Source organism: Nocardioides sp. SYSU D00065 (assembly GCF_017916425.1).
GTDB lineage: Bacteria > Actinomycetota > Actinomycetes > Propionibacteriales > Nocardioidaceae > Nocardioides.
The window spans coordinates 394,679-618,849 of sequence record NZ_JAFMSX010000001.1 but is presented as its reverse complement, the minus strand read 5'-3'; the positions used below and the strand labels follow the sequence as shown (position 1 = coordinate 618,849).

Annotated in this window: 223 protein-coding genes, 2 tRNA genes and 1 riboswitch (2 of these 226 running past the window's edge); of the genes, 152 read left to right on the top strand and 73 right to left on the bottom strand. The window is 73.0% G+C overall.

The annotated features are described in order from the left end of the window. The 3 genes in view from mnmA to J3P41_RS03055 are tightly spaced (each overlapping or abutting the next) and all read left to right on the top strand, a layout consistent with a single transcriptional unit that may run on beyond the window. A protein-coding gene (gene mnmA, locus J3P41_RS03065) for a tRNA 2-thiouridine(34) synthase MnmA (protein ID WP_210648764.1) crosses the window boundary here: on the top strand, window positions 1–1,102 show its 3' portion. Its footprint begins 2 nt before the window's first position; only the last 1,102 of its 1,104 coding nucleotides appear in the window; only part of the start codon is in view: it crosses the left edge, with 1 base visible at window position 1; it ends in the stop codon at window positions 1,100–1,102. After that, the gene (locus J3P41_RS03060; protein ID WP_210648763.1) at window positions 1,099–1,239 is read left to right on the top strand and encodes a hypothetical protein; all 141 of its coding nucleotides are present in this window, start codon (window positions 1,099–1,101) and stop codon (window positions 1,237–1,239) included. The genes mnmA and J3P41_RS03060 overlap by 4 nt, the downstream gene beginning before the upstream one ends. Then, the gene (locus tag J3P41_RS03055) at window positions 1,236–2,225 is read left to right on the top strand and encodes a methionine synthase (RefSeq protein ID WP_307861801.1); all 990 of its coding nucleotides are present in this window, start codon (window positions 1,236–1,238) and stop codon (window positions 2,223–2,225) included. The genes J3P41_RS03060 and J3P41_RS03055 overlap by 4 nt, the downstream gene beginning before the upstream one ends. Here J3P41_RS03055 and J3P41_RS03050 read toward each other — a convergent pair. Further along, window positions 2,137–3,549 (bottom strand): hypothetical protein, encoded by a 1,413-nt coding sequence (locus J3P41_RS03050; protein ID WP_210648762.1) that lies wholly within the window; start codon window positions 3,547–3,549, stop codon window positions 2,137–2,139. The genes J3P41_RS03055 and J3P41_RS03050 overlap by 89 nt on opposite strands. Before the next feature lie 124 nt (window positions 3,550–3,673). On the opposite strand from J3P41_RS03050, the gene J3P41_RS03045 reads away from it, so the two are divergent. Genes J3P41_RS03045 through J3P41_RS03025 form a run of 5 tightly spaced genes read left to right on the top strand, consistent with a single transcriptional unit; the run spans window position 3,674 to window position 9,531 of the window. After that, window positions 3,674–4,660, top strand: a complete 987-nt coding sequence (locus J3P41_RS03045; protein ID WP_210648761.1) for a glycosyltransferase family 2 protein — start codon at window positions 3,674–3,676, stop codon at window positions 4,658–4,660. Continuing rightward, window positions 4,657–5,397 (top strand): class I SAM-dependent methyltransferase, encoded by a 741-nt coding sequence (locus J3P41_RS03040; protein ID WP_210648760.1) that lies wholly within the window; start codon window positions 4,657–4,659, stop codon window positions 5,395–5,397. The genes J3P41_RS03045 and J3P41_RS03040 overlap by 4 nt, the downstream gene beginning before the upstream one ends. Further along, window positions 5,394–6,347 carry a lysylphosphatidylglycerol synthase domain-containing protein gene (locus J3P41_RS03035; RefSeq protein WP_210648759.1) on the top strand — a complete coding sequence of 318 codons (954 nt, stop codon included), beginning with the start codon at window positions 5,394–5,396 and terminating at the stop codon, window positions 6,345–6,347. Before J3P41_RS03040 ends, J3P41_RS03035 begins: the two co-directional genes overlap by 4 nt. Continuing rightward, window positions 6,331–8,016, top strand: coding sequence for a glycosyltransferase family 39 protein (locus tag J3P41_RS03030; RefSeq protein WP_210648758.1), 1,686 nt, complete (start codon window positions 6,331–6,333; stop codon window positions 8,014–8,016). The genes J3P41_RS03035 and J3P41_RS03030 overlap by 17 nt, the downstream gene beginning before the upstream one ends. Window positions 8,017–8,040: 24 nt before the next feature. Next, window positions 8,041–9,531 (top strand): DUF2142 domain-containing protein, encoded by a 1,491-nt coding sequence (locus tag J3P41_RS03025; protein ID WP_210648757.1) that lies wholly within the window; start codon window positions 8,041–8,043, stop codon window positions 9,529–9,531. A gap of 3 nt (window positions 9,532–9,534) precedes the next feature. Here J3P41_RS03025 and J3P41_RS03020 read toward each other — a convergent pair whose 3' ends face one another. The 3 genes from J3P41_RS03020 to J3P41_RS03010 form a co-directional block, all read right to left on the bottom strand. Further along, entirely contained in the window at window positions 9,535–10,113 is a 579-nt protein-coding gene (locus tag J3P41_RS03020) for an alpha/beta hydrolase (RefSeq protein ID WP_210648756.1), read from the bottom strand. Window positions 10,114–10,175: 62 nt separating this feature from the next. After that, the gene (locus J3P41_RS03015; protein ID WP_210648755.1) at window positions 10,176–11,795 is read right to left on the bottom strand and encodes an MFS transporter; all 1,620 of its coding nucleotides are present in this window, start codon (window positions 11,793–11,795) and stop codon (window positions 10,176–10,178) included. Window positions 11,796–11,862: 67 nt separating this feature from the next. Beyond that, window positions 11,863–12,465: a TetR/AcrR family transcriptional regulator gene (locus J3P41_RS03010; RefSeq protein ID WP_210648754.1), complete on the bottom strand. Its 603-nt coding sequence runs from the start codon at window positions 12,463–12,465 to the stop codon at window positions 11,863–11,865. 170 nt (window positions 12,466–12,635) lie between these two features. Here J3P41_RS03010 and ligA point away from each other — a divergent pair, with 170 nt between their 5' ends. The 12 genes from ligA to J3P41_RS02950 all read left to right on the top strand — a co-directional run bounded on the left by ligA (window position 12,636) and on the right by J3P41_RS02950 (window position 29,538). After that, window positions 12,636–14,780, top strand: coding sequence for an NAD-dependent DNA ligase LigA (gene ligA / locus J3P41_RS03005; RefSeq protein ID WP_210648753.1), 2,145 nt, complete (start codon window positions 12,636–12,638; stop codon window positions 14,778–14,780). Between the two features lie 67 nt (window positions 14,781–14,847). Next, window positions 14,848–16,095: a calcium-binding protein gene (locus J3P41_RS03000; RefSeq protein WP_210648752.1), complete on the top strand. Its 1,248-nt coding sequence runs from the start codon at window positions 14,848–14,850 to the stop codon at window positions 16,093–16,095. 62 nt (window positions 16,096–16,157) lie between these two features. Continuing rightward, entirely contained in the window at window positions 16,158–16,457 is a 300-nt protein-coding gene (gene gatC, locus J3P41_RS02995) for an Asp-tRNA(Asn)/Glu-tRNA(Gln) amidotransferase subunit GatC (protein WP_210648751.1), read from the top strand. After that, window positions 16,457–17,980, top strand: a complete 1,524-nt coding sequence (gene gatA, locus J3P41_RS02990) for an Asp-tRNA(Asn)/Glu-tRNA(Gln) amidotransferase subunit GatA (RefSeq protein WP_210648750.1) — start codon at window positions 16,457–16,459, stop codon at window positions 17,978–17,980. The genes gatC and gatA overlap by 1 nt, the downstream gene beginning before the upstream one ends. Next, window positions 17,977–19,473, top strand: coding sequence for an Asp-tRNA(Asn)/Glu-tRNA(Gln) amidotransferase subunit GatB (gatB, locus tag J3P41_RS02985; protein WP_210648749.1), 1,497 nt, complete (start codon window positions 17,977–17,979; stop codon window positions 19,471–19,473). The genes gatA and gatB overlap by 4 nt, the downstream gene beginning before the upstream one ends. A 125-nt stretch (window positions 19,474–19,598) precedes the next feature. Continuing rightward, window positions 19,599–21,008, top strand: a complete 1,410-nt coding sequence (locus tag J3P41_RS02980) for a prenyltransferase/squalene oxidase repeat-containing protein (protein ID WP_210648748.1) — start codon at window positions 19,599–19,601, stop codon at window positions 21,006–21,008. A gap of 109 nt (window positions 21,009–21,117) precedes the next feature. After that, a riboswitch (cobalamin riboswitch) is annotated at window positions 21,118–21,223 on the top strand. A 92-nt stretch (window positions 21,224–21,315) separates the two neighbouring features. Next, complete coding sequence (locus J3P41_RS02975; RefSeq protein ID WP_210648747.1) at window positions 21,316–23,193, top strand: prenyltransferase/squalene oxidase repeat-containing protein; 1,878 nt, start codon at window positions 21,316–21,318, stop codon at window positions 23,191–23,193. Continuing rightward, window positions 23,190–24,320 carry a hypothetical protein gene (locus tag J3P41_RS02970; RefSeq protein WP_210648746.1) on the top strand — a complete coding sequence of 377 codons (1,131 nt, stop codon included), beginning with the start codon at window positions 23,190–23,192 and terminating at the stop codon, window positions 24,318–24,320. The genes J3P41_RS02975 and J3P41_RS02970 overlap by 4 nt, the downstream gene beginning before the upstream one ends. Window positions 24,321–24,326: 6 nt before the next feature. Then, complete coding sequence (locus tag J3P41_RS02965) at window positions 24,327–25,439, top strand: energy-coupling factor transporter transmembrane component T (protein ID WP_210648745.1); 1,113 nt, start codon at window positions 24,327–24,329, stop codon at window positions 25,437–25,439. Further along, the gene (locus tag J3P41_RS02960; protein WP_210648744.1) at window positions 25,436–27,037 is read left to right on the top strand and encodes an ABC transporter ATP-binding protein; all 1,602 of its coding nucleotides are present in this window, start codon (window positions 25,436–25,438) and stop codon (window positions 27,035–27,037) included. The genes J3P41_RS02965 and J3P41_RS02960 overlap by 4 nt, the downstream gene beginning before the upstream one ends. Continuing rightward, complete coding sequence (locus J3P41_RS02955) at window positions 27,034–27,855, top strand: ECF transporter S component (protein ID WP_374192863.1); 822 nt, start codon at window positions 27,034–27,036, stop codon at window positions 27,853–27,855. Before J3P41_RS02960 ends, J3P41_RS02955 begins: the two co-directional genes overlap by 4 nt. 81 nt (window positions 27,856–27,936) lie before the next feature. Beyond that, window positions 27,937–29,538: an alkaline phosphatase D family protein gene (locus J3P41_RS02950; RefSeq protein ID WP_307861800.1), complete on the top strand. Its 1,602-nt coding sequence runs from the start codon at window positions 27,937–27,939 to the stop codon at window positions 29,536–29,538. 10 nt (window positions 29,539–29,548) lie between these two features. On the opposite strand, the gene J3P41_RS02945 is transcribed toward J3P41_RS02950, so the two are convergent. Genes J3P41_RS02945 through J3P41_RS02935 form a run of 3 tightly spaced genes read right to left on the bottom strand, consistent with a single transcriptional unit; the run spans window position 29,549 to window position 32,191 of the window. Next, a complete protein-coding gene (locus J3P41_RS02945; protein WP_210648743.1) occupies window positions 29,549–30,706 on the bottom strand; it encodes a sorbosone dehydrogenase family protein in 1,158 nt (385 codons plus the stop codon). Next, entirely contained in the window at window positions 30,703–31,614 is a 912-nt protein-coding gene (locus tag J3P41_RS02940) for a DMT family transporter (protein WP_210648742.1), read from the bottom strand. The genes J3P41_RS02945 and J3P41_RS02940 overlap by 4 nt, the downstream gene beginning before the upstream one ends. Before the next feature lie 13 nt (window positions 31,615–31,627). Continuing rightward, window positions 31,628–32,191 carry a PadR family transcriptional regulator gene (locus J3P41_RS02935; RefSeq protein WP_210648741.1) on the bottom strand — a complete coding sequence of 188 codons (564 nt, stop codon included), beginning with the start codon at window positions 32,189–32,191 and terminating at the stop codon, window positions 31,628–31,630. A 63-nt stretch (window positions 32,192–32,254) separates the two neighbouring features. Here J3P41_RS02935 and J3P41_RS02930 point away from each other — a divergent pair, with 63 nt between their 5' ends. The 6 genes from J3P41_RS02930 to J3P41_RS02905 all read left to right on the top strand — a co-directional run bounded on the left by J3P41_RS02930 (window position 32,255) and on the right by J3P41_RS02905 (window position 38,473). Then, complete coding sequence (locus J3P41_RS02930; RefSeq protein WP_210648740.1) at window positions 32,255–33,346, top strand: exo-alpha-sialidase; 1,092 nt, start codon at window positions 32,255–32,257, stop codon at window positions 33,344–33,346. 362 nt (window positions 33,347–33,708) lie between these two features. Continuing rightward, window positions 33,709–34,392, top strand: a complete 684-nt coding sequence (locus J3P41_RS02925) for a helix-turn-helix domain-containing protein (protein ID WP_210648739.1) — start codon at window positions 33,709–33,711, stop codon at window positions 34,390–34,392. Between the two features lie 9 nt (window positions 34,393–34,401). After that, complete coding sequence (gene ilvD / locus J3P41_RS02920; RefSeq protein ID WP_210648738.1) at window positions 34,402–36,093, top strand: dihydroxy-acid dehydratase; 1,692 nt, start codon at window positions 34,402–34,404, stop codon at window positions 36,091–36,093. Between the two features lie 37 nt (window positions 36,094–36,130). Then, a complete protein-coding gene (locus tag J3P41_RS02915) occupies window positions 36,131–37,336 on the top strand; it encodes an aminotransferase class V-fold PLP-dependent enzyme (protein WP_210648737.1) in 1,206 nt (401 codons plus the stop codon). Then, window positions 37,333–38,055, top strand: a complete 723-nt coding sequence (locus tag J3P41_RS02910; protein ID WP_210648736.1) for a GNAT family N-acetyltransferase — start codon at window positions 37,333–37,335, stop codon at window positions 38,053–38,055. The genes J3P41_RS02915 and J3P41_RS02910 overlap by 4 nt, the downstream gene beginning before the upstream one ends. 1 nt (window position 38,056) lies before the next feature. Further along, window positions 38,057–38,473: a VOC family protein gene (locus J3P41_RS02905; protein WP_210648735.1), complete on the top strand. Its 417-nt coding sequence runs from the start codon at window positions 38,057–38,059 to the stop codon at window positions 38,471–38,473. Here the strand turns inward: J3P41_RS02905 and J3P41_RS02900 are convergent. Next, complete coding sequence (locus J3P41_RS02900; protein WP_210648734.1) at window positions 38,434–39,144, bottom strand: hypothetical protein; 711 nt, start codon at window positions 39,142–39,144, stop codon at window positions 38,434–38,436. The two genes, J3P41_RS02905 and J3P41_RS02900, sit on opposite strands and share 40 nt — an antisense overlap. Window positions 39,145–39,187: 43 nt before the next feature. Here J3P41_RS02900 and J3P41_RS02895 point away from each other — a divergent pair, with 43 nt between their 5' ends. After that, the gene (locus J3P41_RS02895; RefSeq protein ID WP_307861799.1) at window positions 39,188–39,781 is read left to right on the top strand and encodes a TetR/AcrR family transcriptional regulator; all 594 of its coding nucleotides are present in this window, start codon (window positions 39,188–39,190) and stop codon (window positions 39,779–39,781) included. Between the two features lie 3 nt (window positions 39,782–39,784). Here J3P41_RS02895 and J3P41_RS02890 read toward each other — a convergent pair whose 3' ends face one another. Then, on the bottom strand, window positions 39,785–40,234 hold the full coding sequence (locus tag J3P41_RS02890) for a hypothetical protein (RefSeq protein ID WP_210648732.1): 450 nt from the start codon (window positions 40,232–40,234) through the stop codon (window positions 39,785–39,787). A gap of 25 nt (window positions 40,235–40,259) precedes the next feature. Between J3P41_RS02890 and J3P41_RS02885 the strand changes: the two genes are divergently transcribed. The 8 genes from J3P41_RS02885 to J3P41_RS18450 all read left to right on the top strand — a co-directional run bounded on the left by J3P41_RS02885 (window position 40,260) and on the right by J3P41_RS18450 (window position 49,417). Next, complete coding sequence (locus J3P41_RS02885) at window positions 40,260–41,276, top strand: S66 peptidase family protein (RefSeq protein ID WP_210648731.1); 1,017 nt, start codon at window positions 40,260–40,262, stop codon at window positions 41,274–41,276. 60 nt (window positions 41,277–41,336) lie between these two features. Next, window positions 41,337–42,026 carry a 4a-hydroxytetrahydrobiopterin dehydratase gene (locus J3P41_RS02880; protein WP_210648730.1) on the top strand — a complete coding sequence of 230 codons (690 nt, stop codon included), beginning with the start codon at window positions 41,337–41,339 and terminating at the stop codon, window positions 42,024–42,026. 236 nt (window positions 42,027–42,262) lie between these two features. Continuing rightward, window positions 42,263–44,038, top strand: coding sequence for an acetolactate synthase large subunit (locus J3P41_RS02875; protein ID WP_210648729.1), 1,776 nt, complete (start codon window positions 42,263–42,265; stop codon window positions 44,036–44,038). Then, entirely contained in the window at window positions 44,035–44,580 is a 546-nt protein-coding gene (ilvN, locus tag J3P41_RS02870) for an acetolactate synthase small subunit (RefSeq protein ID WP_210648728.1), read from the top strand. The genes J3P41_RS02875 and ilvN overlap by 4 nt, the downstream gene beginning before the upstream one ends. 45 nt (window positions 44,581–44,625) lie before the next feature. Further along, entirely contained in the window at window positions 44,626–45,654 is a 1,029-nt protein-coding gene (gene ilvC / locus J3P41_RS02865) for a ketol-acid reductoisomerase (RefSeq protein ID WP_307861798.1), read from the top strand. Window positions 45,655–45,668: 14 nt separating this feature from the next. Then, entirely contained in the window at window positions 45,669–46,469 is an 801-nt protein-coding gene (locus tag J3P41_RS02860; RefSeq protein ID WP_210648727.1) for a class I SAM-dependent methyltransferase, read from the top strand. A gap of 166 nt (window positions 46,470–46,635) precedes the next feature. Then, a complete protein-coding gene (locus J3P41_RS02855) occupies window positions 46,636–47,328 on the top strand; it encodes a hypothetical protein (RefSeq protein ID WP_210648726.1) in 693 nt (230 codons plus the stop codon). A 643-nt stretch (window positions 47,329–47,971) separates the two neighbouring features. Continuing rightward, a complete protein-coding gene (locus J3P41_RS18450; protein ID WP_246861433.1) occupies window positions 47,972–49,417 on the top strand; it encodes an HNH endonuclease signature motif containing protein in 1,446 nt (481 codons plus the stop codon). A gap of 67 nt (window positions 49,418–49,484) precedes the next feature. Here the strand turns inward: J3P41_RS18450 and J3P41_RS02845 are convergent, their stop codons facing one another. Further along, window positions 49,485–50,078: a hypothetical protein gene (locus J3P41_RS02845; protein ID WP_210648725.1), complete on the bottom strand. Its 594-nt coding sequence runs from the start codon at window positions 50,076–50,078 to the stop codon at window positions 49,485–49,487. Window positions 50,079–50,362: 284 nt separating this feature from the next. Here J3P41_RS02845 and J3P41_RS02840 point away from each other — a divergent pair, with 284 nt between their 5' ends. From J3P41_RS02840 to J3P41_RS02830, 3 genes are read left to right on the top strand one after another with little or no spacing between them, the layout of a single operon-like run. After that, window positions 50,363–50,932 carry an N-acetyltransferase gene (locus tag J3P41_RS02840; protein ID WP_210648724.1) on the top strand — a complete coding sequence of 190 codons (570 nt, stop codon included), beginning with the start codon at window positions 50,363–50,365 and terminating at the stop codon, window positions 50,930–50,932. Window positions 50,933–50,990: 58 nt separating this feature from the next. Continuing rightward, on the top strand, window positions 50,991–52,499 hold the full coding sequence (locus J3P41_RS02835; protein WP_210648723.1) for a cytosine permease: 1,509 nt from the start codon (window positions 50,991–50,993) through the stop codon (window positions 52,497–52,499). A gap of 23 nt (window positions 52,500–52,522) precedes the next feature. Beyond that, on the top strand, window positions 52,523–53,227 hold the full coding sequence (locus J3P41_RS02830) for a DsbA family oxidoreductase (RefSeq protein ID WP_210648722.1): 705 nt from the start codon (window positions 52,523–52,525) through the stop codon (window positions 53,225–53,227). A 4-nt stretch (window positions 53,228–53,231) separates the two neighbouring features. Here the strand turns inward: J3P41_RS02830 and J3P41_RS02825 are convergent, their stop codons facing one another. Next, window positions 53,232–53,804, bottom strand: coding sequence for a YdeI family protein (locus J3P41_RS02825; protein WP_210648721.1), 573 nt, complete (start codon window positions 53,802–53,804; stop codon window positions 53,232–53,234). A 139-nt stretch (window positions 53,805–53,943) separates the two neighbouring features. Here J3P41_RS02825 and serA point away from each other — a divergent pair, with 139 nt between their 5' ends. Then, window positions 53,944–55,548: a phosphoglycerate dehydrogenase gene (gene serA / locus J3P41_RS02820; protein WP_210648720.1), complete on the top strand. Its 1,605-nt coding sequence runs from the start codon at window positions 53,944–53,946 to the stop codon at window positions 55,546–55,548. A 21-nt stretch (window positions 55,549–55,569) separates the two neighbouring features. On the opposite strand, the gene J3P41_RS02815 is transcribed toward serA, so the two are convergent. After that, complete coding sequence (locus J3P41_RS02815) at window positions 55,570–57,018, bottom strand: PLP-dependent aminotransferase family protein (protein ID WP_210648719.1); 1,449 nt, start codon at window positions 57,016–57,018, stop codon at window positions 55,570–55,572. Window positions 57,019–57,080: 62 nt separating this feature from the next. On the opposite strand from J3P41_RS02815, the gene J3P41_RS02810 reads away from it, so the two are divergent. After that, window positions 57,081–57,764, top strand: a complete 684-nt coding sequence (locus J3P41_RS02810; protein WP_210648718.1) for a YitT family protein — start codon at window positions 57,081–57,083, stop codon at window positions 57,762–57,764. 34 nt (window positions 57,765–57,798) lie between these two features. On the opposite strand, the gene J3P41_RS02805 is transcribed toward J3P41_RS02810, so the two are convergent. The 3 genes from J3P41_RS02805 to J3P41_RS02795 are packed head-to-tail and all read right to left on the bottom strand — an operon-like array spanning window position 57,799 to window position 60,543. Then, window positions 57,799–59,292, bottom strand: coding sequence for a DUF6297 family protein (locus J3P41_RS02805; RefSeq protein WP_246861634.1), 1,494 nt, complete (start codon window positions 59,290–59,292; stop codon window positions 57,799–57,801). Next, complete coding sequence (locus J3P41_RS02800; RefSeq protein ID WP_210648716.1) at window positions 59,282–59,926, bottom strand: ABC transporter ATP-binding protein; 645 nt, start codon at window positions 59,924–59,926, stop codon at window positions 59,282–59,284. Before J3P41_RS02800 ends, J3P41_RS02805 begins: the two co-directional genes overlap by 11 nt. Window positions 59,927–59,976: 50 nt before the next feature. After that, a complete protein-coding gene (locus tag J3P41_RS02795) occupies window positions 59,977–60,543 on the bottom strand; it encodes an O-methyltransferase (RefSeq protein WP_210648715.1) in 567 nt (188 codons plus the stop codon). A 281-nt stretch (window positions 60,544–60,824) separates the two neighbouring features. Between J3P41_RS02795 and J3P41_RS02790 the strand changes: the two genes are divergently transcribed. The 6 genes from J3P41_RS02790 to J3P41_RS02765 all read left to right on the top strand — a co-directional run bounded on the left by J3P41_RS02790 (window position 60,825) and on the right by J3P41_RS02765 (window position 67,420). Further along, window positions 60,825–60,965 carry a hypothetical protein gene (locus J3P41_RS02790; RefSeq protein ID WP_210648714.1) on the top strand — a complete coding sequence of 47 codons (141 nt, stop codon included), beginning with the start codon at window positions 60,825–60,827 and terminating at the stop codon, window positions 60,963–60,965. 10 nt (window positions 60,966–60,975) lie between these two features. Beyond that, the gene (locus J3P41_RS02785; protein ID WP_210648713.1) at window positions 60,976–62,055 is read left to right on the top strand and encodes a 3-isopropylmalate dehydrogenase; all 1,080 of its coding nucleotides are present in this window, start codon (window positions 60,976–60,978) and stop codon (window positions 62,053–62,055) included. Between the two features lie 21 nt (window positions 62,056–62,076). Beyond that, window positions 62,077–63,165 carry a branched-chain amino acid aminotransferase gene (locus J3P41_RS02780; protein WP_210648712.1) on the top strand — a complete coding sequence of 363 codons (1,089 nt, stop codon included), beginning with the start codon at window positions 62,077–62,079 and terminating at the stop codon, window positions 63,163–63,165. A gap of 26 nt (window positions 63,166–63,191) precedes the next feature. After that, window positions 63,192–65,060, top strand: a complete 1,869-nt coding sequence (gene nhaA, locus J3P41_RS02775; protein ID WP_210648711.1) for a Na+/H+ antiporter NhaA — start codon at window positions 63,192–63,194, stop codon at window positions 65,058–65,060. A gap of 86 nt (window positions 65,061–65,146) precedes the next feature. Further along, complete coding sequence (locus tag J3P41_RS02770) at window positions 65,147–66,796, top strand: serine/threonine-protein kinase (RefSeq protein ID WP_210648710.1); 1,650 nt, start codon at window positions 65,147–65,149, stop codon at window positions 66,794–66,796. Window positions 66,797–66,865: 69 nt separating this feature from the next. After that, the gene (locus J3P41_RS02765) at window positions 66,866–67,420 is read left to right on the top strand and encodes a DUF5709 domain-containing protein (protein WP_246861432.1); all 555 of its coding nucleotides are present in this window, start codon (window positions 66,866–66,868) and stop codon (window positions 67,418–67,420) included. A gap of 66 nt (window positions 67,421–67,486) precedes the next feature. On the opposite strand, the gene J3P41_RS02760 is transcribed toward J3P41_RS02765, so the two are convergent. From J3P41_RS02760 to J3P41_RS02740, 5 genes are all read right to left on the bottom strand, one after another. Next, window positions 67,487–67,816: a hypothetical protein gene (locus J3P41_RS02760; RefSeq protein WP_210648709.1), complete on the bottom strand. Its 330-nt coding sequence runs from the start codon at window positions 67,814–67,816 to the stop codon at window positions 67,487–67,489. A 28-nt stretch (window positions 67,817–67,844) separates the two neighbouring features. After that, window positions 67,845–69,452, bottom strand: a complete 1,608-nt coding sequence (locus tag J3P41_RS02755) for an ATP-dependent DNA helicase RecQ (protein WP_210648708.1) — start codon at window positions 69,450–69,452, stop codon at window positions 67,845–67,847. A 94-nt stretch (window positions 69,453–69,546) separates the two neighbouring features. Next, window positions 69,547–70,113, bottom strand: coding sequence for an alpha-ketoglutarate-dependent dioxygenase AlkB (locus J3P41_RS02750; protein ID WP_210648707.1), 567 nt, complete (start codon window positions 70,111–70,113; stop codon window positions 69,547–69,549). Between the two features lie 37 nt (window positions 70,114–70,150). Further along, window positions 70,151–70,312, bottom strand: coding sequence for a hypothetical protein (locus J3P41_RS02745; RefSeq protein WP_210648706.1), 162 nt, complete (start codon window positions 70,310–70,312; stop codon window positions 70,151–70,153). Between the two features lie 59 nt (window positions 70,313–70,371). Beyond that, window positions 70,372–70,719 (bottom strand): TraR/DksA C4-type zinc finger protein, encoded by a 348-nt coding sequence (locus J3P41_RS02740; protein ID WP_210648705.1) that lies wholly within the window; start codon window positions 70,717–70,719, stop codon window positions 70,372–70,374. A gap of 58 nt (window positions 70,720–70,777) precedes the next feature. Between J3P41_RS02740 and J3P41_RS02735 the strand changes: the two genes are divergently transcribed. Continuing rightward, window positions 70,778–71,635: an ERCC4 domain-containing protein gene (locus J3P41_RS02735; protein WP_210648704.1), complete on the top strand. Its 858-nt coding sequence runs from the start codon at window positions 70,778–70,780 to the stop codon at window positions 71,633–71,635. Here the strand turns inward: J3P41_RS02735 and J3P41_RS02730 are convergent. Next, on the bottom strand, window positions 71,583–72,548 hold the full coding sequence (locus tag J3P41_RS02730; RefSeq protein ID WP_210648703.1) for a LysR family transcriptional regulator: 966 nt from the start codon (window positions 72,546–72,548) through the stop codon (window positions 71,583–71,585). The two genes, J3P41_RS02735 and J3P41_RS02730, sit on opposite strands and share 53 nt — an antisense overlap. A 73-nt stretch (window positions 72,549–72,621) precedes the next feature. Between J3P41_RS02730 and J3P41_RS19130 the strand changes: the two genes are divergently transcribed. From J3P41_RS19130 to J3P41_RS18840, 3 genes are all read left to right on the top strand, one after another. Further along, window positions 72,622–73,590: a DMT family transporter gene (locus J3P41_RS19130; protein WP_210648702.1), complete on the top strand. Its 969-nt coding sequence runs from the start codon at window positions 72,622–72,624 to the stop codon at window positions 73,588–73,590. 107 nt (window positions 73,591–73,697) lie between these two features. After that, entirely contained in the window at window positions 73,698–75,290 is a 1,593-nt protein-coding gene (gene cimA, locus J3P41_RS02720) for a citramalate synthase (RefSeq protein WP_210648701.1), read from the top strand. A 74-nt stretch (window positions 75,291–75,364) separates the two neighbouring features. Beyond that, window positions 75,365–75,496, top strand: a complete 132-nt coding sequence (locus J3P41_RS18840; RefSeq protein WP_282594792.1) for a hypothetical protein — start codon at window positions 75,365–75,367, stop codon at window positions 75,494–75,496. Window positions 75,497–75,505: 9 nt separating this feature from the next. Here J3P41_RS18840 and J3P41_RS02715 read toward each other — a convergent pair whose 3' ends face one another. Beyond that, window positions 75,506–76,096, bottom strand: a complete 591-nt coding sequence (locus tag J3P41_RS02715; protein WP_307861797.1) for a helix-turn-helix domain-containing protein — start codon at window positions 76,094–76,096, stop codon at window positions 75,506–75,508. A gap of 72 nt (window positions 76,097–76,168) precedes the next feature. On the opposite strand from J3P41_RS02715, the gene J3P41_RS02710 reads away from it, so the two are divergent. Beyond that, window positions 76,169–76,726 (top strand): NAD(P)H-dependent oxidoreductase, encoded by a 558-nt coding sequence (locus tag J3P41_RS02710; protein ID WP_210648700.1) that lies wholly within the window; start codon window positions 76,169–76,171, stop codon window positions 76,724–76,726. Between the two features lie 122 nt (window positions 76,727–76,848). Here the strand turns inward: J3P41_RS02710 and J3P41_RS02705 are convergent, their stop codons facing one another. The 3 genes from J3P41_RS02705 to J3P41_RS02695 are packed head-to-tail and all read right to left on the bottom strand — an operon-like array spanning window position 76,849 to window position 78,751. Beyond that, a complete protein-coding gene (locus J3P41_RS02705; RefSeq protein ID WP_210648699.1) occupies window positions 76,849–77,457 on the bottom strand; it encodes an energy-coupling factor transporter transmembrane component T in 609 nt (202 codons plus the stop codon). Next, a complete protein-coding gene (locus J3P41_RS02700) occupies window positions 77,454–78,143 on the bottom strand; it encodes an ABC transporter ATP-binding protein (RefSeq protein ID WP_307861796.1) in 690 nt (229 codons plus the stop codon). Before J3P41_RS02700 ends, J3P41_RS02705 begins: the two co-directional genes overlap by 4 nt. Beyond that, window positions 78,140–78,751, bottom strand: a complete 612-nt coding sequence (locus J3P41_RS02695) for a biotin transporter BioY (RefSeq protein WP_210648698.1) — start codon at window positions 78,749–78,751, stop codon at window positions 78,140–78,142. The genes J3P41_RS02700 and J3P41_RS02695 overlap by 4 nt, the downstream gene beginning before the upstream one ends. An 84-nt stretch (window positions 78,752–78,835) precedes the next feature. Between J3P41_RS02695 and J3P41_RS02690 the strand changes: the two genes are divergently transcribed. After that, entirely contained in the window at window positions 78,836–79,411 is a 576-nt protein-coding gene (locus J3P41_RS02690; RefSeq protein ID WP_246861431.1) for a TetR family transcriptional regulator, read from the top strand. 10 nt (window positions 79,412–79,421) lie between these two features. Here J3P41_RS02690 and J3P41_RS19125 read toward each other — a convergent pair whose 3' ends face one another. Then, a complete protein-coding gene (locus J3P41_RS19125) occupies window positions 79,422–80,030 on the bottom strand; it encodes a pentapeptide repeat-containing protein (protein ID WP_307861795.1) in 609 nt (202 codons plus the stop codon). Between the two features lie 44 nt (window positions 80,031–80,074). On the opposite strand from J3P41_RS19125, the gene J3P41_RS02680 reads away from it, so the two are divergent. Further along, window positions 80,075–80,716 (top strand): sulfotransferase family 2 domain-containing protein, encoded by a 642-nt coding sequence (locus J3P41_RS02680; protein ID WP_210648697.1) that lies wholly within the window; start codon window positions 80,075–80,077, stop codon window positions 80,714–80,716. An 11-nt stretch (window positions 80,717–80,727) separates the two neighbouring features. Here J3P41_RS02680 and J3P41_RS02675 read toward each other — a convergent pair whose 3' ends face one another. Together J3P41_RS02675 and J3P41_RS02670 are read right to left on the bottom strand one after the other, a co-directional pair. After that, entirely contained in the window at window positions 80,728–81,186 is a 459-nt protein-coding gene (locus J3P41_RS02675) for a barstar family protein (protein WP_210648696.1), read from the bottom strand. After that, window positions 81,183–82,067, bottom strand: a complete 885-nt coding sequence (locus J3P41_RS02670) for a 3-methyladenine DNA glycosylase (RefSeq protein ID WP_246861430.1) — start codon at window positions 82,065–82,067, stop codon at window positions 81,183–81,185. The genes J3P41_RS02675 and J3P41_RS02670 overlap by 4 nt, the downstream gene beginning before the upstream one ends. 32 nt (window positions 82,068–82,099) lie before the next feature. Between J3P41_RS02670 and J3P41_RS02665 the strand changes: the two genes are divergently transcribed. The 5 genes from J3P41_RS02665 to J3P41_RS02645 all read left to right on the top strand — a co-directional run bounded on the left by J3P41_RS02665 (window position 82,100) and on the right by J3P41_RS02645 (window position 85,714). Beyond that, entirely contained in the window at window positions 82,100–82,912 is an 813-nt protein-coding gene (locus J3P41_RS02665; protein WP_210648695.1) for a fumarylacetoacetate hydrolase family protein, read from the top strand. Window positions 82,913–82,920: 8 nt separating this feature from the next. Further along, window positions 82,921–84,396, top strand: a complete 1,476-nt coding sequence (gene gltX / locus J3P41_RS02660) for a glutamate--tRNA ligase (RefSeq protein WP_210648694.1) — start codon at window positions 82,921–82,923, stop codon at window positions 84,394–84,396. A gap of 8 nt (window positions 84,397–84,404) precedes the next feature. Continuing rightward, window positions 84,405–85,409, top strand: coding sequence for a CPBP family intramembrane glutamic endopeptidase (locus J3P41_RS02655; protein ID WP_210648693.1), 1,005 nt, complete (start codon window positions 84,405–84,407; stop codon window positions 85,407–85,409). Between the two features lie 70 nt (window positions 85,410–85,479). Further along, window positions 85,480–85,551 (top strand) — tRNA-Gln (locus tag J3P41_RS02650). A gap of 87 nt (window positions 85,552–85,638) precedes the next feature. After that, window positions 85,639–85,714: transfer RNA gene (locus tag J3P41_RS02645), tRNA-Glu, on the top strand. 81 nt (window positions 85,715–85,795) lie between these two features. Here the strand turns inward: J3P41_RS02645 and J3P41_RS02640 are convergent. The 7 genes from J3P41_RS02640 to J3P41_RS02610 form a co-directional block, all read right to left on the bottom strand. Then, window positions 85,796–86,980, bottom strand: a complete 1,185-nt coding sequence (locus J3P41_RS02640) for a PP2C family protein-serine/threonine phosphatase (RefSeq protein WP_210648692.1) — start codon at window positions 86,978–86,980, stop codon at window positions 85,796–85,798. After that, a complete protein-coding gene (locus J3P41_RS02635; protein ID WP_307861794.1) occupies window positions 86,981–87,781 on the bottom strand; it encodes an alpha/beta hydrolase in 801 nt (266 codons plus the stop codon). Window positions 87,782–87,821: 40 nt separating this feature from the next. Further along, window positions 87,822–88,229: an STAS domain-containing protein gene (locus J3P41_RS02630; protein ID WP_210648691.1), complete on the bottom strand. Its 408-nt coding sequence runs from the start codon at window positions 88,227–88,229 to the stop codon at window positions 87,822–87,824. A 138-nt stretch (window positions 88,230–88,367) separates the two neighbouring features. Then, window positions 88,368–88,763: a universal stress protein gene (locus J3P41_RS02625; RefSeq protein WP_210648690.1), complete on the bottom strand. Its 396-nt coding sequence runs from the start codon at window positions 88,761–88,763 to the stop codon at window positions 88,368–88,370. Continuing rightward, window positions 88,760–90,310, bottom strand: a complete 1,551-nt coding sequence (locus J3P41_RS02620; protein WP_210648689.1) for a tripartite tricarboxylate transporter permease — start codon at window positions 90,308–90,310, stop codon at window positions 88,760–88,762. Before J3P41_RS02620 ends, J3P41_RS02625 begins: the two co-directional genes overlap by 4 nt. After that, window positions 90,310–90,834, bottom strand: a complete 525-nt coding sequence (locus tag J3P41_RS02615; protein ID WP_210648688.1) for a tripartite tricarboxylate transporter TctB family protein — start codon at window positions 90,832–90,834, stop codon at window positions 90,310–90,312. Before J3P41_RS02615 ends, J3P41_RS02620 begins: the two co-directional genes overlap by 1 nt. Further along, the gene (locus J3P41_RS02610; protein WP_246861429.1) at window positions 90,831–91,718 is read right to left on the bottom strand and encodes a tripartite tricarboxylate transporter substrate binding protein; all 888 of its coding nucleotides are present in this window, start codon (window positions 91,716–91,718) and stop codon (window positions 90,831–90,833) included. Before J3P41_RS02610 ends, J3P41_RS02615 begins: the two co-directional genes overlap by 4 nt. 258 nt (window positions 91,719–91,976) lie before the next feature. Here J3P41_RS02610 and J3P41_RS02605 point away from each other — a divergent pair, with 258 nt between their 5' ends. The 4 genes from J3P41_RS02605 (at window position 91,977) to J3P41_RS02590 (ending at window position 96,303) form a co-directional block, all read left to right on the top strand. Further along, complete coding sequence (locus J3P41_RS02605) at window positions 91,977–93,596, top strand: ATP-binding protein (protein WP_210648687.1); 1,620 nt, start codon at window positions 91,977–91,979, stop codon at window positions 93,594–93,596. Beyond that, complete coding sequence (locus J3P41_RS02600) at window positions 93,593–94,267, top strand: response regulator (protein WP_307861793.1); 675 nt, start codon at window positions 93,593–93,595, stop codon at window positions 94,265–94,267. The genes J3P41_RS02605 and J3P41_RS02600 overlap by 4 nt, the downstream gene beginning before the upstream one ends. Window positions 94,268–94,343: 76 nt before the next feature. Beyond that, window positions 94,344–95,819: an AlkA N-terminal domain-containing protein gene (locus J3P41_RS02595; RefSeq protein WP_210648686.1), complete on the top strand. Its 1,476-nt coding sequence runs from the start codon at window positions 94,344–94,346 to the stop codon at window positions 95,817–95,819. A 1-nt stretch (window position 95,820) separates the two neighbouring features. Next, the gene (locus J3P41_RS02590) at window positions 95,821–96,303 is read left to right on the top strand and encodes a methylated-DNA--[protein]-cysteine S-methyltransferase (RefSeq protein ID WP_210648685.1); all 483 of its coding nucleotides are present in this window, start codon (window positions 95,821–95,823) and stop codon (window positions 96,301–96,303) included. A 28-nt stretch (window positions 96,304–96,331) separates the two neighbouring features. Here the strand turns inward: J3P41_RS02590 and J3P41_RS02585 are convergent, their stop codons facing one another. The 5 genes from J3P41_RS02585 to J3P41_RS02565 form a co-directional block, all read right to left on the bottom strand. Next, entirely contained in the window at window positions 96,332–96,826 is a 495-nt protein-coding gene (locus tag J3P41_RS02585; protein ID WP_210648684.1) for a hypothetical protein, read from the bottom strand. Window positions 96,827–96,907: 81 nt separating this feature from the next. After that, window positions 96,908–100,522 carry a class F sortase gene (locus J3P41_RS02580; RefSeq protein ID WP_210648683.1) on the bottom strand — a complete coding sequence of 1,205 codons (3,615 nt, stop codon included), beginning with the start codon at window positions 100,520–100,522 and terminating at the stop codon, window positions 96,908–96,910. 305 nt (window positions 100,523–100,827) lie between these two features. Further along, window positions 100,828–101,235, bottom strand: coding sequence for a hypothetical protein (locus J3P41_RS02575; protein ID WP_210648682.1), 408 nt, complete (start codon window positions 101,233–101,235; stop codon window positions 100,828–100,830). Continuing rightward, a complete protein-coding gene (locus J3P41_RS02570; protein WP_210648681.1) occupies window positions 101,232–101,816 on the bottom strand; it encodes a TIGR03086 family metal-binding protein in 585 nt (194 codons plus the stop codon). Before J3P41_RS02570 ends, J3P41_RS02575 begins: the two co-directional genes overlap by 4 nt. A 63-nt stretch (window positions 101,817–101,879) precedes the next feature. Beyond that, window positions 101,880–102,602 (bottom strand): IclR family transcriptional regulator, encoded by a 723-nt coding sequence (locus tag J3P41_RS02565; RefSeq protein WP_090972091.1) that lies wholly within the window; start codon window positions 102,600–102,602, stop codon window positions 101,880–101,882. A gap of 79 nt (window positions 102,603–102,681) precedes the next feature. Here J3P41_RS02565 and leuC point away from each other — a divergent pair, with 79 nt between their 5' ends. From leuC to J3P41_RS02550, 3 genes are all read left to right on the top strand, one after another. Beyond that, the gene (gene leuC, locus J3P41_RS02560; RefSeq protein WP_210648680.1) at window positions 102,682–104,106 is read left to right on the top strand and encodes a 3-isopropylmalate dehydratase large subunit; all 1,425 of its coding nucleotides are present in this window, start codon (window positions 102,682–102,684) and stop codon (window positions 104,104–104,106) included. Window positions 104,107–104,109: 3 nt separating this feature from the next. Next, window positions 104,110–104,709, top strand: a complete 600-nt coding sequence (gene leuD, locus J3P41_RS02555; protein ID WP_210648679.1) for a 3-isopropylmalate dehydratase small subunit — start codon at window positions 104,110–104,112, stop codon at window positions 104,707–104,709. A gap of 112 nt (window positions 104,710–104,821) precedes the next feature. Beyond that, window positions 104,822–105,502 carry an HU family DNA-binding protein gene (locus J3P41_RS02550; RefSeq protein ID WP_210648678.1) on the top strand — a complete coding sequence of 227 codons (681 nt, stop codon included), beginning with the start codon at window positions 104,822–104,824 and terminating at the stop codon, window positions 105,500–105,502. Window positions 105,503–105,533: 31 nt separating this feature from the next. Here J3P41_RS02550 and cofC read toward each other — a convergent pair whose 3' ends face one another. Then, window positions 105,534–106,223, bottom strand: coding sequence for a 2-phospho-L-lactate guanylyltransferase (gene cofC / locus J3P41_RS02545; protein WP_210648677.1), 690 nt, complete (start codon window positions 106,221–106,223; stop codon window positions 105,534–105,536). Between the two features lie 133 nt (window positions 106,224–106,356). Here cofC and J3P41_RS02540 point away from each other — a divergent pair, with 133 nt between their 5' ends. Both J3P41_RS02540 and J3P41_RS02535 read left to right on the top strand, forming a co-directional pair. Beyond that, window positions 106,357–107,139 carry a lysophospholipid acyltransferase family protein gene (locus J3P41_RS02540; RefSeq protein ID WP_307861792.1) on the top strand — a complete coding sequence of 261 codons (783 nt, stop codon included), beginning with the start codon at window positions 106,357–106,359 and terminating at the stop codon, window positions 107,137–107,139. After that, on the top strand, window positions 107,136–108,137 hold the full coding sequence (locus J3P41_RS02535; RefSeq protein ID WP_210648676.1) for an NAD(P)H-dependent glycerol-3-phosphate dehydrogenase: 1,002 nt from the start codon (window positions 107,136–107,138) through the stop codon (window positions 108,135–108,137). Before J3P41_RS02540 ends, J3P41_RS02535 begins: the two co-directional genes overlap by 4 nt. Before the next feature lie 223 nt (window positions 108,138–108,360). Here the strand turns inward: J3P41_RS02535 and J3P41_RS02530 are convergent, their stop codons facing one another. Both J3P41_RS02530 and J3P41_RS02525 read right to left on the bottom strand, forming a co-directional pair. Continuing rightward, the gene (locus tag J3P41_RS02530; protein ID WP_210648675.1) at window positions 108,361–109,779 is read right to left on the bottom strand and encodes an HNH endonuclease signature motif containing protein; all 1,419 of its coding nucleotides are present in this window, start codon (window positions 109,777–109,779) and stop codon (window positions 108,361–108,363) included. 315 nt (window positions 109,780–110,094) lie between these two features. After that, window positions 110,095–111,174 carry a PLP-dependent aspartate aminotransferase family protein gene (locus J3P41_RS02525; RefSeq protein WP_210648674.1) on the bottom strand — a complete coding sequence of 360 codons (1,080 nt, stop codon included), beginning with the start codon at window positions 111,172–111,174 and terminating at the stop codon, window positions 110,095–110,097. Between the two features lie 32 nt (window positions 111,175–111,206). On the opposite strand from J3P41_RS02525, the gene J3P41_RS02520 reads away from it, so the two are divergent. Then, window positions 111,207–112,340: a D-alanine--D-alanine ligase family protein gene (locus J3P41_RS02520; RefSeq protein WP_210648673.1), complete on the top strand. Its 1,134-nt coding sequence runs from the start codon at window positions 111,207–111,209 to the stop codon at window positions 112,338–112,340. A gap of 17 nt (window positions 112,341–112,357) precedes the next feature. Here the strand turns inward: J3P41_RS02520 and J3P41_RS02515 are convergent, their stop codons facing one another. After that, entirely contained in the window at window positions 112,358–112,813 is a 456-nt protein-coding gene (locus tag J3P41_RS02515; protein WP_210648672.1) for a DUF3515 domain-containing protein, read from the bottom strand. Between the two features lie 60 nt (window positions 112,814–112,873). Next, window positions 112,874–113,110 (bottom strand): Lrp/AsnC family transcriptional regulator, encoded by a 237-nt coding sequence (locus J3P41_RS02510; RefSeq protein ID WP_090972075.1) that lies wholly within the window; start codon window positions 113,108–113,110, stop codon window positions 112,874–112,876. A 118-nt stretch (window positions 113,111–113,228) separates the two neighbouring features. Between J3P41_RS02510 and J3P41_RS02505 the strand changes: the two genes are divergently transcribed. Next, window positions 113,229–114,179, top strand: a complete 951-nt coding sequence (locus J3P41_RS02505) for a thiamine-phosphate kinase (RefSeq protein WP_210648671.1) — start codon at window positions 113,229–113,231, stop codon at window positions 114,177–114,179. A gap of 89 nt (window positions 114,180–114,268) precedes the next feature. Here the strand turns inward: J3P41_RS02505 and rpmB are convergent, their stop codons facing one another. Further along, complete coding sequence (gene rpmB, locus J3P41_RS02500; protein ID WP_056602600.1) at window positions 114,269–114,454, bottom strand: 50S ribosomal protein L28; 186 nt, start codon at window positions 114,452–114,454, stop codon at window positions 114,269–114,271. Window positions 114,455–114,642: 188 nt separating this feature from the next. On the opposite strand from rpmB, the gene J3P41_RS02495 reads away from it, so the two are divergent. The 18 genes from J3P41_RS02495 (at window position 114,643) to ftsY (ending at window position 134,441) form a co-directional block, all read left to right on the top strand. Then, window positions 114,643–116,298 (top strand): DAK2 domain-containing protein, encoded by a 1,656-nt coding sequence (locus J3P41_RS02495; protein ID WP_210648670.1) that lies wholly within the window; start codon window positions 114,643–114,645, stop codon window positions 116,296–116,298. A gap of 13 nt (window positions 116,299–116,311) precedes the next feature. Then, window positions 116,312–118,519 carry an ATP-dependent DNA helicase RecG gene (locus tag J3P41_RS02490; protein WP_210648669.1) on the top strand — a complete coding sequence of 736 codons (2,208 nt, stop codon included), beginning with the start codon at window positions 116,312–116,314 and terminating at the stop codon, window positions 118,517–118,519. Window positions 118,520–118,543: 24 nt separating this feature from the next. After that, window positions 118,544–119,113 carry a 16S rRNA (guanine(966)-N(2))-methyltransferase RsmD gene (gene rsmD, locus J3P41_RS02485; RefSeq protein ID WP_210648668.1) on the top strand — a complete coding sequence of 190 codons (570 nt, stop codon included), beginning with the start codon at window positions 118,544–118,546 and terminating at the stop codon, window positions 119,111–119,113. A 40-nt stretch (window positions 119,114–119,153) separates the two neighbouring features. Further along, window positions 119,154–119,639 (top strand): pantetheine-phosphate adenylyltransferase, encoded by a 486-nt coding sequence (gene coaD / locus J3P41_RS02480; protein WP_210648667.1) that lies wholly within the window; start codon window positions 119,154–119,156, stop codon window positions 119,637–119,639. A 99-nt stretch (window positions 119,640–119,738) separates the two neighbouring features. After that, entirely contained in the window at window positions 119,739–120,314 is a 576-nt protein-coding gene (locus tag J3P41_RS02475) for a YceD family protein (protein WP_307861791.1), read from the top strand. 53 nt (window positions 120,315–120,367) lie between these two features. Next, complete coding sequence (gene rpmF / locus J3P41_RS02470; RefSeq protein WP_056906555.1) at window positions 120,368–120,553, top strand: 50S ribosomal protein L32; 186 nt, start codon at window positions 120,368–120,370, stop codon at window positions 120,551–120,553. Further along, window positions 120,508–121,281 (top strand): ribonuclease III, encoded by a 774-nt coding sequence (rnc, locus tag J3P41_RS02465; protein ID WP_210648665.1) that lies wholly within the window; start codon window positions 120,508–120,510, stop codon window positions 121,279–121,281. Before rpmF ends, rnc begins: the two co-directional genes overlap by 46 nt. Before the next feature lie 3 nt (window positions 121,282–121,284). Further along, the gene (mutM, locus tag J3P41_RS02460; RefSeq protein ID WP_210648664.1) at window positions 121,285–122,193 is read left to right on the top strand and encodes a bifunctional DNA-formamidopyrimidine glycosylase/DNA-(apurinic or apyrimidinic site) lyase; all 909 of its coding nucleotides are present in this window, start codon (window positions 121,285–121,287) and stop codon (window positions 122,191–122,193) included. A gap of 83 nt (window positions 122,194–122,276) precedes the next feature. Next, complete coding sequence (locus J3P41_RS02455) at window positions 122,277–122,468, top strand: hypothetical protein (RefSeq protein ID WP_210648663.1); 192 nt, start codon at window positions 122,277–122,279, stop codon at window positions 122,466–122,468. Between the two features lie 46 nt (window positions 122,469–122,514). Next, window positions 122,515–123,759 carry an MFS transporter gene (locus J3P41_RS02450; RefSeq protein ID WP_210648662.1) on the top strand — a complete coding sequence of 415 codons (1,245 nt, stop codon included), beginning with the start codon at window positions 122,515–122,517 and terminating at the stop codon, window positions 123,757–123,759. Between the two features lie 78 nt (window positions 123,760–123,837). Next, window positions 123,838–125,199 carry an FAD-binding oxidoreductase gene (locus tag J3P41_RS02445; RefSeq protein WP_210648661.1) on the top strand — a complete coding sequence of 454 codons (1,362 nt, stop codon included), beginning with the start codon at window positions 123,838–123,840 and terminating at the stop codon, window positions 125,197–125,199. 28 nt (window positions 125,200–125,227) lie between these two features. Continuing rightward, complete coding sequence (locus J3P41_RS02440) at window positions 125,228–126,328, top strand: alanine--glyoxylate aminotransferase family protein (RefSeq protein ID WP_210648660.1); 1,101 nt, start codon at window positions 125,228–125,230, stop codon at window positions 126,326–126,328. Between the two features lie 193 nt (window positions 126,329–126,521). Then, complete coding sequence (locus J3P41_RS02435) at window positions 126,522–128,096, top strand: hypothetical protein (protein WP_210648659.1); 1,575 nt, start codon at window positions 126,522–126,524, stop codon at window positions 128,094–128,096. A 164-nt stretch (window positions 128,097–128,260) separates the two neighbouring features. Continuing rightward, window positions 128,261–131,815 (top strand): chromosome segregation protein SMC, encoded by a 3,555-nt coding sequence (gene smc, locus J3P41_RS02430; protein ID WP_210648658.1) that lies wholly within the window; start codon window positions 128,261–128,263, stop codon window positions 131,813–131,815. A 19-nt stretch (window positions 131,816–131,834) separates the two neighbouring features. Next, complete coding sequence (locus J3P41_RS02425) at window positions 131,835–132,446, top strand: LysE family translocator (RefSeq protein ID WP_210648657.1); 612 nt, start codon at window positions 131,835–131,837, stop codon at window positions 132,444–132,446. Between the two features lie 45 nt (window positions 132,447–132,491). Continuing rightward, window positions 132,492–132,944, top strand: coding sequence for a thioesterase family protein (locus J3P41_RS02420; protein WP_210648656.1), 453 nt, complete (start codon window positions 132,492–132,494; stop codon window positions 132,942–132,944). A gap of 108 nt (window positions 132,945–133,052) precedes the next feature. After that, window positions 133,053–133,229 (top strand): hypothetical protein, encoded by a 177-nt coding sequence (locus J3P41_RS02415; protein WP_210648655.1) that lies wholly within the window; start codon window positions 133,053–133,055, stop codon window positions 133,227–133,229. Window positions 133,230–133,304: 75 nt separating this feature from the next. Continuing rightward, a complete protein-coding gene (ftsY, locus tag J3P41_RS02410) occupies window positions 133,305–134,441 on the top strand; it encodes a signal recognition particle-docking protein FtsY (protein WP_210648654.1) in 1,137 nt (378 codons plus the stop codon). Window positions 134,442–134,489: 48 nt separating this feature from the next. Here the strand turns inward: ftsY and J3P41_RS02405 are convergent, their stop codons facing one another. Together J3P41_RS02405 and J3P41_RS02400 are read right to left on the bottom strand one after the other, a co-directional pair. Continuing rightward, a complete protein-coding gene (locus tag J3P41_RS02405) occupies window positions 134,490–137,483 on the bottom strand; it encodes a glycosyltransferase (RefSeq protein ID WP_210648653.1) in 2,994 nt (997 codons plus the stop codon). Then, on the bottom strand, window positions 137,473–138,417 hold the full coding sequence (locus J3P41_RS02400) for a rhamnan synthesis F family protein (protein ID WP_210648652.1): 945 nt from the start codon (window positions 138,415–138,417) through the stop codon (window positions 137,473–137,475). The genes J3P41_RS02405 and J3P41_RS02400 overlap by 11 nt, the downstream gene beginning before the upstream one ends. 204 nt (window positions 138,418–138,621) lie before the next feature. Between J3P41_RS02400 and J3P41_RS02395 the strand changes: the two genes are divergently transcribed. The 5 genes from J3P41_RS02395 to J3P41_RS02375 all read left to right on the top strand — a co-directional run bounded on the left by J3P41_RS02395 (window position 138,622) and on the right by J3P41_RS02375 (window position 144,612). Beyond that, a complete protein-coding gene (locus J3P41_RS02395) occupies window positions 138,622–139,962 on the top strand; it encodes an ammonium transporter (RefSeq protein ID WP_307861790.1) in 1,341 nt (446 codons plus the stop codon). Continuing rightward, entirely contained in the window at window positions 139,959–140,297 is a 339-nt protein-coding gene (locus tag J3P41_RS02390; RefSeq protein ID WP_210648651.1) for a P-II family nitrogen regulator, read from the top strand. Before J3P41_RS02395 ends, J3P41_RS02390 begins: the two co-directional genes overlap by 4 nt. A 28-nt stretch (window positions 140,298–140,325) precedes the next feature. Continuing rightward, a complete protein-coding gene (locus J3P41_RS02385) occupies window positions 140,326–142,548 on the top strand; it encodes a [protein-PII] uridylyltransferase (RefSeq protein ID WP_210648650.1) in 2,223 nt (740 codons plus the stop codon). A 106-nt stretch (window positions 142,549–142,654) separates the two neighbouring features. Then, on the top strand, window positions 142,655–144,244 hold the full coding sequence (ffh, locus tag J3P41_RS02380) for a signal recognition particle protein (protein ID WP_210648649.1): 1,590 nt from the start codon (window positions 142,655–142,657) through the stop codon (window positions 144,242–144,244). Between the two features lie 5 nt (window positions 144,245–144,249). Further along, window positions 144,250–144,612 (top strand): hypothetical protein, encoded by a 363-nt coding sequence (locus tag J3P41_RS02375; RefSeq protein WP_210648648.1) that lies wholly within the window; start codon window positions 144,250–144,252, stop codon window positions 144,610–144,612. 7 nt (window positions 144,613–144,619) lie between these two features. Here the strand turns inward: J3P41_RS02375 and J3P41_RS02370 are convergent, their stop codons facing one another. After that, window positions 144,620–145,807 carry an ROK family transcriptional regulator gene (locus J3P41_RS02370; RefSeq protein ID WP_210648647.1) on the bottom strand — a complete coding sequence of 396 codons (1,188 nt, stop codon included), beginning with the start codon at window positions 145,805–145,807 and terminating at the stop codon, window positions 144,620–144,622. A gap of 160 nt (window positions 145,808–145,967) precedes the next feature. Here J3P41_RS02370 and J3P41_RS02365 point away from each other — a divergent pair, with 160 nt between their 5' ends. Then, a complete protein-coding gene (locus tag J3P41_RS02365) occupies window positions 145,968–147,041 on the top strand; it encodes an amidohydrolase family protein (RefSeq protein ID WP_210648646.1) in 1,074 nt (357 codons plus the stop codon). Here the strand turns inward: J3P41_RS02365 and J3P41_RS02360 are convergent. Next, complete coding sequence (locus tag J3P41_RS02360) at window positions 147,025–147,906, bottom strand: VanW family protein (RefSeq protein ID WP_307861789.1); 882 nt, start codon at window positions 147,904–147,906, stop codon at window positions 147,025–147,027. The genes J3P41_RS02365 and J3P41_RS02360 overlap by 17 nt on opposite strands. 84 nt (window positions 147,907–147,990) lie before the next feature. On the opposite strand from J3P41_RS02360, the gene J3P41_RS02355 reads away from it, so the two are divergent. The 13 genes from J3P41_RS02355 to J3P41_RS02295 all read left to right on the top strand — a co-directional run bounded on the left by J3P41_RS02355 (window position 147,991) and on the right by J3P41_RS02295 (window position 158,388). Beyond that, a complete protein-coding gene (locus J3P41_RS02355) occupies window positions 147,991–148,647 on the top strand; it encodes a GNAT family N-acetyltransferase (RefSeq protein ID WP_210648645.1) in 657 nt (218 codons plus the stop codon). Window positions 148,648–148,846: 199 nt separating this feature from the next. Continuing rightward, complete coding sequence (rpsP, locus tag J3P41_RS02350; RefSeq protein WP_210648644.1) at window positions 148,847–149,389, top strand: 30S ribosomal protein S16; 543 nt, start codon at window positions 148,847–148,849, stop codon at window positions 149,387–149,389. A 2-nt stretch (window positions 149,390–149,391) separates the two neighbouring features. After that, on the top strand, window positions 149,392–149,634 hold the full coding sequence (locus tag J3P41_RS02345) for an RNA-binding protein (protein ID WP_210648643.1): 243 nt from the start codon (window positions 149,392–149,394) through the stop codon (window positions 149,632–149,634). 235 nt (window positions 149,635–149,869) lie between these two features. Beyond that, on the top strand, window positions 149,870–150,475 hold the full coding sequence (gene rimM / locus J3P41_RS02340) for a ribosome maturation factor RimM (RefSeq protein ID WP_307861788.1): 606 nt from the start codon (window positions 149,870–149,872) through the stop codon (window positions 150,473–150,475). Then, on the top strand, window positions 150,472–151,638 hold the full coding sequence (gene trmD / locus J3P41_RS02335; protein ID WP_210648642.1) for a tRNA (guanosine(37)-N1)-methyltransferase TrmD: 1,167 nt from the start codon (window positions 150,472–150,474) through the stop codon (window positions 151,636–151,638). Before rimM ends, trmD begins: the two co-directional genes overlap by 4 nt. Window positions 151,639–151,839: 201 nt before the next feature. Next, window positions 151,840–152,190 carry a 50S ribosomal protein L19 gene (gene rplS, locus J3P41_RS02330; protein ID WP_210648641.1) on the top strand — a complete coding sequence of 117 codons (351 nt, stop codon included), beginning with the start codon at window positions 151,840–151,842 and terminating at the stop codon, window positions 152,188–152,190. 58 nt (window positions 152,191–152,248) lie between these two features. Beyond that, a complete protein-coding gene (gene lepB / locus J3P41_RS02325) occupies window positions 152,249–153,064 on the top strand; it encodes a signal peptidase I (RefSeq protein WP_210648640.1) in 816 nt (271 codons plus the stop codon). Further along, a complete protein-coding gene (locus J3P41_RS02320; protein WP_374192859.1) occupies window positions 153,061–153,831 on the top strand; it encodes a ribonuclease HII in 771 nt (256 codons plus the stop codon). Before lepB ends, J3P41_RS02320 begins: the two co-directional genes overlap by 4 nt. Further along, the gene (locus J3P41_RS02315; RefSeq protein ID WP_210648639.1) at window positions 153,828–154,136 is read left to right on the top strand and encodes a DUF2469 domain-containing protein; all 309 of its coding nucleotides are present in this window, start codon (window positions 153,828–153,830) and stop codon (window positions 154,134–154,136) included. The genes J3P41_RS02320 and J3P41_RS02315 overlap by 4 nt, the downstream gene beginning before the upstream one ends. Window positions 154,137–154,282: 146 nt before the next feature. Continuing rightward, a complete protein-coding gene (locus J3P41_RS02310; protein ID WP_210648638.1) occupies window positions 154,283–154,681 on the top strand; it encodes a YraN family protein in 399 nt (132 codons plus the stop codon). Next, entirely contained in the window at window positions 154,681–156,282 is a 1,602-nt protein-coding gene (locus J3P41_RS02305) for a YifB family Mg chelatase-like AAA ATPase (protein ID WP_210648637.1), read from the top strand. The genes J3P41_RS02310 and J3P41_RS02305 overlap by 1 nt, the downstream gene beginning before the upstream one ends. Beyond that, complete coding sequence (gene dprA, locus J3P41_RS02300) at window positions 156,279–157,400, top strand: DNA-processing protein DprA (protein ID WP_210648636.1); 1,122 nt, start codon at window positions 156,279–156,281, stop codon at window positions 157,398–157,400. The genes J3P41_RS02305 and dprA overlap by 4 nt, the downstream gene beginning before the upstream one ends. An 88-nt stretch (window positions 157,401–157,488) precedes the next feature. Then, window positions 157,489–158,388 carry a tyrosine recombinase XerC gene (locus J3P41_RS02295; protein WP_210649695.1) on the top strand — a complete coding sequence of 300 codons (900 nt, stop codon included), beginning with the start codon at window positions 157,489–157,491 and terminating at the stop codon, window positions 158,386–158,388. Window positions 158,389–158,458: 70 nt separating this feature from the next. Here J3P41_RS02295 and J3P41_RS02290 read toward each other — a convergent pair whose 3' ends face one another. Then, window positions 158,459–159,025 (bottom strand): M23 family metallopeptidase, encoded by a 567-nt coding sequence (locus J3P41_RS02290; RefSeq protein WP_210648635.1) that lies wholly within the window; start codon window positions 159,023–159,025, stop codon window positions 158,459–158,461. 431 nt (window positions 159,026–159,456) lie between these two features. Between J3P41_RS02290 and rpsB the strand changes: the two genes are divergently transcribed. From rpsB to J3P41_RS02240, 10 genes are all read left to right on the top strand, one after another. Next, a complete protein-coding gene (rpsB, locus tag J3P41_RS02285; protein ID WP_210648634.1) occupies window positions 159,457–160,425 on the top strand; it encodes a 30S ribosomal protein S2 in 969 nt (322 codons plus the stop codon). Between the two features lie 113 nt (window positions 160,426–160,538). Beyond that, window positions 160,539–161,351, top strand: a complete 813-nt coding sequence (gene tsf / locus J3P41_RS02280) for a translation elongation factor Ts (RefSeq protein WP_210648633.1) — start codon at window positions 160,539–160,541, stop codon at window positions 161,349–161,351. Between the two features lie 196 nt (window positions 161,352–161,547). Next, complete coding sequence (pyrH, locus tag J3P41_RS02275) at window positions 161,548–162,264, top strand: UMP kinase (protein WP_210648632.1); 717 nt, start codon at window positions 161,548–161,550, stop codon at window positions 162,262–162,264. Window positions 162,265–162,313: 49 nt separating this feature from the next. Further along, a complete protein-coding gene (frr, locus tag J3P41_RS02270) occupies window positions 162,314–162,868 on the top strand; it encodes a ribosome recycling factor (protein ID WP_210649694.1) in 555 nt (184 codons plus the stop codon). Between the two features lie 8 nt (window positions 162,869–162,876). Next, complete coding sequence (locus J3P41_RS02265; RefSeq protein ID WP_210648631.1) at window positions 162,877–163,764, top strand: phosphatidate cytidylyltransferase; 888 nt, start codon at window positions 162,877–162,879, stop codon at window positions 163,762–163,764. Next, complete coding sequence (locus J3P41_RS02260; protein ID WP_210648630.1) at window positions 163,764–164,549, top strand: sugar nucleotide-binding protein; 786 nt, start codon at window positions 163,764–163,766, stop codon at window positions 164,547–164,549. The genes J3P41_RS02265 and J3P41_RS02260 overlap by 1 nt, the downstream gene beginning before the upstream one ends. Beyond that, the gene (locus J3P41_RS02255; RefSeq protein ID WP_210648629.1) at window positions 164,546–165,052 is read left to right on the top strand and encodes a histidine phosphatase family protein; all 507 of its coding nucleotides are present in this window, start codon (window positions 164,546–164,548) and stop codon (window positions 165,050–165,052) included. The genes J3P41_RS02260 and J3P41_RS02255 overlap by 4 nt, the downstream gene beginning before the upstream one ends. A 77-nt stretch (window positions 165,053–165,129) precedes the next feature. Continuing rightward, window positions 165,130–165,477, top strand: coding sequence for a hypothetical protein (locus tag J3P41_RS02250; protein WP_210648628.1), 348 nt, complete (start codon window positions 165,130–165,132; stop codon window positions 165,475–165,477). A gap of 58 nt (window positions 165,478–165,535) precedes the next feature. Continuing rightward, window positions 165,536–166,672: a 23S rRNA (adenine(2503)-C(2))-methyltransferase RlmN gene (gene rlmN, locus J3P41_RS02245; RefSeq protein ID WP_210648627.1), complete on the top strand. Its 1,137-nt coding sequence runs from the start codon at window positions 165,536–165,538 to the stop codon at window positions 166,670–166,672. A 93-nt stretch (window positions 166,673–166,765) separates the two neighbouring features. Then, window positions 166,766–167,977, top strand: a complete 1,212-nt coding sequence (locus tag J3P41_RS02240; protein WP_210648626.1) for a glycosyltransferase family 1 protein — start codon at window positions 166,766–166,768, stop codon at window positions 167,975–167,977. Here the strand turns inward: J3P41_RS02240 and J3P41_RS02235 are convergent. Next, complete coding sequence (locus J3P41_RS02235; RefSeq protein ID WP_210648625.1) at window positions 167,955–169,055, bottom strand: LOG family protein; 1,101 nt, start codon at window positions 169,053–169,055, stop codon at window positions 167,955–167,957. The two genes, J3P41_RS02240 and J3P41_RS02235, sit on opposite strands and share 23 nt — an antisense overlap. Before the next feature lie 24 nt (window positions 169,056–169,079). After that, a complete protein-coding gene (locus J3P41_RS02230) occupies window positions 169,080–169,988 on the bottom strand; it encodes a serine protein kinase RIO (RefSeq protein WP_210648624.1) in 909 nt (302 codons plus the stop codon). Between the two features lie 177 nt (window positions 169,989–170,165). Between J3P41_RS02230 and J3P41_RS02225 the strand changes: the two genes are divergently transcribed. The 6 genes from J3P41_RS02225 (at window position 170,166) to J3P41_RS02200 (ending at window position 176,846) form a co-directional block, all read left to right on the top strand. Beyond that, complete coding sequence (locus J3P41_RS02225) at window positions 170,166–171,593, top strand: M1 family metallopeptidase (RefSeq protein WP_210648623.1); 1,428 nt, start codon at window positions 170,166–170,168, stop codon at window positions 171,591–171,593. A 7-nt stretch (window positions 171,594–171,600) separates the two neighbouring features. Then, window positions 171,601–172,230, top strand: coding sequence for an AMP-binding protein (locus J3P41_RS02220; protein WP_210648622.1), 630 nt, complete (start codon window positions 171,601–171,603; stop codon window positions 172,228–172,230). Further along, complete coding sequence (locus tag J3P41_RS02215; RefSeq protein WP_210648621.1) at window positions 172,227–173,321, top strand: 1-deoxy-D-xylulose-5-phosphate reductoisomerase; 1,095 nt, start codon at window positions 172,227–172,229, stop codon at window positions 173,319–173,321. The genes J3P41_RS02220 and J3P41_RS02215 overlap by 4 nt, the downstream gene beginning before the upstream one ends. Before the next feature lie 16 nt (window positions 173,322–173,337). Continuing rightward, on the top strand, window positions 173,338–174,684 hold the full coding sequence (locus J3P41_RS02210) for an RIP metalloprotease (RefSeq protein ID WP_210648620.1): 1,347 nt from the start codon (window positions 173,338–173,340) through the stop codon (window positions 174,682–174,684). Between the two features lie 94 nt (window positions 174,685–174,778). Beyond that, window positions 174,779–175,930: a flavodoxin-dependent (E)-4-hydroxy-3-methylbut-2-enyl-diphosphate synthase gene (gene ispG / locus J3P41_RS02205; RefSeq protein ID WP_210648619.1), complete on the top strand. Its 1,152-nt coding sequence runs from the start codon at window positions 174,779–174,781 to the stop codon at window positions 175,928–175,930. 64 nt (window positions 175,931–175,994) lie between these two features. Further along, entirely contained in the window at window positions 175,995–176,846 is an 852-nt protein-coding gene (locus J3P41_RS02200) for a GNAT family N-acetyltransferase (RefSeq protein WP_210648618.1), read from the top strand. Window positions 176,847–176,856: 10 nt separating this feature from the next. Here J3P41_RS02200 and J3P41_RS02195 read toward each other — a convergent pair whose 3' ends face one another. Further along, window positions 176,857–177,816: a hypothetical protein gene (locus J3P41_RS02195; RefSeq protein WP_210648617.1), complete on the bottom strand. Its 960-nt coding sequence runs from the start codon at window positions 177,814–177,816 to the stop codon at window positions 176,857–176,859. Between the two features lie 217 nt (window positions 177,817–178,033). Between J3P41_RS02195 and J3P41_RS02190 the strand changes: the two genes are divergently transcribed. Together J3P41_RS02190 and J3P41_RS02185 are read left to right on the top strand one after the other, a co-directional pair. Beyond that, a complete protein-coding gene (locus tag J3P41_RS02190; protein WP_307861787.1) occupies window positions 178,034–178,528 on the top strand; it encodes a sigma-70 family RNA polymerase sigma factor in 495 nt (164 codons plus the stop codon). Beyond that, the gene (locus J3P41_RS02185; protein WP_210648615.1) at window positions 178,525–178,983 is read left to right on the top strand and encodes a hypothetical protein; all 459 of its coding nucleotides are present in this window, start codon (window positions 178,525–178,527) and stop codon (window positions 178,981–178,983) included. The genes J3P41_RS02190 and J3P41_RS02185 overlap by 4 nt, the downstream gene beginning before the upstream one ends. A gap of 18 nt (window positions 178,984–179,001) precedes the next feature. On the opposite strand, the gene J3P41_RS02180 is transcribed toward J3P41_RS02185, so the two are convergent. Then, entirely contained in the window at window positions 179,002–180,282 is a 1,281-nt protein-coding gene (locus tag J3P41_RS02180; RefSeq protein WP_210648614.1) for a S8/S53 family peptidase, read from the bottom strand. A gap of 108 nt (window positions 180,283–180,390) precedes the next feature. On the opposite strand from J3P41_RS02180, the gene J3P41_RS02175 reads away from it, so the two are divergent. After that, the gene (locus tag J3P41_RS02175; RefSeq protein WP_210648613.1) at window positions 180,391–182,979 is read left to right on the top strand and encodes a CHAT domain-containing protein; all 2,589 of its coding nucleotides are present in this window, start codon (window positions 180,391–180,393) and stop codon (window positions 182,977–182,979) included. Window positions 182,980–183,080: 101 nt separating this feature from the next. Further along, window positions 183,081–184,856, top strand: coding sequence for a proline--tRNA ligase (locus J3P41_RS02170; RefSeq protein ID WP_246861427.1), 1,776 nt, complete (start codon window positions 183,081–183,083; stop codon window positions 184,854–184,856). 323 nt (window positions 184,857–185,179) lie between these two features. On the opposite strand, the gene J3P41_RS02165 is transcribed toward J3P41_RS02170, so the two are convergent. Continuing rightward, window positions 185,180–185,608 (bottom strand): DUF4439 domain-containing protein, encoded by a 429-nt coding sequence (locus J3P41_RS02165; RefSeq protein WP_210648612.1) that lies wholly within the window; start codon window positions 185,606–185,608, stop codon window positions 185,180–185,182. Beyond that, window positions 185,605–186,108, bottom strand: coding sequence for a hypothetical protein (locus tag J3P41_RS02160; RefSeq protein ID WP_210648611.1), 504 nt, complete (start codon window positions 186,106–186,108; stop codon window positions 185,605–185,607). The genes J3P41_RS02165 and J3P41_RS02160 overlap by 4 nt, the downstream gene beginning before the upstream one ends. 114 nt (window positions 186,109–186,222) lie before the next feature. Between J3P41_RS02160 and rimP the strand changes: the two genes are divergently transcribed. The 8 genes from rimP (at window position 186,223) to J3P41_RS02120 (ending at window position 194,365) form a co-directional block, all read left to right on the top strand. Beyond that, entirely contained in the window at window positions 186,223–186,702 is a 480-nt protein-coding gene (gene rimP, locus J3P41_RS02155; protein ID WP_210648610.1) for a ribosome maturation factor RimP, read from the top strand. Further along, window positions 186,702–187,679, top strand: a complete 978-nt coding sequence (nusA, locus tag J3P41_RS02150; protein WP_210648609.1) for a transcription termination factor NusA — start codon at window positions 186,702–186,704, stop codon at window positions 187,677–187,679. The genes rimP and nusA overlap by 1 nt, the downstream gene beginning before the upstream one ends. Before the next feature lie 102 nt (window positions 187,680–187,781). After that, window positions 187,782–188,081 (top strand): YlxR family protein, encoded by a 300-nt coding sequence (locus J3P41_RS02145; RefSeq protein WP_210649692.1) that lies wholly within the window; start codon window positions 187,782–187,784, stop codon window positions 188,079–188,081. A gap of 99 nt (window positions 188,082–188,180) precedes the next feature. Further along, window positions 188,181–191,015, top strand: coding sequence for a translation initiation factor IF-2 (gene infB, locus J3P41_RS02140; protein WP_210648608.1), 2,835 nt, complete (start codon window positions 188,181–188,183; stop codon window positions 191,013–191,015). 66 nt (window positions 191,016–191,081) lie between these two features. Then, complete coding sequence (gene rbfA, locus J3P41_RS02135) at window positions 191,082–191,543, top strand: 30S ribosome-binding factor RbfA (protein WP_210648607.1); 462 nt, start codon at window positions 191,082–191,084, stop codon at window positions 191,541–191,543. Then, the gene (gene truB, locus J3P41_RS02130) at window positions 191,543–192,400 is read left to right on the top strand and encodes a tRNA pseudouridine(55) synthase TruB (protein WP_210648606.1); all 858 of its coding nucleotides are present in this window, start codon (window positions 191,543–191,545) and stop codon (window positions 192,398–192,400) included. The genes rbfA and truB overlap by 1 nt, the downstream gene beginning before the upstream one ends. A 56-nt stretch (window positions 192,401–192,456) precedes the next feature. Further along, window positions 192,457–193,395, top strand: a complete 939-nt coding sequence (locus tag J3P41_RS02125) for a bifunctional riboflavin kinase/FAD synthetase (RefSeq protein WP_210648605.1) — start codon at window positions 192,457–192,459, stop codon at window positions 193,393–193,395. After that, window positions 193,388–194,365, top strand: coding sequence for a hypothetical protein (locus tag J3P41_RS02120; RefSeq protein ID WP_210648604.1), 978 nt, complete (start codon window positions 193,388–193,390; stop codon window positions 194,363–194,365). Before J3P41_RS02125 ends, J3P41_RS02120 begins: the two co-directional genes overlap by 8 nt. A 96-nt stretch (window positions 194,366–194,461) precedes the next feature. On the opposite strand, the gene J3P41_RS02115 is transcribed toward J3P41_RS02120, so the two are convergent. Genes J3P41_RS02115 through J3P41_RS02100 form a run of 4 tightly spaced genes read right to left on the bottom strand, consistent with a single transcriptional unit; the run spans window position 194,462 to window position 197,026 of the window. Next, window positions 194,462–194,704 (bottom strand): HPr family phosphocarrier protein, encoded by a 243-nt coding sequence (locus J3P41_RS02115; protein ID WP_210648603.1) that lies wholly within the window; start codon window positions 194,702–194,704, stop codon window positions 194,462–194,464. A gap of 56 nt (window positions 194,705–194,760) precedes the next feature. Next, window positions 194,761–195,312: a PTS sugar transporter subunit IIA gene (locus J3P41_RS02110; protein WP_210648602.1), complete on the bottom strand. Its 552-nt coding sequence runs from the start codon at window positions 195,310–195,312 to the stop codon at window positions 194,761–194,763. Continuing rightward, window positions 195,309–196,262: a 1-phosphofructokinase family hexose kinase gene (locus J3P41_RS02105; RefSeq protein WP_210648601.1), complete on the bottom strand. Its 954-nt coding sequence runs from the start codon at window positions 196,260–196,262 to the stop codon at window positions 195,309–195,311. The genes J3P41_RS02110 and J3P41_RS02105 overlap by 4 nt, the downstream gene beginning before the upstream one ends. After that, entirely contained in the window at window positions 196,259–197,026 is a 768-nt protein-coding gene (locus J3P41_RS02100; protein WP_210648600.1) for a DeoR/GlpR family DNA-binding transcription regulator, read from the bottom strand. Before J3P41_RS02100 ends, J3P41_RS02105 begins: the two co-directional genes overlap by 4 nt. Before the next feature lie 86 nt (window positions 197,027–197,112). Between J3P41_RS02100 and ptsP the strand changes: the two genes are divergently transcribed. Further along, a complete protein-coding gene (gene ptsP, locus J3P41_RS02095) occupies window positions 197,113–198,795 on the top strand; it encodes a phosphoenolpyruvate--protein phosphotransferase (protein ID WP_210648599.1) in 1,683 nt (560 codons plus the stop codon). Between the two features lie 33 nt (window positions 198,796–198,828). On the opposite strand, the gene J3P41_RS02090 is transcribed toward ptsP, so the two are convergent. After that, the gene (locus tag J3P41_RS02090; protein WP_210648598.1) at window positions 198,829–199,875 is read right to left on the bottom strand and encodes a zinc-dependent dehydrogenase; all 1,047 of its coding nucleotides are present in this window, start codon (window positions 199,873–199,875) and stop codon (window positions 198,829–198,831) included. Window positions 199,876–200,063: 188 nt separating this feature from the next. On the opposite strand from J3P41_RS02090, the gene J3P41_RS02085 reads away from it, so the two are divergent. Further along, on the top strand, window positions 200,064–201,614 hold the full coding sequence (locus tag J3P41_RS02085; RefSeq protein ID WP_210648597.1) for a PTS mannitol transporter subunit IICB: 1,551 nt from the start codon (window positions 200,064–200,066) through the stop codon (window positions 201,612–201,614). A 108-nt stretch (window positions 201,615–201,722) separates the two neighbouring features. Here J3P41_RS02085 and J3P41_RS02080 read toward each other — a convergent pair whose 3' ends face one another. Further along, complete coding sequence (locus tag J3P41_RS02080) at window positions 201,723–202,400, bottom strand: hypothetical protein (RefSeq protein WP_210648596.1); 678 nt, start codon at window positions 202,398–202,400, stop codon at window positions 201,723–201,725. Window positions 202,401–202,603: 203 nt separating this feature from the next. Here J3P41_RS02080 and J3P41_RS02075 point away from each other — a divergent pair, with 203 nt between their 5' ends. From J3P41_RS02075 to J3P41_RS02045, 7 genes are all read left to right on the top strand, one after another. Then, on the top strand, window positions 202,604–203,035 hold the full coding sequence (locus J3P41_RS02075) for a PTS sugar transporter subunit IIA (protein ID WP_210648595.1): 432 nt from the start codon (window positions 202,604–202,606) through the stop codon (window positions 203,033–203,035). A 127-nt stretch (window positions 203,036–203,162) separates the two neighbouring features. Beyond that, window positions 203,163–203,513, top strand: a complete 351-nt coding sequence (locus J3P41_RS02070; protein WP_210648594.1) for a PadR family transcriptional regulator — start codon at window positions 203,163–203,165, stop codon at window positions 203,511–203,513. Beyond that, window positions 203,510–204,610, top strand: a complete 1,101-nt coding sequence (locus J3P41_RS02065; RefSeq protein ID WP_210648593.1) for a hypothetical protein — start codon at window positions 203,510–203,512, stop codon at window positions 204,608–204,610. Before J3P41_RS02070 ends, J3P41_RS02065 begins: the two co-directional genes overlap by 4 nt. A gap of 202 nt (window positions 204,611–204,812) precedes the next feature. Continuing rightward, entirely contained in the window at window positions 204,813–205,079 is a 267-nt protein-coding gene (locus J3P41_RS02060; RefSeq protein WP_210648592.1) for a DUF6458 family protein, read from the top strand. Between the two features lie 171 nt (window positions 205,080–205,250). Continuing rightward, entirely contained in the window at window positions 205,251–205,526 is a 276-nt protein-coding gene (rpsO, locus tag J3P41_RS02055; RefSeq protein ID WP_056906479.1) for a 30S ribosomal protein S15, read from the top strand. Window positions 205,527–205,810: 284 nt separating this feature from the next. Further along, window positions 205,811–208,042, top strand: coding sequence for a polyribonucleotide nucleotidyltransferase (locus tag J3P41_RS02050; protein ID WP_210648591.1), 2,232 nt, complete (start codon window positions 205,811–205,813; stop codon window positions 208,040–208,042). A 108-nt stretch (window positions 208,043–208,150) separates the two neighbouring features. Beyond that, a complete protein-coding gene (locus J3P41_RS02045; protein ID WP_210648590.1) occupies window positions 208,151–209,458 on the top strand; it encodes a pitrilysin family protein in 1,308 nt (435 codons plus the stop codon). 430 nt (window positions 209,459–209,888) lie between these two features. Here J3P41_RS02045 and J3P41_RS02040 read toward each other — a convergent pair whose 3' ends face one another. Further along, window positions 209,889–210,404, bottom strand: a complete 516-nt coding sequence (locus J3P41_RS02040) for a trans-aconitate 2-methyltransferase (RefSeq protein ID WP_210648589.1) — start codon at window positions 210,402–210,404, stop codon at window positions 209,889–209,891. Between the two features lie 102 nt (window positions 210,405–210,506). Here J3P41_RS02040 and dapB point away from each other — a divergent pair, with 102 nt between their 5' ends. Beyond that, entirely contained in the window at window positions 210,507–211,250 is a 744-nt protein-coding gene (gene dapB, locus J3P41_RS02035; protein WP_210649691.1) for a 4-hydroxy-tetrahydrodipicolinate reductase, read from the top strand. A gap of 15 nt (window positions 211,251–211,265) precedes the next feature. Here dapB and J3P41_RS02030 read toward each other — a convergent pair whose 3' ends face one another. From J3P41_RS02030 to J3P41_RS02010, 5 genes are all read right to left on the bottom strand, one after another. After that, window positions 211,266–211,562 (bottom strand): AzlD domain-containing protein, encoded by a 297-nt coding sequence (locus tag J3P41_RS02030; RefSeq protein WP_246861426.1) that lies wholly within the window; start codon window positions 211,560–211,562, stop codon window positions 211,266–211,268. Then, entirely contained in the window at window positions 211,562–212,293 is a 732-nt protein-coding gene (locus J3P41_RS02025) for an AzlC family ABC transporter permease (RefSeq protein ID WP_210648588.1), read from the bottom strand. The genes J3P41_RS02030 and J3P41_RS02025 overlap by 1 nt, the downstream gene beginning before the upstream one ends. Before the next feature lie 38 nt (window positions 212,294–212,331). Further along, window positions 212,332–212,559, bottom strand: a complete 228-nt coding sequence (locus J3P41_RS02020; RefSeq protein ID WP_210648587.1) for a hypothetical protein — start codon at window positions 212,557–212,559, stop codon at window positions 212,332–212,334. Window positions 212,560–212,679: 120 nt separating this feature from the next. Beyond that, a complete protein-coding gene (locus J3P41_RS02015; protein WP_210648586.1) occupies window positions 212,680–213,270 on the bottom strand; it encodes a GNAT family N-acetyltransferase in 591 nt (196 codons plus the stop codon). Continuing rightward, window positions 213,267–213,848, bottom strand: a complete 582-nt coding sequence (locus J3P41_RS02010; RefSeq protein WP_210648585.1) for a DUF3043 domain-containing protein — start codon at window positions 213,846–213,848, stop codon at window positions 213,267–213,269. Before J3P41_RS02010 ends, J3P41_RS02015 begins: the two co-directional genes overlap by 4 nt. 161 nt (window positions 213,849–214,009) lie before the next feature. On the opposite strand from J3P41_RS02010, the gene J3P41_RS02005 reads away from it, so the two are divergent. Genes J3P41_RS02005 through J3P41_RS01985 form a run of 5 tightly spaced genes read left to right on the top strand, consistent with a single transcriptional unit; the run spans window position 214,010 to window position 217,765 of the window. After that, window positions 214,010–214,810 (top strand): PspA/IM30 family protein, encoded by an 801-nt coding sequence (locus J3P41_RS02005; protein WP_210648584.1) that lies wholly within the window; start codon window positions 214,010–214,012, stop codon window positions 214,808–214,810. After that, complete coding sequence (locus J3P41_RS02000) at window positions 214,807–215,085, top strand: hypothetical protein (protein WP_210648583.1); 279 nt, start codon at window positions 214,807–214,809, stop codon at window positions 215,083–215,085. Before J3P41_RS02005 ends, J3P41_RS02000 begins: the two co-directional genes overlap by 4 nt. Before the next feature lie 10 nt (window positions 215,086–215,095). Then, window positions 215,096–216,004: a zinc metalloprotease HtpX gene (gene htpX / locus J3P41_RS01995; RefSeq protein WP_210648582.1), complete on the top strand. Its 909-nt coding sequence runs from the start codon at window positions 215,096–215,098 to the stop codon at window positions 216,002–216,004. A gap of 10 nt (window positions 216,005–216,014) precedes the next feature. Further along, window positions 216,015–216,587 (top strand): hypothetical protein, encoded by a 573-nt coding sequence (locus J3P41_RS01990; RefSeq protein ID WP_210648581.1) that lies wholly within the window; start codon window positions 216,015–216,017, stop codon window positions 216,585–216,587. Continuing rightward, entirely contained in the window at window positions 216,584–217,765 is a 1,182-nt protein-coding gene (locus tag J3P41_RS01985) for an ATP-binding protein (protein WP_210648580.1), read from the top strand. Before J3P41_RS01990 ends, J3P41_RS01985 begins: the two co-directional genes overlap by 4 nt. Before the next feature lie 22 nt (window positions 217,766–217,787). Here J3P41_RS01985 and J3P41_RS01980 read toward each other — a convergent pair whose 3' ends face one another. Together J3P41_RS01980 and nadA are read right to left on the bottom strand one after the other, a co-directional pair. Beyond that, window positions 217,788–218,978, bottom strand: a complete 1,191-nt coding sequence (locus J3P41_RS01980; protein WP_210648579.1) for a winged helix DNA-binding domain-containing protein — start codon at window positions 218,976–218,978, stop codon at window positions 217,788–217,790. 12 nt (window positions 218,979–218,990) lie between these two features. Next, on the bottom strand, window positions 218,991–220,175 hold the full coding sequence (gene nadA, locus J3P41_RS01975) for a quinolinate synthase NadA (RefSeq protein WP_210648578.1): 1,185 nt from the start codon (window positions 220,173–220,175) through the stop codon (window positions 218,991–218,993). 56 nt (window positions 220,176–220,231) lie between these two features. Here nadA and J3P41_RS01970 point away from each other — a divergent pair, with 56 nt between their 5' ends. Continuing rightward, on the top strand, window positions 220,232–221,458 hold the full coding sequence (locus J3P41_RS01970; protein WP_210648577.1) for a glucose-1-phosphate adenylyltransferase family protein: 1,227 nt from the start codon (window positions 220,232–220,234) through the stop codon (window positions 221,456–221,458). Between the two features lie 7 nt (window positions 221,459–221,465). Here J3P41_RS01970 and J3P41_RS01965 read toward each other — a convergent pair whose 3' ends face one another. Then, window positions 221,466–222,353 (bottom strand): GNAT family N-acetyltransferase, encoded by an 888-nt coding sequence (locus tag J3P41_RS01965; protein ID WP_210648576.1) that lies wholly within the window; start codon window positions 222,351–222,353, stop codon window positions 221,466–221,468. Continuing rightward, a complete protein-coding gene (locus tag J3P41_RS01960) occupies window positions 222,350–222,766 on the bottom strand; it encodes an SRPBCC domain-containing protein (RefSeq protein ID WP_210648575.1) in 417 nt (138 codons plus the stop codon). Before J3P41_RS01960 ends, J3P41_RS01965 begins: the two co-directional genes overlap by 4 nt. A 42-nt stretch (window positions 222,767–222,808) precedes the next feature. Here J3P41_RS01960 and J3P41_RS01955 point away from each other — a divergent pair, with 42 nt between their 5' ends. Then, a complete protein-coding gene (locus J3P41_RS01955; RefSeq protein WP_210648574.1) occupies window positions 222,809–223,891 on the top strand; it encodes a glycerate kinase in 1,083 nt (360 codons plus the stop codon). An 82-nt stretch (window positions 223,892–223,973) separates the two neighbouring features. Then, window positions 223,974–224,171 carry the 5' portion of an iron-sulfur cluster insertion protein ErpA gene (erpA, locus tag J3P41_RS01950; RefSeq protein WP_210648573.1) on the top strand. The gene runs 162 nt beyond the window's last position, so 198 of the gene's 360 nt are visible here — the first part of the coding sequence; it begins with the start codon at window positions 223,974–223,976; the stop codon falls past the right edge of the window.

Genomic DNA, 224,171 nt, shown 5'->3' with positions numbered 1-224,171 from the left:
GCGGGTCGTCGCCGCGATGTCCGGCGGGGTGGACTCCGCCGTCGCCGCCGCCCGCGCCGTCGAGGCCGGCCACGAGGTCACCGGCGTGCACCTCGCGCTCAGCCGCAACCCGGCGTCGTACCGCTCCGGGGCCCGCGGCTGCTGCACCATCGAGGACAGCAACGACGCCCGCCGCGCCGCCGACGTGATCGGCATCCCGTTCTACGTCTGGGACCTGTCCGACCGCTTCCACGAGGACGTGGTCGAGGACTTCATGGACGAGTACGCCGCCGGCCGCACGCCGAACCCGTGCCTGCGGTGCAACGAGAAGATCAAGTTCGCCGCGGTGCTCGACCGGGCGCTGGCGCTCGGCTTCGACGCGGTGGCGACAGGCCACTACGCCCGGCTCCGCACCGGTGCCGACGGGCTGGTCGAGCTGCACCGCGCCACCGACCACGGCAAGGACCAGTCCTACGTCCTGGGCGTGCTGACCCAGGACCAGCTGCGGCACTCGCTGTTCCCGCTGGGCGACACCGACAAGCCCGCCGTGCGCCGCGAGGCGGAGGCGCGCGGACTGCTGGTGGCCGCCAAGCCCGACTCCCACGACATCTGCTTCGTGGCCGACGGCGACAACGCCGGCTGGCTGCGCGAGAAGCTCGGCCACCGCGCCCCCAACCACGGCGGCGACATCGTCGACGCCACGACCGGGGAGACCGTCGGCACCCACACCGGCACTTACGGCTTCACCATCGGTCAGCGCCGCGGGCTGCGGCTGGGCACCCCGGCGGCCGACGGCAAGCCGCGCTTCGTGCTGGACATCGAGCCGGTGACCGGCACCGTGACGGTCGGCCCGCGCGAGCGGCTCGCGGTCGACCACCTCGACGGGATCCGTCCGCGCTGGTGCGGCACGGTGCCCGAGCGGCTCGAGGGCACCGTCCAGCTGCGTGCGCACGGCGCCGAGCACCGCGCCGTCGTCGAGGTCGACGGCGAGCGGGTCTCCGTCGACCTGCTCGACCCGGCGGAGGGCATCGCGCCCGGACAGGCCGCGGTGATCTACGACGGCACCCGCGTGGTCGGATCCGCGACCATCGCCGCCACCCGCCCCGTCGGGGTCCCCGCGTGAGCGGACTGGGGACCCGAGCCGGCGAGCTGCTGGGCCCGCGGCACACGGTGTACGTCGTCGCGCTCGTCTGCGCGAGCACCCGTTCGATCGACGGGGCCGCCGGCCGGCTCCTCGCCGAGGCGGGGGACGCCTCGTGACCGCCGCCACCGGCATCGGCTCGATGCCCGGCACCACGGACGCCGACCACCGCGAGGCGGTCCGGCTCGTCCTCGGCGAGCTGCCCGACCTGCCCTTCGTGCCCGAGCTGCCCGGCCGCGGGGTCACCGCCGCGATGACCGGACGCGCACTGGCCGTCGTGTCCGGGCTCGCCGTCGACCTCCAGCCCGCCGGCTGGCGGCTGACCGACGCGAGCGGCGTGGACCACCGCCGCGCGCAGTCGCTGCTCGCCCAGGACCTCGACACCGTCGAGGAGCTGGCGCAGGGCTACGAGGGGACGTTCAAGACACAGGTCGCGGGACCGTGGACGCTCGCTGCGACGGTCGAGAAGCCGCGTGGGGACAAGGTCCTGAGCGACCACGGCGCGCGGCGCGAGCTCGCCCAGGCCCTGGCCGAGGGCGTGCGCGTCCACGTAGCCGACCTGCGCCGCCGCGTGCGCGGCGTCGACCGCTGGGTCGTGCAGGTCGACGAGCCCGCGCTCGCCGCGGTCGTCGCCGGGCAGGTGCCCACCGCCAGCGGCTTCGGCCGGCACCGCAGCGTCGACCTCCCGGAGGTCTCCGCCCACCTCGAGTGGGTGATCGAGGCGATCACCGAGGCAGGCGCGGAGGCGTGGGTCCACTCCTGCGCACCCGGCACGCCCTGGTCGCTGATCGCCGGCACCGGCGTCGCCGGACTCGCCGCGGACCTCGACATGCTCGGGCCGGCGGACCTCGACACCTTCGCGGAGGCGCTGGAGGACGGTCGCACCGCCGTCCTCGGCGTGCTGCCGTCCACGGATCCGGCCACCGTGCCGTCGGACGCCCGCGTCACCGAGCGCGTGCAGCGCTGGCTCGACATGCTGGGGCTCGACCCGGAGGTCGTGGGGGAGCGCCTGATCGTCAGCGCGAGCTGCGGGCTGGCGGGCGCGACGCCGGCCTGGGCCGCACAGGCGCTGCGGCTGTCGGCGACGGTGGCGCGGAACCTCTGAGCCCCGGCCCTCCGGCGCCGTCCACGCGGGCGAGGAGGCGGACCACGGCGCCGGCGTGCAGCAGGCGCACGGCGACGAGCACGGCGACCATCACCGCCGCGACGAGGGGCAGCAGGTCCGCCGGGCGCAGGACCAGGGCGTCGAGGAAGGCGTTGCGCCACCACACGTCGCGCACCGGGACGTACATGTCGTCGGAGATCGCACCCGGCGCGATGAGCACGACCTGCAGCACGGCGGCGGGCACGAACCACCGCCGCGCCCGCTCCGAGAGGTGCGGCGAGGCGAGAGCGAGCGCGGGCGCTAGGGCGACGACCAGCTCCAGGCTGGTGCGATAGCCGTAGAAGTGGTCGCCGCCGCTGAACCGGTTCAGCACCGCCTGGCTCAGGACGTACGACGCGCCGCCGAGGGCCAGCCAGCGGCTCCAGTCCGGCAGCTCGCGCCGCCGCCGCCAGGCGGTGGGTCCGAGCACGAGGAGCAGGGGGCACCACCACAGCAGGCCACGGTCCGCCGACACGAGGAAGCCGAGGTAGTTGAGCGGGTCGAGCAGGTGCCCGGCCGCGCCGCTGGTGAAGTCGCCGACGCGGTAGCCCGACGTGGGGTCCCAGGAGCCGTACATCCAGCGGGTCCAGGCACTCGCGAGCACCAGCGCGAGCAGCGAGGCCGCGCCCACCCGTGCCGCGACCGCGGGGCGGCGCCGCGACCAGGCGACCCCGAGTCCCACCACGGCGCACACGAGTGCCGCGTGCAGCCGCCCCCACAGCATGACGCCGCCGAAGACCCCGACCAGCCACCACCGGCGGCGGTCGGCGGCCCAGGCGGTGCCGACGATGCCGAGGGTGGTGAGCGTGTGCGGCCAGATGGCGTCGGCCGAGACCGACCAGACCGGGGTGGCCACCCCGAGCAGCCCGGCCGCCACCAGCGCACGCCGGGTGCCGATGCGCCGGCGCAGCAACAGGAAGAACAGCAGCACCGCCGTCGCGCTGAGGAGCGCGGCGGTGACTGCGCCGGGGAGCGGGCTGACCGTGGTCGGCCGCGCGAGCGCGTACGCCGGGACGACCGCAGCGATCACGCCCGGGGACCGGCCGACCGCCTCGCGCCCGTCCGCCGTCTCCACGATCCACGTCTCCCGGATGATGTTGTCGTCGAGCAGGGGGAAGTCGGAGATGTCGGGCACCGGGTCGCCGGTCAGCGCGATGTGCCGGGCCGCGAAGTCGGCGCTCCAGGCGTCGGGACTCGGGGCCGGGTTGACGGTGAGGACGTAGAGGCCCGCGACGGCGACGAAGAGCAGGGCCGGAACCAGGTGGTGGGCGGGCCGGCGGGGCATGGACGCCATTGTCCGCCGGTACGCCGTCGCGGGCGAGGGGCGTGGTCGAGCGCTCGCCCACCGTTCGCCGGCCGGTCACCTCAGCGACCGTCCCGGGTCCCGGCACCGCCCTAGCGTCCGTGAAATGAAGCTCGTGGTGCAGGTGCCGTGCCTCAACGAGGAGGAGACCCTCCCGCTCGTGCTGTCGTCGATCCCGAGGACGATCCCGGGGATCGACGAGATCGTCGTGGTCATCATCGACGACGGGAGCACCGACCGCACCGTCGAGGTGGCGCGGTCCTTCGGGGTGACGGAGGTGGTGCGGCACCACCGCAACCAGGGCCTGGCCCGCTCGTTCACCGACGGCGTCAACCACGCCCTGGCCATCGGCGCGGACATCGTGGTCAATACCGACGGCGACAACCAGTACCCGCAGGAGCGGATCGCGGACCTGGTCCAGCCGATCCTGCGCGGCGAGGCTGACATCGTCATCGCCGACCGCCAGGTGGGTCTGATCTCGCACTTCTCGCCGGCCAAGAAGGCGCTGCAGCGCTTCGGGTCGCAGGTGGTCAACGTGGCCGCGCGCACCGAGCTGCCCGACGCGGCCAGCGGGTTCCGCGCCTACTCGCGCGAGTCGCTGATGCGCCTCAACACGGTGACCCGCTTCTCCTACTGCATGGAGACGATCATCCAGGCGGGCAACAAGAACCTCGCCATCACCAGCATCCCGGTGCTGACGAACCCCAAGACGCGCGAGTCGCGCCTGTTCTCCTCCACCCGCCAGCACGTCTTCCGCTCCGCCGCGGCGATCGTGCGCGCCTTCGTCATGTACCGGCCCTACGTGATCTTCGGGGTGATGGCCGCGCTGTTCGGCCTGCTCGGCCTGGTGCCGTTCGTGCGGTACGCCGTCCTCGCCGCGACCGGGAACGGCGGCGGCCACGTCCAGTCGCTGCTCGTCGGGGCGGCCCTGGTGGTGATGTCCTCGCTCTGCGTGCTGCTCGGCGTCGTCTCGGACCTCATCCGCACCAACCGGGCGCTCATCGAGGCCAACCTCGAGCACACCAAGCGGGCCCGGTTCGACATCCTGCGGGTCCCGGCGACCGCGTCGATCGAGGAGGTGGTCCTGCGGTGAAGCAGCTCTACATCAGCTGCGTCCGAGCCGTCGGCGCCGTGCTGCGGGCGACCGGCGTGATGGCGCTCCTGCACCGCCAGGCGCCCGGCTCGCGCGCGGCCACCTGGCTGGTCTCCCTGTTCGCCATCCACGACGTCGACGGACTGCGGCGCCTCGACGTGCCGTGGTGGACCTTCGACTCCGCGGACCTGGTGGCGTCCTGGTTGCGCGACCACCCCGGTGCCCGCGTCTTCGAGTGGGGCTCGGGCGCCTCGACCCTCTGGCTGGCCGCACGGGCCGGCTCCGTGCACTCCGTGGAGCACCACGCCGGCTGGGCCGATGTGCTGGCGCCGCGGCTGCCGGGCAACGTCGACCTGCGCGTCGTCGAGCCGACCACGTCCGGCCGGCCCGTCGTCGGCTCGGCGAAGCCGGGCCACGCGGGCCTCGACTTCGCCGACTACGTCGCCGCGATCGACGACGTGCCGGGAGAGTTCGACGTGATCGTCATCGACGGCCGGGCGCGCGAGGCGTGCCTGGCCCGAGCGCTCCAGCGGCTCGCACCCGACGGCGTGATCGTCTTCGACAACGTCGACCGGCGCCGCTACGTCGACGCCATCGACCAGGCCGTCGGCGCCGCGGGCGACCGGCTCGCGGTCACGATGACCCGCGGGCTCACGCCGGCTCTGCCGTACCCGACCCGCACCGCCCTCCTCCACGCCTCGCTGACCCCCTCGCGCCTGCAACCCGGCGTCCCGTGACCCGGCGACAGGCGCTCCGAGGTGCCCGCTGGGTCTTCGTCCTGCTGACCCTCGCCTGTGCGTGGTGGGGCTTCCGCGGTCGCTGGGCCGAGATCGGGGACGCGGTGGCTGCCACCGGACCCGCGCGATCGGCGGGTGCCGTCGTCTGCGCGGGCGCCGGGCTGGCGCTGACGGGAGTCCTCTGGCGCCGGCTGCTGCGGGGCGTCGGGTCCGAGGTCGCGGCACGGGACGCGGCCGCGGTGTTCTTCGTCGGCCAGCTGGGCAAGTACGTCCCGGGCTCGGTCTGGAGCCTCGCCGTGCAGGCTCAGCTCGGGCGGCGCCACGGCGTACCGGCCCGCTCCAGCGTCACCGCCTCCGCCGTGTTCCTCCTCGTGCACACCGCCACGGGGCTGCTGCTGGGGGGCCTGCTGGTCGGCGGGTCGCTGCTCCTCGACGGCCCGGCCGGCGACCGGGTGGGGGAGGACCTCGCCACCGCCTGGCCCGCCTGCGCGGTCGTCGTCGGCGCCGTGGCCCTCGCGCCGCCGCTGCTGCGCCGGCTCGCCGAGCGGCTCGCCGGGCACGCGGTCGTGCTCGGCGCACGCGAGCTGGTGCCGGCCGTGGCGCTGATGGTGGCGGTGTGGACCCTCTACGGCGCCTCGACCCTGCTGCTCGTGCCCGGAGCGTCGGCGGCGACGCCGAGCCTGGTCGGCGCGGTCGCCGCCTTCGCGCTCGCCCACGCCGTCGGCGTGCTCGTGGTGTTCGCCCCGGCCGGGGTCGGCGCCCGCGAGGGCGTCCTGGTGGCACTGCTGGCACCGGCCGTCGGAGTGCCGGCAGCGGCAGCCGTCGCCCTGCTGTCCCGGGTGGCGCACGCCGCCGCCGACTTCTCACTCGCCGGCGCCGCCGCACTGGTGGGACGTACGGACACCCGGTCGGCCGACCCCCGGGAGCCCGCTCGTGCCGGAGGCCGCTGAGGTGCGGGTCGTGGACGTCGCGGCGAGCGCCGAGTCGCCGAGCACGCCTCCGGCCGAGGCGCGTGAGCGACGCCGGCTGCGCGGTGGGCCCGGAGCCTGGCTCGCCGTGGTCGTCGTCGTGTCGCTCGCGGTCCGGGTGGTCGCGCTCCGGCACGGCCTGCCGCACGCGTACAACGCCGACGAGGACCTGCACTTCGTCCCGCACGCCGCCCGCGCTGCGGACGGCGACTGGTACACCGGCTACTTCGAGAACCCCAGCGGCCTCACGTACCTGCTCGCGCTGGTGTTCCGCGCCGTGCTGCCGGGCGGTGATGCGACCCGGCTGCTCGTGGAGGACCCCACCCTGGTCTTCACCGTGGCCCGGGCGACGGTCGTGCTGCTCGGCACCGCCACGGTCGTCGTGGTGGCCCTGGCCGGGCGGCAGGCGTTCGACCGCGCCGCCGGGGTGTGGGCGGCCGCGTTCCTCGGGCTGGCGTTCCTCCCGGTCTTCTACTCCCACCACGCCCTCAACGACGTGCCGACGCTGTTGCCGCTCGCCGCGGGCCTGCTGGCCTGCCTGCGGCTGCACGAGCGCGGCGGCACCGGCACCGCCGCGCTGGCGGGAGCCGCCGTCGGCTTGGCTGCCGGCGTCAAGTACCACGCCGCGCCGATGACCGTCGTGATCGCCCTGGCGCTCGGGCTCCGGGTCCTCGAGCGGCGGCAGCGTCCGGCGACCGCGCTGCGCGACCTGGCCGTCGCCGCCGGGGCCTCCGTGGCCGGGCTCGTGGTGCTCAACCCGTTCATGCTGCTCGAGCCGGGCACGTTCTGGAGCCAGTTCTCGGGTCAGTCGGCCCAGGCGGCGACGGCGAAGCTGGGGCAGACGGGCTCCGGCTGGGTGGGCTACCCGGGGACGTTGCTGTGGGGCTTCGGGGTCGTGCCGCTCCTGCTCGCGGTCGCCGGACTCGTGCTGGTCTGGCGGCGCGACCGCGGCCGGGCGCTGCTCCTCGTCGCCTTTCCCGTGCTGCTCTACCTCGCGATGGCCTCCCACGAGCGGTGGTTCGCGCGATGGCTGCTGCCGGCCTACCCGGCCCTGGCGGTGCTCGCCGGCCAGGGCGCGGCCCGTGCGGCCCAGGCGCTGCGCGAGCGCCTGCCCGGTGCCGGACCCTTCGCGGCCGCGGCGCTGGTCGCCGTGGTGGCGCTGGCCCAGCCCGTCGCCGACGTGGTCCGCAGCGACCTGCTGCTGCTGCGCACCGACACCCGGGCCGAGGCGCTGTCGTGGCTGGTCGCCCCCGGCCAGGGCGGGCGCATCGTGGTCGAGCCGGCCGTGCCCGACTCGTACCGGCGCGAGCTGCAGCAGGCCGGCTGGGAGCTCTACCCGGTGCACCGGCCCTTCCAGCGCTACGAGGTCGACCTGCACCCCGAGCTCATCGACGGCTACCGGTCGCAGGGGTGGTGCTGGGTGATGGTCAACGGCCACCAGCGCGACCGCGGCCTCGCCGCCGGGCTGCCCGGAGCGGCCGCCTACTACGAGCGGCTGGCCGAGGAGAGCGAGCTCGTCCTGGCCGCCTCGCCGTACGCCCCGGACGCGGCGCCTCCGGGGTTCTCCTACGACTTCAGCTTCAACTACTACCCGCCCGCGCACCACCGCCCCGGACCGGTCGTCGAGATCCACCGTCTCGACGGTTGCTGACCCGGTCGTCCACGAGAGGATCCCGTGCCCACCACACTCCGCCGCACCGCCCAGAGGATCGCAGCCCGCCCGGACGCCGTGCCGCTGCTGGCAGCGGTCCTCCTCGCGCTGCTCGGCACCCAGGTCGCGCTCGTGTTCACGGTGCCGAGCTGGGGCAACGACGAGCCCGCCCACACCGGGTACGTCGCCTCCCTCGCCAAGGGTCAGCTGCCCACGATCGAGACCGACATCGTCGACGACCCGGCCCGCTTCCCCCGCACCGCCGAGGAGTTCAGCGGCCGCGACGAGGAGCACGGCGACATCTGGACCGCGAACCACCCGCCGCTGTTCCACCTCGCGATGGTCCCGGTCTGGTGGGCGCTGTCCGACCACCAGAGCGGGATGATCATCACGATGCGGCTGGCCAACACGCTCGGGTTCGCGGTGTGGCTGTTCCTGGTCGGCGCGCTCGCGCGGCAGCTCGTGCCGCGACGGCCGGCGGTGGCCGCCGTGGCGGTCCTCGTGGCCGCCGCCCCCACGTTGGTGCTCCGCTCCGCGTTCCTCCAGAACGACGGCTGGGCCGCGGCCTCGGCCGTCCTGCTGCTCCTGATGACCGTCCGGATGCTCCGCGAGCAGGTGACGCCCCAGCGCGTCGCCGTCGCGGTCGCGGCCGGCACGGTCGCGGCGGGCACCCGCGCACAGGGCCTGCTGGTCGTGGGCCTGTGCGCCCTCACCCTGCTGCTCGTGCTGGGTCGTCGGGCCGGGTCGCACCCGCTCGCACGCCGTCGGGCGGTCGCGGTCGCCGCCCTGGTGGGCGGCGTGCCGGCTCTCGCGTTCGGCTGGTTCTTCGTGCGCAACCTCCGGCTCTACGGCGACCTCACGGGCCAGGACGCCCTGCTCGAGAAGTTCCGCCGCTCGCCGGTCACCAGCCTCGGCCGCATCGGCGACATCCCGGGACTGCTCGAGCCCGCGTTGGCGGCGTCGGTCGCCGTGGTCGCGGCGTTGGTGCTGGTGCCGATCGCGATCGTGCGCTCCGTCCGCCGCCACGGCGTCCGGTTCGACCCCGCGTGGACGCTGCTGTCGGTGCACGCACTGCTGACGCTGCACAGCCTCACGGGCTTCCTCGCCGCAGGAGGCGGGTTCCACGACCGGTACCTGATGCAGATCATGCCGCTGCTCGCCACGGCCGTAGCGGTGGGGATGCTCGAGGTAGGTCGTTGGGTGCGCGCCCCACGGCCCGGCACCGCGGACGCCCTGCGTCGCGACTGGTGGGTGGCGAGCGCGTGGTCGGCCGTGCTGCTGCTGTGGCTCGCCGGTGCGGTCGCCTGGTGGCAGGACCACCACGTCTACAGCCGGCAGGAGAGCTCGCCGGTCGACGGGCCGGTGCCCGACGCCTTCGCGGTGGTCGCCGTCTGCGTCGGCGTGGCCATCGTGGCGGTCCTGGTCTCCCGGGCGCGAGCGACCGTGCCCGTCGTGCGGCGCACGGGCGTGGTGCACCGACCGGCCGACGGCGTCGCGGCGAGGTACGCCGGCTGACCCTCAGCCGGCCCGGCCGGCGCCGTCCGCGCCGAGGACCTCGAAGGCCGAGGCGACGGCCACGTCGTGCCAGCGGGCGGAGCCGGTCAGCAGGTAGTGGCCGAGCGGTCCCATGTCGCGCAGGTGGGCACTGTGCGCGACGGCGGTGGCCCGCTCGACGTAGCGCGCGGTCTCGGCGTACGAGGTGATGCGGTCAGCGCGTCCGTGGGCGGCACGCAGGACCTTGCCGTTCAGGGTGTCGACCGGATCGTCGGCCGACCACCACGGCGCCAGCCCGACGACGCCGCGGACCGACCGGTCGTCGGCCGTGTGCACCGCGACGCGGGCGCCCATCGAGTGGCCGAGCAGCACGACGGGGACGTCCCCATGGGTGAGGCGGACCCGGTCGAGCGCCCATCGGGCGTCGGCCGTCGCGCCGGCACCGCCGTTCCACCCGCGCTGGCGGTAGCGCACGAGCCAGACGCCGACGCCCGCTGCCCGCATCCGCCCGGCGACGGCCCGCGCCAGCCACCGACCGCGCTGCCAGGGGGCGCTGGTCCCGCCGACGGCCTGGCTGGAGCTGGGGGTGCCGCCGTGGAGCACGACGACGAGCGCGCCCGGTCGAGGGGGCGTGCTCGTCGTCGTGAGGAGCGGGTGGTGGGCGCTCAGTGGACGCCCACGCCCTCGGGAGCGGACTCGGTGGCCAGCTCCTCGTGCTTGACGTCGAGGAAGAGCCACACGATGGCGGAGGCCGCGATCATCATCAGCGAGCCCACGAAGAACGCCATCGTGGCGCCCTCGGTGAAGGCTCCGAGCCCGGCGAGCTCGGCCAGGCCGGCGGCGTCGAGGTCGGGTGCGGCGGCCGCGATCGACGGGGCGATCTCGTCGGCGCGGGTCTGGGCGAAGTGCAGCGACACGGTGGAGAGCGTCGCCAGCCCGAGCGCGCCGCCGACCTGCTGCATGGTGTTGAGCACGCCGGATCCGATCCCGGTGTCCTGGATGCGGAGGTGGTGGACCGCCACCAGGGTCAGCGGCACGAAGTTGAGCCCCATGCCGAAGGCCATCAGCACGATGAACGGCAGGACGTCGGTCCAGTAGTTGATCCCCTCGCCGAGCGGCACGCCCTGGCCGCCCACGGCGGTCGGCAGCGACGCGAGGATCGAGGCGGGGTCCTCGGGCACGGAGAGCCGGCTGAAGCCGTAGAGCGCCACGGCCGAGAGCAGCGTGCCGACGCCCGACAGGTAGCGCGGGTCGACCACGGCGATGAGCCTGGAGGCGGCCGTCGCCGAGACGATCATGGCGATCGAGAAGGGCAGGAAGGCCACGCCGGTGTGCAGCGGGGAGTAGCCCACCACGAGCTGGATGAGGAGCGAGAGGAAGAAGAACATCGCGAACATGGCGGCCGGCACGATCATCATCACGGCGAAGGCGGCGGCACGGTTCTTGCTCTTGAAGATGCGGAACGGCATGAGCGGGTGCTCCACGCGCGACTCGACCAGCAGGAAGAGCCCGAGCAGCGCCACCCCCACGACCAGGCTGGCCAGGGTGACGGTGTCGTCCCAGCCGTAGCGCTCGTCGCCGGCACGGGACAGGCCGTAGACGATGGCGAGGAGGGCACCGGTGCCGGTGATCGCACCGGGGACGTCGAGCCACCCGGAGTGCCGCTCGGACTCGTCGAAGAAGCGCGGCGCGAAGAAGGCCGCGCCCAGGCCGATCGGGACGACGATCAAGAAGGTGTAGCGCCAGCCCTCGAGCCCGAGGATGGGGTCGAGCCCGGTGAGCCACCCGCCGAGGATCAGGCCCACGGCCGCGCCGACTCCCGCCATGGCCGCGTAGATGGCGAACGCGCGGTTGCGCTCCTTGCCGGCCGGGAACGTCGTGGTGATCAGTGCCAGCGCGGCGGGGGAGGCCATCGCGGCCCCCAGTCCCTGGAGCCCGCGGGCGGACAGCAGCATGAGCTCGTTCTGCGCGAAGCCGCCGATCAGCGAGGCGACGGCGAAGACCAGCACGCCGAGGATGAAGACGAGGCGCCGGCCGTAGAGGTCGGCGAGCCGGCCGCCGAGCAGCAGGAAGCCGCCGAAGGTGAGGGCGTAGCCGGTCACGATCCACGACAGGTTGGCCTGATCGATGTCGAGGTCGGTGCCGATGTAGGGCAGGGCGATGTTGGCGATGGTGCTGTCGAGCACCACCATCAGCTGCGCGAGCGAGATCAGGACGAGCGCCCAGCGCAGCCGCTTGTGCTGCTCGGGCGTCACCTCGTCGGCGACGAGAACGTGGTCGGTCATGGGCTTCCTTCGGCAGGGTTCAGGGTCGAGTGGAGCAGAGGGGGCGGACAGGGGGACCGGACGGCGGTCAGGCAGGGGAGTGGGGGCCGTGCAGGGCCGCCGGGAGGACGACCTCGTCGAGCACCCGCCCGACCAGCTCGGGGGTGGCCGTGTCGCCCAGCAGAAAGACGCGGTGCAGGACGATGCCGGCGAGCGCCGGCGCCAGGACCGACAAGTCGACGTCGGGGTGCACCTCGCCACGCTCGCGGGCGCGCTCGTAGATGCCGCGGGAGGCCTCGATCTTGGGACCGATGAACTCGCGCCGGTACACCTCGGCGAACTCGGGGTCGCGGCCCATGGCGGTCACGACCGCGGCCAGGACGGACTGCGCCAGCGGGTCGTCGATGCCGCCGCTGCCGCAGTACGCCGCGAGCAGGTCGCCGCGGAGAGTGCCGGTGTCGGGCACGACGGGCTCGCCCTTCTGCGCCATGATCGCGGCGACCACGAGTTCCGGCTTGCCGCGCCACCGGCGGTACAGCGTGGCCTTCGAGGCCTTCGCACGGGCGGCGACGGCGTCCATGGTGAGCAGGTCGTAGCCGACGTCGGCCAGCACCTCGAGGGTCGCCTCGAGGATCTCCTGCTCGCGTTCGCCCGCCACGCGGGGGCGGGTGCCGGTCTCGGTCGGGGTCACGACGTCCTTCGGATAGATGGAACGGTACCGTTTCGTTTCGCTGCAACCCGACCGTAGCTCGGGATATTCCGATGGAACAAAGGAGTTTCATCCGGTCCAGACCAGTCGCAGCGGGGCCCGGCCGCCCACGGGGGCGCCGCCGTGTCGGTCGCGGACGGCAGACTGTGCCCATGAGCACCACCGACGAGCCCGTGGCCGCTGCCGCTCCGCCTGCCCCGCCCGAGGCCCGCGAGCGGCACCGTGCGCTCAGCGAGGAGATCGACGACGCCCGCTGGCGCTACTACGTCCTCGACGACCCGACCCTCGACGACGCCGACTTCGACCGTCGGTTGCGCGAGCTCGAGGCGCTCGAGGAGGACTATCCCGAGCTGCGCACGCCCGACTCGCCGACGCAGAAGGTCGGCGGCGCCGTGTCGACGGAGTTCACCGCGGTCGACCACCTCCAGCGGATGGAGAGCCTCGACAACGCGTTCTCCTACGAGGAGCTCCAGTCGTGGTACTCCCGCCTCGAGCGCGAGGGGCTGTCCTCGCCAGCGCTGCTGTGCGAGCTCAAGGTCGACGGCCTCGCCATCAACCTGCTCTACGAGGGCGGGCGCCTGGTCCGGGCGCTGACCCGGGGCGACGGGCGCACCGGGGAGGACGTGACTCCCAACGTCCGCACGATCGACTCCGTGCCGGACCGGCTCACCGGCACCGACGAGTTCCCGGTCCCCGACCTCCTCGAGGTGCGCGGAGAGGTGTTCCTCCCGGTCGAGGCCTTCGAGCGGCTCAACGTGTCGATGACCGAGGCGGGCCGCCCCGCGTTCGCCAACCCGCGCAACGCGGCGGCCGGCTCGCTGCGGCAGAAGGACCCCCGCGTCACCGCGACGCGTGCGCTGGGCATGGTCTGCCACGGGTTCGGCGAGCGCCGCGGGTTCGAGCCGCGTGCGCAGTCCGAGGCCTACGACGCGCTGGCCGCGTGGGGACTGCCGACCTCGGAGCAGGTCCAGGTCGTGTCGTCGCTCGCGGACGTGCAGGCCTACATCGAGCGGGCGGGCGAGCAGCGCCACACCCTGGTGCCCTACGAGATCGACGGCGTCGTGGTGAAGGTCGACGACGTGACGCTCCAGCGGCGCATGGGGTCGACCTCGCGCGCCCCGCGATGGGCGATCGCCTTCAAGTACCCGCCCGAGGAGGTCAACGCCAAGCTCCTCGCCATCGACGTGCAGGTCGGGCGCACCGGCCGGGTCTCGCCGTTCGGGGTGATGGAGCCGACCCGCGTCGCCGGGTCCACGGTCGAGAAGGCCACCTTGCACAACGCCCACGAGGTGCGCCGCAAGGACGTACGACCGGGCGACACCGTCGTCCTGCGCAAGGCCGGTGACGTCATCCCCGAGATCGTCGGGCCCGTGCTCGCCCTGCGACCCGACGACCTGCCCGAGTGGGTGATGCCCACCGAGTGCCCGGCCTGCGGCACCACCCTGGCGCAGCAGAAGGAGGGCGACCGCGACCTGCGCTGCCTCAACCACGAGGCGTGTCCGGCACAGGTGCGCGAGCGCGTCTTCCACGTGGCCGGCCGCGGTGCGTTCGACATCGAGGGCCTCGGCTACGAGGCGGCGTCGGCGCTGCTCGCGTCGGGCGCCATCACCAACGAGGGCGACGTCTTCGACCTCGACGCCGACAAGCTGCTGGCGACGCCGCTGTTCACCCGCGCCGCCAAGAAGGGCGAGGAGGGACCGCACGTGTCCGCCGACGGCTCACGGGCGCTCACGGCGAACGCCCAGAAGCTGCTCGGCAACCTCGACAAGGCCACGGGCGCGGCGCTGTGGCGGGTGCTGGTGGCCTTGTCGATCCGCCACGTCGGTCCCACCGCTGCTCGTGCCCTGGCGCAGGAGTTCGGCTCGTGGGAGGCGATCCAGGCGGCATCGGAGGCGGAGCTCGCCGCGACCGAGGGGGTGGGCCCGACCATCGCCGCCGCCGTCGTCGAGTGGCGCGAGGTCCCCTGGCACCAGGAGATCGTGGCGAAGTGGTCACGGCACCTCGCCATGGCGGACGAGCGCGACGAGACCGTCGCCCGCACCCTCGAGGGCCTGACGATCGTGGCCACCGGCTCCCTCGAGCACTACACGCGCGACTCGGTCAAGGAGGCGATCATCAGCCGCGGGGGCAAGGCGGCGAGCTCGGTGTCGAAGAAGACCGACTTCGTCGTCGTCGGCGACAACGCCGGGTCCAAGGCCGACAAGGCCGAGCAGCTCGGCGTACGCATCCTCGACGAGGAGCAGTTCACCGTGCTGCTCGAGCAGGGTCCCGAGGCGCTGGCGGTCGACGGCGGGTAGCGCCCGAGGTTTGGGAGGCGCAGGATGAGGCGAGAAGCACCTGCACGACCAACTTCTGGAGTCCACCATGCGTCTCGTCCCCTCGCTCGTGCCCGCTCTCGTCGCCGCCGTCGGCTTGGGGGCGCCCGCCCTGGTCCCGGCGGCCCAGGCCACCGCTCCCACCTGCGCCGGCCTGCGGGCGACCGTGGTCGGCAACGACCGGCCCAACACCCTGACCGGGACACCCCGGCGCGACGTGGTCGTGGCCCGCGGCGGCAACGACACCATCCGCGGCCTCGGCGGCAACGACGTGATCTGCGGCGGGGAGGGGGCCGACACCATCCTCGGCGGGGATGGCAACGACCGCCTGTGGGGGGAGGCGGACTCGCTGCGCGTCGACAGGTTCGGCCGCACGGTCAAGACCGGTGACACGATCTCGGGTGGCGCCGGCGACGACACCATCGACCTCGGCCACGACCCGCGCCCCGCGGGCGAGGGGACCCGGGTCCTCCTGGACGGCGTGACCTACGCCAACGCCCCGGCCGCGGTGGTCGTGGACTTCCGTGCCGCCGCCACGGTCCCGATCGCGGCGGAGGGCAACGACACGGTGACCGGCTACAACGGCGGCATCCGGCTCTTCGGCTCGCCGCTCGGCGACACCGTCAAGGGCACCAACGCCGACGACGCGATCTTCGGGCGCGGCGGCGACGACACGATCTTCGGGCGTGGCGGAGACGACCTGCTCGGCGCCGACTCCTCGGGCACGGTCGGCAACGACCGGCTCTACGGCGAGGCCGGTGACGACAGGCTGAGCGGGGTCGTCGGGATCGACTCCTTCGTCGGCGGCACCGGCGAGGACGTGCTGACCTCCACCTCCGAGTCCCACCAGTCCTTCCGCGGTGGCGGCGGCATCGACACCATCACGTTCCCGATCCCGGTCGAGTCCGGCTTCGTGGCCAAGGGTCACGGCGGCCAGGACAAGCTGCGCCTGCTGCCCAGCTCCAACCCGGCGCTGAAGCCGACCGTGCGCATCGACCAGCTGAGGAAGACGACGATCCGCGACCTCCAGCCCTACACGCTCGAGGGCAAGATCACCGGCTTCAGCGACGTCCTGCTGCCCGCGCGCACGCTGTCGATCTTCAAGGGGAGCAACGACTCCGAGGTGATCACCGCCAGCCCCGACCACCGCGCGATGATCTACGGCCGCGGCGGCGCGGACGTGATGACCGGGTCCAGCCAGCCCGACCGCCTCGACGGCGGGAAGGGCTTCGACATCGCCCGCGGCCGCGGCGGCAACGACACCTGCAAGGCGGCGGAGAAGCGCTCGAGCTGCTGAGCAGCGGGCTGCCGGACGGAGCCGTCGCCGGTCTCCGGCGACCGCTCTCCTAGGATTGCGCCATGCCCGAGATCACTCGCGAGGAGGTGGCCCACCTGGCCACGCTCGCCCGCATCGACCTCTCCGACGCCGAGCTCGACCACCTGGCACCCCAGCTGAGCGTGATCTTGGAGTCGGTGGCCTCGATCACCGGCGTCGCCGGGGACGACGTGCCGCCCACCTCGCACGCGATCCCGCTGACCAACGTGTTCCGCGAGGACGTCGTGGTCCCGGGCCTCACCGCCGAGGAGGCCCTGTCGGGTGCCCCGGCCGTCGAGGACCAGCGCTTCTCCGTCCCGCGGATCCTGGACGAGGAGGCCTGATGAGCGCCGCGTCCGACCTCGTGCGCAGCACCGCAGCCGCCATGGCCGCCGACCTCGCCTCCGGTGAGGTCACCTCGACCCAGCTGACCGAGGCCCACCTCGACCGCATCGACGAGGTCGACGGTCCGGTCCACGCCTTCCTCCACGTCGACCGGGAGGGCGCGCTCGCCCAGGCGGCGGAGTCCGACGCCCGCCGGAGCCGCGGCGAGGCACGCGGCCCGCTCGACGGCGTACCGATCGCGGTCAAGGACGTGCTGACCACGCGCGGCCTGCCGACCACGTGCGGGTCGAAGATCCTCGAGGGCTGGGTGCCGCCCTACGACGCGACAGTCGTGACGCGCCTGCGCGAGGCCGGCCTGCCGATCCTCGGCAAGACCAACATGGACGAGTTCGCCATGGGCTCCTCCACCGAGCACTCCGCCTACGGGCCGACCCGCAACCCCTGGGACCTCGACCGGATCCCCGGCGGCTCCGGCGGCGGCTCGGCCGCGGCCGTGGCGGCGTTCGAGGCGCCGCTCGCGCTCGGCACCGACACCGGCGGCTCGATCCGCCAGCCCGGCGCCGTGACCGGCACCGTCGGCGTCAAGCCGACCTACGGCGGCGTGTCCCGCTACGGGCTGGTGGCGCTGGCCAACAGCCTCGACCAGGCCGGTCCGGTCACCCGGACCGTGCGCGACGCCGCGATGCTGCACGACGTCATCGGCGGCCACGACCCGCGCGACTCGACGTCGATCCGGCAGGACTGGCCCTCGTTCACCGAGGCCGCCGCAGCCGGTGCTGCCGGCGACATGGCCGGTGTGCGGGTCGGCATCATCACCGAGCTGGCCGGCGAGGGCTGGCAGCCCGGCGTGATGCAGCGCTTCCAGGAGTCCGTCGAGCTGCTCGTGCAGGCGGGCGCGGAGGTCGTCGAGGTCTCCTGCCCGTCCTTCGTGCACGCGCTCGCGACCTACTACCTCATCCTGCCCGCCGAGGCCTCCAGCAATCTCGCGAAGTTCGACGCGATGCGCTACGGCCTGCGGGTGGTGCCCCGGCCCGACGCCAGCGCCGAGGAGGTCATGCGGGCCACGCGCGACGCGGGCTTCGGCGACGAGGTGAAGCGCCGCATCATCCTCGGCACCTACGCGCTGTCCAGCGGGTACTACGACGCCTACTACGGCCAGGCCCAGAAGATCCGCACGCTCATCAGCCGCGACTTCGACGCCGCCTTCGCCAGCGTCGACGTCCTCGTGTCGCCGACGGCGCCGACCACCGCCTTCCGGCTGGGGGAGAAGCTCGACGACCCGATGGCGATGTACCTCAACGACCTGGCCACCATCCCGGCGAACCTCGCGGGCGTCCCGGGCATCTCGGTGCCCAACGGGCTGGCCGAGGAGGACGGGCTGCCCAGCGGGTTCCAGGTCCTCGCGCCCGCCCTCGCCGACGACCGCGTCTACCGCGTCGGTGCCGCGCTGGAGGCCCTGCACGAGAAGCAGTGGGGCGGCCCGCTGCTCGACCGCGCGCCCGAACTGGAGCTGACCCGATGACCGAGACCCTGATGCCCTTCGACGACGTGCTGGCGGCGTACGACCCCGCCCTCGGCCTCGAGGTGCACGTCGAGCTCAACACCGCCTCGAAGATGTTCTGCGGCTGCCCCGCCGTGTTCGGCGGCGAGCCCAACGCCGGCGTCTGCCCGACATGCCTGGGCCTTCCCGGCGCGATGCCCGTGGTCAACGGCAAGGCGGTGGAGTCGGCGATCCGCATCGGGCTGGCGCTCAACTGCCAGATCGCCGAGTGGTGCCGGTTTGCGCGCAAGAACTACTTCTACCCGGACATGCCGAAGAACTTCCAGACCTCGCAGTACGACGAGCCGATCTGCTTCGACGGGTGGATGGACGTCGACGTGGACGGCGAGACGTTCCGCGTGGAGATCGAGCGCGCCCACATGGAGGAGGACACCGGCAAGTCGCTGCACGTGGGCGGCGCCACCGGGCGCATCCACGGCGCCGACCACTCGCTGGTCGACTACAACCGTGCCGGCATCCCGCTGATCGAGATCGTCACCCGTCCGATCCTGGGTGCGGGGGAGCGGGCGCCCGAGGTCGCCAGGGCGTACGTCGCCCAGCTGCGCGAGCTGATCGTGGCGCTCGGCGTCTCCGAGGCCCGGATGGACCAGGGCAACCTGCGCGCCGACGTGAACCTGTCGCTGGCGCCGAAGGGCAGCGGCGTCCTCGGCACGCGCACCGAGACCAAGAACGTCAACTCCTTCCGCTCGGTCGAGCGGGCGGTGCGCTTCGAGATGCAGCGCCACGCCGCGATCCTCAGCGGCGGCGGCTCGATCCTGCAGGAGACGCGGCACTGGCACGAGGACACCGGCATCACCACCAGCGGCCGGGAGAAGTCCGACGCCGAGGACTACCGCTACTTCCCCGAGCCCGACCTGGTGCCGGTCGCGCCGAGCCGCGAGTGGGTCGAGGAGCTGCGCGGGACGCTTCCGGAGAACCCGACCGTGCGCCGCGCGCGGCTGCAGGCCGAGTGGGGCTTCAGCGACCTCGAGATGCGCGACACCGTCGGCGCCGGGGCGCTCGGCCTGGTCGAGGAGACCATCGCCGAGGGCGCCGCGCCGCAGGCGGCCCGCAAGTGGTGGCTGGGCGAGCTGGCCCGGCGCAGCAACGAGGACGGCGTCGACCTCGTCGACCTGCCCATCACGCCCGCCGACGTGGCCCGGATCCAGGCGCTCGTCGAGGACAGGACGGTCAACGACAAGCTCGCCCGTCAGGTGTTCGAGGGCGTGCTCGCCGGTGAGGGAACGCCGGACGAGGTCGTGGAGAAGCGCGGACTCGCCGTCGTCTCCGACGACGGTGCCCTCGGCGCCGCCGTCGACAACGCCATCGCGGCCAACCCCGACGTCGCCGCCAAGATCCGCGACGGCAAGGTCGCCGCCGCCGGCGCGCTCATCGGCGCGGTGATGAAGGAGATGCGCGGCCAGGCCGACGCCGGGCGCGTGCGAGAGCTGATCTTGGAGAAGCTCGCGGTCTAGACAACTTGTTAGGCTGCGTGCGAGTCACATTGGTCACATCACCAACCAACGCTCGCACCTGACAGGGGACGGACGGCCCGGCCGCCGGTCGCCACGCCCGCCCCCTCGCGAGCGGGAAGGAAGTCATGCACCATCGCATTCGACCCATCCGAACGGCCGCGGTCGCCCTGTCGACCGTGGCGCTCGGCGCCGGCGTGCTCGCCGCACCGCCCGCGTCCGCCGAGCCGACGCCGGCACTGCGTGCCGCGAAGGCGGCGACGACCACTGACAGCACTCCCTCGACGATCGCCGCCGAGTGGATCGCCGGCGAGCTCAGCAACGGCTTGATGCTCGGGACGTCCGGTCCGGACTTCGGCCTGACCATCGACACCGGCCTGGCGCTCGCGACCGTCGCCGGGCAGGGCGGCACCGTCACGGCGATCAACAACTCCCTCGAGCCCCGTATCGCCGAGTACGTCGGTGACGGGACCAAGGAGTCCTACGCAGGTCCGCTGGCCAAGGCTGCGGCGTTCGCCCGCACCGCCAAGAAGAACCCCACCAGCTACGGCGGCATCAACCTGATCGCCCGGCTCGAGGAGCGCACCGCCAACGTCCCGGCCGACCCGGCCGCCGAGCCGCAGGCCGCGGCCTTCGCGGGCAGGATCTTCGACAAGTCGGAGTTCGGCAACTACGCCAACGTCGTCGGCCAGTCCTACGCCGTGCGCGCCCTGTCGCTGGCCAACTCCGCGGAGGCGGGCGCGGCCCGCGACTTCCTGCTCAAGCAGCAGTGCGCCTCGGGCTACTTCCGGCTCAACTTCGACAAGGCCGACGTGCCCAACCAGTCGTGCACCGAAGGCGTGGCGGGCAGCGAGGCCGACCCGGACGCCACCGCTCTCGCGGTGATCAACCTGGTCGAGTCCGGCGACAAGAGCGCCGCTGTCCAGGGCGCCCTGGCCAAGGCGGGCACGTGGCTGGCCGCGCGCCAGCGTGGCAGCGGCGCGATCCGCAGCGCGGGCGCCGGAGCCCAGATCAACACCAACTCCACGGCGCTGGGCGGTTACGCCCTGGGCCTGCTCAAGAACCGCGACGCAGCGCTCAAGGCAGCCCTGTGGGTGCGCAAGAACCAGCCGGTCGACAAGTACAAGTGCCGCACCGCGCTGACCAAGGACACCGGCGCCGTGGCCTACCGCAAGGACCGGGCCAAGGCAGCCATCACCACCGGCATCTCTGCCGGCGCCCGTGACGAGTGGCGCCGAGCCACCGCTCAGGCGATCCTCGGTCTCCAGTTCGCCCCGGCGAGCAAGGACGACCTGAAGATCGTGTCCGTCAAGCGCGAGGCGCGTGCCGGCGATCGGGTGCAGTTCCGAGTCTTCGGTCTGGCGGCCAGCGAGAGCGCCTGCATGCAGGTCAAGGGCGACTTCCTGCGCGTCAAGGGCAAGAAGTCGGGCGAGATGATCGTGCGCAAGCTCCAGCTCCCGGCGGGCAACCAGCGCCGGGTCGGGCTCGTCAAGACCTCGGACGACGAGGCGCGTACGTCGCTCCGGGTCCGCAACTGACCCACTCGCACCACCCGCAGCAAGCACCCTTCGGCCCGGCGTCCACGACGCCGGGCCGAAGTGCGTCCGGCGCCGGCCCGGGGTTACGCTTCGCACGCCGCGCCCGACCGGGTCGGCACCACACACGCCCGAGCTGGGGAAAGCCGGTCCGAATCCGGCGCTGACCCGCAACCGTGGGCACGGGAGGGATCCCGTGCGAGCCGGAACACCCGCCTCGACGCGTCTTGACCACCATCGCTGTCGAGGAATGCAGCGGGGCGAACTGGTGCACGCCGCTTCCCTCGCTGTCGCAGCGAGGGAAGGACCCATGAAGCTCTCCCTGCTCCGCGGACCCGCCTCCGGGCTCGCGCTGGCCGTCGCCACGACGGTCCTGGCCCAGCCGCTGCTGGCCGCGCCGGCGGGTGCCGCCACCGGCGACCCCGCTCCCGCCCCTGCCCGGACGGGCACCGGATGGCTCGCCACCCAGCTGACCGACGGCATCATCGTCAACAGCGGCTACGACGACGTCGGCATGACCATGGACATCGGACTGACCATGGACGAGGTCGGCGGCGACCAGGCGCTCGTCCGCCAGATCCGGTCCGCCGTCTCCTCGCGGGTCCAGTCGTACGCGGCGCCGTCGGCCACGGAGCGCTACGCCGGCTCCCTGGCGAAGTCGCTCGTCTTCGCCCAGGCGTCCGGCGCGAACCCCCGCGACTTCGGCGGGCTCGACCTGGTCGCGGAGACCGAGGCCCGCGTGCTCGCCTCCGGCCCCAGCGCCGGGCGTCTGCAGGACCTGTCCGAGTACGGCGACTACTCCAACACCTTCGGGCAGGCGCTCGCCGCCCGTGGTCTGTCCGCGGCCGGGTCCCCGCGGGCCCAGGCCGTCACCGACTTCCTGCTCGAGCAGCAGTGCTCCTCGGGCTACTTCCGGATCTTCTTCACCGGCAGTCCCGACGCCGAGGCGCAGTCCTGTGTGGAGGGCGCCGGCGACAGCGGCACCGACACCGACGCGACCGCGTTCGCGGTGAGTCAGCTCGCCGCCATCTCGCCGCGTCCGGCGAAGGTCGATGCGGCCATCGAGCGTGCCGCTGCCTGGCTCGTCGCCAACCAGCGCGCCGACGGCTCCTTCATCGGCAGCGCGTTCACCCCCGACCCGAACGCCAACAGCACCGGCCTCGCCGCCAGCGCGCTGGCCACCACCGGTCGCTGTACCCAGGCCGGCAAGGCCGCCGAGTGGGTCGCGGCGCGTCAGGTGGGTCCCCAGCCGAGCGGATCGGTCCTGGCGGGCGAGGAGGGCGCGATCGCCTACTCCGACGAGATGCTCGCCCGGGCGCAGGACGAGGGCATCACCGACGGCATCCGCCCGACCTGGTGGCGTACGTCCGTCCAGGCGGTCGCGGGCCTGTCCCACCTGCTCGGTTCCGTCGCCGCGCTGAAGGTCACCTCCACCGGCACGGAGCCGGGACAGGCCGTGACACTCACCGCCACGGGAGCGCAGACCGGCGAGCGCTTCTGCCTCACCGGTCCCGGCATCGCCGGCACCCGCTCCGTGGCCGTGGCCAGCGACGGCACGCTCCGCGCGAACGTCACGCTGCCCGCGGCGGCCGGCCCGGCGACGTACACGCTGACCGGTCGTGACGGCGCGGTGACCCACACGGTCGCCGTCCGGTCGGCCTCCGCCCCCACCTCCGGTGCCGCCTCCGTCGCCGGCGTCCGACTCGTCGGCCCGTCCGGGTTCCGCGAGGCCGGCAGCAAGGCGACCCTCGACGTCCTGGGCGCGGCCGCAGGGGCGCGCTTCGTGCTGCGGGGTCCCGGCGTCGCCGACGTCACCGTGGTCGCCGGCTCCGACGGCGCCCTGACCCGCTCCGTCGCCCTCCCGCAGGCCACCACGACCGCGACGTACGTCCTGGTCGGCTCCGACGGCCAGGTCGGCGACCAGGTGCGAGTGCTGGGCCGGAAGAAGCTGAAGGTGTCCGCGCTGGCGGCGAAGGGCCCGCGCGAGCGCATCCTGGTGCGTGGCCTGGCGGCTCGCGAGCGGGTGCGCCTGCTCGTGCGTGGAACGGTGCTGGCCAACGGCCGCGCCGACCGCAAGGGCCGGTTCGTGACCCGCGTCGCGCTGCCCGCCGGCGCGCGCAAGGTCAGGCTCAAGGCGGTCGGTCAGTTCCCCGCCCTGCGCTCCGGCACGACGACCGTGACGCGATGACGACCGACGCCATGCGCCGGGTGCTCACCCTGCTCGTCCTGCTGGTGGCCGGCCAGGGGTTCGTCTTCGGGTCGTCCCCGGCGGCGGGCGCGGCCACCTGCGCGTCCTCGGGTGGCGTCAGCGTCGTCGTCGACTTCCGCGAGCTCGGTGGCAGCACCATCACCGCCTGCTCCGCCGACGGGGGCGGCCGGAGCGCTGCCGCGATCTTCGACTCCGTCGGCGTCGACCTGTCGTACGCGACCCGGCAGGCCGGGTTCGTGTGCCGCGTCGAGGGCGTCCCCCTGAGCGACCCGTGCGTCAACACCTCGCCGGCCAACGCCTACTGGGGTCTGTGGTGGGCCAACGGCTCCTCGGCGTCGTGGACCTACTCCTCCTACGGGGTGCAGTCGCTGACCGTCCCGGCCGGCGGATCCGTGGCGTTCTCGTGGCAGCAGGACCGCACGGCCGGCAGCAACGTGCCTCCCGGTGTCGCGCCGCCGGTGACCAAGACCTCGGCCCCGAGCCCCACCTCGACGCCGACCTCGTCCACGTCGCCGACGCCCTCACCCAGCGCGTCCCCGTCGACGCAGGGCAACGGCTCCACGGGCGGCAACGGCAACGGCAACGGCAACGGCGGCTCCGCCGGTGGCGACGGTGGGTCGGGTGACGGGCCCGGCGCGACCGACGGCTCCGGCAGCGGGACCGGCAACGGCGCCGGCGACTCGGGCGAATCGACGGGCGGCCGCGGTGCGGGCAGCACGGGAGACACCGACGCGCCCTCGTCCGGCGCCAGCCCGAGCGCGTCCGGCTCGCCGTCGGCGTCGGCGTCGGCGCCCGCCGCCCCGTCCGAGTCGCCTGTCGCGACTGAGTCGCCCAGCGACTCAAGGACGAAGAGCGGGAGGAAGCAGCGCTCCCGCGCGGTTGAGTCTCCTGGAGACTCAACCGCGAGCGACGGCGCGGCCGAGGCTGATTCCGGCTCTGAGTCGCCCAGCGACTCAAGCGCGAGCGCGCCCGCGGGCGCCGATGCGCCCACCCCCGCAGGCGAGCCCGCTCGGGTCCCCGCGGCCGTGACGTGGGGCGTCGTCGCGCTGCTCGGCGTCGCGATCGCGGTCGGCGGCGTCGTGGCGCGTCGCAGACGGGGGGTCTGACGCGCCGTGGCGGGACCGGTCGGGACCCTCACGGGACTGCCGCGTGACCTGCACCCGATCGCCTGGTGGTCCTGGGCGATCGGGCTGGCCACCGCGGCGTCCCTGACCACCAACCCGCTGCTGCTGCTCCTCATCATGGGGTCGGCAGCGGTGGTGGTCATGTCCCGGCGCTCGGGTCACCCGTTCGGTCGCTCGTTCCGCCTCTACGTCCTGCTCGCCGCGCTGACCGTCGTCCTCAGGGTGGTCTTCCGGATCGTCTTCGGGGGCCAGGAGGTCGGGCACGTGCTGCTCGACCTGCCGGAGGTGCCGCTGCCCGACGTCGCCGCCGGCATCCGGCTCCTGGGTCCGGTGACCAGCGAGGCGCTGCTGGCCGGGCTCTACGACGGCCTGCGGCTCGCCGCCATCATCCTCTGCGTCGGGGCGGCGAACTCACTGGCCAACCCCAAGCGCCTGCTCGCATCGGTGCCGCCGGCGCTGTACGAGATCGGGACCGCGCTCGTCGTGGCCGTGACCGTGTTCGCCCAGCTCGCCGACAGCGCCCGCCGGGTCCGTGCCGCGCAAGCCCTGCGGGGCGGGGCGACCACCGGTGTCGCGCGCCTGCGCCGATTCCTGGTCCCGGTCCTCGAGGACGCCCTGGAGCGCTCCCTGGCCCTGGCCGCGGGCATGGACACCCGCGGCTACGGCCGCTCCGGCGGTGCGACCAGGCGGGAGCGGTGGGTGACCGGCTCCCTGCTGCTGCTCGCCCTCACCGGCATCTGCGTGGGCACGTACGCCTGGCTGGACCCCACGGCACCGCGCGTGCTGGCCCTGCCGATGCTCGGGGCCGGCGTCGCGGTCGCCGTGCTCGGCCTCGTCAGCGCCGGCCGTCGGGTCCAACGCACCCGCTACCGCCCCGACCCGTGGCGGGCCCCGGAGCTGGCGACGGTCGGCGTCGGCCTCGCTGTGGCCGTGCTGGGCTGGTACGTCGCCCACACGCAGGGCGTCGTGGCGTACCCCGGCGTCGACACGGCTCCCTACCTCTCGCCGCTGGCCCTGGCCGTCGGCGTCCTCGGCACCGTGCCGGCCGTGGCCACCCCCGTCCCGGCCAGCGCCCTCGCGCAGCGGCAGGTGGCGACGTGATCGAGCTGCGCGACATCAGCCTGCGCTACGACCAGCACGAGGTGCTGAGCCACGTCGACTTGACCCTCGAGGAGGGCGAGCTCGTCCTCGTCTCCGGCCGCACCGGCGTCGGCAAGTCCACCCTGCTCGGCGTGGTGACCGGGCTGGTGCCCCGGTTCACCGGCGGTGTGCTCACCGGAGACGTCGTCCTCGACGGCGTGAGCATCGTCGAGCAGCCGCCCCGCGAGCGGGCGCACCTGGTCGGCTACGTCGGCCAGGACCCCCTCGCGGGCTTCGTGGCCGACACGGTGGAGGAGGAGCTCGCCTACGGGATGGAGCAGCACGGCACCGCCCCGGAGACCATGCGCCGGCGCGTCGAGGAGACTCTCGACCTGCTCGGCATCGCCGACCTGCGCGCCCGGGACCTGCGCACGCTCTCCGGGGGCCAGCAGCAGCGCGTCGCCATCGGCTCGGTGCTGACCACCCACCCGCGGCTGCTCGTGCTCGACGAGCCCACCTCCGCCCTCGACCCGACCGCCGCCGAGGACGTGCTGGCGACCATCACCAGGCTGGTACACGACCTGGGCCTGACCGTCCTCCTGGCCGAGCACCGCCTCGAGCGGGTCGTGCCGTTCGCGGACCGGATCTGCCTGGTCACCGGCGACGGTGGCATCCGGGTCGACACGCCCGCCCGGGTGCTCGCGCACTCACCGGTCGCCCCGCCGCTGGTCGAGCTCGGCCGGCTCGCCGGATGGGACCCGCTGCCGCTCACCGTCCGCGACGCCCGGCGCCACGCTCGCTCCCTGCCCGACCTCACCGCCCCCGCCGCCACGCCCCCGCCCGCCGCCGAGCCGCTGCTGGCTGCGCGCGCGGTCACGGTCGTCCACGGCACCCACCCGGCGGTCCGCGAGGTCGACCTGACGCTCTCCGCGGGGCGGGTCACCGTGCTCATGGGCCGCAACGGGTCCGGCAAGTCCAGCCTCATCTGGGCTCTCCAGGGCTCCGGGAAGCGACGCTCCGGCTCCGTCCACGTCGGGGGCGACGACCCGGCCGCGCTCGCGCCCGCCCGACGGCGTACGCGCGTCGGGCTGGTGCCGCAGACCGCCGCCGACCTGCTCTACCTCGAGACGGTCGCCGAGGAGTGCGCCGCGGCGGACGCAGGCGCCGAGGCGACACCAGGCACCTGTCGCGGGCTGCTCGACCGCCTGGCGCCCGGCATCGACGAGGCGATCCACCCGCGCGACCTGTCCGAGGGCCAACGGCTCGCGCTCGCCCTGTCGATCATCCTGACCGCCCGCCCGCCGGTCGTCCTGCTCGACGAGCCCACGCGCGGACTGGACTACGCCGGCAAGGCGGAGCTGGCGCGGATCGTGGCCGACCTCGCCGCTGAGGGCCGCGCCATCCTGCTCGCCACGCACGACGTGGAGTTCGCGGCGCACGTCGCCGACGAGGTCGTCGTGATGGCGGAGGGGGAGATCGTCTCCAGCGGGCCGCCGCGCCGCGTGCTGGCGGAGTCGCCGTCGTTCGCCCCGCAGGTGACCAAGGTGCTGGGCGCGCCCTGGCTGGTCGTCGAGGAAGTGTCCGCGGCCCTGTCCGAGGCGGAAGAGGTGCAGCAGTGAGCACCCTCGAGCGCCCCGGACGGCCCGCCCCGGACGTCGCCGTCCCGATCGGGCCCCGCACCGCGGCGGTCCTCGCCGTCGCCTCGCTCGCCGGCCTGATGATGCTGTGCTGGCCCCTGCTGCTCGACGCCCAGCCCGGCGCCCGGGTCGAGCCGCCGTTCCTGTTCCTGGCCCTCCTCCCGCTCGTGATCGTCGTCGTCCTGGCCGAGATGGGGGAGGGCGGGATGGACTCGCGCGTGCTGGCCGTCCTCGGGGTGCTGTCGGCCATCAACGCCGTGATGCGCGGGCTCGGCGCGGGCACGGCCGGCATCGAGATGGTGTTCTTCCTGCTCGTGCTGGGCGGGCGCGTGTTCGGCGCCGGCTTCGGCTTCGCGCTGGGGTGCACGTCCCTGTTCGCCTCCGCGCTGCTCACCGCGGGCGTGGGACCGTGGCTGCCGTTCCAGATGATCTGCGCCGCCTGGGTCGGGATGGGCGCGGGACTGCTGCCCCGCCGGGTCGGGGGTCGGGCCGAGATCGCGATGCTGGTCGTCTACGCGGTCGTCGCGTCCTACCTCTACGGGCTGCTGATGAACCTCAGCTTCTGGCCGTTCACGCTCGGCATCGTCGTGCCCGGTCACGAGGGCTCGCTGGCCTACGTCGCCGGCGCGCCGGTCCTGGAGAACGCACACCGATTCCTCGTCTACACGCTGCTCACCTCGACGGGCGGCTGGGACACCGGTCGGGCGATCACCACCGGCGTGGCGATCGTGGTCCTCGGCCCGGCGATCCTCACCACGCTGCGCCGCGCCGCCCGCCGCGCCGTCGTACGACCCGGCTGAGGCCACCCGCCACCTCGTCGCCCACGACTCGTCACCGAGACGTCGTCGTGCGGCCAGCGCGAGCCGACACCCTCTGGGGACGTGGAGACCTCTCGGCGGGTACTGCTCAAGGGCGGCCTCGTCGCCGCCGGCGCGACCTTCCTTCCCGGCATGACCGGTCCGCCGATCGACCTGCGGCCGAGCGCTGCGGCCCAGACCCCGCTGGAGAACCCGTTCAGCCTGGGTGTGGCGAGCGGCGACCCGTCCCCGGACGGGTTCGTGCTGTGGACCCGCCTCGCCCGGCTGCCGCTCGACGACGACGGGCTCGGCGGGATGGGGCAGTCCGTGCGCGAGGTCCGGTGGCAGGTCGCCACCGACCCGCGGTTCCGGCGGGTGGTGCGCCGCGGCGTCGTCGCGACCGGCCCCGACCAGGGGTACTCGGTGCACCTCGAGCCCAGCGGCCTGGAGCCGGACCGCGAGCACTGGTACCGATTCCGTCTCGGCCGGCACCTCTCACCCGTCGGCCGCACCCGTACGGCGCCCCGTGCCGCCTCGTCGCCCTCGGCGCTGTCCGTGGCGTTCGCGTCGTGCGCCCAGTGGGAGCACGGCTACTTCACCGCGTACCGGCGGATGGCCGAGGACGAGCCGGACCTCGTGCTGCACCTGGGTGACTACCTCTACGAGTACGACCCCGGCTTCGAGCCGGCGCGCAGCGGCAACGTGCGCCACCACGAGGGCCCGGAGACGGTGACGCTCGCGGACTACCGCCGGCGGCATGCGCAGTACAAGACCGACCCCGACCTGCAGCTGCTGCACGCCACGGCGCCGTGGGTCGCCGTCTTCGACGACCACGAGCTGACCGACAACTGGGCCGACGACAGCCCGGGGCCGTCCACCGTCTCCGGTGCGTTCGACCAGCGCCGGGCGGCCGCGCTGCGCGCCTACTGGGAGAACATGCCGCTGCGCCGCTCGGCGTACCCCCAGGGCCCGCGGATGACGGCGCACCGCCGCTTCGGGTGGGGTGGGCTGGCCACGTTCCACATGCTCGACACCCGCCAGTACCGCGACCCGCAGGCGTGCGGCGACGACGGCGGCGCGATGGGCACCTGCGAGGAGACGTGGGACCCGGCCCGGTCGATCCTCGGGGCGACGCAGGAGGCGTGGCTCGCCGAAGGCATGCGTACGTCGAGCGCGACGTGGGACCTGCTCGGCCAGCAGGTGCCGTTCGGGCGCCTCGAGTTGGGGCCCGTCGCGATCGGGCGGCTGTCGATGGACACCTGGGACGGCTACCCCAGCTGCCGCGACCGGGTCCTCGCGGCGATGCGCGATGCCGCCAACCCGGTCGTGCTCACCGGCGACGTGCACGACGCCTTCGCGACCGAGGTCTGGAGCGACCACGAGGACCCGGACTCCGTGGCGGTGCCCGAGCTGATCTGCACGTCGGTGACCTCCAACGGCGACGGTGAGGACTCGCCCGACGGCAGCTACAAGTGGGCCCGCACCAACCCGCAGGTGAAGTTCTGGAACGACCTTCGCGGCTACGTCAGCCTCCGCCTCACCGGCGAGGAGCTGACCGCGGACTTCCGCAGCCTGCCCTACGTGCGCGAGGGCGGAGCGCCGGCGTTCACGCGGGCCTCGTTCGCGGTCGAGGCGGGCTCGCCGCGGCTGCACCAGACAGCCGCCCTGCCACTTGCGGAGCTGTGAGGCACCGGACTCACGGCTGCACCAGGAGGATCCGGTCGTCGGCGGCGGTCGGGGTGCCGCGACCGTCCCGGTTGGACGTGGTCAGCCAGAGCCGGCCGTCGGGCGCGGTCACGACGGTGCGCAGGCGGCCGTAGTCCTCGGTGAGGAACGCCGTGGGTCGTGAGGCCCTGCCAGCGGCGGAGACCTCGACCCGCCACAGCCGCTGACCGCGCAGACCCGCCATGTAGAGGTGCCCGTCGGCGTACGCCAGTCCGCTCGGCGACGCCTGCTCGACCGGCCACACCAGCTGGGGGTCGACGAACTGCGGGCCGCCGCCGCTGCCCTCGACCTCGGGCCAACCGTAGTTGCCGCCCTTCTCGACGAGATTGAGCTCGTCCCAGTCGGAGTCGCCGAACTCCGAGGCCCAGAGCCGGCCCTCGTCGTCCCACGCCAGCCCCTGGACGTTGCGGTGGCCCAGCGACCAGACGGGGGAGTCGGCGTCGGGGTTGCCCGGCGCGGGGTCGCCGTCCGGGGTGATCCGCAGGATCTTCCCGGCGAGGCTGTCGGGGTCCTGGGCGAGCGCGGGGTCACCGGTCTCGCCCGTGGTGACGTAGAGGTGGCCGTCCGGCCCGAACGCGATGCGGCCGCCGTCGTGGATGAAGCCGGCCGGGATCCCGTCCAGGACGACCGTCGGCTCGCCGAGCTCGCTGCCGTCGAGCTCGGCGCGGATGACGCGGTTGTCCGAGCCGGTGGTGACGTAGAAGAACAACGTCCGGTCGGTGGCGAAGTCCGGGGAGACGGCAACGCCGAGGAGCCCGGCCTCGCCCTGCGGTGCCGTCGAGCTGATCGCACCGAGCTCGGCGAGAGCGCCGTCCTTGGTGACCTGCAGGACGCGTCCGGCCATCCGCTCGGTCACCACGGCGGCGCCGCCGGGCAGGAAGTCGACGCCCCACGGGACCTCGAGCTTGTCGACGAGGGTGCGCACCACCTTCGGGTCGCCGCTCGCGTCCCCGCGGGGTTCATCTGTCGGGCTCCCGGTCGGATCACCGGCGGAGGTGCTGGGGGTCGGCTGGCTGGGCTGGTCGGTCGGCTGGGTGGTGCGCGGGATCGGCGCCTCTGTCGTGCTCGAGCAGCCGGTGGCCGCGCCGAGGGCGAGCGCCAGCGAGGCGAGGACCCGTCGCGATGTCATGTCGCGATTGTGCCCGGTGCCGCCGAACGCGCGGAGGCCGTCCGGCCGGGCGGCTCGCCGGGCGCCGATCCGGAGCGGGTCGCCCCGATGGAGGCTGCCACCACGCAGCCGATGGCCAGCCACTGGACTGGGGACAGGTGCTCGTCGAGCAGCACGATCGCGGCCAGAGCGGCTGCGGCCGGCTCGAGGCTCATCAGGATCCCGAAGACCGCGGGCCGCAGGCTGCGCAGCGCCACGAGCTCGCAGCTGTAGGGGATGACCGAGCTCAGCAGGCCGACGAGCGCGCCGATAAGGAGGATGCGGCCGTCCCACAGGGACGTACCGGCCGTGACCAGAGCGGGGAGCGCCATCGCGGCGGCGGCGGCGACGCTCGCGACCGCGAGGCCGTCGAACCCGGCCCAGCGCCGTCCGGTGCTGGCGCTGAGCAGGATGTACGCCGCCCACGCGAGGCCGGCCAGCAGGGCGTACCCGACGCCGAGCAGGTCCAGCCCTGCCCGCTGGAAGCCGAGCAGCGCGACGCCGAGACCGGCGAGCAGCACCCACACCAGGTCGCGGGCGCGCCGCGAGCCGACGACGGCGAGGGTGAGCGGACCGATGAACTCGATCGTCACCGCGATCCCCAGCGGGATGCGGGAGAACGACTGGTAGATGGCCCAGTTCATCGTCGCGAGGCTTAGACCGAAGCCCAGCACGACCGCCCAGTCCTGGCGGCTGCGCCCCGCGAGCCGCGGACGGGCGAGCGCGGCCAGGACGAGGGCGCTGGTGACCAGCCGCAGCCACACCATGGCGGTGGGGGAGATCTCGCCGAAGAGGCCTTTCGCGATCGCGGCGCCGGCCTGCACCGACAGGATGCCGATCAGGACCAGACCTACGGGTCCGAGCACGGCACGGCTCGGGTGGTCGCTCACGCGGCCAGCCTATTCAGCCGGTGAGGTCGTCGCTGAGTCGGTCGAGTGCGCGCCGGGCGTGCCGGCTCTCCGCGGCGAAGTAGTCCAGGCCCCAGTCTGCGACGAGCGAGGGGAAGCGGAACGGCTCGCCCGGCCGGTCGGCGCCCCGCAGGGCCTCGCGGACCTCGGCGAGGTCGGTGGCGGCCCGGTCGAGCTCGTCGAGGTAGTCGTGCAGCATCTGCGTCGTCTGCTCGGGGTCGCTGACGTGTGCGATGAGGAGGCGGAGGAGGACCGTGTGCTTGAGCACCGGAAACCCCGCGGGGGTGCCGGCCATCCACTCGCGCAGCGCCTCCTGCCCGGCGTCGGTGATGGCGTACGTCGTCACCTCGCGCGCCCCGTCGGCAGTGGCCTTCGCCGCGACCAGGCCGCGGTCGGTGAGCCGGCGCAGCTCGGAGTAGATCTGGCTCATGGCAGGGGAGACCCAGTAGAAGCGCAGCGTGATGTCGGCGCGCTGCTTGATCTCGTACCCCGTCAGCTCGTCGCCGAAGGTGAGGAGCCCGAGGATCGCGTAGCCGGTCACCGGAAGGTCTTGACGCATGTCCCCTGCAGAGTAGTGTTCCTAATCGGAATAGTCACGCTGCCGCCGGTCCGGGAGGTCCCGATGTCGCGCACCCTGCTCATGGTCGGAACCCGCAAGGGGATGTGGCTCGGCACCTCCGACGAGTCCCGCACCACGTGGAAGTGGACCGGTCCGCACTTCCCGATGGAGGAGGTCTACTCCGTCATGGCCGACGTGCGCGGTGACAGGCCTCGCCTGCTGGCCGGCGCGTCGTCGAGCTGGCTCGGCCCGCAGGTCTGGCGCTCCGACGACCTGGGCGCGTCGTGGGACGAGACGCCGAACGGGGCTGTGCGCTTTCCCGAGGACACCGGCGCCACGGTGGCTCGCGTGTGGCAGCTGCAGCCGGGCTTCGAGGACGACGTGGTGTGGGCCGGGACCGAGCCCGGCGCCGTCTTCCGCTCCACCGATCGCGGCGAGACGTTCTCCCTCGTGCGTGGCCTGTGGGACCACCCCCACCGGCCCGAGTGGGACGCAGGCTTCGGCGGTCAGGCCTTCCACACGATCCTGCCCGATCCCCGCGACGGCCAGCACGTGCTGGCCGCCCTCTCGACCGGGGGCGTCTACGCGACCGCCGACGGCGGTGAGTCGTGGAAGCCGTCCAACTCCGGCATCAAGGCGGAGTTCTTCCCCGGGGAGCGCAACTACCCCGAGTTCGGCCAGTGCGTGCACAAGGTCGCGCGCGACGCCGCCGACCCCGACCGGCTCTACCTGCAGAACCACGGCGGGGTCTACCGCTCCGACGACGGGGGTGCCTCCTGGCAGGACATCGCGCCCGGTCTCCCCACCGAGTTCGGCTTCGCGATCGTGGCGCATCCCCACCGCGCCGACACGGCGTACAACTTCCCCATCACGGGCGCCGAGGCGCGCTGGCCCGTCGACGGCAGGGCCCGCGTCTACCGCACGACCGACGCCGGCTCCTCCTGGGAGCCGCTGGGGGACGGCGTCCTGCCGGACGGCTACTACACCGCCGTGATGCGCGACGCCATGTGCGTCGACGACCACGACCCGGCCGGGCTCTACTTCGGCGGCCGCAACGGTGGCGTCTGGGCCTCGCCCGACGAGGGCCAGACCTGGCGGGAGATCCACAAGGACCTCCCCGACGTCCTCGTCGTCCGGGCCGCCCGCATCGACTGATCCTCCCGCCGATCACATCCGGCTGGCTGTGGCCGGAGTGTCGCCAGAGCCCCCTGCGCCGGCCACCGGCGCATCCAGTTGCGCTTGAGTCTCTCAGCGACTCAGAGCCGAGTGTCGGCCGCTGGTCCGCCCGGTCCACCCATGCGCCGCCAACCGTTGCGCTTGAGTCGGTGAGCGACTCAAGCGCAACAGGCGGGGCCGGGGCGGGCGCGTGCGGCGGCGGGGCGGGCCACGAACCGTCCACATGTCCGCCGCCTGTGTGGGTGACGCCGGGCCTGTGGAGTGGCGCGTCCCCGTGTCGGCGCGCCTGTCTGAGATGGGTGGCAGGCGAGACGGCGACGAGCACGGGTGGGAGACGCGGGATGGCACGGACGACGACGTGGGACTTCGACGGGGAGTGGACCCCGGCGGAGCGGGAGTGGTACTTCATGGGCCCGTTCGACGGTGGGATACCCGGGCTGGTGCGGCGGATCCGGCGGATCCTCGACGTCTCGCAGCGCGGCTTGGCGGCGCTGCTCGAGGTGTCGCAGTCGGCGGTGGCCCGGTGGGAGACCGGTCGTACGAGTCCACGCGCGAGCGTCCTTCACGACCTGCTCCGGCGCGCCGGACTGCACGCCACCGTGCATGACGACGACACGGGGGAGGAGGTCGAGCCGATGCGTGGCGACGGTGCTCGTCAGCACGGAGGGAGGCGCTACCCCGCACACGTCGACCTGCGGGTCACCGGCTGGTGGGCACCGAGCCGAGCGCAGTCGACGACGATCGACTACCTCCAGGCGAAGGATCGCTCCCGATCGCGGCGCGACCCGATGGTCAGGTTCCGCACCGACCCGCACGATCGCCGGCTCGACCGGCTGCTGGAGGGGAAGCCGGACGACCACCCGGCGCTGGTCCAGCTCGCCGCGGAGGCGGAGCACCTGGACGAGCAGCGCGAGCAGCGGCGGGACGAGCAGCGGCAGGCTCGTCTCGCGCACTGGCGCCTCCGCGTCCCCCAGCCTCGGCGCACGGATGAGACACCGACACGGTGGCCTGACGGCGGCGACTAGCCTGAGGTCATGACGCACGCAGCCGACGGACCCGACATCAAGCCTCGCAGCCGCGACGTCACCGACGGTCTGGAGAAGGCCGCGGCACGGGGGATGCTCCGCGCGGTCGGGATGGGTGACGACGACTGGGAGAAGCCGCAGATCGGCGTCGCGTCCAGCTGGAACGAGATCACCCCCTGCAACCTCTCGCTCGACCGGCTGGCCAAGGCCGTGAAGAACGGCGTCCACGCCGCGGGCGGGTACCCGTTGGAGTTCGGGACGATCTCGGTCTCCGACGGCATCTCGATGGGTCACGAGGGCATGCACTTCTCGCTCGTGAGCCGCGAGGTCATCGCCGACTCGGTGGAGACCGTGATGATGGCCGAGCGCCTCGACGGCTCGGTGCTGCTCGCCGGGTGCGACAAGTCGCTGCCCGGCATGCTGATGGCCGCGGCCCGGCTGGACCTCGCGAGCGTCTTCCTCTACGCCGGGACGATCATGCCAGGGCAGGTCGACGGTCGCGACGTGACGATCATCGACGCCTTCGAGGCCGTGGGCGCGTGCCTGGCCGGCAAGATCTCCCGCGAGAAGGTCGACGAGATCGAGCGGGCGATCTGTCCGGGCGAGGGCGCCTGCGGCGGGGCGTACACCGCCAACACGATGGCCAGCGTCGCCGAGGCGCTCGGGATGTCGCTGCCCGGCAGCTCCTCGCCGCCGGCCGTCGACCGGCGCCGCGACGGGTTCGCGCACAAGTCCGGCGAGGCCGTCGTCGAGATGCTGCGCCGGGGCATCACCGCGCGCCAGATCATGACCCGCCCGGCGTTCGAGAACGCGATCGCGATGGCGATGGCTCTCGGCGGCTCCACCAACGCCGTGCTGCACCTGCTCGCCATCGCCCGCGAGGCCGAGGTGGACCTGACCCTCGACGACTTCACCCGCATCGGCAAGAAGGTCCCGCACCTGGCGGACATGAAGCCGTTCGGCCGCTTCGTGTGGACCGACTTCGACCGCGTCGGCGGCATCCCGGTGCTGCTCCGCGCGCTGCTCGACGCCGGCCACCTTCACGGCGACGTGCTCACCTGCACGGGCAAGACGATGGCCGAGAACCTCGCCGACCTCGACCCCAAGCCGCTCGACGGCGAGATCCTGCGCCAGCTCGACGCGCCGATCCACGCCACCGGGGGCCTGACCATCCTGAAGGGCACGCTCGCCCCGGACGGTGCCGTGGTCAAGAGCGCCGGCTTCGACGACTCGACCTTCACCGGCACCGCGCGCGTCTTCGACGGGGAGCGCAGCGCGCTCGACGCCCTGGGCGAAGGCTCGATCAAGCCGGGCGACGTGGTCGTGATCCGCTACGAGGGTCCCAAGGGCGGACCCGGGATGCGGGAGATGCTGGCGATCACCGGCGCGATCAAGGGAGCGGGTCTCGGCAAGGACGTCCTGCTGATCACCGACGGCCGCTTCTCCGGCGGCACGACCGGCCTCTGTGTCGGCCACATCGCGCCCGAGGCCAGCGACGGCGGCCCGATCGCCTTCCTCCAGGACGGCGACCGGATCACCCTCGACGTCGCCAACATGACCCTCGACGTCCACGTCGACGAGGCCGAGCTCGCCCGACGGGCCGAGGGCTGGGAGCCGTTGCCGCCCAAGTACACCCGCGGCGTGCTCGGCAAGTACCGCAAGGTCGTCCAGAGCGCCGCTCACGGAGCAGTCTGCTACTGACGACGTACGTCGCAGGGCGGCCGGATAGGTTGCGCGGGTGACCACTGCAGCTGAGCTCGACGCAGCCGACCCGCTCGCCCGGTTCCGGGACCGGTTCGTGGGCGCTGAGTCCGACCTCGTCTACTTCGACGGCAACTCCCTCGGCCGGCCCGTCGCCGCCACCGCGAACCGGCTGGACGTCTTCGTCCGCGAGGAGTGGGGCGGCCGGCTGATCCGCGGCTGGGACGAGCGGTGGATGGACCTGCCGACGACCCTCGGCGACGACCTGGGCCGGGTGTGCCTGGGCGCCGCGGCGGGCCAGACGGCGATCGGCGACTCGACGACCGTGTGGCTCTACAAGCTGATGCGCGCCGCGGTCGACCACGTCCTGCGCACCGACCCGGACCGCACCGAGATCGTCATCGACACCGACAACTTTCCGACGGACCGCTACGTCGCCGAGGGGATCGCCGCCGAGCGGGGGCTGTCCCTGCGCTGGATCGAGGTCGACACCGCCGCTGGCGTCACCGCCGACCAGCTGCGCGACGCCGTCGGCGAGCGCACGGCGCTGGTCGTGCTGTGCCACGTCGCCTACCGCTCGGCGTGGCTCGCCTCCGGTGCCGAGCTCACCCGCATCGCTCACGACGCCGGGGCGCTCGTGCTGTGGGACCTGTGCCACTCGGCGGGCTCGGTGCCCGTCGGCCTCGACGAGTGGGACGCCGACCTCGCGGTCGGCTGCACCTACAAGTACCTCAACGGCGGACCCGGCGCCCCCGCCTTCGGCTACGTCAACGGACGCCTGCACGGCGAGCTCACGCAGCCGATCCAGGGATGGATGGGGCATACGGACCCGTTCGCCATGGGCCCCGGCTACACCCCCGCGGTCGGCATCCGCCGGTTCATCTCCGGCACCCCGCCGATCCTCGGCATGGTCGCGATGCAGAGCATGCTCGAGCTCATCGAGGAGGCCGGCATCGACGCGATCCGGGACAAGTCCGTCGCGCTGACGTCGTACGCCGTCGAGCTCGCCGACGCGACCCTGCCCCAGGTCACCCTGGCCTCGCCGCGCGACCCGGCGCTGCGTGGCGGCCACGTCACGCTGCACCACGAACGGATGCGCGAGGTCACCGCCCGGCTGTGGCAGCGCGACGTGATCCCCGACTACCGCGACCCCGGTGGCCTGCGCATCGGGCTGTCGCCGCTGTCGACGTCGTTCGACGAGGTGGAGCGCGGCATGGTCGCGGTCGCGGAGGCGCTGCGATGAGCGAGCCCCGCACCAACGCCCACGGCCAGCGCATCGGCCGTCCCGTCGACTGGACGCCGGCGAAGCGGCCCGACGACACGACCGTCCTCGAGGGCCGGGGCGTCCGGCTCGAGCCCGTCGATGCCCACCACGTCGACGACCTCTTCGCGGCGCTGTGCGGCGAGGACGACGACCCGATCTGGACGTACCTGGCCTGGGAGCGCCCCCGAGACCGTGCCGAGCTGGCGACCATCGTCGAGCAGGCCCGAGCGGACGACACGCGGGTGATGTACGCCATCGTCGCGGCCGAGACCGGCCGCGCGGTCGGCGTCTGCTCCCTCATGCGCATCGACCCGGCGATGGGCTCGATCGAGGTCGGCCAGATCGCGTTCGGGCGCCAGCTCCAGCGCAGCCGTGCCGCCACCGAGGCCATGGCGCTGCTCATGCGGCACGCCTTCGACCACCTCGGCTACCGCCGCTACGAGTGGAAGTGCGACAGCCTCAACGCACCGTCGCGGCGCGCCGCCATCCGGCTCGGCTTCATCTGGGAGGGCCGGTTCCGCAACGCCGTCGTCTACAAGGGCCGCAACCGCGACACCGACTGGTTCTCCATCACCGACCTCGAGTGGCCGCGGGTGCGCCAGGCGCTCGACGACTGGCTCGACGACCGCAACTTCGATGCGCAGGGACGCCAGCGGGTCCGCCTCGCGGCGCGCCCTGCGGCCGACAGGGAGCAGTGAGATGGACCAGCGCGTCAGCTTCATCACCCTCGTCGTCACCGACCTCGACGCGACCCGCCGCTTCTACGTCGACGGCCTCGGGTGGGAGCCCGAGCTCGACGTCCCCGGCGAGGTGCTGATGTTCCGGGTCGCCGACAAGGTGGTGCTCAGCCTGTGGGTGGAGGAGGGCTTCGTCGCCGAGGTCGGGCACGCGCCGGCCCGCGGCGGCGTACCTCCGGTGACCCTCGCCCACAACGTCGCCACGCCGCGCGGCGTCGACACCGTCCTGGAGCACGCGCGAGCCGCCGGCGCCAGCGTGGTCGGCGAGGCCGTCGAGCGGGAGTGGGGCGGCTACACCGGCTACTTCGCCGACCCCGACGGCTTCCGCTGGGAGGTCGCCTACAACCCCGGGGACATCGGTCGTTCCGTGCTGCCCTGATCGTCCTCGTCAGCCGCCTCCTGAGCCGCTCGCTCCTCGGCCCTGCGCCGGCGCTTGACCTCGCCGCGCGCGATGAAGAAGGCGATCAGCACCGGCACGAGCAGCTTGCGCACCGGCTCGGTCCAGGCGGGCAGGGACGGCAGGTCCACGTCCGGCCACGGGATCGACGGCAGGTCGACGTCGGGCCAGGGGATCGCCGGCAGGTCCGGCCACGGGATCGACGGCAGGTCGACGTCCGGCCAGGGGACGTCCACGTCCGGCCACGGGACCAGCGACAGCAGCCAGACCAGCAGCACCGGCACGGCGACCCCGGCGGCGGCCAGCGCCGTCTGCCGCGCGGTGTGCAGGTGCGGGTGCCGGCCGATCCACTCGGCACGCTGCGCCGCCTTCGACCCCGGCTCCGGCTCGAGGTCGGCGCCCGCCAGCCCGGTGTGCGCCTCCGCCTCCGAGCGGTGCAGCGTGACGCGACGGGCAGGGCCGCGCAGGCCGAACTTGAGGCGTACGGCCTGGTCCTCCCCGCCGAGCACGATGGTGTCGTCGGTGGTCTTCTTGGTCGCGAGCCGCGTGCCGTCGCGGGTCCAGGTGACCTCGCGGACCATCATGCCCTGCGCGACCTCGACGACGTGCTCGTGGCCGTCCCGCAGCACGTGCCAGCGCTCCCTCGTCCCCATGGCTGCAATACTAGAGCACGCACTCCATGAAAGGGAGGTCCGAGTGGCTCGCACGGTCGACCCGCAGCGGCACGAGGCGCGCCGCCTCGCGATCATCGACGCGGCGCTCACGTGCTTCGCGGTCACCGGCTACGCCGGCACCTCCACCGCCGCGATCTGCCGGCAGGCGGGGATCGGGTCGGGCACGTTCTTCCACTACTTCCCGACCAAGCAGTCGCTGCTGCTGGCGATCCTCGCCTACGGCACCGACGAGACGCGCCGGTGGTTCGCCGCGCGCCCCGACGACGCCGACCCGTTGTCGATCGTCGAGGCGTACGTCGCCCACGCCGCCGAGGAGATGAGCGACCCCCGGATCGCGGGCTTCGTCCGGGCGGTCACCGCGGTCATGGGCGTGCCGGAGGTGGAGACCGCGCTCGCGCTCGACGCGCGGGTGCTGCAGGACGGCCTCGAGCCGTGGGTGGCCCGAGCGCAGGCGCGCGGTCAGGTCCGCGCCGACCTGCCGCCCCGCGACCTGACGGCGTGGGTGCTCGTCCTTCTCGACGGCTTCTTGGGCCGGCTCGCGGTCGACGAGGCCTTCACCGCCGAGGGGCAGCGCGCGACGCTGGTCGATGCCGTACGCCGGCTGCTCGCGCCCTGAGCCTCAACGCCGCCGGATCCAGACCAGGTCGTCGGACTCCCACTTGGCCAGCGCGACCGGCACGAGGGAGGCGACCGCCGCCGCGGGAGGACCGGCCCGGAGCTCCTCGGCGTGCGCCAGGCCGTACTGCTGCCCCTCCTCGTTGTTGTGCTCGTCCACGCGTGAGTCGCGGTGGTTCGGCGTGCCCTGCTCCTGCGCGGCGGCGATGGCGCGGGCCGCCTCGACGCCGAACCGCGCCGTGAGCACCGCCTGCCACAGGAAGTGGCGCACGGCGTTCGTGCGCCCAGGCTCGCCGCGGCCGTGCGTGGCGGCGGCCTGCAGGGACGCCTGCGAGATCCGCAGCACCTCGAGCGCGCCAGCGGGACCGAGTCCGGCGCGGAGGGCGGCCGCGGAGAGCCGCGGCACCCCGGTCGCCGCGTGGATGGCCTGCTGCGCCACGTCGCTGAGTCCCATGGACACACAGTGACAGACTCCCTGCATGGCTGCTCCACTGCGCTTCCCGCGCCCGCTGCGATCCGGCGACCGCATCGGCGTCACCTCCCCGTCGGCCGGCGTCGCGGGTGACGCGGTGGCGCGCGTCGAGTTCTGCGTCGACTGGCTGCGCGGACGTGGCTACGACGTCGTGGTGGGGGAGTGCATGGACGGCACCGGCCTCACCTCGGCCCCGGCCGGCCAGCGGGCCGCCGAGCTGACCCGGATGCTGGCCGACCCCGAGATCAGGTGCGTCGTCCCGCCGTGGGGCGGCGAGACGGCGATCGACCTCGTCGACCTGCTCGACTGGGACGCCCTGGCCGCGGCCGAGCCGACGTGGCTGGTCGGCTTCTCCGACATCTCCACCCTGCTGGTGCCGATCACGACCCGGCTGGGCTGGGCCACCCTCCACGGCGACAACCTGGCGGACACCCCGTACGCCGTCCCGGACGGCCTGCTCCACTGGCTCGACCTCGCCGGCGGCGAGGGCCCCTTCGTCCAGCGCGACTCCGGCCTGGTGGCGCGCTACGTGCGGTTCGAGGACGACCCGCGCGCGACGGAGTGGCCGCGCGTCGGCGACGGGCGCTGGCAGCTGCACGGCGCCCGCAGCCTGGACGTGACCGGACGCCTCATCGGGGGTTGCATCGAGACCGTGGGCCACCTCGCCGGCACGCCGTACGGCGACGTGCGGGCGTGGGCGGGGTCGCTGGACGAGCCGACCATCGTCTACGTCGAAGCATGCGAGGACCACGCGGTCGACGTCTGCCGCTTCCTGCACTCGCTCCGGCTCGCCGGGTGGTTCGACGACGCCGTGGCCGTGCTCGTGGGGCGCACCGCGGCGCCCGACCACCCGCAGCTGACCCAGCGCGCGGCCGTCCTCGACGCGCTCGGCCGCCTCGACCTGCCGATCGTGTGGGACCTCGAGATCGGGCACGTGCCTCCGCACCTGCCGCTGGTCAACGGCGCGCTGGCGCGCGTCGTGGTCGACGACGAGCGGCGCGAGATCACCCAGACGCTGCGCTGAGCAGGCCGGCCTCCCGCGCGGGGCTGGCCGGTGTCGGTCGCGCGTGGCATGGTCGGATCCATGAGCGACCCGCGCGACGACGACCCCCGACGCAGGCTGTCCGCCACCGAGGTGCGCGAGGCGCCCGGCCTCGACGACTGGCGCCACCTGCTCACCGGTCTCCGTGCCCGCTTCCGCACCGGCGACTTCGCCACCGGCCTGACGCTGGTGGACCGCATCGGCGCGGCGGCCGAGCAGGCCGACCACCATCCCGACATCTCTCTGACCTACCCGGCGGTCATCGTGACGCTGTCCAGCCATGACGTCCGGGGGATCACCAGCCGCGACCTCGATCTCGCGCGCACCATCAGCGCCCTGGCCGCCGAGCTGGGCGTCACGGCCGACGTGTCCGGGCTCACCGAGCTCGAGCCAGCGCTGGACACGTCGGCGCCCGAGCGGCTCGGCCCGTTCTACGCCGCCCTGCTCGGAGGTGAGGTCCGCGACGGCGAGCCGGTCGACCCCAGCGGTCAGGTGCCCGGGATGTGGTTCCAGGGACCGGGCGACCAGGACGGGACCCCGCTCCCGCCCCAGGACCACGAGCAGCGCTGGCACCTCGACGTCTGGGTGCCGCACGACGAGGCGGAGCGGCGCCTGCAGGCCGTCCTCGGGGCCGGCGGCCGGCTCGTCAGCGGCGCGGAGGCGCCGTCGTTCTGGGTCGTCGAGGACGCCGACGGCAACCGCTCATGCATCTGCACCAGGCTGGATCGCTGACGCTCGCGCGCCACATGCTGGGATTCGCATTCCACATGTTGGGACGGCTGGCAGACTCGCTTGACGCCGGGCCGCCCCGGCGACGACGGTTGTCGCATGCGCACCGAGATCCTCGTACGCACGCGACGCGTGAGCTGAGGTCACCCAGACCCCACCGCACACGCGTCACCCCTCGTCGCCCTCCGGGCCGAGGGGTTTTTTGTTGGGCACGCCACGATCACGACGGAAGAGAAACCATGACGGAGCAGGGCGGACGAGCCACCGCAGCGGTCACCGGCGCACAGAGCCTGGTGACCTCCCTCGAGGCGGCCGGCGTCACCGACATCTTCGGCATCCCGGGCGGCACGATCCTCCCGGCGTACGACCCCTTGATGGACTCGACGCGGATCCGGCACATCCTCGTGCGCCACGAGCAGGGTGCCGGCCACGCCGCCCAGGGGTACGCGGCCGCGACCGGCCGGGTCGGTGTCTGCATGGCCACCTCCGGCCCGGGTGCCACCAACCTGGTGACGCCGCTGGCCGACGCGCACATGGACTCGGTGCCGATCGTGGCGGTGACCGGACAGGTCGTCGCCTCGGCGATCGGCACGGACGCCTTCCAGGAGGCCGACATCCGCGGCATCACCATGCCGATCACCAAGCACAACTTCCTCGTCACCGACCCCGACGAGATCCCGCGCACGATCGCCGAGGCCTTCCACATCGCCTCCACCGGGCGCCCCGGCCCGGTGCTGGTGGACATCGCCAAGTCCGCGCAGCAGGAGATGACGACGTTCAGCTGGCCGACGGAGCTGCACCTGCCCGGCTACCGCCCGGTCACCACGCCCCACGCCAAGCAGATCAAGGAGGCGGTGCGCCTCATCCGCCAGGCGAAGCGTCCGGTGCTCTACGTCGGCGGCGGCGTCATCCGCGCCAACGCCTCCCGCGAGCTGGCCCAGCTCGCCGCGCTCACCGGCATCCCCGTCGTCACCACGCTGATGGCGCGCGGCGCGTTCCCCGACAGCCACCCGCAGCACCTGGGCATGCCGGGCATGCACGGCACCGTCGCCGCGGTCGCCGGGCTGCAGAAGAGCGACCTCATCATCAGTCTCGGCGCCCGCTTCGACGACCGCGTCACCGGCAACCTCGACTCCTTCGCTCCGGGCGCCCTGGTGATCCACGCCGACATCGACCCGGCCGAGATCGGCAAGAACCGCCACGCCGACGTGCCGATCGTGGGCGACTGCAAGGAGGTCCTGGTCCAGCTGGTGGCGCAGCTGCAGGCCGAGGGCGCCGACGGCGACTACGAGGCCTGGGTCGCCTTCCTCTCGGGCGTGAAGCAGAAGTACGCGCTCGGCTACGAGACGCCGAGCGACGGCGCCCTCGCCCCGCAGTACGTCCTCGAGCGGCTCAGCGACATCGCGGGCCCCGACTCGATCTACGCAGCCGGCGTCGGGCAGCACCAGATGTGGGCCGCGCAGTTCGTGGACTACGAGAAGCCCCGCACGTGGATCAACTCCGGCGGCCTCGGCACCATGGGCTACGCCGTGCCCGCCGCGATGGGCGCGAAGGTCGGCATGCCCGACACGACGGTCTGGGCCATCGACGGCGACGGCTGCTTCCAGATGACCAACCAGGAGCTCGCCACCTGCGCGATCAACGACATCCCGATCAAGGTCGCGATCATCAACAACGAGTCGCTCGGCATGGTGCGCCAGTGGCAAACGCTGTTCTACAACGAGCGCTACTCCAACACCGACCTGCACTCCAAGCGGATCCCCGACTTCGTCAAGCTCGCCGACGCCTACGGCTGCGTGGGCCTGTCGTGCGAGTCGCCCGACGAGGTCGATGCCACCATCGAGAAGGCGATGGCGATCGACGACCAGCCCGTCGTCGTCGACTTCCGGGTCCACCGGGACGCCATGGTGTGGCCGATGGTCGCCGCCGGCACCAGCAACGACGAGATCAAGTACGCGCGCGACCTGGCCCCCCAGTTCGACGACGTGCAGGACGACTGGGAGGTCCGGGCGTGAGCCACAACAAGCACACCCTGTCGGTGCTCGTGGAGAACAAGCCCGGCGTCCTGGCCCGCATCGCGGCGCTGTTCTCGCGACGCGGGTTCAACATCGACAGCCTCGCGGTGGGTCCGACCGAGCACCCCGAGGTCTCCCGGATGACCATCGTGGTCAACGTCGACGAGTCCCCGCTCGAGCAGGTCACCAAGCAGCTCAACAAGCTCGTCGAGGTGATCAAGATCGTCGAGCTCGAGGGACCCGGATCGGTCAACCGCGAGCTCCTGCTGGTCAAGGTCCGCGCCGACGCCACCACCCGCGGCGCGGTGCTCGACGCCGTCCAGCTCTTCCGTGCCAAGGTGGTCGACGTCGCCCCCGACGCCGTCACCGTCCAGGCGGTCGGCAACTCCGACAAGCTGGCCGACCTGTTGCGGGTGCTCGAGCCCTTCGGCATCCGCGAGCTCGTGCAGTCGGGCATGGTCGCCATCGGCCGCGGCTCGCGCTCGATCAGCGAGCGCGCGCAGCGCCCCGCCGCCGTACCCGCACCGCCCCGGGCCATCTGACCCGCCCCCAGACAGCAGCAACCCCCAACCGAAGGAGAGCCCCCAGTGGCTGAGATGTTCTACGACGACGACGCCGACCTGAGCCTGATCCAGGGCAAGAACGTCGCGGTGATCGGCTACGGCAGCCAGGGCCACGCCCACGCGCTGTCCCTGCGCGACTCCGGCGTCGACGTCCGCATCGGCCTGCAGCCCGGCTCGCGCAGCCGGGACAAGGCCGAGGCCGAGGGCCTGCGCGTCCTCACGCCCCGCGAGGCCGCCGAGGAGTCCGACCTGATCGTGATCCTCGCCCCGGACCAGCACCAGCGCACGCTGTACGCCGAGGAGATCGCGCCCGCGCTCACCCCGGGCGACACCTTGGTGTTCGGCCACGGCTTCAACATCCGCTTCGGCTACATCACCCCGCCCGAGGGCGTCGACGTGTTCATGGTCGCCCCCAAGGGCCCCGGGCACCTCGTGCGCCGCGAGTACGTCGACGGCCGGGGCGTGCCGGTGCTGGTCGCGGTCGAGAAGGACGAGTCCGGCAAGGCCTGGGACGTCGCGCTGTCCTACGCCAAGGCCATCGGCGGCCTGCGCGCCGGCGGGATCAAGACCACCTTCGCCGAGGAGACCGAGACCGACCTGTTCGGCGAGCAGGCCGTGCTGTGCGGCGGTGCCTCGCAGCTGGTGATGTACGGCTTCGAGACCCTCATCGAGGCCGGCTACCAGCCCGAGGTGGCCTACTTCGAGTGCCTGCACGAGCTCAAGCTGATCGTCGACCTGATGTACGAGGGCGGCATCGCCAAGCAGCGCTGGTCGGTCTCCGACACGGCCGAGTACGGCGACTACGTCTCCGGCCCGCGCGTCATCACGCCGCAGGTGAAGGAGAACATGCAGGCCGTGCTGGAGGACATCCGCAACGGCGCCTTCGCCAAGCGCTTCATCGACGACCAGGACGCCGGGGCGCCGGAGTTCGCCGAGCTGCGCAAGAAGGGTGAGACCCACCCCATCGAGCAGACCGGTCGCGAGCTGCGCAAGCTCATGGCGTGGGTGAAGTCGCACGACTCCGACTACGTCGAGGGCACCGCCGCCCGCTGAGGGCGCCCGCGCCTGTGAGCACCTACACCCACGGGCACGCCGAGGCCGTCCTGCGCTCCCACCGGTGGCGCACGGCGGCCAACTCGGCCGCCCACCTCCTGCCGCACCTGCACGGCGACCAGCGCCTGCTCGACGTCGGGTCGGGTCCCGGGACGATCACCGCGGACCTGGCCCGACTGGTGCGGGAGGTGGTGGCCCTGGAGGTCACCGAGGAGGCCGCCGGCCTCACCCGCGCCGAGCTCGAGCGGCAGCGGATCACGAACGCCACGGTCGTCGTGGGCGACGTCCACGCCCTCGACGTCGCGGGCGTGCTGGGCGGCGGCTTCGACGTGGTCCACGCCCACCAGGTGCTCCAGCACGTCGTCGACCCGGTCGGGGCGCTCCGCGAGATGATGCGGGCCGCCCGGCCGGGCGGACTGGTCGCCGTGCGCGACAGCGACTACGGCCACTTCTCCTGGTACCCCGCCTCGCCGGGCCTCGACCGGTGGCTGGAGCTCTACGACGCGGCGGCGCGGGCCAACGGCGGCGAGCCCGACGCCGGTCGCATGCTGCTCGCCTGGGCCCACGCCGCCGGGGCGGACGACGTGGTGGCCGGCTCCTCGACGTGGTGCTACGCCGACCGCGACGGCCGGGCCTGGTGGGGCGGGCTCTGGGCGGACCGGATCACCTCCACCGCGCTGGCGCGGCAGCTCGTGGATCAGGGCCTGGCCAGCGACCACGAGCTCGCCGAGCTCGCGCTCGCCTGGCGCGAGTGGGCGGCGCACCCGGACGGCTGGTTCTCGGTGTTGCACGGAGAGGTCCTGATCCGCGTCTGAGCGCAGCCCATCTCTGCTACCCCCGCGAGGCCTCCTCGGCTCTGAATGGGTGTGTCCCGATTCAGCGCGCGCGGTTTGCAGGAGTACCGACGTTGCGGCCCTTCCTGTGAAGGCGCTCTGGCCAAACTGCAGGCGGTGCGGACACTGCGTGGTCCATTCTTGGACGATGGACGACGTGGACTACGCCCGGAAGGTGTACGAGATCCTCACCGCGCCGCCCGATCCGGGGATCCCGCCGGGACACCTCGGAGACGACTGGATCGACCGAAGCGACGGATTTGGCACTGATGTGACGGTGACGTCGATTGCCGTGGTCCCTGGGGACTACGGCAATCAGCTCGACATCTTCTACGTGCTTGACCTTCCAGACGATGTGGCCGTTCCCCGGGAGGGTTCCCTGCTTCTTCCCCTCGACGCTGAGTGGCGCGAGGTCAGCGGCTACACCGAGCCCGAGGACTACGCGCCTCGGATCGCAATGCGGCTGGTGCGCCACATCCATGAGCACGTCAGAGCGTACGAGCAGTCCCGGGACGACGACCGTGACTTGCCCGCGCGTGCCGAACAGCACGCCATGTTGCTGGAGGTCCTCGGGTGCAAAGGTCAGGTCGAGCAGGAGGCTCCGAACCGCTACGTCGTACGGCGAGAGGGGCTGGATGTTCTCACTGTCCTCCTGACGCCCGACCAGTGGAAGCAGGTGATCCGGAGACACGGGCTGCGGCTGCGTGGCTGCTCGAGCACTTCGATGAGCTGTTCGCCTCGACCCCCCGGGAGGAGCGCTTCCTCGTCTTCTGGGACGGTGACGTCACGACCTCGACGCGGGAGAAGCTGCCTCCCGCCAAGAAGCCGTTCCCTCCGCTGAGCGAGACCCGGCGCCGGCTGGCCGAGGCGCGGGCGAGTGGTCGGGACTTCGGCTGGTTCGCCTACACGCCCGGGTCCCGCGACTGAGCACACGCGCTGGCTTCCCTCGTGTAGATGAAGTGAGGGAGGTGTCGACAACGTAGTGTTGGGTCCAGATCGAGAGCGTTGTTCCGTCGCCATCCTCACGCGCCGATGGTGCGGCCAGAAGTCGGTGTGGAGCACTACATCGGTCGCAACTCGCGCGGTCCGCGCCAGCAGCTGCTCAGGCTGCGACCGCGGTTGGACGCCGGCGCGTCGGTCCCCGGGAGAGATGCCGCAGCGTGGTGGCAATGCACGCCACTTGAAGCCAGCCGGTCGCGAGGTGGTCGTGTTCTCGAACGACTTCGCCAACCGGCGGGAGCGCCCCAGGCGGCCGTGGGGGACCTCGACGCGCCAGGCGTGCCGGATGGGGCGGAAGATCGGCTGCTTGTCGTCCCACCCGACCCGGCGGACCTCGACGTCGTGTTCTCGGCCGAGGTCCCTAGCAGCGGCTGCAGTGACCCCGCAATAGGGACACACCCAGTCAGTGACGGTGTCGGAGGCGTCGTCCACAGGCGGCTGGCTGGTGGGGGTCGGGTGTCGGTGGGCTCTGGTTGAGTAGATCCATGGAGCCCACTGCCGCCGTAGATCCGCAGGTCAGCGACCTGCCGGACCTCACCGTTCTGGCTGAGGGTGCGCTCCTGGCGGAGGCGGCTGAGGTGGAGTCGGTGCTGCGTGAGGCCGAGGTCCACAAGCTCCGCATCGCCTACCAGTGGGCGGTCGCGCATCCCGCCGTGGACGGCTGCGAGACCCCGACCGGTGCGGTGCTGCCGGCGGTGCTGGAGCAGCCGGAGACCCTGGGCGGTGCCGGTACGCCGGCGGTGACGGCGTTCACGCCTGAGCCGCTCGCGGTGGCGTTGGGCTGCTCGCCCGCGGCGGCGGCGGCGTTGCTGGCCGACACGCTCGACCTGCACCATCGGCTGCCGCTGCTGTGGGACCAGACCCGCGCGCAACTGGTGCCGGTGTGGAAGGCCCGCCGCGTCGCCGCGCGGACCCGGCACCTGACCCGCGCGGCTGCGGGGTGGGTGGACCGTCGGGTCGCCGGGCGGGTGTCGTCGCTGGGGGTGGCGGCGCTGGACCGGCTGGTCGCCGAGGCCGCGGCCCGCTGCGACGACGGCGGTGACCATCCCGACCATCCTGACCTCGCCGAGCGTGAGGACCGCGCCCGGGCGGGGTGGGACGTGGTGCTGGTCCACCCCGACCCGCACCGCTATGCCGGCACCTCCCAGCTCCACGCCGTGGGCGACACCCTCGACCTGACCCGGTTCCACGACGTCGTGTGCGCCGAAGCAGACGCTCTGGCCGCGCTCGGCGACACGGACGACCTCGGCGCCCGCAAGGCCAAGGCCCTCGGCGTGATCGCCGACGCCCAGGCGCGCCTCGACCTCACCAGCCTCCTGGACCACCGCCCGGTGACACGCCACGACCCGGTGACAGACCAGGAGGCGCGGCGCCAGGAGGCGCGGCGCCGGGCGATGGAGCGCCGCGACGCGAAGGTCCGGCTCTACCTCCACGCCTCTCTCGCCGACGTCCTCACCGACCAGACGGCGACCGGACCGGCGACCGGACCGGCGACCGGGACGGTTGAGTCGCTCGGTCCGGTGACCCTGGACCGGATCCGCGACTGGGCCGGCCGCTCGCGGGTGACGATCCAGCCGGTGCTCCACGTCGCCGCCGACGACCGCTGGTCGACCGACCGGCACGACCCGCCACCGCGGATGGCCGAGCAGGTCCGCCTGCGCGACGAGACCTGCGTGTTCCCCTGGTGCACCCGACCCTCACGCCAGTGCGACCTCGACCACCGCCACCCCTACCTCGACCCCGACGACGGCGGACCACCCGGCCAGACCGCACCCGAGACCCTGGCCCCGCTGTGCCGACGACACCACCGCGCCAAGACAGCCCGGCGGTGGACTTACGAACGCACCCACCCCGGCACCTACCTGTGGACCGGACCCGCCCACCTCACCGTCCTGGTCACCCCACACGGCACCGTCCGCGTGCCCGGCTGAACACACGCGCCATCCTGCTGGGTCGCGCTGGCTCGACCCGGGCCGGGCGCCTGCCCGGGCACGCCGGTCACCCAGTCGCAGCACGCCACTGCTCCTGGAACCGGGCGAGTGACGACGGACGATCATCCGGGTGGGACTGCGTCGCGTGTTCGGCCACAGCAGCGGCAGGGTGTCCGGGATGCGCTCGAACGAGGAAGGTCTGCAGCATGCGCCCCAGGGTGAACACCGTCGTCCGAGCGTCGATACGGTCACCTCTCACGAACTCTTCGGGCGCCATGAAGCGCGTCGATCCCGGCAGTCGCCCGATGGCGTTGACGTACGGGCCGCGGTGGTAGGACTCGACGTCGATCACCTTGATTGTCCGGTGCGCGAAGTCGTACATCAGCGACCCGTCGTACAGGTCGCCGGCAATCCAGCCGGCTGCTTCGAGCCGGACGTGGAGGTCGATGACCTGGTCCAGGGCGACCTCGACCTCCGCCACCGGTAGCCGCGCGAACCTGTTGCCGGGCTCGTCCGGCTGGTCGCGCCGGTCGGCGGGGCTGCGGAGCAGATCGCCGTCGAACCACGGGCTGACGATGACCAGTCCGTCCGAGGCCGCCAGCACGCGCTCGACCGGGACGAGCGCGGGATGCGTGACCGCGCGCGCCACCTGGACGGACACGCGCAGGGAGTCGACCCGGGACGCGCGACTCGCGCCGGCCGAGCTCGGAGCGTGGTCGCCGGACGTCTTGACGAACCACCGCCGACCCGAGGCGTCGCGCACGCCGTACGAGACGTGCCCGGAGTCCTGCGTTCGCGCGTCGAACCGGGCGAACTCCTCGCCGAGCCCGGCCACTACCTCCCGCACGGTGCCCGGCACCGTCCTGCTGCGTGGGTCCACGACGCACATCGTGCCGGACGTCACCGCTCGATAGCGTGGGCCCGAGCGACGAGCAAGGAGGCCCCATGATCCTGCGCCGCTGGCGAGGCGCCGTCCGGCCCGAGGCGGCCGAGACGCCGACGTACGACGTCCGCCTGGCCAGGCCGGGCGAGGAGGAGGCGATCTGTGCGGTCTGCCGGGCGGGGTTCGCCCTGTCCTCGCAGGGCCTGCTGAGCCCCGAGACGATCGAGCGGCAGTCGTGGCACTACTACGACCCGGCGCGCGTGGCCCGCGAGATCGCCACGGCCGGAACCGCTCCGGGCTGGCAGGGGTACGTCGTGGCGAGCGGTCCGGACGGGCTGCTCGGCGCCGCGGGCGGGGGAGTCGACGACCAGGGGCGGGGTCAGCTGTACGTGCTCTACCTCGACCCGCGCGTGCGCGGGCGGGGCATCGGCACCGCCCTCCTCGACGCGGTCACCGAGCAGCAGCGTGCGCTCGGTGCGACGGAGCAGTGGGTGTCGGTCACCGAGGGCAACGAGCTCGGCATACCCTTCTACCGCGCGCGTGGGTTCGGCGTCCGGGACCGGGCGCCCTACGCGGTGCACGACGACGGGACCGTCGAGGCGTACTCGCTGCGGATGAGCCGCAGCATCTGACCGGTGTCCGCAGCCCCCGGTGCTGGTCCATGAGACCCGCGTGCGCGACGATGCGGTCATGAGCCACGCAGCGACCACCGGCGACGGCCTCGAGCAGACCCGTCGGCTCGGCGTCGAGACCACGGGGATCGAGATCGTCGAGGAGTCCCAGCGCACCGCGAAGCCGTCCGACCTGTTCTGGCCGTGGTTCGCGGCCAACGTGTCGGTCTTCGGGATCAGCTACGGCTCGTTCGTGCTGGGCTTCGGGATCTCGTTCCGCCAGGCGCTCGTCGTCACGATCGTCGGCGTCGTCGTGTCCTTCGTCCTCTGCGGGATCATCGCCATCGCCGGCAAGCGCGGCTCGGCGCCCACGATGGTGCTGAGCCGGGCCGCCTTCGGGGTCGAGGGTCAGAAGGTCCCGGGCGTCATCTCCTGGCTGGTCTCCATCGGCTGGGAGACCTTCCTGGCGATCCTCGCGGTGCTGGCCACCGCGACGATCTTCGACCAGCTGGGCTGGGCCGCCGGCACCGCGACGAAGGTGGCCGCGACCGTCGTGGTCGCGGCGCTGATCGTGTCGGCCAGCGTGGCCGGCTACCACGTCATCATGCGCCTGCAGTCGGTGCTGACCTGGATCACCGGGATCGCGACGATCGTCTACGTCGTGCTCACCCTCGACGAGATCGACTGGGCGGCAGTGCAGGCGGTGCCCGACGGCAGCGCCCAGCAGATGATCGGCGCCCTGGTCATGGTGATGACCGGCTTCGGGCTGGGCTGGATCAACATCGCGGCCGACTGGTCGCGCTACCAGCGCCGCGACGCCAAGGGCTCGTCCATCGTCGCCTGGAACACCTTCGGCGGCGCCCTCGCCCCGACGCTGCTGGTGGTCTTCGGCCTCCTCCTCGCCGCCTCCTCAGGCGACCTCGCCCTCGCGGTGTCGGCCGACCCGATCGGCACGCTGGGCACGCTGCTGCCCACGTGGTTCCTGGTGCCGTTCCTCCTCGCCGCCATCCTGGCGCTGGTCAGCGGCGCGGTGCTCGGCATCTACTCCTCGGGCCTGACGCTGCTCTCGCTCGGCGTCCGCATCCCGCGCCCGGCGGCGGCCTTCGTCGACGGAGTCATCCTCACCCTCGGCACGGTCTGGGTGGTGTTCTTCGCCGAGGACTTCCTCGGCCCGTTCCAGAGCTTCCTGATCACCCTCGGCGTCCCGCTGGCCGCGTGGGCGGGGATCATGATCGCCGACATCGCGCTGCGCAGGGGTGACTACGACGAGGCGGCGCTGTTCGACGCCGGCGGCCGCTACGGCGCGGTCGACTGGACCTCCATCGGCACGCTGGTCGGCGCCTCGGTCCTGGGCTGGGGCCTGGTCGTCAACGGCTTCGCCACCGACGCGGCGTGGAACAACTGGCAGGGCTTCCTCATCGGTCCGCTCGGGCTCGGCACCTACGTCGACGACACGGCCGCCCCCTACTGGGAGGGCCCGTGGGCCTACGCCAACCTCGGCGTGCTGCTCGCGCTCGCGCTGGGCTTCGCGGTGACGTACGTCGCGCGCCGCGGGACGGTGCGCCGCCAGGAGCAGGGAACAGCCTGAGCCGCGGGGGCGTTGCGCCGGTCGTGAAGATCGAGATCTGGTCCGACGTCGTCTGCCCGTGGTGCTACATCGGCAAGCGCCGGCTCGAGAAGGCGCTGGCGGACTTCGCGCACGCCGACGAGGTGGACGTGCACTGGCGCTCCTACCAGCTGGACCCGGGCGCGCCGACCCGTCCGACGGAGAGCACGTCGGTGATGCTGGCCCGCAAGTACGGCCAGTCGCCCGAGGGTGCCCGGCAGATGCAGGACCGGGTCGAGGCCGTCGCCGCCGAGGAGGGGCTCGTCTACCGCCTCGCCGAGACGCTGCACCTCAACACCGTCGACGCGCACCGCCTCATCCATCTCGCCCACCAGCAGGGCGGCAACGAGCTGCAGGGTCGGGTCAAGGAGGCGTTGCTGCGGGCGTACTTCACCGAGGCGCGTGACGTCGCGGACCACGACGTGCTGAGGGAGGTCGTCACGACCGCCGGTCTCGACGCCGCGCGCGTCGACGAGGTGCTCGCCTCGCGCGAGTTCGAGCAGGACGTCCACGCCGACGTCGCGCAGGCGCAGACCTACGGCGCTACCGGGGTGCCGTTCTTCGTCGTCGACGGCAGGTACGGCGTCTCCGGCGCGCAGCCGACCGAGACCTTCGCCCAGGTGCTCGAGCGGGCCTGGTCCGAGTCGCATCCCCGCATCGAGGTGCTCGCCGGCGGCGAGGAGTGCGGCCCCGACGGCTGCGCCATCTGAGCGGCTAGCGCGCCTTCTCGCCCCGCGCCGCCTTGACGGCGGTGGTCCGGACCCGCTCCGCACGGGTCTCGGGCCTCTTCGCGAGCACGATCCAGGTGAGGATCAGCTTCTGCGTCGACGCGGACCACGACTCCCAGTGCTCCCGCGCGCCGGGGTGCTCGTCGAAGGCCTCGGCGAGGTCGAGGGGCACCACGAGGTCCTCGACCTCGTCCATCAGCGTCCAGGCGCCCGTCTCCTTGGCGATCGCGACCGCGGCCGCGCCGGCAGGTTCCATCAGGCCGTCGGCCTCGAGCCGGGCGATGCGTCCCTTGTTGATCCGCGTCCACACGCTGCCGCGGCGGCGCGGGGCGAACCACATCATCGTGCGCTCCTCGTCGAGCCCCCTGACGGTGGAGTCGACCCATCCCCAGCGCAGGGCCTGCAGCACCGACTCCTCGTAGGAGAACGCCTTCTCGGCCTGCCTGCGCCGCGAGACCAGCCACACGCCCTGCGGCTGCTCGTGGTGCTCGCGCAGCCAGGCCGCCCACTCCTCGACGGTGCTCGGCTCGAGCCGCTCCGCGTCGTCCATCGCGCCCATGTCGTCAGGGTAGGGCGGGCCCTCAGGGTAGGGCGGGACTCTGGGACGGGTTCGGCACGACGGGCAGCCGCGGGTAGGGTGGGGCGGGCACAGCGTCGTGCAGTCCCGGACCACCCTTGACCACCACGAGGACCCCGCTGTGAACGCACCCGCCGCGCACGCTCGCCCAGTCGTACTCATCGCCGAAGAGCTCAGCCCCGCCACGATCGAGGCGCTCGGGCCCGACTTCGAGGTCCGCAGCTGCAACGGCGCCGACCGCGCCGAGCTCCTGCCCGCGATCGCTGACGTCGACGCGATCCTGGTCCGCTCCGCGACCAAGGTCGACGCCGAGGCGCTCGCTGCGGCGAACCGCCTCAAGGTCGTCGCCCGCGCCGGCGTCGGCCTCGACAACGTCGACGTCAAGGCCGCCACCCAGGCCGGCGTGATGGTCGTCAACGCGCCGACCTCCAACATCGTCAGCGCCGCCGAGCTGGCCGTGGCCCTGATGCTGGCTGCCGCCCGGCACATCAGCCCCGCGCACGCCGCGCTGCGGGGTGGGGAGTGGAAGCGCTCGAAGTACACCGGCATCGAGCTCTACGAGAAGACCGTCGGGATCGTCGGCCTCGGCCGCATCGGCGTGCTCGTGGCCCAGCGCCTGAGCGCCTTCGGCATGAAGGTCATCGCCTACGACCCCTACGTGCAGGCCGGCCGCGCCGCGCAGATGGGCGTGCGCCTGGTCGACCTGGACACCCTGCTCGCCGAGTCCGACTTCATGAGCGTGCACCTGCCGAAGACCCCCGAGACGGTCGGGCTGATCGGTGCCGAGCAGCTCGCGAAGGCCAAGCGCAGCCTGGTCCTGGTCAACGCCGCGCGCGGCGGGATCGTGGACGAGGACGCGCTGTTCGACGCCCTCAAGACCGGGCAGATCGCGGCCGCCGGGCTCGACGTGTTCGCCACCGAGCCGTGCACCGACAGCCCGCTGTTCGAGCTCGACAACGTCGTCGCCACGCCCCACCTCGGCGCGTCGACCGACGAGGCCCAGGAGAAGGCCGGCATCGCGGTCGCCAAGTCGGTGCGCCTCGCCCTCAGCGGCGAGCTCGTGCCCGACGCGGTCAACGTGCAGGGCGGCGTCATCGCCGAGGACGTCCGTCCCGGCATCCCGCTCACCGAGAAGCTCGGGCGCGTCTTCACCGCGCTCGCCGGCGAGGTCGCCCAGCAGCTCGACGTCGAGGTCCGCGGCGAGATCACCGAGTACGACGTCAAGGTGCTCGAGCTGGCTGCGCTCAAGGGCGTGTTCGCCGACATCGTCGAGGAGCAGGTCTCCTACGTCAACGCGCCGCTCCTGGCGGCCGAGCGGGGCACCGAGGTGCGCCTGGTGACCGAGGGCGAGAGCCCCGACCACCGCAACCTCATCACCTTGCGCGGCACGCTCGCCGACGGCACCCAGGTCTCGGTCAGCGGCACGCTGGTCGGCATCGCCCAGAAGGAGCGGCTGGTCGAGGTCAACGGCTTCGACGTCGACATCGAGCCCACCACCCACCTGGCCTTCCTCACCTACGAGGACCGCCCGGGCATGGTGGGCACCGTCGGCGGCATCCTCGGCGACGCCGCGGTCAACATCGCCGGCATGCAGGTCTCGCGCCAGGACAAGGGCGGTGCCGCGCTGGTCGCGCTGAGCGTCGACTCCGCGATCCCGGCCGAGACGCTCGACGAGATCGAGGCCGCCATGCAGGCGGTGTCCGTGCGGGCCGTCGACCTCGCCTGACGGCGGTCGCCGCCTCGCAGCCTAGGCGACCATCACCCGGCCGGCGGCCCTGCGCGCCGGCCGGGCGGCGTCGCCCGACACGTGCTCCCACGCGGCGGCGAGGCGGCGCACGGCCTCGGTGAGGTCCTCCGGCGAGGCCGTCCAGGGGATCCGGACGTGCCGGTCCAGGCCGCCCTCGACCGCGAACACCGGGCCCGGCGCGACCACGACGCCGCGCCGCTCGGCCTCGGCGGTCGTCGCCGTGCCGAGCGGCTCGGGTAGCTCGCACCACAGCGCCAGCCCGCCGTCGGGCACCCGGAACCGCCACTCGGGCAGGTGCTCGCGCAGCGCCGCGACCAGGGCGTCGCGGCCCGCGACCAGGCGCTCGCGGTGGGCCGGGAGCACCTCGTCGGCGCGGTCCATCAGGTCGGCGAGCACGAGCTGCTCGAAGACCGGCGCGCCGAGGTCGAGACCGATCCGCGCCTCGAGCAGGCGAGGCATCGTGGTCAGGGGCGCGCGCACCCAGCCCAGCCGCAGGCCGCCCCAGTAGGACTTGCTGGCGCTGCCGATCGTGATCGCGTCGTCGGCGTACGCCGCCAGCGGGCGCGGCATCGTCTCGGCCAGGCCCGGTCGCAGCGCGAGCGCCTGGTGCGCCTCGTCGGCGACGACGACGGTCCGGGTGCGGGCGAGCGCGGAGGCCAGCTCCTCGCGCTGCGCGTCGGACATGAGGTGACCGGTCGGGTTCTGGAAGTCGGGGATCAGGTAGGCCAGCCGGGGGGAGGACTGGCGCAGCGTGGCAGCCAGCGCGTCGAGGTCCCAGCCGTCGGGGTCGACGGTCGCCGCGATCAGGCGGGCGCCGGCGTGGCGCACGGCCTGTGTCGCGTTGGGATAGGTCGGCGACTCCACCACGACCCGCTCGCCGGGCGCGGTGAACGCCTGGGCCACGACGGCCGCGGCGGCCAGCGCTCCGGCGGTCACCATCACCTGCTCCGGCGCGGTCGGCAGGCCGCGGGCGTCGTACGCCGCCGCGATCCGCGCCTGGAGCGCGGGCACCCCGAGCGGGAAGTAGCCCGGACCGCTCAGGTAGGCGGGCAGCTCCTCGGTCGCGCGCTGGTAGGCCTCGACCAGGCCGGGCGGAGCCGAGTGCGCCGCGCAGTTGAGGTCGATGACGTGCTGGCCGCCGGTGCTCGGCATGAGCGCGCGGTCGTGGGCGCGCCGCTGGCCGCCGGGGACTGTCGTGAAGGTGCCGGCACCGCGGCGGGCCTCGGCGTAGCCCGACTCGCGCAGCACCTCGTAGGCCCGGGTGACCGTGGTGCGCGAGAGGTCGAGGGCGCCGGTGAGGTCGCGCTCGCTCGGCAGGCGGACGTCGATGCCGACCCGACCGTCGCCGATCAGCACGCGCAGGCTCTCCGCCAGGCCGAGGTAGGCGGGGGAGCGGGGGAAGTCGCCGACCAGGGTGGCTATGCGTTGGGCACTGATCGCGCGGTTCATGCAGGCCACTGTTCCATGATTGGCTATGTGCAGCAAGGCCAATCGTCGCCAAACTGGGAGCCATGAGCAGCACTGTCCACGCACCCCGTCCCACTCTCGTCGACCTCGGCCCTCTCGCCCAGCTCCGCGCCGGTCGCCTCACCCGGCGCCTGCCGCAGCTCTTCGTCGGGCTGTTCCTCTACGGCGTCTCGCTCGCCCTCATGGTGCGCGGGGCGCTCGGTCTGGCGCCGTGGGACGTGCTGCACTCCGGCTTCATCCGCCACGTGCCGATGACCCTGGGCCAGGCGGTCGTGCTGTTCAGCTTCGTCGTGCTGGTGCTGTGGATCCCGCTGCGCGAGATGCCGGGTCTCGGCACGATCAGCAACGCCCTCGTCGTCGGCGTCTCCGCCGATGCGACGCTGGCCGCGCTCGAGCGGCCCGACGCGATCGCGGCGCGGGTCGCCCTCATGGTCGGCGGAGTCGCGCTCTGCGGCATGGCCAGCGCGCTCTACATCGGCGCCCAGCTCGGCCGCGGCCCCCGCGACGGCCTGATGACGGGCCTGGCCCGTCGCACCGGGCTCTCGCTGCGGCTGGTCCGTACCGCTCTGGAGGTCACCGTCGTCGTGATCGGGCTGCTGCTCGGCGGCAAGCTGGGCATCGGCACCGTCGCCTACGCATTGGCGATCGGCCCGCTCACCCAGCTGATGCTGCCGTGGTTCACCGTCCGGCTGGCGAGCCCGCCTGTGGCCGACGAGCCGCGCCCCTGACGGGAGGGCTGGGCGACGTCGTCAGCCAGCGTCGTCAGGTCGCGTCGTCGCGGACCAGGTAGGCGATGACGCCGACGCTGATGCCGACCGAGACCAGGACGCCGACCGGGCCGAACATGAGCGGCAGCGCCGTGAGCGCCCAGACGTCGAACCCGCGCGCCACGCTTCCCAGCACGCCGGTCGGCACTGCGCCGGCCGGCGTGCTGACCATCGGCGCGGCGTAGTCGGGCGGCTTGCCGGTCACCCACCGCACGGTCGCCGCGAGCGACGAGACGCCGCACGCCGCGGCCAGCGCCACCGCCTCGACCGGCGGGTGGGCCGGGCTCAGCGTCCACGTCGTCGCGAGCGCGAACAGCATCAGTGCCGTGCCGGGCACGACCAGGTGTGCCAGGAGCAGCCGCGACCGCCGCAGGGGCAGCATCCGAGCCAGGCTCTCGGTCCGTACGACGACCCGCAGGCCCGCGCAGAGGGCCGGCCCGCCGAGCAGCCCGACGAGCGTCGTGACGAGCACGACCGCGCGCCCCGCGTCGGCGCGTGCGGCGGCGTACGGCAGCAGGACGAGACCTGCCAGCAGCACGTACGGCTGGGGCGTGCGGCCCGCGCGCCGCAGCTCACGGTGCACCAGGGCCCGCCAGCCGAGCGGCCCGCCGGTGCGGGGCCGCACGTGGGCGCCGCGACCCCAGCGACGGGCCAGCAGCACGTCGTACATCAGGCCGAGGTCGAGCGAGGAGAGCGCACCCGACAGGCTGGGGGACAGGTGCTCGGTGTGGCCCAGCACCCGGCGGGTCACCCCGCCGACCGCCACCGCCGCGCGCCACGCCAGCGCGAGGGCCGCCAGTCCGACGAGCACCGCGAGCGCCGCACCGACCGCGGCCCCGACCGTCCCCGGCGCGACGACCGACCCCCACGGTCGAGGTCGGGTCGCGGCGAGAGCCAGGCCGCACCACAGCGTCGCCGCGAGGACCCACGTGAGCCAGCGCGCGGCGGGGCGCTCGTGGACCTGCGAGAGCGCGGCGACGCAGACGCAGGCGAGGGACGCACCGGCGCAGGCGAGCACGAAGAGGGCCCCATCGACGACGGAGAACCCGCCCAGCACCGCCGGGGCGAGCAGCAGCACCGCCGCCCCGGTCAGGCAGAGGGCCGCCGTGCGCCACCAGCCGGGGCGCAGCAGGGCGCCGCGGTCGACCGGGGTGCTCAGCAGCCACGCGTTGGCAGCGGGTGGGCTGAACACCGGACCCAGGAGCCGGGCCAGGCCGAGGGCGAGCAGCGCGACTGCCAGGGCCGCCAGCCACGGTGCCGCCGACCGGACGTCGCTGCACGCGCCGGCGCAGGTGCCGTCGGCCAGGCGCCGCAGCTCGAGCACCACGTTGCCGCCCATCGCGGCGACCATGACGACGCCGAAGAGGACGACGTACGCGTCGGACAGCGCCTCGCCCCACCGCAGGTCGGCACGGCCCCGGCGCCAGTCCCGGACCTCGCGCCGGATCTCGCGCGCGGTGGGAACGGCGACCGGCGGCTCAGGCGTCATCACGGTCGGCGCCGAGCCGTACGACGCGGTCGCACACGCGCGCCACCAGGGCGGGGTCGTGACTGACCAGGAGCACCGCGCGGCCCGCCCCCTTCTCCGCGACCAGCTTGTCCCCGAGCCACGCCACGCCGTCGACGTCGAGGCGGGCCTCCGGCTCGTCGAGGACGAGCAGCCGCCGCGGTCGCACGAACGCGCTCGCCAGCGCCAGCCGGCGCCGCTGGCCCGAGGAGAGCGTCGAGGGCAGCTGCCCGGACACCTCCATCAGGCCCACCTCGTCGAGCACGCCGTTGACGACCTCCTCGGCGTCCGGCTGCGCGTGCGCCCGAGCCACCAGGTCCAGGTGCTCGACGACCGAGAGGTCGGGGAAGAAGTCGATGTCGTCCAGAACGACGGCCAGGTCGCGGCGGATCCCGGGCACCCGCTCGTCGAGGGGCTCGCCCGCCAGCGTCGACGTGCCGGCGTCGGCCTCGTCGGCACCGACGATGCACCGCAGCAGCGTCGACTTGCCGCTGCCGTTGGGGCCGACGACGCCGACCGCCTCGCCGCACGCCACGTCCAGGTCGAGCCCGGACAGGATCGTGCGGTCGCCGAAGCGGCGCGTGATGCCGCGGACCGTGAGCAGTGCCTCCCCCATGCGCCACATCCAAGCAGGAAGCGCCGTCCGCGGCCGCGGACGGCGCTCCGTCAGCGACGCGTGGCGAGGATGGTCGAGGCGTCGGCGGCGACCATCACCTCGACCGCGGTGAACCGCTCGTCGGTGAGCCACTGCTCGCGCAGGGTGTCCACCCGGCCGTAGGCGATGGGCGGCCACGACTCGCAGGGCGCGAAGTCGTCGAGCACGACGATGCCGCCGGGCTCCACCAGGTCGATGATCGAGTCGACGCCGACCTCCGAGGGGCTGCCGGAGTCGAGGAACAGCAGGGAGAACGGGCCGCGGTCGCGCAGCACGTTCCAGTCGGCCGCGAGGACCTCGACGCAGGCGTCGTCGGTGAAGATCGTCGAGGCCGCGCCGGCCAGCGACTCGTCCAGCTCGGCGGTGAGGATCCGCGCCCCGTTGCGTACGCCGCTGCGCAGCCACGCCGTGCCCACGCCGCACCCGGTGCCGAACTCCGCCATCGTGCCGCCGCGGGTCGCGGCGAGCGTCGCGAGCAGCCGGCCGGTCTCGTTGCGGCAGAACGCGACGTAGCCCGCCTGTCGGCACACGTCGAAGGCGCGCTGCACGACGTCGGGGAGTTCCGGAGGAGCAGACATGAGGTCGAGAGTGTGTCATCCCCCGGACGCGATCCCAGTCCGCGGCCGGACATCTCACGATCTGACACGCACCACGAAATCCGGTGCGCGGCGCCGGCGCCCGGTCGTAGGGTCGGCGCACCATGCGGAGCGTCCTCGTACTCATCGACCGCCGCGGCGAGGCCTGACAGAGAGGCCACCTCGTCGCGGTGTTCGGCGTTGACGAGGTTCCGCCGCCCCCCGGCTTCTCGCATCAGAGTCAGCCCAGCTGACGCCCTTCGAAGCCGCAGAGGTGACGTTCGATGTACCAGATGTATCCCGACGCCTGGGGCCCCGCCGCCCACGACCCCGAGAACCCGCGCAGTGCGGAGAACACCGCCGCTGCGGTGCAGCGGGCGCTTGACCTGCGAGACAACGGCGGCCTGCGTCCCGACGACAACTAGCGTTCGCGCCATGTCCGACTCCCAGCAGCCGACGTCCACTCCGCCCGTCTCCGGCAACCCGACCCTCGCCGTCATCCCTGGCGACGGGATCGGCCCGGAGGTGACGGCCGAGGCCCTCAAGGTGCTCGAGGCCGCCTCCCCGGTGGCGTTCGAGCCGACGCGCTACGACCTCGGCGCCGAGCGCTACCTCGCCACCGGGGAGGTGCTGCCCGACTCGGTGCTCGCCGAGATCCGCGGGCACGACGCGATCCTGCTGGGAGCCGTGGGAGGCAAGCCCAACGACCCCAACCTGCCGCCCGGCATCCTCGAGCGCGGCCTGCTGCTGCGGCTGCGCTTCGAGCTCGACCACTACGTCAACCTGCGCCCGTCGCGGCTCTTCCCGGGCACGGCCTCACCCCTGGCCGAGCCCGGTGACATCGACTTCGTCGTGGTCCGCGAGGGCACCGAAGGCCCCTACACGGGCAACGGAGGTGCCCTCCGGGTCGGCACGCCGGCCGAGATCGCCACCGAGGTCTCGGTCAACACCGCCTACGGCGTCGAGCGGGTGGTGCGCGACGCCTTCGCCCGCGCGCAGAAGCGCCCCCGCAAGAAGCTGACCCTGGTCCACAAGACCAACGTGCTGGTCAACGCCGGCTCGCTGTGGTGGCGGCTGTTCGAGGCGGTGGGTCAGGAGTTCCCGGACGTCACCACCGACTACATGCACGTCGACGCGGCGATGATCTTCCTGGCCACCGACCCGGCACGCTTCGACGTGATCGTCACCGACAACCTGTTCGGCGACATCGTCACCGACCTCGCCGCCGCCATCACCGGCGGCATCGGCCTCGCAGCGTCCGGCAACGTCAACCCCGACCGGACGGCCCCCTCGATGTTCGAGCCCGTCCACGGATCGGCCCCCGACATCGCCGGCCAGCAGAAGGCCGACCCCACCGCCGCGATCCTGTCCGCCGCACTCCTGCTCGACCACCTCGGCCACGGCGAGGCCGCGGCGCGCATCGAGACGGCCGTCCTGGCCGACCTCTCCGAGCGCGCGCCAGGCACGAGTCGTCGTACGAGCGAGGTCGGGGACGCGATCGCCGCCCGCATCTGAGCCCTGGAATAGGTTGACCCCATGCAGATCAGCACCACCGCCAACCCCTCGCCCGTCGACGACGCCCGGCTCGCCGAGATCCTCGCGAACCCCGGGTTCGGCCAGCACTTCACCGACCACATGCTCACGGTGGAGTGGACGCCCGAGGAGGGGTGGCACGGCGCGCGCATCACGCCCTACGGGCCGCTGACGCTCGACCCGGCGACCGCCGTGCTGCACTACGCGCAGGAGACCTTCGAGGGCATGAAGGCCTACCGGCACGACGACGGCTCGATCTGGACCTTCCGCCCGGACCAGAACGCCGCGCGGATGGTGCGCTCGTCGGCGCGCCTGGCGTTCCCCGAGCTGCCGGTCGGGGACTTCGTCGACTTCGTCGACGCCCTCGTCGAGGTCGACCAGCGGTGGGTGCCCCAGAACTCGTCGGAGCCGGGCGAGGGCGAGAAGTCGCTCTACCTGCGCCCCTTCATGTTCGCCTCCGAGACCTTCCTCGGCGTGCGACCGGCCCAGCACGTGACGTTCATGGTCATCGCCTCCCCGGCCGGCGCCTACTTCAAGGGCGGCGTGAAGCCGGTCAACCTGTGGCTCTCGGAGACCTACACCCGCGCCGGGCGCGGGGGCATGGGCGCGGCGAAGACCGGCGGCAACTACGCAGCCTCCCTGGCCGCCCAGCGCGAGGCGATCGAGCAGGGCTGCGACCAGGTCGTGTTCCTCGACGACCAGGAGTTCCGCTACGTCGAGGAGCTCGGCGGGATGAACCTGTTCTTCGTGCACGCCGACGGCAGCATCGTCACCCCCGAGACCGGCACGATCCTCGAGGGCATCACCCGCGCCTCGATCATCGAGCTCGCGAGCAAGCTCGGTCATGCGGTGGAGGAGCGGAAGTTCTCCATCGACGAGTGGCGCGACGGCGTGGCCTCCGGCGACATCACCGAGATCTTCGCCTGCGGGACGGCCGCCGTCGTCACGCCGGTCGGCGAGCTGCGCTCGCCGCAGGGCACGACCCCTGCGCCGGCGAGCACCGAGCTGACGATGCAGATCCGTGAGGCGCTCGTCGGGATGCAGTTCGGTCGCGCCGAGGACACCTTCGGGTGGATGCACCGTGTCTGCTGAAGCACGCGCCACCGGCGCCTGAACCGATGTCCGCCGACACCCCGACCACCCAGCAGTCCTCCTGCCGGGGCGCTGACGCGTTCAGCGGTCAGTCCCCCCGCTCGCTGCGCCACTTCATGAGCACCGAGTCGGGGTCGGCCGGGATGCTGGTGGTCGCGGCCCTCGTCGCGCTCGTCTGGGCCAACTCGCCGTGGTCTGAGTCCTACGTCGACCTGTGGCACACCGAGGTGTCCGTCCGCTTCGGCAGCGACGGCATGACGATGGACCTGCACCACTGGATCAACGACGGCCTGATGGTCGTGTTCTTCTTCGTGATCGGCCTCGAGGTCCGCAAGGAGTTCGCCATCGGCGAGCTCACCGACCGGAGCCGTCTGGTGGTCCCCCTCGTGGCCGGCCTCGCCGGCATGCTGGTGCCGGCCGCGATCTTCCTCGCGCTCAACCCCTCAGGTGAGCAGGCGGCGGGCTGGGGTGCGGTCATCGGCACCGACACCGCGTTCCTGCTCGGCGTGATGGCGCTGGTCGGACCGACGGTCTCCACGCAGCTGCGGATCTTCCTGCTGACGCTGACCGTCATCGACGACATCATCGCCGTGAGCGTGATCGGGGTCGTCTACTCCGACGACCTCTCGCCGGGCGCGCTGCTGGTGGCAGCCGTCTGCCTGGTGGCGCTGGGAGTCCTCGACAGGTACGGCGTGTGGCAGGCGGCGCCCTACGTCATGATCGTGCTGGTCCTGTGGATCGCCACCGTGGAGTCGGGCGTGCACGCCTCGATCGCCGGCATGCTGAGCGGCCTCCTGGTCCCGGCGCTCGACCCCCGGCGCAGCGACGTCGAGGACGCCGCCCGCACGTTCCTGGCGTTCCGCCAGTCGCCGATGCCGGGAGTGCAGCGGACCGCACGGCGATCCCTCACGCGCGCGATCTCGGTCAACGAGCGCCTCCAGGAGGCGCTGCACACCCCGACCAGCCACGTCGTCGTACCCGTCTTCGCGCTGGCCAACGCCGGCGTCGACCTCCGCAACGGCGTGCTGGGCGACGCGTTCACCTCGGCCCTGATGTGGGGCATCGTGCTGGGACTGGTGGTCGGCAAGACGCTCGGCATCTTCGTGGGCGCCTTCGCGAGCGTCCGGCTCGGCTGGGGACGCCTGCCGCAGGGCGTCGGGCTCGGGCACACGCTCGCCGGCGGAGCCCTCTCCGGCATCGGGTTCACCGTTTCCCTGCTGATCATCAGCCTCGCCTTCGACTCCTCGCGGCTGCAGGACCAGGCCCGGGTCGGCGTGCTGTTCGCTGCCGTGCTCGCGAGCCTGGCCGGGTGGCTGGCGTTCCGCTTCGCGGCCCGGTTCCTGGGTCAGCGCGACGCTGCTCTGCCCACCGTCCTGAGCGATCCGGTGGATCCGGAGCGCGACCACGTCCTCGGACCGGCCGACGCCCCTCTGACCCTGGTGGAGTACCTCGACTACGAGTGCCCCTTCTGCGCCCGGGTGAGCGGTGTCGGCGCCGAGCTGCGCGCTCACTTCGGTGACCGGTTGCGCTACGTGACCCGCCACCTGCCGCTGCCCGTGCACCCGCACGCGGAGCTGGCCGCCATGGCCGCGGAGGCGGCGGCACGGCAGGGCAGGTACTGGGAGATGCACGCCGTCCTGTTCGCCCACCAGGACCAGCTCGAGCTGGAGGACCTGGCCGGCTACGCCGCCGAGCTCGGCCTCGACGTCGAGCAGTTCCTGCGCGACCTCGACGACGAGGACCTTGCCCGGCACGTCCAGCACGACGTCGCCTCGGCGGAGGCGAGCGGCGTGCGGGGGACGCCGACCTTCTTCATCGGCGAGACCCGCCACGTCGGCCCCTTCGACGGGCGCTCGCTCATCGCGGCGCTGGAGGCCGTCGAGCGCGTCCGCTGACCGCGCCGGGGTCGGCCGAAGGGCGGTGCCCGGCGCGCGCCCTCCGGATCAGCCGGATGGCCGACTGTCGCCGGTAGCCTCGTGCCGTGACGACGTCCCCGAAGGCGCCGCCGCCCGGACTGACCGTGGGCGGCTACGCGCTGCGCGCCCGCCTCGGCGAGGGCGGCATGGGCGTGGTGCACCTCGGCCAGAAGCCGGGGGAGCGGCCGGTCGCGATCAAGGTCCTGCGACCGCACGTCGTCGGCGACGACGAGGCCCGCCGCAGGCTGGCTCGCGAGGTCAGCTCGCTGAGCCGGATCCGCAGCCGCCGCGTCGCCGAGATCGTCGACGCGGATCCCTGGGGCGAGATCCCCTTCGTCGCGACGCGCTACGTGCCCGGCCTCTCGCTGCACGACCACGTGCAGGAGGAGGGACCGCTCGGGGGCCAGGACCTCCTGTGGTTCGCCGACTGCCTCGCCGAGGCGCTCGAGGCGGTCCATTCCGTCGGCGTGCTGCACCGCGACGTCAAGCCCTCCAACGTCGTCATGGAGGGCCGCACGCCCATCCTCATCGACTTCGGCCTGGCGCGGGTCGCGGAGGACTCCCGCATCACGATGAACGGCTGGCTGCTCGGCACGCCGGGCTACCTCGCGCCCGAGATCCTGCACGGCGACGACGCCACCGCCGCCTCCGACGTCCACGCCTGGGCGGCGACCGTCGCCTACGCGGGCACCGGCCGCGCTCCCTACGGGCGCGGCCCCTCCGTCGCGATCATGGACCGGGTGCGACGGGGTGAGCACGACCTCGCCGGCCTCGATCCGGCACTGGTGCCGCTGGTCGAGGAAGCACTCGCGCCTCGAGCCGCGGACCGGCCCTCGCTCGACGAGGTGCGCGACTGGCTGGAGGACCTCGCGCGCCCGACGGCCGCCGCCGAGCGGCCCGGGCCGGCCCTCGAGCGCCAGCCAGGTCCCGTCACGCTGCCCTACGTCGCCCTGGCCCACGACGAGGCCGCGGCACCGACGCGCGTCGGCACGGGGGTCGCGCCGGTCGAGGAGCCCGTGCACTGGTCGTCGGAGTGGGACGACGCCGGCACCCTTCCGCACCGCAGCACGCGCGTCCTGCCGGACGGCACGACCGAGTACGTCGCCGACTACGGGCCCGCGCCTCGCGAGCGGGCGCCGGCCGGTGAGCGCCTGCGACGCTCGCTCACCCTGCTGGCCGTCGGCGGGGGCGTCGCCGGCGGCATCGCCCTCGCCCCCTACGTCGCGCTCGCGGTCCTCTTCGTGGCCGTCTGGCTCCTGCGCAGCGGCTCCCTGGCGGCGGCGTCGGCCGGCAGCCGACGCGAGCGTCGGGGAGCGCGCTGGTACGACGGCATCCAGGTGTTGCTCGCAGCGCCGTGGCACGTGGTCGCCGGGCTCGGCGGGTCGGTGCTGCTGTGCCTGTGGAGCCTCGGCATCGCCGCCGCGGTCGCCCTGCTGTGCTTCGCCGTCTCGGCGCCGATGACGACCTCGCTCGGCGTCATCGGTGCCGCGTTCGCCCTCTCGACGTGGTGGGGGCCCGGCTCGGAGCGGGTCCGCTCCCCGGTCCACCGCGTCGTCGACCCGCTCGCGCGGCGCGGCGTCCCGTGGCTGCTCGTCACGCTGCTCGTGGCCGCGGTGGCGTCCGGGCTGGGAGCCGCGGCCTCGGCCCAGGGGACGGACTGGGCGCCGGACGACTCCGCGCCGCTCTCCGGCGTACGCCTGCCCGGCTGGCTCTGACCCCCGTCCGTTCGGTTGCGCCGAACGGGGTACCTTCGCTGCTCAAGCCACGATGAGCAGGAGGGCTCCATGACCGAGCAGCCGGACATCGCCGCCGAGATCGGCACCGACCCCGCGGTGGACGTCACCGGGGACACGACCGACAACGAGAGCTACCACGGCTACAGCGTCGACGACGAGACGCAGCCGCAGAGCACGGGCGACAGCCTCGTCGACGACCGTGGGCTCGCCGAGCCGCTGGACGAGGGCTACTCGCCGCCCGAGAAGTGGTCGGCGGGACAGGGCTTCGGCAACACGCCGCTCGAGGAGAGCCAGGGCGAGTCGCTGGAGCAGCGCGTGGGACAGGAGGTCCCCGAGCCGGACCCCTACGAGGTCGCCGAGGAGGAGGCCGAGCGCGGTGACCTCGCCGCGCTGGTGCCGCAGGAGGACGTCGCGGGCGGCGCCGAGACCGACGACGTCGACGGCATGCGCGCCGGCCGCCTGGTCGCGACCGACGAGGGCGTCCGCGAGGACACCGACAAGGACCTCGTCGCCACCGACGTGGGCATCGACGGCGCCGCGGCGGGTGCCGAGGAGGCCGCCGTGCACGTGGTCGAGGACCCCGACCTCAACCCGCCGGACTGATCACGTCCTGACGTGCCGAGGGGCCCCGACCAGGTCGGTCGGGGCCCCTCGACGCGTTCCGGGGAGTCAGCCGCGCGGCTGGGCCGGGTTCGTCGGGTCGCCCTGCGACGGCGGGTTGACCGGCGGACCCGGCGTGACCGCGGCGGCGGGCGCCTCGCCCGGCGCCGTCTCCGGCGCGGGCGCGCCGGGGTCGCCGGTCGACGGCGTGGCGTCACCGCTCTCGAGCGAGGTCAGCCGGTGCTCGAGCATCATCACGATCTGCGGGCGGTTGGCGTGCTGGCGCTCGTAGTCGAGCAGCTGACGCACCCCGTCCGGGTCGAGGGCGTGCGCCCGGGACTCGATGGAGCCGGTCGCGAGGTTGTCGTAGTCGGGGAGAGGGGCCTCGTGGTGGGTCATGGCGCCCGGTACCCAGCGGCGGCGGACCTCACGCCTCCTCGAGCAGGCCACGCTCCTCGACGAGCTCGGTGGCCAGCGTGCGGTAGCCCACGTCCTCGAACAGCACCGTCACCCGGTCCTCCTCGACGTCGGTGACCGTCCCGAGCCCGAACTCCGCGTGCCGCACGGTGGCCTGGACGGCGTACGGCACGTCGTCGTCCTGGCTCTCCTCGGGGGCGGTGCCCTCCACGCAGTTGTCGCAGATCCCGCACCGCTCACGCACCTCGGCACCGAAGTAGCCGAGCATGAAGGCGCTGCGGCACCGGTCCGTCTCTGCGTAGGCCCGCATCATCTCCACGCGCGAGCTCTCCAGCCTGCGCTGCGCCTCAGCCCGCTCGACGACGGCGTCGACCACCTTCTCGACGTCCGCGTCGTCGGGCAGATCGGCGGCCTGCCGGCCCAGACCGACGAGGTTGACGATGCGGCCGGCCTTGCGGAACCCGAAGTCGAGGTGCTCGGCCACCTCGCGCGGGTCGTCGCTGCCCGCTGCGTCCATGGCGGCGATCACGGCTCGTACGTCGGCCCGCTTGGGCACCGGAGTCGTGAAGAAGCGCCCGAGCGAGAGGTCCTCGGCCCGGTAGGCCAGCACCGCCGTCGCGGTCGCCCGGTCGCGCCCGGCGCGCCCGACCTCCTGGTAGTACGTGTCCGGCGACTCCGGCACGTCGGCGTGCACGACGAAGCGGATGTCGGGCTTGTCGATGCCCATGCCGAAGGCGGAGGTGGCCGCCACCAGCGGCACCTCGCCGGACATGAACGCCTCGTGCACCTCCGAGCGGCGCCGCTGGCCGAGGCCGGCGTGGTACGCCGCCGCCCGCAGGCCGCGCTCGACCAGCGCGTCGGCGTACTCCTCGGCGCCCGCGCGGGTGCGGCAGTAGACCACACCGCTGCCAGGGCCGCCGGAGAGCCCGTCGACGAGCTCCAGCACGCGGTCGCGCTGTTCGTCGGCGTCGGCGAAGCGCTCGACGCGCAGCGCGATGTTGTCGCGCTCGAAGCCGGTCAGCACGACGCGGTGCTCGCGCAGCGCCAGCCGCTCGGCGATGTCCTGCTGGGTGGGCAGCGCTGCCGTCGCGGTCATCGCGATCACCCGCGGTGAGCCGAGCCGGGCGATCAGGTCGCCGAGGCGCAGGTAGTCGGGGCGGAAGTCGTGGCCCCACGACGACACGCAGTGCGCCTCGTCGACCGCGACGAGCGTCGGCTCGAGCGCCGCCACCTCGGCGAGCACGTCGGGGTTGGCGAGCTGCTCGGGGGAGAGCAGCAGGAACCGTACGTCGCCCCCGCGCGCCGCCTCGAGCACCTCTGCGCGCCGTGCCTCGGACTCCGCCGAGCTGAGCCGGGCCGCCCCGAGGCCCACCTCCTCCAGGGCGGCGACCTGGTCCTGCTGCAGCGCGAGGAGGGGCGAGACCACGACCGTGCACCCGCCGAGCAGCAGCCCGGCCACCTGGTAGGTCAGGGACTTGCCCGACCCGGTCGGCGCGACGAGGAGCACGTCGCTGCCGGCGAGCAGCGTGCTGATCGCCTCCTCCTGCCCGGGCAGGAGCTCGCGGTGGCCGAAGTACTGCTCGGCCGTCTCGCGCACGCGCGCGGAATCGATGGCCAACCTGGGCTCCTCCCATGGGCCGTCGGCCCGCGATGACTGCAGCGGCTGGCGGTACCCGCCCCCGACACCGCCCATGCGAGCGACGTCGGTCACCTCACGCTCGCGGTCCGCGCCGGAGCTGTCGGAAGGTGACCGACCAGCGCTCCTGGCTGACGGGCGGGACGCTGTGCTGCCAGACGCTGCGGGCCTGACCCGCGAGGACGTACGCCGAGCGGCGGGGCAGCGGCTGCTCGAAGACATGTCTCACCCCGCCCGCGGCCCTGCGCTGGAACCGCATCACGGAGTCCGAGGCCAGCGACACGCCGACCACTGTCGGGCCGAACGCCGTGGCGTCGCGGTGCCAGCCGATGCCCGCGCCCGCCGGGTAGTGCGTCACGAGCGCCTCGACGAGGCTGTCGGCGTCGACCTCGGCGAGCGCCGCGGCCCGGTCCCGGAGCGGCAGCAGCCGATCGGGAACGGGCTCGATGTCGCTCGTGCCCCACGAGGCGTAGTCGTAGTCCACGCCGAAGTGCCGCACCAGCCGGCGCGAGGCGACACCGTGCATGACGACCGGCTCGGTCGCCAGTCCCCGGCACCAGCGCAGGAGGTCGGCCTCCTCGGCCTCGGCCAGGAGGTCGAGGTCCAGCACCAGTCCCGCCGGACGCTCCTCGACGCCGCGCATGGCCATCGTGGGCTACCTGCGTCGCGGCCTGGGTGCCTCAGTCGTCGACGCCGGCGCTCTCCTCGGCGGCGCCGTCGACGCGGGACGGCTCGCCGTCGCTGGGCGTCGAGGACGGGGACGCCGGGCCGGCGTGCTCCTCCCCGGTCTCGCTCACGCCTGCCTGCTCCTCGGCCGCGCCGCGGCCGTCCTGCTCGCTCATGAGTGCCTCGCTCGGATCCGGGGACGGGACGGTCCCGTACCCACCTGAGCGCCGGGCAGTCACCGGCGCTGCCCGCTCGCGCAGGCGATGCACGTGCGCGCCGCCGGCAGCGCCTCCAGGCGGGCCGCGCCGACCGGCCGGCCGCAGCGCTCGCAGGTGCCGTACGTCGCTGACTCCACCCGCGCCAGCGCCGCGTCGATCTCCGCCAGGTGGCGACGCACCTGCTGCACGAGCGCCCCGATCTGGGAGCGCTCGAAGGCGATCGTGTGGCCCTCGGGGTCGTGCTCGTCGTCGGCGTTGGTGTCGAGGGACGCCGCCACGACGGACTCGTAGTCACCGCTCAGGCTGGCCAGGCGGGCGAGGGCGAGCCGTCGTTCGTCCTCGAGGCGGCTGCGTGCGGGGTCCACGCCGCCATGATGGCGGCTGCCTCCGACAGCGCGACAGTCGTCCGGGTAGCGTCGGGGCGTGGTGGAGAACGGTCCGGTGCTGGTCGACCACCGGGAGCGGGGCAGCGGGATTCCCGAGGCACTGGCCGCGGCCGGGCTCGACGTGCGGCTCACCGACCTGCCGGTGGGCGACTACGTCCTCGGCGTCGGCCTGGCCGTCGAGCGCAAGGGCCCCCAGGACCTGGGCGCCTCGATCCGCGACGGGCGCATCTTCGACCAAGCGGTGCGGTTGCAGTCGACCTTCCCCCAGGCGGTGCTCCTCGTGGAGGGCGAGCCGCGGGGGATCGCCGAGGACGCGTGGCGCGGCGCGGTGTGCCGGCTGGTGGAGGACGGGTTCACCGTGCTGCACAGCCTCGACGCCGAGGACAGTGCGGCGTGGATCGTCCGCCTCGCCAAGCGTGCGCGGCGCGCCGCACCGACGACCCGCGCCGAGGGCCCGCGGCGGGCGCCGCGGCACCCGTCGGCGCAGGCGGAGGTGATGCTCTCGGTCGTGCCAGGCATCAGCGCGGCGATGGCGCGCAGCCTCCTCGCCGCCCACGGCAGCGTCGCGGCGATCGCCGCGGCCGCTCCGGAGGGCCTGCGTCGCCACCCCGGCATCGGCCGGGTGCGGGCCGGGCGGCTCGCCGAGGCGCTGCACGGTGGCTACGTCGCCCCCGCCGACCGCGAGCCCGAGCCGGAGCGGCCTGCACGCGGGACGCGACCGCCGCGGCGCTGGATCCTCACCGGCCCGGACCGCACGGCGGAGCCCGAGTCGTTCGACCGTCGCGCCATCGCCCTGCGTGCCCTGCGCTCGGCCGCGGCCGGCACCCAGCTGGTCGACGGCCTCACCGGGGAGGTCGTCGAGGCCGAGTCCGAGCCGGGCGCGGGAGCGGACTGACGAGCCGGTCGGTCTGCGCTCGCACCGCCGTGAGCACGGCGGCGAGGGCGGGACCGGGGGGCCTGTCCCGGGTGAGCAGGAGCAGCCGTCGCGTGACGGGTGTCGAGTCGACGACGTCGCGGACGGCGAGCGAGGGGTCGGCCGTCGGGAGGGACAGGACAGGCAGCAGTCCCACGGCGCCGGTCGACCTGATCAGCTCCAGCTGGACGTCGGCATCGTTGGACCGGTGTCGCACGTCGGGGTCGAAGCCGCCGTGCGAGCGGCAGGCCGCGACCACCAGCGCGTGGTGGCCGGTCCCGGCAGCGGACGCCACCCACACCTCCTCGCGCAGGTCCGCGATCGACACCGGCCCGTCGTCGGCAGCGCTGGGGTGCCCGGCGGGGAGGACGACCCGCAGCGGCTCGTCCACCAGGACCTCGTGCCGCAGCCCCGGTGGCCGAGGACGCGGGTGGCCGGTGTACTCGTCGCTGATCACGAGGTCGAGCGAGCCCAGCCGCAGCTCCGGCAGCGCCTGCTCGAGCTCGAGCTCGGTGAGCTCGAACCGCACGGCGGGGTGCGTGGCCTGGATGTCGGCCAGTGCCGGGATCAGCACCCGTCGTGTCGCCGACTGCAGTCCCGCGGCCCGCACGGTCCCGCGTACGTCGCCGCCCAGCGACCCGAGGTCGGCCTGGGCGGCCTCGGTCGCAGCGAGCAGGATCCCTGCGTGCTGCGCGAGGAGCCGGCCGGCGTCGGTGAGGCGCACCCCGCGGCCTGCTCGCTCCAGGAGCCGGACGCCGACCTCCCGCTCGAGCACCGCCAGCTGCTGGGAGATCGCCGAGGGGCTGTAGCCGAGGGCCGCCGCGACCGCTGCCAGCGTCGTGCGCTGCTCCAGCTCGCGCAGGATCCGCAGCCGGCGGAGGTCCCACGTGTCCATCCACAAACCCTAACGATTCGCATACGGAATCCGTCGTTGGACGTGACGAGTGTGGCATCGCGAGACTGGGGACGTGGGTCCTCTCCTCGTGCTCCTGTCCGCCGCGTGCTTCGGCGCGATGGCGGTGTTCGGCAAGCTCGCCTACGACGAAGGCGTCTCACCGCAGTCGCTCGTGCTGCTCCGGTTCGTCCTCGCTGCGGCACTGCTGGTCGCGATGACGGCGTTGCACGCGCTGCGCACCGGACGTGGCCCGGTGACCGCGCCGGGCTCCGGTCGGCCCCACCGGCTGCTGCTGACGGGGTTGGCGCTCGGGGGGATCGGCTACGCGTTGCAGGCGACGTTGTACTTCGCCGCCCTCGGGCGCATCGACGCCGCGCTGGTGGCCCTCGTGCTCTACACCTACCCCGTCCTGGTGACCCTCGCGGCCGTGCTGCTCGGCCGCGAGCGGCTGACTCCGGCGCGGCTGGCGGCGCTCGGGGTCTCGACGCTGGGGACGTTGCTGGTCCTCGTCGGAGCAGGTGCGGTCGGCTTCGACGCGACCGGCGTCGCCCTGGCCTTCGGGTCGGCGCTCACCTACACGGTCTACATCCTCGTCTCGGACGCCACCGTCCGGCAGGTGCCGCCCGTGGTGCTCACCACCTTGGTGATGACCGGCGCGGCCGTGGTGCTGTCGGCGCAGGCGGCGCTGACCGGCGGCATCGACCTCCCGGCCACCGCGCACGGCTGGCTGTGGATCGCCTGCATCGCGGTCGTGTCCACCGTGGTCGCCGCACTGGCCTTCTTCGCCGGCATGCGACGCACGGGGCCGTCGACCGCCTCGATCCTCTCCACGTTCGAGCCGGTCGCCACCGCGACGCTCGCGGCTCTCCTGCTGGATGAGTTCCTCACCCCGGTCCAGGTCATCGGCGGCGGACTCGTCCTGGCGTCCGTGGCGCTCGTCCAGCTGCGGGGACGCGGTCCGCGGGTCGAGGACGACGCCGGCGACCAGATCGTGGGACGCGCGTCTCGCGCGAGCCGCTGGGATGGCACCCTGAACCCGTGACCACCAGCACGATCATCATTGCCTAGCGCGACGGGACTCCCCGCCGCGCCGACCTCCTGGACCCCAGGAGGTTTTTTGTTGCTCCGACCCAGCCAGAGAGATGACCGATGGACCTGCACGGCGCGTTCCACGTCTATGACACCACCCTGCGCGACGGCGCCCAGCAGGAGGGGCTCAACCTCTCGGTCGCCGACAAGCTGAGCATCGCCAAGCAGCTCGACGGCCTCGGCGTGGGCTACATCGAGGGCGGCTGGCCCGGCTCGAACCCCAAGGACACCGAGTTCTTCCGCCGGGCGCGTGCGGAGCTGGACCTCGAGCACGCCCGGCTCGCGGCGTTCGGCGCCACCCGGCGCGCCGGCGTACGCGCGGCCGACGACCCGCTCGTCGCCGCGCTGCGGGACTCCGGTGCGGGCGTGGTCACGCTGGTCGCGAAGTCGCACGACCGCCACGTCGAGCTCGCGCTGCGCACCACGCTGGAGGAGAACCTCGCGATGGTGCGCGACACGGTCACGCACCTGCGCGAGGAGGGCCAGACCGTCTTCCTCGACGCCGAGCACTTCTTCGACGGCTACCGCGCCAACCGCGACTACGCGCTGGAGGTCCTGCGCACGGCCGCCGAGGCGGGCGCGGAGGTCGTCGCGCTGTGCGACACCAACGGCGGCATGCTCCCCGACTGGGTCTCCGACGTGGTCTCCGACGTCATCGAGACCACCGGCGCCCGCGTCGGCATCCACGCCCACAACGACAGCGGCTGCGCGGTCGCCAACTCGCTCGCCGCCGTCGCCGCCGGCGCCACGCACGTCCAGGGGTGCATCAACGGCTATGGCGAGCGCACCGGCAACGCCGACCTGGTGACCGTCGTCGCCAACCTCGAGCTCAAGCTCGGCCGACACGTCCTGCCGGCGGGCCTGCTCCGCGAGGCCACCCGCATCGCACATGCCGTCGCGGAGGTCACCAACGTGCCGCCGGCCTCGCGCCAGCCCTACGTCGGCACGTCGGCGTTCGCCCACAAGGCGGGACTGCACGCCAGCGCGATCAAGGTCGACCCGGACCTCTACCAGCACATGGACCCGACCGGCGTCGGCAACGACATGCGCCTGCTCGTCTCCGACATGGCCGGTCGCGCGTCGATCGAGCTCAAGGGCCGCGAGCTCGGCTACGACCTCTCCGACGGGTCGCCGGACATGCGAGAGCTGGTCACCCGCGTCACCGACCGGGTCAAGGCGATGGAGCAGCGTGGCTACACCTTCGAGGCCGCCGACGCCTCCTTCGAGCTGCTGCTCGCGGAGGAGGTCGAGGGCGCCCGGCCGTCGTACTTCGACGTCGAGTCCTGGCGCGTCATCACCGAGACCCGCACCGACGGGGAGGCGATCTCCGAGGCGACGGTCAAGCTGCGCTCCGAGCAGGTGCGCTACGTCGTCACGGGCGAGGGCAACGGCCCGGTCAACGCCCTCGACGCCGCCCTGCGCGAGGCGATCGGCCAGGCCTTCCCCGAGGTCGCGAAGTTCGAGCTCATCGACTACAAGGTCCGGATCCTCGACCAGGGCCACGGCACCGACGCGATCACGCGCGTGCTCATCGAGACCAGCGACGGGGAGTCGTCGTGGGTCACGGTCGGCGTCGGCGCCAACGTGATCGAGGCGTCGTGGGGTGCGCTGGTCGACGGGTTGACCTTCGGGCTGCGCCGGCACCACCGCTGAGCGGCAGACCGGTCCGGCGCCCGGCCGGCCCGGCGAGTGGACATGACGACGGGTCGCTCGGGTACCTGCCTGGCATGACGACTGCACCGTTCGAGCCCGGCACCGAGCCCATCCCCGGTGTGCCCGACACCGAGAAGCCCAACCCGCTCGCCCCCGGCGAGATGCCCGACCAGGGTCCGCCGGAGCCGCAGCCGACGGAGTCCTGAGCCGTACGCTCAGCCGCGCACGACGCGGCGTACGAGGTCGTCCCACCCGGCCTCGACGCGCTCGAGCGGCAGGCGCTCTCGGGTGACCTGCTGCTCGAGCACCACCATCTCCAGCGGCGCCAGGATCGCCGTCGCGAGCATGAGCAGGTCGCCGCTCACGCCGAGCTCGCCCAGCAGGTAGCGCACGTGCATGTTGGCGAACGACAGTGCGGCGGCCGACCGCGTCCCGGGCCGCCCGGCGGCCGCGATCAGGTCGGCGTGGGTGAGGTTGGTCCGCAGGCGCGAGTGGCCGAAGGCGAGCAGCCGCTCGAGCGGCGGAGCACCGGGACCGAGGGGCGGGGGACCGGAGATCACGCTCGCCTGCCAGGCCGTCTCCGACTCGTTGAGCACCGCCGCCATGAGCCCCTCCCGGCTCTCGAAGCGCCGGAACAGCGTTCCCTTCCCGACGCCCGCCTCGGACGCGACGGTGTCCATGGTCACCCCGTCGACCCCCCGCGTCTCCACCAGCCTCAGCGCCGCCGCGAGGATCGCCTGGTGGTTGCGCGCCGCGTCGGCCCGGCGTGGAGCCGGCTCGTCGGCGAGGGGGAGCAGGCGCGTCACGGTCCACAGACTAGGCGCGAAGAAATTCTGAAGCACGGGAATAGAACCGGACCACGGTCCGTTTAGGCGGACATGACCACTGACAAGCAGACCCGTGTCGCCGTCCTCCTCGGTTCCGTCCGCGCCGGCAGCCTCAACCGTCGCATCGCCGAGCACCTCCGCGACAACGCCCCCGCCGGCGTGACCGTCGACGTGCTCGAGGGCCTCGACGCCGTGCCGTTCTACAACGAGGAGATCGACGGGGACACCGTCCCGGCGAGCGCCTCAGCCCTGCGCCAGGCCGTCGCCTCCGCCGACCGCGTCCTCGCCGTGACGCCGGAGTACAACGGCACCATGCCGGCCGTGCTCAACAACGCCATCGACTGGCTCTCGCGCCCCTACGGACAGGGCGCCATCGTCGGCAAGCCGTTCGCCGCGATCGGTGCGACCCCGACTCCCTACGGCGGCAAGTGGTCGCACGAGCACGCCCGCCACTCAGCGCGGATCGCCGGTGCGGTCGTGGTCGACCACATCGTCGTCGACGAGCCCGCCGTCGCCGGTGACCCGCTCGCCGACGAGGCCGCGGTCCAGCGCTTCCTCGGCGCCCTCGACGACCTCGTCGCGCACGAGGTCGAGGTCGACGCGGCCTGACCGGCCCCACGCTCGCTCCACGCACGCTCGCTCCACGCTCGCTGTGCCCACGCTCGCTCCGCCCACGCACGCTCCGCCCGCGCCCGAGGCGCGGGCGGGGCGTGCGTTGCGGGATCGAGCGGTCAGTCCCCGATGCCGCGCGCGTGCAACGCGTCTCCGGTGTCCCGCGCCCGCGCTACCACGCGGATCACGAACGGGACCAGCAGCGCGCGAGGCGACCGCTCCAGGCCGCGCGCGAGCGCGGCGTGACGGGAGTCCTCGGCGAGGCTGAGCGTCGTCGGGATCGCCCGCAGCATCAGGGAGAACGCCAGCGCCACCTGCTCGGGATCCACCCCGACCCGGCGCAGCGGTCGCAGGCCGTGCGCGACTGCGTCCATCACCTCGTCCACCGGCGTCGTCACCGTCAGCGTCGTCGCCAGCGCGATGAGTGCGAGCAGGTCGGCGACGACCTCGACGGCTCGCGGCCAGTCGTGCTGCCAGACCGTCCAGGCGCCGAGGACGGCTGCGGTGAGCAGCAGCCACCGCATCGCCCGCACGGTCGCCACGATCCGGGCGCCGGACCACGCGAGCAGCGCGACCGCCACCGCCAGGAAGCCGAGCGCCGGGACCGGGCCGCGTACGACGACCACCACCACGCCCGCGACCATCAGGCCGAGCAGCTTGACCCCGGCGCCGAGCCGGTGCAGCCGGGTGTCCCCGGGCCGGTGCAGGCCGAGCAGCTGGGCGCTCATGCCGTGGCCCGGTAGTGGCCGACGACCTCGGCCGGGTCGCCGTCCCGCTCGATCCGGCCGCCGCGCACGAGCAGCACCCGGTCGCAGCGGGCGGCCAGCTCCAGGTCGTGGGTCACGAGCACGAGCTGCTGCGGCAGCCCGAGGAGCAGGTCGCCGATCCGGCGGCTGTTGCCGAGGTCGAGCAGGGTCGTCGGCTCGTCGGCCACCAGCACGGACGGCGCGGTGGCGAGCACCCCCGCCAGCGCCAGGAGCTGCCCCTCGCCTCCCGAGAGCCCGTGGACGCTGCGCTCGCCGAATCCGCCGAGGCCGAAGTCGGCGAGCACCCGCTCGGCGGCGGCCAGTCGCTCCGCCTTGGTCGGATGCGCGCGACGCAGCGACAGGGCCACGTCCTCGCGGGCGGTCGGCATCACCAGCTGCGCGGCGGGATCGGTGAACACGAATCCCACCCGGCGGCGCACCTCCCGGCCCGCCCGCGCGACGTCGAGGCCGTCCACGAGCACGCGTCCGGTCGTCGCCGGGACCAGGCCGTTGACGAGGCGGGCGAGCGTCGACTTGCCCGAGCCGTTGGGGCCGATCAGCGCGATGCGGTGCTCGGTGAGGTCGAGCGTCGTCTCGTCGAGGATCCGCCGGTGCCCCTCGCCGGTCGGCACGGAGACGGTCACCTGCGCCAGGCGGATCTCGCTCACGCGGCGGGCGAGCTCTCCGGCTGCTCGCTGCGGGTGAGGGCGGCCTTGCGACCGAGCATGTCGGGGAAGGCGCGGTGCACCGCGGTGGCGACGAAGGCCATGGCTGCGTTCTTGAGCACGTCGCCGATCCAGAAGACCTTGTCGACGTCGAACGCCTGCGCCCACGTGAGGTCGGCGCGCAGCACCAGCCCGGTCATGCCGCAGGTGTGGATGAGGGCCGCGGAGCTGAACAGTCCGGCTGCGAACACGACCGGCACGCTGGCCAGGGACCGGCGTGGCAGGCGCTCGACGAGGAGTCCGCACAGGGCAGCGGCCAGCGGGAAGCCCACGAGGTAGCCGGCCGTGGGACCGGCGAGCACCGCGAGGCCCGCTGCGCCGCCGGAGAACACCGGCAGCCCGGCCGCGCCGACGGCCAGGTAGAGCACGACGGCGAGGAAGCCGCGCCGCATGCCCAGCACCGCGCCCGAGAGTAGGACCGCGAAGGTCTGCAGCGTGATGGGCACCGGGCCGGCGAGCTTGATCGCCGGCAGCAGCGCACAGGCGGCGACGAGCGCCGCGAAGGCCGCCACGAGGGCGATGTCTGTTCCGGGGTTGCGGCGGGTGCGCATGCGGGAGAACCTCTAACCTGAACGGTGATCAGTCTGAACGCCGTTCAGGTTAGGGTGGCACGCGAAGCGCGTCAACGTGGAGCCATGGTTCGCGAGGGGAGGTACGCCGTGCCGCACCGCCGGTCCGACGTGCTCGCCCATGCGGTGGCTCTGCTGGACAGCCACGGCCTGGCGGCGCTGACGATGCGGCGCCTGGGCGCCGAGCTCGGCGTGCAGCCGAGCGCGATCTACCACCACTTCCCGAGCAAGCAGGCGTTGCTCGCCGCGGTCGCCGACGAGATCCTCGCCCGGGGCGCACGGCCGCGCACGGCCGTCGCGTGGCCCGACCGGCTGCGCGAGGTGTGCACCGAGCTGCGCCTGGCGATGCTGGCGTGCACCGACGGCGCCGACGTGGTCGCGACAGTGTGGGCCTTCGGCCTGGGCGCGGCCGCGCCGGTGGTGGAGCTGGAGAAGGTGCTCACCGACGCCGGCGCGCCGCCCGAGCTCGTAGCCGTCGCCTCGCGCACGCTGGTGCACTACGTCTTCGGGCACGCCTTCGAGGAGCAGACCGCGCGCCAGGCGGTCCGCCTCGGCGCGGTCGAGCGGTCGCTGGAGTCGCTGCCCGACTTCGACCTGGGGCTCGACCTGGTGGTCGACGGGCTGCGGGCGCGGCTGGCCTGAGGTCCGTCGGTCAGGCTGTGGTGTCGACGTCCGCGCCGTGCAGCTCGGCGAGCAGGACGGCTCCGGCGAGGTCGAGCCGGGTCCTGCGCAGCGTCGCTGCGGTGAGGTCGACGCCGTCGAGGCCGGCCGTGCGCAGGTCCGCGCGGTCGAGGTTGGTCTCGCGCAGGACGGCCCGGTCCAGCCGCGCTCGCGCGAGCACCGCCAGGGTGAGGTCGGACATCGAGAGGTCGGCCTCGCGCAGGTCCACGCCGGTGAGGTCGAGCCGCGAGAGGTTGGTGCCGCGGATGGTGACACCGAGCCACGACCCGCCCCTCACCGTGAGCGGTCGCAGCGTGCACTCGGCGAAGGTGGTGCCAACGAGCTTGCAGCCGTCGAGCGTCGCGTCGAAGAAGGACGTGCGCCGGAAGTCGCAGCCGACGAACGCGGTCGCGGTGTGCGTCGAGGCGTTGAAGCGCCCGCCGTGGAAGGTGCACCGCTCGAAGGTCGCCCCCGACGTGGTGGCCTCGGACAGGTCGAGGTCGGTGAAGGTGCACTCCACGAACCGCGCGGCGCCCAGGTCGTCGCCGTACCAGTCCTTGCTGCGGAAGTGCACGCCGTCGGCTGTCTGGGGCTCGGTCACGGCAGCCACCGTATGCGGCGGCGCCGACGGATAGGGTCGTGCCCGTGATCGCGTCCCACCAGCACCGCTTCATCTTCCTCAAGACCCGGAAGACCGCGGGCACGAGCGTGGAGATCGCGCTGTCGAAGGTCTGCGGTCCCGACGACATCATCACCGAGATCAGTCCCGAGGACGAGGCGCTGCGCACCGCCGCCGGCGGCCGTGCGCCGCAGAACTTCCAGTCCCCGCCGCTGCCGCGCAAGGCGTACAACCACATGGGCGCCAAGGCGGTGCGCGACCTGGTGGGCGAGCAGGTCTTCGCCGACTACTTCACCTTCGCGATCGAGCGGAACCCGTGGGACGCGGTGGTCTCGCTCTACTTCTGGAAGTACAAGGACCGCCCCGAGCTGCCGGACTTCGAGAGCTACGTCCAGGAGATCTGGATCGAGCAGCTCGCCAACAACCGCCGCCTCTACCGCATCCGCGGCGCGATGGTGCTCGACCGGGTGCTGCGCTACGAGAACCTCGACGCCGAGCTGCGCGAGGTCTGGGAGCACCTCGGCCTGCCCGGTACGCCGGACCTGCCGCGCGCCAAGGGCAACGCGCGCCCGGCCGGGCACTACCGCGAGCTCTACACGCCGGCGTCGAGGGAGCGGGTCGCAACCGTGTTCGCCGACACCATCGAGGCCTTCGGCTACGAGTTCTGAGCCCCCCTGGGCTACTGCGGCCGGTCGAAGTCCGGCCCGTCGCCCACCACGAACACGTCGAGCTGGATGCGCGCGCTGGTCGTGGGCGGGAGCGAGGGCATCACGCCGAGCTTGCACTCCAGCAGCGCCCAGCCGACCTCGACGGCCGTCGCCGGCGCCGCCGCGGCGAGCTCGTCGAAGTGGTGCAGGACGACCGCGACGAGCGTCCCGTCGTGCTCGAGGACGAAGTGCCCGAAGCCGTCGTTGAAGGCGTCCCAGTTCGCCCCGCACCACTCGGGCAGGCCGAACGCTCGCTTGAGCTCCGCGTGCGCGGCCCCGCGGGAGGCCATCTGCCGCCCGTCGAGGTCGACGCGCAGGTAGCCGCCGCGGTCGAGGAGGGCGTCGAGCTCGGCGACGACGCTGCTGTGCACGCGGAACAGGGGACCCGAGCGCAGCCATGGCAGCTCGCGGCGCACGTGCGGCCGGGTCACCGGGACTCCGGTGCGACCGCCAGCAGGCGCTCGCACTCCTCGACGAGGCGCGCCCGCAGCGGCGCGCCCCGCTCGGCGAAGCCGCGCTGCGCCTCGACGTACGCCGCCTTGCCGGCGGCCGTCTCGATCTTCACGGGCTCGAACCCGAGGTCGGTCAGGTCGTAGGGCGCGGCCCGCATGTCGAGCACCCGGATGTCACGGGCCAGCTCGAAGCAGTCGGCGACCAGGTCGCTGTCGATCATCGGCGTCAGCCGGAACGCGTGCTTGTAGAGGTCCATCCCCGCGTGCAGGCACCCCGGCTGCTCGAACGCGGCCCGGTCGTCACGCCCCGGCTGCAGCGTGTTGAGGGGGCGCGCGGCGGGGGTGAAGAAGCGGAACGCGTCGAAGTGCGAGCACCCGATCCGGTGGGACTCCACGACGGCGTCGGTCCCGGCCTGGCCCAGCCGCAGCGGCCAGTCGTGCCGCGTCCCGTCGCCCGCCCGGTAGACCATGGCCCACTCGTGGAGGCCGAAGCAGCCGAACTGCGGCGTGCGCGCCGCGGTGGCGGCGAGCAGCGTGTGCAGCTGGGTGAGCAGCGGGCGCTGGGTGGCGACGTAGGCCGGGGAGACCGCGGCCGGGTCGCCGTCGTAGCCCTTGAGGCCGGCGTGCTCCGCGGCGTCCTCGAGCGCGACGCCGAAGCCCGGGTGCCAGCGTCGCAGCTGGGCCGGGCGCTGGGAGTAGTAGGTGAACAGGAAGTCGTGCACCGGGTGCCTGACATGCTCGGCCCGCCGCGCCAGGTGCGGCTGCACGAAGGCGTCGACGCGGGCGGCGTGCGCCTCGGCGCGGGCCTGCCACTCCTCGCGCCGCAGCACCCGCACGCGTGCCATCGCCTCTGCCGTCATGGGACCCAAGGCTAGGTCGATAGGCTCCCCGCATGCGCATCTGCAGGTTCAGCACGGGCGAGGAGCCGCGGTTCGGGGTCGTGACGGGGGAGGTCGACGAGTACGGCCAGCCCGCCGACGACTCCGTCATCGTGCCCCTCGCCGGAGACCCCCTCTACGTCGGGATCAAGCTGGTCGAGGAGGAGCACCGGCTCGCCGACGTACGCCTGCTCGCCCCGATCATCCCGCGCAGCAAGGTCGTCGGGATCGGCAAGAACTACGCCGCCCACGCCGCCGAGATGGGAGGTGAGGTCCCGGCCGAGCCGCTGATGTTCCTCAAGCCCAACACCACGGTCGTGGGCCCTGGGGACCCGATCTACTACCCGCCGCAGACCAGCAACCTGCACTACGAGGGCGAGCTCGCCGTCGTCATCGGCCGCATCTGCCGCGACGTACCGCCCGAGCAGGCCACCGACGTGATCTTCGGCTACACGATCGCCAACGACGTCACCGCCCGCGACCTGCAGCGGTCCGACGTGCAGTTCACGCGCGCCAAGGGCTTCGACTCGTTCTGCCCCCTCGGTCCGTGGATCGAGACCGACCTCGACCCGCAGGACTTCGCCGACGGACGCGCGGTGCAGACCTACCTCAACGGCGACGTCGTCCAGGACGGCACGACCGCCGACATGATCTTCGACGTGCCGAGCCTCGTCGCCCACGTCTCCTCGGTGATGACGCTGCTCCCGGGCGACCTGATCCTCACCGGCACGCCCGAGGGCGTCGGACCGATGGAGGTCGGCGACGAGGTCGAGATCTCCGTCGCCGGCATCGGCTCCCTGACCAATCCCGTAGCGAAGAGGAGCTGAGCATCCCGATGACCGCCGTCCAGAGGCCCGTCCGCGTCCGCATGGCCCCGTCCCCGACCGGGTCGCCGCACGTCGGCCTCGCCCGCACCGCCCTCTACAACTGGGCGTTCGCCCGCCACCACGGCGGCACCTTCGTGTTCCGCATCGAGGACACCGACAAGGCGCGCAACACCGAGGAGTCCTACGACTCGCTGATCGACCTCATGCAGTGGCTGGGCCTGTCCTGGGACGAGGGCGTGGTGGTCGGCGGGGAGTTCGGGCCCTACCGCCAGTCCGAGCGCACCGAGATCTACACGGACGTGCTCACCCGGCTGCGCGAGTCGTCGTACACCTACGACTGCTTCTGCACCAGCGAGGAGGTGGAGGCGCGCCGCAAGGCGAGCGGCTCCAAGGTCATGGGCTACGACGGCTTCTGCCGCGAGCTCTCTGCCGAGCAGCGCGCCGCCTTCGAGGCCGAGGGCCGCACGTCCGTGGTGCGGTTCCGGATGCCCGACGGCTCGATCACCTGGCACGACCTGGTCCGCGGCGACATCACCTTCGAGACCGAGTTCGTGCCCGACTTCGCACTGTGCCGCGCCAACGGCGACCCGCTCTACACGCTGACCGCGCCCGTCGACGACGCGACGATGGAGATCACGCACGTGCTGCGTGGGGAGGACCTCCTCTCCAGCACGCCGCGCCAGCTCGCGCTGTTCGACGCGCTCAAGGAGCTCGGGGTCGCCAAGGCGACGCCCGAGTTCGGGCACCTGCCTTACGTCATGGGCGAGGGCAACAAGAAGCTCTCCAAGCGCGACCCGCAGGCCCACATGGCGCTGTACCGCGAGCAGGGGTTCCTCCCGGAGGGGCTGCTCAACTACCTCGCACTGCTCGGCTGGGCGATCGCTGCCGACCGCGACGTCTTCACGCTGGCGGAGATGGTCGAGAAGTTCGACATCTCCGACGTGAACCCCAATCCCGCGCGCTTCGACCTCAAGAAGGCCGAGGCCATCAACGCCGCGCAGATGCGGCTGCTGTCGGTCGAGGAGATCACCCACCGGGTGCTGCCCTTCCTCAAGGACGCCGGGGTCGTCGGCGACCCGGTCTCCGACGCCGACGCCCAGCTGCTCGAGCTGGCCATGCCGCTGGTCGCCGAGCGCATCAACAAGCTGACCGAGGCAGCTCCGATGCTGGGCTTCCTCTTCGTCGACGAGGCCGACTTCACGCGCGACGAGGCCGACGTGGCCAAGCTCCTCGACGAGACCGGTCGCGGCGTGGTGCAGGCGTCGTACGACGCCCTCGCCGGGCTGCGCGAGTGGTCGACCGCCGCGATCGAGGAGGCGCTGCGCGTGGCGCTGATCGAGGGCATGGAGCTCAAGCCGCGGGTGGCGTTCGGCCCGGTGCGGGTGGCGGTGACCGGTCGCCGGGTGAGCCCGCCACTGTTCGAGTCGATGGAGCTGCTGGGGCGCGATCGCAGTCTCGCGCGGCTCCAGTCGGCCCTGGCCTGACGTACGCCATGGCCACCCCCGTCGCACCCGGCTTCCGCCCGCACTACCACCAGCTGCACCGCGTCGGACGGCCCGGGATCTGGCGCTCGCTGCTCGGGTCCGTCCTGCTGCTGGTGCTCGTCTTCGCTCTGGTGCCGCTCGTCGCAGGGGCGCTGGCGCTGGTGCTGCTGCTCCTCACCGGCGACAGCATGGCGGAGGCCAGTGCCGTGCTCGACGTGACCGAGGAGGTGACGCCGGCCGGCCTGGCGCTGCTCAACCTCGTCATCGCCTCCGCGATCCCCGCGACCTTCCTGGTGACGTGGTGGCTGCACCGGCTCAAGCCCCGGTGGCTGTCGTCGGTGGCGCCCCGGCTGCGCTGGCGCTACCTCCTGGTGTGCGTCGGCCTGTCGGTCGTGGCGCTGCTCGCCACGGTCGGGGTCGGCCTGCTGCTGCCGGTCGCGCCGGGTGAGGCGCCGGTCGGCGGCCTCAACGACTTCACCGCCCGCACCCGTGACTTCCTCATCGTGATCCTGCTGCTGACCCCGCTGCAGGCGGCGGGGGAGGAGTACCTCTTCCGGGGCTACCTCACCCAGGCCTTCGGCTCGCTGGTGTGGGCCCGGCGCCTCTCCCAGGCGCTCGCGGTGCTCGGCCCGGCGCTGATCTTCGCGCTGTTCCACGGCCTCTCCCAGGACTGGCCGGTCTTCTTCGACCGGTTCGCCTTCGGCGTCGTCGCGGGCATCCTGGTGATTCGCACGGGCGGGCTCGAGGCGGCCATCGCGATGCACGTGCTCAACAACTTCCTGGCCTTCGGCCTCGCCCTGGCGTTCGGCGACCTCACCACGGCGCTCAACGCCAGCGGCCCGACCAGCTGGTGGATGATCGTGTCCACGCTCACCCAGTCGCTGGTCTACCTCGCCCTGGCCTCCTGGGTCGCCAAGGCGATGGGCCTCGTCGACGCGGGACCGCCGGTCGGCGGTGCGCTGCCGCCGCCGAGCACCGACCCCGTTTTGGAGGGCTCGCCCCCGCGCGTGTAACGTTCGGGGTCGGTTCTGCAGGGATCCTCTGCGGGACCGCGTGGGCGATCGGAGCGATCCGATACCCCCATGGGGTATGGTGTAATTGGCAACACGGCTGATTCTGGTTCAGTTGTTCTAGGTTCGAGTCCTAGTACCCCAGCGGATCCGGTGCACGAGAGCCGGATTTGGAGCGGCACTCGATCATTCGATAGAGTCTCGCTCGGTCGCTCGCAGAGCGGCAGTGCAAGCCCCCGTCGTCTAGCGGCCTAGGACGTCGCCCTCTCACGGCGGTAACGCCGGTTCAAATCCGGTCGGGGGTACCACGCACAACGAAGGGCCCGGTCACCAGACCGGGCCCTTCGTCGTCGGCGGGGATGGCGGGTCGACTGCGGTCGGGCCGGTCGTCACGGCGACGGGTTCGGCGGCACGCCCACGGCAAGGAGGGCGATGTCGTCGCGCGGCACCTGGTGCTGGAACCCGAGCACCTGGCCGAGGATGTCGCGGACGCGCTCGTGCACGCCGACCGGGCGGGACAGCGCCTCGACGAGCTGCTCCTCCCCGAAGAAGCCGGCGTCGCCGCGTGCCTCGGTGACGCCGTCGGTGTAGAGGAACAGGGACTCTCCCGGCCCCAGGACGACCTCGGTGTCGAAGAAGTACGCCGACTCCACCGCGCCCACGACCGTTCCGTGCTGGCCCAGTGGTTCGGGTCGCTGCCCCGGTCGGAGCAGGAAGGGGAGCGGGTGCCCGCCCGAGCTCGTGCTCGCCGTCCACCCCTGCCGGTCCTGGCGCAGGCGGATGACCAGCAGGGTGCAGAACCGGTCGTGGGCGCTCGACATCAAGATCGCGTTCAGCTGGTCGAGCAGCCTGCCCGGCGATCGCTCGGTGACGGCGAGCGCACGCACCGTGTGGCGCACGAGCGCCGTCACGACCGCGGCCTCGGCTCCCTTGCCCGAGGCGTCACCCAGCACCAGCACCCACTCGCCCCGGCCCAGCTCGAAGACGTCGTAGAAGTCGCCGCCGACCTCGTCGCCTGCTCCCGCGGGCCGGTACGCCGCGGCGAGGTCGAGGCCGGTGATCTGCGGCGACACCGGCGGGATCAAGGTCTGCTGCAGGGTCTGGGCGAGGCGGACCGCTCGCACCTCGGACTGCTCGGCCCGCCTCTTGGCCGCGAGCAGCTCCTCCTCGTAGCGGCGCCGGTCGCTGGCGTCGAACAGGGCGATCCGGACGACCTGCGGCTCACCGGCGGCATCGCGGTCGAGCACCGCGTTGACGAGCACCGGCATCCGCCGACCGTCCGCCCGCACCACGTCGAGGGCGATCTCCTTGGCCTCGCCAAGGGCGTGCAGCATCGGGCTGAGGTGCGTCTCGTGGTAGAGCCGCCCGCCCGCAGTGAGGAGGTCCACCAGGTGGCGTCGACCCACGAGGTCGTCCGCGGTGTAGCCGGTCCACGTCAGGAACGTCTGGTTGGTCTTCACGATGCGCCCGTCGGGGGCGGTCGAGAGGTAGCCGCAGGGCGCCCGCTCGTAGAGCGCGACGGGGTCGTCGTCCAGCAGTGCCCGCTGGAACGCCTCCGCCGCCGCCGTCCTCACTCAGGGCTCGCGCGTGAGGAACGTGTCGAGGGCCTTGATGACCTCGTTCGGAGCGCTGAGGTTGGGGCAGTGCCCGCTGGCCTCGAGGACGACCAGAGAGCTGTCCGGGATGGCGTCGGCGACGTACTGCCCCACCTGCATCGGCGCGATGAGGTCGTCTCGGCACTGCATCACCAACGTCGGCACCGTCACGAGCGGAAGGTCGGACCTGTTGTCGGACAGGAACGTGGCGCGGGCGAATCGCTCGGCGATGTCGGGATCGGTCCGGCAGAAGCTCTGGGTCAGCTCCGCACCGAGCTCGGGCCGCTCGGGGTTGCCCATGATCACCGGCGCCATCGCGCTCGACCACCCGAGATAGTTGCTGGACAGCGCGGACAGCAGGTCGTCGATGTCGGCCGGCTCGAAGCCGCCGGTGTAGGCGTCGTCGTTGATGTAGCGGGGTGACGGTCCGACCAGCGCCAGGGCCGAGAACCGCTCGGGCGCGCGGACCTGGGCGAGCACGCCGACCATCGCCGAGACCGAGTGGCCGACGAAGACCACGTCGTCGAGCTCGAGCTCGGCGCAGATCCGCACGACGTCCTCGGCGTAGCCGTCGAGGGAGGCGTGACGCTCGACGTCGTACGGCGCCGTGGCGCCGCCCGAGCCGACGTGGTCGAAGAGGATCACCCGGTGGCTCGCCTCGAAGTACGGCGCGACGTAGCGCCACATGTGCTGGTCGCAGCCGAAGCCGTGCGCGAACATCACGACCCGGCCACCGGGGACCCCGGTGTCGCGCACGTTGTGCGCACGAAGGACGTCCACCGTTTCACCATACGGCACGCTCGGACGCGCTGGGGGCGGTTCAGGACGTCGGCGGCGACCCTGCCGGTCCCGGTGCCGCCGGCGCGCTGGCGGCACCGTCGTCGTCGGACGGCGCGAGCGGCGGCTGCGCGGTGGCGCTCGCCGTGATGGTGAAGACCCGGTCCAGCCCGGTGACCTTGAACAGGTGCAGCAGCCGCGGGTTCGAGCAGACGATGCCCAGCGAGCCCTTGAGCGCGTGCACCTTGCGGCGGACCGCGACCAGGGCGCCGAAGCCCAGGGAGTCGATGAACGTGATCTCGTCGAGGTCGATCAGCAGGTGCACGTGTCCCTGGATGATCAGCTCGGTCAGCTCCTCGCGGAACTCCTTGACGTTGCCGAGATCGATCTCACCGTGCGGCGTCACGACCAGGTAGCCGTCCTCCAGCCGCGTCTGTAGCTCGAGGTCCATCATGGCCGCTCCGACGCGACCGCTCCGCGGTCGGCTGGGTCGCGGAAGGGGGAGACAGAGGTGACGGGCACCACCGGAGCGTAGTCCTGTCGTCCGGTACCGGCCTGCATCGACGCGAGCTGGGGGCGCGTGTGCAGGTCAGCGCACCGGCTTCACAGCCAGCACGGCGCAGTCCGCCCCGAGGAGGATCCGTTGCGCGACGCTGCCCATCAGCAGCTTGCCGACAGGGGAGCGGCGGCGCAGACCGATCACGACGAGGTCGGCCGAGACGTCGGCCGCCACGTCGAGGACCTGGTCGCCGACGTCGGCACCCATGGAGCGTCGCACCTCGACCTCGACGCCGCTGCCGCCGAGTTCGGCCGCGAGGCCAGCGAGCTGCTCCTCGTCGGCGTAGCGCTCGTCAACGAGCGCGTCGCCGCGGGTGGCGTTGACCACCACGACCCGTCCCCCGCGCAGTCGCGCCTCCTCGATGCCGCGCGTCAGCGCGGCCTCGCCGAACTCGTCGGGCGTCCAGCCCACCACGATCGTGGTCATCGCACCTTCTCCTCGTCGTCGGCTGTCAGGTCCAGGCCCTCGTCGTACGCCACGGCGGCGGGAGCGGGCCGTACCCGCCGCACCACCAGGGGTGTCACCACGGCGATCGCCACGATCACGTAGATCACCACGGCGAGCGGCTCGCTCCACAGCGCGGACACCTCACCGCCGGAGATCGCCATCGCCTCGCGCAGGCGGTACTCCATCAGCGGCCCGAGGATCACGCCCAGGATGAGCGGCAGCACGGGCAGGGCGAACCGGCGCATCATCAGGCCGAGCAGGCCCAGCAGGAGCAGCAGGAACAGGTCGAACGCCTGCAGGTTGGTGGCGAACGCCCCCAGGGTGGCGAAGAACAGGATCCCCGCGTAGAGCTGCGGACGCGGGAGCCGCAGCAGCTTCGCCCACAGCGGCGCGAGCGGCAGGTTGAGCACGAGCAGCAGCACGTTGCCGACCAGCAGGCTGGCGATCAGCGCCCACACCAGCTCGGGCTGGTCGGTCATCAGGCCGGGTCCGGGCTCCATGCCGTAGCCCTGGAGGGCCGCGAGCATCACGGCGGACGTCGCGGTCACCGGGAGCCCGAGGGCCAGCAGCGGCACGAAGGTCCCGGCCGCGGAGGCGTTGTTGGCTGCTTCCGGTCCCGCGACGCCCTCAATGGCGCCGCGGCCGAACTCGTCGTGGCCCTTGCGGGCAGCAAGCCTCTTCTCGGTGACGTACGACAGGAAGGTCGGGATCTCGGCACCACCGGCGGGAAGCGCGCCGAACGGGAAGCCGAAGGCCGTGCCCCGCAGCCACGGCCCCCACGACCGCTTCAGGTCGGCGCCGCTCATCCACGGGCGGCCGACCGGGATCACGTGGGCCGGACTGCGCCGCAGGTGCGCGGCGACCCAGAGGGCCTCGCCGAGGGCGAAGATGGCCACCGCGACGACCACCACGTCGATCCGGTCCGCGAGCAGCGGCTGGTCGAAGCTGAGGCGCGGCTGCCCGGTGTTGATGTCCAGCCCGACGAGGCCGATGGTGAGACCAAGGAAGAGGGCGATGAAGCCCCGCAGCCACGAACCGCCGAGCACGCTGGTGACCATCACCATGGCGAGAACCATCAGCGCGAAGTAGGACGGTGCACCGATCTCGACGGCGACCGACGCCAGGGCCGGGGCGAAGAAGACCACCAAGATGGTTCCGATCGTGCCGGCGATGAAGGAGCCGATCGCCGCGGTGGCCAACGCCTGGGCGGCTCGACCGGCGCGCGCCATCAGGTTGCCCTCGAGGGCCGTCATCACCGAGGCGGACTCACCGGGAGTGTTGAGCAGGATCGCGGTGGTCGAGCCGCCGTACATGCCCCCGTAGTAGATGCCGGCGAACATGATGAAGGCCGAGATCGGGTCGAGCCCGTAGGTGACGGGAAGCAGCAGCGCGACCGCCATGGCCGGGCCGATGCCGGGCAGGACCCCGACGAAGGTGCCCAGCAGCACGCCGATGGCGGCGTAGAGGAGGTTCTCCGGGGTCAGGACGGCGCCGAAGCCGTCCGCGAGCAGGCCGAGGTTGTCCATCACAGCACCCCGTCCAGGATCCCGGCCGGGAGGATGACGCCGAGGCCTTCGTGGAAGAAGTACCAGCTCGCGACCGACAGCACGAGGCCGACGATCACGTCGCGCAGCAGAGTGCGGCTGCCCAGCGACCACGCGGCGCCCACGAACAGCAGGGCGCCGTTCACCGCCCAGCCCAGGGTCGAGATCGTCAGCACGGTGAACAGCAGCACGCCGACCAGCTTGAGGACGGTCAGCCAGTCCGCAGGCTGGCGCAGGTCGACGTCCTCGCCGCCCTCGGCCTGCGGCACGTCGCCGCGCAGGGTGGCCAGCACGAGCAGCACGCCGAGGAGACCTGTCACCGTGCCGATGATGTAGGGGAAGACACGTGGCCCGACCGGATCGCCGAAGCCGACGCGTAGCGTGGAGGCGTCGTAGACGGTGTAGGCACCGACGACGACGAGCAGCGCGGCCAGGCCGAGCTGCGCCAAGTCGCGGTCGTGACCGGGGGCCTGGTCGGCCTCGCGGGTGTCGAGTGTCGTGCTCACAGCAGCTCCAGCTCCTCGAGGGTGGTGGCGACGCGCTCGTCCTGCTCCTGCAGGAAGGTGTCGAAGTCGTCGCCGGTCTTGAACTCGTCGATCCAGCCGTTGTCCTCGAGGGCCTGCTGCCACTCGGGGGTCGCGTGCATCTCCTCGAGCATCCCGATCAGCTCGTCGCGGCGCTCGTCGCTGATTCCGGGCGGCGCGAGGACGCCGCGCCAGTTGGTGAAGACCAGGTCGATGCCCGCCTCGGTGAGGGTCGGGGCGTCGCTGATCCCGTCGCCGTCGAGCCGCTCGTCACCGGACACCGCGAGCAGGCGGAGCTCGCCCGACGCAAGCTGGCCCTCGAACTCCCCGACGCCGGAGAAGCCGACGTCGATCTTGTTGCCGAGCAGTGCGCTGGTCAACGGGCCGCCGCCGTCGTAGACGACGTAGCGGTCGTTCACCTCGCGGGGGTCGACGCCGACGGCCCCCGCCAGCTGCATCGGGAAGAGATGGTCCGGGCCGCCAGGGGAGGAGCCGCCGCCCACCACGATGGCGGAGGGGTCGTCCCGCCAGGCCTGCACGAGGTCGTCGATGGTCTTCAACGGCGAGTCGGCCGGGACCAGCACGCCCTCCTGGTCCTCGATCAGCTGCGCGAGCGGGGTCGCGTCGTGCAGCTTGTAGGGGGCGGCGAAGGAGTACAGCGACCCGACCACGCCCAGCCCGGCGGTCATCATGGTCCGCTCGTCGCCCTCGGCGTTCATCAACCGCGACATGGCGACCGAGCCGCCGGCGCCGATGACGTTGGTCACCTCGAAGGAGCCGCCGGTGATGTCGCCGTTCTCCATCACGGCCACGGCGGCGCGCCCGGTCTGGTCGTAGCCGCCGCCGGGACTGTTGGGGATCAGCATCGTGAGGTTGCTGCTCTGTGGACCTCGCGTCACCCCGCACCCGCTGGCCAGCAGTACGGTGGCGGCCAGTGCGGTGACGGCGGCTGCAGCCCGTCTCGTCCGGTGGCGCAACATGGGTCTCCCTCTCTCGACAACGGCGCGTCTGCACGATCGTGGAGACTTCTGTGGCGGACGTCACGGTTGGGAAAGCAAAGGAGGTTGTGGAACTTGTGGTCACGCGTGCGCCTATGGCCGGTGTCGCTCGCCGGCCAATTCCTCGTGCTTCAGCTGACCATCCTCCTGGCCGTGGTCGCGGTGGCCAGCGTCGTCTCGGTGCAGCAGAGCGACGCGGACTTCCGTGAGACCCGGGGCGCCCGCCTGCGGGCAGCGGCGGAGGCGATGGCCAACACCGAGCCGGTCCGCGATCCGTTCCTGCAGGGCATGGTCGACCAGCGGCGCGCCTCGCTGACGTCGTACACCCAGCGGGTACGCACCAACGTCCAGGCCAGCGGCGTCTACCTGACCGATCCCACCGGACAGGTGCAGGTGAGCAGCGACTTCGTCGGTCGCGGAGAGCGGGTCGACCTCGGCTCGAGCCCCGTTCAGCAGGGGCGCCCGTGGACCGGTGACGTCGACGACTTCGGCGAGCGCGCGATCGCCGCGCACGTGCCGGTCCTCGACAACGACGGCGAGCTCGTCGGGATCTCGGTCGTCACCCAGTCCTACCCGTCGTGGGCCGAGCGGGCACGCGGCGTCCTGCCGGACCTGCTCACCTTCGCCGGCCTCGGGCTAGGCCTCGGCGTGGCCGGCTCGTTCCTGCTGTCCCGCCTGATCCGGCGGCGCACGCGCGGCCTGGAGCCGGCGGCCATCGCGGCGCTGGCCGACCAGCGCGAGGCGCTGCTCCACGCGATCCGCGAGGGGGTCGTGGCCGTCGCCGATGACGGGACGGTCACGGTGCTCAGCGACAGCGCGCGCGAGCTGATCGGTCTGAAGGGGGACGTCGAGGGTCGACGTGTCGCCGACCTCGACCTCGACCCGGCCGTGCGCGACCTGCTCGTCGACGACGCCGAGATCCGCGACCACGTCGTGGTGCTCGGCGAGCGCGTGCTCGTCGTGAACCGCAACCCGGTGGTCGAGCGGGGACGCCGCGTCGCGTCGGTGACCACGCTCCGCGATCGCACGGAGCTGCTGGCGCTGCAGAGCGAGCTGAGCGCGCGGGAGTCGATCACCAACACCCTGCGCGCCCAGACCCACGAGTTCCACAACCAGCTGCACACCATCTCCGGGCTCGTGCAGCTCGGGGAGTACGACGAGGTGTCCCGGCTGGTGGGGACGCTCAGCCGGCGGCGGGCGGAGATCTCCGATGCGGTGACCGCGCGCGTCGAGGACCCGGCGGTGGCGGCGCTCCTGATCGCGAAGACGAGCCTGGCGGCCGAGCGCGGGGTCGGCCTGTCGATCACCGGCGGCAGCGAGCTGCCACGGCTCGACCCGGAGTCGTCCACCGACGTCGGCACGGTCCTGGGCAATGTGGTCGACAACGCGGTGGACGCGTCGGTCTCCGTCGGCGGCACGTCGGTCGAGGTCGACGTCGGCCTCGACGGCGACACGGTGCATCTGGCGGTCACCGACACCGGACCCGGCGTTCCGGCCGAGCTCGTGGGCGAGATCTTCCGCCGCGGCTGGACCTCGAAGACCGCGTCCGCCGAGGGCCGGGGTGTGGGGCTGGCGCTGGTCCAGGTGGTCTGCGAGCGTCGGGGCGGCGCTGTCACCGTCCACCCCGGCGAGGGCGGCACCGGCGCGGTGTTCGAGGCGCGGCTGCCGGGGGTGCAGGCGGGCGTGCCGCCAGCTGCTCAGGCAGCCGTTCAAGCAGTCGTCCAGACGGGAGGTGAGGTCAGGTGAGCGACGTCGCGGTGCTCGTGGTCGACGACGACTTCATGGTCGCGCGCATCCACACCCAGTTCGTCGAGCGGACGCCCGGCTTCCGGGTGGCCGGCGTCGCGAGCACGGGCCAGGCGGCCATCGACGACGTCGCTCGGCTGCGCCCAGACCTCGTCCTGCTCGACGTCCACCTGCCCGACATGACGGGCATCGATGTCCTGAGGCGGCTGCGCGCCGCCGGCGACGACGTCGGGGTCCTCGTGGTCACCGCCGCACGCGAGGCCGACACGGTCCGCGCCGCGGCGTCCGGGGGAGCGGTGCACTACCTCGTCAAGCCCTTCGACTACGAGGACCTGCGCGTGCGGCTGGAGTCGTTCCGCGCGGCGCACCTGGCACTGTCCGGGTCGTCTGCGCCGGCGCAGCAGGACATCGACGCGGTGTTCGGCTCGACCGCGCCCGCCGCCTCGACCAGCCTCCCCAAGGGGCTGAGCCCGCAGACCGCCGACGCCGTTGCGGCCGCCCTGCGGGCCGCGGGAGAGCTGTCCGCGGCCGAGTGCGCCGACACCGTCGGCATCTCCCGGGTCTCGGCACGGCGCTACCTCGAGCACTTCGTCGCCCGTGGCTCCGCGGCGGTGCGGCTGCAGTACGGCGGCGCCGGCCGGCCCGAGCGGCGCTACCGCAGCGGCGGCTGATCCGGGCGTCGGCATCCGCCGCCGTCGTGTCCGTTTCCCGCTGGTCCGCGCTGCGGCCGACCGCCAGACTGGTGCCATGACGCCGACCGGACACCTCGACACCGAGGCCTGCTACCGAGCGGTGCAGAGCCGGGACCGCCGCTTCGACGGGGTCTTCTACACCGCCGTCCGCACGACCGGCATCTACTGCCGGCCGTCCTGCCCGGCTCGTACGCCGGCGGCGGGCAACGTCACCTTCCACCCGACCGCCGCCAGCGCCCATGCCGCGGGCTACCGGGCCTGCAAGCGCTGCCTGCCCGACGCCACGCCCGGCAGTCCGGAGTGGGACGTCGCCGCCGACGTGGCGGGGCGGGCGATGCGCCTGATCGCCGACGGTCTGGTGGATCGCGAGGGAGTGGAGGGACTGGCCCGTCGGGTCGGCTACACGCCGCGCCACCTCGGTCGCCTGCTCAGCCGGGAGCTGGGGGCCGCCCCTCTCGCCCTGGCGAGGGCGCGGCGCGCGCAGAGCGCCCGGGTGCTCATCGAGACGACCGACCTGTCGCTCACCGACGTCGCGTTCGCCGCGGGGTTCGCCAGCCTGCGGCAGTTCAACGACACGATCCGCGAGATCTACGCGGCCTCGCCCAGTGAGTTGCGGGGTCGGCGCGGCGGCACCCCCAGCCACGGCAGCGTCACCATGCGTCTGCCCGTCCGCACGCCCTTCGCCGGCCGACGCCTGCTCGACTTCCTCGCCTTCCACCTCGTCCCGGGTGTCGAGGTGGCCGGTCCCGGCTGGTACGCCCGCACCCTCGACCTGCCGCACGGTCCGGGCACGGTCCGCCTCCAGCTGGCCGACCTCCCTCCGTCCGAGGCCACCGGCCACGTCATCGCGGAGTTCCGGCTGCACGACCTGCGCGACACCGCCGCCGCCAGCGAGCGCGTACGCCGCCTCCTCGACGCCGACTGCGACCCGCGGGCCGTCGACGAGCACCTCGGCGCCGACGCCGTCCTCGGCGACCTCGTCCGCGCGACGCCGGGACTGCGGGTGCCAGGCCAGGTGGACGGCGACGAGACCGCGATCCGGACGGTCATCGGGCAGCAGGTGAGCGTGAGCGGCGCCCGCACAGTCGCCGGCCGGATCGTGGCCGAGCACGGCCGGACCCTGGACTCGCACGTCCCCGGGCTCACCCACCTCTTCCCCGACGCGGGCACCCTGGCTGCGCTCGACCCCGCCACCTTGCCCATGCCCCGCTCGCGCGGGCGTGCCCTGGTCGGTCTCGCCGCCGCGCTGGCGGCGGGCGACGTGGTGCTCGACCGCGGCCCGGACCGCGACGACGTACGCCACGCGCTGCTCGCCCTGCCCGGGATCGGTCCCTGGACCGCCGACTACGTCGCGATGCGAGCGCTCGGGCACCCCGACGTCTTCCTCCCCACCGACCTCGCCGTCCGGCGCGTGCTCACCGACCTGGGAGGCTCGCCCGACACCGAGCGGTGGCGGCCGTGGCGCTCCTACGCGCTGATGCACCTGTGGAACACCCTGATGCCCGACACACCCGCTCCCGAGGAGAACTGACATGTGGACCGTGATGCCCTCGCCCGTCGGCGACCTGCGCATCGTCGAACGCGACGGCGCGATCGTGGCCATCGAGTTCTCGCCCTTCCGGCAGCCGGCCGACGGCCGCCCCCTCGGCGCGCGCTCCGACGACCAGCCCGTGCTCGCCGAGGCCGTGCGCCAGCTGACGGCGTACTTCGACCGCGACCTCACCGACTTCGACCTGCCGCTGGCGCCGGTCGGGACCGAGTTCCAGCGTCGCGTGTGGGTGCAGCTCGAGCAGATCGCCTACGGCGACACCGCCTCCTACGGCGAGATCGCGGGGCGGCTCGGGATGACCAACGCCGCCTCCCGCGCAGTCGGGCTGGCCAACGGCCGCAACCCCATCCCGATCGTGGTGCCGTGCCACCGCGTCATCGGCGCCAAGGGCACGCTGACCGGGTACGCCGGGGGACTGGTGCGCAAGCAGCAGCTGCTCGAGCTGGAGCAGGACGCGCTGTTCTGACGGCCGCGGGCGACGTGGACGACGGCCGTCAGTGGCTGGTCACACCACGCCGCGACTCCAGCCGCGGCGCGACCCAGCGGTCGGCGACCAGTCCGGTGACGAACGAGTACACCGCCTTGTGCGCGAAGTCGACCCGACGCTCCCCGCTGGGCCACGTCGTCGGCGGCGCACCTACGCCCGTGGCGTTCTCCACGGTCTGGTCGAAGGCGAGCCTCACGACGGTGTGTGCGGCGTTGGCGCGGGGCCCGCGGATGCCGGTGACCGCCCACACTCCCCGCAGGGCACCCAGCACGGCTCCGGTGCCCCAGTGCATCGCGTGGTTCCACGTCGCCGGGGTGTCGCCCTCGGACGGGTTCCTGCCCACGAGGGTGAGCAGTGCCCGGGCCGGGACGTAGGAGTTCGGCCGATGGGTCGCGGCCTGCTCCACCTTCTCCGCGAGCGTCATGGCCGCCACGCCCACCAAGCCGGCGGCGGCTCCGGCTGTGGCGGCAGCCCGCAACGTCGCGATCCTGTCCGATGTCATCAGATGCTCCTTCCCGGCCCACCGTGCCCAGGAATGCGAGCCGTATGCCGCGCCCGCTCGACGTCGTTCGGGACGCCCTGCTCAGCGACGCGCGGTCTCCCGGGCGACCACGACGACGTACCGGGTGTAGTGGAAGCGTCCGTCGGGGTAGGCGACCCGGCCGGTGCAGCTGACCAGCACGAGGCGGTGTGGCCCCGTGGTGGCGAAGTAGCGCTGCGGCAGGGGGGACCGACGGTCGTAGGTCCGGGTGCCGACGACCTCGAACGTGCGCCGCACGCCCTGTCCCTTCACGGAGATCCGCTGTCCGGCGCGAGCACGGGCCAGGTGGACGAGGGCGCCGGGGCGGTCGTGCCGATCGGAGACGTGGCCCGCGACCACAGTGGTGCCGATCGCGTCGGCGAGGCCGGCGGAGCTCCGGAGCCACCCCACGTCGGACACCCTGCCCGGGAGGGTCATCCGACCGGCCACGACGGCTTCCGCGCGGATTGGGGCACGCAGCCCGATCGCGGGCATCCGGATGACGGCAGGAGCGCCGGCCCGCGGATGGCGACGTTGCACGGTCCCGGAGAAGCCGCCGTTGATGACCGGGGCGAGGTACGCCGGCTTCGCCACCGTCGTGGTCTCCGCGGCCTGCCCGCAGCGGTGGGTGGCCGAGTGGTTCCCCGCACTGGCGAGTAGGCGCACGTGCCAGGTGTAGACCCCAGGACGCGCGATGCGGACCGAGGGCCCGCGGTTCCAGCCGTTGCGGACCGTCAGCTCACTCGAGCGCACGCGCGTCGACGGCACGCACCGTGCGCTCGCCCGGGAGGTGAACGGTCCGTGGAGGTCGACGACGGCGGTGGCCCGTTGCCCGGAGTGCAGTCCGCGGACGCGGAGCCGGTCGTGGAAGGCGGTGCCGGGCGTCACCCGGCGCGCCGACGAGCGGGTGCGCAGATCGGGCGCGGACGCCGTCGCCGGCTCCGTCGTGGGTGGCGGCGGTGTCGGGGGCGTCGGAGGCGTGGGGGGCGTGGGAGGTGTCGGGGGCGTGGGGGGCGTCGGGGGCACGGGCGGCCGGGCGGTGTTGGTGATGGTGCACAGCACGTTGGCACCGTTCACCGGAGCGATCGCGACCGAGGGATCGGTGGTGCTCGTCGGCAGACCGGGCTGGAGGCCGGCGTTGTCGACGCAGTCGATGGTGGCGACGTAGTCGTCGAGGTCGGTCGTCCCGGCAGCGGCCTCGGTCAGCGTGTAGCTCGTCCCGGGTGCGGCCGGCGCGAGGACGGTGAAGCCGAAGCCCGGCTCGATGTCGTCGCCCGTGCCTTCGGTCGTCGCGATGGCCTCCTGGCCGACCACGGTGCCGTTCTGGAGGATCTGCACGGTGAACTGGTCGTCCGGCTCGACCCGGTCCGATCCGAGCTCCTTCTGCACCCGCAGCTGCGGCTGGGCCGGGCTGTTCGTGATGGTGCAGCTGATGGCGGCCCCCAGCTGCGGCCTGATCTCGAAGGCCGTCAGGACGGGGATGTCGTCGGGGAGGCCGCCCTGCACTCCGTTGGCGTCGGTGCAGGTGAGGAGCTGCGTGTACTGACCGAGGTTGGCGGACCCGGCTGCCGCCTCGTCGAGGAAGTACGTGCTGTCGGCGACGGCCTGCAGCACGGGCGTGCTGCCCGAGCCCGGGGTCACCACCTGTCCCGCGCCGGTCGTCGTGCCGGAGGCGAGGACGGCGGTCTGGTCGGCGTCGGAGATGCGCACCGTGAACTGGTCGTCGGCGTTGACGCGCGGGTCGCTCAACGCCTTCGACAGCCGGAGGGTCGGCTGGACGCCGGCGTTGTCGAGGGTGCAGGAGATGAACGACCCGGCGACGGGCGTGACGGACGGCCCGGCGTCCAGGGGGACGGCGTCGGGCAGGTCCGGCGTGAGCCCGTTGGCGTCCACGCAGGTGACGGTGCTGTCGTACAGCGACGCCTGCGTGTCGCCCGCCGCCGCCTCGGTCACGTAGTAGGTGGTCCCTGCGGTGACCTCCGTGAAGCCGGTGGTGCCGGTGCCGGCCAGGACGGTGGAGCCGGCGCCGGCGGTCGTCGGGTCGTTGCCCGGTGCGGGGGCGAGGACTGGTCCGGTCGTGCTGCCCTGGCGAAGGGCCACGGTGAACTGGTCGCCCTCGCGGACGCGGTTGGTCGAGAAGGTCTTGGACACGCCGAGGAGCGGGAGGTCGGGTGCGTTCGTGATGACGCAGTCGACGTCGGACCCGGGCGCCGGCCGGATCGTGGCGGTGGGTCCCGCGGGGCCGCGTGGGAAGCGCTGGACGCCGTTGAGGTCGGTGCACTGGACGAGCTGCTGGTAGCGGCCGAGTGGCGACGACGAGCCCGGCGCCATGGTCTCGGTCAGGGTGTAGGCCGCGCCCGGGGTGGCGGGAGAGACCGTGAGGCTGCCGGTGCCGGCGGTGACCGTCGGACCGGTCCCGCTCGTCGTCGGCACCCCCGTGCCGACCGGCGTACCTGCCTGCTCGAGGCGGACCGTGAACTGGTCGTCGTCGGAGATGCGGCCGGCGCCGCCGAGGGCCTTGCGGACGGTGAGCCGGGGCGGCGCGGGGGCGTTGGTGAACGTGCACACCACGTTCGCGCCTCGGGCCCCCTCGGGAGCGGGGAACGTGACCGTGGACGTCCGGGGGGCCGCGGTCGCAGCGGCCGGGACCGGCGTCGCAGGTTGGGTGTTCGTGTCCACGCAGGCGAGCGTCGGGTCGACGTACGCGCTGGGGCTGGTGGCAGTGGCGTCGGAGAGCCGCTCGCTGATCGTGTACACGGTGCCCGGCAGACCGGGGACGGGGCCGGCGACCTCGGCCTGGAGTCCGTCGGTCGTGCCCGTCGTCGTCTGGTTCGCCAGCTCCGTGCCGTCGGCGGCGATGCTGAGGATGAACTGATCGGCGGACCCGGCTCGCGTCAGGTCCTTGCGCACCGTGAGCGTCCCGGGAGTGCTGCACCCGGCGAGGTCGTTGGGTGTGCCGTCGGGATGGCCGTCGGTGAACTCCTGGTACTGGCCGTTGACGCCGCCGGGGTTGTTCGGGTTGATGACGGCGAGGCGTGCGGTGCTCCCGGAGCTGTACTGGGCGTAGAGGTTGCCGTCGGCGGCGAAGGCGATGCCGTTCCAGTTCCCGCCGGATGGGGTCCCGAACGTCGTCAGCGACGTCGACCGGAGGACCGGCGCGGTGACCTGCGCGCTCGTCGGCAGGTCGGCGGCGTCGACGCGGACGATCTCCGACGCCGAGGACCGCCCGATGAGGATGTAGAGGTTGCCGGACAGGTCGAAGGCGAAGTCGCCGGACCCGGTGTTGGCGTACGCCTCGCGCACGCGTGCGACCTCCCCGAGACCGGTCCCGGTGCGCGGGTCGAAGGCGAGGATGCGTAGGTAGCGCACGCCGTCGACGCTCTGGAAGCCGGCGTAGTAGTAGATCCCGCTGTCGGGGTCGACGGCACCCATGACGATGGGGACGTTGGAGCTCAGGCCGGGCAGTCCCCGGAAGATGCGGCCGTCGGAGCGGTACACCGTCGACCCACCGTTGTACGCAGCCGCGTAGGCCAGCACGGAGCCCGTTCCGGCCGCGCCGGGCGTGACTCCCAGCGCGTTGACGACCGTGCCCTCGTTGTCGAAGGCCCCGAGTGGTGTGTTCTGCAGGGTGGACGGGTTGAGGGCGTACACCGTCCCGCTGTTGTCCAGGTTGAACACGGTGGACGGATCGCACGTCAGCGCGAAGGCCGCCTGTGCAGGCGGCGCCGACGCCATGGGGAGCACAAGGGAAGCCAGGACCAGCGCGACGGCAGCGGCGGCGTGCCGCCACGACCCGCGTAGCGCTGCCCTGCTGTCGCTGACCATCCGTCGTCCGAGCACGACGCCTCCTCGCGGAAGTCACGGTTGCGGTGCCCTGGTCGGCGGCACCCCGGGAACGCGAGTTCAGGCTAGACGCGGGTCGCCGTGACGCGCCAGAGGTCCGTGGTCGGCGTCCCAGGAGGCAGAGACGCCCTCGTGGGGTCTCAGCCCCGGGCGGGCAGTGCGCGGCCGAGGGCGGCTCCCAGCGCCGCGGGGATCGCGAGCAGGGCGAACGTGAACGGCAGGAGTCCCGCGTCCCGGGCGAGCAGCTCGCCGAAGGACGCCGAGGCGTCCTGCGGCATGGCCAGCGCGCCCCACCAGCCGACGGCCAGCCCCGCCGCGACCGCCAGCCACCAGGCGAGCGCCGTACGGGCGCCGTGGCGGCGCGCGTCGAGGAGGGCGCCGCCGAACCCGGCGAGTGCCAGCGCGGCGAAGGCGACGAGGCCCGCGCCGATGTCGGCGTCGCCCGCGTCGGACATCGACGGGACCACGAGTGTGGTGTAAGCAGCGAGGGCGATCCCGAGGGCGGCGAGTCGGACCAGGACGGCGACGAGGTGGCGCTTGCCGCTCACGACGCCGACCACTGCGGGTCACGTCCGGAACGGGCCAGGACCTGCTCGAACGGCGAGGTGCCTGGACCGGCAGTGACCGCCGGGCCGAACATCCCCGGCGTGCCGGCCTCGTCGAAGCCCTCGACGAAGGCCATCAGCGCACCGACGGTCGAGTCGTCGCAGCCGTAGGACTGGCCGGTGGCCCGCGCCAGGTCCCATCCGTGCAGCACGATCTCGTCGAGCGCCACCAGCCCGCACACCTGGCCGGGGAGGTCGACGCCGCCTGCGCGGGTCATGCCCTCCCACGCCTCGGGGTCGCGCCACGCCGCCACGAGGGCGGGGATCCGGTGCGCCAGCGTCTCGCGCCAGCCCGGCTCCGCGTCGGGCCAGTCGTCGGCGTCGGGGGGCGTGTCCGTCCACGGGCCGAGGTCCTTCTCAGCCGCCGCGCGGAACGCCCCGGTGAGCCCGACCAGGTGCTGCAGCAGCTGGCTCACGGTCCGCCCCTCGCACGGGGTCGGGTCGCCGAGCTGCGCGTCCTCGACGTCGACGACGACCCCCATCAGCTGCTCGCCGGCGGGACCCAGGTCCACGAGTTCTGCCATGGCCGCCACCCTCTCGCACATCACCGACACTGAGAAGTCGCGAGAAGAAGCGGCAGGCGCCGGCTACTCCGAGGCAGCCCGGCGCAGCGACTCCGACAACCGGTCGGCCGCGGCCAGGACGGCGGGTGCGTGCATCCGGCCGGGCTGGCGCGAGAGCCGCTCGAGGGGACCGGAGACCGACACGGCGGCGATGACCTTGCCGCCGGGGGAGCGCACCGGAGCGGAGACCGAGGCGACTCCCTGCTCGCGCTCGCCCACGGACTGCGACCAGCCGCGCCGCCGGATGCCCGACAGCGCGGTGGCGGAGAAGGCGGCGTTCTGCAGCCCGCGGTGCATCCGCTCGGGGTCCTCCCACGCGAGCAGGATCTGGGCGGCGGAGCCGGCGTTCATGGTGAGCTGCGAGCCGACCGGGATCGTGTCGCGCAGCCCGGAGGGACGCTCGGCGGCAGCGACGCACACGCGGTGCTCGCCCTGGCGCCGCCAGAGCTGGGCCGACTCGCCGGTGATGTCGCGCAACCGCGCCAGCACGGGGCCGGCCGCGGCCAGCAGCCGGTCCTCGCCGGCTGCGGCGGAAAGCTCGGCCAGGCGCGGTCCGAGGACGAAGCGGCCCTGCATGTCGCGGGCGACGAGGCGGTGGTGCTCGAGCGCGACGGCGAGGCGGTGGGCGGTGGGTCGGGCCAGGCCGGTCCCAGCGACGAGTCCGGCCAGGGTCGCCGGTCCGGCCTCCAGGGCCGCGAGCACGAGGGCCGCCTTGTCGAGCACGCCGACGCCAGATCCGTTGTCCATATGCCGATATTCTCATCTCAGGAAGTGGGATGCAAGACGTAGCATCGCTTCACCGCACGAAGTCGAAGGAGTTTGCGTCATGGGCAAGACCCTGTCCGAGAAGGTCTGGGACGAGCACGTCGTCCGCAGCGCGCCCGGGGAGCCCGACCTCCTCTACATCGATCTGCACCTGTTGCACGAGGTCACCTCGCCGCAGGCCTTCGACGGCCTCCGGCTCGCCAACCGCGCCGTACGCCGTCCCGACCTCACGCTCGCGACCGAGGACCACAACGTCCCGACGCTCGACTGGGACAAGCCGATCGCCGACCCGGTGAGCCGCACGCAGGTGGAGACGCTGCGCAAGAACGCCGCCGACTTCGGCGTGCGCCTGCACCCGCTCGGCGACGTCGAGCAGGGCATCGTCCACGTCGTCGGACCGCAGCTGGGGCTCACCCAGCCCGGCATGACGATCGTGTGCGGCGACTCGCACACCTCGACGCACGGCGCCTTCGGCGCGATCGCCTTCGGCATCGGCACCTCCGAGGTCGAGCACGTCCTCGCCACCCAGACCCTCACCCAGGCCAAGCCCAAGACGATGGCCGTGACGGTCAACGGCAGCCTCCCCGAGGGCGTCACCGCCAAGGACCTCGTGCTGACCCTCATCACGCACACCGGCACCGGCGGCGGTCAGGGCTACATCGTGGAGTACCGCGGCCAGGCCATCGAGGAGCTCTCGATGGAGGGCCGGATGACGGTGTGCAACATGTCGATCGAGTGGGGCGCCAAGGCCGGCCTCATCGCCCCCGACCAGACCACGTTCGACTACATCGAGGGCAAGCCCGAGGCCCCGAAGGGTGCCGACTGGGAGGCCGCCGTCGCCCACTGGAAGACGCTGCGCACCGACGACGACGCGGTCTTCGACAAGGAGATCGTGCTCGACGCCTCGACCATGACTCCGTTCGTCACCTGGGGGACCAACCCCGGCCAGGGTGCGCCGCTGGGCGCGAGCGTCCCGAGCCCCGACGACTTCGACGAGCCCACCGACAAGGTCGCCACCGAGAAGGCCCTGCAGTACATGGGCCTCGAGGCCGGCACCCCGCTGCGCGAGGTCAAGGTCGACACGGTGTTCGTCGGCTCGTGCACCAACGGGCGCATCGAGGATCTGCGCCTGGCCGCCTCGATCCTCGAGGGCCGCACCGTCGCCGCGGACACGCGGCTGCTGGTGGTGCCGGGCTCGGTGCGCGTACGTCTGCAGGCCGAGGCCGAGGGCCTCGACAAGGTGTTCCTCGCCGCAGGCGCCGAGTGGCGCGGCGCCGGGTGCTCGATGTGCCTGGGCATGAACCCCGACCAGCTCGCCCCGGGCGAGCGCAGCGCGTCCACGTCCAACCGCAACTTCGAGGGCCGCCAGGGCAAGGGCGGGCGCACCCACCTCGTGTCCGTTCCCGTCGCCGCCGCGACCGCCGTGCGCGGCACCCTCTCGTCCCCGGCGGACCTCGCCGACGTCCCGACCCTGCAGGAGGTCTGAACCATGGACCCGTTCACCACCCACACCGGCGTCGGCGTGCCGCTGCGGCGCAGCAACGTCGACACCGACCAGATCATCCCGGCGGTGTACCTCAAGCGGGTGACCCGCACGGGGTTCGAGGACGGGCTCTTCGCGGCCTGGCGCGGCGACCCGTCGTTCGTGCTCAACGACCCGACGTACGCGCAGGGCTCGGTGCTGGTCGCCGGTCCCGACTTCGGCACCGGCAGCTCGCGCGAGCACGCGGTGTGGGCGCTGCAGAACTACGGCTTCCGCGTCGTGATCTCCTCGCGCTTCGCCGACATCTTCCGCGGCAACTCCGGCAAGGCCGGGCTGCTCGCCGCCCAGGTCGACGAGAAGGTCGTGCAGCGCCTGTGGGACTGGCTGGAGGCCAACCCCGGCGGTGAGATCACCGTCGACCTCGAGAGCCGTACGCTGCGGGCCGGAGTCGGCGAGGACGCGGTCGAGGACTCCTTCGACATCGACGACTACACCCGGTGGCGGCTGCTCGAGGGCCTCGACGACATCGGCATCACCCTCGGCCACGACGAGGACATCGCCGCCTTCGAGGCGCGCCGACCGAGCTGGAAGCCCGTCACCGCCTGAATTTCCCCCCGCAATCGGGGCATCGGTGATTGTTCTCACCCTTCGGTGTGCCTACCGTGCGACGCAGAGGTCGAGCACGAGCTCGGCGCCGGGTTCATTGGAAGGGAAGCTAGTGAACAAGTCAGAGCTCATCGACGCGCTCGCCGCGCGTTACGAGGGGAACCGCAAGCAGGCGGCCTATGCACTGGAGTCGGTGCTCGACACCATCACCCGCGAGGTCGCGCGCGGTGAGAAGGTCGCCATGACCGGCTTCGGCTCCTTCGAGAAGGCCGTCCGCAACGCCCGCTGGGTCCGCAACCCGCAGACCGGCGAGCGCATGAAGTCGAAGAAGAAGTCCGTGCCGAAGTTCTCGCCCGGCAAGGAGCTCAAGGACGTCATCTCGGGCGCCAAGAAGCTTCCCAAGCTGACCGCTGCCACCATGCCCAAGCCGCCGGCCAGCGTCCGGGCCGCCGCGGCCGCGGTCACCGGCACCGCTGCGAAGCGAGCCGCCTCGGGCTCCGACGCGGCCGCGACTTCCTCGACCTCGAAGAAGGCCGCTCCGGCCAAGAAGACGTCCTCGTCGAGCACGGCGAAGGCCGCGCCCGCCTCCAAGACCGCGACGAAGTCGGCGTCCGCCTCGACGTCGACCGGGGCGACGAAGGCGACCTCGGCGAAGAAGGCGACCTCGGCGAAGAAGGCGGCTCCGGCCAAGAAGACCGCCACGAGCGCGGCGAAGAAGACCACGGCCAAGAAGGCGCCGGCCAAGAAGGCTCCGGCCAAGAAGGCTCCGGCCAAGAAGGCCGCCGGGTCCTGACGTCGCGGCGCGTCCCGCGACCCGAGGCGGGTCACCCCGGCGGGGTGGCCCGCCTTCCGCTTGCCCGGGACGTGTGCGGACCGACGCCCGCGAGCAAGGCCGCGCCCAGGTCGGCGGGGTCGTCGACGTCGGTACGCACGCTGGTCGCCGTCACGCCGACCTCCACGCAGCCGCCGGCCTGGTGGCGGGCGGCAGAGCCCACACCGAACGCCGGCTCGAAGCGCTCGGCGGCGGCCGCGTACAGCGTCGTGCCGACGCCCGCGCGATCGCGCACGAACACCGCGCGGCCGGCGGCGAGATGGGCGCCGGCCTCGGCCAGCACCTCGGCGAGCTCGGCCGGTCGCAGCCCCGGCAGGTCCGCGCAGAGCGCGACCGGGACGGCGTACGGCCAGCGGCGCGCGACCTCGGCGGCGCCCTGCACGAGCGTAGCGTTGAGGTCCTCGCTCGCGCCGTCGGGCACCATTTCGCACCCCAGGGCGCGCATCCTGGTGGCCAGCCGGAAGTCGTCGGTGACGACGAGCACCGCCGCGACGCCCGGGGTGGCCAGCGTGGCCTCGACCGTGTCGAGCGCGAACGCCTCGGCCAGCTCACGGCGCTGCTCGTCGGGCAGGCCGCCGCCGGCGCCGCCGAGGCGCGACTTGCCGAAGGCCGGGGGCTTGACGGGTACGACGACCACGTACGGCGCGGGACTCGGGGCGGCTTCGGGCTGGGTGTCGGACATCGCGTCGATCTTCCCATCCCGCCGCTGCGTGCCGGTGCGGTCCCGGCGCCCGCGGAACCGAGTAGCCTGCTCGCAACATCGGGAGCGGTCGGGCCCAGCCCGCGAGCAGGACCAGCAACGGGAGGGGTGACAGGTGCGCGTCAGGAAGCTGCAGCAGAGGCGCGGATGGGCGATGACCGTCGCCGCGTCCATCCTCAAGCCGACGCTGCTGACCGCCACCTCGCGCACCTGGATCGACGGCGAGAAGATCCCCGCCACCGGCGGCTGCATCGTCGCGATCAACCACATCTCCCACATCGACCCGCTGCTGTCGGCCCACTTCCTCTACGACCACGGCCGGCTGCCGCGCTATCTCGCGAAGTCCGGGCTGTTCCGCAACAAGTACCTCGGCGGGTTCCTCACCTCCGCCGGCCAGATCCCGGTGGAGCGGCTCAGCCGCAACGCGGTCGGGGCGTACGACGCCGCGGTCCGGGCCATCGAGGACGGCGAGTGCATCGTCATCTATCCCGAGGGCACCTTGACGCGCGACCCCGACCTGTGGCCGATGACGGGCAAGTCCGGTGCCGCCCGCATCGCGCTGGCCACCGGCTGCCCGGTGATCCCGGTGGGGCAGTGGGGCGCCCAGGAGGTCCTGCCTCCCTACACCAAGACGCCGCACCTCGTGCCGCGCAAGGACATCGTGATGAAGGCCGGCGACCCGGTGGACCTCGACGACCTCCTCGCCCGCGCGCCCGGACCTGAGGTCACCGCTCAGGCCACCGATCGGATCATGGCGGCCATCACCGCCCTGGTGGCGGACCTGCGCGGTGAGCCCGCGCCGGCCGAGCGCTTCGATCCCCGGGTCAGGGGCGTGCGCGAGACCGGCAATCCGAACGACGACGCAGCCCCACGGGCCAGGAGGAAGCGCAGCCGATGACGAAGATCGCCGTACTCAGCGCCGGTTCGTGGGGGACCGCCTTCTCGCTGGTGCTCGCCGACGCGGGCAACGAGGTGTCCCTGTGGGCGCGTCGCGACGACGTGGTGGAGGCGATCAACGACCGCCGCGAGAACACCGACTACCTGCCGGGCGTCGAGCTGCCGCCGTCGATCAGCGCGTCCACCGATCCCGAGCGGGTGGCCGCCGACGCGGACGTGGTGGTGCTGACCGTCCCGTCGCAGATCCTGCGCGAGAACCTCACCGTCTGGGCGCCCATCCTGCCGCCGAACGCGACGCTGGTCTCGCTGATGAAGGGCGTCGAGCTCGGCACGCTCATGCGGATGAGCGAGGTGATCCAGGAGGTCACCGACGCGCCGGCCGACCGGATCGCCGTCATCAGCGGCCCCAACCTGGCCCACGAGATCGCCCGGCGCGAGCCCGCCGCGTCGGTGGTGGCGTGCCTCGACGAGGACCGCGCCAAGCAGCTGCAGGCGATCACGCACGGTCCCTCCTTCCGGCCCTACACGTCGGTCGACGTGCTGGGCTGCGAGATCGGCGGCGCCTACAAGAACGTCGTCGGGATCGCGGTCGGCATGGCCGTCGGCCTCGGCTTCGGCGACAACACCACCGCATCGGTGATCACCCGCGGCCTCGCCGAGACCGCCCGCCTGGCCACCGCACAGGGCGCCAACCCGCTGACCCTGATGGGGCTCGCCGGACTCGGCGACCTGGTCGCCACCTGCTCCTCGCCGCTGTCGCGCAACCGGACGTTCGGGGAGCGCCTGGGGCAGGGGATGACGACCGCGGACATCTACGCCACCACCCGCCAGGTCGCCGAGGGTGCGAAGTCCTGCAAGTCCCTGCTCGAGCTGGCTCGCCGCACCGGCGTGGACGCCCCGATCGCCGAGGCCGTCGACGCCGTCGTCGACGGCCGGATGACCGCGCACGACATGATGAACTCCTTCATCGCGCGCGACACGAAGGCCGAGACCGACTAGACCCAGGTGGGATCGGCCCGTTCGCTGCTCGGTGCCGGTGGGCGTTGGCGTCTGGGCCGACGCAGAAGAGTTGGCTTCGACGACGGGACTCTGCGATCGCCCAGCGGCGATGGCCCTGAGTCGGCCTCGCTGAGGATCGTCAGCGCCTTGTCACCGGCCCAGCCGCTCGTGTGGACACGGCCATGGCCCCGCCGACTTCAGGTCGGCGGGGTGCGGGGCGGGGTCATGGTCGGCGCGGCAGCGGGACCGGTGGTGGGTCGTCGAGTGCGGTGCTGCCGGACGGACCTCGCCTGAACCGGTGGCCGTGGGGACTGGTCCACTCGAACCTGCCGGGTCCGGTGATCGTGTAGCGCCAGGCGGAGTGAGTCTTGAGCCGGTGGTGCCTGCGGCAGAGGGCGGCGAGGTTGGACGTCGCGGTGGGCCCGGGCTGTGGCCGGCCTTCCGCGTCGGCGTCCGCGGCGTAGGGGATGACGTGGTCGATGTCGCAGCCACGGGCCGGCCGAGAGCACCACGGGAAGACGCAAGTGACGTCGCGAAGGGCGACCTGCTCGCGGATCCGGTCGGGGATGTCGTAGCCGGGTGAGGTGAGCTCGGCGGTGAGGTCGATGACGGGCTTGATGGTGACCTTGGTGCGGGTGTCGCCGCACCAGGCCTTGACCTGGTCGAGCATGACGAGCCGCTGGCCTTCCTCGAGCCGGCCGGTGGCGCCGAACAGGGTGTGAGTGGTCCCGTCGGCGTCGTTCGTGGCGGTGGCGGCGAAGTGGGCGTGCAGGACGACCTCCCGCGCGACCGGGAGCCCGTCGTCGGCCCGCGTGGTGGTCGAGCCTCGCGTGTGAAGCTCGAGTGCGGTCTGGGTGCGGGCCAGGTCGCCGAGGGCCTTGGCCCGGCGAGCGTCCAGCGTCTCGGCGGAGCCGAGGGCGGCGAGGGTCGCGGCGCCGTGCGCGAGGGCGCGGTCGAGGTCGAGGGCGTCGGCGAGGTCGAGCTCGGCCTCGAGGCGCATGGTCCCGGCGTAGTGCACGTCCTGGGTGTCGATCGTGGCGTGACGTGGGTCCACGGCGAGATAGCCGTCCTCCGGATCGGCGGCCGGGTCGGGTGCGGCCAACTCGTACCGCTTGATGGTCTCGGCGACGAGCCGGTCCAGCTGCGCCGGACCGATGCGCCCGGCGACGGCCGCGACCTGGGCGTCGACCCAGCCCGCGGCCTCGCGGGTCAGCGCAGGGGTGGCATGGATCGTCGCCTCGGCGACCGACCGGGCCCGCCACGGCGGCACGCGGCCTGCTTGTACCTGCGCCCACAGCCGCGGCAGCCGGTGCCGCAGCTCGAGCGCGTGACCGATGAGCCGCTTCGCCGCAGTCGTGGACATCCCGAGCACGGCGCCGAGCTCGGCGACACAGAACTCCGCCACCAACGGGCAGCCGTCACCAGCGATCGGCTCCTCGTGCTCACAGCCGGGCACGGTGAACGACGCAGCCGAGTGGATCGACTCCGGCGGGTGCAGGTCAGCCCACCGGGCAGCGAGGTCGAGCTGGTCGGCCGCGGCGCGGTCCTCGGCGGCCTTTCGCTCCTTGATCGCAGCGAGCAGCGCGGAGGCGGAGGGGTCGTCGCCCCTCGCGCGTCGCGGTGCTGCCAACGTCTCGATCATGCGTTCGATTATACGGTGAGCCACCGACAGCGGGGAGCCCGCGAGCTTCATCGGTTGCTGCAACGAGCATCTGTTGAGCGGCGGTCCGGGAACCTGCCATTCCCGGGTTCTGGCGGGGCGGTGATCGAACTGCAGCTCGACTCGGTACCGCGGTGCGCGGGGTCGCGAGTACATCGGGATCCCGGACTCAAGCGCCGGTCGCGACCGCTCCGAGCGCGTCAGGCTCCTGGCCACGTGCGGACGCCGGTGGGAAGCCCCTGCCCGCGCTTCCTCCCCCGGCACGAACCGTCACCCCCGGCACCAGGTGCGCGTAGGTCAGCCGACGCACCCGTCGAGTGCCGTGCGCAGGTCGTCCCACAGGTCCTCGACGTCCTCGACGCCGACGGACAGCCGGACGAGCCCGTCGGGGATGGTCGGCGCCTCCGCCTTCCAGCGACGTCGACGCTCCAGCGTCGACTCGACTCCGCCGAGCGAGGTGGCGTGCACCCACAGCCGCGTCTTGCGGCTCAGCAGGTCCGCGGCGACCTCTCCCTGGGCGAGCACGATGCTCACGATGCCGCCGAAACCGGGATACCGCACCTCGGACAGGGCCGGGTGCTCCCCGAGCCGGCGGACGAGCTCCTGCGCGCTGGCCTGTGCCCGCTCCACGCGCAGGTGCAGGGTCCGCAGGCCGCGCAGCGTCAGCCACGCCTCGAACGGGCCCGGGATCGCGCCGAGGAGGTCGCGGCGGCCCTTGAGCACGGCGTACAGCTCGTCGTCGCGGGTGAGGATGGCGCCCATCTGCACGTCGGAGTGCCCGGCGAGGTACTTCGTCGCCGAGTGCACGACGAGGTCCACGCCGTCCTCCAGCGGGCGCTGGAGCAGGGGAGTGGCAAAGGTGTTGTCGACCACGACGTAGGCACCCGCCGCGTGCGCAGCGGCGGTGATGGTCGCGATGTCCGCGACCTCGAGGGCGGGGTTCGTCGGCGACTCCAGCCACACCAGCGCGGCGTCGGCGCACGCAGCCACCACGGCGTCGGTGTCGGTGATGTCCACCATCTCCGCCCGCAGCCGCCCGCGTGCCTCCAGGTCGCCCAGCTGCATGATCGTGCCGGTGTAGGCGTGGCGGGGCACGACGACCTTGCCGTCGGCGCCGACCAGGTCGAGCACGGTGGCGCAGGCCGCGAGCCCCGAGGCGAACGTCAGGCACCGACCGCCCTCGAGCGCACCGAGGGCGTCCTCGAGAGCGGTCCACGTCGGGTTGCCGTAGCGGCCGTACTCGACGTCCCCGCCGGCGACGTAGGTCGCCGCCATCGTGATCGGCTCGTTGAGCGGAGCGTCGGGCGTCTTGTCGGGCCGACCGGCGGTCACGGCGATCGTGGCGAGCCGGTGGGAGGAGGACGGGTCTGCGGCCATGCTCGCCAGCGTAGGCGGATAGGGTCGAGGCGATGAACGAGACCTCCTCCGGCGGGACAGCGCGCAAGCCCCGGGTCGCCGTCGTGTTCGGCGGCCGCTCCTCCGAGCACGGCATCTCGTGCGTGACGGCAGGCAGCGTGCTGGCCGCGATCGACCGGGAGGCGTACGACGTGGTGCCGGTGGGCATCGCCACCGACGGCCGCTGGGTGCTGGAGGCCGACGAGCCCGCCCGGCTCGCGATCCGCGGCAACGACCTGCCCGAGGTCGACGCCGCGCGGTCGCCGGTCGCGCTGATGGGCGCAGCATCGGGCACCGACCTCGTGGTCACCGAGCCGTCGGCGGTGCCGTCGGTGATCGGGGAGGTCGACGTGGTCTTCCCGCTGCTCCACGGCCCGTGGGGCGAGGACGGCACCCTGCAGGGGATGCTCGAGATGGCCGGGGTGCGCTACGTCGGCTCGGGCGTGCTGGCCTCGGCGATCGGCATGGACAAGGCCTACATGAAGGTCGTCCTGCAGGCGGCCGGGCTGCCGGTGACGCCGGGCGTCGTGCTCACTCGCGCGGAGTGGGAGCGGGACCCGATCGGCTGCAGCGCCCGCTTCGAGGCCCTCGGCTTCCCCTCGTTCGTCAAGCCGGCCCGCGCCGGTTCCAGCATGGGCATCAGCAAGGTCCACGACGCGACCGAGGTCGCGGACGCGCTCGAGGAGGCGTTCGGCCACGATCCCAAGGTGCTCGTCGAGCAGTCCATGGAGGGGGCCCGCGAGGTGGAGTGCGGCGTCCTGGGCTCCCTGGACGGGCCGCCGGAGACTTCGCGGCCGGGTGAGGTCCGCACCGGGGGCGACCACGAGTTCTACGACTTCGAGGCGAAGTACCTTCCCGACCAGCACACCGAGATCGACATCCCCGCCGACCTCCCCGCCGACACCGAGCAGGAGCTGCGGGCGATGGCGGTGCGGGCGTTCGAGGCGCTCTCGTGCGAGGGCCTGGCCCGTGTCGACTTCTTCGTCCTGCCGGACGGCTCGCTGGTGATCAACGAGCTCAACACCATGCCGGGCTTCACGCCGACGTCGATGTACCCCCAGATGTGGGCCGCTTCCGGGATGAGCTATCCCGAGCTCGTCGACCGACTCGTGCAGCTCGCGCTGCACCGCGACACCGGCCTGCGCTGACCCCTCCGGCCGGGCGGCTACAGGCAGGACAGCCCCTCGCCCAGATGCTCCTGGAGCACCGGCGCCAAGTCGGCGAGCGCCCGGTCGATCCCGTCGGTGCGGTAGTCGGGCGGCACCTCCAGCTGGACGAACGGATCGAGGCTGAGCGCGACCGGCGTCGCCTCCTCGCCGAGGTCCGCGGCCTGGTCGTCGGGGACGTACCAGCCCACGCCGCCGATGACGCTGCACTCGGCGGTCGGCTCGTAGTCCGACGGGGCCGGCACGCCGCAGGTGAGGACGTACGCCGGGTCGCCCCACGCCGCGCCCAGCGCGTCGTCCGGCTCGACCGGACGACGCGACTCACCGGCCAGGGTGTCCGGCAGGTCGTCGACCAGCGCCGCGCACGTCGCCCGGTCGGCGTCGGGGACGTCGTGGTCGTCGATCGTCGGGGTGCCGGTGCACGCCGTCAGCGACAGCAGCAGGCAGGAGGACACGACGACGCCCCGGCCCGTGGGGCCGAGGCGTCGAGGACCGTGCACCGTCGTCCGGGGTGGTCAGATGTGGACGACGGGGCAGGTGAGCGTGCGGGTGATGCCGTCGAGGTTCTGGACCTTCGAGACGACCAGCTTGCCGAGCTCGTCGACGTTCTTGGCCTCCGCGCGGACGATCACGTCGTAGGGACCGGTGACGTCCTCGGCGAGCGTGACGCCGTTGACCTGGGCGATCTCGCGGGCGACCTCGGCGGCCTTGCCGACGTCGGTCTGGATCAGGATGTAGGCCTGGACGACCATCGTGGACTCCTCGGTCTTCTCTCAGCGGGTGTGACCGGCACAACCTACCGCGCCGCGCGGACGCGCCGACAGGGGTGGGCGAGGTGTGGTCGTGGGTCGCGTCTGGTGGGATGGGGACATGGCACCGGGACCCGATGCGACCCTCGGCGAGGCGGGCGAGTTCGGCCTGATCTCGCAGCTCGTGGAGATCTTCGCGGGCGACGAGCACGTGCTGGTCGGGCCGGGCGACGACGCCGCCGTGCTGCGGATCAGGCACGGTCACGTCGTGGTCTCCACGGACCTGATGGTGGAGGGCCGGCACTTCCGCCGCGACTGGGCCGGCGGCTCGGACGTGGGGCACCGCGCGGCCGCGCAGAACCTCTCCGACATCAACGCCATGGGCGGCACGGGACGCCACCTCACCATCGGCCTGGCCGCGCCCGCCGACCTCCCCGTCGAGTGGGCGCTGGACCTGGCCCGGGGCTTCGCCGAGGAGTGCGCCGTCGTCGGTGCGACCGTCGTCGGCGGCGACATCACCCGCGCCGACCAGGTGGTGGTCGCGGTCACCGTGCTCGGCCAGTGCACGCAGGCTCCGCTGCTGCGCTCGGGCGCCCGGCCCGGCGACGTGCTGGCGCTCGCGGGCCGCCAGGGCTGGGCGGCCGGGGGACTGGCCGTCCTGGGCCGCGGCTTCCGCTCACCCCGGGTCCTCGTCGAGGCCTACCGCCGGCCCGAGCCGCCGTACGCCGCCGGCCCGCAGGCCGCCGAGGCCGGCGCGACCGCCCTCATCGACGTCTCCGACGGACTGCTCTCCGAGGCCGGGCACCTCGCGGACGCGAGCGGCGTCGCCATCGACGTACGTCGGGGCGCGTTCGAGGTGCCCGAGCCGCTGCTGGCGGTCGGTGCTGCCCTGGGGGCGGACCCGATGCAGTTCATCCTCGGCGGGGGCGACGACCACGGGCTGCTCGCCACGTTCCCCGACGCTGCCTCGGTGCCGTCGGGTTGGCAGGTGATCGGCGAGGTCGGCGAGGGCGAGGGCGTCACCGTCGACGGCGGGCACTACGACGGCCCCACCGGCTGGACCCACTTCTGAGCCCCCTGCTGACGGGCGTCGGCGGGGGCTCCTCAACACCACGAAGCCCCCGCCGCGATCGCGACGGGGGCTTCGGGGACGACGTCAGGTCAGCGGGAGACCTTGCCGGCCTTGAGGCAGCCGGTGCAGACGTTGAGGCGCTTGGGCGTGCCGTTGACGGTCGCCCGGACGCGCTGGATGTTGGGGTTGAAGCGACGCTTCGTGATCTTGCGCGACCAGGGACGGTTGTTTCCGAAGCCCGGCTTCTTGGCGCAGATGTCGCAGACGGCAGCCACCGTGCACTCCGATCCGTTCGATGTTGGTTGAGGTCCGAGGCCCGCGTGCCACGGAAGCGGCAGCAGGCAACCGGGCAACAGTAGCCGAGGACCGGCGGCGAGATGAAATCGCAGTGGGGTCGGACCGGGGCACTAGCCTGTGGCGCGCACCGCGTCCGAGCACCGACCCCAGGGAGAGCACCGACTCGATGGAGCCAGTCACCCACGGCATCACCCTGGACGGCGTCGCCCGGTTCGTCGACATCGCGACCGACGCCCTGTCCACGGCGCGTGAGGAGATCGACGCCCTCAACGTCTATCCCGTGCCCGACGGCGACACCGGCACCAACATGTTCCTCACCGTCTCCGCCGCCCGCGACGCGCTGCGCGAGGCTCGTGCGACCGATCCGGACCTCAGCCTGGGCGACGGCATGGCCGTCCTCGCCCGGGCGGCGCTGATGGGCGCGCGCGGCAACTCCGGGGTGATCCTCAGCCAGATGCTGCGCGCCTACGTACGCCATCTCGCCGGCGCGGACATCGAGGACCACCCCGCCCAGACGATCGCCGCGGCGATGGCCGAGGCCACCGAGGCGAGCTACGCCGCCGTCGGCGCGCCCGTCGAGGGCACCATCCTCTCGGTGTCGCGCGCCGCGTCCGACGCCGCGCGGGTCGCGGCCCAAGAGCCGGGCGCCCGGGCCCGCGACGTGTTCACCGCCGCCGCCGCAGCGGCGCGGGTCGCGCTCGCCCGTACGCCGGAGCAGCTGGACGTGCTCGCCTCGGCCGGTGTGGTCGACGCCGGCGGACGCGGACTCTGCGTGGTGCTCGACGCGGTGGAGACCACCGCCACCGGCCGGCGGCCCGCCTCGTGGTCCGCCCCGCTCGGCACCCACCACATCCCCGTCGCCTCGGCGGTTCCGAGCGACGACCTCACCGAGGACGGTCCCGGCTACGAGGTGATGTACCTCCTCGACGTGGATCCCGCCCAGGAGGGCGAGACCATCGCGGGGCTGCGGCAGGCCCTGGCGGACCTCGGCGACAGCCTCGTCGTGGTCGGGGGAGACGGCCTGTGGAACGTCCACGTCCACGTCGACGACGTGGGCGCCGCGATCGAGGCGGGCATCGCGGCCGGCCGGCCGCACCGGGTCCGGGTCACCCACTTCGCCGAGCAGGCCTCCGCCACCCGACACCGCGCGTCGGCCCGCACCGGGCGCAAGGTGGTCGCGGTCGCGGCGGGGCCGGGCCTGGGCGAGCTCTTCGCTTCCGCAGGCGCGGTCGTCGTCGAGGGCGGTCCCGGCCGACGGCCCTCGACGGGGCAGCTGCTCGAGGCGATCACCGGGTGCGGGGCCGCGGAGGTCGTCGTGCTTCCCAACGACAGCGACTCCGTGCGGGCCGCCGAGATCGCCGCCCGCACGGCCGAGGCCGAGCACGACGTGTGCGTCGAGGTCATCCCGACGCGCGCGCAGGTGCAGGGTCTCGCGGCGATCTCGGTCCACGAGCCCGGTCGGGCCTTCGACGCCGACGTGCGCGAGATGACCGCGACCGCCCGGCACGCCAGGCACGGAGCGGTGACGGTCGCTGCCCGGCAGGCGATCACGATGGCCGGTCCCTGCGAGGTCGGAGACGCGCTGGGCGTGGTGGCCGGCGACTTCGCCGTGGTCGGCACCGACCTCGAGGCCGTCGCCACCGAGGTGCTCGAGCGCCTCCTGGCCGGCGGCGGGGAGCTCGTCACGATCGTGTCCGGCGAGGGCGGTGCCGAGCTCGCCGAGCGGGTCGCCGCCCACGTCGAGTCGCGCCATCCGCACGTCGACGTGGCGGTCCACGACGGCGGCCAGCCGCGCTACCCGCTGCTCGTCAGCGTCGAGTGAGCGAGCCGCGAGCATGGTCGCCATCACGCCGGACAGCCCCATCGGGGTCGTCTTCGGCAACCACCACAAGAAGCGCAAGCTCGCCGAGGAGGGCCTGGGCCTGGCCACGGTCGGCGACCTGCTGCGCCACTTCCCGCGCCGCTACGTCGCCGCCACCGAGCTGTCCGAGGTCGCGACGCCCGTCGTCGGCGAGCAGCTGACGATCGTGGGCGAGGTCCGCTCGTGCGACAGCGCCCCGTTCTTCGCCGGCAACCGCCGCCAGTTCCGTACGACGGTGCGGCTGCGCACCGACGGGCCCGACTTCTCGGTGACCCTGTTCAGCCCCTACCAGGGCCTGGCCGAGCGGCACGAGGCCGAGTTCCGGGCCGGGACCCGAGCGGTGTTCACCGGCAAGGTCAAGCAGTTCCGGGGCAGCTGGCAGCTCGAGCAGCCCCACGGGTTCGCGCTCGACGGCCCGGAGGCCGCGACGCTGAGCAAGCTGATGCCGGTCTACCCGCTGACCGCCAAGCTCTACACGTGGGACCTGCAGAAGGTCGTGGCCACGGCGCTCGACCTGGTCACCGGGGTGCCCGACGTCTTTCCGCCCGAGCTGCGCGAGCGCTTCGACCTGCTGCCGGTCATGCAGGCGCTCCGCTGGATCCACGCCCCCGACGAGTGGAGCCAGCTCGGCGCGGCCCAGAAGCGCTTCCGCTTCGAGGAGGCGCTCGTGCTGCAGCTGGTGCTCGCCCGTCGCCGCGCCGCCCACCGCGCGCAGGGCGCCCAGTCCCGTCCCGGCCGCGACGACGGGCTGCTCGCCGCCTTCGACGCCCGGCTCCCGTTCGAGCTCACCGGCGGCCAGCGCGAGATCGGCGACCTCCTCGCCGAGGAGCTCGCTCGCGACCACCCCATGAACCGTCTCCTCCAGGGCGAGGTCGGCTCCGGCAAGACCCTGGTGGCGCTGCGTGCGATGCTGCAGGTCGTCGACGCCGGGGGACAGGCCGCGCTCCTCGCTCCCACCGAGGTCCTCGCCCAGCAGCACCACCGCTCCATCACGGGCATGCTCGGCGACCTCGCCCAGGGCGGGATGCTCGGCGGTGCCGCCGAGGCGACGACCGTCGTGCTCCTCACCGGCTCGATGGGCAAGGCGGCGCGCCAGGAGGCGATGCTCAAGATCGTCACGGGCGAGGCCGGGATCGTGATCGGCACCCACGCCCTGCTGGAGGACCGCGTCGAGTTCGCCGACCTCGGTCTCGTCGTCGTCGACGAGCAGCACCGGTTCGGGGTCGAGCAGCGCGCCGCCCTGACCGACAAGGCGGGCACGCCGCCCCACGTGCTGGTCATGACCGCGACGCCGATCCCGCGCACCGTCGCCATGACCGTCTTCGGCGACCTGGAGACCTCGGTCCTCTCCGAGCTGCCGGCCGGGCGCGCCCCGATCCAGACCAACGTCGTCCCCCTCGCCGAGCAGCCCTCCTGGATCGACCGCGTCTGGCAGCGCGTACGCGAGGAGGTGGCCGCCGGCCACCAGGTCTACGTCGTGTGCCCGCGCATCTCCGGCGACTCGGGAGAGGAGGGCGAGAGCGACCAGGTCGACCTCGACGAGGACGGCGCCGAGATCGCGCCCAGGAGGTCGCTGGCGGCGGTCGAGGAGGTCCACGCCGAGCTGGCCGGCGGGCCGCTGGCCGGACTGCGCACCGCGGTCCTGCACGGGCGGCTCTCCCCGGAGGACAAGGACCGCACCATGCGCGCCTTCGCAGCCGGGCAGGTCGACGTGCTCGTGTCCACGACTGTGATCGAGGTGGGCGTCGACGTGCCCAACGCCACCGCGATGGTGCTGCTCGACGCCGACCGGTTCGGCGTCTCCCAGCTGCACCAGCTGCGCGGTCGTGTCGGTCGAGGCGGACTGCCGGGACTATGCCTGCTGGTCAGCCACGCCGAGGCGGGGTCGGCGGCGCGCGAGCGTCTCGACGCCGTCGCCGCGACCACGGACGGCTTCGAGCTGAGCCGCGTCGACCTCGAGCAACGCCGGGAGGGCGACGTGCTCGGCGCCAGCCAGTCCGGGTTCCGGTCCGGGCTCGTCACGTTGCGGGTGCTGCGCGACGAGAGGACCATCGAGCGTGCCCGCGAGGCGGCCGAGGCGCTACTCTCCGAGGATCCTGCGCTCGCGCAGGCGCCCGACCTCGCCGCGGCAGTGGCCGAGGTCGAGCGCTCCGCCGCGTCGGAGTTCATGGAGAAGGGCTGAGTTGGAGAGGCTGAGCGCGACGACATGACTCGGATCATCGGGGGAACGGCGGGCGGCCGCCGGCTGGAGACGCCGCGCGGTCAGGCGACCCGGCCGACGAGCGACCGGGTGCGCGAGGCGCTGTTCTCCGCCGTGGAGTCCCGCACCGGCTCCCTCGACGGCCTGCGCTTCCTCGACCTCTACGCCGGCTCGGGCGCGGTCGGGCTCGAGGCGTGGTCGCGCGGCGCGGGCGTGGTCACCATGGTCGAGCAGGACCGGCGCACCGCGGCCCTCATCGCCCGCAACGCCGCCACCCTCGGGTTCTCCCGGGCCAAGGTGGTCGCCGCCTCCGTCGCGGCCGTCCTGGCGACCTCGCCGGCGGCCCCCTACGACGTCGTGTTCTCCGACCCGCCCTACCCGATGCCCGACGCCGACGTCGCCGCCGACCTGGTCGCGCTGGTGCGGCACGGCTGGCTGGTGCCCGGTGCCCTGGTGGTCGTCGAGCGCGCGGCCAAGCGCAGTGCCGTCACCTGGCCCGACGGCATCGTCGAGGACCGCACGAAGCGCTACGGCGAGACGGCGCTTTGGTACGGTCACGCCACACCGGCGCCCTGACCGGACTGCTCTGAGGCCCCCGCTCGAAGGGAGCGACTGCGTGCGTCGTGCCGTCTGCCCCGGGTCCTACGACCCGGTGACCCACGGTCACCTCGACATCGTCCGCCGCGCCGCGCGGATCTTCGACGAGGTCGTCGTCGCCGTCGGGGTCAACCCGTCCAAGAACCGGCTCTTCACGCCCGACGAGCGCATCGCCATGCTCGAGGAGGCCACCGCCGACCTCGGCCACGTCCGGGTCGCCGGCTTCGAGGGCCTGATCGTCGACTTCTGCCGCGAGATCGACGCGGTCGCGATCGTCAAGGGGCTGCGCGGGTCCGGCGACTACGAGTACGAGCTCCCGATGGCGCAGATGAACCGCCACCTCACCGAGGTGGAGACCGTGTTCCTCCCCGGCGCGGTCGGCAACGCCTTCGTCTCCTCGAGCCTGGTCAAGGAGGTCGCCGCGCTCGGTGGCGACGTACGCGGCCTGGTCCCGGAGCCGGTGCGCGAGCAGCTCCTGCGCCGCCTCGCCGAGCGGGGCCGCTGAGCCCGGGCCGAGCGACGTCCGTCCACCCGTTTTGCCCCACCGGTGGGGCGCCGGATACGATTCCGAGGTTGTGTTGGTGTCCAGATGTGGGAGTTCGACGTGAGCAGCCTGGACCCGAGGGCGCCGCTCGTGCTCGATACTCGCGAGCTCGGCCGCCGCCCGGGGTCCCAGCGTGAGCTCGAGCTCTCCGTTCCGGCGCCGGCACAACTAGGTATCGAAGTCCTCTCTGTCCCCGAGGGATCGCCGGTCGAGCTCGACCTGCGGCTCGAGGCGGTCATGGAGGGCGTGCTGCTCACGGGCACGGCCACGGCCAGGCTCGAGGGGGAGTGCGTGCGGTGCCTGGAGCCGATCGAGGACGAGATCCACGTCACGCTCCAGGAGCTGTACGTCTACGCCGACCAGCACGACAAGGCCGCGGAGCACGACGACCACGACCTCGACGACGAGACCAGCCGGCTGGAGGACGACCTGCTCGACCTCGAGCCGCTGCTGCGGGACGCGGTGGTGCTCGCACTGCCGTTCCAGCCGCTGTGCATGGACGACTGTCCCGGGTTGTGCACCGAGTGTGGTGCGCGGCTCGCGGACGACCCGGACCACTCGCACGAGGCACCGATCGACCCGCGCTGGGCCGGGCTGCAGCAGCTCCAGCCGGACCCGCACGACGCCCAGGACTGAACCACCTCACCGGGAAGCACTCCCGGCGGAGCCGAAGCAATCAGGAGACAACCATGGCTGTTCCGAAGCGGAAGATGTCGCGCAGCAACACGCGTCACCGCCGTTCGCAGTGGAAGGCCGTCGCGCCGACCCTCGTCACGTGCGCCAACCCCGCGTGCGGCGCCAAGCACCTCCCGCACCGCGCGTGCGGGCAGTGCGGCCAGTACGGCGCCCGGGCCGACCGTCGCCAGGTCCTCTGACCACCGACGAGCTCCGCGCAGCGCTCGGTGATCCGGTCCTGGATCCCGAGCTGCTGCAGCGTGCCCTGACGCACCGCTCGTTCGCCTACGAGAACGGGCAGATCCCGACCAACGAGCGCCTGGAGTTCCTCGGCGACTCGGTGCTCGGGGTGGTGGTGACCGAGACGCTCTACCGAGCCCACCCGGACTTCTCCGAGGGCCGGCTGGCCAAGCTGCGCGCCGCGGTGGTCAACGCGCGCGCCCTGGCTGACGTGGCACGCCAGATCGACCTCGGTCGCCACATCATGCTCGGGCGCGGCGAGGAGACGACGGGCGGTCGCGACAAGGCCTCGATCCTGTCCGACACCGTCGAGGCCGTCATCGGCGCGATCCACCTCAGCGGTGGCATGGACGAGGCGGCTAAGGTCGTGCACCGGCTCTTCGACCCGGTCATGGAGGCTGCCGCCTCGATGGGCGCCGGCCTGGACTGGAAGACCTCCCTGCAGGAGCTGTCGGCGGACCTGGGCCTCGGGGTCCCGGAGTACCTCATCGAGGACGACGGACCCGACCACATGAAGACGTTCGTCGCGCGCGTGCGTCTGGGCGAGCAGGTCCTCGGCAACGGTGCCGGCCGCTCCAAGAAGGAGGCCGAGCAGGGCGCCGCCGAGACGGCGTACCGCGAGATCAAGGCCTCGCAGGTCGCGGCGGCCGGCGCCGACGCGACCGCACCCGTTCCCTCCGACGCCTGAGACGTGCCCGAGCTCCCCGAGGTCGAGGTCGTCCGCGCGGGCCTCGAGCGTCACGTCGTCGGCAGCACCATCGGCTCGGTCGAGGTGCTGCACCCCCGTCCGGTCCGCCGCGACCACCGCGGCTCGACCGGCTTCGTCGCTGCGCTGGTGGGCCAGCGCATCGAGGCCGTGCGCCGGCGCGGCAAGTACTTCTGGCTCGCCCTCGCTCCCGCGGCGGACCAACAGACCGGCGACGCCCTGCTGGGACACCTCGGGATGAGCGGGCAGATGCTGCTGCACGAGCCCGGCGCACCGGACGAGCGGCACCTCCGGGTGCGCTTCGGCCTGCTCACTCCCGACGGGCGTCCCCTCGAGATGCGTTTCGTCGACCAGCGGATGTTCGGCGGGCTGGCGGTGTCGTCCGGCGGTGCCGCGCTGCCCACGGAGATCGCGCACATCGCGCGCGACCCGATCGACCCGGAGTTCGACGACGCCGAGTTCGTGCGCCGCGCCCGGCGGCGTACGTCGGGCGTCAAGCGACTGCTCCTCGACCAGGGCCTGATCTCAGGCGTCGGGAACATCTACGCCGACGAGGCGCTGTGGCGCTCGCGGCTGCACGGGGAGCGACCCGGTGACCGGCTCACCGGACCGGTGCTGCGCGAGCTGCTCGGCCACGTCCGGGCGGTGATGGGGGAGGCGCTCGCCCAGGGCGGGACCTCCTTCGACGCGCTCTACGTCAACGTCAACGGCGAGTCCGGCTACTTCGACCGCTCCCTCGACGCCTACGGGCAGGAGGGCCGGCCGTGCCGCCGCTGCGGTACGCCGATCCGGCGGGTTGCGTTCATGAACCGCTCCTCCTTCTTCTGCCCGCGCTGCCAGCGCCCACCGCGCTCGCGCGCTGGGGACGTCGCCCCCGCCCCGCGTCGCCGTTGACCGACCGCCACTGCGGTGGGACGCTTGGAGACGGCCCCGGTCGATTCCCTCGAACGTTCGTCGAACCCCTTGAAAGGCTCCCCATGGCCAAGGCGCTGTTGGGTCATGTGACCAGCGAGGCACGGGCGACCTCGGTCCTCGCCGTCGAGAACCGCCGCCTGCGGCGACGCGTCGCCGACCTCGAGGCGCTGGTGCTGCGCCTGCAGGCCGAGAACGACGGCCTCGCGGCGGCGCGCGACGACCAGCTCACCGTCGAGGACCTGCAGCCCGCCTGAAATCCGGGTGCGGGGCCACGCCCGGCGCACGTAGGCTCCCTCGCTCGTGAGCCGCCTCGTCGAGACCGTCTTCCCGTCCCGGCTCGGGACCGGCTTCCGCTGGCTCGTCGGCTCGTCCTGGGTGACCAACCTCGGCGACGGGCTGCTGATCGCAGCCGGGCCGCTGCTGGTCGCCTCGCAGACGCGCAACCCGCTCCTCGTCGCCGCCGCCATGCTGTCCCTGCAAGCGCCGTGGCTGGTCGTCGGACTGTTCGCGGGCGCGCTGGCGGACCGCCTCGACCGTCGGCTGGTGATGATGACCGCGAACGCCGTGCGCGGGCTGGTCCTGGCCGGCCTGTGCGTGGTCGTCGCCACCGGGCACGTGAACATCGGCCTCGTCCTGGTCGCGATGCTGGCACTCGGCACGGCGGAGACCTTCGTCGACGCGACCGCCGGCACCCTCACGCCGATGCTCGTGCAGAAGGGCGACCTCGGCATCGCCAACGCGCGCCTGATGGCGGGGATGATCACCGGCAACCAGCTGGTCGGCCCGGCGGTCGGCGCGCTGCTGTTCTCCGTCGGGATGGTGTGGCCGTTCGTGGTCACCGTCGTGTGCGTCGCCGCCGGCGTCCTGCTCGTGTCGCGGATCGGCACACCGCCCGGGCCCGTCCGGGCGGATCTCGACACCCACATCCGCCAGGACATCGCCGACGGGGTGAGGTGGCTGATCGGCAACCCGCCGGTGCGCACCCTGGCGGTGATCATCGTCGTCTTCAACGTGACCTGGGCGGCCCCCTGGTCGGTCCTGGTGCTCTGGGCGTTGGAGCGCGTGGGCATCGACGAGGCCGGATTCGGGCTGCTGACCACCGCCTCCGCGCTCGGCGGGCTGCTGGCGACGTTCACCTACAGCCGGCTGGAGAAGCGCGTGCGCCTGGCGACGCTGATGCGCGCGGTGCTGCTGGCGGAGGTGCTGTTCCACCTCGCGATGGCGTTCACCACGTCCCCGTGGGCGGCGTACCCGCTGATGTTCTTCTTCGGCGCCTACGCGTTCGTCTGGGGCACCCTCTCGCAGGCCGTGCGCCAGCGGGCGGTCCCGAGCGAGCTGCAGGGGCGCGTCGGCTCGGTCTACATGATCTGCGTGATGGGCGGGATGCTCGTCGGCTCCCTCCTCGGCGGGCTCATCGCCCATGGCTGGGGACTGACCGCGCCGTGGTGGTTCGCCTTCGTCGGCTCCGGCCTCACCCTGGCGCTCGTGTGGCGCTCGCTGGCCCACATCGCCCACGCCGACGAGGTGGCCACCGCCGCTGCCTGACCGGGCAGCGGCCCGGGGAGCCAGGGGCCGAGGGCGTCGAGCCCGACGCGTACGCCGCAGCCGTGCCACGATGGCGGGATGGACGTCCTGGACGAGCTCGTCGCGTCGCTGCCGGCCGGGGTGGTCGCGACCGACCCCGCCACGACCGAGGGGTACCGCCACGACTGGTCGCGCGACCCGGACGCGGGCCTGCCCGTCGCGGTGGTCCGTGCCGAGGACCACCGCCAGGTGCAGGCCGCGCTCCGGTGGGCGGCGGCGCACGCCGTGCCCGTCGTCCCGCGCGGGGCCGGCTCCGGGCTCTCCGGCGGCGCGAGTGCCGTCGACGGCGGCATCGTGCTCAGCCTCGAGCGGATGCGGACGATCGAGATCGACCCGGACTGCCAGGTCGCGGTCGTGGAGCCCGGTGCGCTCAACGCCGACGTCAAGGCCGCCGCCCGCGAGCACGACCTGTGGTACCCGCCCGACCCGTCGTCGTTCGAGATCTGCTCCATCGGCGGCAACGTGGCGACGAACGCCGGCGGGCTGTGCTGCGTGAAGTACGGCGTCACCACCGACTACGTGCTCGGCCTCGACGTCGTCCTGGCCGACGGCACGCTGGTCACCCTCGGCGGCAAGCGGATCAAGGACGTGGCGGGCCTGTCGCTGGTGAAGCTGTTCGTGGGCTCCGAGGGCACCCTCGGGATCGTCACCCGCGCGGTCCTGCGACTCGTGCCGCTCCCGCTGCCGCCCGCGACGCTGGTCGCGTCGTTCGCCACGGTCGTCGCTGCGGCTCAGGCCGTCGTCGCCGTACGCCGCACGCTGCGGCCCTCGATGATGGAGCTGATGGACCACGCCTCGATCAACGCGGTCGAGGACCACTCGCCACGGGGACTCGACCGGTCGGCCGGCGCGCTGCTGGTCGTGCAGTCCGACGCCCCGGGGGAGTCCCGGGTGGCGGAGATCGCCGCCGTCGAGGCCGCCTGCCTGGCCGCCGGGGCGACAGAGGTCGTGGTTACCGACGACCCGGACGAGGGGGAGATGTTCGTGGCCGCCCGTCGAGCCGCCTTCCCCGCCGTCGAGGCCCGCGGGGCGCTGCTGCTGGAGGACGTCGGCGCGCCCGTCCCGCTGCTGCCCGACCTCCTCGCCGCGGTGACCGAGATCGCGCGCCGGCACGACGTCGAGATCCCCACAGTGGCGCACGCCGGGGACGGCAACACCCACCCGATCATCGTCTACGACGCCGCCGACCCCGACTCCGAGCGCCGGGCACGGGCCGCCTTCGACGACATCCTCCGTGCCGCGATCCGGCTCGGCGGCACGATCACCGGCGAGCACGGCGTGGGCCGCGCCAAGAAGGCGGCGCTGCCCGAGCAGCTCGGCGAGGACGTGATGGCGCTGACGCGCCGGATCAAGGACGCGCTCGACCCCGACGGGATCCTCAACCCGGGAGCGGTGCTGTGACGCGCCCACCTTGGCTACGGTCGTCGGCATGATCAGCGAGCGGCACCTCCTCGGCCCCGGCCCGTCCAACCCCTACCCGGAGGCCACGCGTGCGCTGGCCGATCCACTGCTGGGACACCTGGATCCCGAGTTCCTCCGGGTCATGGACGAGACCTGCGAGATGCTCCGCACCGTCTGGGGCACCACCAGTGCACGGACGCTGCCGCTCAGCGCGACCGGCTCCGCCGGCATGGAGGCGGCGTTCGTCAACACCGTCCACCCCGGCGACGTGGTCGTGGTCGCGGTCAACGGCCTCTTCGGGCAGCGGATGACCGACGTGGCGGCGCGCTGCGGCGCCGAGGTCGTCTCGGTCGAGCACGAGTGGGGCCAGCCGGTCGACGTGGAGCGGGTGCTCGCCGCCCACCCCGCGCCGGCGATCATCGCCGCGGTGCACGCCGAGACCTCGACCGGGGTCCGATCCGACGTCGCGGCGCTCGGCGCGGGCAAGGGCGACGCCCTGCTGCTCGTCGACGCGGTCACCTCGATCGGCGGCATCGAGCTGCGCGCCGACGACTGGGGCATCGACATCGGCTACGCCGGCACCCAGAAGTGCCTCGGCGTCGCGCCGGGACTGGCGCCCTTCACCATCAGCGACCGCGCCTTCGAGCGTCGGGTGCAGACGCCGCGCTCGTGGTACCTCGACCTCGGGATGCTCGGCGGCTACGTCGGCGAGGCCGGCGTCCGGCAGGGCGGGACGGGGCAGCGGACCTACCACCACACCGCGCCCACCGCCATGGTCGCCAGCCTCCATGCTGCCCTGAGCCGCATCCTCGACGAGGGGCTGGAGGCGGTGTGGGCACGCCACCGGGCGGCCGGCGAGGCGCTCCAGGCCGGGCTGCAGGAGATGGGGCTCGAGCTGTTCGCCGCGGAAGGTCACCGGCTGCCCGAGCTGACCACCGTCCTGGTCCCCGACGGCGTCGACTCGGCGGTCGTGCGCCGCGAGCTCCTCGACCGGCACGGCATCGAGATCGGCGCCGGGGCGGGCCCGTACGCCGCCACCGTCTGGCGGATCGGGCTCATGGGACACAACGCCCGACCCGACGCAGTCCTCCTCGCGCTGGCGGCGTTGAAGGACGTGCTCGGCCGTTGAGGGGCGAGGGTCCACCCTCCTAGGGGTTACCACAATGTGGCGATAGCCGTGCGCGACGCCGCCCCTCCGGCTCCGCCGGGGTGATGGTCCGGCGATGAGGTCACGTGGGATGCAGTCAGGGGACGGGTCCGGGGGCGGGTCTGGGGGCGGGTCTGGGGCCGGATCGGGCGTCAGGTCCGGAGTCGCGGGACTCGTGGTCGCCGCCACCGCGACGTGGGGCGTGGTGGCGGCGGTCCCCGCCGTGCCGGCGGCTGCCTCGGTGAGCATCGATGCGCCGCTCGCTCCGCGCGCCGGGACGGTGGCCCTCACCGGCTCGGTCGACGCGCGACCGGGCGGGACGACCACGGTCCTGTACGTCGTCGACGCCACCCGCTCGACCGGTGAGCTCACCGGCCTGGACTGCGCCGGGGACGGCAGGGCGGGCGGGGTGGAGGACGACCTGAACGGCGACGGCGCCAGGGGCGACGTGCTCGACTGCGAGATCGCGGGGGTACAGGCCCTCAACCGGAGCCTCGACACAGCGCCCGGCACCCAGGTCGGACTGGTGGCGTTCGCCGACCAGGCCGCGGCCGCCGACCTCGACCCGTCCGGGTCGGCGACGTTCGTGCCGCCCGGCCTGACCGGGGGCGAGCAGCACACGCGCATCGACACGGTGGTGCGCAGCGTGCAGCGCAGCCGGATCGGCCTCTACGAGACCCGCGACCTGGGCGGGAGCGGTTCGGGCACCGCGTTCAACAACGCCGTGTCCGCATCGCTGTCCGCCCTGGCCACGGCACCGCCGGGGGACAGGTGGGTCGTGTTCCTCTCCGACGGCCGGTCGGGCATCGACGACTCCGTGCTGGATGCGCTGACCCGGTCGGGCGTGCGGCTGCGCAGCTTCGCGATCGGCTCAGCCGCGACCTGCCGGCCCTCGGGCAGCCTCCACAAGATGGCGGCGGCCACGGGTGAGGCGTGCCGTGCCGTGGCATCGCCCGCCGACCTCGCGCTGGACCTGACCGGCTCCCTCCCCGACGCCGTCAGCTCGGTCACCGTGACGATCGGCGACGTCGCCGTGGCCGCCACGGTGGGCGCAGTGGGCCGGTGGCGCGCCGACTTCACCCTCGGCGCCGGCACCTACACCGCGACGGTGCGAGCGACGCTCGCGTCCGGCGCCGTGCGCACCGCGCAGCGGACGTTCTCCGTCGCTCCCGCCACGGGAACGGCGGACGGCGTCGTCCTTCCCGCGGCGGGGACGCTGCACGCCACCACCGTCCGGGTCAGGCGGCCGCAGCCCTCCCGGGCCGCGCTGCCGTCGCGCGTGACCGGCCGGGTGGGACGCTCGGGCGGAGGGTTCACGATCACCCGCGCTCTCGCGGGCTCCCGCGTGCGGCTCCAGGCGCGGTCGGTCGACGGCGATGGGTGGACCACTGTCGCGCGCGACCGCGTCGCGACGGACGGCCGGTTCGCCCTCCGGTGGCGGCCGCGGGCCTCGACGCCGGTGCTCCGGGTCGAGCTGGTCGCGCGAGGCGCCTTCGCGGGCAGCGCCGCCGCCGTGCCGGCGGCCCCGATCTCGGCGTGCCGGGTCACCGGCGCAGGCAGCGGCTGGACGGTCACCTGCCTGACCACGGCACGCGTCGGCAGCGTCGTACGACTCCTCGACGGCCGGACGGTCGAGGACCGGTCGACCGTGCGCCGCGGCACGCTGCGGCTGCACGGCCGCGGTGCGGTCGTGGGCAGTCGCGTCGAGGTGACGGTCGCCGCCCGCCGGCCCGTCCGGCTGACCCTGTAGCGACACGGAGGCCGCCGGCGGCGGACCGGCGGCCGACACGCGCGCCGGCCGTCCCCGGGCGTGCGCCCGCGATCGTAGGCTGTGCGGACTGCCACGCCCCGCCGCGCCGTCTGAGAGGATGCCGCGTTCGCACCCATCCGAGACCGCGTCCCCGGGAGCCCGCGTTGTACCTGAAGAGCCTGACCCTCAAGGGGTTCAAGTCCTTCGCGTCCTCGACGACCATGCAGCTCGAGCCGGGCATCACGTGCATCGTCGGACCCAACGGGTCGGGCAAGTCCAACGTCGTCGACGCCCTCGCGTGGGTGATGGGCGAGCAGGGGGCCAAGAGCCTGCGCGGCGGCAAGATGGAGGACGTCATCTTCGCCGGCACCTCCGGTCGCCCGCCGCTCGGCCGGGCCGAGGTGCAGCTCACCATCGACAACTCCGACGGCGCGCTGCCCATCGACTACGCCGAGGTCACGATCAGCCGCACGATGTTCCGCAACGGCGGCTCGGAGTATGCCATCAACGGCTCGTCGTGCCGGCTGCTCGACGTCCAGGAGCTGCTGAGCGACTCCGGCATCGGCCGCGAGATGCACGTGATCGTGGGGCAGGGCCAGCTCGACACGATTCTGCACGCGACCCCCGAGGACCGGCGCGGGTTCATCGAGGAGGCCGCGGGCGTCCTCAAGCACCGCAAGCGCAAGGAGAAGGCGCTCCGCAAGCTCGACGCCACCGACGGCAACCTGACGCGGCTGGCGGACCTGCTCTCCGAGATCCGGCGCCAGCTCAAGCCGCTCGGGCGTCAGGCGGAGGTCGCCCGCCAGGCGGCGACCGTGCAGGCCGACGTGCGTGACGCGCGCGCCCGCCTTCTCGCCGACGACCTCGTCACGGCCCGCACCGCGCTCGAGCAGGAGATGGCCGACGAGTCGCTGCTCGTCCAGCGCCGGGAGCAGGTGGAGGCCGAGATCGCTGCGGCGCGCGAGCGGGAGGCCCGGCTCGAGGCCGCGCTGCGCGACGACCTCCCACGGCTCGCCGCCGCCCAGGAGACGTGGTTCGCCCTGTCCGGGCTCAAGGAGCGCCTGCGCGGCACGGCGTCGCTAGCCGACGAGCGCATCCGCAACGCCGCGGGCGCCGCCGAGGGCGACACCGTCGACTCCGGCCGCGATCCCGACGACCTCGAGGAGCAGGCCGGGCGGGTGCGCCGGCAGGAGGCCGAGATCGCCGCGGAGGTGGAGCAGCGCCGCACGGCGCTCGAGGCGGCCGTCGTCGCCCGGCGGGCCGCCGAGGAGGCCGCGGCCGACGAGGACAAGCGCATCGCCGCGTTGCAGCGGGCGGCCGCCGACCGGCGCGAGGGGCTGGCTCGCCTCGCCGGCCAGGTCAACGCGCTGACCTCGCGAGCGGAGGCCGCCGACGCCGAGATCCGGCGCCTCACCGAAGCCCGCGAGGACGCCGCCACGCGGGCCGAGCGGGCCCAGCGCGACTTCACCGCGCTCGAGACGAGGGTCGCCGGGCTCGACGCCGGCGAGGAGGGCCTCGACTCCGAGCACGAGGAAGCGGTGGCCGCCCTCGACGAGGTCGAGGAGCAGCTGGCCCGGGCTCGTGAGGACGCCCAGCAGGCCGAGCGGGACCGCGCCGGGCTGACCGCCCGGCGCGACGCGCTCGAGCTGGGCCTCAACCGCAAGGACGGCGCGGGCGCGCTGCTGGCCGCCGCCGACGAGGTCGAGGGACTCGTCGGCTCGCTCGCCGCGGTCCTCGACGTGGAGCACGGCTACGAGGCCGCGGTCGCCGCCGCGCTGGGCGCCGCCGCCGACGCCGTCGTCGTGGCGGACACGCAGGCCGCCGTGCACGCCATCGGCCACCTCAAGGACGACGACCTCGGGCGCGCCGGCCTGCTGCTCGGCGGGTCACCGGCGACCGAGCGCGACTGGCCCGCACTGCCCGGCTCGGCGACGTACGCCGTCGACGTGGTGGGCGCCCCCGACGACGTACGCCCCTCGCTCGAGCGGCTGCTGCACCGGGTGGCGGTGGTCGACGACCTCGCCGCCGCAGAGCGGCTGGTCGCGGACGTGCCGGAGGTGGTGGCCGTGACCCGCGAGGGCGACCTCCTGGGCAGCCACTTCGCCGCCGGCGGCTCCAGCAGGCAGCCCAGCCTGATCGAGATCCAGGCGGCGGTCGACGAGGCCACGACCCGGCTGGCCGAAGCCACGGCGACGACGGAGCGGCTCGGCTTCGAGATCTCGCGGCTCGAGGCCGCGCGCCACGACGCACTGAAGCGGGTCGACGTCGCGCTCGCCAAGCTGCACGAGTCCGACGCGACGCTGGCCGCGGTGGCCGAGGAGCTCGGCCAGTACGGCTCGCTGGCCCGCGCCGCCAAGGGCGAGGCGGAGCGGCTCGAGCGGGCGATCACTGCCGCACGGGAGGCGCGCGAGGCCGACCTCGCCGGGCTCGCCGAGCTCGAGGCCCGCCTGGCCGCGGCGCAGGACGTCCGCGACGAGGAGCCCGACACCGCCGAGCGCGAGCGTCTCGTGGAGGCCGCGCGCCAGGCCCGGCAGGGCGAGATGGACGCTCGACTGGCGCTGCGGACCGCCGAGGAGCGTGCCCGCGCGCTGCACGGTCGCGCGGACTCCCTCCTGCGAGCGGCCCAGGCCGAGCGGGAGTCGCGGGCGCGCGCCGCCGAGCGCCGCGAGCGGCTGGTGCGCGAGGGCCGGGCGGCGCAGGCCGTGGCCGTCGCCGTGCGCGCCGTGCTGCACCAGCTCGAGCGCTCGGTGATGCTCGCCGCCGACGAGCGCGCCGCCGTGGAGGAGTCGCGCCGGGGCAGCGAGCAGCAGCTGACCGCCGTACGCACGCAGCTGCGCGACCTCGGTCGTGAGCACGACGAGCTGGTCAGCTCCGTGCACCGCGACGAGATGGCCCGCACGCAGCAGCGGATGCGCATCGAGCAGCTCGAGGAGCGCGCCCTGGAGGAGCTCGGCCTCGACCCCGACGGCCTCGTGAGCGACTACGGCCCCGACACGCTCATCCCGCACACCGGAGAGGTGCCCGAGGGCGAGGAGGCTCCCGAGCCGTCGCCCTTCGTCCGCGAGGAACAGGTCAAGCGGCTGCGTGCCGCCGAACGGGCCCTCTCCATGCTCGGCCGGGTCAACCCGCTGGCGCTGGAGGAGTTCTCCGCGATGGAGGAGCGGCACAAGTTCCTCACCGAGCAGCTCGAGGACCTCAAGCGGACCCGCAAGGACCTCCTCGACATCGTCCGGGAGGTCGACGCCCGCGTCGAGCAGGTCTTCACCGAGGCCTACGCCGACGTGGAGAAGGCCTTCGACCAGACCTTCGCCCGGCTCTTCCCCGGCGGCGAGGGGCGGCTGGTGCTCACCGATCCCGACAACATGCTCGCCACGGGCGTCGAGGTGGAGGCCCGTCCTCCCGGCAAGAAGGTCAAGCGGCTCTCGCTGCTCTCCGGCGGCGAGCGGTCGCTGGTCGCGGTGGCGTTCCTCGTCGCGCTCTTCAAGGCCCGGCCCTCGCCGTTCTACATCCTCGACGAGGTCGAGGCCGCTCTCGACGACACCAACCTCGGGCGTCTGCTGGAGATCTACGAGGAGCTGCGCGAGAACTCCCAGCTGCTCGTCATCACCCACCAGAAGCGCACGATGGAGGTCGGCGACGCGCTCTACGGCGTCACGATGCGGGGCGACGGGGTCTCGGCGGTGATCAGCCAGCGGCTGAGGGATGCCACGCCGGCCTGAGTCGTGCCAGCATGGACCGATGTCCTGGGCCTTCGTCCTCACCGCGCTCGTCATTGTCGCCACTCCCGGCACAGGGGCGGTGTTCACCATCGCCGCCGGGCTCGGCCGTGGTCCGCGAGCAGCCGTCGTCGCCGCGGCCGCCTGCACGCTCGGCACGGTCCCGCACCTGGTGGCGGCGCTGACCGGGCTCGCCGCGGTCCTCCACGCGAGCGGCGTGGCGTTCGCAGTGCTGAAGTACCTCGGCGTCGCCTACCTCCTCTGGATGGCGTGGAGCACCTGGCGCCACCGCCGCGAGCCGATCACCGGCACCGGCGACGATCCCGGGTCGACCTGGAGCGTGCTGGCGTCCGGGATCACCCTCAACCTGCTCAACCCCAAGCTGACGCTGTTCTTCTTCGCCTTCCTGCCGCAGTTCGTGCCCGCCACCGCGCCGCACGCCACGATGCGGATGCTGCTGCTCAGCGCGGTGTTCATGGCGCTGACGTTCGTCGTGTTCGCCGCGTACGGCGTGTGCGCGGGCCTGCTGCGCGAGCGGGTGCTGGCGCGCCCGCGCCTCGTCGAGCGCATCCAGGGGTTCTTCGCCGCGGCCTTCGCCGCCCTCGGCCTGCGGCTGGCGTTCGAGTCCCGGTGACGGCCCGGCGGTGAGCGCACGCCGGCGGCTGCGAGGATGCCGAGCATGCCCTCCGACCGCCCGACCCGGGCCGACTACGTCGCCTGGCGCACCGCGACCACCCGCTGGCGCGACGACGACGCCTACGGCCACCTCAACAACGCCACCTACTACGAGCTCTTCGACACCGCGGTCAACGCCTACCTCTACGAGGCCACCGGTGTCGACGTCCGCGCGCTGCCGCAGATCGGGGTGGTCGCGGAGACCGGGTGCCGCTACTTCCGCGAGATCGGCTTCCCCGAGCCGATCGAGATGGGCCTGGTCGCGGACCGGGTCGGGACCAGCTCGGTGATCTACCGGATCGGGCTGTTCCAGGGCCCGTCGGAGCAGGCGGCCGCCGAGGGGCGGTTCGTCCACGTCTACGTCGACAACGCGCGCGGCGCCGGCGACCGGCCGGTCACCCCGATCCCGGACGTCGTCCGCGCCGCCGTCGTACCGCTCCTGCGCCCGGCTCCCTGACCGGCGGCGTGAGCGCGATCACTGCGACGCGCCCGGCGCTGCTCCCTGCCGCGACGCGCCGAGGCGGTGTGCGACCTTGGAGGTCACCCCACCTCTCGGAGGAGCCCCGTGCTCGCGATTGTTCTGATGATGTCCTTCGGCGTGCTGGTCGCCGGCGCCGTGGCGGCCTACGTCGCCTACCCGCACCGCGGCCAGCGGATGCCGGTCGCCCCGCAGCTGGGCGACGCCATGCGCAAGGGCGTCGACGCCCTGCCCACCCTCGAGGACTCCGAGTCCCGCAGGTGATCCTGCAAGACCCGCGGTGCGCGGGCGCGGACACCGCCCGCCCGGCGCCGGACCGGGTGATGGTTGGATTGCGCCATGGGTGACTGGCTGTATCTGATCATCGCGATCGCCGTCGTCGGCGTCGTCACGCTGGCCGGGCTGCTGACCTCGGGTCGTCGCCGCAGCGTCGAGCCGAAGAGCGGCGGCACGGACGTCATCGCGCCGCCGAGCGGCACCGACACCGCGACCGAGGCGCCGCCGACCGTCGACACCGCGGAGCCGGTGGTCGAGACGGCCCCGGCCGTCGAGACCCCGGAGAGCACGGCGTCGCGCCTGGTGCGGCTGCGCCAGCGGCTCTCCCGCTCGCAGGGCGGCCTGGGCAAGGGCCTGCTCGCCCTGCTCAGCCGCGACCGCCTCGACGAGGACACGTGGGAGGCCATCGAGGACACCCTGCTGACCGCCGATGTCGGCGTCGCCCCCACCCAGGCTCTGGTGGAGCGGCTGCGCACCCGCCTGCGGGTCGAGGGCGGACAGGCACCCGACGCGCGCGCCGTGCTGCGCGAGGAGCTCATCGAGCTCGTCGGGCCCGACCTCGACCGTCGCCTGCAGGTCACCGGAGCCGACGGCAAGCCCGGCGTCGTCCTCGTCGTCGGCGTCAACGGCGCCGGCAAGACCACGACCGTCGGCAAGATCGCGCGCATCCTCGTCGCGGAGGACCTCTCGGTGACCCTCGGTGCCGCTGACACCTTCCGTGCCGCGGCCGTCGACCAGCTGGCGACCTGGGGCGAGCGGGTCGGCGTCGAGGTGGTCCGCGGTCCCGAGGGCGGCGACCCGGCCAGCGTGGCGTTCGAGGCGGTCAAGCACGGCGTCGACAACGGACTCGACACCGTGCTCGTCGACACCGCCGGCCGGCTGCAGAACAAGGCCGGCCTGATGGACGAGCTCGGCAAGGTCAAGCGCGTGATCGAGAAGCAGGCCCCGGTCACCGAGGTGCTGCTCGTCCTCGACGCGACCACCGGCCAGAACGGCCTGATCCAGGCGCGCGTGTTCAGCGAGATCGTCGACGTCACCGGCATCGTCCTGACCAAGCTCGACGGCTCCGCGAAGGGCGGCATCGTCGTCCAGGTGCAGCGCGAGCTCGGCGTACCGGTCAAGCTGGTCGGCCTGGGTGAGGGCCCCGACGACATGGCGCCCTTCGACGCCGCGGCGTTCGTCGACGCCCTCCTCGGCTGAGCCGCCCCACCGCTCCCCGGGCCGCCCCCGACGGGGGGCGGTCCGGCGTCACCCGCGGCGGGCGAGCAGCTGGCGCACGGCGTCGTCGATCAGCGTCTCGGCACGCTTGTCGAAGCTGTGCTCGGCGATGATGCGCGTGGCGATGCGGCGGCGCGTCTCGTTGTCGGGGAACGCCTCGTAGGGCGGCTGGGCCAGACGCGCGAGCTCGTGCTCGTTGTCGAAGGGCAGCACCAGCCCGGAGAACGTCTCCTCCAGGCCGTCGATGCGGTCGCTGAGGATCCGCGCGCCGCACGCCGCGGCGTCGAAGAGCCGGTTGGAGGCGAAGCTGTCGCGGCGCATGTCGAGGTGGTGGTCGTTGAGGACCACGCCCGCGGAGGCGTAGAGGGCCCCGACCTCCTCGTTGGCCACACCGCCCGACGCGATCCGGTCGCGCTCGACGAACTCCGCCCAGTCGTTGCCGTGCAGGGTGAGGTCGGCGCCGATGGCGAGCGCGCTGCGCACTGCGTAGCGGTAGACACCGCGCGAGTTGCCGACGAACAGCAGCGCCGGCCCGGTGTCGGGCTCGGCACGGTCCGGGTGGAACCACCGCGTGTCGGTGCACTGGAGCAGGGGCCGGATCCGAGTGCCCCACTCGCGGGTCATCCGCTCCGACCAGCTCGTGCTCGCGGCGTAGACGAGGTCGAACCCGGCGACCTCCTGCGGGCTGATCATGTCGGGGTGGCTGATGATCCACTCGACGTTGAGCAGGCCCGGCCGCGGCGTCACCCGGTCCAGGCCGCGCAGCACGAGCAGGACGTCGTCGTGGTCGCGGGAGCTGCGCTCGCGGGCGTCGCGCCGGTCGACGGCGACGTGCTGGCCGCGCGCCTCGAGGGCGGCCGCCAGCGACCGGGCGAAGTAGGTGTCGCCCCACCGGTCGCCGCGGGCGGCCGCGGGCGCGGCGATGTCGACGGCCCACCGGAGGCGGGGCGGGGACTCGTGGATCCCCTCCACGGCACGTACCACCAGCTCGGGGACCAGCACGGCCGGGGCGGTGCGGTCCTCCGGGTCGGTGGAGACGCGGCGGTTGCGCTGGTCGGTCACCTCGAGCCCGGCGGCGCGCAGCAGCTCGCGGGCACGGTCGGGCGGCGGGGTGGCGACGCCGGCGAGGACCGTCGAGCGCAGCGACGACAGTGCCCCGACCAGTCCCTCGGGTGCGGCGTAGGGCGTGCGCGAGGTGATGACCGTGTCGGGGACGACCACCGAGCCGCCGAGGCCGGCCTGCCGGGCGCGCAGCCCAAGGTCGGTCTCGCCCAGCACGGAGTGGAAGCGGGCGGCGAGGCCGCGCAGCGCCACCGCGGTGTCGGTGCGCAGCGCCACCAGCGGGGCGGCGGGCGCGGCGACGGCGCACTGGCCGATGCGCTCGGCGTCGCTGGTGGGGAGGCCGGCGAGGAACAGCTCGGGGTGCGGGTTGTCGGCGCTGAAGCGGGCGCCGGCGCTCAGGACCACGCCGTCGAGGTCCACGACGAGCGGCTGGGCGATCGCGACGTCCGGCTGCCGCACGACCTCGGCCAGCCGCTCCGCGATCGGCTGGCGCGGCGGCATCGCCTCGGGCCGGACCAGCACGACGGTGCTGCCCGCGGCCTGCGCGATCCCGACGTTGGTCGCGGTCGACATCGACACGCCGGCCGGGACCGAGAGGAAGCGGGCGCCGGAGATCACCGAGGCGATCGAGGCGGCGAGCACGTGGTGGGCCCGGCGCGGCCGGACCCCCACCAGGATGAGCTCGGTGCCCTCGCGCACCGAGCCGAGCCACTCCACGGTGCGGCGCGGCTCGCTGCCCAGCGGCATGACGTGGGTGACGAGGTCCTCCGACGTCTCGCGCGCGGCGGCGGCGTCCCAGTCGACGAGCTGGCGCTCCAGCACCGCCGAGCCCCAGTCGTCGCCGAAGCCGGGGCCGAGGGTCTCGGGCCGGCGGAGGACCGGTACGTCGACGGGCACGGGCTCGTGGTCGCGGGTCAGCCGTAGCAGCAGGTCGCGCTCGACCGCGCCGCCGAGCGACTCGTCGAAGCCGCCGACGTCCTTGATGGCGGCACGGCGCACCAGTGCGGTGGCCAGGTCGGCGGGGCGCCCGCCCACCAGCTCGGCGCGCGAGCGCCCCACGGCACCGGCACCGGCCACGACGGCGGCGGCTCCGGTGTGGTGGGCGTGGGCGAGCAGCTCCGCGAGCATCTCGGGCAGCCACTCGCGACCGAGCGAGAGGAAGGCGACGTGCTCGGCGGTGCTGTGCTCGAGCGCGACGTTGAGCGCCCGCGCGTGGCTGCAGCGTGACTCCCGGACCAGGGTGACGCGGTCGTCGAAGGCAGCCACCCCCTGCAGCACCGCCGCCGTGTCGTCCTCGGAGCCGCGATCGACCGCGACGAGGTGCCAGTCGGAGAAGGTCTGCGCCTGCAGGGAGGCCACCGTGCGGTGGACCAGCGGTCCGGCGTCCTGGGCCGACATCACGACGGTCACCGCCGGGGACGTGCCCAGCTTCGACGGCAGGGCGGGAGCGGGGCCCAGCAGCGTCGGGCGCTCCAGCACGACCTCCGCGCGCCAGCCGGCGGCGGCCTCGATGGCGGCCGCGCGGTAGGTGCCCCACGACACCTTGCGGGGCAGGATCCGGGTGGGCAGCGGCGTACCGGGGCCGCTCACCGAGAGCCAGTAGGACAGCGCGCCGTAGGGGTGGTGGCGCGCCTCCGGGTGGGCGGCGAACACCATCCGCGGGTCCACGAGCGGGTGCGGCGCGATCCGGTTGCGCCGGCGCCGCTCGGAGACGTACCAGACGACCGGGTGCTGGCCCAGCCGCTGCCACGACCGGCGACGGCCGATCCACTGCGCCTCGAACAGCGGGTGCGGGGAGACGTCCCCGGCGAGGACCGCGGCGCGGGCTGCCTCGGTGGGGGTGTCGTACGACCTGCCGAGCTGGGCGGCGACGTAGTCGGTGTCGATCAGGCCGGCGTCGACCAGCACCTCGGCGGCGTCGTCGAGCCGCACCTGCCCGGGCCGGCGGCGCTCACCGCGCATCGGAGTACCTCACGCGCGGGAACAGCGGCTCGAGCGCCAGCGGCGTGGGCAGCAGCCGCTCGGTGTCGCGCAGGGGGTAGTACTGCGCGGTCTCCTCGAGGAACTCCCGCACGCCGGCGAACCGCTCGGGGAAGCGGCGCTCGCAGAGGTCGAGCAGCCGCTTGGCGTCGAGGTTGTAGGGGTCGTAGCGCAGGGTGTCGATCTTGACGTAGGGCAACCGGGCGTCGTCGAGGACCCGGTCGGCGAGGCTGCGCGCCGGGTTCCACGGCTCGTTGGCGCGCTCGCGCCACTCGCGCACCTCGGCCCGGGTGCGGGGGAAGTGCGAGCGGTGCGCGGCCCACCAGCGCATCCGCTCGCGCGCGATGCGCCGGTCCTCGGCGGTCTCCACGAAGTAGGTGTCGGAGGCGAAGCCGGCGTCGTAGAGCCGCCGCGACATGCCCACCTCGTAGCGGCGGATCACCTGGCGGCGCTTGGAGATCGGCTCCATCTCCTCCCAGAACGCGGTGAAGGCGCGCGAGCCGACCACCCACGGCCGGAAGGCGATGAAGAAGGACTGGATGTGCGGGGCCACCCGCTCGGCGGCGGTGAGCCCCCAGAAGTCGCACGGGCGGGTGGCCATCTCCTCGAACACCGGGTCGTAGGAGTCGAGGGCGAAGACGTAGGTGTCGTTGCAGACCACGACCTCGTCGTAGGCGCTGAGGTCGCCGGCAGAGTCCAGGCCCACCTTGTAGCTGAAGAAGTCGTAGCCGTAGTTGGCTCGCTCGACCAGGACCGCCCGCTCGGAGAGCCAGGCCCGTGCGGAGTCCCGCAGGTGGGCGGTCGTGCAGACCAGCAGGGTGTCGACCGAGGCGGCCAGCGCCTCCACCTGACCTCGCACGTGGGGCCGCAGCTCCCCGGCGACGTCGTAGTGCGCCATCACGGCCAGTCTGGACACGGCCGAACACTAACAAGGCGCCCGCTCGGGCCGTCCGGTTCACACACCCGTAACACCGCGGCGCATTCCGTTGCCTGCCCGCAACATCCGCCGCGGTCAGGCGTTACGTCGCCCGCGCAGGCTGCGGAGGCACACGTGGAGCCCTGCATGACACCGGCGTCATGAGCTGGCGGACCCACATCCCGTACGTTTCCTGGAGGTCCTGTGGACGGCTATTACGCCTTCATGCTGGTGGCGACTGCCTTCGTCCTGATGATGACGGTGCCCGCGCTCGCCCTGTTCTACGGCGGCATGTCCCGCTCGAAGTCCGTGCTCAACATGATGATGATGTCGTTCATCGCCGCGGCGATCGTCGGCATCCTCTACGTCGCCGTCGGCTGGTCCATGGGCTGGAGCGGCGAGGGCACGTTCTTCGCCGACCCGTTCGAGCTGCTGTGGCTCGACGGCGTCACCACCGACACCTACATCTACGTCATGTTCCAGATGACGTTCGCGATCATCACGGCGGCGCTCATCAGCGGCGCGGTCGCGGACCGTCTGAAGTTCTCCGCGTGGGTGGTCTTCCTGCCGCTGTGGGCGCTCATCGTCTACTTCCCGATGGCGCACATGGTCTTCAGCTGCACCGACGACTCGCTGATCTGCGGCCGCATCGGTGCCCAGGACTACGCGGGCGGCACGGCCGTCCACATCAACGCCGGCGTCGCCGCCCTCGTGCTCGTGCTGCTCCTCGGCAAGCGGATCGGCTGGCCCAAGGACCAGATGCGTCCGCACAACCTGACCCTGACCATGCTCGGAGCGGGCATGCTGTGGCTGGGCTGGTACGGCTTCAACGTCGGGTCGATCGTCTTCGGCACCACCTTCGACGAGGACCCCGACGCCTTCCTCGCGCAGTTCTACTCCGAGACCGGCCGCACCTTCGCCAACACCACCCTCGCCACCTTCGCCGCCATCCTCGGCTGGCTGCTGATCGAGCGCCTGCTGCACGGCAAGGCCACCTCGCTGGGTGCCGCCTCCGGCATCGTGGCGGGCCTGGTCGCCATCACCCCGGCAGCCGGCGCCGTCGACATCGGCGGTGCCGTGGCGATCGGCCTGATCGCGGGCGCTGTCTGTGCCTGGGCGGTCGGGCTGAAGTACAAGCTCGGCTTCGACGACTCCCTCGACGTGGTCGGCGTGCACCTGGTCGGCGGCATCGTGGGCACCGTGCTCATCGGCGTCTTCTCCACCTCCGACGGCGCCGGCGGCGTCGACGGGCTCCTGCACGGCGGCGGCTTCGGCTCGCTCGGCGACCAGGCGCTCGGAGTCGTCGTGGCCGTCGTCTACTCCGGCGTGCTCACCGCCGTCATCGCCCTGGCGATCAAGTACACGATCGGCCTGCGCCTCGACGAGGAGGACGAGGTCAACGGCATCGACCTCGTCGCCCACGGCGAGTCGGCCTACGACCTGCACAGCGGCACCAGCGGTGGCGGGACCGGCGTCCTGGCCGCGAGCACGGCGACCGCGCCCACCACCCCGACGAAGTCCAGCACCGAAGGAGCCAGCGCATGAAGCTCGTGACCGCGGTCATCAAGCCGCACAAGTGGGAGGACGTCCGCGAGGCGCTCGAGACCTTCGGGGTCGCCGGCATGACGGTCTCCGAGGTCAGCGGCTACGGCCGCCAGAAGGGCCACACCGAGGTCTACCGCGGCGCCGAGTACGACATCGCGCTCGTGCCCAAGATCCGCATCGAGATCGTGGTGGACGACGCCGACGCCGACGACGTGGTCGGCATCATCGTCAAGACCGCCCAGACCGGTCGCATCGGCGACGGCAAGGTGTGGGTCAGCCCGGTCGAGACCGTGGTCCGGGTGCGCACCGGCGAGCAGGACGCGTCCGCGCTCTGATGTCACACCTTCTCGGGACTGCACGCTCGTGAGCGCAGCGGGACGACAGGCCAGGGCCACCTCGGCCGACGAGCTCTGCCGACAGGCGTACGCCGCCTGTGCGGGGCCCGCCGCCGGAGTGGCCCTGGTCGCGGTCGGGGGCTACGGGCGCGGGGAGCTCGCCCCGCACTCGGACCTCGACGTGGTGCTCGTGCACGACGACGGCCTCGACCTCGGCGACCTGGGCAGCACCCTGTGGTACCCGCTGTGGGACTCGGGGCGTCGGCTGGACCACTCCGTGCGCTCCATGACCGAGGTGCTCGAGGCGGCGGCCGACCTCCGGGTGGCCCTCGGGCTGCTCGACGCCCGGCACCTCGCCGGCGACCCGGGACTGACCCTGCGCCTGCGCACCACGATGCTGGCCGACTGGCGGCGACAGGCCCGCACCCGGCTGCCCGAGCTCCGGGCGCTGACCCGCAAGCGGCACGGCGTGACCGGCGAGCTCGCGCACGTCTCGGTGCCCGACGTCAAGGAGGCCGAGGGCGGCCTGCGCGACGCCGGGGTGCTGCGCGCCATCGAGGCCAGCTGGCTCGTCGACGCCTCCACCCCGGCCCTCGAGGCGGCGCGCCAGCTGCTCCTCGACGTGCGCGACGAGGTGCACGAGCTCGCCGGACGGCCCAGCGACCGCATCGGGCCCGAGATGTGGGCGCCGCTCGCCGAGCGCCTCGACCTCGCCGACGCCGAGGCGGCCCAGCGGCACGTGCGCTCGCTCGGGCGCCGGATCGGGCACCTCTCGCGCCTGGCGTGGCGTCGTACGGACTCGGTGACCACGCGTCCGACGGGGGAGAAGGGGCGCCGGACGCCGGCGCTCGAGCGCGTGGCGCCCGGCATCGCGCTCTCGCGGGGCGAGATCGTCCTCGACGCCGGCACCCGGCCCGGTGACGACCCGACCCTCCTGCTCCGCGCCGCTGCCGAGGCGGCGTCACGGGACGCCGTCCTCGCCCCGACCACCGCCGCGCGGCTGGTCCGCGAGGGCGCCGCGCTCCCGGCGCCGTGGCCGGCTCCCGCCCGCGACGCCCTGGTGCGGCTGCTGGCCAGTGGGCCCGCGCTCGTCCCGGTGTGGGAGACGCTCGACGAGGTCGAGGGCATCGCGACCTTCCTGCCCGAGTGGGAGCAGATCCGGCTGCTGCCGCACGCCTCGCCCGTCCACCGCTTCACCGTCGACCGCCACGTCGTGGAGACGTGCGCGGAGGCGGGGGCGCTGATCCGCGGCGTCCGCCGACCCGACCTCCTGCTGGTCGCGGCCCTGCTGCACGACATCGGCAAGAGCTCGCTGCACGACCACTCGGTCGCCGGCGAGCCGGTCGCCCGCAAGGTCGTGACCCGGATGGGGTTCACCGACCTCGACGCCGAGGTGGTCGCCTCGCTCGTGCGATGGCACCTGCTCCTGGCCGACCTCGCCACGACCCGCGACCCCGACGACCCGGCCACCACCGCCGAGCTGCTCACCCACGTCCCCGACGCGGCCAGCCTGGAGCTGCTGCGGGCCCTCACCGAGGCCGACGCCAAGGCGGCGTCCGCGGCGGCCTGGACGACGTGGCGTGCCTCGCTGGTCGATCGCCTGGTGTCCCGTGCCTCCTCCGCGCTGGGCGTCGACGTCGCGCCGGTCCCGCCGGCCGAGCCCGTGCCCGTCCCCGACGTCGTACGGCGCGAGGCGGGCGCGGTGTCGGTCGAGGTCACGCCGCACGAGGCGGGCGCGACCGTGACCGTGATCGCCGCCGACAGGGTGGGGCTGCTCGCCGACGTCGCCGGCGGTCTGGCCGCCCTGCGGGTGCCGGTGCAGGCCGCCCGCGCCTGGGGACAGGTCGACGCGGAGGGCGAGTGGGGCGTCAGCTCCTGGGAGGTGCCCGACGCCTACCTCGACGCCGCGGTCGTGCGGGAGCGGATCCGCCGCGTGGTCGACGGCGACCAGCGCCTGCCCGGCCTGTCGGCTCGTGCCGACGACGAGCTGCCGCCGATCGTCGAGGTGCGTGCGGACGCCTCGCGCGCCTCGCTGGTGCTGGAGATCCGCACCTCCGACCGCCCGGGCGTGGTCCATCGCGTGCTCACCACGCTGGCCGGCCTCGGGCTCACCGTGGCCTCCGCGCACGTGTCGACGCTCGGGCCGCAGGCCGTCGACGTGTTCTACGTGCAGGAGGTCGGCGGGGTGCGGCCGAGCGAGGAGCGGGCGGCCGCGGCAGCGCACGCGGTCCGCACCGCGCTCGGCGGCTGACGAGCGAGGTCGTCCGTCGAGGCACGTGGGGCGTGCCCCGGCCGTTAGGCTGGGACGTCGTACCACCCCCTGACTCAGCCACCGATGCGAGGGACAGACCCACACCGTGTTCGCCACACTCTCCGACCGCCTTGCCGACACCTTCAAGAACCTGCGCGGCAAGGGTCGGCTCTCCGAGGCCGACATCGACGCCACCGCACGCGAGATCCGGATCGCGCTTCTCGAGGCCGACGTCGCGCTGCCGGTCGTCAAGGAGTTCGTCGCCGCGGTGAAGGAGCGGGCTCGCTCGGAGGAGGTCAGCGGCGCGCTCAACCCCGCGCAGCAGATCATCAAGATCGTCCACGAGGAGCTCGTCGCGATCCTCGGCGGCGAGACCCGCCGCCTGCGCTACGCCAAGTCCGGACCCACGGTCATCCTGCTCGCCGGTCTCCAGGGAGCCGGCAAGACGACCCTCGCGGCCAAGCTCGCGCTGTGGCTGAAGGAGCAGGACAAGACCCCGATGCTCGTCGCCGCCGACCTGCAGCGGCCCAACGCGGTCCAGCAGCTCCAGGTCAACGGCGAGCGGGTCGGCGTACCCGTCTTCGCCCCCGAGCCGGGCAACGCCCAGGGTGTCGAGCACGGCGGCGACCCCGTCGAGGTTGCCCGCGCCTCGATCGAGGAGGCCAAGCGTCGCCTCCACGACGTCGTCATCATCGACACCGCCGGTCGCCTCGGCGTCGACGAGACCCTCATGCGGCAGGCCGCCGACATCCGCGACGCCGTGCAGCCCGACGAGGTGCTCTTCGTCGTCGACGCGATGATCGGCCAGGACGCGGTGACCACCGCGCAGGCCTTCCTCGACGGCGTCGGCTACGACGGCGTGGTGCTGACCAAGCTCGACGGCGACGCCCGCGGTGGGGCAGCGCTGTCGATCCGCTCGATCACCGGCAAGCCGGTCATGTTCGCCTCCAGCGGCGAGAAGATGACCGACTTCGACCTGTTCCACCCCGACCGGATGGCCTCGCGCATCCTCGACATGGGCGACATGCTCACCCTGATCGAGCAGGCCGAGAAGGCGTTCGACTCCGAGCAGGCCATGAAGGCCGCGGAGAAGCTCGGCACCAAGGGCGGCTTCACGCTGGAGGACTTCCTGCAGCAGATGATGCAGATCCGCAAGCTGGGCTCGATGACCAAGATCATGGGGATGCTGCCCGGGATGGGTCAGTTCCGCGACCAGCTGGAGAACTTCGACGAGCGCGAGATCGACCGCATCCAGGCGATCATCCAGTCGATGACCCCCGCCGAGCGGGAGAACCCCAAGATCATCGACGGCTCCCGCCGCGCCCGCATCGCCAAGGGATCGGGTCGCCAGGTCTCCGACGTCAACCAGCTCGTCGACCGCTTCTTCGAGGCGCGCAAGATGATGGAGCAGATGGCACGCGGCGGCGGCGTGCCCGGGATGCCGGGGATGCCGGGGATGCCGGGGCTCGGCGGCGGCAAGCGCGCCGGCGCGCGCCAGCCCGCCCAGAAGGGCAAGAAGGGCAAGCGCGTCTCGGGCAATCCCGCCAAGGCCGCCCAGCAGAAGGCCGCCCGGCAGGCGGCGGGCGGCGCCAGGGCCGGCAGCGCGTTCGGCAACGCCGAGGGCGCCGAGCTCGACTACGAGAAGGCCGCCGAGCAGCTCAACCTCCCCAAGGACTTCTCCCAGTTCCTCAAGTGAGCGGTGTGCCCACCACCCTCGTCGTCGACGGAGCCAACGTCGTCGGCTCGGTGCCGGACGGCTGGTGGCGCGACCGCGCCGGCGCCGCGCGGCGGCTGCACGAGCGGCTGCTGGTCGCGGACACTCCCTACGACCAGATCGTGCTGGTGCTCGAGGGGCAGGCCAAGGGCGGTGTCCGCGCCGGCCGGGACGCGCACGTCACCACGGTGCACGCCGCCCGCGACGGTGACGCGGAGATCCGCGAGCAGGCCCGCCGGGCCGCGGCCCTCGGCGCGCGGGTGGTCGTGGTCACCGCCGACCGGGCGCTGGCCGCCAACGTGGCCCCTGCCCAGGTCCTGAGCCCGTCCTGGCTGCTCGACCGGCTCTGAGGGCGCGTCAGTCGCCGGAGCTGACCATCGCGACCGCCAGGGTCACCGCCCCGACCACCTCGGCGCGCTCGCCGAGCTCGCCCGGGACGACGCGGAGAGCCCCGGCGGTCGCCGGTTGCGCATAGCGGTCCACTGCCAGGCGTACGCCGTCGAGCACGGACCCCGCGCTGCGCAGCGGCCCGCCGATCACGACCATCGAGGGGTTGAGGTGGTTGCTGAGGTCGGCCAGCGCGCGACCGATCGTCGCGCCCGCGTCGGAGAGCGCCCGCCGTACGCCAGCGTCGCCGCGGCGCTCCAGCTCGAGCACGCGGGCGATGCTCAGCTGCTCGTCGTGGGCCGGCTGCAGCGCGCGCAGCAGCGACCTGGCCGAGACCCGCGTCTCGAGGCAGCCGCGGTTGCCGCAGCGGCACACCTCGCCGTCCTCGCCGATGCGCACGTGCCCGAGCTCGCCGGCCATCCCGGTCGCACCCCGGTGCACCCGACCGCCCAGGACGAGACCTGAGCCGACCCCGCTCGCCAGCTTGACGTAGACGACGTCGTGGTGGCCCCGCGCCGCCCCGTGCCGCACCTCCGCCAGGGCGCCGAGGTTGGCGTCGTTGTCGACGATGACCGGTGCCCCGATCCGTCTCTCCAGCTCGGCCGCCGGGCTCAACCCGTGCCAGCCCGGCAGGATCCCCGTGCTCACCGTGCCGGTCCCGCGGTCGAGAGGGGCGGGCACGCACATCCCGGCGCCGTGCACCTGAGCCGGATCGAGCCCCGCCTCACCCAGCACCTCGCGGATCATCGCGGCGGCGACGTCGAGGGTGGGCGTGCCGGCCGCGTCGACGTCCAGCCCGCGCACGTCCTCGGCCAGGACCTCGCCGGTCGGCCCGGCAGCCGCGACGCGGACGTGGCCGTGCCCGATGTCGACACCCACCACGCCGCCCGGGGGAGTGGCCAGCTCCACCAGCAGGGGCGGTCGTCCGGAGCCACCCTTGTGCGGGCGACCGGTCCTGGTCTCGCGCAGCTGACCGGCGGCCAGCATCTCGTTGACCAGGCTGGACACCGTGGTCGCCGAGAGCCCGGTCGACCGGGCCAGCTCCGCGCGGCTGAGCGGTCCCTGGCTGCCGAGGTGGGCCAGGATCAGGCGCCGGTTGGACCGACGGAGGTCCTCCAGAGAGCCGCCGCGGCTGCGCGAGCGGGGCGGCGTCGGCATGGCGGGCTCTCTTCCTGCGGGCAGCGGACGACGTTCGCTCGTCGCCGCACCGTTCGGCGGTGACGGCACGATAACTCGTCCCGGGCCCGGGCCGCGCCGGGTCGGGCCGAGCCACGGTCGCGCCGGCCTTGCTCGGTCCCGGTCTCGCTAGGGTCGCCGCATGAGTGCCCAGCGCTTCCGCGGACCGGTCCTGCCCGACGGCGAGGCCCGCGACCTCTACGTCGTCGACGGTCGCATCACCTTCGAGCCGCAGCCCGGGGCCGACACCGTGGCCGAGGGCTGGATCGTCCCCGGGCTGGTCGACGCCCACTGCCACCTCGGGCTCGACGACTTCGGCGCCACCGACGACGCCGCGACCGAGCAGCAGGCGATCGACGACCGTGACGGCGGGGCGCTGCTGATCCGGGACGCCGGGTCGGCCGCGGACACGCGCTGGATCCACGACCGTGACGACCTGCCGCGGCTGATCCGGTGCGGGCGCCACATCGCGGCGACCAGGCGCTACATCCGCGGCTACGCCCACGAGGTGGAGCCGGCGGACCTGGCGACGTACGCCGCGCAGGAGGCGCGCAACGGCGACGGCTGGATCAAGCTCGTCGGTGACTGGATCTCGCGCGTGGAGGGCGACCTGGCGCCGTCGTTCCCGGCGCAGGCGTTCGCCGACGCGATCGCCGCCGCCCACGCCGAGGGCGCCAAGGTCACCGCGCACTGCTTCGGCTCCGGCGTGCTGCCCGGCCTGATCGAGGCGGGCATCGACTGCATCGAGCACGGCACCGGGCTCACCGAGGACCTGATCGACGCCATGGTGGCGCGGGGCACGCGCCTGGTGCCCACGGTGATGCAGCTCGACAAGTTCCCCCAGCACGCGGCGGCCGGGGCGGAGAAGTTCCCCGCCTACGCCGCCACGATGACCGACCTCTACGCCGCGATGCCCGCCACCATCATGGCGGCGTACGAGGCGGGGGTGCCGATCTACGCGGGCTCCGACGGCGGCGGCATCAGCCGCCACGGCAACATCGCCGGCGAGATCGAGGCGCTCGTGCGGATCGGGATGCCCGCCCACGACGCGCTCGGCGCGGCCAGCTGGCGCGCACGCGAGTGGCTCGGCGTCGACGGCCTCACCGAAGGAGCCTCGGCCGACTTCGTCGTCTACGACCGCGACCCGGTCGAGGACCTCTCGGTGCTGCGCACGCCGACGTGCATCGTGCTCCGAGGCGTCACCCGACGTCGATGACCTCGACGCCCGGCCCGGGCTCGTAGACGACCAGCGCGCAGTTGCGCCTCACCAGCTCCTCGCCGACCTCCTCGCCGGTGGTCCGGTCCGTGACGCGCCGCCAGATCTGGTTGCGCCGGAAGACCTGCCCGTCGCGGCGCAGGAACTGCTCGTCGCGCGCCTCCACGCGGTAGGAGTGCCGCGGGCGCGCGTCGGCGCGCAGCTGGCCGTGCAGGTAGCGCTCGCCCACCCACGCCCGCAGCTGGAAGGCGTGCTCGGTGTCGTTGCGGATCACCAGGTCGACGTAGTTGTAGACGATCGAGCACCCCACTCCCCACGGCAGCACCCGGCCGCGGTCGGGGAAGGGGTCGAAGGAGTGCTCGGAGCGCTCCACGACGCTCAGGGCGGAGTGCAGCACCATCCAGTGGACGAGGTTGGCCAGCTGGCAGATGCCGCCGCCGACGCCGGCCTCGGCCGTCCCGTTGGACGGCCGCATCCCGTCGACGTAGCCCTTGCGCCGGGTGCAGTTGCCGACCACCCGGTTGAAGGAGAAGGTCTCGCCCGGCGCCAGCACCAGACCATCCAGGCGCGAGACCGCCAGCCGGAGGTTGGTGACCTTGTTGTTGTGCAGGTGCATCCGGTCGGGATCCAGCTCGCGCAGGAGCAGGGAGCCGTGCTGTTTCACGCGGACGGGCAGGTCGGCGGGCTCGCGGCGCTTGGCCCACACGACCCGGCCCGACCAGGCGTCGCGGACCCACCGCGTACGCCGTCGCGTGCGGTGCACGGCCGTGGCCACGGGCAGCAGCCACGGGTGGCGCTGGGTGAGGCGCGGGGGAGCGGTGAGGCGAGCAGGGAGCTCCAGCGGGTCGACGTCGAGGGCGGTCACACGTGGGGACGCGCCAAGGCGGTGATCGGTTGCCCCCCGACAAACGGTTTGGAACGCCCGTGGCGGCTCGACGAGGATCACCGCATGAGCTCCGTCGCCGACCTGTTCCCGCCGCTGGGCCTCACCATCGAGGCGGGACCGCTGGTGCTGCGCGGCATCTCCGACGACGTCCTCGCCGAGCTGTGCGACCTGGCCGTGGGAGGCATCCACGACCCGGCGGTGATGCCCTTCTCCGTCCCGTGGACCGACGCGCCGCCCGAGCAGCTCGCGCGCAACACCGCGGCCTACCATTGGCGGGCGCGTGCGGAGTTCCGTCCCGACGCGTGGGGGCTGCACCTTGCGGTGTTCCACGACGGCCAGCTGGTCGGCACGCAGGCGTTCGAGACCTCGGACTACCTCGTGACCCGCACCGGCGAGACCGGGTCGTGGCTGGGCAGGCAGTTCCATGGGCGCGGCATCGGCACCGCGATGCGCCAGGTCGTGTGCGCGTTCGCCTTCGACCACCTGGGCGCGGCCGCGGTCACCTCCGGGGCCTTCCTCGACAACCCGGCCTCGCTCGCGGTGTCGCGCAAGCTGGGCTACCGGCCCAACGGGATCCGCCGCCTCAAGCGCCGCGAGGGCGAGCTGGCCCTCAACCAGGCGTTGCTCCTCGAGCCGCAGGACCTCGTGCGGGGGCCGCACCCGCTCCGCGTGTCGGGGCTCGCGGCGCTGCGTGAGGCCATCGGCCTCGACGCCGCCTGAGCACCGCCGCATGCGCTCCGTCGGCGGAGCCCTGGCCGGATTGGTGGTGCGCGGCGTACGTCTGGCAGACTCTTCCCTCGTGTCCTGCGCGCCCGGACCCTCTCATCCGAGCGCGCAGCGCCCTTCGAGCGACCAGACCCGGTGCCCCACCTGGCGAGGGTCGTTCACCCACGACAATTCCTGAGGAGACACCACAAACGTGGCCGTCAAGATTCGTTTGAAGCGCCTGGGCAAGATCCGGGTGCCGCAGTACCGCATCGTCGTCGTCGACTCGCGCAAGAAGCGCGACGGCAGGGTCCTCGAGGAGATCGGCAAGTACCACCCCAAGGAGGACCCGTCGTACATCGACGTCGTCTCCGACCGGGCGCAGTACTGGCTCGGCGTGGGCGCCCAGCCCACGGAGGCCGTCGAGGCGATCCTCAAGGTGACCGGTGACTGGCAGAAGTTCAAGGGCCTCCCGGGCGCCGAGGGCACCCTGCGGGTGAAGGAGCCCAAGCGCTCCAAGCTCGACATCTTCAACGAGGCCCTCAAGGAGGTCTCGAGCGAGTCCCGCGGCGCCGCGGTGACCTCGAAGAAGAAGGCCGACAAGCCGGCTGCCGACGAGGCCGCTCCCGCGGCGACCCAGGTCCCCGCCGCCGAGACGCCCGAGGGCGCCGCCGACGCCAACGCCGACCTGGAGAACGTCACCGCCGAGGAGGCCGGCAAGAACACCTCCGGCGTCGACGCGGACAAGCAGGCCTGATCGTGCTGGCCGACGCCCTGGAGCACCTGGTGCGTGGCATCGTCGACCACCCCGACGACGTCGTGGTCCGCGACAAGCAGCTGCGTCGGGGCTCGATCCTCGAGGTCCGCGTCCACCCGGACGACCTCGGCAAGGTGATCGGCCGCAACGGTCGCACCGCCACCGCGTTCCGCACCGTCATCTCGGCCCTCGCGGGTCGCGGCGGTGCCCGGGTCGACTTCGTGGACACCGACCGGAGACGGTAGACGCCGGCAGCGGCCGGTGTCCGCGAAGCGTCCGTGCAGCGTGGACACCGACCGGCGACGGTAGACGTCGGCAGCAGCCGGTGTCCGCGAAGCGTCCGTGCAGCGTGGACACCGACCGGCGACGGTAGACGCCGCACGTGCCTGACGACGGGCGCCACCCCCACTGGGGTGGCGCCCGTCGTGCCGTGTCGGGGCGCGGGGCGCTGGCCGCAGCCGGGGCGCTAGCCTCAGCCGCGTGAGCGACGTGCAACCCGACGGCATCGAGGTCGTGGTCGGCCGCATCGGCAAGCCCCACGGCATCCGCGGCGAGGTGACCCTCGACGTCCGCACCGACGAGCCCGACCGGCGCTTCGCACCCGGCACGACGCTGCGCGCCGAGGCTCCCGCCGGGGCCAACCGGCGCCCCGCCACGCTCACCGTCGCCCGGGCCCGATGGCACCAGAGCACCCTGCTCGTCACCTTCGAGGAGCTCGCCGACCGCAACGCCGCCGAGGCGGTCCGCGGCACCGTCCTGCATGCCACCATCGCGCACGACGAGACGCCCGAGGACCCGGAGGAGTACTACGACCACCAGCTCGTCGGGCTGGACGTGGTCGACCTCGACGGCGCGCCGCTCGGCACGGTGAAGGCGGTGGTCCACGGCTCCGCCCAGGACCTGCTGACCGTGCGGACCCCGGACGGGCGCGACGCCCTCGTGCCGTTCGTGGCCGCGCTCGTCCCCGAGGTCGACCTCGACGCCGGCCGCCTCGTGGTGGCCGACCGTCCCGGCCTGGTGTCGCCCTTTCCCGACGACGGCCCCGACGCGGGAGCCACGGACGCGGAAGCCACGGACGGCGCATGAGGATCGACGTCGTCACGATCTTCCCCGACTACCTCGCGCCGCTCGGCCTGAGCCTGCCCGGCAAGGCCCGCGCGAAGGGGCTCGTCGACCTCGCCGTGCACGACCTGCGCGACTGGACGACCGATCGCCACCACTCCGTCGACGACACGCCCTACGGCGGCGGCGCGGGCATGGTGATGAAGCCCGAGCCGTGGGGCCAGGCGCTGGAGGCCGTGGCCCGCGGGGCGACCATCGTCTTCACCACGCCCAGCGGCGAGCCCTTTACCCAGCGCGTCGCCGAGGAGCTGAGCGGCCACGAGCACCTGGTGTTCGCGTGCGGACGCTACGAGGGCATCGACCAGCGGGTGGTGGAGCACGCGGCCACCCTCGGCACCGTGCGCGAGATCTCGCTCGGCGACTACGTCCTCAACGGCGGGGAGGTCGCCGCGCTGGCCATCACCGAGGCGGTGGTCCGGCTGTTGCCGGGGTTCATGGGCAACGCCGAGTCGCTGGTGGAGGAGTCCCACGCCGACGGACTGCTCGAGTACCCCGTCTACACCAAGCCCGCCTCCTGGCGGGGCCGCGACGTCCCGGACGTCCTGCTGTCGGGCGACCACGCCCGGATCGCCGCCTGGCGGCGCGAGCAGGCCGCCCGCCGCACCGCCCAGCGCCGACCGGACCTGCTGCCGGCGACGGCCGCCGTCGGGGGTCTCGCCGACCTCGACGTACGGCGCGCGGTCCCCGCCGACGCCGGCGAGCTCTACACGCTCCAGCGCGCCTGCTGGCTCCAGGAGCTGGAGGCCAACCCGGGCGTGGAGATCCCCGCGCTGCGCGAGTCGCTGGACGACGTACGCCGCGGGCTGGGGGAGTGGACCGTGATGGTCGCGCGCGAGCCGTCCTCCGGCCGCCTCGTCGGGGCGGTCCGCGGACGCCTGGACGCCCACGGCGAGTGGGACATCGGTCGGATCATGGTGGCTCCCGACCTGCAGGGTCGCGGGCTGGGCCGGGCGCTGCTCGAGCTCGTCCAGGAGCTCGCGCCGTCGGAGGCCCGCAACTACGTGCTGTTCACCGGAGCCGGGTCGAAGGACAACATCCGGATGTACCGCAAGGCCGGCTTCCGGCTGCGGTCGGACCGGACGGCACCGCCGGGAGCCGTCGTGCTGACCAAGCGGATTTCTCGCTGACGCCACGCTCTGGCAGACTCCTTCCTTGGTCCGCTCGTGGCCAGGGACGTCCGGACGGCATCTGACCAGGTGCCTCGCCCCGGGGTCCCGTCGAACCGCACCTGCCACAGGGGGCGCGTCGACCGGCACCGTCGAGCGACCGACCGGAATCCGTCACCACCATGTCCGCGGCTGACCTGTGGCACCCGCGAGGAGCACGTCATGACCAATGTTCTCGCCGAGCTCGGCAACTCCCTCAAGCGCGACGACGTCCCGGACTTCCGTGCCGGCGACACCATCAAGGTCCACGTCAAGGTCATCGAGGGCAGCCGTTCGCGCGTCCAGGTGTTCCAGGGCGTCGTGATCCGGGTCCACGGCTCGGGCATCGGCCGCACCTTCACCGTCCGCAAGGTCTCCTTCGGCGTCGGCGTCGAGCGGACCTTCCCGGTGAACTCCCCGATCTTCGAGAAGATCGAGGTCGTCACCCGCGGTGACGTGCGCCGCGCCAAGCTCTACTACCTGCGCAACCTGCGCGGCAAGGCTGCCAAGATCAAGGAGCGCCGCGAGGCGTGAGCCGGCGGGTCCCGGCCGCGAGGCACGGGTCCGACCAGCGACTGGTTAGTCTCTGCGAGTGACTTCCGACGACCGCGGTTCCTCGTCCATCTCCACGGACGAGGGACCGCGGTCGTCGCATTCGAGGGACGAGTCGGCCAGGGGCCGCACGTCCCGTCCACGGCGCAAGCAGCTGCCGCTGTGGCAGGAGACCATCCTGCTGCTGGGGGTGGCGCTGGTGCTGGCGGTCGTCATCAAGACGTTCTTCGTCCAGGCGTTCTACATCCCCTCGGAGTCGATGGAGCCCGGGCTGATCCTCAACGACCGGATCCTCATCCAGAAGGTTTCCTATTGGGGCGACGACCAGCCCGAGCGCGGCGACGTCGTGGTGTTCAAGGACCCGGGCGGGTGGCTGAGCCCGGTCGACGCGGCCGGTCCCGTGAATCCGGTGGCCAAGGCGATGGCCAAGATCGGCCTGTACCCCACCGGCGGCCACCTGGTGAAGCGGGTCATCGGCGTCGCGGGCGACACCATCGAGTGCTGCGACGACCAGGGCCGGCTCGTGGTCAACGGCCAGCCGCTGGAGGAGTCGGCCTACGTCAAGCGCGGGGGTGCCACGTGCAACGGCCCCATGCCCACCGGCTGCGACGAGGACTGGAAGGTCGGCCCGATCCCCGAGGGCCACATCTTCGTGATGGGCGACAACCGGTCGCACTCGGCCGACTCCTCCCAGCACATGTGCCCACCCGACGTGACCGAGTGCGTGCCCGGGGACGAGTTCGTCCCGGTCGACCTGGTCGTCGGCAAGGTGTTCGTGCTGCTCTGGCCCGCCGACCGCTTCCGCTGGAACGACCGTCCGGCCACGTTCGAGGACGTGCCGGCCCCGTCCTCGTGACCGTGCCGCCCGAGCCGTTGCCGGGCGGCACGACCGTACGCCGCGACGCCGGGATCTACGGCTACGAGCGCGCCCTGCGGCGGGCCGGGCTGGACCCCGTCGCGGGCGTCGACGAGGCTGGACGGGGCGCGTGCGCGGGACCGCTCGTGGCCGGTGCGGTCGTGCTGCCTCCCGGCCGGGCCGGCATCGTCCCCGGCCTGGCCGACAGCAAGCTGCTGACCGAGGCCGCGCGCGAGCGCGTCTACGCCCAGGTCGTGCGCCGGGCCCTCGCGTGGTCGGTCGTGGTGATCGAGCCCGAGGAGTGCGACCGGCTCGGGATGCACGTCGCCAACGTCGAGGCGCTGCGCCGCGCCGTCGCCCGGCTGGGCACGCGACCGTCCTACGTGCTCACCGACGGGTTCCCGGTCGACGGCCTGGGCGTGCCGGGGCTCGCGGTGTGGAAGGGGGACCGGGTCGCGGCCTGCATCGCGGCCGCCTCGGTGATCGCGAAGGTCACCCGCGACCGGCTGATGGTCGGCCTCCACGACCAGTGGCCGCACTACGACTTCCGGACGCACAAGGGCTACGTCACCGCCGAGCACGAGGCTGCGCTGACCGAGCACGGGCCCTCGCCCGTGCACCGGATGCGGTTCGTCAACGTACGCCGTGCGGCGGGCCTCGAGCCGGTGCGCGAGCCGCCCCCGGAGCCGGCGCTGGACCCGGCCACTAGTGTCGGTCCGGAGCCCTCGGGCACGACGGCTCCTGACACCGCCGAGGAGGACGCATGAGCGCCGAGGATCTCGAGAAGTACGAGACCGAGATGGAGCTCACCCTCTATCGCGAGTACCGCGACGTCGTCGGCATCTTCAAGTACGTCGTGGAGACCGACCGTCGCTTCTACCTGTGCAACCAGGTCGACGTGAAGGCCCGCTCGGAGAGCGGGGACGTGTTCTTCGAGGTGTCGATGAGCGATGCGTGGGTGTGGGACATGTACCGCCCGGCGCGATTCGCCAAGAACGTCAAGGTGCTGACGTTCAAGGACGTCAACGTCGAGGAGCTCGCCTCGCAGGACATCGACCCGCCCAAGGACTGAGCCGGCTGCGCTGAGGGGGCCGTCCTGGGCCGCTGACCGTCCACAGGCGGGCCACCGAACGGCTCGTCCACAGGACGTCGCCTTCTCGGCCGCCGACGTCGGTGTCGCACGCTGTGCTGGTGCCCTCCCGACCGGAAGGCACCCCGATGGCTCGACCCGCCACCTCTCCCTCCGTCCCCGATCCCGCGGCTCAGCGCAAGCGCCTGCTCGGCGAGCGCGGAGAGACGATCGCGGCCCGGCACCTCGCACGCAGCGGCCTGGTGCTGCTCGACCGCAACTGGCGGTGCGAGGTCGGCGAGATCGACCTGGTGCTCCGCGACGGGCGCGTGCTCGTGGTCTGCGAGGTCAAGACCCGCAGCTCGACGGCCTACGGCTCGCCGTTGGAGGCGGTCACCGCGGCGAAGGTCGACCGGCTCCGGCGCCTCGCGGCGCGGTGGCTGCGTGCCCACGACTGCCGTCCCGACGACGTCCGGATCGACATGGTGGGCGTGCTGGCCCCGCCGGGTCGCCCGGTCGAGGTCGAGCACGTGGCAGGCATCGGCTGATGGCGTTCGCGACCGCGCGCTCCCTGGCGTTGACGGGAGCGGACGGGCACGTCATCGACGTCCAGGTCGACGTGTCGCCCGGCATGGTCGGGACCACGCTGATCGGCCGGGTCGACAAGAGCCTGTCCGAGGCCCGCGACCGGGTGCGGATGGCGATCAACAACGACTGCGGCCGGTGGCCGGCCACCAAGCGGGTGACGATCCTGCTGGCGCCGGCCGACCTGCCCAAGGGCGGGACGCACTACGACCTGGCCATCGCCCTCGCGGTGCTGGCGGCCGACAAAGCCCACAGCGACATCACCGCCGACCTGCTGGAGGGCTGGGCCTTCGTCGGCGAGCTGTCGGTCTCCGGCGCCCTGCGACCGGTCCCGGGCGTGCTGCCCATGGTCATCGCCGCAGCAGCTCACGGCATCTCCCGCGTCTTCGTGCCCGAGCCACAGGCGGCCGAGGCCGGGCTGGTGCCCGGGATGACGGTCTTCGGGGTGCGCTCCCTGGCGCAGGTCTCGGCCGTGCTGCGCGGCGCGGAGGTGCCCGAGGCGCCGCCGGTCGTGGGTCCCTCGGCCAGCCCGCTGGCCACGTGGCGAGGGGAGGACCGCCTCGACGACCTCGACCTGCGTGACCTCGACGGCCTGGAGGACGTGCGCTACGCCGTGGAGGTGGCGGCGGCGGGCGGCCACCCGCTGATGCTCGTCGGTCCCCGCGGCACCGGCAAGACCTCGATCGCCGAGCGGATCCCGACGATCCTGCCCGACCTCACCACCGAGCAGTCGCTGGAGGTGACCGCGCTGCACTCGGTGGCGGGCATGCTGCCCGCCGGGGCCGGGCTGCTGCGCCGGCCCCCGTGGTTCGCACCTCACCACTCGGCCACGGCCGCGAGCGTGCTGGGCGGCGGCACCGGTCGGGTGCGTCCGGGCCAGGTGAGCCTGGCCCACCACGGCGTCCTGTTCCTCGACGAGTTCCCGCACTTCCGCGCCGACGTCATCGAGGCCCTGCGGCAGCCGCTGGAGTCGGGGGAGGTGACGATCGCCCGAGGCGAGGAGTCCGCCACCTACCCCGCCCGGTCGCTGGTGGTGCTGGCCGCCAACCCGTGCCCGTGCGGCAACTTCCACGGCCAGTCGGGGGGAGCGTGCGAGTGCTCCGAGGTCCAGCGCGCCCACTATCGGCGCAAGCTGAGCGGTCCCATCCTCGACCGGGTCGACATCTGGATGGAGGTGCGCCCGCAGGGACGTCGAGGTGGATCCTTCGGTCCCGACCCGGAGTCGTCGGCCGACGTCCGCGCCCGCGTGGCCGAGGCCCGGGACCGGCAGGCGCGCCGCTACCGCGACTACTCGTGGTTGCTCAACGCCTCGTGTCCCGGTCCCGTGCTCGCCGAGCGTTGGCCGCTGCATCCGGACGCGCAGCGCCTCATCGACGCCGAGCTCGGCGCCGCGAAGCTCACTCGTCGGGGACTCACCCGGGTGCAGCGGCTGGCGTGGACGGTCGCGGACTGCGCCGGTGTCGCGCGCCCCGGCGCTGCGGAGGCCGAGATCGCCCTGGCACTGCGCTCCGACGACTCCGCACGCAGCCTCCCGGCCCACGCGGTGGCGGTGGCCGCGTCATGAGCACCGTGTCGGAGACCGACCGACTCGCCCGGGTCGTGCTGAGCTGCGGCGTCGAGCCGGGCGACCACCGCACGTCCTCGCTCGTGCGCCAGCTCGGAGCGGCCAAGGCGCTCGAGGAGCAGCTGGTCCCCAAGCCGGGCAGCCGCCTGGCCGACCGGCTCCGGGACGTCGAGCCGGAGCGCCAGCTGGAGCAGGCCGCTCGGTGCGGCATCCGCTTCGTCGTCCCGGGCGATCCCGAGTGGCCGGCGGGCCTGGACGACCTCGACCACGGCGTCGTGGTCCAGGGACTCGGCGGCACTCCTCCCGGCCTCTGGGTCAAGGGGCCGATGCCGCTGACCGGTCTCGCCACCTCGGTCGCCGTGGTCGGGTCGCGCGCCGCATCGGTCTACGGCGCGGAGACGACGCGCGGGCTCGTGGACCACCTGGCGGTGTCCGGCGTCCCCGTGGTGTCGGGTGGCGCGCTGGGGATCGACTTCGTCGCCCACGACGCGGCGCTGCTCGCCGGCGGTGCGACGGTGGCGGTGCTGGCCTGCGGCGTCGACCGGGTCTATCCCGCGGCGAACCGTCGCCTGTTGCGCCACCTCGCCGCCGAGTTCGCCGTGGTCAGCGAGCAGCCGCCCGGCTCGGCGCCCACCCGCCAGCGCTTCTTGGCCCGCAACCGGCTGATCGCCGCACTGACCCGCGGGACCGTCCTCGTCGAGGCGGCGCTGCGCAGCGGCGCGCTCAACACGGTCGGCTGGGCCGAGCACCTCTGCCGACCCGTGATGTGTGTGCCCGGCCCGGTGACGAGCTACACCTCGCAGGGCGTGCACCTGTGCCTGCGGCGGGGCGGAGCGAGCGTGGTGACCCACGGCTCGCACGTGCTCGAGGTGATCGGCGCGGCCGGCGAGCACCTGGTCGAGGAGCCGCGCGGACCGGAGCGCCCGCACGACCAGCTGAGCGGGGTGGAGCGCCAGGTGCTGGAGTGGGTGCCGGTCAGCACGCCGGCGGGTGTCGACTCCATCGCCCGACTGAGCTCGCTCCACGTCCGCGACGCGGTGGGCGCACTCGGGCGGCTGCAGGGCAGGGGACTCGTCCGCGAGGTCGACGGCGGGTGGCGACTCGCGGGTGCCGGATGAGGCCGCTCCCCGCGCCTACGATCGCGGGGTGAGTGACGAGACACCGCCGCAGGAGCCGAGGCCGCAGGAGCCGGGACTGCCGGAGCCGATGGTCCGCCTGCTCGGCGACTACGAGCGCCACCTCGTCTCCGAGCGCGACCTGACGCCGCACACGGTGCGTGCCTATCTCGGCGACGTCTCCAGCCTGCTCGACCACTGTGTCCGGCTCGGCCTCGACGACGTCGCCGAGCTCGACCTCCGCACGCTGCGCAGCTGGCTGGCCAAGCTGCAGACCACAGGTCGCAGCCGGACGACCATCGCCCGCCGGGCGACCGCCGCGCGGGTGTTCACGGCCTGGCTCCACCGCACCGGCCGCGTGTCCGCAGACCCGGGCGCGGCGCTCGGGTCGCCCAAGAAGCACACGACGCTGCCTCCCGTGCTGCGCGCCGACGAGGCCGAGGCGCTGATCCGCTCAGCCGCCGAGCTCGCGGACGACGGGACGCCTGTCGGCATCCGCGACGTGGCGATGCTGGAGCTGCTCTACGCCACCGGCATCCGAGTGGGCGAGCTGGTCGGACTCGACCTCGACGACGTCGACCCCGGACGCCGGCTCGTGCGGGTGTTCGGCAAGGGCCGCAAGGAGCGTTCGGTCCCCTACGGCACTCCGGCCGGTCGCGCCCTGGACCGCTGGCTCGCTGCCGGCCGGCCGGCGCTGCGGGTCGAGGGGGCCGGCGCCGCCCTGTTCCTCGGGGCGCGCGGGCGCCGCATCGACCAGCGCGCCGTCCGCACCTTGGTGCACCGCCGGATCGCCGACGTGCCGGGCGCACCGGACATCGGACCCCACGGCCTGCGGCACACGGCGGCCACCCACCTGCTCGAGGGCGGCGCGGACCTGCGATCGGTGCAGGAGCTGCTCGGCCATGCCTCGCTCGCCACGACGCAGCTCTACACCCACGTGACGACCGACCGGCTGCGTCGGGCCTACCAGCAGGCACACCCGCGAGCGTGAGCTCCACAGCGACCAGGAGCGCGACCGGCGGGGACGTCAGACGCGGCGAGCTCGTGCGGACGGAGCCCGCTCAGACCAGGTCGACGGGTCGCCGCCAGTGCTCGAGCGGGGGAGTCCACGGCAGCCGGGCGAGGACCGGCTCGTCGCGCCACAGCGGCAGGAGCCGGACGGGACCGGAGCCGACGAGCGAGAGCGGATCGAGGTACTCCTCGCCGCGCAGCAGCCCCCAGTGCAGGCAGGCGGCGGGGAAGCAGTGGCCGTCGGTGACCACGAGGCGCCCCAGCACGTCGCCCGCAGCCACCACCCGCCCCCGCTCGACCGAGGCGACCACCGGCTCGTACGTCGTGCGCCGGCCGCCGTGCAGCACCGTCACGACGGGCTTGCCGCCGATGGAGCCGGCGAAGCCGACGGTCCCGGGGAGCGCGGCGCGCACGGCCTGGCCGGGCGCGCCGGCGAGGTCGACGCCGCGGTGGCCCGAGGCGTACGGGTTCGCTGGCGGCTCGAACCCGCGGACGACCGCGGGCTCCGGGTCGAGGGGCCACACCCCCTCCGGATCGTCGGGGCCGGCGAGCGCGGGGGCGGCGCTGAGGCAGAGCAGGGCGGACAGGAGCAGCGGGAGCACGGGCGGGAGTCGCATCCCGCGATCGTGACCGTGTCGCGCCGTGCGGTCGCCGCACTGCGGCCGCGGTTGTGGACGACCACCGGACCGCGTGGGTCGGGGACGGTCGCTGGCCCGCAATCGAGCCGCTTCCAGGTGCTCCGGCCCTCGTCTCCTGCGATTCGGTGCTCGCCGAGTGCGTGGCCTACGATGTGCGGAGCAGTCCACCTGGACTGACTTCGCACGCTCGCAGACCGCGTCGGAATGCTTCTCGGTTCCGGATCGCCCGCGGGCGTCGGTCCTCAGTTCCCACCAGCCCCACCGGTGCGGATCGGATCGGCGCGTGAGCGTCAGGGCACCCGGCACCCGTCGGGCGCAGCAACTGAAAACCAGCAGGAGCCCCGCTCCCGGTCCGGCCTGCCTCAAGGTCGGGCGCATCGGTGAGCGCCTCCGCGACAACAGGAGAACCCATGGCAGTCGTCACCATGCGCCAGCTGCTCGAGAGCGGCGTCCACTTCGGTCACCAGACCCGTCGGTGGAACCCCAAGATGAAGCGCTTCATCATGACTGAGCGCAACGGCATCTACATCATCGACCTGCAGCAGTCGCTGTCCTACATCGACCGCTCCTTCGCCTTCGTCAAGGAGACCGTCGCCCGCGGCGGCGTCGTGATGTTCGTCGGCACCAAGAAGCAGGCCCAGGAGGCGATCGCCGAGCAGGCGACCCGCGTCGGCATGCCCTACGTCAACCAGCGCTGGCTCGGCGGCATGCTCACCAACTTCCAGACCGTGCACCAGCGGATCAACCGCCTCAAGGAGCTCGACGAGATCGACTTCGACAACGTCGCCGGCTCCGGTCGCACCAAGAAGGAGCTCCTGCAGATGAAGCGGGAGCGCGACAAGCTCGACAAGACCCTCGGCGGCATCCGCGAGATGTCGAAGGTCCCGTCCGCGGTGTGGATCGTCGACACCAACAAGGAGCACCTCGCCGTCGAGGAGGCCCGCAAGCTGCGGATCCCGATCATCGGCATCCTGGACTCCAACTGCGACCCCGACGTGGTCGACTTCCCGATCCCGGGCAACGACGACGCCATCCGCGCGGTCGGCCTGCTGACCCGCGTGGTCGCCGACGCCGTCGCCGAGGGCCTCATCGCCCGCTCGGGCGCCAAGTCCGGCGAGACCGACGCCGCCGCCGCCGAGCCGCTGGCCGAGTGGGAGCGCGAGCTCCTCGAGGGTGACGCCGAGAAGGCCGCCACGGCCGCCACGGGCGACGCCGCCGCCGAGACCCCGGCCTCCGAGGCCACCGGCGCGTCGTCGGAGGCCCCGCAGGCCGACGCCGCCGCTGAGGCCGCGACCGACGAGCCGGCCGCCGAGGCCGCGACCGAGGCTCCCGCCGACGCCGCGCCCGAGGCCGCTGCCGAGGCCGACAAGAAGGACTGATCGCGGTACGCCGGTCGCAGGTCACTCCTGCGGCCGGCGCGTCCGTGCCGTCGCACCCACCCCCCGGCTCGCCGCCTGACCGGCGCGTCCGGGCCCCGAGAGGAAGAAGGACCATGGCCAACTTCACCGCCGCCGACGTCAAGAAGCTCCGTGAGCTCACCCAGGCCGGGATGATGGACTGCAAGAAGGCGCTCACCGAGACCGACGGCGACTTCGACAAGGCCGTCGAGCTGCTCCGCGTCAAGGGTGCCGCCAAGGCCGCCGCCCGCGGCGCCGAGCGCGAGACCGCCGCCGGCCTCGTCGCCACCTCCGGCAACGCCCTCGTCGAGCTCAAGAGCGAGACCGACTTCGTCGCCAAGAACGAGGACTTCATCGCCAAGGCGCAGCAGATCGCCGACGTCGCCGACGCCGTCAAGGCCACCGACACCGAGGCCCTGAAGGCCGCCGAGCTCGACGGCAAGACCGTCGGGGAGGTCGTCGAGGACCTGGCCATCACCATCGGTGAGAAGATCGAGCTGGGCGAGGTCGCCTACTTCGAGGGCAACACCGTCACCTACATGCACAAGCGTGCCGCCGACCTGCCCCCCGCCGTGGGCGTGCTCGTCGAGTTCGAGGGCGACGAGACCGCCGCCCGCGCCGCGGCCATGCAGATCGCCGCCATGAAGGCGCAGTACCTCACCCGCGACGAGGTGCCGGCCGACGTCGTCGAGTCCGAGCGCTCCATCGCCGAGCAGAAGACCCGCGAGGAGGGCAAGCCCGAGCAGGCGATCGCCAAGATCGTCGAGGGTCGCCTGGGCGGGTTCTTCAAGGAGATCGTCCTGCTCGAGCAGGAGTCGGTCACCGAGTCCAAGAAGAGCGTCAAGGCCGTCCTCGACGAGGCCGGCACGACCGTGAAGCGGTTCGCCCGCTTCGAGGTCGGCGCCTGAGCGCCCGCACCACCCGCTGACCGAGGGGTCGTACGCCGCTGGCGTACGGCCCCTCGTCGCGTCCGCAGCCGGCAGTCGGCCCCGGCCCCACCGCCCGGTCCACGGGCAGGGCGGTCGTGGACGGTCCGGGTTCGACCCCGGACCCGGCGGGCCGGTAGGTTTCGCCTGACCCACCAGGCCGTGCGAAGGGATCGAAGTGACGGCGTACAACCGAGTCCTCCTCAAGCTCTCCGGCGAAGTGTTCGGCGGTGGTGAGGTGGGGCTCGATCTCGACGTCATCAACGCCACGGCCGGCGAGGTCGCCGAGGTCGCCCGCTCCGGGGTGCAGATCGCGATCGTGGTCGGCGGCGGCAACTTCTTCCGCGGCGCGGAGCTCCAGCAGCGAGGCATGGAGCGCGCGCGGGCCGACTACATGGGCATGCTCGGCACGGTCATGAACTGCCTGGCGCTGCAGGACATGATCGAGAAGCACGGCGTCGAGACGCGCGTGCAGACCGCGATCACCATGGGTCAGGTCGCCGAGCCCTACATCCCGCGTCGCGCCATCCGCCACATGGAGAAGGGCCGGGTCGTGATCTTCGGCGCCGGTGCCGGCATGCCGTTCTTCTCCACCGACACGGTCGCCGCCCAGCGGGCCCTGGAGACCCGCTGCGAGGTCATCCTCATGGGCAAGCAGGGAGTGGACGGGGTCTACGACTCCGACCCCAAGACCAACCCGGCCGCCGTGAAGTTCGACCGCCTCACCTACGACGAGTACCTCGCGCGGGACCTCAAGGTCGCCGACGCCACCGGCATCGCCATGGCGCGCGACAACAGCATGGACATGGTCTTCTTCAACCTCTCGACGCCGGGCACGATCGTGCGCGCCGTACGGGGTGAGAAGATTGGCACGCTGGTGACCGGCTCGGACTGACCCGGCCGCCCACCCGCACCCCGACGTACGACGAGAGAGAGCAACCGTGATCACCGACGTCATGAACGATGCCGACGCCAAGATGGGCAAGTCCGTCGAGGCGACCCGCGAGGAGTTCGCCGCGATCCGAGCCGGTCGCGCCAACCCGGCGATGTTCGCCAAGATCACGGCTGACTACTACGGCACCCAGACCCCGCTGCAGCAGCTGGCGAGCTTCACCTCCCAGGACGCGCGCACCATCCTCATCCAGCCCTTCGACATCGGCGCGATGGGCAGCATCGAGCGGGCGATCCGCGACTCCGACCTGGGCGTCAACCCCGCCAACGACGGCAAGGTGCTGCGCTGCGTCTTCCCCGAGCTGACCGAGGAGCGCCGCAAGGAGTTCATCAAGCTCGCCCGCGCCAAGGCCGAGGACGGCCGCGTGTCGGTGCGCAACGTGCGCCGCACGGCCAAGCAGGCCCTCGAGAAGCTGGAGAAGGACGGCGAGGTCGGCAAGGACGACGTCACCGGAGCCGAGAAGCGCCTCGACGCCGTGACCAAGACGCACACCGACAAGATCGACGAGATGCTCAAGCACAAGGAAGCCGAGCTGCTCGAGGTCTGAGCCCACCCATGACGAGTCCTGAGAGTCCGGCGGCCGCGGCAGCGCCCCGGGACCACGGCCGCGCCGGGCGCGACCTGCCCGCTGCCGTGGGCTCCGCCGTCGTGCTCGTCGGCGCCATCTTGCTGTCGCTGTTCTTCTGGAAGACGGCGTTCATGGGCATCGTCGCGGTCGCCGTCGTGGTGGCCGTGTGGGAGCTGCACCGTGGCCTCGCGGCCAAGGACATCGACCTGCCCGAGCAGCCGCTGATGCTCGGCGGCGTCGTGATGGTCGTCGTCGCCTACTTCTGGGGTGCACCGGCGCTCGTCACGGCGACGGCCGTCACCGCCCTCGTCGTGATGCTGTGGCTGCTGCGCCGCGGCGTCGACGGCTACGTCAAGAACGCCACCGCCTCGGTCTTCACCCTGGTCTACGTCCCGTTCCTCGCCTCCTTCGTCGCGCTGCTGCTCGCCGAGGGCGGGACCACCCCGTCGTTCGGGCTCGACCTGCACGACGACGGGGTGCGGGGCGTCATCACCTTCATCGCGATGACCGTCGCCTCCGACACCGGCGGCTACGTCGCGGGCGTGCTGTTCGGCAAGCACCCGATGGCGCCGGTGATCTCGCCGAAGAAGTCCTGGGAGGGCTTCGCCGGCTCGGCGCTCGCCTGCGTCGCGGTCGGCGTGTGGCTGGTGACGTCGTTCCTGGACGGCGAGTGGTGGGTCGGGGTCCTCCTCGGCGTCATCACCGCTGTCATGGCCACCCTCGGCGACCTGTGCGAGTCGGTCATGAAGCGCGACCTCGGCATCAAGGACATGAGCCGGGTCATCCCGGGTCACGGTGGCCTGATGGACCGGCTCGACTCGCTGCTGGCCACGGTCGCGCCGATCTGGCTGGTCCTGTTCTACCTCGTGTTCTGATGCGGCTGCTCGTCACCGGCGGCCGCACGGGCTACCTCGGGCGGTACGTCGTCGCGGCCGCCACTCCCGAGCACGACGTGGTCGCCGTGGGGTCGGCCGACGCCGACCTGCGCGACCGGGCCGCCGTGGACGCCATGGTCCAGCGGCACGCGCCGGAGGTGGTCGTCCACACCGCCTACGTCCAGTCCGACTGGGCCGTCACGGCCACCGGCACGGCTCACGTCGCCCTGGCGGCGGCCCGCGCCGGAGCGCGGCTCGTGCTCGTGTCGTCCGACGTCGTCTTCGGCGGCCGCGCGAGGCCGTACGACGAGTCCGCGGCGCCCGACCCGGTCTCGCCCTACGGCGCGGCGAAGGCTGCCGCGGAGACGGTGGCGCTGTCCGTGCTCGAGGACGTGGTGGTGGCGCGCACCTCGGTCATCTGCGGGGACGGCGCCTCGCCGCACGAGGCGCTCGTACGCCGACTCGCCGGGGGCGCCGAGGGAGGGCTGTTCTCCGACGAGGTCCGCTGCCCCGTCCACGTCGCGGACCTGGCCGCCGCACTCGTCGAGCTGGCCGGCGGCCACCATCGCGGCATCGTGCACCTCGGCGGCGCCGATGCACTGAGCCGCTGGGAGCTGGGGCGCCTGGTCGCCCGGCGCGAGGGGCTCGACGAGGCGCGGCTGCGCCCGTCCCTGCGTGCCGAGCTGCCGGTGCCCGGACCCCTCGAGCTCCGACTGGACTCGTCCCTCGCCGAACGCACGCTCGTGACGAGGCTCCGCGGCGCCACGGAGTTCCTGGCGTCATGACCCTCTACCTCGTCAGGCACGGCCGACCCCTCGTGGAGCGGGGCACACCGGCCGCCGGCTGGGAGCTCGACCCGGCGGCCTTCGACGCGGTGTGGATGCTCCGCGAGCGGCTGCCGGCGCAGGCAGCCTGGTTCTCCTCCCCGGAGCCCAAGGCGGTGCAGACCGCACAGCTGCTCACCGACGCCGAGGTCGGCGTCCTCGACGACCTGCGCGAGCACGAGCGCACCGCGGAATGCGTCGAGGACTTCGCCGGCGCCGTCCGGCGCGCCTTCGAGAATCCGGACGCACCGGCGGTGCAGGGCTGGGAGCCGCTGCGCCGGTGCCGCGAGCGGGTGGTCTCCGCCGTGCGTGGGGTGCTCGACGTGCACGGCGGCGACGACGTGGTCCTCGTCGGCCACGGCACCGCGTGGACGCTCGTCGTGGCCGAGCTGACCGGGGCGGCGCCGGACGTCGGCCGGTGGGAGTCGCTGGGCATGCCCGACGTGCTCGTCGTGGAGCCGTGACCCGGACGTCCGCGACTCTGTGCCTGCCTCAGCGTGCCGGGCGACGCCCGGCCGGTACCAGAGCCTAGGGTGGTCGCGTGGAGACCGAAGGGACGCAGGAGGCCGGCGCCGCGCAGGATCGGCACTTCGAGTGGTGGCACCACAGTCACCCGACGTTCGCGGGGATCACCGGGTTCTTCGCCGGCATGCTGTTCGTCACGGCGGTGCCCGGGGCGTTCGCCGGCATCCTGCGGCTGCTGTTCACCTACGACACCGCCGAGCAGCTGTTCCCGTTCGTCCTCCTCGCGCTCGTCCTCCCGATCGCGCTGCTCGTCAAGCGCAAGACCCGCCGCTTCGCGCAGTTCATGTTCGTCGGGATGATCGTCACCGCCCTCGTCGTCCTCGGCGTGGCGTCGCTGGTCCTCTACTTCATGGTCGGGGCCTGACCTCGCTGCCGAGGCGCGAAATCGTCCCGGCGCCCACCGGGGTGGGACAATCGGTGCGATGTCCGAGCCCACCCAGCAGTCGATCACCACCCTGCCCCTCGTCCTGAGCGAGCCACGCGGGCGCAAGAAGCCGCCGCGGCACCTCGCCGACCTCGACGAGCCCGGGCGCAAGGCGCTCCTCGAGGACATGGGCCTGCCGGGCTTCCGCGCCAAGCAGCTCTCGACGCACTACTTCTCTCGCCTCGTCGACGATCCCGCCGAGATGACCGACCTCCCCGCGGGCCAGCGCGACGACCTTGTCGGCGCGCTGCTGCCCGACCTGATGACACCGCTGCGCACCATGGAGGCCGACCAGGGCACCACCCGCAAGACGCTGTGGAAGCTCTTCGACGGGGCGCTGGTCGAGTCGGTCCTGATGCGCTACCCCGACCGCGCCACCGTGTGCGTCTCCAGCCAGGCCGGGTGCGGCATGGCGTGCCCGTTCTGCGCGACCGGTCAGGGCGGCCTGCAGCGCAACATGTCCACCGCGGAGATCGTCGAGCAGGTGGTGGCCGCGGCCCGGTCGCTCGCGCGCGGCGAGGTCCCGGGCGGTCCGGGCCGCGTCTCCAACGTCGTGTTCATGGGGATGGGCGAGCCGCTGGCCAACTACAAGGCCGTCGTGGGCGCCGTGCGCCGCCTCACCGACCCGTCGCCGGCGGGCCTGGGCATGAGCGCCCGCGGGGTCACCGTGTCGACCGTCGGCCTCGTGCCGCGGATCAACCAGCTCGCCGACGAGGGCATCCCGGTCACGCTCGCGCTGAGCCTGCACGCACCCGACGACGAGCTGCGCAACGAGCTGGTCCCGATCAACACCCGGTTCTCGGTCGCCGAGACCGTCGAGGCCGCCTGGAACTACGCGGCCCGGACCAAGCGTCGCGTCTCCATCGAGTACGCCATGATGCGCGGCATCAACGACCAGGCCGAGCGCGCGGACCTGCTCGGCGACGTGCTCAACGCGTACGGCGACTGGGGCTGGGTGCACGTCAACCTGATCCCGCTCAACCCGATCGAGGGGTCGAAGTGGACGGCCTCGGACCCCGCCGACGAGCGGGAGTTCGTCCGCCGGCTCGAGGCCAAGGGCATCCCGACGACCGTGCGCGACACCCGCGGGCGCGAGATCGACGGCGCCTGCGGGCAGCTCGCCGCCAAGGAGTAGCCGGCACGACGGCGCCGGAGCGTCGGGGACCGTTCACGTGTCGTCTGCCCGGAACGGGCCGTACGTTGCGCGACGGTTCCTAGCGTCCGTGGCATGGACCTGCTCGAGAGGCGGCGTCGCAGCCGCACCGTCCCGGCGCTCATCCCGCTTCCCGCGGCCGCGCGGTCGACCGGCCAGCCGCGGCTCCGCGTCCTGGTGGTGACCGAGTCCTTCCTGCCTCAGGTCAACGGCGTCACCAACTCCGTGCGACGGGTGCTGGAGCACTTCGCCGCCGAGGGCCACGAGGCCGAGCTGATCGCTCCCACCGGCCCCGACACGTACGCCGGCTTCCCGGTGACGCACGCGCGCGGCGCGAGCCTGCCGTTCTACACCGAGTTCCGGATCGGGCTGGAGACCAGGCGCCGGCTGCGCGCGGCGATGGAGCGCTTCCGCCCCGACGTCGTCCACATCGCGTCGCCGGCGACGCTGGGCTACCAGGCGGCGCGGGCGGCTCGCGCACTCGGCATCCCGACCGTCGCGATCTACCAGACCGACCTCGTCGGCTTCGCCGAGCGCTACGGCGTCCCGGGCGGCGCCCGGGCCATGGAGTCCCTGACCCGGCGCATCCACCTCGGGGTCGACCGCACGCTAGCGCCGTCGACCGCGAGCATCGAGCAGCTCGGCCGGCTCGGCGTCGAGGCGGTGGCGCGCTGGCCGCGCGGCGTCGACCAGGTGCTCTTCGAGCCGGGCAAGCGCGACGAGGCGCTGCACGCCGAGCTCGCCCCGCACGGCGAGCACCTCGTGGGGTACGTCGGCCGGCTGGCGCCGGAGAAGGAGCTCGAGCTGCTCGCCCACGTCGACCGACTGCCCGGCGTCCGGCTGGTGCTGGTGGGCGGCGGACCGGAGGAGGCCCGGCTGCGCGAGCTGCTCCCGGAGGCGGCCTTCCTGGGCGTGCTGCACGGCGAGGAGCTCGCGCGCGCCTACGCCACGCTCGACGTGTTCGTGCACACGGGCCGGCACGAGACCTACTGCCAGTCCGCCCAGGAGGCGCTGGCCAGTGGCGTGCCGGTCGTGGCGCCGCGCGCCGGCGGGCCGATCGACGTGGTCGACGACACCGTCGCCGGCTACCTCTACGAGCCCGGCGACGCCGCCGAGCTGACGTCCCACGTCGAGCGGCTCGTCACCCAGCCGGTGCTGCGCCGGCGGATGGCCCAGGCGGCACGGCACAGCGTGCGCGACCGCACCTGGCTGGCCGTCAACGAGCTGCTCGTGAGCCACTACCGCGACGTCGGCTCCCCGGCGCTCACTCGCCGCCGGGCCGGCTGAGCGCGACCACCTCGACGGCCTCCTCCAAGCTGTCGACGAGGTGGACACACCCCTCCATCGCCCGGCCGCGGGCCAGCGCCCGCAGCAGCGGCCACACCGGCAGCTCCTCGGTCCAGTGCCGGCGGCCGACGAGCACCATCGGCGCCACCGACGACTCGTCGGCGTAGTAGTTCTCGCAGGCGTCCTGGAAGACCTCCTGTACGGTGCCGGCGGCGCCGGGCAGGAAGACGATCCCGGCGGTGCACACCTCCAGCAGCAGCGCCTCGCGCGGGGCGTTCGCGAAGAACTTGGCGATGGCGCTCGCGAACGGGTTGGGCGGCTCGTGGCCGTAGTGCCAGGTCGGGATGCCGAGCGACTCGCGTCCCTCGCCCGTCGTGTCGACGACCGCCAGCGCGGTGCGCGCCCAGGCACCGACGTCCGGACGGAACGACGGCACGCGACCCAGGTCGGCCAGGGCCGCCTCGAGCGCGTCGGATCGGTCCTCCGGCACGAGGGCGCCCAGGTTCGCCGCCTCCATCGCGCCGGGTCCGCCGCCCGTGGCCACCGTCAGGCGCGCGCCCAGGGCGTGGCCCAGGCGCGCCGCGTCGGCGTACGCGCGGCTGCCGCGCTCGATCGCGTGCCCGCCCATCACGCCGACGACCTCCCGGCCGGCGACCCAAGCCGTCAGCGCCGCGTCGACGTGGTGGTCGTGCAGCGCCATGGCGAGCGAGTCGTCCGGGCTCGTCGCGTGTCGCGACCAGGCGTACGCCCGTGCGTCCAGCGTGTCCTCGTAGCGCGGGGCGTCGTAGAGGTCGTGCGGGTCGTAGAGCGTGGCCCGATAGGGGTCGACCGGGATGCCCGGGATGTGGTGCAGCACGATGCCGCCCGCCCGACGTACGGCGTCGTCGGCACCCTCCGCGAACTCGCAGCCGAGGAAGAGCGACTGCGCGAGGTCCCGCTCGAGGAGCTCGGCGGCGCGCCCGGTGAGGTCGAGGCCGACGACCCGCCAGCCGGCCAACGAGCTCGCGCCGTCGGCCAGCCGGCGGTCCAGGTCGGCCAGCGAGGTGATGTCGGGGACGCGCCCGTGGGAGTGCTTCACGCGCGCCAACCTATGCGTCCCGCGTCAGAAGGCGTGGGCCATCAGCTCCCCGAAGAGCTCCTGCTCGTCCACCTCGACGCCGCGCGAGCGGAACCAGGCGCACATGTTGGCGCAGTCGCGCAGCAGGAAGTCCATGCCGCGCGGGTTGCCGACCAGGTCCACCATCTGCGGCAGGTCGATGATGACGAGGCGGTCGCCCGCGGCGAGGGTGTTGTAGGGCGACAGGTCGCCGTGCACCAACCCGGCCTGCACGAGCGTCGCCAGCGCGTCGCGCAGCTGCTCGTAGTAGCCCTCCACGACGTCGCGCTCCGGACGTACCTGCGCGACCCGCGGGGCGGTCTCGACGTCGCCGTCGACCGTGTGGGTGATCCACTCCATGAGGATCTCGGTGTCGTCGATCTGGACAGGGTAGGGGACCGGTAGCCCGAGCTCCCAGCAGCGGCGCAGCGCGTTCCACTCCGACACCGCCCACTCGCCGGCCGCCACCTGGCGGCCCCAGGTGGACTTGCGCTTGAGGGCCCGCTCGTCGCGCGAGCGCTTCATCGAGCGTCCCTCGGTGTAGGAGGCGGCCCGGTGGAAGTTGCGGTGGTCGGTGTCGCGGTAGCGCTTGGCGGCCATGATCACCGCGCCGTCGGGATCGTGGGGATCCGCGCGCTCGAGCAGGAAGACGTCGGCCTCCTTGCCGGTCTTGAGGACGCCGAGGTCGGTGTCGATGGCCCCGCTGGAGGTCACGACCCAGTCGGGGCGCGGCTCGGGACCCCGCATGAGGGCCTCGAGGTCCTCCCAGCGCGACCAGCGCTGGCCGTCCTCGAGCTCGTCGGCGTAGGCGTCGTAGGTGAAGACGAACGACTCGTCGATGCCCTCGGTGGGCGAGCGGTCGTCAGGCCGGAGGAAGTCCTCGGGGAAGGTTCGATCGGTTGGCAGGTGGGACAAGACAGGTGCTCCGTGTGTGAGAGAGGTGGTCGGCGGGCAGGCCGGGGACAGCGATGGACATGTCACGCTCCTCTCACACCACGGGCGACGCGGCTCGTCACCCGCACGTACGCCGGCCAGTGTGGCCCAGTGCCGCGACCCGTGCACCTGATTAACGGGTGGGCTAGGTTCGGGTTCGTGCCCACCCGAGTCCTCTCCCGGTCCCTGCTCTCGGCCGCCCTGTGCGCGGCGGTGGCGCTGACCGGCGCCACGGCCACCGCCGAGGCGCCGCTCGCCGCCGACGGCGCGACCGGGATCGGCGACCCGTACTGGCCGCTCGACGGCAACGGCGGCATCGATGTGTCGTCGTACGCCATCTCGAATCGCTACGACCTGGCCGACAAGCGGCTCAGCGGCCGCACGAAGGTCGAGCTGACCGCCACCGCCGACCTCAGCAGCTTCTCCCTCGACTTCCTGCTCGACGTGACGTCCGTGACGGTCGACGGGGCCGACGCCCGGTTCGCCACGACCGACGGGGGCCACGAGCTGCGGATCACCCCGGCGCAGCCGCTGGCCGCCGGCTCGGCGCACTCCGTCGTGGTGTCGTACGCCGACCGCCCGGGGAAGTACTCCTATGCGGGCGAGCGCAACTGGCTGGCCAGCCGGCGCGAGGTCGTCACCATGAACGAGCCGCACATGGCGCCGTGGTGGTTCCCGGCCAACGACCACCCGCTCGACAAGGCGATCGTGGACGTGCGGATCACGGTGCCCTCGGGGCGCGAGGTGATCTCCAACGGCAAGCTGCGCGGCCGGTCGGTCGGCAAGAGGACGACCACGTGGCACTGGCGCGCGGACGAGCCGATGGCCCCCTACCTCGCGTTCTTCGCGGCCGGCGACTTCACCATCGCCAAGGGCAGGCACCGCGGCCTCCCGTGGCTCGTGGCGGTCTCGCGCGGGCTGAGCGGCACCGACCAGGCCGCCAGCATGCGGCTGATGAAGAGGACGCCCAAGGTGGTCGCCGGGCTCGAGAAGGACCTCGGCGACTACCCGTTCTCCGTCGTCGGCGGCATCACGACGTCGCTGGACCCGGGCTTCGCCCTGGAGAACCAGACCCGCCCCACCTATCCCGCGGTCGGCAGCCGCTACACCAGCCTGGTCGTCCACGAGCTCGCCCACCAGTGGTTCGGCGACGACGTCGCCGTGCACCACTGGCGCGACATCTGGCTCAACGAGGGCTTCGCCACGTTCATGGAGTGGCGCTGGGCGGAGAACCACGGCGGTCGCTCGGGCGCCGCGACGCTGCGTCAGCACTACGACGATCTCAGCGAGTCCTCCGACTTCTGGAAGGTCGTGGTCGCCGACCCCGGCGCCGCCCGGATCTTCGACTCCGCGATCTACACGCGCGGCGCGATGACGCTGCAGGCACTGCGCAACCGCGTCGGCGACGACGTGTTCTGGACGATCCTGCGCAGCTGGCTGCGCGAGCAGCAGGGCGGCAACGGCTCGAGCGAGGAGTTCGAGGCACTCGCCACGCGGGTCAGCGGCCAGGACCTCACCGGGTTCTTCGCCGCCTGGCTTCGCACGCCGTCGAAGCCGGCCAGGACCGCCGACAACGGGTTGGCCTGAGCGAGCCGTGCCTGACGTCACCTGGTTCCGGGCGCCCGCGGGGGAGGACCCGGGCACCCTCAACGCCTGCTACCACGCCCTCGACCTCCGTGTGATCCACGGCCACGCCGACGCGGTGGCCCTGTCGGTTGACGGCACCGACCGCACGTTCGCCTGGCTGCTGACGGAGGCGGCGGCGTGTGCCGGCGTGCTCCGCGCGCTGGGGGTCGGCGTCGGCGACCGGGTCACGGTCGGCTTCCTGCCCCGCGAGACCACGGTGGTCGTGGTGCTCGCGATCGCCCGCGTCGGTGCCGTGGCGGTGTACGACGACTCCGCCGGTGCGCCCGGTCCGGTGCGCGTGGGCACCACCGCGGGCGGGGAGGTCGCGATCACCGCGGACGGCGAGGACCTGCTCTGGGACGTCGCCATGCGCGCCGGCCGGACCGACCCGGCGCCGTGCGCCGACGTACCCGGTGACGCGGTGCTCGCGCGGCACGGCGAGCTCGCCCTCACGGTGCTCGCCGCTCTCGGCGCCTCCGACGACCGGGAGGCACCCGTGCCCCCGGGCGCCACGCTCGTGAGCGTCGGCGGAGTGCGGCTGTGGTCGTTCGACGCACCGGGAACCGCGTCCGCCGGCCCTGACACACTGGGCCGGTGACCGCGCGCGACATCGTCATCCTGGGCTCCACCGGCTCCATCGGCACCCAGGCGCTCGACCTGGTGCGGGCCCACCCCGACAGGTTCCGGGTGGTCGGGCTCACCGCCGGCGGCTCCAACCGGGAGCTGTTCGAGGCCCAGGTCGCCGAGTTCGCGCCGGCGTACGCCGGACTCGGCGAGGACGCCTCCACCGAGGCGGCCGCTCGCGCGTGCGACGTGGTGCTCAACGGGATCACCGGCGCGGTCGGGCTGCGACCCACGCTCGCCGCGCTCGAAGCCGGCAACACGCTCGCGCTGGCCAACAAGGAGTCGCTCATCATGGGCGGCGCGCTGGTCACGGGCCGCGCGAAGCCCGGTCAGATCGTCCCGGTCGACTCCGAGCACTCCGCGCTCGCCCAGTGCCTGCGCGCCGGCAGCCGCGCCGAGGTGCGACGGCTGGTGCTGACCGCGTCCGGCGGCCCGTTCCGCGGCCGGAGCCGCGAGGACCTCGCCGCGGTCACCGTCGAGGAGGCCCTGCAGCACCCCACGTGGTCGATGGGTCCGGTGATCACCATCAACTCGGCCACGCTGGTCAACAAGGGGCTCGAGGTGATCGAGGCGCACCTGCTCTTCGACATCCCCTTCGACCGCATCGAGGTCGTCGTGCACCCGACCAGCGACGTGCACTCGATGGTGGAGTTCGTCGACGGCTCGACGATCCTCCAGGCCAGCCCCCCGACGATGATGATCCCGATCGCCCTCGGCCTGGCCTGGCCCGACCGGGTCCCCGACGCGGCGCCCGCCTTCGACTGGTCGCGACCCGGCGCCTGGGAGTTCCTGCCGCTCGACGACGAGGCGTTCCCCGCGGTCTCGCTGGCCCGCACGGCGGGGGAGCGGGGCGGCACCGCGCCCGCGGTCTACAACGCCGCCAACGAGGAGTGCGTCGAGGCGTTCCGCTCCCGTCGCCTCCGCTTCGTCGACATCATGCCCATCGTTGCCGACGTCCTCGCCGCCCACCGCGTACGCTCGTCGGAGGACATGACGGTGGACGACGTCCTCGAGGCCGACGCCTGGGCACGCGAGCAGGCCACCGCGCTGATCACCTCGCCATGACGACAAGGACCTTCGCGTGACCCCGATCCTCTACACCCTCGGTGTCGTCACCTTCGTCGTGGCGATCCTGGTCTCCATCGGGCTCCACGAGTTCGGGCACCTCATCCCCGCGAAGCGGTTCGGCTGCAAGGTGCCGCAGTGGTTCATCGGGTTCGGCCCGACCGTGTGGAGCAGGCAGATCGGCGAGACGGAGTACGGCGTCAAGGCGATCCCGCTCGGTGGCTACGTCAAGATCGTCGGCATGCTGCCGCCGGGCGCGGCCGAGCTCGTCGAGGAGACGACGTACGACGAGGACGGCGAGCCGGTGCACAAGGTGCGCCGCTCCAACACGGGGATGTTCACCCAGCTCATCTCCGACGCGCGCGCCGCGGAGTGGGAGTACGTCAAGCAGCACGACACCGACCGGCTCTTCTACCGCCTGCCGTGGTGGAAGAAGGCGATCGTGATGGCGGGTGGGCCGATGGTCAACATCGCCATCGCGTTCTCGCTGTTCGTGCTGCTGTTCGCGACCTACGGCAACCCGCGCGACGAGATCGTCGAGCCGACCGTGGCTGCAGTGCCCGCCTGCGTGATCCCGGTCGAGGAGATGCCGCGCGACTGCACCTCCGACGACCCGGTGACGCCGGCCAAGGAGGCCGGGCTCCGCCCCGGCGACGAGATCCTCAGCTTCAACGGGACGCCGTTCACCGACTGGGAGAGCCTGCAGGCGCAGATCCGCGACAACGCCGACGGCGACGCGGTCATCGAGGTCCGGCGCGGCGAGGAGCAGCTGACGCTGCGCACCAACACCACCGTCACGCTGCGCCAGACCTCGCTCGAGGACGAGAACCTCACCGAGGTGGGCTTCCTCGGCGTGCAGCCCGAGACCAGCCTGCGCACCGGCGGTCTGCTCTACACCACCGAGCAGATGGGGACGATGACCGTCGAGACGGTCCAGGCGCTCGGCCAGCTCCCGGTGAAGGTCTACGAGGTCGGTCGTGCGGTCGTCGGGCTGCAGGAGCGCGACCCCGACAGCCCGGTCTCCATCGTCGGCGGCGGGCGGTTCGCCGGGGAGGCCGCGGCGAGCGAGGAGTTCCCGCTGGTCGACAAGCTGGTCACGCTGCTGTTCCTCATCGCCAGCTTCAACTTCTTCATCGGCATGTTCAACTTCGTGCCGTTGCTGCCGCTGGACGGCGGCCACATCGCCGGGGCGCTCTACGAGGGACTCAAGCGGGGCGTGGCACGCCTGCGGGGACGTCCCGACCCCGGTCACGTCGACGTCGCCAAGCTGCTGCCGGTGGCGTACGTCGTCGGGCTGGCGATGCTGGTGATGGGCGTCGTGCTGATCGTCGCCGACATCGTCGTGCCGCTGCGGCTGAGCTGACCTCCCACACCGCCGCTCGCGCGGCCCGCGAGGGTGTGGCCAAGGCCTCCCCGCCGAGTCCGGGATGCGCCGGCGCGGCCCGTACGATGGCGTCATGACCTCCGTCGGCCTGGGCATGCCCGCCCTCCCGCCCCCCGTCCTGGCGCCGCGCCGCAAGACCCGCCAGATCAAGGTCGGGTCCGTCGGGGTCGGCAGCGACTCGCCGATCTCGGTGCAGTCGATGACCACCACGCTCACCTCGGACGTCAACGCCACCCTCCAGCAGATCGCCGAGCTGACGGCGTCCGGCTGCGACATCGTCCGGGTCGCCTGCCCCAGCCAGGACGACGCCGACGCGCTGCCGGCCATCGCGCGCAAGTCGCAGATCCCGGTGATCGCCGACATCCACTTCCAGCCCAAGTACGTCTTCGCCGCGATCGACGCCGGCTGCGCGGCCGTCCGGGTCAATCCCGGCAACATCCGCAAGTTCGACGACCAGGTCAAGGAGATCGCGAAGGCGGCCAAGGACCGCGGCACGTCGATCCGCATCGGCGTCAACGCCGGCTCCCTCGACAAGCGGCTGCTGGAGAAGTACGGCAAGGCGACGCCCGAGGCGCTCGTCGAGTCGGCCGTGTGGGAGGCGAGCCTCTTCGAGGAGCACGACTTCCACGACTTCAAGATCTCGGTCAAGCACAACGACCCGGTCGTGATGGTGCGTGCCTACGAGCTGCTCGCCGAGGCCGGCGACTGGCCGCTCCACCTCGGCGTCACCGAGGCGGGACCCGCCTTCCAGGGCACCATCAAGTCAGCGGTCGCGTTCGGCCACCTGCTCAGCCAGGGCATCGGAGACACGATCCGGGTCTCGCTGTCGGCCCCGCCGGTGGAGGAGGTCAAGGTCGGCCTGCAGATCCTGGAGTCGCTGAACCTCAAGCCGCGTCGCCTCGAGATCGTGTCGTGCCCGTCGTGCGGGCGCGCCCAGGTCGACGTCTACAAGCTCGCCGAGGAGGTCACCGCCGGGCTCGACGGCCTCGAGGTGCCGCTGCGCGTGGCCGTGATGGGCTGCGTCGTCAACGGTCCCGGCGAGGCCCGCGAGGCCGACCTCGGTGTCGCCTCCGGCAACGGCAAGGGTCAGATCTTCGTCAAGGGCGAGGTCATCAAGACCGTCCCGGAGTCGCGCATCGTCGAGACCCTCATCGAGGAGGCGATGCGCCTCGCCGAGGACATGGAGCCGGTCGACGGCGCCGAGGCCACCGTCTCCGTCAGCTGATCCAGCACGCTGCTGCGAGGCGGCCCGCTGGTGGCCGCGCGGCGCACCGCTCTAGGCTCGACACGTGCTGAGGACCCGCGAGCAGGTGCGCGTGCTGGGCCCGGGTGACCGGGACCGGTTCATCGCGCTCGCCGAGCAGGACCCGGTCGTCAACGTCTTCGCCGACTACCGCGCACGCCTGACCAACCTCGACGAGCGGTGGCTCGGCGGGCAGGTGTGGGGTCGCTTCGAGGGCGAGGAGCTCGTGGCCGGCTGCCACCTCGCCGCCAACCTGGTCCCGGTGCAGTGCACGCCCGAGGACGTGGGCGCGTTCGCCGACGTCGCGCTGCGGCGGCGCGGCAGCGTCGGCACCATCGTTGGTCCCAGCGACGTCGTCGCCGCACTGTGGGAGCAGGTCGGGCCGCGGTGGTCGCGCCCGCGCGAGTTCCGCTCCCACCAGCCGCACCTCGAGATCGACCACCTGTCGCCGGTGCCCGCCTCGCCCGACGTGCGGCCCACGACGCCGCAGGACCTCGACGCGCTCTATCCGGCCTGCGTCGCGATGTACACCGAGGAGGTCGGCGTCTCCCCGGAGAACGACGCGGGCGGCGGCGACCTCTACCGCGCGCGGGTGCAGCAGCTGATCGGGCGCGGGTGGTCCCTGGCCAGCTTCGACGACCACGGCGTCGTCTTCAAGGCCGAGGTCGCCTGCGCGACGCCGTACGCCGCGCAGGTGCAGGGCGTGTGGGTGCGTCCGGACCGCCGGGGCGAGGGCCTGGCCGCCGGTGGCATGGCCGCCGTGGTGGCGCACGTCCTCGGGTCGGGGATGGCGCCGGTCGTCTCGCTGTACGTCAACGACTGGAACGCGCCAGCGCGAGCGGCGTACGCCCGGGTCGGGTTCCGGCAGACCGCGACGTTCGCGACGCTGATGTTCTGAGGCCGGCGCGTCAGCCCAGCGGCCGGGGGTCCGACGCCGTCTCGCACCCCGCTGCGGTGCACCGCACCATCGCGGTGTGCGTCGCGCCGATCAGTCGGAACGTGAGCACGGAGCCGGCCTCCCATCGCACGTCCGCGAAGCCTGCGGCGCTCCAACGCCCGATCACCCGACCGGTGACCGTCCTGGCGGTGAGCTCGCGCACCGCCTCGTACGTGGGCTCGACGCGTCGGTCGATGGTGACGATGCGGCGACCGTCGTCGGACACGGTCAGCACCTTCTCCGTGCACGAGCGCCACAGGTTGCGTCCGGGGCGTTCGAGCCTGGCCACGACTGTGCAGCGCTCACCGGCCGCGTCGTAGGCGGCATAGACGTCGCCGGTCAGCGTGCCGACCTGCACGTGCCGCTCGTCGTGGACCACCACGCGCAGGCGGTCCCGCCGCCAGTGCCACACCATGACCCTGCCGCCCCCGCTGCCGATCAGCACCCGGCCGCCCTCGAGGTCGATCGGCTCCGCGAAGCGGCCCACGTCGCTGAAGACCCGGCTCGCGAGCCGACGGCCGTCGCTGATGCGGCGTACGGCGACCTTCGTCACGCCGTCGCTGAGGAGGTAGGCCTCGGTGTAGTGGCGTCCGTCCGCGCTGACGGCGGTGCGGCCGTCGGCGCCGGGGAGGCGGCGGTGGGACCCGTCGTGGGCCACGAACAGCGCCCGCGCCTGCGCCAGACCCGTCGTCACGACGTAGCCGCCGCGTGCCGGGGCCACGAGCTCCACGTGACGCGCCGCCACGTCGACGCGGCGCTCGCCGTCGACGACCGTCTCGCCCTCGAGGTAGGGCCGGGCGAGATCGGCGCCACGGGCGACCGCCTCCGGCTGCAGGTCCGCGAGCGCGGCACCCGCCGGAGCGGGGTGCGGCAGGAGCGGCGCGAGGAGCAGGGCGGTCGCGGTCGCCGCGACGCGTCCGAGCAGGTGCATGGTGCCTCCAGGTCTGCGTGTCGTCCCCCGGTGGACGCGAGCGGAAGAAAAAAGGTTGCTGCGACGTATCAGCACGGCGCGTGCGGCCACCTGAGCTGACATGGGGACAATGGTCGCCATGTCGGAGGACCGCAGGGCTGAGGGGCAGCCCGACCAGTCACCGTGGGACATGGCCAGTGGGGCGTTCACGGCCTGGCGTGCAGGGGACGCCAGTGCCGTGGACGAGCTGGTTGCCGCGATGACGCCGGTGCTCTGGCACGTGGTGAGGGCCTACGGACACGACCGCCAGTCGGCTGAGGACGTCATCCAGGCGACCTGGCTGGGGTTCGTGCGCCGCCACGAGACCATCGACGATCCCCAGGCCGTCGCGTCCTGGCTGATCACCTCAGCCAGGCGCGGCGCAGCCGCCCACGCGCGGACAGCGCGCCGGACGTCCCCGGTCCAGGACGAGGTGCTCCACGCCGTCCTGCCCGATGCGGACTCCGCGGAGCAGGTCGCTGTGCTCGACGACGAGGCGTCCCGGCTGTGGCGGGCCGTGGCGAGCGTCGACGAGCGCTGTCGCCGGCTGCTGCGCGTCGTGGCCTTCCTCGACCGCCCCGACTACCGGTCCCTCAGCCGCGACCTGGACATGCCCGTCGGGAGCATCGGTCCCACGCGGGCCCGGTGCCTGGCCAAGGTGCGCACGGCGCTGGCGGAGGCGGGCGGGCGATGACCGATCCGGACGCCGCGCTCCTCGACGAGCTGCGTGACATGTGGGCGGCCCACGACCCGCCGCCGGTCGGGCTGGCGGCGACGATGGTCGCCGCCGTCGCGACGGCGGACCTCGACCACGAGTGGGAGATGCTCGTGCTGGTCCGCGACTCCGTCGACCAGCCCGCCGCCCCGGTGCGCGGGCTGGCCAGCGCGCGGATGCTCCTCTTCACCGCCGCGGAGGGTTGGTCGCTCGACGCGGAGCTCGACGACGGGCAGGTGCGCGGGCAGCTGCTGGACTTCGACGGAGACATGGGGTCCGTCGAGGTGACTCTGGAGACCCCGGCGGGCGCGACGTGGACGACCCGGCTCGACGAGGTCGGCTTCTTCGCGATCCGGGGCCAGCCCACGGGCCTGTTCCGCTTCACGGTCCGCCACGCGGGGACGGTCGCCAGCAGTCGCTGGGTCGAGGCCTGAGGCGCCCGGGCGGCGCGGTCAGGCCCAGGGCTCGTGCAGCACCATGACCGGCCCCACCCCGGGGTCCGACTCGTACGCCGCTCGGGCCAGGACGGCGTCCCGAGCGTCCCTCGCCGAGGATCCCGACTCCGCGATCTCCCGCGCGATGAGGCCCGCCACCAGCGGAGCCGCGAACGACGTGCCGCTCCAGCGCGCCATCGCGGTGTCGAACCGGCGTACGTCGCCCTTGTCCGGGCTCTCGTGGCACACGGACGTCCCCTCGGGGAAGGCGTTGACGTGGTTGCGGCCCAGCGCGTACACATCGGCGGAGACGCCGAAGTTGCTGTACTCCGAGACCCGCCCGTCCCGGTCGAGCGAGCCGACGCCCACGCACCAGTCGAAGGCGGCGGGCCAGAAGGGCGCGGAGGTCGCGTCGTTGCCGGCTGCGGCCACCAGGACGGTGTCGTGCCGGCGCAGCCGGGTGCGGTGGAACGTCTCGAGCGCGATCGACGGCAGGTCGAGGCGGGTGCGGCAGCCGGCGGACAGGTTGATGACCCGGGGGTCGTGGGCGAGCGCCTCCTCGAGCTGCACGACCAGGTCCGACTCGAGGACGCCCCCACCGCCGACGCCGCCGACCGCGAAACCCTCGACGAAGACGTCGGTGTCCGGTGCCGCGCAGCGCACCACTCCCGCGACGAACGTGCCGTGACCGGCGTAGGGGCGCAGCTCGGGGCCGTTGAGCTCGTCGTCGCCGTCGACGCCGTGCAGCCACGGGGTGCGAGGGTCGGCGGCGGAGGCGGGGTTCCACCCGGTGTCCACCACGACCACGCTCACCCGGGAGGACTTCTCCCGCGCCGGCGCCGCGGGGGGCCACGGCTCCTGCAGCCCGGTCTCCTGCGGCTCGATGGCCGGGCACAGCTGGCCACCCCCGCCACCGGGGGAGACGTGGACCCAGTGGTCCGGTGACGCCGCGCCGCGGGGCAGCCCGCCCGCCTCGAGGAGGTCGAGGACGTCGGGGACCGACTCGCCGCCCGCGCGCTCCCCGAGCACGTACCGCACCAGCTCACCATCCAGCAGCCGTACGTCGTCGCGCAGCGGCGCCTCGGCGAGGATGCCTCGGTCGAGCTCGGCCACCGCGCGGTCGAACGCGTCGGCGTCAGCGGCCCGCACGAGCACGCGGTCGGGGTGGTAGATGTAGGTGAAGTCCGCCGGCGCCTCGGTGTCCCAGGCCACCTGTCCGCGGTTGGCCGCGCGGAAGTCGCGGAGCTGGTCGGTGGTGCGTCGCCGTCGGTCGCTGCCGATCTTCCAGTCGCCTGCCATGACCCGACGCTAGCGGCGTCGCGTCGTGCGCAGGGCGTTTTCCGCGGGACGACTCCTACGGCCCGATCGCGGCCGGCGACGTGCCGGATCGGCGAGGATGTGCGCACCATGGTGACCAGGGACGAGGCGGAGGACCTGCTCCGCACGCTGTTCGCCGATCCGGCGGCCGCCCGAGCGACCGCCGCCGCCGAGCTCGTACCGCACCCGGACCCGGCGGTGGCCTCGATCGGGCACCAGGTGGTGGGGATCGTCGTGCGCGACGCGGGCGACCCGGCGACGGCCCTCGTCGAGCTGCGCACCGCCCTGCGGCTCGCGCGGCGCTCGGGCGAGCGCGGTCGGTGGGCCGACGTGCTGGCGACCCTCGGCGGCACGCTCTGCACGATGGGCCGGGTGGGGGAGGGCCTGCGGCACCTCGACCGGGCGGCCGCCGCGCTCGACGGGCTTCCACTGGCCCGCGTGCTGGTGCGTCGGGCCTGGGTGCTGGGCTTCCTGCTCGCCCGGTTCGAGGACAGCGCCGCGGACCTGCAGCGGGCGCTCGGGCTCTTCGCCGGTGCGGGGGACCACGTCTGGGAGGGACGCGCGCTGAACCTCGAGGGTCTGGTCGCCGTCGGGCTCGGCGACCTCGACCGCGCGGCACGCGCGTTCGGGGCCTACAGCGCGCTCTCCGACGCGGTCGGCAACGGGTGGGACGTGGCGTTGGCGCGGCACAACGCCGGGTGGCTGGCCTTCGTCCGCGGCGACCTGCCGGGAGCGCTCGAGCTGTACGCCGACGCCAGCGCCCGCTACGACGCGCTGGGGATGACCGACGTGGACCTGGTCACGGACCGGTGTGAGGCCTACCTCGCCGCCGGCCTGGCCGGCGACGCCCTCGAGGTGGTCGAGCGGGCCCTCGTGGCGCGGCCGCTGCAGCCCCGGGAGGAGGCGGACCTCCTGGTCGCGGTGGCGCAGGCCGCGCTGGCGGCCGGGGACTTCTCGCGGGCCACGTCGGCGGCCGATGCGGCCGGCCGGCTGCTGGCCAGGCAGTCGCGTCACGTCCACCGGCTGCGGGCCGACCTCCTCGCCGTCACCGCCCGGGCCGAGGCCGGCCTCCCCGCCGGCCCGCTCCTGCGGCGCGCGCAGCGGCTGGTCGACGCCTCGCGGGACGCGCAGGTCGCCGAGCTGCCGCAGGCGCTGCTGCTCGGGGCTCGGCTCGCCCGGTCCGTCCGCTCACCGAGGGCCGCCGGGCTGGCGCAGGGGTGGCTGGAGGAGGCGGCGCTGTTCCGCCGGGCGCCGAGGGGCGACACCCGTGCTCTGGGCTGGCTGGCGCTGGCTCTGCGTCGCGAGGCCGACGGCGACGTCGGCGGGGTGCTGCGGGCGTGCGACCACGGGCTGCGAGCCATCGACGAGCACCAGGCCACGCTCGGCAGCCCGGAGCTGCGGGCCGTCGCGACGGGGCAGGGGGGAGCGCTGGCCGCGCTGGGGACCCGGACCGCGCTCGCGTCCGGCGAGGCCCGTCAGCTGCTGCGGTGGTCCGAGCGGTGGCGGGCCAACGCCCTGGCGCTGCCCCCGGCGTACGTCCAGCACGACCCAGCGACCACCGCGGACCTCGCCGCCCTCCGGGCCCAGCACCGGCGCCTGGCGCAGGCCCGCGCCGAGGGCGCTGTTACCGAGCGCCTCCAGGCCCGCGCCACCCGTCTCGAGCAGTCGGTGCGCCAACGGTTGATGCACGCGCGGGGCACGGGCGTCGCACCAGCGGCGCTGGACGTCGGCGAGCTCCTGGACGCGCTCGCCGAGGACGACACGGTCCTCGTCGAGCTCACCGAGGTCGACGGCTCCCTTCACGCGCTGGTGGCGGGGCGGCGGCGGGTGCGCCACGTCCCCGTCGGCGATGCGGCACCCGCCCGGGCGGCCGTGGACTTCGCGCTCTACACGCTGCGGCAGGCGACCCGCGGCCGCCGCTCGCAGCTCGACGTGGCCGGCGCCCGCCTGCAGCGTGCCCTGCTCGGACCGGCGCTCGACGGAGTCGGCAACGCCCGCGTGGTCGTCTCCGCCACGACCGCCCTGCAGGGCATCCCGTGGGGGATGGTCCCGGGGCTCGCCGACCGGCCGGTGACCAGCACGCCGTCGGCCCGGCTGTGGCTGCGCGCCCGTTCCGCGGCCGCCGTCGACGACCGGCGCGTGCTGCTGGTCGGGCCCGGCCTCGCCACCGGCGGGGCCGAGGTCCCCGCTGTGGCCGCCGAGGATCCGCGCGCCGAGGTGCTCGACGGCGGGGCCGCGACGGTCGAGGCCTCGCTGGCGGCGCTCGATGGAGCAGCCCTGGCCCACGTCGCGGCCCACGGTCACTTCCGGGAGGACAGTCCCCTCTTCTCCTCGCTGACGCTCGCCGACGGGCCGTTGCTCGTGCACGATCTCCAGCGACTCGCACGGCCCCCGCACCGCGTCGTGCTCTCGGCGTGCGAGTCGGGGGAGATGGCGCCGGTCGGTGCGCAAGAGCTGCTCGGCCTCTCCGCCGCGCTCCTGTCGATGGGCACCGCCGGGATCGTCTCCAGCCTCGGGGAGGTCGACGACGCCGCCACCGTCGAGGTGATGGTCGTCCTCCACGCGGCCCTGCGCGGCGGCGCCGGACTGGGCGAGGCGCTGCTGGCCGCGCGGCAGGCGGCGGCGACCGACCCGGTGCGGGCCGCGACCGCCGCGTCGTTCACCGTGCTTGGCACCTGACGCGCGATCACCGGGCCGGTGGACGGGTGCGGTCTCCGGTCGCCGCGACCGCGGCCGAACTGGTTCGCGGTGCTCGGAGCGCCGCACCTATCCTTGCGCACATGGCAGCCCGAGTCCTCCGCATGTCGACCCTGTTCGTGCGCACCCTGCGCGACGACCCCAACGACGCCGAGGTCCCGAGCCACCGGCTGCTGGTCCGCGCGGGCTACATCCGCCGCAACGCCCCGGGCATCTACACCTGGCTGCCGCTCGGGCTGCGCGTGCTGCGCAAGATCGAGGACATCATCCGCGAGGAGATGGACGACATCGGCGCGCAGGAGCTGTCGTTCCCGGCGCTGCTGCCCCGTGAGCCCTACGAGGCCACCAACCGCTGGACCGAGTACGGCGACAACATCTTCCGGCTCCAGGACCGCAAGGGCGGTGACTACCTCCTCGGCCCGACCCACGAGGAGATGTTCACCCTCGTGGTGAAGGACCTCTACTCGTCCTACAAGGACCTGCCGCTCTCGATCTACCAGATCCAGACGAAGTACCGAGACGAGGCCCGCCCGCGTGCCGGCCTGCTGCGCGGGCGCGAGTTCATCATGAAGGACTCCTACTCCTTCGACGTCTCCGACGAGGGGCTCGACGCGTCGTACGCCAAGCACCGCGAGGCCTACATCCGCATCTTCGACAAGCTCGGCTTCGAGTACGTCATCGTGCGCGCGCACGCCGGCGCGATGGGAGGCTCGAAGTCGGAGGAGTTCCTCGCCAAGGCCGCGGTCGGCGAGGACACCTACGTCACCTGCCCGGCCTGCGGGTTCGCCGCCAATGTCGAGGCGGTGGAGACGCCGTCGCCGGCGCCGGTGCCGTACGACGACGCGCCCGACGCGCACGTCGAGGACACCCCCGACACGCCCACCATCGACTCCTTGGTCCAGCTGCTCAACGACTCGTTCCCGCGCGAGGACCGCCCGTGGGCGGCCGAGGACACGCTCAAGAACGTGCTCATGGTCGTCACGCAGCTCGACGGCACGAGCGAGCCGCTGGCGATCGGCGTCCCCGGCGATCGCGAGGTCGACCCCAAGCGGCTCGAGGCGACGCTGTACCCGGCCGAGTTCCGGCCGTTCAACGACGAGGACTTCGCGAAGTACCCGGACCTCGTCAAGGGCTACATCGGCCCCGGCGTGCTCGGCGAGAAGGGCACGTCCGGCATCCGTTACCTCGTCGACCCGCGGGTCGTGGAAGGGACTCGCTGGGTCACCGGCGCCGACGAGCCCGGTCGCCACGTGCTCGACCTCACCGTGGGTCGCGACTTCACCCCCGACGGCACGATCGAGGCCGCCGAGGTGCGTGCGGGCGACCCCTGCCCGCGCGGCGACGGCATCCTGGAGGCCGCGCGCGGCGTCGAGATGGGCCACATCTTCCAGCTCGGCCGCAAGTTCGCCGAGGCGCTCGGGCTGCAGGTGCTCGACGAGAACGGCAAGCTCGTCACCGTGACGATGGGCTCCTACGGCATCGGGCCCTCGCGTGCCGTCGCCGCCATCGCGGAGAACACCCTCGACGAGATCGGCCTTTGCTGGCCCCGCGCGGTGGCGCCCGCCGACGTGCACGTCGTGGCGGCCGGCAAGGAGGACGCGATCTTCGACGCCGCCGAGCAGCTGGTCGCCGACCTCGCCGCCCAGGGCATCGAGGTGCTCTACGACGACCGTCGCGGCAAGGTGAGCCCCGGCGTGAAGTTCAAGGACGCCGAGCTCATCGGCGTACCCACGATCGTCACGGTGGGCCGCGGGCTGGCCGACGGCAACGTGGAGCTCCGCGACCGGAGGTCCGGTGAGCGCGAGGACGTGGCGCTCGACGCCGCGGCCGGGAGGATCGTCCAGGCCGTCCGAGCGTGATCGGGGAGATCCGAGTCGCGTGGTGACCCGGATCGGCCACGACGTCGTCGGCGCAGCCGCGTGAGCCGGTGCACTGCAACTTTGTGCGTTGCAGGAACCTGCAGGTGAATCGGCCTTTCCCGCGCGCTGCAGCGAATGCATGATTGTGCATGTGGCCCCGCCTCCCCCACAGGAGGGACCACACAGGGTGATGCTGACCAACCCCACAGGCGGTCCGCGTCCTCGGCCCTTGGGAGAGATCTCGGGACTTTCCCAAGGGTTGAGGCCGCGGGCCGCTCACTCGTTGCAGGGCCTGTTGCGGCGTCGCCCGCCGGTCACGGTCCTCACCCGAGCTCGGGCGCGCCGGGCCATGTCTGGGCGGTGCCGCCGAGCTCCAGCTGCCACGCGGCGGACCAGACCGCCTCGGTGACCGCCCACTCGCGCACGCTGCCCGTCGAGCGGGCCACCAGGGCGAGCATCACCTCGACACTCGCGACCTCGATCGCGAGGGCCGCCGCCTGCACGTCGCTGCTGCGGAGCGCCCGGCCGTCGACCTCGTAGGCGGGCGCTGCCACCACTGGGTCGCCGCCGGCGTCTCCCACCAGGACCCGCAGCTGGTCGCGCCGCGCCCGGTGTCGCCGGTAGCCGGCGACGAGGGCGTCGTAGAGGACCGGGGTGGCGGACTGGGAGGTCCGCGCGCCCAGCACGCCGTAGGTGTAGACCGCGGCGTGCTCGTCGGTCAGCGTCGCCTGGAGGGCGTCGAGGTCGCTCACGCGGTCACCTCGGCGTCCAGTGCGGCGGCGTGCTGCGCGGTGGACGCGGCGACGCCGGCCAGCACGCGGGCGAGGTCGCCGCTCGCCGCGCCGACGCACGCGGTGCGGACCTCGCGCAGCAGGCGGGCCTCCGAGCGGCGTACGGCGCCCAGCGCGCGCAGGATCTGCGGCGCGAGCGTGGGTGGGGGCGAGGTGGGCGGCTCGGCGTCCGGGACCGCTCCCACCAGCAGCTCGAGGTGCTCGGCGTGGGCGGACGCGACCGGCGCGAGCCGGCCGGCGAGCTCCGGGACGGACGAGGTCGCGGCGTCCACCACGGACCGGGCCCGGACGAGCTCGGCGACCACCCGCGCGACGAGCTCGGAGTCCTCCGGCGGAGGCGGGGTCGGGGAGGCGGACGCGTCGTCGCGCGCCGGCGGGTCGATGTCACAGGCCCCCAGGACGAGGGGCGCCGCGAGTGCCGTACCGAGCGTCGTACGACGGGTCAGCAGGCGTCCTGGCACCCCCGGAGACTACCCACCCGACGGACGTCGACGCCGCCGTCGCCGGGGATGTCGGGGCTTCGGCCGCGGCCGGTAGGGTGTTCACCCGACAACAGCACAAGGAGGTCGCAGCCGATGAGCACCCACCAGGACGCCACCCGGGACCGCATCGAAGCGGAGCTGACCGACCCCCTGCGCGAGCTGGGCCTCGACGTCGAGGCGGTCGAGGTGACGCCGGCAGGCAAGCGTCGCGTGCTCCGCGTGGCGGTCGACAAGGACGGCGGCGTCACGCTCGACGACGTCGCCGCCGCCACGCGCGAGGTGTCCCGGGTGCTCGACGAGTCCGACGTGATGGGGGAGATGCCCTACACCCTCGAGGTGACCTCCCGCGGCGTCGACCGGCCGCTGACCCTGCCGCGGCACTGGCGGCGCAACGAGGACCGGCTGGTCAAGGCCACGCTCGTCGACGGGTCGAGCCTGACCGGCCGCGTCCTCGCCTCCACCGAGGAGTCGGCGACCCTCGACGTCTCCGGCACGCAGCGCGAGGTCGCCTACGCCGACGTGGCGAAGGCCCTCGTGCAGATCGAGTTCAACCGCAAGAGTGAGGACGACTGATGGACATCGACCTGAGCATCCTGAGGATGCTGGAGCGCGAGAAGGAGATCTCCTTCGAGGTGCTGGCCGAGGCCATCGAGCAGGCCTTGCTGACCGCCTACCAGCGTGCCACCGAGTCCCAGCACCCCGCGCGGGTCGAGCTGGACCGCAAGACCGGGCACGTCACCGTGTGGGCCCGCGAGGTCGGCGAGGACGGCACCGCCGGTCCGGAGTACGACGACACCCCCGCCGGCTTCGGCCGGATCGCCGCGACCACCGCCAAGCAGGTGATGCTGCAGCGGCTGCGCGACGCCGAGGACGAGATCCGGTTCGGGGAGTTCGCCGGCAAGGAGGGCGACATCATCTCCGGGACGATCCAGCAGGGCCGCAACCCCGACGACGTGATGGTCGACCTCGGCAAGCTCGAGGCGCTGCTGCCCGTCAGCGAGCGCGTACCGGGGGAGAAGTACGTCCACGGCGAGCGCATCAAGTGCCTAGTCACCTCGGTCCGCAAGGGCATGCGCGGTCCCCAGATCACGCTCTCGCGCTCGCACCCGGCGCTGGTGAAGAAGCTGTTCGCCCTGGAGGTGCCCGAGATCGCGGACGGCACCGTGGAGGTCGCGGCGATCGCCCGGGAAGCCGGGCACCGCACCAAGATCGCCGTGCACTCCACCGTCCCGGGCGTCAACGCCAAGGGCGCGTGCATCGGCCCCATGGGCCAGCGCGTGCGCAACGTGATGAGCGAGCTGCACGGCGAGAAGATCGACATCGTCGACTGGGCCGAGGACCCCGCCGAGCTCGTGGCCCACGCCCTGTCGCCCGCCCGGGTGACCGCGGTGGAGATCGTCGACCTGGCCGCCCGCTCCTGCCGGGTGGTGGTCCCGGACTTCCAGCTCTCCCTCGCCATCGGCAAGGAGGGCCAGAACGCCCGTCTCGCCGCCCGGCTCACGGGCTGGCGCATCGACATCCGCTCGGACGAGGCGCCGGCGCCCGAGTGACGGTCGGGGGACGGCGCCCAGTTCGTCAACCGGTGGCCCGACCCCGTAGAGTGGAGGTCAGTGGCCACCACGTCTGACACCCCTGCCGCCGGACCCGTCCGGATGTGCGTGGGTTGCCGGGCCAGGGCCGCTGCGAGCGAGCTGCTCCGCGTGGTCGCGGGCTCGGACGCCGAGGGTCGACCGGCCCTGGTTCCCGATCCGGACCGCCGGGCACCCGGCCGCGGGGCGCACCTGCACCCCACGCCGCAGTGTTGGCAGCTCGCGGTGCGACGCCAAGCTCTTCCCCGGGCCCTCCGCTCGGGCATCACGCTCGCCGACGCTCCGGTGGAGGACTACCTCGCCTCGCTGGACCAGTCCGAATCACTGCAGCACCGACCAGAAACTGGAGCACGCAGCTCATGAGCACTCGATGAGTCACTCGCGATGAGTTTGCACACCCACTAGCTGTTCCGTTTCCCCTCTCCTTCTGGGGTCTCGGACCAGAAGGAGTAGAGACCAACCGTGGCAAAAACCCGAGTCCACGAACTCGCCAAGGAGTTCGGAGTCGAGAGCAAGTTCGTTCTCGAGAAGCTCAAGGAGATGGGCGAGTTCGTCAAGTCGGCGTCGTCGACTGTCGAGCCCCCCGTCGAGATGCGCTTCAAGAAGCAGTACGGCGACCAGCTGAAGGCTGCCGCTGCCGCCGCCCCCGCAGGGACGGCGACCGAGGCGCCGGCCGAGCAGGCCGCCGCCAAGAAGGCCGCGCCCAAGCCCGGCCCCAAGCCCGCTGCGCCGCCCGCCGCGGCCGAGGCGCCCGCCCCGGCCACACCCGCCCCGGCACCCGCCGCTCCGGCCGAGCAGGCGGCTCCCGCCGCCCGTCCCGGTCCCCGGCCCGGACCCAAGGCTCCTGCCGCCGCGCCCCAGGCCCCGGCGGCTCAGGCCCCGGCCGCTCCGGCTCCCGCAGCGCCGGCTCAGTCGCCCGCCGCACCGACGCCCGCAGCGCCCGCCGCCAAGTCGGGGACCCCGGCTCCGCGGCCGGTCGGCAGGCCCGGCGCGCCGCGCCCGGGCAACAACCCCTTCGCCCCCAGCCAGGGCATGGGCTCGCGCCCTGCGCCCCGCACGAGCGGCGACGACACCCGTCCGCCGCGCCCGCCGGCCGGTGGCGAGGCCCGTCCCGGCATGCCGCGTCCCAACCCGGCGATGATGCCCAAGAGCCCGGCCGCCTTCGGCAACGGGCCGGGCGCCCGACCGGCTCGTGGCGGCCCCGGTGGTGGCCCCGGTCGTCCGGGTGCTCCCGGCCGCGGCGCTCCGGGTCGTCCCGGCGCCGGCGCTGGTGCTCCGGGCCGTGGTGGCCCGGGCGGTGCCCCCGGCGGCTTCGGCCCCTCGGGCGGCGGTCGTCCCGGTGGCGGTCGTCCCGGCCAGCGTGGGCAGACCCAGGGCGCCTTCGGTCGCCCGGGCGGTCCCTCGCGTCGCGGACGCAAGTCCAAGCGCGCCCGTCGCCAGGAGTTCGAGGCCATGGAGGCCCCGACGATCGGTGGCGTGCGCGTCCGCAAGGGCAACGGCGAGACCGTGCGTCTCCCGCGTGGCGCCTCGCTGACCGACTTCGCCGAGCGGATCAACGTCGACGCGGCGGCCCTCGTGCAGATGCTGTTCTCGCTCGGCGAGATGGTGACCTCGACCCAGTCGGTCGGTGACGAGACGTTCGAGCTGCTCGCCGAGGAGCTCAACTACGTCGTCCAGATCGTCTCCCCCGAGGACGAGGACCGCGAGCTGCTCGAGACGTTCGACCTCGAGTTCGGCGCCGACGAGGGCGACGAGGCCGACCTGGTCGTCCGCCCGCCGGTCGTCACCGTCATGGGTCACGTCGACCACGGAAAGACCAAGCTGCTCGACGCGCTGCGCGACGCCAACGTGGTCGACAAGGAGGCCGGCGGCATCACCCAGCACATCGGTGCCTACCAGGTCCACACCGAGGTCGACGGCGAGGACCGGCGCATCACCCTCATCGACACCCCCGGTCACGAGGCGTTCACCGCCATGCGTGCCCGTGGTGCCCAGGCCACCGACATCGCGATCCTCGTGGTGGCGGCGGACGACGGCGTGATGCCCCAGACCGTGGAGGCGCTCAACCACGCCCGTGCGGCCGAGGTCCCGATCGTCGTCGCGGTCAACAAGATCGACAAGCCGGACGCCGACTCCACCAAGGTCCGCGGCCAGCTCACCGAGTACGGCCTGATCCCCGAGGAGTACGGCGGCGACGCGATGTTCGTCGACGTCTCGGCCAAGGCCGGCCTCAACCTCGACAAGCTCCTCGAGGCCGTCGTCCTCACCGCGGACGCCTCGCTCGACCTGCGTGCCAACCCCACGCAGGACGCGCAGGGCCTCGTGGTGGAGGCGCACCTCGACCGTGGTCGCGGTCCCGTCGCCACCGTGCTGGTGCAGCGCGGCACGCTGCGGGTCGGCGACTCGATCGTCGCCGGTCCGGCCCACGGCCGCGTCCGCGCGATGCTCGACGAGTACGGCAACGAGATCGTCGAGGCCGACCCCTCGCGTCCGGCGATGGTGCTGGGCCTCTCGGCGGTGCCGGGTGCGGGCCAGAACTTCATCGTGGTCGAGGACGACCGCATGGCCCGCCAGATCGCCGAGAAGCGCGAGGCGCGCGAGCGGGCTGCCATGCAGGCCAAGCGTCGCGTGCGTCGCAGCCTCGAGGACTTCATGGCCTCCATGGAGAAGGGCGAGAGCCAGGAGCTCAACCTCATCCTCAAGGGCGACGTGTCCGGTTCGGTCGAGGCGCTCGAGGACGCCCTCGCCAAGATCGACGTGGGCGGCGACGAGGTCTCCATCCGCGTCATCGACCGCGGCGTCGGTGCCATCACCGAGACCAACGTCGACCTGGCCGCCGCCTCCGACGCGATCATCATCGGGTTCAACGTCCGCCCGCAGGGCAAGGCGACCGAGATGGCCGATCGCGAGGGTGTGGAGATCCGCTACTACACGGTGATCTACCAGGCCATCGAGGAGATCGAGGCCGCGCTCAAGGGCATGCTCAAGCCCGAGTACGAGGAGGCCATCCTCGGCCAGGCGGAGATCCGCGAGATCTTCCGCTCGTCCAAGACCGGCAACATCGCCGGCTGCATGGTCACTTCGGGCGTCGTGCGACGCAACGCCAAGGTCCGGCTGCTGCGCGACGGCAACGTCGTCGCCGACAACCTCGACCTGGCGTCGCTGCGCCGCGAGAAGGACGACGCGTCCGAGGTCCGCGAGGGCTTCGAGTGTGGTCTGGTGCTCCGCAACTACCAGGACATCAAGATCGGCGACATCGTCGAGTCCTTCGAGATGCGCGAGATCCCGCGCAGCTGATCCGCACCAGTCGACCGGGCACCTGCGCCTTGCAGGTGCCCGGTCGGCGTTTGAGAGAGTGAGCCCATGAGCAACCCCCGCGTCCGCAAGATCGCCGACCGGATCCAGGTGATCGTCGCCGAGATGCTCGAGCGCCGGATCAAGGACCCGCGCCTCGGCTTCGTCACCGTCACCGACGTCCGCGTCACCGGCGACTCCCAGCAGGCCTCGATCTTCTACACCGTGCTCGGCACCGACGAGGAGCTCGACAGCACCGCTGCCGCGCTCGAGTCGGCCAAGGGCGTCATCCGCTCCGAGGTCGCCAAGCAGCTCGGCATGCGGATCGTGCCGTCGCTGACCTTCGTCCCCGACGCGCTGCCCGAGAGCGCACGCGCGCTGGACGAGGTGCTCGAGCGGGCCAGGAAGCTGGACGAGGAGGTCGCTGCCCGCCGCGTCGAGGCCTACGCCGGTGACGCCGACCCCTACAAGAAGCCGCGCGCGCCCGAGGACGACCTCGACGACGACTCCGACGAGGACGACCGCCCCTGATGGTCGACCCCGGTCTGGTCGTCGTCGACAAGGCCCCGGGCATGACCTCGCACGACGTCGTGTCCCGAGTCCGCCGGCTCGCCGGCACCCGCAAGGTCGGCCACGCCGGCACCCTCGACCCGATGGCGACGGGCGTCCTGGTCCTGGGCGTCGAGCGGGCCACGCGGCTGCTCGGCCACCTCATGCTCACGGAGAAGGCTTACGACGCCACGATCCGGCTGGGCGCGTCGACCACCACGGACGACGCGGAGGGCGAGGTGGTCTCGACGGCGTCGACGGACGGCCTCGGCGAGGACGTCGTACGACGGGCGCTGGCCCGCTTCGTCGGCGACATCGAGCAGGTGCCGACCGCCGTCTCGGCGATCAAGGTCGACGGCCAGCGCGCCTACGCGAGGGTGCGCGCGGGGGAGCAGGTGGAGCTGAGCGCGAGGCCCGTCACCGTCCACGAGCTGGTCGTCCACGAGGTGGCGCTGCCCGACGTACGCATCTCCGTGCGCTGCTCGTCGGGCACCTACATCCGCGCCATCGCCCGCGACCTCGGCGCGGACCTCGGGGTCGGCGGCCACCTGACGGCGCTGCGGCGCACCGCCGTCGGGTCGTTCGACCTGTCGGTGGCTCGCACGCTGGAGCACCTGGCCGACGGCTTCGCGGTCCTGCCGATCGGCGACGCCGCCCGCGCGACGTTCCCGGTGGTGGACCTCGACGACGCGCAGGCGGCGCACGTCCGCTTCGGCCGGCCGCTCGAGCTGGTCCTGCCCGGCGACGGCACGCATGCGGTGTTCGCGCCCGGCGGGGAGTTCCTCGCTCTCTACGAGCAGCGGGGCGAGCGGGCCAAGCCGGTCGCCGTGTTCGTCTGAGCGCTGCCCGGGGGGAGGCCGCCGGACACCCTCGGGCGCGACAGTAGGCTGCCGCCGTGCAGATCTGGCGTGACGTCGACGACGTGCCGGCCGACCTCGGCCGCACGGTGGTCAGCATCGGCAACTTCGACGGCGTGCACCTCGGCCACGCCCACGTGCTGCGCGAGGCACGCGCGGCCGCGGAGCGCCTCGGCGTCGACACCGTCGTGGCGGTGACCTTCGATCCCCACCCCATGGCGGTGCTGCGACCCGAGCACGCGCCACCGACCCTCACCTCCATCGGCACCCGCGCCGGGCTGCTCGAGGCAGCGGGCGTCGACGCGGTCCTGGTCGTCGCGTTCGACCGCGGGGTGGCGGGCTGGTCGCCCGAGCAGTTCATCGACCGCATCCTGGTCGGCACGCTGCGCGCGCGGGCCGTGGTCGTCGGCGCCAACTTCCGCTTCGGCGCCAAGGCGGCCGGCGACGTCGCCACCCTCGTCGAGGCGGGCTCGACCCGGGACTTCGAGACCGTCGGGGTCGCCCTGGACGGCGGTCCGCAGGTGTGGAGCTCGACCTACGTCCGCCAGTGCCTCGCCACCGGCGACGTCGCCGGCGCGGCCGAGGCGCTGGGTCGGCCCTTCACCGTCCGCGGCACGGTGGTCGAGGGCGACAAGCGCGGCCGCGAGCTGGGCTACCCGACCGCCAACGTGCCCATCCCGCCGGTCGACGCAGCCCCTGCGGACGGCGTCTACGCCGGCTGGCTCACCCGGCTCGACACCGGCGAGCGGTTCCCGGCGGCGATCTCGGTGGGCACCAACCCGACGTTCGACGGCGAGCGGGAGCGCCGGGTGGAGTCGTACGTGCTCGATCGCGACGACCTCGAGCTCTACGGCGTCGAGGTCGAGGTCGCCTTCGTCGACCGCCTGCGCGGGATGGTCCGGTTCGAGGGGATCGAGGCGCTGGTCGAGACGATGCACGGCGACGTACGCCGGGCGCGCGAGGTCCTGGGTGGCTGACCCCGGCCCGGAGCTCGTCGCGGCCGAGCAGTGGTTCGTCGACCACGGTCTGCCCTACTTCGTCGACGACATCCGCACCGAGGTGCACCGGGGCCTCTCGCGCGGCCGGCTGGTGCAGGTGGGTCTGGTGGCCCTGCTGCTCGTGGTGGCAGTCTGCGTCGGGTTCGCGCTCACCGACCACCTGGAGTGGGACGACGGGTTGGTCCCAGGGATCAACGTGGGGCTGCTGAGCATCGGGCTCTACGCGCTCTTCGCCCTGCGTGCCTGGGTCATCGCACGGTGGGCGGCGCACCGCACCTTCTCCAGCCTGGGCCTGCTGTTCCCGCTCGTGACGCGCGCGCTGCCGCTGCTGCTGCTGTTCGTCACCTTCTTGTTCATCAACGCCGAGGTGTGGGAGGTCTCGGCACGTCTCGACGGTCGCGTCATGTGGTTGACGGTGGCGCTGTTCCTGGCCATCACCGTCGCGTTCCTCCTGGCTCGTCTGCCCGAGGAGCTGGCGGGCTTCGACGAGCAGGTCGACGCCGCCCAGCTCTCGCGCCACCTCGAGGGCACGCCGCTGGAGGGCTTCGGCCGGGGTGACGACCCGGACGTGGCCGAGGACGTCGCGGTCGGCGGGCTGCAGAAGGCCAACCTGGTGCTGATGCTCCTCATCACCCAGCTCGTGCAGGTGGTGCTGCTCAGCGTCAGCGTGTTCGTCTTCTTCGTGGTCTTCGGGCTGCTGGTGATGGACGCGGGGGTGGTGGCCGGGTGGACCGGCGAGGACCTCGACCAGATCGGCACCCTCGACCGCGCCAACTGGCAGCTGGTCCAGGTCTCGACGTTCCTCGCCGCCTTCAGCGGGCTCTACTTCACCGTCTATGCCGTCACCGACGAGGTCTACCGCGCGCAGTTCTTCAGCTCGATCGTGCGGGAGCTGGAGCGAGCGGTGAGCGTCCGCGCCGCCTACCGCGCGCTGCGGCGTACGGCCTGAGGTCCGCCGCGACCGCGATCCTCATCGTGGAGGATCCGTGTCGCCAGGTGGCTCGGATCCTCCACGATGGAGTGGTGACCCGCAGGTCGGACTCCGTCAGGCGTCGAGGTCGCGCTCGACGAGCGCCGCGATCTCGTCGACCGCGGCCTGGTCGTCCCCGGCCACCTCGACCGTGTCGCCGTGGCTGGCGCCCAGCGTCATGATCATCAGCGACGAGCTGGCGTCGACACCGTTGATCGTGACGTCCGAGCCGAGCTCGCCCGCCTTCTCGGCGATGATCGCGGCGGGGCGGGCGTGCAGGCCGACGGCGGAGCCGACGACGACGGACTTGCTGGGCATGGTTCTCCTTCGGGATGGGTCGTGCGGTGGGTCTGGTCGGCTCACGGGCGGCCGGGTCAGGACGCCGGCGTCGGCGGGTCGGTCGTCTCGCCGGCGCCGGGGTTCGCTGCGCCGGAGGGCGCGCCGGAGGCCGGGGCGGCAGTGGTCGCGGGAGCGGGCACGCCGAGCGCGTGCGTCACCACGTCGATGACGTCCTGCGCGGAGGCGGCGGACCGCAGCGCGTCGGTGAAGGCGCGCTTGACGAGGGCACGGGCCAGCTTGCCGAGGATCGTCAGGTGGTCGACGTCGCCCTCGGTCGGCGCGGCGATCAGGAACGCGAGGTCCGCCGGTCCGTCCGCGGCACCGAAGTCGACCGGCGGGTCGAGCCTGGCGAACGCGAGCGTCGGCGCGGACACGCCGGTCGTGCGGCAGTGCGGGATGGCGATGCCGCCGGGGAGTCCGGTCGCGGCGTTCGACTCGCGGGCGAAGGCGTCCTGCACGATCTGGTCCCGGCTGGTCGCGCGGCCGGCGTCGTCGACGACGCCGGCGAGCGCGCGGATCACGTCGTGCTTGTCGGCACCCCAGTCGGCGCCCAGGCGCACGAGGTCGGTGGTGATGAGGTCGGTCATGCTGTGCCTCCGAGGGCGGTGACGCCGACGAGCTCCGTGCGGAGCTGCGAGGGCTGGGGGATGGTGGTGCCGGGAAGGCCTGCGGCGGCGCTGCCGTAGGCCACAGCCAACGCCAGGCGCTCGGGAGCCGCAAGTCCTCGCATGTCGCCCAGAAGGTAGCCGAACAGGCTCGAGTCGCCCGCCCCGACGGTGCTGACGACGGTGGTCGGCGGGGGCGTGGCGTGCCAGGCGCCCTCCGCCGTCACCAGGACCGCGCCGTTGCCACCGAGCGTGGCGAGGACCGCGCCGACGCCCCGCTCGACGAGCTGGCGGGCCGCCACGGCGGTCGCGGCCGGGTCGGCCTCGAGCGCGTCGGCGTCGCCACCGGTGAAGGAGGCCAGCTCCTCCCCGTTGGGCTTCATCAGGTCGGGCGCCGCGCTCGGCAGGGCGTCGACGAGGGCCTGCAGCGGGCCTTCGCTGGTGTCCACCGCGACGTGCCCGCCGACCGCGCGCAGGCGGCGTACGAGGTGGGCGTAGAACTCGGCCGGGGCGCCCGCCGGCAGCGAGCCCGCCAGCACCGTCCAGTCGGCCACGGAGGCGCGCGCCAGCACCGCCTCGGCCATGCGCTCCAGGTCCTCGGCGCCCACCTCCGCGCCCGGGGAGTTGAGCTTGGTCGTGGTGCCGTCGGGCTCGGTGATGGTGAGGTTGACCCGCACGCTGCCGGCCGGACGCACCGGACGGCAGTCGATGCCCGCGCCGAGGAGCTCGAGCACGAACGGGTCGTCCTTGAGGGCAGGTACGACGGCGATGCTGGGGATGTCGGCGCTGACCGCGGCGCGGGAGATGTTGACGCCCTTGCCGCCGGCCTGCGACGTCACGGAGACGACGCGGTGGACCTGGCCGCGATCGAGCGGTCCGTCGAGCGCCACGGTCCGGTCGAAGCTCGGGTTGGGGGTCAGGGTCAGGATCATGCGACCAGGACCTCGATGCCGGCGGACTCGAGGGCGCGACGGTCCGCGGGCTCGATGTCGCTGTCGGTGACCAGCACGTCGAGGCTGTCGAGGGTGGCGAAGCGCACGGCCGTCTCGAGACCGAGCTTGGAGGAGTCGGCGAGCACCACCGTGCGTCGCGCGCACGCGATCATCGCCCGCTTGCTGGCCGCCTCGTCGCTGTCGGGCGTGGTCAGTCCGTGACCGACGGTGAGGCCGTTGGTGGCGATGAACGCGACGTCGGCGCGCAGCTCGGCCAGCGCGGCGACGGTCTCGGCGCCGACCGCTGCGTGCGTGGTGGGACGCACCCGGCCCGGGAGCAGGTGCAGCTCGATCTGGGGGAGTCCCGCGAGTCGCGTCGCGACCGGCACGGCGTGCGTGACGACCGTGAGGCGGTGGTCGCGCGGAAGGGCGGCGGCGAACCGGGCGGTCGTGGTGCCCGCGTCGATGACCACGACGGAGTCGGGCGGGGGGAGAAGGGCGACGGCGGCGTTGGCGATCGCCTCCTTGGCCTGCGGGTTGGACTGGTCGCGCTCGCCGATCCCTGATTCGATGACCGTGAGCGATCCGGCCGGCACGGCGCCGCCGTGCACCCGACGGACCAGCCCCATCCGGTCGAGCGTCGACAGGTCGCGGCGTACCGTCTCGGTGGTGACCTCGAACTTCTCGGCGAGCTGCACCACCGACAGGCGGCCGCGGCGGCTGATCAGCTGGGCCATCGCCTGCTGACGCTCCTCGGCGTACATGGGTCCCCTCTCCGGAGATCTGCGTATGTGTTGTTTTAGTACCGAATGTGTTGCTTGTCAACCGCGGCGTGTTCTACGGTGTGTCCATGACCACATCGGCGTTGACGTCTCTGAGCGGGACCCCGGTCGTGCCGGGTGTCGCCGCAGGCCCCGTCCTCCATGTCCGCGGCGAGGTGTCGCCGGAGGCGATCGCCCGCTACGGCGAGGGCGACTTCGCCGACGCGGACGCGGCGCTGGCGGCGTACGACGAGGCGGTCGCGGCCGTCGCCGACACGTTCTCGGCCAAGGCGGCCGCAGCGCAGGGCGCCGCTGCCGAGGTGCTCACGGCCAGCGCCGGTCTGGCTCGCGACAAGGGCCTGCGCTCCGGCGTGGCCAAGAACCTGCAGGCGGGGCACGGTCCGGTCGCGGCGGTCCAGGGGGCGGTCGACCAGTTCGTCACGATCTTCACCAACATGGGCGGCCTGATGGCCGAGCGGGTCACCGACCTGCGCGACATCGAGCGCCGGGTGGTCGCCCACCTCGTCGGGGAGCCGGCGCCGGGAGTGCCCACCCCGACCGAGCCGTCGATCCTCGTGGCGGAGGACCTCGCGCCCAGCGACACCTCGGGGCTGGATCCCCGGCTCGTCACGGCGTTGGTGACCGAGCGTGGCGGTGCCACCAGCCACACCGCGATCATTGCCCGCCAGCTCGGGATCCCGTGCGTCGTCGGGGCTGCCGGCGTCACCCAGCTGTCGTCCGGCACCTTCGTCGTGGTCGACGGCGAGGCGGGCACCATCGAGCTGGGCACCGACCCCGGCGAGGCCCGTGCGCGGGTCGAGGAGAGCCGGCGGCTGCGCGAGGAGCTGGCGTCCTGGAGCGGGCCCGCGTCCACGGCGGACGGCCTGCCCGTCAAGCTGCTGGCCAACGTCGCCGACGGCGCCTCCGCCGAGTCCGCGAGCGCCGAGCCCGTGCAGGGCGTCGGCCTGTTCCGCACCGAGCTGTGCTTCCTCGACCGCAAGGACGAGCCGAGCGTGCAGGAGCAGGCCGAGATCTACGCCGGCGTGCTCGCCCCCTACTCCGACGGGCGCCACGTCGTCGTACGCACCCTCGACGCCGGCTCGGACAAGCCGATCGCCTTCGCCACCCACGAGGGCGAGGAGAACCCCGCGCTCGGCGTGCGCGGCCTGCGGCTGAGCTTCGGCAATCCGGGGCTGATGGAGCGCCAGCTCGACGCCATCGCCACCGCCGCCGAGCGCACCGGCACCGAGACCTGGGTGATGGCGCCCATGGTGGCGACCGTCGCCGAGGCCGCCGACTTCTCCGCCGCGGTGCGGGGCCGCGGCCTCAAGGCCGGGGTGATGGTCGAGATCCCCAGCGCCGCGCTGCTCGCGCACCGCATGCTCGAGGTCGTCGACTTCTTGTCGATCGGCACCAACGACCTCACCCAGTACGCCATGGCGGCCGACCGGATGGCCACCGACCTCGCGCACCTCACCGACCCCTGGCAACCGGCCGTGCTGCAGCTGATCGCGATCACCGCGCACGCCGGCACCGAGGCGGGCAAGCCGGTCGGCGTCTGCGGCGAGGCCGCAGCCGACCCGCTGCTCGCCACGGCGCTGATCGGCATGGGCATCACGTCGCTGTCGATGGCCGCCCGCGCCGTCAGGCCGGTCGGCGCCCAGCTGGCCAAGGTCACCTTCGAGACCTGCGAGGCGGCCGCCGAGGCGGCGCTCGGGGCACCGGACCCGATGGCCGGGCGCGCAGCCGTGCGGGAGCTGCTCGGCCACTGACCGGCGCCCCGCGGAACGCCGGGGCGCCCGAGCTCAGGGCTCGACGGTGACCTTGATGGCCTCGCCCTTGGCGACGATGTCGAAGACGCTCATGACGTCGTCGAGGGCCACGTGGCGGGTGATGAGGTCCTTGACCGGCACCTGCCCGGAGGAGATGTACTCCAGCGCCCGCTTGTTGTGGGCGGGGGAGGAGCCGTTGGCGCCGTGGACGTGCAGCTGGCGGTAGTGGATGAGGTTGGAGTCGGCCTTGATGAAGGGGTCGTTCTTGGGCAGGCCGCCGAAGAAGGAGATCCGTCCCTGGCGCGCGGCCATGGCGATGGCCTGCTCCTGCGTCACGTTGGCCGGGGTGGCGGTGATGATCACGTCCGCGCCGCGGCCGCCGGTCAGCTCCAGCACCTTCGCGACCACGTCGACCTCGGAGGCGTTGATGACGTGGTCGGGCTTCACCGCGTCGGCCGACATCTTGAGACGCTCCTCGTTGATGTCGACCAGCACGACGGTGCCGACCTTGTGCACGCCCCGGGCGATGCGGATGTGCATGCAACCGATAGGGCCGGCGCCGAAGACGACGGTGAAGTCGCCCTCCTCGATGCCCAGCTGCTCCTGGGCGTTGATGGCGCACGCGAACGGCTCCGCAGCGGAGGCCTCGTCGAAGCCGACGTTGTCGGGGATGCGGTTGAGGCCGTCGACCTTCAACACCTGCTCGGGCACGATCATGTACTCGGCGAACCCGCCGTCGTACTGGTAGCCGACCGAGGTCTGGTTCTGGCAGACCTCCATCCAGCCCTTGCGGCACTCGTGGCACTCGCCGCACGGCACGGCTGCGATGCACTGCACCCGATCGCCGACGGCGAAGCCGCCCAGCGCCTCGGCGCCGACCTCGACGACCTCGCCGGCCACCTCGTGGCCCATCGTGGTCTCGCCGGTGATGTTGACGTGCCCGTTCTTCTTGATCTTGACGTCCGTGCCGCAGGTGGAGCAGTTCCGCACCTTGATCTTGACCTCGCGAGGACCGCAGTCCGGCTCGGGCACGTCGACGAGACGTACGTCCTCGGGGGCGAAGAAGCGCAGGGCCTTCATGGCGAAACTCCTCGAATCGGTGGCGAAGCGGTGCGTGTGGTGTCACCGTAGCGCCCGCGCACAGGTAAAGCCACAGGTTCGGGCACGATCTGATGCCCGAATGCTTGGCAACATGCCCGTTCTTGAGGTTTAATTCAGCGCATCATGTGATGGGGCTCACCCCGCGTTCGACTGGAGGACAACTCAGCATGGCGACCACGACATCCACTCCCGAGGCGAGATCCGGCGCCCGGGTCCGCGTGCAGAAGTTCGGCACGTTCCTCTCCAACATGGTGCTGCCGAACATCGGCGCGTTCATCGCCTGGGGACTCATCACCGCCCTGTTCATCCAGGCCGGCTGGATCACCCTCATCGGCGACAAGCTGTTCGGCTACGAGCCCGGCACCGAAGCCGGCCAGCACACCTACGGCTTCGTGTCCGCGCTGGGCGGCTGGGACGGCGAGCACGTCGGCATCGTCGGCCCGATGATCACCTACCTCTTGCCGCTGCTCATCGGCTACACCGGCGGTCGGATGATGTACAACGACAACATCCGCGGCGGTGTCGTCGGTGCGATCGCCACGATGGGAGCTGTGGCCGGCGCCGACGTCCCGATGTTCCTCGGCGCGATGATCATGGGCCCGCTGGGCGGCTGGTCGATGAGGAAGATCGACGCCCTGTGGGACGGCAAGATCAAGCCCGGCTTCGAGATGCTGGTCAACAACTTCTCCGCCGGCATCTGGGGCATGGTGCTGGCCATCGGCGGGTTCCTGGTCGCCGGCCCGTTCGTCCAGGCCTTCTCCAACCTGGCCGAGGACGTCGTCGACTTCCTCGTCGAGAACAGCCTCCTCCCGCTCGCCTCCATCTTCGTCGAGCCGGCCAAGATCCTCTTCCTCAACAACGCCATCAACCACGGCGTCTTCACCCCGCTCGGCACCGCCGAGGCGGCCGAGAGCGGCAGGTCGATCCTCTTCCTCATCGAGGCCAACCCCGGTCCGGGCCTCGGCCTGCTGCTCGCTTTCGCGGTCTTCGGCAAGGGTGTCGCCAAGGCATCCGCCCCCGGCGCCGCGTTGATCCAGTTCGTCGGCGGCATCCACGAGATCTACTTCCCCTACGTGCTGATGAAGCCCAAGCTGATCGCGGCAGTGATCCTCGGCGGCATGACCGGTGTGGCGACCAACCTCGTCTTCGACTCCGGCCTGCAGGCCCCGGCTGCGCCGGGCTCGATCATCGCGGTCTGGCTCCAGTCGCCCGCGGGCAGCATCGTCGGCGTGACCCTGTCGGTCGTGCTCTCGGCTCTGGTGAGCTTCCTCGTGGCAGCGTTCCTGCTCAAGCTCGACAAGGCCGACGACGAGGGTGACCTCGCCGCGGCCACCGCTCAGATGGAGGCCAACAAGGGCAAGAAGTCCTCGGTCTCCAGCGCCCTGACCGGTGGGGGCGCGGGTGGGGTCGGCACGGCGACCCGCGAGATCAAGAACATCGCGTTCGCCTGCGACGCGGGCATGGGGTCCTCGGCGATGGGCGCCTCGGTGCTTCGCAAGAAGATCCAGGCCGCCGGGCACCCCGAGGTGACGGTCACCAACAAGGCGATCGCCAACCTGGACGACAGCTACGACCTCGTGGTGACGCACCAGGACCTCACCGACCGGGCCCGTGAGAGGACCCCGTCCGCTGTGCACGTCTCCGTGGACAACTTCATGGGCAGCCCCCGCTACGACGAGATCGTCGCGATGGTCGAGGACAGCAGCCCCAAGTCCTGAGGCCGATCACCCGCGCCTGCCCCATCACCCACCGGACCCGGCCCCGCGCGAGCGGGAGCCGGGTCCCGTGCGTGCGCGGACGGGGTACGTCGCGCGATGACCTCCCGGTCAGCCCAGCAGCGCGGAGCCGCGGAACACGGCGAGGTCCACGCCGCTGAGCACGCCGCCACCGACCTGCACCGCGGAGAGGATGGCCTCGAGCTCGGCGCTGGGATCGGCGATGACGACGGCCAGGCCGTTGCCGACGGGGGCCGCGACGATGTCGGCCCACTCGAAGCGCGTCACCAGCGCCGTGGTGCCGAGGAACCGGTCGAAGGCGTCGTAGGCCACCTTCACGCGGCGTCCGGTGCCGGCCAGCGCGTCCTCGGCCACCCCCGGCACGCGGTCGGCCAGGAGGTTGCCGTTGCTGGAGACGACGAAGCAGCCCGCGACCAGCTCGACCTGGGTGACCTGGTCCAGCACGTGGTCGAGCTCGTCGCCCAGCGTGGCGGCGAGCGAGTGCTCGTCCACGGGCTTGGCCGTCGCTCCGGTCGCGACGAGCGTGCCCGCCACCTCGGTGCCGAAGTCGCCGTCATGACCCACGCGGGCCTCGAGCTCGCGCGCACCGCCGGCGGCGGTGAAGCCGGCCAGCGGCCCGATCCCGAGCAGCTGGTCGACCTGCGCGAGCGCGCGGACGACGTAGAGAGTCGTCCCGGCCAGCTCGCCGGCCGACCCGTCGTCGCCGTGCCAGCGGCCGTCGCCGTGGACGGTGAAGGTGCTGCTGGGGGTCGTGGTGCCGTCGCTCATGGGGTGCCCTTTCCGCCCGACGATGAGGTGGGGCGCGGCTGCTGACCCGCCCCCGTGACCGGACGTCCCAGCGTAGGGCGCTCCGGCGCCCGTTGTGACGGAGTTCGCAATCTCCGCTGCCGGGGGCGCTGTGGTGTGATGGCCACGACGCTTCCGCGTCGGCGACCGCCAGGGTCGCACCCCCGTTGCGAGGAGATGAGCAGATGAGCGACGTACTGAGCCCGCAGTCCATCGTGCTGGGCGGGGAGGCGCGCACGAGGGACGAGGCGATCACGGAGGCCGGCCTGTTGCTGGTGGCGGGCGGCGCCGTCGACGAGTCGTACGTCGACGCGATGCACGAGCGCGAAGCCTCGGTGTCGACGTTCATGGGCAACGGCCTCGCCATCCCGCACGGCACCAACGAGGCGAAGTCGCTGATCCGGCGCACGGCCATCTCGTTCCTACGCTACGACCAGCCGATCGACTGGAACGGCAGCCCGGCCCGCTTCGTGGTCGGGATCGCCGGTGCCGGTGACGACCACCTGACCGTCCTCCAGGCGTTGGCGGGCGCCTTCACCGACGACGCCGCCCTTGCGGCCCTCGAGTCGGCGCGGACGCCGGACGACGTCCTGGCGGTCCTGGTCGGCAGGGTCTGACCGCCGCACCTCGACCCCACGAGAGAAGCCCCCGCCGATCGGTGGGGGCTTCTCCTGCCTCTGCCGCGCCGCGCCGAGAAGTCGACGCATCGCGCACTACTACGGAGTGCGAGGTAGTGTGCACTGCATGGACCAGACCCAGCTCCTCAAAGGAGTCCTCGACCTCGCGGTGCTCGCCGTGGTCAAGGGCGAGGACGGCTACGGCTACGACATCGTGCGCCGGCTCCGCGACGGCGGACTGACCGAGGTCGGCGACGCCTCGGTCTACGGGACGCTGCGGCGGCTGTACGCCGCCGGCGCCCTGACGTCGTACGTCGTGCCTTCCGAGAGCGGACCGCACCGCAAGTACTACGGCATCACGCCCATCGGCCGCGACCAGCTGGTGCGTCAGCGCCGCGACTGGCACGCCTTCTCCTCCGTCCTCGACGGGCTCCTCGACGGACCCTCCGTCTCGACCTCGCAGGGAGCGAGCGCATGAACACCACCGAGCTTCCCGTCCGCCCCGACGTCGCCGCCTTCGTCGCCCGGGTCCGCGACCTGTTGGCCGACCTGTCCGAGGAGGACCGGCTCGAGCTGACCGAGGGCCTCGAGGCGGACCTGGGTGACCAGGTCGCCGAGCACGGCGGGGGTGTGCTCGGCGACCCGGAGTCCTACGCCCGCGAGCTGCGCTCGGCCGCCGGGTTCGACCCGGTCCCTCGCCGCCGGCTGCGCCTGGTCTCCGGCGTCCCGCTGGCGCAGCGGCTCGACGACGTCCGCAGCTGGTGGGACACGGGGATGGCGCGGCCGCGGCTGGCGCCACTGTGGGCGGTGCTGTCCGCGCTTCAGCCGGCGTGGTGGGTCCTGCGGGCCTACGCCGCCGCCGTCGCCCTCGCCCTCCTCTGGCCGGGTTGGGACGACTACGGCCTCACCTGGCTGCCCGGCGTCCACGCCGGGCTCGGGCTGGCGATGCTGGTCGTCTGCGTCGCGGGCAGCGCCCTCGTCGGTCTGGGCCGGGCCTGGCCCGGGGCTCGCCCCGCGGGATCGCGCGGAGCGCTCGCTCGCCTCGTGCTGGTCGCGCTCAACCTGGGAGCGGTCGTCAGCCTGCCGATCATCAACGGCCAGCTCGACGGCCACGCCTGGGACCGCTACGCCCGCGGCTATGCCGAGGCGGCGACCTACAGCCAGTCGTCCGGCGTGCTCAACCGCGGTGAGGAGGTGTGCAACATCGCCGCCTACGACGCCGGCGGCCGGCCGCTGACCGGCGTGCAGCTCTACGACCAGGCCGGACGTCCGCTCGCCGTGCACTGCTTCGACCAGGCCAGCCGCACGGTGCCGTGGGTGCTCGGCGACGTCACCCGGTGGAACGTCTTCCCGCTGGCCGAGCGCGAGCGCCGCGCTCGTACGCCCGAGCGGCGCGCCGACCTGACCGGCGCGGCCTTCCCGACCCCCGACCGGGCGACCACCCCGGCGGTGACACACCCGCTCGTGCCGGCGCCGGCCGAGGCGGTGGAGACGCCCCGCCGCGACCGGCGCGAACGGGCGGACAGGGCCGCCGACGACGGGAAGCGTGCCGGCGCGGACGACCGGAGGCGATGACCGGGCCCCACAGTCGTCATGGGGAGTGGTCGCGGGGGTGACCGCTCCCCATGGCTCCGCGCCCGGCGGGGACCGATGGTGCGGGTGCATCCGCGCCCGGGCACCCCGGAGGGGGGTGACAGCGGTGGCGGGACCGCGCCAGACTCTGCGCCGCCCGGTGCACGCCGGGCGCCCCCAGACACCCCACAGAATGGAGCACGTCATGGGTTTCGGAGGACCGATCGGCCTCATCGTCGTGGGCCTGATCCTGGCTCTCGCGTTCAACCAGCAGGAGGTGGGCCCGCTCGAGGTCACGACCCTCGGCTGGATCCTCGTCCTGGCCGGCGTGCTGTGGCTGGTGCTCACGCTGATCCAGCAGAACACTCGTCGGCGTCACAGCACCGTCGCCACCACCACGGACGCCCAGGGCCGCCAGGCCACGACCCAGCGCACCACGGAGTCCGACCCGCCGCCCCCGCCGGCGGTCTGAGGGCACCCTGCACGGCTCGGTGCGCGGCGCGGATTGGGCCGCTCGTCCAGCGCCTCGATATGCTTCTGCGGTTGCCCGCCAGGGCGACGTGCCGTCACGACGGCCGCGGAACCAGAGTGCCCCGGTGAACAGGCCCGGGCGCGCCGCGCAACGAGAACCGAAGGAGCCCCCATGTCGATTGGTACCGACGCGGAGACCAAGAAGAAGATCATCGCGGAGTACGCCCTGACCGAGGGCGACACCGGTTCCCCCGAGGTCCAGATCGCGCTGCTCAGCCACCGCATCTCGCACCTCACCGAGCACCTCAAGACGCACAAGCACGACCACCACAGCCGTCGTGGCCTGCTGCTGCTCGTCGGCCAGCGCCGTCGTCTGCTCAACTACCTGCAGAAGACCGAGATCGAGCGCTACCGCTCGATCGTCGAGCGTCTCGGCCTCCGCCGCTGATCACCGGAGCGGCCTCCCCACGGGGGAGGCCGCTCCGATCGGTTTCCGGGTCCGGTCGCCGCGCTAGTGTCGTACCGGACCACGCCACAACTGAACACACACCCACCAGGAGCGACCCGCACGTCCGGCCCGGTCCTCGGTAGTGGCCTTCAGACCGTCCCCGTCCAGGGAGCTGCGGGCCTCGATCGAAGACCGGCCCCGCGGGGCCCACGACGCCTCCACCGCCATCCTTCGTGTGTGGACGCCGCGGATCGCTCCGCTAAGAGAAAGCAGATCCTGCTTCCATGAGTGAACCCATCATCTCCGCTGTCGAGACCGTCCTCGACAACGGCTCCTTCGGCAAGCGCACGGTCAAGTTCGAGACCGGCCTGCTCGCCCGCCAGGCGGCCGGCGCCGTCACGGCGTACCTCGACGACGAGACCATGCTGCTCTCGGCGACGACCGCGTCCAAGCAGCCCAAGGACCACTTCGACTTCTTCCCGCTGACGATCGACGTCGAGGAGCGGATGTACGCCGTGGGCCAGATCCCCGGCTCGTTCTTCCGCTCCGAGGGCCGCCCGGGCGAGGACGCGATCCTCACCTGCCGCCTCATCGACCGCCCGCTGCGCCCGACGTTCAAGAAGGGCCTGCGCAACGAGGTCCAGGTCGTCATCACGGTCCTGGCGCTCGACCCCAACATGCCCTACGACGTGCTCGCCATCAACGCCGCGTCGATGTCCACCCAGCTCTCCGGCCTGCCGTTCTCCGGCCCCGTCGGCGGGGTGCGCGTCGCCCTGATCGACGGCCAGTGGGTGGCATTCCCGACCCACGAGCAGCTCGAGTCCGCCGTCTTCGACATGGTCGTCGCCGGGCGCGTCACCGAGACCGGCGACGTCGCGATCATGATGGTCGAGGCCGAGGCCACCGAGCAGACCATCACGCTGGTGCAGGGGGGCGCCCAGGCGCCGACCGAGGAGGTCGTCGCCGGTGGCCTCGACGCCGCCAAGCCGTTCATCAAGCAGCTGTGCGAGGCGCAGTCGCAGCTCGCCGCCGAGGCGGCGAAGCCGGTCGAGGACTTCCCGGTCTTCCTCGACTACGAGGACGACGTCTACGCCGCCGTCGAGGCCGCCGCCACCGACGACACCGCTGCCGCGATGACCATCGGCGACAAGCAGGAGCGCGAGGCACGCGTCGACGAGATCAAGGCGCAGCTGCTCGAGAAGCTCGCCGGCGACTTCGAGGGCCGCGAGAAGGAGATCGGCGCGGCGTTCCGCTCGCTAACCAAGTCGCTGGTGCGCCAGCGCGTGCTGCGCGACAAGGTCCGCATCGATGGCCGCGGGCTCGCCGACATCCGCCCGCTGCACGCCGAGGTCGACGTGATCCCGCGGGTGCACGGCTCCGCACTGTTCGAGCGCGGCGAGACCCAGATCCTGGGCGTCACCACCCTCGACATGCTCAAGATGGAGCAGCAGCTCGACACGCTGTCGCCGGAGAAGCACCGCCGCTACATGCACAAGTACGTCTTCCCGCCGTTCTCCACCGGCGAGACCGGCCGCGTGGGCTCGCCCAAGCGCCGCGAGGTCGGCCACGGCGCCCTCGCGCGCCGCGCGCTGCTGCCGGTGCTGCCCTCGCGCGAGGAGTTCCCCTACGCGATCCGCCAGCTCTCCGAGGCGATGGGCTCCAACGGCTCGACCTCCATGGGCTCGGTCTGCGCCTCGACCCTGTCGCTGCTGCAGGCGGGCGTTCCGCTCAAGGCGTCGGTCGCCGGCATCGCGATGGGCCTCATCTCCGGCGAGGTCGACGGCGAGACGCAGTACGTCGCCCTGACCGACATCCTCGGTGCCGAGGACGCCTTCGGCGACATGGACTTCAAGGTCGCCGGCACCCGGGAGTTCGTCACCGCGCTCCAGCTCGACACCAAGCTCGACGGGATCCCCGCCGAGGTGCTGGCCTCCGCGCTGACCCAGGCCCGCGACGCGCGCCTGGCGATCCTCGACGTGATGGCCGAGGCCATCGACGCACCCGAGGAGATGTCGATCCACGCGCCGCGCATCATCACCGTGCGCGTGCCCGTCGACAAGATCGGCGAGGTGATCGGGCCCAAGGGCAAGGTCATCAACCAGATCCAGGACGACACGGGCGCGACGCTGTCCATCGAGGACGACGGCACGGTCTACATCGGCGCGACGAACGGCGAGGCGGCCGAGGCTGCCAAGGCGGCGGTCAACGCGATCGCCAACCCGACGATGCCCGAGGTCGGCGAGCGCTACCTCGGCACCGTGGTGAAGACCACGAACTTCGGTGCCTTCGTCTCCCTCATGCCCGGCAAGGACGGCCTGCTGCACATCAGCAAGCTGCGCGCGCTGGCCGGCGGCAAGCGCGTCGAGGCCGTCGAGGACGTGCTGGCCGTGGGCCAGAAGGTCCAGGTCTCCATCGCCGAGATCGACGACCGCGGCAAGCTCTCGCTGGTCCCCGTCGTCGACGAGGCCGAGGGCGACGCCGAGCCGGCCGACACCGAGGCCGTCGAGGCGGAGTGACCTGAGCTCCGCTCGGAGACCCGCTCCACCCGATCCATCCGCGACCGGCCGGCCGTCTGGCCGGCCGGTCGCGGCGTTCCCCCCGCCTTCACCCCCGGAAGGACCCTCGTGCAGAAGAACGGCACCACCCGCACCCTCCACACCGTCAAGGACGCCGAGGGTGCGGTGACCTCCCGCGTACGCCGGACCGTCCTGCCCAGCGGCCTGCGTGTCGTCACCGAGCAGATGGCCGGCACGCGCTCGGCCAGCATCGGCGTGTGGGTCAACGTCGGCTCGCGCGACGAGACGCCGGCCCTGCACGGCTGCTCCCACTTCCTCGAGCACCTGCTCTTCAAGGGCACCCCGGAGCGCTCGGCGATGGACATCTCGATCGCGCTCGACGCGGTCGGTGGGGAGTTCAACGCCTTCACCACCAAGGAGTACACCGTCTTCCACGCCCGGGTCCTCGACGAGGACCTGGCCACGGCCGTGGACGTGCTCGGCGACATGGTGACCGCATCGACGCTCACCGAGGCCGACGTCGAGGCCGAGCGCGACGTGATCCTCGACGAGATCGCCATGCACGACGACGACCCCGACGACGTGGTCCACAACCTCTTCGCCCACCAGGCGTGGGGGGACACCCCGCTCGGCCGGCCGATCGCCGGGACCGACGACTCGATCCGCGCCCTGACCCGTGACCAGATCCACCGCTTCTACCGTCGCCACTACCGGCCGGACAACATGGTCGTCTCGGTGGCCGGCAACATCGACCACGCGACCGTCGTGGGTCAGGTCCGGCAGGCCTTCGCCCGCAGCGGCTTCCTCGACGGCGAGGCCGAGCCCACGCTGTCGGAGCAGTCCGAGAAGGCGCGCCGCGTCCACCCCGGCGAGGCGCGTACGGTCCGCCCGCAGGAGCAGGTCAACCTGGTGCTCGGGGTCAAGGGCCTGACCCGCACGGACCCGCGCCGCTACGCCCTGGGCGTGCTCAACACCGCACTCGGCGGCGGCACGTCGTCACGGCTGTTCCAGGAGGTGCGCGAGCTGCGCGGCCTGGCGTACTCGGTGTACTCGTTCGCCACCCACCACGCCGACGCCGGCGTCGTCGGGGTCTCGGTGGGCTGCCTGCCCAACAAGTACGACGCCGTGCTCGAGACCGTCCGCGCCGAGCTCGCCAAGGTCGCCGCCGACGGCATCACGTCCGAGGAGCTCGAGCGTGGCAAGGGCCAGCTCAAGGGCGGCCTGGTGCTCGGGCTCGAGGACTCCGCGTCCCGGATGTCGCGCATCGGCAAGGCGGAGCTGCTGCACGACGAGCTGCTGACCATCGACGAGGTGGTCGCCCGGATCGAGGCCGTGACCCTCGACGACGTCTCGACCCTCGCCCGCGACCTGTTCACGCAGCCCGAGCTGCTCGCTGTCGTCGGTCCGACGAAGTAGCGCTCGGCCTGGCTCCGGCCGCCGCTGGCCGCACACCGCCGCTGGTGCTTCATCACGGTATGTCGTGGAACGGGCACTTCCCCAGGTGAACTGAGCGAGGGGAGAGCCCACTCGGCGACGTACCTTGGTGAAGCCGCACCCCGCTGGTGCTCCATCACGGTATGTCGTCGAACAGGCACTTCCCCAGGTGAACTGAGCGAGGGGAGTGCCCACTTGGCGACGTACCTTGGTGAAGCCGCACCCCGCTGGTGCTTCATCACGGTATGTCGTCGAACGGGCACTTCCCCAGGTGAATTGAGCGAGGGGAGTGCCCACTCAGCGACATACCGTGATGAATGACGGGCGCAAGGTACGACTGGGGCGAAGGGTTTCAGGCCCCAGAGGCGCCTCGACAAGCGCCCGGCATCGTGGCCGGACACCGAGCGAACCGTCAGCGACGCCCGATCAGGCCGATCACCGGCGGAGCCTTCTGCTCCACGACGCTGACCCGGAACCCGCCGCGCTGGAGGTTCTCCGAGGCCTTCTTGACGATGTTGGGCACCAGCTCGGGACGCGCGGCCTCGTAGAAGAGGTACACCGCTCCACCGGGCACCAGCCGTTCGTGCAAGAGCGCCACCTCGTCGTCGCAGGCCCGGACCCAGAACAGGTTCACGTTGAAGGCGAACACCTTGTTCAGCCGCTTGACCGGCACCCGCAGGGTGGCCAGGTCGATCTGGCGTACGACGAGGCGGCCGGCGTCGACGTACCTCTGGTTGCGCCGCTTGGTGCGGTCCACGCCCGACTCCGAGCGGTCGATCGCGAACAGCTTGCCGGTCTCCAACCGGCTGCAGATCGCCTCCGCGCCGGCGCCGGGACCACACCCGATCTCCAGGACCTGGTCGCCCGGCTGGACGTCCATGAGGTCGACGGCCCACTTGATGCGCGGCGGGATGGTCGAGATCGGCATGGCGCACAGCCTGCCAGACACGTGTTCACTCGTCAGCCACCGCCACTCGCGACCTGGTCCCGACGATAGGTTGGACGGGTGAGCACCACAGCTGAGACCCCCATCCGCGTCGGCGTGCTCGGCGCACGCGGCAAGGTCGGCACGGAGGTACGCCGAGCCGTCGAGGCCGAGCCCGACACCGAGCTCGTGGCCGCGGTCGACGCGGGCGACGACGTCGAGGAGCTGGCCCGCGCCGGCGCGCAGGTCGCAGTGGACTTCACCCACCCCGACGTGGTGATGGACAACCTGCGCTTCTGCGTCGAGCACGGCATCCACGCGGTCGTCGGCACCACGGGGTTCGACGAGGCCCGCCTGGACCGGCTCCGGGGGTGGCTCGCCGACGCCCCGGGCGTGGGGATCCTGATCGCCCCGAACTTCTCGATCGGCGCCATCTTGATGATGCGCTTCGCGGCGCAGGCAGCCCCGTTCTTCGAGTCCGTCGAGGTCGTCGAGCTGCATCACCCCGACAAGGCCGACGCGCCCTCGGGTACGGCCCGCCGTACCGCGGAGCTGATCGCCGCCGCCCGGCGAGAGGCGGGCAGCCCGCCCATGCCCGACGCCACGTCGACCGGGCTCGAGGGAGCCCGCGGAGCCGACGTCGACGGCGTACGGGTGCACGGCCTGCGGGTGCGCGGGCTGGTGGCCCACCAGGAGGTGGTCATGGGTACGGCGGGGGAGACCCTCACCGTGCGGCACGACTCGCTGGACCGCGTCTCCTTCACCCCGGGCGTCCTGGTCGGGGTGCGGGGCATCGGAGGCCGGCCCGGGCTCACGGTCGGCCTCGAGTCCTTCCTCGACCTCGACTGAGGTGCGGCTGCGGCCTCAGACCAGGCGGGCCAGGCCCGCGACGAGCGCAGCCCCCACCACCACGACCAGAAACGGCATCCGCAGCAGCAGCGCCACGACGGCGAAGGCGACTCCCAGGACGCGCGCGTCGAGGGCCAGGGCGGTGCCGGAGGAGAACACCTGCACGGCCACCAGCGCGGCGAGGAGCGCGACGGGGATCAGGTCCGCCACCCGCTCGACCGTCGGGTGGCTCAGGACCCGCTCGGGCAGGGACAGCCCGGCCAGCTTGAGGGCGTAGCAGCCGACGCAGGCCAGCAACACGGCGGTCCACATCAGCGGTGGCCTCCGTCCGCATCCGCGGTCCGCCCGGCCGGCGCCGCACGGCGCCGCCCGGCCAGCACCCCGACCAGGAGCGCCACCCCGCCGGCGGCGAGCACCGGCACACCGGGCGCCGAGACCGGCACCATCGCCAGCGCGACCGCAGCGGCCGCCACCGCCACGACGACGTTGCGGCGGGCCTCCAGCCGCGGCCACAGCAGGGCGAGGAACGCCGCGCCGACGGCGGCGTCCAGCCCGAAGGTCCGCGGATCGCCGACGGCCTCGCCCGCCACGGCACCGACCGCGGTGGCGAGGTTCCAGAGCACGAAGACCGCGATCCCGGTCGTCGCGAACCCGAGGCGGGCGCCCGCGGTGGAGTCACGGTTGACCGCCATGGCGGTGGACTCGTCGATGAGGACGTGGGCCGCGGCGAAGCGGCGCCAGCCCCGCCACTGCAGCAGGGGAGCCATCCGCAGCCCGTAGAGGGTGTTGCGGGTCCCCAGCAGCAGCGCGGTGGCCGCTCCCGACATCGGCGCACCGCCCGCGGCGACCACGCCGGCGAGCGCGAACTGACTGGCCCCGGTGAACATCAGCAGCGAGAGCACGCAGGTCTGGGCGACGCTGAGCCCCGACGCGACCGAGACGGCCCCGAACCCGATGCCGTACGCGCCGGTCGCCACGCCCACGGCGAGGCTGTCGCGGACGATGCCGGAGCGTTCGCCAGGGGACAGGGCGGCATCGCTCACGCGTGCAGGCTAGGCCATGGTGCTGTCGAGGAGGACGCCTACGTCGCTCGGCGACGGGACCGGCTGCGAGCGGACTCGCGGCGGTGGAAGTCGTGGACGAGCACGAAGGCGGCCGTCGCGCCCACCGCCACGCCGGCCACCAGGCCGACGCGGAGGTTGAGCGGTACGTCGGGCACGACGCTCAGCCACAGGCCCGCGCCGACGCAGACGAGGAGCGCCGCGATGACGAGCGCGAACCTGTGCAGAGTAGGAAGCGGACCGAGCATCTCGAACCCCCGTGCCGGGCTGGCGGGATAGCCAGGCCTCCATGGTGACGCGCGTCACACGAAAAGCAAGGAGCCGCGACGGCGGAGGACCCGGAGGTCGTCGGGCGCTGTCAGGCGCCGTCAGGCGATGGCGGTGTGGAGGCGCACCTGCTTGACCGTCGTCGTGCCGGTGCCGTCGAGGTCGAGCTCGCGGTGCGCGGTGTCCGGTGCCCAGCCGGCGTCGGTGAGGAAGGCCCGCAACGCGTCGTCGCCGGCGTTGACCCACGTCACCGCGCGTCGGAACCGGTCGGCGGCCAGCGTGTCGACCGCCGCCTGCAGCAGGCGCGAGCCGTGTCCCCTCCCGCGCTCGGCAGGATCGAGGGTCACCTCGGCCAGCTCGCCGTCGGCGACCGGATCGCAGTCGGGGTCCGAGGCCGGCGACGTGAGTGCGAAGCCGACGACCCGGTTGCGCTCGAGCGCGACCAGCACCCGGTTGCGGGCGTCGGTCGGGCGGGCGAGCAGCTGGCGCCACTGCGCGGCGACGGCGTCCACGTCGGTCGGGATCACCTCGGCGGGCAGGAGGCCGGCGTACAGCTCGGGCCACGCCCGCACCTGCACCGCGGCGATCGCCGCGGCGTCGTCGGCCCACGCCACGCGGACGGACACGTCCGCGCCCGGCCCTCCCCCCGCAGCGCCGCCCGGGGCCGACTGGGACGAGTGGGAATGGCTCATCGGTAGTTCTCGGGAAGCTTCTCGCCGATCTTGACCTGGGCCTTGGGCAGGCGGAGGAACTTCATCTGCAGCGAGCGCATGGCGGCGTAGAGGACCGCTCCCTTGGTGGACTCCCCAGGGAAGCGCCGGGCGAGCTCGCGGCGCAGGCGGAAGCGGAGCATCACGATGTCGACGACGATCACCAGGAGCGTCGTGAACAGCACGGTGTTGCCGAGCCGCATCATGTCGTCGCCGCCGATGGAGCCGAGCACCATCGACAGGACGAGCAGCGGGACCATCAGCTCGATGAAGGAGAACCGGGAGTCCACGAAGTCGCGGATGAACCGGCGCACCGGGCCGCGGTCGCGGCTCGGCAAGTAGCGGTCGTCGCCGGTCTTCATCGCCTCGCGCATCCGTCGCGAGCTGTCGCCGCGGGCGGCGCGCTGCGCGGCCATCTGCTCCTTGCGGGTCCGCGGCACCTTGGCGCGTTCGCGGGCCGCCGCCTCGGCCTCCTTGCGCGTGGGCGTGGGACGTCCCTTGCCACCCACCTTGTCGATGGTCGTGGGCGTCTCGGGCTCGGGGTGGGTGCGACGGAACACGCGTGCTGCCTTCAGGTGGGTCGGATGCTGGCAGCAGCCTATCGCCGCGGGGCTACGTCGACCCGCGTCCGGGATGGCTTACCACCGGCTTGGCTTTGGTTCTAGGGTGAGACAGACGACCTCGTCACGACCGCCATCACCACGAGAGGGTTCCCACCCCGATGAGCCTCATGAAGCGCATCAGCCTGATCTTCCGTTCCAAGGCCAACACGGCGTTGGACAAGGCGGAGGACCCCCGCGAGACCCTCGACTACAGCTACCAGCGCCAGCTCGAGCTCCTCTCCAAGGTGCGGCGAGGCGTCGCCGACGTCGCGACCAGCCGCAAGCGGGTCGAGCTCCAGGTCAACCAGCTCGAGCAGCAGGCCGCCAAGCTCCAGGGTCAGGCGGAGAAGGCGATCGGCGCGGGTCGCGAGGACCTGGCGCGGGAGGCGCTGACCCGCAAGTCCGGGCTCACGTCGCAGATCACGGCGCTCAAGGAGCAGCAGGCGACGCTGCAGGGCGAGGAGGAGAAGCTCGTCCTGGCGCAGCAGCGGCTCCAGGCCAAGGTCGAGGCCTTCCGCACCCGCAAGGAGACGATCAAGGCCACCTACACCGCGGCCGAGGCGCAGACGCGCATCGGCGAGGCGATGTCGGGCATCGGCGAGGAGATGGGCGACGTCGGCCTCGCGATCCAGCGCGCCGAGGACAAGACCGCGCAGATGCAGGCCCGCGGCCAGGCCATCGACGAACTGATCGCCTCCGGCGCGCTCGACGACGCCTCGCAGCTCAACGCCGGCGACGACATCGCCCGCGAGCTCGACGCCCTCAGCTCCGGCTCGGACGTCGAGGCCGAGCTGGCCCGCCTCAAGGCCTCGAGCGCCCCCCAGGCCATCGAGGCCGCGGACGGCGGCGGCGACATCCTGGCCGCGGAGCCCGAGACCGTGCGCGCCGAGGGCGAGTCCACCGAGGGCGGCCGGGCATGATCGTACGGATCCTGGGCGAGGGTCAGTACGACCTCGACGACCACGCGCTCGACGCCCTCAACGGGCTCGACAACCAGATCGAGCAGGCCATCGAGTCCGGCGACGAGGAGATGTTCCGCACCTCGCTGCACGGGCTGCTGTCCGCCGTGCGCTCCAGCGGCACGCACCACGAGCTCGACTCCCTCGACGAGTCCGACCTCATCCTGCCGCCGCCGGACGCGACGATCGACGAGGTGCGCGAGCTCCTGGGCGACGACGGCCTGATCCCGGGCTGACCGGACCTCGATGGCCCAGACGCGCTTCATCAAGGACAGCGGGCTCACCGCCCGGATGACCCTGACGATGTTCCTGCTCGGGGCGCTCTTCGTGGCCCTCGTCGTGGCGGTGATCAGCTTCGTGGGGGCGGAGGCCGCGCCGATCGTCGCGGTCATCGCCATCGGCATCGCGTTCTGGCAGTGGTGGAGCTCCGACAAGGTGGCGATGCGCGCCATGCGGGCCCGGGAGGTCACGCCCGAGGAGGCGCCCGAGCTCCACGGCATGATCGACCGCCTCTGCGCGCTCGCCGACATGCCCAAGCCGCGGGTGGGCATCGCGGACATGGCCGTGCCCAACGCCTTCGCGACGGGCCGCTCGCCGGACCGGTCCGTGGTCTGCGTGACGACCGGCATCCTGCACGTCCTCGACGCCGAGGAGCTGGAGGCCGTGCTGGCCCACGAGCTGAGCCACGTCGCGCACCGCGACGTGCTGGTCATGACGGTCGCCTCGTCCGCCGGGATCGCCGCCGGCCTGCTGATGCGCTTCGCCCAGTTCGGCGCGATGGGCCGCTCGCGCAACAACAACGGCGCGCTGCCGGCCGTGCTGGTCGCCATCGTGGTCAGCCTCGTCGTGTACGCCGTCAGCTTCCTGCTGCTCCGGCTCCTCTCGCGCTACCGCGAGCTGAGCGCCGACCGTGCCGGCGCCTACCTCACGTTCAAGCCCGCCTCGCTGGCCAGCGCCCTGCAGAAGATCAGCGGTGCGGGCGCCGCGATCCCCGAGCGCGACCTGCGCGCCGCCAACGCCGCGAGCGCGCTCTGCATCGTGCCGGCGCTGAGCGGCGGCGGCCTCGGCGGTCTCCTGGCCACCCACCCGCCGCTGCAGCAGCGGCTCGAGCAGCTCGCCCGCATCCAGGCCGAGCTCAGCCGGCCGACCGGCTGAGGAGGCGGCGATGGGACTCTGGGAGGCGCTGCGCGGGCGTACGCGGCCCAAGGCGAACGACCTCGACGCACTCTTCCTCGTGCCGAGCGCCGCCGTCACGCTGCAGACGGCCCTCGGCTTCGAGCCCACCGGGACCGGGTCGGTGTGCTACCGGGCGGCCACCGGCGCGGCGTTCGCCCAGACCCAGCAGGACGTGGTGGCCCTGGTGCGTGACGATGCCGAGGCGCCCGAGGTGAGGGTGACCGAGGACGACTTCGGGTTCACGTGGCTCGTCGTGTCCGGCGACAAGGCCGACGTAGCCGGCCTGTGCACCGACCTGCACGCGGTGAACACCACCTTGGAGCTGAACGGCTTCGACAGCGGCCTGCTCTGCTCCGTGGTCCCCTTCGCGAACGCGTCCGGCCAGCGGTTCGGGCTGACGTACCTCTACAAGCAGGGCACCTTCTACCCGTTCGCGCCCACCGGCGAGCAGTCGCGAGACACGCTGCTCGAGCTGTCCGTGCGCGACCTGCTGGGCGCCGAGCTGCCGATGGAGCCGGACCTGCAGCGCTGGCTCGCCGTCTGGAAGGCTCCCGGGCTGTGAGCGACGAGACCGCGCGGTGGCGCCGGCGCGAGCGCGCCATGGCGGCCTACGACGTGATCGACGGACCGCCGCGTCGCGAGCTGGACGCCCTGGCCGACCTCGCAGCGCAGGTCGCCGGGGTGCCGTACGCGGCCATCAACCTGCTGACGCGCGAGACGCAGCACCCGGTCGCCACGACGGGGTTCGTCGGCGCGCCCACACCACGGCGGGACTCGATGTGCCGCCGGGTCGTGGAGTCGGGGGAGCCGGTGCTCCTCGAGGACGCCAGCCAGGACGAGCGCTACATCGACAGCCCGTGGACCGACGGCCGGCACGCCCGGGTGAAGTACTACGCCTCCCACCCGCTGCGCACGCCGTCCGGCGTGGTCATCGGCACGTTGTGCGTCTTCGACGACCGGACGCACGAGGTCACGCCCGATGCCGCGAGGGGACTCGCGCTGCTCGCCGACCGGGTTGTCGACGTGCTCGAGCTCGAACTGGCCTCACGGCGGCTGAGCGAGACCAACGAACGCCTGAGCACGTCCAACGAGCGGCTCGTCCACTTCGCCGGACAGGTCAGCCACGACCTGAAGAACCCGTTGACGTCGGTCTCGCTGTCGCTGGAGTCGCTCGAGCTCGACGTGACCGAGCCCGACCTGGCCGACATCGTGGCGCGCGCCCGGCGCGGGGTGGACCGGATGAACGCCATGATCAACAACCTGCTGGAGTTCGCCTCGCAGGGCGAGCCTCCCGGCGACGACGTCGTCGACCTCGCAGCGGAGCTGTCGTCCGCGCTCGACGACCTGAGCGCACGCGTCCCGCGCGAGCACGTGGTGGTGGGCGAGCTCCCGCTGGCACGCGGCGACGCGGTCCAGCTGCGGTCGGTGCTGATGAACCTCGTCGACAACGCCGCCAAGTTCACCGCCGACGGCGAGCCGCCGCAGATCGAGGTGGACTCCCGTACGCTCGACGGGATCAACAGGATCGAGGTGCGCGACCGGGGACGTGGGATCCCCGACGAGAAGCGCGAGAGGGTCTTCGCGCCCCTCGCTCGGCTCGACAAGTCGGTGGAGGGCAGCGGCATCGGACTGGCGACGTGCCGTCGCGTCGTCGAGGCGCACGGCGGCACGATGGGGGTGCACGCGCGCGAGGGCGGCGGCTCCGTGTTCTGGTTCGAGCTGCCCGCGGTCGAGGACTGAGCCGGCTGCCGCGGAAGCTGCGTCAGGGCAGCCGCGCCCGCTTCATCTGCAGCGAGGCGTACACGTTGCCGATCACCGTGCCGTCGAGCCACGCGGTGAGCCGCTCGGCCTCGACCTCGAGCGCAGCACGGCCGACGGGACCGACGTCCTCGAGCAGGGAGAGGCGCACGACACCGCGGTCGTCCTGCACCCAGCAGCCGACCACCCGCCCGTCCCACCACGCCGTGGTGCCGGCGTTGCCGTTGGTGTCGAAGAGGAACGGCACGTGGGCGGGGTCGAGGTAGAAGGCACGCACCCTCCATCCCATCACCGTCGGGTCCAGGGTGGGCAGCAGGGCCGCCCACGGTTCGACCGGCCCGACGTCCTCGACGTCGTCGGCCAGCACCCAGCCCGCGGTGCCGTCGTCGAGCGCCACCTCGACGGCGCCGACGTCGGCCAGGGCGCGGCGGACCGCGGTCTTGGTCGACCCGAGCCACCACTGCAGGTCGGCGGCGGTGCCGGGGCCGAACGTCGCCAGCCAGCGGCGGACGAGCTCGGCGTAGCCGACCGCCTCGTCCAGCGGCTCGGGGACGTCGTCGAGCCAGTCCTCGGTGCGGCACCACGTGGGCTTGTTCAGCCGCCAGTGGCCTGCGTTGCGGCCTCGGACGGCGGCGCCCTCCAGGCCGAGGACGGTGAGCACCCACGGGGCCACGGGGACCGGTCGGTCCCACGGCTTGTCGGTGGTGCCCCCGACGGTGCCGGCGAGCTCGGGCAGCTCTGCACGGAGCTCCGCGGTGGAGGCGGGCCCGGCGGCGAGTCGGGCGAGCGTCGCCGTGCGGGCCGCGTCGAGCCAGGCCGCACCGTCGTCGGCGATGCCGGCGCCGGCGATCGCCTTGGCGATGCGCGTGCGCTCCGTTGCCGCGACGCGAGCCGAGGCGCTGCCCCACGCGGCCGGGAGCAGCTCGCGCGGGAAGACGAAGAGGGTCCGCCGCATCGCCAGCTGCTTGACCACGCACCGGTCGTCGTAGAGCGCGGCGTCGACGTCGGCGGGGGTGACGGCCTCGGCCCGCGCGGCGACCGCGAGGTGGACGGTGGCCGCCTCCGTGGCGTGCAGCACGGTCATCGCCCGGGTGGCCGCCGCGACTCCGTCCAGCCGGTGGGACGGCGCCAGCGCGTGGCGTACGGCGATCCGGCGGCGTCGCTCGGCGTCGCTGATCCTGCGCGTCGGGGTCACCGGCGGGCCCGCTCAGTCGCGATGGGACTTGCCCGGCAGGTCGAGCATCCGCTGCAGCGCCACGAGGGCGTCGGCCTCGGTCTCGGGGTCGACGGTGACGCGGTTGACGACGGTGCCCGCGACGAGGCTCTCCAGCGCCCAGACCAGGTGCGGGAGGTCGATGCGGTTCATCGTCGAGCAGTAGCAGACGTTGCGGTCGAGGAACACGATGGTCTTGTCGGGGTGGGCGTCGGCCAGTCGCTTGACGAGGTTGAGCTCGGTGCCGATCGCCCAGGTCGTGCCCGGCTCGGCGGCCTCGATCGTCTTGATGATGAACTCGGTGGAGCCCACCAGGTCGGCCTTGAGGACGACCTCGTGGCGGCACTCCGGGTGGACGAGGACGTTGATGCCCGGGTGGCGGGCGCGCAGCTCGTCGACGACGTCCTCGGTGAAGCGGCCGTGCACCGAGCAGTGACCGCGCCACAGGATCATCCGGGCCCGCTGCAGCTCCTCGCGGCTCAGCCCGCCGCTGGGCAGGCGCGGGTCCCACACGACGCACTCGTCGAGGGCGATGCCCATCTGCAGCACCGCGGTGTTGCGACCCAGGTGCTGGTCGGGAAGGAACAGGACCTTGGCGTCCTCACCCCCGTCGGCCTTCTGGGCGAAGGCCCACTCGAGGGCGACGTCGGCGTTGGAGGAGGTGCACACCACGCCTCCGTTGCGCCCGCAGAACGCCTTGATGTCGGCGCTGGAGTTCATGTACGTCACGGGCACGACGCTGTCCTGGATCCCGGCCTCGGCCAGCGCGTCCCACGCGTCCTCGACCTGCGCGAGCCGGGCCATGTCGGCCATGGAGCAGCCGGCGGCGAGGTCGGGCAGCACGACCTGCTGCGCCGGCGAGGTGAGGATGTCGGCCGACTCGGCCATGAAGTGCACCCCGCAGAAGACGATGAACTCGGCGTCCGGGCGGGCCGCGGCGTCGCGGGCGAGCTTGAACGAGTCACCGGTGACGTCGGCGAACTGGATGACCTCGTCGCGCTGGTAGTGGTGACCGAGCACGAAGACCCGCTCGCCGAGCGCCTCCTTCGCGGCCCGGGCACGGGCCACCAGACTCGGGTCGGACGCTGCCGGCAGGTCCCCGGGGCACTCGACGCCGCGCTCGGCGTCGAGGTCGCGGCCCTTGCCGAGGGGCAGGAGCGGCAGGTCGACGATGCTCATGGGGGTCATCCTAAGAGGGGTCCCCGACGTTCCCGCGCCGGTGGCAGGCTGAGGACATGCCACGACGCGGTGAGGTGCTGGCCCTGGTGCAGGCGGGCGGCCAGGGGTCCCGGATGGACGTGCTGACCAGGGAGCGGGCCAAACCGGCACTGCCCTACGGCGGTGTCCACCGGCTGATCGACTTCGCTCTGTCCGCCCTGGTGCATGCCGAGCTCTCCGACGTCTGGGTGTCCTTGGAGTACCAGGTCACCTCCATCGACGAGTACCTGTCCGGCGGTCGTCCGTGGAGCCTGGACCGCAACCGCGGCGGCTTCCGTCGCATCGTGCCGCAGACCGGCACCGGGCCGGCCACCGAGAGCGGGTTCGCGCACGGCAACGGCGACCTGCTGCTGCGGATGTCGGCCGACCTGGAGTCGTTCGGTGCGCGGACGCTCGTCGTGTGCAGCGCCGACCACGTCTTCAACATGGACCTGGCGCCGGTGGTGGACGAGCACGTGGCCGCGGGGCGGGTGGCGACCGTCCTGACCAGCGAGGTCGGCAAGCGGGATGCCTCCGACAACGTCGTCGTGCTCGCGGGGGACGACGGCACGGTCACCGGCGTCGAGCACAAGCCCGACCGACCCTCGGCGGGCACGGTCGCCACCGAGATCTTCGTCTACGACACCGAGGCACTGCTCTCCGCTTTGCACGACCTGCGGCGCGAGCTGGCCGGTGACCAGGACGACGGCGACAGCGGCATCGGCGACTTCGGCGAGCACCTGCTCCCGCGACTGGTCGAGAGTGGACGGGTCGTGGCCGAGCCGCTCACCGGCTACTGGCGCGACGTGGGCCAGCCCAGCCTCTACCTGCAGTCCCACCGCGACCTGCTGCGCGGCGACGTCGACGTGTTCGACCACCGCGACCTGCCGGTGATCTCGCACTGGCCGGACCGCCCGGCGGCGCGGGTGCGCGCCGCGGGCGAGTGCCGCGACTCCCTGCTGTCGCCGGGCGCGGACGTGTCGGGCCTGGTCGTGGGCAGCGTGCTGGGGCCCGGGGTCGTCGTCGAGAAGGGCGCCGAGGTGCACGACAGCGTCGTGATGGAGGACTGCGTGATCCGAGCCGGCGCCGTGGTGCGCACCAGCGTGCTGGACGAGCGCTGCGAGGTGCTGGCCAAGGCGAGCGTCGGGGCCGCGTCCTCGCGGAAGCGGGCCGAGGACGACGACCTCGTGCTGGTCGGGCGCGACTCGCGGGTGGAGGGCGAGGTCCCGGCCGGGTCCCGGCTGGAGCCGGGGTCGGGCGGCTGAGGCGTTCTCAGAGCAGGCTGCCGTGGTGCAGGTAGGGCGCCGGCGGCTTCATCCGGCGCACGCACAGGTAGCCGCTCTGGTGGATCGCCATCCGCGCGGCGAGGCCCACGTCGAGCGCCCACGCGTTGGCGGCCGTGATGTGGTGCACCGAGATCTCCGCCCCCGGCTGCGAGGAGGCCAGCGCCTCCCACATCAGCCTGGCCGCGGTGCGGCGGTTGGTCGCAGCCAGCAGGACGGGAGCCCCGTCCGCCTCGACGTAGGCGTAGCCCGAGCCCGTGGAGTGGTCGGTCACGACGAGCCGGAACTGCTCGAGGAGGAGCTCGTGGTCGCCCAGGTGCGCCGCGCCGCGGGTGCGCCGGTCCACCGAGTCCATCAGCTCCAGGTCGGCGGCGGTGCCCTCCCGGACGCGGTCCACGACCGGGATCGCGCTGCGGTCGACGACGCCGGTGAGCAGCATCTGCGGGTGCAGGTCGAAGCCCGCGAGCCGGTAGCGGCGTACGGCGCCGGGGTCGGCGCTGGCGGAGAACATGCCGCGCAGGCACCCGCGGCCGTGCTGCATCGCCGCCGCCATCAGCTGGGCGCCGATCCCGCGCCCCTGGAGGTCCGGCCGCACGGCGAAGGAGGCCAGGATCCACATGAGCTCGCGCACGCGCGACACCGCTCCGCCGACGACCTCGCCGTCGGCCTCCGCGACCCAGCAGCCGCCCGGATCGGTGACCAACGCTCGCTTCGTGCGCCGGATCCAGTGCGCGTTGCGGCCGGCGGGTCGTCGTACGGGATCCGGCCAGGCGCGCTGGTAGGTGCGGGCGTCGACCTCGAAGTAGCTCGTGGCGGTGAGCTCGGCGAGGTCCTCGACGTCCTCCTCGCGCATCGGGCGGACGACCGGCGCGGTCACGAGACGTGCGCGGCGTAGCGCTCGAGCAGCCTGGCCCAGTCGGTGTACCTCGCGCGGACCTCCTCGCTGCCCGGGGTCCAGCCGCTGTGCTCGAGGCGGACCTCCGTGCCGTCGGGTCCCTCGGTGAACGTGACCACGAGGGTGGTCGGCGACTCCTCGGCGTGACCGAGCCAGAACTCCTGCGAGTAGCGGCCGATCGGGTCCCACTCGGTGACCCGCCCCCAGACGTACTGCTCGTCACCGTGCACCATCGCGACGTCGCCGTGGGGGTCGATGGCGATGCCGGTGAACGTGGCGGGGTCCGGGGTCAGCAGCGGGTCCCACCACTCGCCCATCTGGGCGGTGAAGCCCACGAACGCCTCGGTGGGGGTCACCGGCACGGTGACCTCGGCGACGACGGGGTCAAGGCTCATGCCGCCAAGCATGCCGGACGCGGCCGCTGCGAGGATGGCGCCATGCGCGTGCTCATCGCCCCCGACAAGTTCGCGGGGACCCTCACCGCCGTCGAGGCCGCGCAGGCCGTCGCTGAGGGCTGGCGGCGCCAGGCGCCGCACGACGAGCTCGACCTCGCGCCGATGGCCGACGGGGGCTCCGGCTTCGTCGACGTGCTGCACGCCGCGCTCGGTGGCGACCTCGCCGCGGTCACGGTCGCCGGACCGCACGGGACGCCGACCCCGGCCGTGGTGCTGCACGTCGGGGAGACGGCGTACGTCGAGAGCGCTCAGGCCGCCGGCGCCCACCTGGTGGACGGCGACCCCGAGACCGCGTCGAGCCGCGGCGTCGGCGAGCTCGTCCTGGCGGCGGTCGACGGGGGCGCCAGGACGGTCGTCGTGGGTCTGGGCGGCAGCGGCACCAACGACGGGGGCGCGGGCGTCCTGGCGGCGCTCGGCGCGCGGAGCGACGGGCCACTGGACGCCGGCGCGGCGGGTCTCGCGTCCGTCACGGTGGTGGACCCGGCGCCGGCGCGCGAGCGGCTCGCGGGGGTGGCGCTGGTCGCGGCGAGCGACGTGGACATCCCGCTCACCGGGCTCTTCGGGGCCACCAAGACGTTCGGGCCGGAGAAGGGCATCGCGGAGGACCGGATCGCCGAGGTCGACGGGTGGCTGGAGGGTTTCGCGAGCGCCACCGACCGACGTACGTCGCTGGAGAAGGGGGCGGGCGCCGCCGGCGGGATCGGGTACGCCCTCCTCGCGCTCGGCGCCTCGCGGCAGCCCGGCATCGGGCTGGTCGCCGAGGCGGTCGAGCTGTCCGCACGTGCCCGGCAGGCCGACCTCGTCGTGACCGGCGAGGGCGCCTTCGACTTCTCCAGCCGGGCCGGGAAGGTCCCCTACGGCGTCGCCGGCATCGCCGCGGACGCGCTGCGGCCCTGCATCGCACTGGCGGGGCAGGTCCTGGTCGGCTCCCGCGAGATGCGGGCCCTCGGCATCGAGTCCGCCTACTCGCTCGTCGAGCTGGTGGGGGAGGAGCGCGCGCTCGGCGACCCCGCCGGGGCGCTCGCCGACCTCGCGGCACGGGTCGCGCGGACGTGGTCGCGCTGACCGCACGACGACCCGTGGGGAATAACCCGCGGTGTGCGACCATTGACGCAAGCAGTACCCCGAGACTTCCTGGAGTGATGACATGACCGAGCAGGTCGAGACCACTGAGCGCCGTACCGACCAGATCAACCTGTCCGCTGTCGCCGCCGGCAAGGTGAGGAGCCTCCTGGAGCAGGAGGGTCGCGACGACCTGGCCCTGCGCATCTCCGTGCAGCCGGGTGGCTGCTCGGGCCTGCGCTACCAGCTCTTCTTCGACGAGCGCACGCTCGACGGCGACGTC

What these genes read in the sequence shown, in the direction of transcription:
- J3P41_RS03050 (WP_210648762.1), bottom strand. Translation starts at nt 3,549, where the DNA reads ATGCCCCGCCGGCCCGCCCACCACCTGGTTCCGGCCCTGCTCTTCGTC.
- J3P41_RS03045 (WP_210648761.1), top strand. Translation starts at nt 3,674, where the DNA reads ATGAAGCTCGTGGTGCAGGTGCCGTGCCTCAACGAGGAGGAGACCCTC.
- J3P41_RS03015 (WP_210648755.1), bottom strand. Translation starts at nt 11,795, where the DNA reads ATGACCGACCACGTTCTCGTCGCCGACGAGGTGACGCCCGAGCAGCAC.
- ligA (WP_210648753.1), top strand. Translation starts at nt 12,636, where the DNA reads ATGAGCACCACCGACGAGCCCGTGGCCGCTGCCGCTCCGCCTGCCCCG.
- J3P41_RS03000 (WP_210648752.1), top strand. Translation starts at nt 14,848, where the DNA reads ATGCGTCTCGTCCCCTCGCTCGTGCCCGCTCTCGTCGCCGCCGTCGGC.
- gatC (WP_210648751.1), top strand. Translation starts at nt 16,158, where the DNA reads ATGCCCGAGATCACTCGCGAGGAGGTGGCCCACCTGGCCACGCTCGCC.
- gatA (WP_210648750.1), top strand. Translation starts at nt 16,457, where the DNA reads ATGAGCGCCGCGTCCGACCTCGTGCGCAGCACCGCAGCCGCCATGGCC.
- gatB (WP_210648749.1), top strand. Translation starts at nt 17,977, where the DNA reads ATGACCGAGACCCTGATGCCCTTCGACGACGTGCTGGCGGCGTACGAC.
- J3P41_RS02980 (WP_210648748.1), top strand. Translation starts at nt 19,599, where the DNA reads ATGCACCATCGCATTCGACCCATCCGAACGGCCGCGGTCGCCCTGTCG.
- J3P41_RS02975 (WP_210648747.1), top strand. Translation starts at nt 21,316, where the DNA reads ATGAAGCTCTCCCTGCTCCGCGGACCCGCCTCCGGGCTCGCGCTGGCC.
- J3P41_RS02970 (WP_210648746.1), top strand. Translation starts at nt 23,190, where the DNA reads ATGACGACCGACGCCATGCGCCGGGTGCTCACCCTGCTCGTCCTGCTG.
- J3P41_RS02945 (WP_210648743.1), bottom strand. Translation starts at nt 30,706, where the DNA reads ATGACATCGCGACGGGTCCTCGCCTCGCTGGCGCTCGCCCTCGGCGCG.
- J3P41_RS02935 (WP_210648741.1), bottom strand. Translation starts at nt 32,191, where the DNA reads ATGCGTCAAGACCTTCCGGTGACCGGCTACGCGATCCTCGGGCTCCTC.
- J3P41_RS02930 (WP_210648740.1), top strand. Translation starts at nt 32,255, where the DNA reads ATGTCGCGCACCCTGCTCATGGTCGGAACCCGCAAGGGGATGTGGCTC.
- J3P41_RS02925 (WP_210648739.1), top strand. Translation starts at nt 33,709, where the DNA reads ATGGCACGGACGACGACGTGGGACTTCGACGGGGAGTGGACCCCGGCG.
- ilvD (WP_210648738.1), top strand. Translation starts at nt 34,402, where the DNA reads ATGACGCACGCAGCCGACGGACCCGACATCAAGCCTCGCAGCCGCGAC.
- J3P41_RS02910 (WP_210648736.1), top strand. Translation starts at nt 37,333, where the DNA reads ATGAGCGAGCCCCGCACCAACGCCCACGGCCAGCGCATCGGCCGTCCC.
- J3P41_RS02905 (WP_210648735.1), top strand. Translation starts at nt 38,057, where the DNA reads ATGGACCAGCGCGTCAGCTTCATCACCCTCGTCGTCACCGACCTCGAC.
- J3P41_RS02900 (WP_210648734.1), bottom strand. Translation starts at nt 39,144, where the DNA reads ATGGGGACGAGGGAGCGCTGGCACGTGCTGCGGGACGGCCACGAGCAC.
- J3P41_RS02890 (WP_210648732.1), bottom strand. Translation starts at nt 40,234, where the DNA reads ATGGGACTCAGCGACGTGGCGCAGCAGGCCATCCACGCGGCGACCGGG.
- J3P41_RS02885 (WP_210648731.1), top strand. Translation starts at nt 40,260, where the DNA reads ATGGCTGCTCCACTGCGCTTCCCGCGCCCGCTGCGATCCGGCGACCGC.
- J3P41_RS02880 (WP_210648730.1), top strand. Translation starts at nt 41,337, where the DNA reads ATGAGCGACCCGCGCGACGACGACCCCCGACGCAGGCTGTCCGCCACC.
- J3P41_RS02875 (WP_210648729.1), top strand. Translation starts at nt 42,263, where the DNA reads ATGACGGAGCAGGGCGGACGAGCCACCGCAGCGGTCACCGGCGCACAG.
- J3P41_RS02855 (WP_210648726.1), top strand. Translation starts at nt 46,636, where the DNA reads ATGGACGACGTGGACTACGCCCGGAAGGTGTACGAGATCCTCACCGCG.
- J3P41_RS18450 (WP_246861433.1), top strand. Translation starts at nt 47,972, where the DNA reads ATGGAGCCCACTGCCGCCGTAGATCCGCAGGTCAGCGACCTGCCGGAC.
- J3P41_RS02840 (WP_210648724.1), top strand. Translation starts at nt 50,363, where the DNA reads ATGATCCTGCGCCGCTGGCGAGGCGCCGTCCGGCCCGAGGCGGCCGAG.
- J3P41_RS02835 (WP_210648723.1), top strand. Translation starts at nt 50,991, where the DNA reads ATGAGCCACGCAGCGACCACCGGCGACGGCCTCGAGCAGACCCGTCGG.
- J3P41_RS02825 (WP_210648721.1), bottom strand. Translation starts at nt 53,804, where the DNA reads ATGGGCGCGATGGACGACGCGGAGCGGCTCGAGCCGAGCACCGTCGAG.
- J3P41_RS02815 (WP_210648719.1), bottom strand. Translation starts at nt 57,018, where the DNA reads ATGAACCGCGCGATCAGTGCCCAACGCATAGCCACCCTGGTCGGCGAC.
- J3P41_RS02810 (WP_210648718.1), top strand. Translation starts at nt 57,081, where the DNA reads ATGAGCAGCACTGTCCACGCACCCCGTCCCACTCTCGTCGACCTCGGC.
- J3P41_RS02805 (WP_246861634.1), bottom strand. Translation starts at nt 59,292, where the DNA reads ATGACGCCTGAGCCGCCGGTCGCCGTTCCCACCGCGCGCGAGATCCGG.
- J3P41_RS02800 (WP_210648716.1), bottom strand. Translation starts at nt 59,926, where the DNA reads ATGGGGGAGGCACTGCTCACGGTCCGCGGCATCACGCGCCGCTTCGGC.
- J3P41_RS02795 (WP_210648715.1), bottom strand. Translation starts at nt 60,543, where the DNA reads ATGTCTGCTCCTCCGGAACTCCCCGACGTCGTGCAGCGCGCCTTCGAC.
- J3P41_RS02790 (WP_210648714.1), top strand. Translation starts at nt 60,825, where the DNA reads ATGTACCAGATGTATCCCGACGCCTGGGGCCCCGCCGCCCACGACCCC.
- J3P41_RS02785 (WP_210648713.1), top strand. Translation starts at nt 60,976, where the DNA reads ATGTCCGACTCCCAGCAGCCGACGTCCACTCCGCCCGTCTCCGGCAAC.
- J3P41_RS02780 (WP_210648712.1), top strand. Translation starts at nt 62,077, where the DNA reads ATGCAGATCAGCACCACCGCCAACCCCTCGCCCGTCGACGACGCCCGG.
- nhaA (WP_210648711.1), top strand. Translation starts at nt 63,192, where the DNA reads ATGTCCGCCGACACCCCGACCACCCAGCAGTCCTCCTGCCGGGGCGCT.
- J3P41_RS02765 (WP_246861432.1), top strand. Translation starts at nt 66,866, where the DNA reads ATGACCGAGCAGCCGGACATCGCCGCCGAGATCGGCACCGACCCCGCG.
- J3P41_RS02760 (WP_210648709.1), bottom strand. Translation starts at nt 67,816, where the DNA reads ATGACCCACCACGAGGCCCCTCTCCCCGACTACGACAACCTCGCGACC.
- J3P41_RS02750 (WP_210648707.1), bottom strand. Translation starts at nt 70,113, where the DNA reads ATGCGCGGCGTCGAGGAGCGTCCGGCGGGACTGGTGCTGGACCTCGAC.
- J3P41_RS02745 (WP_210648706.1), bottom strand. Translation starts at nt 70,312, where the DNA reads ATGAGCGAGCAGGACGGCCGCGGCGCGGCCGAGGAGCAGGCAGGCGTG.
- J3P41_RS02730 (WP_210648703.1), bottom strand. Translation starts at nt 72,548, where the DNA reads ATGGACACGTGGGACCTCCGCCGGCTGCGGATCCTGCGCGAGCTGGAG.
- cimA (WP_210648701.1), top strand. Translation starts at nt 73,698, where the DNA reads ATGGACCTGCACGGCGCGTTCCACGTCTATGACACCACCCTGCGCGAC.
- J3P41_RS18840 (WP_282594792.1), top strand. Translation starts at nt 75,365, where the DNA reads ATGACGACTGCACCGTTCGAGCCCGGCACCGAGCCCATCCCCGGTGTG.
- J3P41_RS02710 (WP_210648700.1), top strand. Translation starts at nt 76,169, where the DNA reads ATGACCACTGACAAGCAGACCCGTGTCGCCGTCCTCCTCGGTTCCGTC.
- J3P41_RS02705 (WP_210648699.1), bottom strand. Translation starts at nt 77,457, where the DNA reads ATGAGCGCCCAGCTGCTCGGCCTGCACCGGCCCGGGGACACCCGGCTG.
- J3P41_RS02695 (WP_210648698.1), bottom strand. Translation starts at nt 78,751, where the DNA reads ATGCGCACCCGCCGCAACCCCGGAACAGACATCGCCCTCGTGGCGGCC.
- J3P41_RS02690 (WP_246861431.1), top strand. Translation starts at nt 78,836, where the DNA reads ATGGTTCGCGAGGGGAGGTACGCCGTGCCGCACCGCCGGTCCGACGTG.
- J3P41_RS02670 (WP_246861430.1), bottom strand. Translation starts at nt 82,067, where the DNA reads ATGACGGCAGAGGCGATGGCACGCGTGCGGGTGCTGCGGCGCGAGGAG.
- J3P41_RS02665 (WP_210648695.1), top strand. Translation starts at nt 82,100, where the DNA reads ATGCGCATCTGCAGGTTCAGCACGGGCGAGGAGCCGCGGTTCGGGGTC.
- gltX (WP_210648694.1), top strand. Translation starts at nt 82,921, where the DNA reads ATGACCGCCGTCCAGAGGCCCGTCCGCGTCCGCATGGCCCCGTCCCCG.
- J3P41_RS02655 (WP_210648693.1), top strand. Translation starts at nt 84,405, where the DNA reads ATGGCCACCCCCGTCGCACCCGGCTTCCGCCCGCACTACCACCAGCTG.
- J3P41_RS02630 (WP_210648691.1), bottom strand. Translation starts at nt 88,229, where the DNA reads ATGGACCTCGAGCTACAGACGCGGCTGGAGGACGGCTACCTGGTCGTG.
- J3P41_RS02625 (WP_210648690.1), bottom strand. Translation starts at nt 88,763, where the DNA reads ATGACCACGATCGTGGTGGGCTGGACGCCCGACGAGTTCGGCGAGGCC.
- J3P41_RS02620 (WP_210648689.1), bottom strand. Translation starts at nt 90,310, where the DNA reads ATGGACAACCTCGGCCTGCTCGCGGACGGCTTCGGCGCCGTCCTGACC.
- J3P41_RS02610 (WP_246861429.1), bottom strand. Translation starts at nt 91,718, where the DNA reads ATGCTGATCCCCAACAGTCCCGGCGGCGGCTACGACCAGACCGGGCGC.
- J3P41_RS02595 (WP_210648686.1), top strand. Translation starts at nt 94,344, where the DNA reads ATGACGCCGACCGGACACCTCGACACCGAGGCCTGCTACCGAGCGGTG.
- J3P41_RS02590 (WP_210648685.1), top strand. Translation starts at nt 95,821, where the DNA reads ATGTGGACCGTGATGCCCTCGCCCGTCGGCGACCTGCGCATCGTCGAA.
- J3P41_RS02585 (WP_210648684.1), bottom strand. Translation starts at nt 96,826, where the DNA reads ATGACATCGGACAGGATCGCGACGTTGCGGGCTGCCGCCACAGCCGGA.
- J3P41_RS02570 (WP_210648681.1), bottom strand. Translation starts at nt 101,816, where the DNA reads ATGGCAGAACTCGTGGACCTGGGTCCCGCCGGCGAGCAGCTGATGGGG.
- J3P41_RS02565 (WP_090972091.1), bottom strand. Translation starts at nt 102,602, where the DNA reads ATGGACAACGGATCTGGCGTCGGCGTGCTCGACAAGGCGGCCCTCGTG.
- leuC (WP_210648680.1), top strand. Translation starts at nt 102,682, where the DNA reads ATGGGCAAGACCCTGTCCGAGAAGGTCTGGGACGAGCACGTCGTCCGC.
- leuD (WP_210648679.1), top strand. Translation starts at nt 104,110, where the DNA reads ATGGACCCGTTCACCACCCACACCGGCGTCGGCGTGCCGCTGCGGCGC.
- cofC (WP_210648677.1), bottom strand. Translation starts at nt 106,223, where the DNA reads ATGTCCGACACCCAGCCCGAAGCCGCCCCGAGTCCCGCGCCGTACGTG.
- J3P41_RS02535 (WP_210648676.1), top strand. Translation starts at nt 107,136, where the DNA reads ATGACGAAGATCGCCGTACTCAGCGCCGGTTCGTGGGGGACCGCCTTC.
- J3P41_RS02530 (WP_210648675.1), bottom strand. Translation starts at nt 109,779, where the DNA reads ATGATCGAGACGTTGGCAGCACCGCGACGCGCGAGGGGCGACGACCCC.
- J3P41_RS02525 (WP_210648674.1), bottom strand. Translation starts at nt 111,174, where the DNA reads ATGGCCGCAGACCCGTCCTCCTCCCACCGGCTCGCCACGATCGCCGTG.
- J3P41_RS02520 (WP_210648673.1), top strand. Translation starts at nt 111,207, where the DNA reads ATGAACGAGACCTCCTCCGGCGGGACAGCGCGCAAGCCCCGGGTCGCC.
- J3P41_RS02510 (WP_090972075.1), bottom strand. Translation starts at nt 113,110, where the DNA reads ATGGTCGTCCAGGCCTACATCCTGATCCAGACCGACGTCGGCAAGGCC.
- J3P41_RS02505 (WP_210648671.1), top strand. Translation starts at nt 113,229, where the DNA reads ATGGCACCGGGACCCGATGCGACCCTCGGCGAGGCGGGCGAGTTCGGC.
- J3P41_RS02495 (WP_210648670.1), top strand. Translation starts at nt 114,643, where the DNA reads ATGGAGCCAGTCACCCACGGCATCACCCTGGACGGCGTCGCCCGGTTC.
- J3P41_RS02490 (WP_210648669.1), top strand. Translation starts at nt 116,312, where the DNA reads ATGGTCGCCATCACGCCGGACAGCCCCATCGGGGTCGTCTTCGGCAAC.
- rsmD (WP_210648668.1), top strand. Translation starts at nt 118,544, where the DNA reads ATGACTCGGATCATCGGGGGAACGGCGGGCGGCCGCCGGCTGGAGACG.
- rpmF (WP_056906555.1), top strand. Translation starts at nt 120,368, where the DNA reads ATGGCTGTTCCGAAGCGGAAGATGTCGCGCAGCAACACGCGTCACCGC.
- J3P41_RS02455 (WP_210648663.1), top strand. Translation starts at nt 122,277, where the DNA reads ATGGCCAAGGCGCTGTTGGGTCATGTGACCAGCGAGGCACGGGCGACC.
- J3P41_RS02445 (WP_210648661.1), top strand. Translation starts at nt 123,838, where the DNA reads ATGGACGTCCTGGACGAGCTCGTCGCGTCGCTGCCGGCCGGGGTGGTC.
- J3P41_RS02440 (WP_210648660.1), top strand. Translation starts at nt 125,228, where the DNA reads ATGATCAGCGAGCGGCACCTCCTCGGCCCCGGCCCGTCCAACCCCTAC.
- J3P41_RS02425 (WP_210648657.1), top strand. Translation starts at nt 131,835, where the DNA reads ATGTCCTGGGCCTTCGTCCTCACCGCGCTCGTCATTGTCGCCACTCCC.
- J3P41_RS02420 (WP_210648656.1), top strand. Translation starts at nt 132,492, where the DNA reads ATGCCCTCCGACCGCCCGACCCGGGCCGACTACGTCGCCTGGCGCACC.
- ftsY (WP_210648654.1), top strand. Translation starts at nt 133,305, where the DNA reads ATGGGTGACTGGCTGTATCTGATCATCGCGATCGCCGTCGTCGGCGTC.
- J3P41_RS02405 (WP_210648653.1), bottom strand. Translation starts at nt 137,483, where the DNA reads ATGCGCGGTGAGCGCCGCCGGCCCGGGCAGGTGCGGCTCGACGACGCC.
- J3P41_RS02390 (WP_210648651.1), top strand. Translation starts at nt 139,959, where the DNA reads ATGAAGCTCGTGACCGCGGTCATCAAGCCGCACAAGTGGGAGGACGTC.
- J3P41_RS02370 (WP_210648647.1), bottom strand. Translation starts at nt 145,807, where the DNA reads ATGCCGACGCCGCCCCGCTCGCGCAGCCGCGGCGGCTCTCTGGAGGAC.
- J3P41_RS02365 (WP_210648646.1), top strand. Translation starts at nt 145,968, where the DNA reads ATGAGTGCCCAGCGCTTCCGCGGACCGGTCCTGCCCGACGGCGAGGCC.
- J3P41_RS02355 (WP_210648645.1), top strand. Translation starts at nt 147,991, where the DNA reads ATGAGCTCCGTCGCCGACCTGTTCCCGCCGCTGGGCCTCACCATCGAG.
- trmD (WP_210648642.1), top strand. Translation starts at nt 150,472, where the DNA reads ATGAGGATCGACGTCGTCACGATCTTCCCCGACTACCTCGCGCCGCTC.
- rplS (WP_210648641.1), top strand. Translation starts at nt 151,840, where the DNA reads ATGACCAATGTTCTCGCCGAGCTCGGCAACTCCCTCAAGCGCGACGAC.
- J3P41_RS02315 (WP_210648639.1), top strand. Translation starts at nt 153,828, where the DNA reads ATGAGCGCCGAGGATCTCGAGAAGTACGAGACCGAGATGGAGCTCACC.
- J3P41_RS02310 (WP_210648638.1), top strand. Translation starts at nt 154,283, where the DNA reads ATGGCTCGACCCGCCACCTCTCCCTCCGTCCCCGATCCCGCGGCTCAG.
- J3P41_RS02305 (WP_210648637.1), top strand. Translation starts at nt 154,681, where the DNA reads ATGGCGTTCGCGACCGCGCGCTCCCTGGCGTTGACGGGAGCGGACGGG.
- dprA (WP_210648636.1), top strand. Translation starts at nt 156,279, where the DNA reads ATGAGCACCGTGTCGGAGACCGACCGACTCGCCCGGGTCGTGCTGAGC.
- J3P41_RS02295 (WP_210649695.1), top strand. Translation starts at nt 157,489, where the DNA reads ATGGTCCGCCTGCTCGGCGACTACGAGCGCCACCTCGTCTCCGAGCGC.
- J3P41_RS02290 (WP_210648635.1), bottom strand. Translation starts at nt 159,025, where the DNA reads ATGCGACTCCCGCCCGTGCTCCCGCTGCTCCTGTCCGCCCTGCTCTGC.
- rpsB (WP_210648634.1), top strand. Translation starts at nt 159,457, where the DNA reads ATGGCAGTCGTCACCATGCGCCAGCTGCTCGAGAGCGGCGTCCACTTC.
- tsf (WP_210648633.1), top strand. Translation starts at nt 160,539, where the DNA reads ATGGCCAACTTCACCGCCGCCGACGTCAAGAAGCTCCGTGAGCTCACC.
- J3P41_RS02265 (WP_210648631.1), top strand. Translation starts at nt 162,877, where the DNA reads ATGACGAGTCCTGAGAGTCCGGCGGCCGCGGCAGCGCCCCGGGACCAC.
- J3P41_RS02260 (WP_210648630.1), top strand. Translation starts at nt 163,764, where the DNA reads ATGCGGCTGCTCGTCACCGGCGGCCGCACGGGCTACCTCGGGCGGTAC.
- J3P41_RS02255 (WP_210648629.1), top strand. Translation starts at nt 164,546, where the DNA reads ATGACCCTCTACCTCGTCAGGCACGGCCGACCCCTCGTGGAGCGGGGC.
- rlmN (WP_210648627.1), top strand. Translation starts at nt 165,536, where the DNA reads ATGTCCGAGCCCACCCAGCAGTCGATCACCACCCTGCCCCTCGTCCTG.
- J3P41_RS02240 (WP_210648626.1), top strand. Translation starts at nt 166,766, where the DNA reads ATGGACCTGCTCGAGAGGCGGCGTCGCAGCCGCACCGTCCCGGCGCTC.
- ispG (WP_210648619.1), top strand. Translation starts at nt 174,779, where the DNA reads ATGACCTCCGTCGGCCTGGGCATGCCCGCCCTCCCGCCCCCCGTCCTG.
- J3P41_RS02195 (WP_210648617.1), bottom strand. Translation starts at nt 177,816, where the DNA reads ATGCACCTGCTCGGACGCGTCGCGGCGACCGCGACCGCCCTGCTCCTC.
- J3P41_RS02185 (WP_210648615.1), top strand. Translation starts at nt 178,525, where the DNA reads ATGACCGATCCGGACGCCGCGCTCCTCGACGAGCTGCGTGACATGTGG.
- J3P41_RS02180 (WP_210648614.1), bottom strand. Translation starts at nt 180,282, where the DNA reads ATGGCAGGCGACTGGAAGATCGGCAGCGACCGACGGCGACGCACCACC.
- J3P41_RS02175 (WP_210648613.1), top strand. Translation starts at nt 180,391, where the DNA reads ATGGTGACCAGGGACGAGGCGGAGGACCTGCTCCGCACGCTGTTCGCC.
- J3P41_RS02170 (WP_246861427.1), top strand. Translation starts at nt 183,081, where the DNA reads ATGGCAGCCCGAGTCCTCCGCATGTCGACCCTGTTCGTGCGCACCCTG.
- rimP (WP_210648610.1), top strand. Translation starts at nt 186,223, where the DNA reads ATGAGCACCCACCAGGACGCCACCCGGGACCGCATCGAAGCGGAGCTG.
- nusA (WP_210648609.1), top strand. Translation starts at nt 186,702, where the DNA reads ATGGACATCGACCTGAGCATCCTGAGGATGCTGGAGCGCGAGAAGGAG.
- J3P41_RS02145 (WP_210649692.1), top strand. Translation starts at nt 187,782, where the DNA reads ATGTGCGTGGGTTGCCGGGCCAGGGCCGCTGCGAGCGAGCTGCTCCGC.
- rbfA (WP_210648607.1), top strand. Translation starts at nt 191,082, where the DNA reads ATGAGCAACCCCCGCGTCCGCAAGATCGCCGACCGGATCCAGGTGATC.
- truB (WP_210648606.1), top strand. Translation starts at nt 191,543, where the DNA reads ATGGTCGACCCCGGTCTGGTCGTCGTCGACAAGGCCCCGGGCATGACC.
- J3P41_RS02115 (WP_210648603.1), bottom strand. Translation starts at nt 194,704, where the DNA reads ATGCCCAGCAAGTCCGTCGTCGTCGGCTCCGCCGTCGGCCTGCACGCC.
- J3P41_RS02110 (WP_210648602.1), bottom strand. Translation starts at nt 195,312, where the DNA reads ATGACCGACCTCATCACCACCGACCTCGTGCGCCTGGGCGCCGACTGG.
- J3P41_RS02105 (WP_210648601.1), bottom strand. Translation starts at nt 196,262, where the DNA reads ATGATCCTGACCCTGACCCCCAACCCGAGCTTCGACCGGACCGTGGCG.
- J3P41_RS02100 (WP_210648600.1), bottom strand. Translation starts at nt 197,026, where the DNA reads ATGTACGCCGAGGAGCGTCAGCAGGCGATGGCCCAGCTGATCAGCCGC.
- ptsP (WP_210648599.1), top strand. Translation starts at nt 197,113, where the DNA reads ATGACCACATCGGCGTTGACGTCTCTGAGCGGGACCCCGGTCGTGCCG.
- J3P41_RS02090 (WP_210648598.1), bottom strand. Translation starts at nt 199,875, where the DNA reads ATGAAGGCCCTGCGCTTCTTCGCCCCCGAGGACGTACGTCTCGTCGAC.
- J3P41_RS02085 (WP_210648597.1), top strand. Translation starts at nt 200,064, where the DNA reads ATGGCGACCACGACATCCACTCCCGAGGCGAGATCCGGCGCCCGGGTC.
- J3P41_RS02080 (WP_210648596.1), bottom strand. Translation starts at nt 202,400, where the DNA reads ATGAGCGACGGCACCACGACCCCCAGCAGCACCTTCACCGTCCACGGC.
- J3P41_RS02075 (WP_210648595.1), top strand. Translation starts at nt 202,604, where the DNA reads ATGAGCGACGTACTGAGCCCGCAGTCCATCGTGCTGGGCGGGGAGGCG.
- J3P41_RS02070 (WP_210648594.1), top strand. Translation starts at nt 203,163, where the DNA reads ATGGACCAGACCCAGCTCCTCAAAGGAGTCCTCGACCTCGCGGTGCTC.
- J3P41_RS02065 (WP_210648593.1), top strand. Translation starts at nt 203,510, where the DNA reads ATGAACACCACCGAGCTTCCCGTCCGCCCCGACGTCGCCGCCTTCGTC.
- J3P41_RS02060 (WP_210648592.1), top strand. Translation starts at nt 204,813, where the DNA reads ATGGGTTTCGGAGGACCGATCGGCCTCATCGTCGTGGGCCTGATCCTG.
- rpsO (WP_056906479.1), top strand. Translation starts at nt 205,251, where the DNA reads ATGTCGATTGGTACCGACGCGGAGACCAAGAAGAAGATCATCGCGGAG.
- J3P41_RS02050 (WP_210648591.1), top strand. Translation starts at nt 205,811, where the DNA reads ATGAGTGAACCCATCATCTCCGCTGTCGAGACCGTCCTCGACAACGGC.
- J3P41_RS02040 (WP_210648589.1), bottom strand. Translation starts at nt 210,404, where the DNA reads ATGCCGATCTCGACCATCCCGCCGCGCATCAAGTGGGCCGTCGACCTC.
- J3P41_RS02030 (WP_246861426.1), bottom strand. Translation starts at nt 211,562, where the DNA reads ATGTGGACCGCCGTGTTGCTGGCCTGCGTCGGCTGCTACGCCCTCAAG.
- J3P41_RS02020 (WP_210648587.1), bottom strand. Translation starts at nt 212,559, where the DNA reads ATGCTCGGTCCGCTTCCTACTCTGCACAGGTTCGCGCTCGTCATCGCG.
- J3P41_RS02015 (WP_210648586.1), bottom strand. Translation starts at nt 213,270, where the DNA reads ATGAGCCATTCCCACTCGTCCCAGTCGGCCCCGGGCGGCGCTGCGGGG.
- J3P41_RS02005 (WP_210648584.1), top strand. Translation starts at nt 214,010, where the DNA reads ATGAGCCTCATGAAGCGCATCAGCCTGATCTTCCGTTCCAAGGCCAAC.
- J3P41_RS02000 (WP_210648583.1), top strand. Translation starts at nt 214,807, where the DNA reads ATGATCGTACGGATCCTGGGCGAGGGTCAGTACGACCTCGACGACCAC.
- htpX (WP_210648582.1), top strand. Translation starts at nt 215,096, where the DNA reads ATGGCCCAGACGCGCTTCATCAAGGACAGCGGGCTCACCGCCCGGATG.
- J3P41_RS01990 (WP_210648581.1), top strand. Translation starts at nt 216,015, where the DNA reads ATGGGACTCTGGGAGGCGCTGCGCGGGCGTACGCGGCCCAAGGCGAAC.
- nadA (WP_210648578.1), bottom strand. Translation starts at nt 220,175, where the DNA reads ATGAGCATCGTCGACCTGCCGCTCCTGCCCCTCGGCAAGGGCCGCGAC.
- J3P41_RS01970 (WP_210648577.1), top strand. Translation starts at nt 220,232, where the DNA reads ATGCCACGACGCGGTGAGGTGCTGGCCCTGGTGCAGGCGGGCGGCCAG.
- J3P41_RS01960 (WP_210648575.1), bottom strand. Translation starts at nt 222,766, where the DNA reads ATGAGCCTTGACCCCGTCGTCGCCGAGGTCACCGTGCCGGTGACCCCC.
- J3P41_RS01955 (WP_210648574.1), top strand. Translation starts at nt 222,809, where the DNA reads ATGCGCGTGCTCATCGCCCCCGACAAGTTCGCGGGGACCCTCACCGCC.